194 protein-coding genes and 4 pseudogenes (1 of these 198 running past the window's edge) are annotated in these 230,686 nt (G+C 67.4%); 106 read left to right on the top strand and 92 right to left on the bottom strand.

The annotated features are described in order from the left end of the window. Positions 1–324 precede the first annotated feature (324 nt). A complete protein-coding gene (locus FFI87_RS24800) occupies positions 325–1,317 on the bottom strand; it encodes a LysR substrate-binding domain-containing protein (RefSeq protein ID WP_138848677.1) in 993 nt (330 codons plus the stop codon). Between the two features lie 660 nt (positions 1,318–1,977). Between FFI87_RS24800 and FFI87_RS24795 the strand changes: the two genes are divergently transcribed. The 7 genes from FFI87_RS24795 to FFI87_RS24765 all read left to right on the top strand — a co-directional run bounded on the left by FFI87_RS24795 (position 1,978) and on the right by FFI87_RS24765 (position 13,279). Then, positions 1,978–3,393, top strand: coding sequence for a circularly permuted type 2 ATP-grasp protein (locus tag FFI87_RS24795; protein ID WP_006753602.1), 1,416 nt, complete (start codon positions 1,978–1,980; stop codon positions 3,391–3,393). 64 nt (positions 3,394–3,457) lie between these two features. Beyond that, the gene (locus tag FFI87_RS24790; protein WP_011658544.1) at positions 3,458–4,399 is read left to right on the top strand and encodes an alpha-E domain-containing protein; all 942 of its coding nucleotides are present in this window, start codon (positions 3,458–3,460) and stop codon (positions 4,397–4,399) included. An 8-nt stretch (positions 4,400–4,407) separates the two neighbouring features. After that, a complete protein-coding gene (locus FFI87_RS24785; protein WP_138848678.1) occupies positions 4,408–5,424 on the top strand; it encodes a transglutaminase domain-containing protein in 1,017 nt (338 codons plus the stop codon). A 93-nt stretch (positions 5,425–5,517) separates the two neighbouring features. Beyond that, positions 5,518–8,952, top strand: coding sequence for a DUF2126 domain-containing protein (locus FFI87_RS24780; protein ID WP_138848679.1), 3,435 nt, complete (start codon positions 5,518–5,520; stop codon positions 8,950–8,952). Positions 8,953–9,164: 212 nt separating this feature from the next. Then, the gene (locus FFI87_RS24775) at positions 9,165–11,771 is read left to right on the top strand and encodes a circularly permuted type 2 ATP-grasp protein (protein WP_138850180.1); all 2,607 of its coding nucleotides are present in this window, start codon (positions 9,165–9,167) and stop codon (positions 11,769–11,771) included. Further along, on the top strand, positions 11,765–12,823 hold the full coding sequence (locus FFI87_RS24770; RefSeq protein WP_138848680.1) for a transglutaminase N-terminal domain-containing protein: 1,059 nt from the start codon (positions 11,765–11,767) through the stop codon (positions 12,821–12,823). The genes FFI87_RS24775 and FFI87_RS24770 overlap by 7 nt, the downstream gene beginning before the upstream one ends. A gap of 183 nt (positions 12,824–13,006) precedes the next feature. Further along, on the top strand, positions 13,007–13,279 hold the full coding sequence (locus tag FFI87_RS24765) for a hypothetical protein (RefSeq protein ID WP_060346405.1): 273 nt from the start codon (positions 13,007–13,009) through the stop codon (positions 13,277–13,279). A 77-nt stretch (positions 13,280–13,356) separates the two neighbouring features. Here FFI87_RS24765 and pip read toward each other — a convergent pair whose 3' ends face one another. Next, a complete protein-coding gene (gene pip, locus FFI87_RS24760; RefSeq protein WP_006760245.1) occupies positions 13,357–14,289 on the bottom strand; it encodes a prolyl aminopeptidase in 933 nt (310 codons plus the stop codon). 155 nt (positions 14,290–14,444) lie between these two features. Next, positions 14,445–14,612 (bottom strand): hypothetical protein, encoded by a 168-nt coding sequence (locus FFI87_RS34590; protein ID WP_186381732.1) that lies wholly within the window; start codon positions 14,610–14,612, stop codon positions 14,445–14,447. 3 nt (positions 14,613–14,615) lie between these two features. On the opposite strand from FFI87_RS34590, the gene FFI87_RS24755 reads away from it, so the two are divergent. Further along, positions 14,616–15,767, top strand: a complete 1,152-nt coding sequence (locus FFI87_RS24755) for an acyltransferase family protein (protein WP_138848681.1) — start codon at positions 14,616–14,618, stop codon at positions 15,765–15,767. A 42-nt stretch (positions 15,768–15,809) separates the two neighbouring features. Here FFI87_RS24755 and FFI87_RS24750 read toward each other — a convergent pair. The 4 genes and pseudogenes from FFI87_RS24750 to FFI87_RS24735 form a co-directional block, all read right to left on the bottom strand. Then, positions 15,810–16,597, bottom strand: a pseudogene (locus tag FFI87_RS24750) (multidrug ABC transporter ATPase). 34 nt (positions 16,598–16,631) lie between these two features. After that, positions 16,632–17,015 carry an ATP-dependent protease gene (locus FFI87_RS24745; RefSeq protein WP_138848682.1) on the bottom strand — a complete coding sequence of 128 codons (384 nt, stop codon included), beginning with the start codon at positions 17,013–17,015 and terminating at the stop codon, positions 16,632–16,634. Between the two features lie 622 nt (positions 17,016–17,637). Next, entirely contained in the window at positions 17,638–19,788 is a 2,151-nt protein-coding gene (locus tag FFI87_RS24740; protein WP_138848683.1) for a nuclease-related domain-containing protein, read from the bottom strand. Positions 19,789–20,058: 270 nt separating this feature from the next. Continuing rightward, a pseudogene (locus FFI87_RS24735) lies at positions 20,059–20,685 on the bottom strand (tyrosine-type recombinase/integrase). A gap of 186 nt (positions 20,686–20,871) precedes the next feature. Between FFI87_RS24735 and FFI87_RS34585 the strand changes: the two are divergent. Continuing rightward, a complete protein-coding gene (locus tag FFI87_RS34585; RefSeq protein WP_186381731.1) occupies positions 20,872–21,024 on the top strand; it encodes a hypothetical protein in 153 nt (50 codons plus the stop codon). Positions 21,025–21,124: 100 nt separating this feature from the next. Here the strand turns inward: FFI87_RS34585 and FFI87_RS24730 are convergent, their stop codons facing one another. Then, positions 21,125–21,313, bottom strand: coding sequence for a hypothetical protein (locus tag FFI87_RS24730; protein ID WP_138848684.1), 189 nt, complete (start codon positions 21,311–21,313; stop codon positions 21,125–21,127). 260 nt (positions 21,314–21,573) lie between these two features. Between FFI87_RS24730 and FFI87_RS24725 the strand changes: the two genes are divergently transcribed. Genes FFI87_RS24725 through FFI87_RS24715 form a run of 3 tightly spaced genes read left to right on the top strand, consistent with a single transcriptional unit; the run spans position 21,574 to position 24,199 of the window. Next, positions 21,574–21,924 (top strand): hypothetical protein, encoded by a 351-nt coding sequence (locus FFI87_RS24725; RefSeq protein WP_138848685.1) that lies wholly within the window; start codon positions 21,574–21,576, stop codon positions 21,922–21,924. 54 nt (positions 21,925–21,978) lie between these two features. Beyond that, a complete protein-coding gene (locus FFI87_RS24720) occupies positions 21,979–23,238 on the top strand; it encodes an IS256 family transposase (RefSeq protein ID WP_138848321.1) in 1,260 nt (419 codons plus the stop codon). A gap of 58 nt (positions 23,239–23,296) precedes the next feature. Further along, positions 23,297–24,199, top strand: coding sequence for a hypothetical protein (locus FFI87_RS24715; protein ID WP_138848686.1), 903 nt, complete (start codon positions 23,297–23,299; stop codon positions 24,197–24,199). Positions 24,200–24,342: 143 nt separating this feature from the next. Here the strand turns inward: FFI87_RS24715 and FFI87_RS24710 are convergent, their stop codons facing one another. From FFI87_RS24710 to FFI87_RS24670, 9 genes are all read right to left on the bottom strand, one after another. After that, a complete protein-coding gene (locus tag FFI87_RS24710; protein ID WP_186381730.1) occupies positions 24,343–24,969 on the bottom strand; it encodes a class I SAM-dependent methyltransferase in 627 nt (208 codons plus the stop codon). 388 nt (positions 24,970–25,357) lie between these two features. Continuing rightward, positions 25,358–25,888 (bottom strand): hypothetical protein, encoded by a 531-nt coding sequence (locus FFI87_RS24705; RefSeq protein WP_138848687.1) that lies wholly within the window; start codon positions 25,886–25,888, stop codon positions 25,358–25,360. Between the two features lie 366 nt (positions 25,889–26,254). After that, complete coding sequence (locus FFI87_RS24700) at positions 26,255–27,319, bottom strand: 2-aminoethylphosphonate aminotransferase (protein WP_138848688.1); 1,065 nt, start codon at positions 27,317–27,319, stop codon at positions 26,255–26,257. Further along, the gene (gene aepY, locus FFI87_RS24695) at positions 27,319–28,515 is read right to left on the bottom strand and encodes a phosphonopyruvate decarboxylase (RefSeq protein ID WP_138848689.1); all 1,197 of its coding nucleotides are present in this window, start codon (positions 28,513–28,515) and stop codon (positions 27,319–27,321) included. The genes FFI87_RS24700 and aepY overlap by 1 nt, the downstream gene beginning before the upstream one ends. Then, positions 28,512–30,200, bottom strand: a complete 1,689-nt coding sequence (gene aepX, locus FFI87_RS24690) for a phosphoenolpyruvate mutase (RefSeq protein WP_006760252.1) — start codon at positions 30,198–30,200, stop codon at positions 28,512–28,514. Before aepX ends, aepY begins: the two co-directional genes overlap by 4 nt. Continuing rightward, positions 30,197–30,964 (bottom strand): NTP transferase domain-containing protein, encoded by a 768-nt coding sequence (locus tag FFI87_RS24685; protein ID WP_138848690.1) that lies wholly within the window; start codon positions 30,962–30,964, stop codon positions 30,197–30,199. Before FFI87_RS24685 ends, aepX begins: the two co-directional genes overlap by 4 nt. A gap of 36 nt (positions 30,965–31,000) precedes the next feature. Then, on the bottom strand, positions 31,001–32,002 hold the full coding sequence (locus FFI87_RS24680; protein ID WP_138848691.1) for an HpnL family protein: 1,002 nt from the start codon (positions 32,000–32,002) through the stop codon (positions 31,001–31,003). Next, positions 31,999–32,808, bottom strand: a complete 810-nt coding sequence (locus FFI87_RS24675; RefSeq protein ID WP_012365836.1) for a 2OG-Fe(II) oxygenase — start codon at positions 32,806–32,808, stop codon at positions 31,999–32,001. Before FFI87_RS24675 ends, FFI87_RS24680 begins: the two co-directional genes overlap by 4 nt. Beyond that, complete coding sequence (locus tag FFI87_RS24670) at positions 32,805–33,485, bottom strand: CDP-alcohol phosphatidyltransferase family protein (protein WP_012365837.1); 681 nt, start codon at positions 33,483–33,485, stop codon at positions 32,805–32,807. The genes FFI87_RS24675 and FFI87_RS24670 overlap by 4 nt, the downstream gene beginning before the upstream one ends. 641 nt (positions 33,486–34,126) lie before the next feature. On the opposite strand from FFI87_RS24670, the gene FFI87_RS24665 reads away from it, so the two are divergent. Both FFI87_RS24665 and FFI87_RS24660 read left to right on the top strand, forming a co-directional pair. Beyond that, the gene (locus FFI87_RS24665; protein ID WP_011658563.1) at positions 34,127–35,641 is read left to right on the top strand and encodes an acetyl-CoA hydrolase/transferase family protein; all 1,515 of its coding nucleotides are present in this window, start codon (positions 34,127–34,129) and stop codon (positions 35,639–35,641) included. Between the two features lie 200 nt (positions 35,642–35,841). Next, positions 35,842–36,267 (top strand): helix-turn-helix domain-containing protein, encoded by a 426-nt coding sequence (locus FFI87_RS24660; protein ID WP_138848692.1) that lies wholly within the window; start codon positions 35,842–35,844, stop codon positions 36,265–36,267. 78 nt (positions 36,268–36,345) lie between these two features. Here the strand turns inward: FFI87_RS24660 and FFI87_RS24655 are convergent, their stop codons facing one another. Together FFI87_RS24655 and FFI87_RS24650 are read right to left on the bottom strand one after the other, a co-directional pair. After that, positions 36,346–37,224 carry a helix-hairpin-helix domain-containing protein gene (locus FFI87_RS24655; RefSeq protein ID WP_138848693.1) on the bottom strand — a complete coding sequence of 293 codons (879 nt, stop codon included), beginning with the start codon at positions 37,222–37,224 and terminating at the stop codon, positions 36,346–36,348. Between the two features lie 188 nt (positions 37,225–37,412). Continuing rightward, on the bottom strand, positions 37,413–38,975 hold the full coding sequence (locus tag FFI87_RS24650) for a sigma-70 family RNA polymerase sigma factor (protein WP_138848694.1): 1,563 nt from the start codon (positions 38,973–38,975) through the stop codon (positions 37,413–37,415). 307 nt (positions 38,976–39,282) lie between these two features. Between FFI87_RS24650 and FFI87_RS24645 the strand changes: the two genes are divergently transcribed. Both FFI87_RS24645 and FFI87_RS24640 read left to right on the top strand, forming a co-directional pair. Further along, the gene (locus tag FFI87_RS24645; protein ID WP_138848695.1) at positions 39,283–39,717 is read left to right on the top strand and encodes a hypothetical protein; all 435 of its coding nucleotides are present in this window, start codon (positions 39,283–39,285) and stop codon (positions 39,715–39,717) included. A gap of 33 nt (positions 39,718–39,750) precedes the next feature. Then, a complete protein-coding gene (locus FFI87_RS24640; protein WP_138848696.1) occupies positions 39,751–40,584 on the top strand; it encodes an SH3 domain-containing protein in 834 nt (277 codons plus the stop codon). Positions 40,585–40,700: 116 nt separating this feature from the next. On the opposite strand, the gene ilvD is transcribed toward FFI87_RS24640, so the two are convergent. From ilvD to FFI87_RS24620, 4 genes are all read right to left on the bottom strand, one after another. Beyond that, positions 40,701–42,560, bottom strand: coding sequence for a dihydroxy-acid dehydratase (gene ilvD, locus FFI87_RS24635; RefSeq protein WP_011658569.1), 1,860 nt, complete (start codon positions 42,558–42,560; stop codon positions 40,701–40,703). Positions 42,561–42,898: 338 nt separating this feature from the next. Beyond that, positions 42,899–43,921, bottom strand: a complete 1,023-nt coding sequence (locus FFI87_RS24630; protein WP_138848697.1) for an Ldh family oxidoreductase — start codon at positions 43,919–43,921, stop codon at positions 42,899–42,901. Continuing rightward, positions 43,914–45,506 (bottom strand): aldehyde dehydrogenase (NADP(+)), encoded by a 1,593-nt coding sequence (locus FFI87_RS24625; protein ID WP_138848698.1) that lies wholly within the window; start codon positions 45,504–45,506, stop codon positions 43,914–43,916. Before FFI87_RS24625 ends, FFI87_RS24630 begins: the two co-directional genes overlap by 8 nt. A gap of 70 nt (positions 45,507–45,576) precedes the next feature. Continuing rightward, positions 45,577–47,202, bottom strand: a complete 1,626-nt coding sequence (locus tag FFI87_RS24620) for an APC family permease (protein ID WP_138848699.1) — start codon at positions 47,200–47,202, stop codon at positions 45,577–45,579. 471 nt (positions 47,203–47,673) lie between these two features. On the opposite strand from FFI87_RS24620, the gene FFI87_RS24615 reads away from it, so the two are divergent. The 7 genes from FFI87_RS24615 to FFI87_RS24585 all read left to right on the top strand — a co-directional run bounded on the left by FFI87_RS24615 (position 47,674) and on the right by FFI87_RS24585 (position 52,664). After that, positions 47,674–48,606: a 4-hydroxyproline epimerase gene (locus FFI87_RS24615; RefSeq protein WP_138850182.1), complete on the top strand. Its 933-nt coding sequence runs from the start codon at positions 47,674–47,676 to the stop codon at positions 48,604–48,606. Then, entirely contained in the window at positions 48,603–49,730 is a 1,128-nt protein-coding gene (locus tag FFI87_RS24610) for an NAD(P)/FAD-dependent oxidoreductase (RefSeq protein WP_138848700.1), read from the top strand. The genes FFI87_RS24615 and FFI87_RS24610 overlap by 4 nt, the downstream gene beginning before the upstream one ends. A gap of 79 nt (positions 49,731–49,809) precedes the next feature. Beyond that, entirely contained in the window at positions 49,810–50,043 is a 234-nt protein-coding gene (locus tag FFI87_RS24605; RefSeq protein ID WP_011658575.1) for a 2Fe-2S iron-sulfur cluster-binding protein, read from the top strand. Beyond that, positions 50,040–51,332, top strand: coding sequence for an FAD/NAD(P)-binding oxidoreductase (locus FFI87_RS24600; RefSeq protein ID WP_138848701.1), 1,293 nt, complete (start codon positions 50,040–50,042; stop codon positions 51,330–51,332). Before FFI87_RS24605 ends, FFI87_RS24600 begins: the two co-directional genes overlap by 4 nt. Before the next feature lie 133 nt (positions 51,333–51,465). After that, a complete protein-coding gene (locus FFI87_RS24595) occupies positions 51,466–51,816 on the top strand; it encodes an ArsR/SmtB family transcription factor (RefSeq protein ID WP_138848702.1) in 351 nt (116 codons plus the stop codon). Continuing rightward, a complete protein-coding gene (locus tag FFI87_RS24590) occupies positions 51,806–52,240 on the top strand; it encodes a YeeE/YedE family protein (protein ID WP_138848703.1) in 435 nt (144 codons plus the stop codon). Before FFI87_RS24595 ends, FFI87_RS24590 begins: the two co-directional genes overlap by 11 nt. A gap of 1 nt (position 52,241) precedes the next feature. Beyond that, entirely contained in the window at positions 52,242–52,664 is a 423-nt protein-coding gene (locus tag FFI87_RS24585; protein ID WP_138848704.1) for a DUF6691 family protein, read from the top strand. A gap of 120 nt (positions 52,665–52,784) precedes the next feature. On the opposite strand, the gene FFI87_RS24580 is transcribed toward FFI87_RS24585, so the two are convergent. After that, complete coding sequence (locus FFI87_RS24580; RefSeq protein WP_012365851.1) at positions 52,785–53,135, bottom strand: hypothetical protein; 351 nt, start codon at positions 53,133–53,135, stop codon at positions 52,785–52,787. Between the two features lie 194 nt (positions 53,136–53,329). On the opposite strand from FFI87_RS24580, the gene FFI87_RS24575 reads away from it, so the two are divergent. Continuing rightward, on the top strand, positions 53,330–54,823 hold the full coding sequence (locus tag FFI87_RS24575; protein WP_138848705.1) for a PLP-dependent aminotransferase family protein: 1,494 nt from the start codon (positions 53,330–53,332) through the stop codon (positions 54,821–54,823). A gap of 144 nt (positions 54,824–54,967) precedes the next feature. Here FFI87_RS24575 and FFI87_RS24570 read toward each other — a convergent pair whose 3' ends face one another. Then, positions 54,968–55,243: a hypothetical protein gene (locus FFI87_RS24570; protein ID WP_006761733.1), complete on the bottom strand. Its 276-nt coding sequence runs from the start codon at positions 55,241–55,243 to the stop codon at positions 54,968–54,970. Between the two features lie 96 nt (positions 55,244–55,339). Then, a complete protein-coding gene (locus tag FFI87_RS24565; RefSeq protein ID WP_138848706.1) occupies positions 55,340–56,686 on the bottom strand; it encodes a cytochrome-c peroxidase in 1,347 nt (448 codons plus the stop codon). Between FFI87_RS24565 and FFI87_RS24560 the strand changes: the two genes are divergently transcribed. Next, positions 56,589–56,963 carry a hypothetical protein gene (locus tag FFI87_RS24560; RefSeq protein ID WP_186381767.1) on the top strand — a complete coding sequence of 125 codons (375 nt, stop codon included), beginning with the start codon at positions 56,589–56,591 and terminating at the stop codon, positions 56,961–56,963. The two genes, FFI87_RS24565 and FFI87_RS24560, sit on opposite strands and share 98 nt — an antisense overlap. On the opposite strand, the gene FFI87_RS24555 is transcribed toward FFI87_RS24560, so the two are convergent. Beyond that, positions 56,950–58,413 carry a metallophosphoesterase family protein gene (locus FFI87_RS24555; protein ID WP_138848708.1) on the bottom strand — a complete coding sequence of 488 codons (1,464 nt, stop codon included), beginning with the start codon at positions 58,411–58,413 and terminating at the stop codon, positions 56,950–56,952. The genes FFI87_RS24560 and FFI87_RS24555 overlap by 14 nt on opposite strands. Positions 58,414–58,593: 180 nt before the next feature. Here FFI87_RS24555 and FFI87_RS24550 point away from each other — a divergent pair, with 180 nt between their 5' ends. Next, positions 58,594–59,442 (top strand): class I SAM-dependent methyltransferase, encoded by an 849-nt coding sequence (locus FFI87_RS24550; protein ID WP_138848709.1) that lies wholly within the window; start codon positions 58,594–58,596, stop codon positions 59,440–59,442. 97 nt (positions 59,443–59,539) lie between these two features. On the opposite strand, the gene FFI87_RS24545 is transcribed toward FFI87_RS24550, so the two are convergent. The 5 genes from FFI87_RS24545 to FFI87_RS24525 form a co-directional block, all read right to left on the bottom strand. Continuing rightward, a complete protein-coding gene (locus FFI87_RS24545) occupies positions 59,540–59,851 on the bottom strand; it encodes a hypothetical protein (RefSeq protein WP_012365856.1) in 312 nt (103 codons plus the stop codon). Positions 59,852–59,912: 61 nt separating this feature from the next. Next, a complete protein-coding gene (locus FFI87_RS24540; protein WP_138848710.1) occupies positions 59,913–61,934 on the bottom strand; it encodes a BCCT family transporter in 2,022 nt (673 codons plus the stop codon). Positions 61,935–62,237: 303 nt separating this feature from the next. Beyond that, entirely contained in the window at positions 62,238–63,434 is a 1,197-nt protein-coding gene (locus tag FFI87_RS24535; RefSeq protein WP_138848711.1) for a porin, read from the bottom strand. A 119-nt stretch (positions 63,435–63,553) separates the two neighbouring features. Next, positions 63,554–65,974, bottom strand: a complete 2,421-nt coding sequence (locus FFI87_RS24530; RefSeq protein ID WP_138848712.1) for a glycoside hydrolase family 31 protein — start codon at positions 65,972–65,974, stop codon at positions 63,554–63,556. A gap of 27 nt (positions 65,975–66,001) precedes the next feature. Further along, positions 66,002–67,273 carry an MFS transporter gene (locus tag FFI87_RS24525; protein WP_138848713.1) on the bottom strand — a complete coding sequence of 424 codons (1,272 nt, stop codon included), beginning with the start codon at positions 67,271–67,273 and terminating at the stop codon, positions 66,002–66,004. A gap of 445 nt (positions 67,274–67,718) precedes the next feature. Here FFI87_RS24525 and FFI87_RS24520 point away from each other — a divergent pair, with 445 nt between their 5' ends. The 9 genes from FFI87_RS24520 to FFI87_RS24480 all read left to right on the top strand — a co-directional run bounded on the left by FFI87_RS24520 (position 67,719) and on the right by FFI87_RS24480 (position 78,120). Continuing rightward, the gene (locus FFI87_RS24520; RefSeq protein WP_138848714.1) at positions 67,719–68,669 is read left to right on the top strand and encodes a MurR/RpiR family transcriptional regulator; all 951 of its coding nucleotides are present in this window, start codon (positions 67,719–67,721) and stop codon (positions 68,667–68,669) included. Then, positions 68,666–69,670, top strand: a complete 1,005-nt coding sequence (locus FFI87_RS24515; RefSeq protein WP_138848715.1) for an isoaspartyl peptidase/L-asparaginase family protein — start codon at positions 68,666–68,668, stop codon at positions 69,668–69,670. The genes FFI87_RS24520 and FFI87_RS24515 overlap by 4 nt, the downstream gene beginning before the upstream one ends. A 27-nt stretch (positions 69,671–69,697) precedes the next feature. Further along, complete coding sequence (locus FFI87_RS24510) at positions 69,698–71,599, top strand: dipeptide ABC transporter ATP-binding protein (protein ID WP_138848716.1); 1,902 nt, start codon at positions 69,698–69,700, stop codon at positions 71,597–71,599. Between the two features lie 130 nt (positions 71,600–71,729). After that, positions 71,730–73,292, top strand: a complete 1,563-nt coding sequence (gene gsiB / locus FFI87_RS24505; protein WP_138848717.1) for a glutathione ABC transporter substrate-binding protein GsiB — start codon at positions 71,730–71,732, stop codon at positions 73,290–73,292. Between the two features lie 67 nt (positions 73,293–73,359). Next, positions 73,360–74,280 (top strand): glutathione ABC transporter permease GsiC, encoded by a 921-nt coding sequence (gene gsiC, locus FFI87_RS24500; protein ID WP_012365865.1) that lies wholly within the window; start codon positions 73,360–73,362, stop codon positions 74,278–74,280. 7 nt (positions 74,281–74,287) lie between these two features. After that, positions 74,288–75,181: a glutathione ABC transporter permease GsiD gene (gene gsiD, locus FFI87_RS24495; protein WP_006751202.1), complete on the top strand. Its 894-nt coding sequence runs from the start codon at positions 74,288–74,290 to the stop codon at positions 75,179–75,181. Then, positions 75,181–76,263, top strand: a complete 1,083-nt coding sequence (locus FFI87_RS24490; protein ID WP_138848718.1) for a P1 family peptidase — start codon at positions 75,181–75,183, stop codon at positions 76,261–76,263. Before gsiD ends, FFI87_RS24490 begins: the two co-directional genes overlap by 1 nt. Beyond that, the gene (locus tag FFI87_RS24485) at positions 76,260–77,087 is read left to right on the top strand and encodes a M55 family metallopeptidase (protein ID WP_138848719.1); all 828 of its coding nucleotides are present in this window, start codon (positions 76,260–76,262) and stop codon (positions 77,085–77,087) included. Before FFI87_RS24490 ends, FFI87_RS24485 begins: the two co-directional genes overlap by 4 nt. Before the next feature lie 253 nt (positions 77,088–77,340). Continuing rightward, entirely contained in the window at positions 77,341–78,120 is a 780-nt protein-coding gene (locus FFI87_RS24480; protein ID WP_041490019.1) for an AraC family transcriptional regulator, read from the top strand. Between the two features lie 439 nt (positions 78,121–78,559). Here FFI87_RS24480 and pcaG read toward each other — a convergent pair whose 3' ends face one another. The 3 genes from pcaG to FFI87_RS24465 form a co-directional block, all read right to left on the bottom strand. Next, the gene (pcaG, locus tag FFI87_RS24475; RefSeq protein ID WP_138848720.1) at positions 78,560–79,153 is read right to left on the bottom strand and encodes a protocatechuate 3,4-dioxygenase subunit alpha; all 594 of its coding nucleotides are present in this window, start codon (positions 79,151–79,153) and stop codon (positions 78,560–78,562) included. A 3-nt stretch (positions 79,154–79,156) separates the two neighbouring features. Next, a complete protein-coding gene (gene pcaH, locus FFI87_RS24470) occupies positions 79,157–79,864 on the bottom strand; it encodes a protocatechuate 3,4-dioxygenase subunit beta (RefSeq protein ID WP_011658600.1) in 708 nt (235 codons plus the stop codon). Between the two features lie 294 nt (positions 79,865–80,158). Further along, positions 80,159–80,722, bottom strand: coding sequence for a YiiX/YebB-like N1pC/P60 family cysteine hydrolase (locus FFI87_RS24465; protein WP_138848721.1), 564 nt, complete (start codon positions 80,720–80,722; stop codon positions 80,159–80,161). 117 nt (positions 80,723–80,839) lie between these two features. Between FFI87_RS24465 and FFI87_RS24460 the strand changes: the two genes are divergently transcribed. From FFI87_RS24460 to FFI87_RS24445, 4 genes are all read left to right on the top strand, one after another. Then, a complete protein-coding gene (locus tag FFI87_RS24460; protein WP_012365871.1) occupies positions 80,840–81,577 on the top strand; it encodes a helix-turn-helix domain-containing protein in 738 nt (245 codons plus the stop codon). A gap of 77 nt (positions 81,578–81,654) precedes the next feature. Next, entirely contained in the window at positions 81,655–82,641 is a 987-nt protein-coding gene (gene pcaQ / locus FFI87_RS24455) for a pca operon transcription factor PcaQ (protein ID WP_138848722.1), read from the top strand. Between the two features lie 134 nt (positions 82,642–82,775). Further along, positions 82,776–83,135 carry a type II toxin-antitoxin system RelE/ParE family toxin gene (locus FFI87_RS24450; RefSeq protein WP_012365873.1) on the top strand — a complete coding sequence of 120 codons (360 nt, stop codon included), beginning with the start codon at positions 82,776–82,778 and terminating at the stop codon, positions 83,133–83,135. Positions 83,136–83,204: 69 nt separating this feature from the next. Continuing rightward, positions 83,205–83,501 (top strand): XRE family transcriptional regulator, encoded by a 297-nt coding sequence (locus tag FFI87_RS24445; RefSeq protein ID WP_012365874.1) that lies wholly within the window; start codon positions 83,205–83,207, stop codon positions 83,499–83,501. A 96-nt stretch (positions 83,502–83,597) separates the two neighbouring features. Here FFI87_RS24445 and FFI87_RS24440 read toward each other — a convergent pair whose 3' ends face one another. From FFI87_RS24440 to FFI87_RS24430, 3 genes are all read right to left on the bottom strand, one after another. After that, the gene (locus FFI87_RS24440; RefSeq protein WP_138848723.1) at positions 83,598–84,872 is read right to left on the bottom strand and encodes an APC family permease; all 1,275 of its coding nucleotides are present in this window, start codon (positions 84,870–84,872) and stop codon (positions 83,598–83,600) included. Positions 84,873–85,003: 131 nt separating this feature from the next. Beyond that, positions 85,004–89,521, bottom strand: a complete 4,518-nt coding sequence (locus FFI87_RS24435; RefSeq protein WP_138848724.1) for a DEAD/DEAH box helicase — start codon at positions 89,519–89,521, stop codon at positions 85,004–85,006. Positions 89,522–89,778: 257 nt separating this feature from the next. Then, a complete protein-coding gene (locus FFI87_RS24430; RefSeq protein ID WP_006758580.1) occupies positions 89,779–90,303 on the bottom strand; it encodes a metal-dependent hydrolase in 525 nt (174 codons plus the stop codon). A gap of 397 nt (positions 90,304–90,700) precedes the next feature. Here FFI87_RS24430 and ggt point away from each other — a divergent pair, with 397 nt between their 5' ends. Both ggt and ppk2 read left to right on the top strand, forming a co-directional pair. Continuing rightward, the gene (ggt, locus tag FFI87_RS24425) at positions 90,701–92,422 is read left to right on the top strand and encodes a gamma-glutamyltransferase (protein ID WP_012365877.1); all 1,722 of its coding nucleotides are present in this window, start codon (positions 90,701–90,703) and stop codon (positions 92,420–92,422) included. Between the two features lie 246 nt (positions 92,423–92,668). Further along, positions 92,669–93,619, top strand: coding sequence for a polyphosphate kinase 2 (ppk2, locus tag FFI87_RS24420; protein ID WP_012365878.1), 951 nt, complete (start codon positions 92,669–92,671; stop codon positions 93,617–93,619). Positions 93,620–93,674: 55 nt separating this feature from the next. Here the strand turns inward: ppk2 and FFI87_RS24415 are convergent, their stop codons facing one another. Both FFI87_RS24415 and FFI87_RS24410 read right to left on the bottom strand, forming a co-directional pair. Continuing rightward, positions 93,675–93,962, bottom strand: a complete 288-nt coding sequence (locus FFI87_RS24415; protein WP_012365879.1) for an H-NS family nucleoid-associated regulatory protein — start codon at positions 93,960–93,962, stop codon at positions 93,675–93,677. Positions 93,963–94,155: 193 nt separating this feature from the next. Then, positions 94,156–94,743 (bottom strand): IMPACT family protein, encoded by a 588-nt coding sequence (locus tag FFI87_RS24410; protein WP_012365880.1) that lies wholly within the window; start codon positions 94,741–94,743, stop codon positions 94,156–94,158. A gap of 305 nt (positions 94,744–95,048) precedes the next feature. Here FFI87_RS24410 and FFI87_RS24405 point away from each other — a divergent pair, with 305 nt between their 5' ends. Genes FFI87_RS24405 through FFI87_RS24320 form a run of 18 tightly spaced genes read left to right on the top strand, consistent with a single transcriptional unit; the run spans position 95,049 to position 111,953 of the window. Continuing rightward, the gene (locus tag FFI87_RS24405) at positions 95,049–95,744 is read left to right on the top strand and encodes a beta-ketoacyl synthase chain length factor (protein WP_012365881.1); all 696 of its coding nucleotides are present in this window, start codon (positions 95,049–95,051) and stop codon (positions 95,742–95,744) included. Further along, the gene (locus FFI87_RS24400; protein ID WP_012365882.1) at positions 95,728–96,522 is read left to right on the top strand and encodes a lysophospholipid acyltransferase family protein; all 795 of its coding nucleotides are present in this window, start codon (positions 95,728–95,730) and stop codon (positions 96,520–96,522) included. The genes FFI87_RS24405 and FFI87_RS24400 overlap by 17 nt, the downstream gene beginning before the upstream one ends. Beyond that, a complete protein-coding gene (locus FFI87_RS24395) occupies positions 96,497–96,802 on the top strand; it encodes a phosphopantetheine-binding protein (RefSeq protein WP_011658619.1) in 306 nt (101 codons plus the stop codon). The genes FFI87_RS24400 and FFI87_RS24395 overlap by 26 nt, the downstream gene beginning before the upstream one ends. After that, positions 96,799–97,047, top strand: a complete 249-nt coding sequence (locus FFI87_RS24390; RefSeq protein ID WP_011658620.1) for an acyl carrier protein — start codon at positions 96,799–96,801, stop codon at positions 97,045–97,047. The genes FFI87_RS24395 and FFI87_RS24390 overlap by 4 nt, the downstream gene beginning before the upstream one ends. Continuing rightward, the gene (locus tag FFI87_RS24385) at positions 97,044–97,685 is read left to right on the top strand and encodes a hypothetical protein (protein ID WP_138848725.1); all 642 of its coding nucleotides are present in this window, start codon (positions 97,044–97,046) and stop codon (positions 97,683–97,685) included. Before FFI87_RS24390 ends, FFI87_RS24385 begins: the two co-directional genes overlap by 4 nt. Continuing rightward, complete coding sequence (locus FFI87_RS24380; RefSeq protein ID WP_138848726.1) at positions 97,682–99,373, top strand: AMP-binding protein; 1,692 nt, start codon at positions 97,682–97,684, stop codon at positions 99,371–99,373. Before FFI87_RS24385 ends, FFI87_RS24380 begins: the two co-directional genes overlap by 4 nt. After that, a complete protein-coding gene (locus FFI87_RS24375) occupies positions 99,370–101,076 on the top strand; it encodes a glycosyltransferase family 2 protein (RefSeq protein WP_138848727.1) in 1,707 nt (568 codons plus the stop codon). The genes FFI87_RS24380 and FFI87_RS24375 overlap by 4 nt, the downstream gene beginning before the upstream one ends. Then, entirely contained in the window at positions 101,063–102,673 is a 1,611-nt protein-coding gene (gene hutH, locus FFI87_RS24370; protein ID WP_138848728.1) for a histidine ammonia-lyase, read from the top strand. The genes FFI87_RS24375 and hutH overlap by 14 nt, the downstream gene beginning before the upstream one ends. Continuing rightward, positions 102,670–103,098: an acyl-CoA thioesterase gene (locus FFI87_RS24365; RefSeq protein ID WP_012365888.1), complete on the top strand. Its 429-nt coding sequence runs from the start codon at positions 102,670–102,672 to the stop codon at positions 103,096–103,098. The genes hutH and FFI87_RS24365 overlap by 4 nt, the downstream gene beginning before the upstream one ends. Further along, positions 103,089–103,766, top strand: coding sequence for a LolA family protein (locus FFI87_RS24360; protein WP_012365889.1), 678 nt, complete (start codon positions 103,089–103,091; stop codon positions 103,764–103,766). Before FFI87_RS24365 ends, FFI87_RS24360 begins: the two co-directional genes overlap by 10 nt. Beyond that, a complete protein-coding gene (locus FFI87_RS24355) occupies positions 103,763–106,174 on the top strand; it encodes an MMPL family transporter (protein ID WP_138848729.1) in 2,412 nt (803 codons plus the stop codon). Before FFI87_RS24360 ends, FFI87_RS24355 begins: the two co-directional genes overlap by 4 nt. Further along, positions 106,171–107,358, top strand: coding sequence for a beta-ketoacyl-[acyl-carrier-protein] synthase family protein (locus FFI87_RS24350; protein ID WP_138848730.1), 1,188 nt, complete (start codon positions 106,171–106,173; stop codon positions 107,356–107,358). The genes FFI87_RS24355 and FFI87_RS24350 overlap by 4 nt, the downstream gene beginning before the upstream one ends. Before the next feature lies 1 nt (position 107,359). Beyond that, positions 107,360–107,863 carry a hotdog family protein gene (locus FFI87_RS24345; protein WP_011658629.1) on the top strand — a complete coding sequence of 168 codons (504 nt, stop codon included), beginning with the start codon at positions 107,360–107,362 and terminating at the stop codon, positions 107,861–107,863. After that, positions 107,860–108,585, top strand: coding sequence for a 3-ketoacyl-ACP reductase FabG2 (locus FFI87_RS24340; RefSeq protein WP_138848731.1), 726 nt, complete (start codon positions 107,860–107,862; stop codon positions 108,583–108,585). The genes FFI87_RS24345 and FFI87_RS24340 overlap by 4 nt, the downstream gene beginning before the upstream one ends. Continuing rightward, positions 108,585–109,814 carry a beta-ketoacyl-ACP synthase gene (locus tag FFI87_RS24335; RefSeq protein WP_138848732.1) on the top strand — a complete coding sequence of 410 codons (1,230 nt, stop codon included), beginning with the start codon at positions 108,585–108,587 and terminating at the stop codon, positions 109,812–109,814. Before FFI87_RS24340 ends, FFI87_RS24335 begins: the two co-directional genes overlap by 1 nt. Continuing rightward, positions 109,811–111,049 (top strand): beta-ketoacyl synthase N-terminal-like domain-containing protein, encoded by a 1,239-nt coding sequence (locus tag FFI87_RS24330; RefSeq protein ID WP_138848733.1) that lies wholly within the window; start codon positions 109,811–109,813, stop codon positions 111,047–111,049. The genes FFI87_RS24335 and FFI87_RS24330 overlap by 4 nt, the downstream gene beginning before the upstream one ends. Before the next feature lie 32 nt (positions 111,050–111,081). After that, entirely contained in the window at positions 111,082–111,507 is a 426-nt protein-coding gene (locus FFI87_RS24325) for a hypothetical protein (protein WP_012365895.1), read from the top strand. A gap of 11 nt (positions 111,508–111,518) precedes the next feature. Beyond that, positions 111,519–111,953, top strand: coding sequence for an excinuclease ABC subunit A (locus tag FFI87_RS24320; RefSeq protein WP_138848734.1), 435 nt, complete (start codon positions 111,519–111,521; stop codon positions 111,951–111,953). Between the two features lie 45 nt (positions 111,954–111,998). Here FFI87_RS24320 and FFI87_RS24315 read toward each other — a convergent pair whose 3' ends face one another. Next, complete coding sequence (locus FFI87_RS24315) at positions 111,999–112,718, bottom strand: class I SAM-dependent methyltransferase (RefSeq protein ID WP_012365897.1); 720 nt, start codon at positions 112,716–112,718, stop codon at positions 111,999–112,001. Between the two features lie 110 nt (positions 112,719–112,828). Between FFI87_RS24315 and FFI87_RS24310 the strand changes: the two genes are divergently transcribed. Continuing rightward, the gene (locus FFI87_RS24310) at positions 112,829–114,076 is read left to right on the top strand and encodes an NAD(P)/FAD-dependent oxidoreductase (RefSeq protein WP_138848735.1); all 1,248 of its coding nucleotides are present in this window, start codon (positions 112,829–112,831) and stop codon (positions 114,074–114,076) included. 65 nt (positions 114,077–114,141) lie between these two features. On the opposite strand, the gene FFI87_RS24305 is transcribed toward FFI87_RS24310, so the two are convergent. Then, complete coding sequence (locus FFI87_RS24305; protein ID WP_138848736.1) at positions 114,142–116,343, bottom strand: glycoside hydrolase family 3 C-terminal domain-containing protein; 2,202 nt, start codon at positions 116,341–116,343, stop codon at positions 114,142–114,144. Positions 116,344–116,800: 457 nt separating this feature from the next. Beyond that, a complete protein-coding gene (locus tag FFI87_RS24300) occupies positions 116,801–118,060 on the bottom strand; it encodes a flippase (RefSeq protein ID WP_012365900.1) in 1,260 nt (419 codons plus the stop codon). Positions 118,061–118,637: 577 nt separating this feature from the next. Between FFI87_RS24300 and FFI87_RS24295 the strand changes: the two genes are divergently transcribed. Beyond that, on the top strand, positions 118,638–120,494 hold the full coding sequence (locus tag FFI87_RS24295) for a serine aminopeptidase domain-containing protein (RefSeq protein ID WP_138848737.1): 1,857 nt from the start codon (positions 118,638–118,640) through the stop codon (positions 120,492–120,494). 139 nt (positions 120,495–120,633) lie between these two features. On the opposite strand, the gene FFI87_RS24290 is transcribed toward FFI87_RS24295, so the two are convergent. Further along, entirely contained in the window at positions 120,634–121,116 is a 483-nt protein-coding gene (locus tag FFI87_RS24290) for a hypothetical protein (RefSeq protein WP_138848738.1), read from the bottom strand. A 75-nt stretch (positions 121,117–121,191) separates the two neighbouring features. Here FFI87_RS24290 and FFI87_RS24285 point away from each other — a divergent pair, with 75 nt between their 5' ends. From FFI87_RS24285 to FFI87_RS24270, 4 genes are all read left to right on the top strand, one after another. Continuing rightward, entirely contained in the window at positions 121,192–122,415 is a 1,224-nt protein-coding gene (locus FFI87_RS24285; protein ID WP_012365903.1) for a polysaccharide biosynthesis/export family protein, read from the top strand. A gap of 65 nt (positions 122,416–122,480) precedes the next feature. Continuing rightward, a complete protein-coding gene (locus FFI87_RS24280; protein WP_138848739.1) occupies positions 122,481–124,763 on the top strand; it encodes a polysaccharide biosynthesis tyrosine autokinase in 2,283 nt (760 codons plus the stop codon). Continuing rightward, positions 124,760–126,172 (top strand): oligosaccharide repeat unit polymerase, encoded by a 1,413-nt coding sequence (locus FFI87_RS24275; protein ID WP_138848740.1) that lies wholly within the window; start codon positions 124,760–124,762, stop codon positions 126,170–126,172. Before FFI87_RS24280 ends, FFI87_RS24275 begins: the two co-directional genes overlap by 4 nt. Beyond that, complete coding sequence (locus FFI87_RS24270) at positions 126,099–127,367, top strand: acyltransferase family protein (RefSeq protein ID WP_261378577.1); 1,269 nt, start codon at positions 126,099–126,101, stop codon at positions 127,365–127,367. Before FFI87_RS24275 ends, FFI87_RS24270 begins: the two co-directional genes overlap by 74 nt. A gap of 30 nt (positions 127,368–127,397) precedes the next feature. Here the strand turns inward: FFI87_RS24270 and FFI87_RS24265 are convergent, their stop codons facing one another. From FFI87_RS24265 to FFI87_RS24255, 3 genes are all read right to left on the bottom strand, one after another. Next, the gene (locus tag FFI87_RS24265) at positions 127,398–128,474 is read right to left on the bottom strand and encodes a glycosyltransferase family 4 protein (RefSeq protein ID WP_138848741.1); all 1,077 of its coding nucleotides are present in this window, start codon (positions 128,472–128,474) and stop codon (positions 127,398–127,400) included. 27 nt (positions 128,475–128,501) lie between these two features. Continuing rightward, complete coding sequence (locus FFI87_RS24260) at positions 128,502–129,650, bottom strand: glycosyltransferase (RefSeq protein WP_138848742.1); 1,149 nt, start codon at positions 129,648–129,650, stop codon at positions 128,502–128,504. A 383-nt stretch (positions 129,651–130,033) separates the two neighbouring features. Then, entirely contained in the window at positions 130,034–131,083 is a 1,050-nt protein-coding gene (locus tag FFI87_RS24255; RefSeq protein WP_138848743.1) for a glycosyltransferase family 2 protein, read from the bottom strand. A gap of 327 nt (positions 131,084–131,410) precedes the next feature. Between FFI87_RS24255 and FFI87_RS24250 the strand changes: the two genes are divergently transcribed. Beyond that, the gene (locus FFI87_RS24250; protein ID WP_138848744.1) at positions 131,411–132,685 is read left to right on the top strand and encodes a right-handed parallel beta-helix repeat-containing protein; all 1,275 of its coding nucleotides are present in this window, start codon (positions 131,411–131,413) and stop codon (positions 132,683–132,685) included. Between the two features lie 27 nt (positions 132,686–132,712). Here FFI87_RS24250 and FFI87_RS24245 read toward each other — a convergent pair whose 3' ends face one another. Next, positions 132,713–134,293 (bottom strand): mannose-1-phosphate guanylyltransferase/mannose-6-phosphate isomerase, encoded by a 1,581-nt coding sequence (locus FFI87_RS24245; protein WP_138848745.1) that lies wholly within the window; start codon positions 134,291–134,293, stop codon positions 132,713–132,715. Then, positions 134,290–134,874 carry a drug:proton antiporter gene (locus FFI87_RS24240; protein ID WP_138848746.1) on the bottom strand — a complete coding sequence of 195 codons (585 nt, stop codon included), beginning with the start codon at positions 134,872–134,874 and terminating at the stop codon, positions 134,290–134,292. Before FFI87_RS24240 ends, FFI87_RS24245 begins: the two co-directional genes overlap by 4 nt. 1,296 nt (positions 134,875–136,170) lie before the next feature. Here FFI87_RS24240 and FFI87_RS24235 point away from each other — a divergent pair. Continuing rightward, positions 136,171–137,562, top strand: coding sequence for a sigma-54 dependent transcriptional regulator (locus tag FFI87_RS24235; protein ID WP_011658652.1), 1,392 nt, complete (start codon positions 136,171–136,173; stop codon positions 137,560–137,562). A 46-nt stretch (positions 137,563–137,608) separates the two neighbouring features. Here FFI87_RS24235 and FFI87_RS24230 read toward each other — a convergent pair whose 3' ends face one another. The 6 genes from FFI87_RS24230 to FFI87_RS24205 all read right to left on the bottom strand — a co-directional run bounded on the left by FFI87_RS24230 (position 137,609) and on the right by FFI87_RS24205 (position 144,513). Beyond that, positions 137,609–140,050 carry a glycoside hydrolase family 2 protein gene (locus tag FFI87_RS24230; protein WP_409995121.1) on the bottom strand — a complete coding sequence of 814 codons (2,442 nt, stop codon included), beginning with the start codon at positions 140,048–140,050 and terminating at the stop codon, positions 137,609–137,611. Between the two features lie 38 nt (positions 140,051–140,088). Beyond that, the gene (locus FFI87_RS24225) at positions 140,089–141,144 is read right to left on the bottom strand and encodes a DUF1839 family protein (protein ID WP_138848748.1); all 1,056 of its coding nucleotides are present in this window, start codon (positions 141,142–141,144) and stop codon (positions 140,089–140,091) included. After that, positions 141,141–142,121, bottom strand: a complete 981-nt coding sequence (locus FFI87_RS24220; RefSeq protein WP_138848749.1) for an amino acid--[acyl-carrier-protein] ligase — start codon at positions 142,119–142,121, stop codon at positions 141,141–141,143. Before FFI87_RS24220 ends, FFI87_RS24225 begins: the two co-directional genes overlap by 4 nt. Continuing rightward, positions 142,118–143,314, bottom strand: coding sequence for an acyl-CoA dehydrogenase family protein (locus FFI87_RS24215; RefSeq protein ID WP_138848750.1), 1,197 nt, complete (start codon positions 143,312–143,314; stop codon positions 142,118–142,120). Before FFI87_RS24215 ends, FFI87_RS24220 begins: the two co-directional genes overlap by 4 nt. Further along, positions 143,311–143,562: an acyl carrier protein gene (locus FFI87_RS24210; protein ID WP_006753529.1), complete on the bottom strand. Its 252-nt coding sequence runs from the start codon at positions 143,560–143,562 to the stop codon at positions 143,311–143,313. Before FFI87_RS24210 ends, FFI87_RS24215 begins: the two co-directional genes overlap by 4 nt. A gap of 168 nt (positions 143,563–143,730) precedes the next feature. Next, positions 143,731–144,513 carry a Crp/Fnr family transcriptional regulator gene (locus tag FFI87_RS24205; RefSeq protein ID WP_011658657.1) on the bottom strand — a complete coding sequence of 261 codons (783 nt, stop codon included), beginning with the start codon at positions 144,511–144,513 and terminating at the stop codon, positions 143,731–143,733. Between the two features lie 915 nt (positions 144,514–145,428). On the opposite strand from FFI87_RS24205, the gene FFI87_RS24200 reads away from it, so the two are divergent. After that, the gene (locus FFI87_RS24200; protein ID WP_012365917.1) at positions 145,429–146,211 is read left to right on the top strand and encodes a Crp/Fnr family transcriptional regulator; all 783 of its coding nucleotides are present in this window, start codon (positions 145,429–145,431) and stop codon (positions 146,209–146,211) included. Between the two features lie 32 nt (positions 146,212–146,243). Further along, positions 146,244–147,632, top strand: a complete 1,389-nt coding sequence (locus tag FFI87_RS24195; RefSeq protein ID WP_138848751.1) for an undecaprenyl-phosphate glucose phosphotransferase — start codon at positions 146,244–146,246, stop codon at positions 147,630–147,632. A 94-nt stretch (positions 147,633–147,726) separates the two neighbouring features. Here the strand turns inward: FFI87_RS24195 and FFI87_RS24190 are convergent, their stop codons facing one another. Continuing rightward, entirely contained in the window at positions 147,727–147,912 is a 186-nt protein-coding gene (locus FFI87_RS24190; protein ID WP_012365919.1) for a hypothetical protein, read from the bottom strand. Positions 147,913–148,255: 343 nt separating this feature from the next. Here FFI87_RS24190 and FFI87_RS24185 point away from each other — a divergent pair, with 343 nt between their 5' ends. Together FFI87_RS24185 and polX are read left to right on the top strand one after the other, a co-directional pair. After that, positions 148,256–148,648: a TraR/DksA family transcriptional regulator gene (locus tag FFI87_RS24185; RefSeq protein ID WP_006753534.1), complete on the top strand. Its 393-nt coding sequence runs from the start codon at positions 148,256–148,258 to the stop codon at positions 148,646–148,648. 167 nt (positions 148,649–148,815) lie between these two features. Further along, the gene (gene polX, locus FFI87_RS24180; RefSeq protein WP_138848752.1) at positions 148,816–150,585 is read left to right on the top strand and encodes a DNA polymerase/3'-5' exonuclease PolX; all 1,770 of its coding nucleotides are present in this window, start codon (positions 148,816–148,818) and stop codon (positions 150,583–150,585) included. A gap of 13 nt (positions 150,586–150,598) precedes the next feature. Here polX and ald read toward each other — a convergent pair whose 3' ends face one another. Next, positions 150,599–151,714: an alanine dehydrogenase gene (gene ald / locus FFI87_RS24175; protein ID WP_012365921.1), complete on the bottom strand. Its 1,116-nt coding sequence runs from the start codon at positions 151,712–151,714 to the stop codon at positions 150,599–150,601. 246 nt (positions 151,715–151,960) lie between these two features. On the opposite strand from ald, the gene FFI87_RS35380 reads away from it, so the two are divergent. From FFI87_RS35380 to FFI87_RS24155, 5 genes are all read left to right on the top strand, one after another. Then, entirely contained in the window at positions 151,961–152,191 is a 231-nt protein-coding gene (locus FFI87_RS35380; RefSeq protein WP_186381729.1) for a hypothetical protein, read from the top strand. Between the two features lie 362 nt (positions 152,192–152,553). Beyond that, entirely contained in the window at positions 152,554–153,291 is a 738-nt protein-coding gene (locus FFI87_RS24170) for a gluconate 2-dehydrogenase subunit 3 family protein (RefSeq protein WP_138848753.1), read from the top strand. Then, positions 153,291–155,069: a GMC family oxidoreductase gene (locus tag FFI87_RS24165; RefSeq protein WP_138848754.1), complete on the top strand. Its 1,779-nt coding sequence runs from the start codon at positions 153,291–153,293 to the stop codon at positions 155,067–155,069. The genes FFI87_RS24170 and FFI87_RS24165 overlap by 1 nt, the downstream gene beginning before the upstream one ends. Further along, positions 155,066–156,499, top strand: a complete 1,434-nt coding sequence (locus FFI87_RS24160; protein ID WP_138848755.1) for a cytochrome c — start codon at positions 155,066–155,068, stop codon at positions 156,497–156,499. The genes FFI87_RS24165 and FFI87_RS24160 overlap by 4 nt, the downstream gene beginning before the upstream one ends. Positions 156,500–156,714: 215 nt before the next feature. After that, positions 156,715–158,430 carry a cation:proton antiporter gene (locus FFI87_RS24155; RefSeq protein WP_138848756.1) on the top strand — a complete coding sequence of 572 codons (1,716 nt, stop codon included), beginning with the start codon at positions 156,715–156,717 and terminating at the stop codon, positions 158,428–158,430. Positions 158,431–158,636: 206 nt separating this feature from the next. On the opposite strand, the gene FFI87_RS24150 is transcribed toward FFI87_RS24155, so the two are convergent. Beyond that, positions 158,637–160,529, bottom strand: coding sequence for a peptidoglycan D,D-transpeptidase FtsI family protein (locus tag FFI87_RS24150; protein WP_138848757.1), 1,893 nt, complete (start codon positions 160,527–160,529; stop codon positions 158,637–158,639). A 342-nt stretch (positions 160,530–160,871) separates the two neighbouring features. After that, on the bottom strand, positions 160,872–161,219 hold the full coding sequence (locus FFI87_RS24145) for a DUF3564 family protein (RefSeq protein ID WP_138848758.1): 348 nt from the start codon (positions 161,217–161,219) through the stop codon (positions 160,872–160,874). Between the two features lie 640 nt (positions 161,220–161,859). Here FFI87_RS24145 and FFI87_RS24140 point away from each other — a divergent pair. Continuing rightward, positions 161,860–163,074, top strand: a complete 1,215-nt coding sequence (locus FFI87_RS24140) for an SDR family oxidoreductase (protein ID WP_138848759.1) — start codon at positions 161,860–161,862, stop codon at positions 163,072–163,074. A gap of 69 nt (positions 163,075–163,143) precedes the next feature. Here FFI87_RS24140 and hpaR read toward each other — a convergent pair whose 3' ends face one another. After that, a complete protein-coding gene (gene hpaR, locus FFI87_RS24135) occupies positions 163,144–163,584 on the bottom strand; it encodes a homoprotocatechuate degradation operon regulator HpaR (protein ID WP_006754041.1) in 441 nt (146 codons plus the stop codon). Between the two features lie 152 nt (positions 163,585–163,736). On the opposite strand from hpaR, the gene FFI87_RS24130 reads away from it, so the two are divergent. Genes FFI87_RS24130 through hpaI form a run of 7 tightly spaced genes read left to right on the top strand, consistent with a single transcriptional unit; the run spans position 163,737 to position 169,632 of the window. Then, complete coding sequence (locus FFI87_RS24130; protein WP_138848760.1) at positions 163,737–164,426, top strand: fumarylacetoacetate hydrolase family protein; 690 nt, start codon at positions 163,737–163,739, stop codon at positions 164,424–164,426. Beyond that, entirely contained in the window at positions 164,423–165,187 is a 765-nt protein-coding gene (locus FFI87_RS24125; RefSeq protein ID WP_138848761.1) for a fumarylacetoacetate hydrolase family protein, read from the top strand. Before FFI87_RS24130 ends, FFI87_RS24125 begins: the two co-directional genes overlap by 4 nt. A 22-nt stretch (positions 165,188–165,209) precedes the next feature. Next, the gene (gene hpaE, locus FFI87_RS24120) at positions 165,210–166,673 is read left to right on the top strand and encodes a 5-carboxymethyl-2-hydroxymuconate semialdehyde dehydrogenase (RefSeq protein ID WP_138848762.1); all 1,464 of its coding nucleotides are present in this window, start codon (positions 165,210–165,212) and stop codon (positions 166,671–166,673) included. 49 nt (positions 166,674–166,722) lie between these two features. After that, a complete protein-coding gene (hpaD, locus tag FFI87_RS24115) occupies positions 166,723–167,571 on the top strand; it encodes a 3,4-dihydroxyphenylacetate 2,3-dioxygenase (protein WP_138848763.1) in 849 nt (282 codons plus the stop codon). Positions 167,572–167,600: 29 nt separating this feature from the next. Beyond that, entirely contained in the window at positions 167,601–167,993 is a 393-nt protein-coding gene (locus FFI87_RS24110; RefSeq protein ID WP_138848764.1) for a 5-carboxymethyl-2-hydroxymuconate Delta-isomerase, read from the top strand. A 19-nt stretch (positions 167,994–168,012) separates the two neighbouring features. Continuing rightward, entirely contained in the window at positions 168,013–168,816 is an 804-nt protein-coding gene (gene hpaH / locus FFI87_RS24105; RefSeq protein WP_138848765.1) for a 2-oxo-hept-4-ene-1,7-dioate hydratase, read from the top strand. A gap of 12 nt (positions 168,817–168,828) precedes the next feature. After that, positions 168,829–169,632, top strand: a complete 804-nt coding sequence (hpaI, locus tag FFI87_RS24100; protein WP_138848766.1) for a 4-hydroxy-2-oxoheptanedioate aldolase — start codon at positions 168,829–168,831, stop codon at positions 169,630–169,632. A gap of 162 nt (positions 169,633–169,794) precedes the next feature. On the opposite strand, the gene FFI87_RS24095 is transcribed toward hpaI, so the two are convergent. Further along, on the bottom strand, positions 169,795–170,583 hold the full coding sequence (locus tag FFI87_RS24095) for an AraC family transcriptional regulator (protein WP_012365937.1): 789 nt from the start codon (positions 170,581–170,583) through the stop codon (positions 169,795–169,797). Positions 170,584–170,677: 94 nt separating this feature from the next. Here FFI87_RS24095 and FFI87_RS24090 point away from each other — a divergent pair, with 94 nt between their 5' ends. Further along, complete coding sequence (locus FFI87_RS24090) at positions 170,678–170,929, top strand: hypothetical protein (RefSeq protein WP_138848767.1); 252 nt, start codon at positions 170,678–170,680, stop codon at positions 170,927–170,929. A 46-nt stretch (positions 170,930–170,975) separates the two neighbouring features. After that, positions 170,976–171,941: a zinc-binding alcohol dehydrogenase family protein gene (locus FFI87_RS24085; RefSeq protein ID WP_138848768.1), complete on the top strand. Its 966-nt coding sequence runs from the start codon at positions 170,976–170,978 to the stop codon at positions 171,939–171,941. A gap of 61 nt (positions 171,942–172,002) precedes the next feature. On the opposite strand, the gene FFI87_RS24080 is transcribed toward FFI87_RS24085, so the two are convergent. The 4 genes from FFI87_RS24080 to FFI87_RS24065 all read right to left on the bottom strand — a co-directional run bounded on the left by FFI87_RS24080 (position 172,003) and on the right by FFI87_RS24065 (position 177,308). Then, entirely contained in the window at positions 172,003–173,094 is a 1,092-nt protein-coding gene (locus tag FFI87_RS24080; RefSeq protein ID WP_138848769.1) for a porin, read from the bottom strand. 180 nt (positions 173,095–173,274) lie between these two features. After that, complete coding sequence (locus FFI87_RS24075; RefSeq protein WP_011658682.1) at positions 173,275–174,342, bottom strand: ABC transporter ATP-binding protein; 1,068 nt, start codon at positions 174,340–174,342, stop codon at positions 173,275–173,277. After that, on the bottom strand, positions 174,335–176,107 hold the full coding sequence (locus tag FFI87_RS24070; RefSeq protein ID WP_138848770.1) for an ABC transporter permease: 1,773 nt from the start codon (positions 176,105–176,107) through the stop codon (positions 174,335–174,337). The genes FFI87_RS24075 and FFI87_RS24070 overlap by 8 nt, the downstream gene beginning before the upstream one ends. A gap of 100 nt (positions 176,108–176,207) precedes the next feature. Further along, positions 176,208–177,308 carry an ABC transporter substrate-binding protein gene (locus FFI87_RS24065; RefSeq protein WP_012365943.1) on the bottom strand — a complete coding sequence of 367 codons (1,101 nt, stop codon included), beginning with the start codon at positions 177,306–177,308 and terminating at the stop codon, positions 176,208–176,210. Between the two features lie 125 nt (positions 177,309–177,433). Here FFI87_RS24065 and FFI87_RS24060 point away from each other — a divergent pair, with 125 nt between their 5' ends. Both FFI87_RS24060 and FFI87_RS24055 read left to right on the top strand, forming a co-directional pair. Next, positions 177,434–178,108: a response regulator gene (locus tag FFI87_RS24060; RefSeq protein WP_012365944.1), complete on the top strand. Its 675-nt coding sequence runs from the start codon at positions 177,434–177,436 to the stop codon at positions 178,106–178,108. Then, the gene (locus FFI87_RS24055; RefSeq protein WP_012365945.1) at positions 178,105–179,496 is read left to right on the top strand and encodes a sensor histidine kinase; all 1,392 of its coding nucleotides are present in this window, start codon (positions 178,105–178,107) and stop codon (positions 179,494–179,496) included. Before FFI87_RS24060 ends, FFI87_RS24055 begins: the two co-directional genes overlap by 4 nt. A gap of 57 nt (positions 179,497–179,553) precedes the next feature. Here the strand turns inward: FFI87_RS24055 and FFI87_RS24050 are convergent, their stop codons facing one another. From FFI87_RS24050 to FFI87_RS24035, 4 genes and pseudogenes are all read right to left on the bottom strand, one after another. After that, positions 179,554–180,507, bottom strand: a complete 954-nt coding sequence (locus FFI87_RS24050; RefSeq protein WP_249177094.1) for a quinone oxidoreductase family protein — start codon at positions 180,505–180,507, stop codon at positions 179,554–179,556. A 63-nt stretch (positions 180,508–180,570) separates the two neighbouring features. Further along, positions 180,571–181,137 carry a TetR/AcrR family transcriptional regulator gene (locus FFI87_RS24045; protein WP_138848772.1) on the bottom strand — a complete coding sequence of 189 codons (567 nt, stop codon included), beginning with the start codon at positions 181,135–181,137 and terminating at the stop codon, positions 180,571–180,573. A gap of 115 nt (positions 181,138–181,252) precedes the next feature. Then, on the bottom strand, positions 181,253–182,119 hold the full coding sequence (locus FFI87_RS24040; protein WP_138848773.1) for an MOSC domain-containing protein: 867 nt from the start codon (positions 182,117–182,119) through the stop codon (positions 181,253–181,255). Between the two features lie 94 nt (positions 182,120–182,213). Then, positions 182,214–183,171 (bottom strand): annotated as a pseudogene (locus FFI87_RS24035) (ABC transporter substrate-binding protein). Positions 183,172–183,290: 119 nt separating this feature from the next. Here FFI87_RS24035 and FFI87_RS24030 point away from each other — a divergent pair. After that, positions 183,291–184,343 (top strand): annotated as a pseudogene (locus FFI87_RS24030) (RNA-guided endonuclease InsQ/TnpB family protein). A 54-nt stretch (positions 184,344–184,397) separates the two neighbouring features. Here FFI87_RS24030 and FFI87_RS24025 read toward each other — a convergent pair. The 7 genes from FFI87_RS24025 to FFI87_RS23995 all read right to left on the bottom strand — a co-directional run bounded on the left by FFI87_RS24025 (position 184,398) and on the right by FFI87_RS23995 (position 190,837). Further along, on the bottom strand, positions 184,398–185,579 hold the full coding sequence (locus FFI87_RS24025) for a c-type cytochrome (protein ID WP_138848774.1): 1,182 nt from the start codon (positions 185,577–185,579) through the stop codon (positions 184,398–184,400). Between the two features lie 50 nt (positions 185,580–185,629). Next, complete coding sequence (locus tag FFI87_RS24020) at positions 185,630–186,430, bottom strand: ABC transporter ATP-binding protein (protein ID WP_138848775.1); 801 nt, start codon at positions 186,428–186,430, stop codon at positions 185,630–185,632. Beyond that, positions 186,424–187,515, bottom strand: a complete 1,092-nt coding sequence (locus FFI87_RS24015) for an ABC transporter permease (RefSeq protein ID WP_138848776.1) — start codon at positions 187,513–187,515, stop codon at positions 186,424–186,426. The genes FFI87_RS24020 and FFI87_RS24015 overlap by 7 nt, the downstream gene beginning before the upstream one ends. A 4-nt stretch (positions 187,516–187,519) precedes the next feature. After that, complete coding sequence (locus tag FFI87_RS24010; protein WP_138848777.1) at positions 187,520–188,554, bottom strand: ABC transporter substrate-binding protein; 1,035 nt, start codon at positions 188,552–188,554, stop codon at positions 187,520–187,522. Between the two features lie 35 nt (positions 188,555–188,589). Beyond that, a complete protein-coding gene (locus tag FFI87_RS24005) occupies positions 188,590–189,435 on the bottom strand; it encodes a class II aldolase/adducin family protein (protein ID WP_012365954.1) in 846 nt (281 codons plus the stop codon). A 20-nt stretch (positions 189,436–189,455) separates the two neighbouring features. After that, the gene (locus FFI87_RS24000; protein WP_138848778.1) at positions 189,456–190,541 is read right to left on the bottom strand and encodes an LLM class flavin-dependent oxidoreductase; all 1,086 of its coding nucleotides are present in this window, start codon (positions 190,539–190,541) and stop codon (positions 189,456–189,458) included. Between the two features lie 83 nt (positions 190,542–190,624). Further along, positions 190,625–190,837 carry a hypothetical protein gene (locus tag FFI87_RS23995; RefSeq protein WP_138848779.1) on the bottom strand — a complete coding sequence of 71 codons (213 nt, stop codon included), beginning with the start codon at positions 190,835–190,837 and terminating at the stop codon, positions 190,625–190,627. 53 nt (positions 190,838–190,890) lie between these two features. On the opposite strand from FFI87_RS23995, the gene FFI87_RS23990 reads away from it, so the two are divergent. Beyond that, positions 190,891–192,237, top strand: a complete 1,347-nt coding sequence (locus tag FFI87_RS23990; RefSeq protein WP_138848780.1) for an acyl-CoA dehydrogenase family protein — start codon at positions 190,891–190,893, stop codon at positions 192,235–192,237. Positions 192,238–192,298: 61 nt separating this feature from the next. On the opposite strand, the gene FFI87_RS23985 is transcribed toward FFI87_RS23990, so the two are convergent. Continuing rightward, a complete protein-coding gene (locus FFI87_RS23985; protein ID WP_138848781.1) occupies positions 192,299–193,222 on the bottom strand; it encodes a LysR family transcriptional regulator in 924 nt (307 codons plus the stop codon). Between the two features lie 74 nt (positions 193,223–193,296). Here FFI87_RS23985 and FFI87_RS23980 point away from each other — a divergent pair, with 74 nt between their 5' ends. Further along, the gene (locus FFI87_RS23980; RefSeq protein WP_012365958.1) at positions 193,297–193,863 is read left to right on the top strand and encodes a cysteine dioxygenase; all 567 of its coding nucleotides are present in this window, start codon (positions 193,297–193,299) and stop codon (positions 193,861–193,863) included. A gap of 101 nt (positions 193,864–193,964) precedes the next feature. Continuing rightward, positions 193,965–195,590, top strand: a complete 1,626-nt coding sequence (locus FFI87_RS23975) for a rhodanese-related sulfurtransferase (protein WP_012365959.1) — start codon at positions 193,965–193,967, stop codon at positions 195,588–195,590. Positions 195,591–195,706: 116 nt separating this feature from the next. Here FFI87_RS23975 and FFI87_RS23970 read toward each other — a convergent pair whose 3' ends face one another. Next, on the bottom strand, positions 195,707–196,852 hold the full coding sequence (locus FFI87_RS23970; RefSeq protein WP_138848782.1) for a glycerophosphodiester phosphodiesterase: 1,146 nt from the start codon (positions 196,850–196,852) through the stop codon (positions 195,707–195,709). A 359-nt stretch (positions 196,853–197,211) separates the two neighbouring features. Here FFI87_RS23970 and FFI87_RS23965 point away from each other — a divergent pair, with 359 nt between their 5' ends. Both FFI87_RS23965 and FFI87_RS23960 read left to right on the top strand, forming a co-directional pair. After that, a complete protein-coding gene (locus FFI87_RS23965; RefSeq protein WP_012365961.1) occupies positions 197,212–198,276 on the top strand; it encodes a phytoene/squalene synthase family protein in 1,065 nt (354 codons plus the stop codon). Positions 198,277–198,746: 470 nt separating this feature from the next. Next, a complete protein-coding gene (locus tag FFI87_RS23960; protein WP_012365962.1) occupies positions 198,747–199,964 on the top strand; it encodes a porin in 1,218 nt (405 codons plus the stop codon). 162 nt (positions 199,965–200,126) lie between these two features. On the opposite strand, the gene FFI87_RS23955 is transcribed toward FFI87_RS23960, so the two are convergent. From FFI87_RS23955 to FFI87_RS23925, 7 genes are all read right to left on the bottom strand, one after another. Then, complete coding sequence (locus FFI87_RS23955; protein ID WP_138848783.1) at positions 200,127–201,623, bottom strand: efflux transporter outer membrane subunit; 1,497 nt, start codon at positions 201,621–201,623, stop codon at positions 200,127–200,129. Between the two features lie 10 nt (positions 201,624–201,633). Then, entirely contained in the window at positions 201,634–202,788 is a 1,155-nt protein-coding gene (locus FFI87_RS23950; protein WP_138848784.1) for an ABC transporter permease, read from the bottom strand. Continuing rightward, entirely contained in the window at positions 202,785–203,756 is a 972-nt protein-coding gene (locus FFI87_RS23945; protein WP_012365965.1) for an ABC transporter ATP-binding protein, read from the bottom strand. Before FFI87_RS23945 ends, FFI87_RS23950 begins: the two co-directional genes overlap by 4 nt. After that, the gene (locus tag FFI87_RS23940; RefSeq protein WP_138848785.1) at positions 203,753–204,715 is read right to left on the bottom strand and encodes an HlyD family secretion protein; all 963 of its coding nucleotides are present in this window, start codon (positions 204,713–204,715) and stop codon (positions 203,753–203,755) included. Before FFI87_RS23940 ends, FFI87_RS23945 begins: the two co-directional genes overlap by 4 nt. Beyond that, positions 204,712–205,410 carry a TetR/AcrR family transcriptional regulator gene (locus tag FFI87_RS23935; RefSeq protein WP_138850184.1) on the bottom strand — a complete coding sequence of 233 codons (699 nt, stop codon included), beginning with the start codon at positions 205,408–205,410 and terminating at the stop codon, positions 204,712–204,714. Before FFI87_RS23935 ends, FFI87_RS23940 begins: the two co-directional genes overlap by 4 nt. A 344-nt stretch (positions 205,411–205,754) precedes the next feature. Then, positions 205,755–206,192, bottom strand: a complete 438-nt coding sequence (locus tag FFI87_RS23930; protein WP_138848786.1) for a carboxymuconolactone decarboxylase family protein — start codon at positions 206,190–206,192, stop codon at positions 205,755–205,757. Positions 206,193–206,286: 94 nt separating this feature from the next. Next, positions 206,287–207,771, bottom strand: coding sequence for a PLP-dependent aminotransferase family protein (locus FFI87_RS23925; protein ID WP_138848787.1), 1,485 nt, complete (start codon positions 207,769–207,771; stop codon positions 206,287–206,289). A 223-nt stretch (positions 207,772–207,994) separates the two neighbouring features. Between FFI87_RS23925 and FFI87_RS23920 the strand changes: the two genes are divergently transcribed. Both FFI87_RS23920 and FFI87_RS23915 read left to right on the top strand, forming a co-directional pair. After that, entirely contained in the window at positions 207,995–208,912 is a 918-nt protein-coding gene (locus tag FFI87_RS23920; RefSeq protein ID WP_126225329.1) for a LysR family transcriptional regulator, read from the top strand. 148 nt (positions 208,913–209,060) lie between these two features. Continuing rightward, a complete protein-coding gene (locus FFI87_RS23915; protein WP_138848788.1) occupies positions 209,061–209,810 on the top strand; it encodes an SDR family oxidoreductase in 750 nt (249 codons plus the stop codon). 65 nt (positions 209,811–209,875) lie between these two features. Here the strand turns inward: FFI87_RS23915 and FFI87_RS23910 are convergent, their stop codons facing one another. Together FFI87_RS23910 and FFI87_RS23905 are read right to left on the bottom strand one after the other, a co-directional pair. Continuing rightward, entirely contained in the window at positions 209,876–211,510 is a 1,635-nt protein-coding gene (locus FFI87_RS23910) for a glycoside hydrolase family 32 protein (protein ID WP_409995113.1), read from the bottom strand. A gap of 154 nt (positions 211,511–211,664) precedes the next feature. Further along, entirely contained in the window at positions 211,665–213,245 is a 1,581-nt protein-coding gene (locus FFI87_RS23905; protein ID WP_138848790.1) for a glycoside hydrolase family 68 protein, read from the bottom strand. Between the two features lie 170 nt (positions 213,246–213,415). Here FFI87_RS23905 and FFI87_RS23900 point away from each other — a divergent pair, with 170 nt between their 5' ends. The 9 genes from FFI87_RS23900 (at position 213,416) to FFI87_RS23860 (ending at position 225,607) form a co-directional block, all read left to right on the top strand. After that, on the top strand, positions 213,416–214,450 hold the full coding sequence (locus tag FFI87_RS23900; RefSeq protein WP_138848791.1) for a substrate-binding domain-containing protein: 1,035 nt from the start codon (positions 213,416–213,418) through the stop codon (positions 214,448–214,450). Between the two features lie 396 nt (positions 214,451–214,846). After that, positions 214,847–217,792: a type VI secretion system Vgr family protein gene (locus tag FFI87_RS23895; RefSeq protein WP_138848792.1), complete on the top strand. Its 2,946-nt coding sequence runs from the start codon at positions 214,847–214,849 to the stop codon at positions 217,790–217,792. Between the two features lie 3 nt (positions 217,793–217,795). Next, entirely contained in the window at positions 217,796–219,802 is a 2,007-nt protein-coding gene (locus FFI87_RS23890) for a phospholipase D-like domain-containing protein (protein WP_138848793.1), read from the top strand. Between the two features lie 3 nt (positions 219,803–219,805). Further along, positions 219,806–221,113, top strand: coding sequence for a sel1 repeat family protein (locus tag FFI87_RS23885; protein WP_222430041.1), 1,308 nt, complete (start codon positions 219,806–219,808; stop codon positions 221,111–221,113). A 22-nt stretch (positions 221,114–221,135) separates the two neighbouring features. Next, positions 221,136–221,423, top strand: coding sequence for a PAAR domain-containing protein (locus FFI87_RS23880; RefSeq protein ID WP_012365977.1), 288 nt, complete (start codon positions 221,136–221,138; stop codon positions 221,421–221,423). A gap of 409 nt (positions 221,424–221,832) precedes the next feature. Further along, positions 221,833–222,519, top strand: a complete 687-nt coding sequence (locus tag FFI87_RS23875; protein ID WP_138848794.1) for a type 1 glutamine amidotransferase domain-containing protein — start codon at positions 221,833–221,835, stop codon at positions 222,517–222,519. 148 nt (positions 222,520–222,667) lie between these two features. After that, positions 222,668–223,777 carry an NADH:flavin oxidoreductase/NADH oxidase gene (locus tag FFI87_RS23870; protein ID WP_006754894.1) on the top strand — a complete coding sequence of 370 codons (1,110 nt, stop codon included), beginning with the start codon at positions 222,668–222,670 and terminating at the stop codon, positions 223,775–223,777. Between the two features lie 161 nt (positions 223,778–223,938). Then, complete coding sequence (locus tag FFI87_RS23865; protein ID WP_138848795.1) at positions 223,939–225,009, top strand: AI-2E family transporter; 1,071 nt, start codon at positions 223,939–223,941, stop codon at positions 225,007–225,009. A 223-nt stretch (positions 225,010–225,232) separates the two neighbouring features. Next, positions 225,233–225,607 carry a hypothetical protein gene (locus tag FFI87_RS23860; RefSeq protein WP_105832795.1) on the top strand — a complete coding sequence of 125 codons (375 nt, stop codon included), beginning with the start codon at positions 225,233–225,235 and terminating at the stop codon, positions 225,605–225,607. A 33-nt stretch (positions 225,608–225,640) separates the two neighbouring features. Here FFI87_RS23860 and FFI87_RS23855 read toward each other — a convergent pair whose 3' ends face one another. Further along, positions 225,641–226,435 (bottom strand): SDR family NAD(P)-dependent oxidoreductase, encoded by a 795-nt coding sequence (locus FFI87_RS23855; protein WP_138848796.1) that lies wholly within the window; start codon positions 226,433–226,435, stop codon positions 225,641–225,643. 161 nt (positions 226,436–226,596) lie between these two features. Between FFI87_RS23855 and FFI87_RS23850 the strand changes: the two genes are divergently transcribed. After that, positions 226,597–227,445 carry an AraC family transcriptional regulator gene (locus FFI87_RS23850; protein ID WP_138848797.1) on the top strand — a complete coding sequence of 283 codons (849 nt, stop codon included), beginning with the start codon at positions 226,597–226,599 and terminating at the stop codon, positions 227,443–227,445. 90 nt (positions 227,446–227,535) lie between these two features. Here the strand turns inward: FFI87_RS23850 and FFI87_RS23845 are convergent, their stop codons facing one another. The 4 genes from FFI87_RS23845 to FFI87_RS23830 form a co-directional block, all read right to left on the bottom strand. After that, positions 227,536–228,141 carry a LysE family translocator gene (locus FFI87_RS23845; RefSeq protein WP_138848798.1) on the bottom strand — a complete coding sequence of 202 codons (606 nt, stop codon included), beginning with the start codon at positions 228,139–228,141 and terminating at the stop codon, positions 227,536–227,538. Positions 228,142–228,236: 95 nt separating this feature from the next. Beyond that, positions 228,237–229,685, bottom strand: a complete 1,449-nt coding sequence (locus tag FFI87_RS23840; protein WP_138848799.1) for a heavy metal sensor histidine kinase — start codon at positions 229,683–229,685, stop codon at positions 228,237–228,239. Beyond that, positions 229,682–230,377, bottom strand: coding sequence for a heavy metal response regulator transcription factor (locus FFI87_RS23835; RefSeq protein WP_006755759.1), 696 nt, complete (start codon positions 230,375–230,377; stop codon positions 229,682–229,684). Before FFI87_RS23835 ends, FFI87_RS23840 begins: the two co-directional genes overlap by 4 nt. A gap of 23 nt (positions 230,378–230,400) precedes the next feature. Next, positions 230,401–230,686: the 3' end of an efflux transporter outer membrane subunit gene (locus tag FFI87_RS23830; protein WP_138850186.1), read on the bottom strand. Its footprint extends 1,220 nt past the window's final position; 286 of the gene's 1,506 nt are visible here — the last part of the coding sequence; its start codon lies off the right edge, out of view; its stop codon occupies positions 230,401–230,403.

Genomic DNA, 230,686 nt, shown 5'->3' with positions numbered 1-230,686 from the left:
GAAAATGAAAAAAGAGGGCGCGACGGTTTTGGTGAGAATCGCCGTTCCATGAAAATCGAAACTTTTGTTGTGATCTGTAACAGCGTATTTCCCCTGTTGAAAGCGGAAAGTTATTCGGTATCAGATATTTCTAATAGAAAGAGATACAGCCGGACTCGCAAACGTTTGGCTATTTAATTCGCTTGATCAAGCGTGCGATATTCGCATCGACACCCCGTGCAGGAGCGGAAAATGCGGGCGGCCGCCGTTGGAGTGACGGCGCGACGCGCGGTTATCCGCGCATCGTGCGCCGGCGAATCAGTCGATGAGGGACGGGGAAGAGCGTTATCGGCTGCCGCCGACACTGCGGCGCGCGATGCGCACGGCGGGTGTTGCCGGCTCGGCCGCGATCGAGCCGTCGGCCGCGGTGCGTGGCCGGTTCATGATGTAGGTCCACAGCTGTTCGGCCGCGAGCCCGCGCTTGCGCGCGGACCGGTACAGGCGGATCTCGAGCTCGGTGATCCAGTCCGCCGAGCCCGCCCGCACGAGCGAGCCTTCCGCGAGTTCCTTCGCCACGCAGCTTTCCGGCAGCCAGCCGATCCCGTGCCCGGCCACGACCATCCCCTTGAGCGCCTCGGACATATGCGTCTCGAAGCAGCGGTGCAGCGCATACGATTCGGACGCGTTCAGCAGCAGCATCTCGACGACGTTCCCGAGGAACGCGCCAGACGAATACGCGAGCAGCGGCAGCGGCGCGTCCGGCGTGCCCGGCAGTTCGAATACCGGCCGGCCGTGCGCGTCGGGCGTCGACACAGGCAGGATCCGTTCGACGCCGAGCGTGACGAACGGGAAGTGGTTCGGATCGAGCACGATCGGCAGTTGCGGATGGTGATAGCCGAGCAGCAGGTCGCACTCACCTTCGACCAGTTGCTGCACGCCTTCGGGCACGTTCACCGCATTGACGCGCGCGGTCACATGGCCGACTTCGCCGTTCAACTGCTTGAGCCATTCGGGGAACAGCGTGAACACGAGCGTATGCGCGACCGCGAAGCGCACGACCTGGTCGCTGGCCGCGAACTGGTCGTAGCCGTTCACGAGGTTGCGTGCCGCATACATGCTGCGCAGGATGTCCGCGGCCAGCCCGCGGAACATCTGGCCGGCCGGTGTCAGCGTGATGGGGTTGATGCTGCGGTCGACCAGCTTTGCGTCCATCCACGTTTCGAGCGCGGCGATTCGTCTGCTGAACGCCGACTGCGTGAGGTGCCGATGACGCGCGGCCCGGGAAAAGCTCTTGGTATCCGCAAGGCTCAGGAAATCTTCCAGCCACTTCGCTTCCATTTCGATCTTCGCTTGTTATGGTCGGGCGCCCACAGGGGCGGCGGCGCCGTTTCGCTGCACGAACCTTCTAGCCTACCGCGCCTCGCGCGCCGGCAGCCGATGTTTTTTTTCGATCGGTGTCAGTCGAAATATGCATGAGCATTGTCGGCGGCATTACGGCTGCATAAGTTTGAGGCGCCGGACCCGGCTAACCAGTTAGTTCACCGCGTCGAACGCTGGTGCGGCCGCAGACGGTACTTCCCCAGGGCCGGCCTGCGCAGGTTGCGTGGCCGGCCCGCTTTCCCGAGAGCGGTTGCGCCGCGCCATCCTGGTCGGCGAACAGGGGCGGGGATCCAGGCGCCCAGGGCCAGGGCAAGCGGTGCGGGGCACCATTCGCCACGACGGCCACGATGGGCACGGGCGCCCATTTGGTGCAGTGCAGATTGCGCATTGGTGACACGCGGGGGAACTATGTTCGACTGGCGCGCGCGATCGCGGCGCGTCGATGCGGCGGAGAGAGCCGTCGCTGCACCGTCGTGGTGCGTCATGGCGCACGAGCGTGCGCGCTGCGGCGCCAAAAGGGGGGAATCGAGCGGATAGCGCAAGGCACGTTCCTTGCAAAGAAGTGAGTACGCCGGTCCGGCATGCGCAATGCCGGGGAGAACGATGGAGAACAATTCGATGAAACCGTTCGATGAAATGCTGCAATCCGGCGACATGGTGAGAGCGCCTTACGCGCGCCTCAAGCAGTGGCTCGACACGCAGAACCCAGCAAGCCTCGCCCAGAAGGCCCACGACGCCGAAGGCGTGTTCCGCAGGACGGGCATCACGTTCGCCGTGTACGGCGACGCGCAGGCCGCCGAGCGGCTGATTCCGTTCGACATCGTGCCGCGCATCATCTCGGGCGCGGAATGGAGCCGGCTGTCGCTCGGCATCGAGCAGCGCGTGATGGCGCTCAACGCGTTCCTCGACGACATCTACCACCGCCAGGAAATCGTCCGCGCGGGCATCGTGCCGAAGCACCTGATCGCGCACAACGAGGCGTTCATCCCGGAGATGATCGATTTCCGGCCGCCCGGGAACGTTTACACGCACATCATCGGCGTCGACATCGTGCGCACCGGCGAAAACGCGTTCTACGTGCTGGAGGACAACGCGCGCACGCCATCGGGCGTGTCGTACATGCTGGAAAACCGCGAGACGATGATGCAGCTCTTCCCGGAGCTGTTCCAGCAGGTCAAGGTGCGCCCGGTCGAGACCTATCCGCAGATGCTGCGGCAATCGCTCGCGGCCGTGTGCCCGCCGGGCGGCAACGCCGACAACCCGACCATCGCCGTGCTCACGCCCGGCATCCACAATTCCGCGTACTACGAACATTCGTTCCTCGCCGACCAGATGGGCGTGCACCTCGTCGAGGGCAGCGACCTGCAGGTGGTCGACGGCCGCGTCGCGATGCGCACGACCGAAGGCTTCCGGCAGATCGACGTGCTGTACCGCCGCGTGGACGACGCGTTCCTCGATCCGCTCACGTTCCGCCCCGATTCGGTGCTCGGCGTGGCCGGGATCATGGATGTCTATCGCGCCGGCAACATCACGATCGCGAACGCGCCGGGCACCGGCATCGCCGACGACAAGGCGATCTACTCGTACATGCCGGAGATCGTCGAGTTCTACACCGGCCGCAAGGCGTTGCTGGAGAACGTGCCGACCTGGCGCTGCGGCGAGGCCGACAGCCTGAAATACGTGCTCGACCATCTCGACGAACTGGTCGTGAAGGAAGTGCACGGCTCGGGCGGCTACGGGATGCTGGTCGGGCCGTGCGCGTCGAAGGCCGAACTCGAGGCGTTCGCCGCGAAGCTGCGCGCGCGACCCGCGAACTACATCGCGCAACCCACGCTGGCGTTGTCCACGACGCCGATCCTGACCGAAGCCGGCCTCGCGCCGCGCCACGTCGACCTGCGGCCGTTCGTGCTGGTGTCGGATCGGATCCGCATCACGCCGGGCGGGCTGACGCGCGTCGCGCTGCAGGAAGGATCGCTTGTCGTCAACTCGAGCCAGGGCGGCGGCACCAAGGACACCTGGGTGCTGGCCGACTGAGCCGGGCACGACCGCGCGCGCCGCAGCCGGCGCGCGAACCGAACGAAGACGGAGTGGACACGAGATGCTTCTGGGACGAACTGCGAGCGGGCTCTACTGGATGTACCGCTATATCGAGCGCGCGGAAAACATCGCGCGCATCGTCGATGCCGGGCTGCGGATGGCGCTCACGCGCACGGCCGACGCGCCGGCCGAATGGTCGTCGGTGCTGGTCAGCTCGGGCGCGGACGACGGCTATCGTCAGAAGTACGACGCATATGCCGCCGATACCGTGACCGACTACCTGCTGCGCGATCGCGACAATCCGTCGAGCGTGCTGTCGTGCATCGAGGCCGCGCGCTCGAACGCGCGGATGGTGCGCACGGCGCTCACGCGCGAGGCGTGGGAAAGCGTGAACGGCGCGTGGCTCGCGCTGCGCCGCGCGCTCGCGGAGCCGGTGCCGGAGAGCGGGCTGCCGGCGGTGCTCGACGAAGTGAAGCGCGAAACCGCGCTGATCCTCGGCAGCTTCTACAGCACGATGCTGCGCAACGAGATCTTCGATTTCGCGCAGATCGGTGCGTTCGTCGAGCGTGCCGACAACACCGCGCGGATCATCGACGTGAAGTATCACCTGCTGCTGCCGTCGGTGTCGCACGTCGGCACGATCCTCGACAACTACCAGTGGGAGACGATCCTGCGCTGCGTGGCCGCGCACCGGTCGTATCGCTGGGTGTACGACGTGCAGTACAAGCCGATGAACATCGCCGACTACCTGATCCTGAACGGCCGCATGCCGCGTTCGCTGCGCTACTGCTACGGGCGCGTCGTGTCGAGCCTGAACCTGCTCGCGAAGGATTACGGCGTGACACACCCGTGTCACGACACGGCCGCGAAGATCCTGCAGATGCTGTCCGATACCTCGGTCGAGCGGATCTTCAAGAGCGGCCTGCACGAGTTCCTGACCGACTTCATCGGCCGCAACAACAGCCTCGGGGCCGATATCGCCCAGGCCTACAACTTCGACTGAGACTTGCCATGCGACTCGCCATCCGACACATCTCGCGTTATAAGTTCGACGACCAAGCCACCCATGCGCTGCAACGGCTGCGGCTGCGCCCGCAATCGGGGCCCGGGCAGACGGTGCGCGCGTGGCAGGTCACGATCGACGGCGTCGAGCCGACGCTGTCCTATGCGGACGGCTTCGGCAACCGGATCGATCTCGTGCGCCACGACCCCGGCGCGAGGAACGAGATCGTCGTGGTCGCGGCCGGCGTCGTCGAGACGCAGGACCGCGCGGGCATTCTCGGCAACTCCGAGGGCTATGCGCCGCCGTGGATCTTCGAGCGCGAGACCGCACTCACGAAGGCCGGCGACACCGTGCGCGAGCTCGCGCAGGCGCTGCCGATCGAGCCGCACAGCCTCGATGCGCTGCACTGGCTGATGACGGAAGTGCACGATCGCATCGCGTACGCGCCGACCCTGGCCGACGCGCCGGTCGATGCCGAAACCGCGCTGCAAAACGGCGAGGGCACGAGCCGCGACCATGCGCATGCGTTCATCGCGGCCGCGCGCGTGCTGAAGATTCCCGCGCGCTATATCTCGGGCTACGTGCTCGCCGACAGCGCGATGCAGCGCATCGCCGACGCGAAGCAGAGCGTGAGCGACGAGGACCAGGAGGAAGCGCTTGCGCTGCAGAGCGGCGAGGGCATGGAGCAGGCGCTCGGCGCGTCGCATGCCGCGCAGTCGCAATCCCAGTCGCAATCGCAGTCGCAGGGGCAATCACAGTCGCAGGGGCTGCAGCAGCCGGCGCTCGGCGCGCAGCCGCAAGCGGCCGCGCTGATGCAGCAGCCGGCCGGGCACGCGTGGGCCGAGGCCTATGTCGAGGGGCTCGGCTGGGTCGGCTTCGATCCGTTCATGAACCGCTGCCCGGACGAGCGCTACGTGCGCATCGCGGTCGGCCTCGACCATCGCGACGCGCAGCCGGTGACAGGACTCGGCGCGCGCGCCGTCGGTGTCGAGATCAGCGTCGTGCAGTCGCCGGAACTGGTCTGACGCGCCCCTTCGCCGAATTCGCCGTGCCGTGCCGCCGCAGTGACGGCGACGCGGCGCGCGCGGCCGGCCCAACCCGAACCGAGCGGCTCCCCCATGCCCATCCACGTCGCGCTGCATCACACCACCCGCTACCGTTACGACCGGCCCGTCAACCTCGGGCCGCAGATCGTGCGGCTGCGGCCCGCGCCGCACTGCCGGACGCCGATCGTCGCGTATTCGATGACGGTCGAGCCCGCCGAGCACTTCATCAACTGGCAGCAGGACCCGTTTTCGAACTATCTCGCGCGGCTCGTGTTTCCGGAACGCACGGAACGCTTCGAGATCACCATCGATCTCGTCGCCGAAATGTCGGTGTACAACCCGTTCGACTTCTTTCTCGAAGCGAGCGCGGAGCAATATCCGTTCAGCTATGACGATGCGCTGAAGACCGAACTCGCGCCGTATCTCGCGTGCGATCCGGCCACGAGCGAGGCCCCGCGGTTCCGCGCGTATCTCGACAGCGTCGACCGCACGCCGGCCGGCACCACGAACTTCCTCGTCGCGCTGAACCAGCAGCTGCAGCGCGACATCGGCTATCTCGTGCGCCTGGAGCCGGGCGTGCAGACGCCCGAGCAGACGCTCGAGCTCGCGTCCGGGTCGTGCCGCGACAGCGCATGGCTGCTCGTGCAGCTGTGCCGGCATCTCGGCATCGCCGCGCGCTTCGCGTCCGGCTACCTGATCCAGCTCACGCCCGACGTGAAGGCGCTCGACGGCCCGAGCGGCACGTCGGTCGACTTCACCGACCTGCACGCCTGGTGCGAGGTCTATCTGCCGGGCGCCGGCTGGATCGGCTTCGATCCCACGTCGGGCCTGCTCGCCGGCGAAGGGCATATTCCGCTCGCCTGCACGCCGCAGCCGACCAGCGCCGCACCGGTCGAAGGGCTGATCGACGAATGCGAGGTGTCGTTCGAGCACGAGATGACGGTCACGCGCGTGTACGAATCGCCGCGCGTGACGAAGCCGTACACCGAGTCGCAATGGGAGGCCGTGCGCACGCTCGGCACGCAGGTCGACGGCGCGCTGACGGCCGGCGACGTGCGGCTGACGCAAGGCGGCGAGCCGACCTTCGTGTCGATCGACGATCGCGACGGCGCCGAGTGGAACACCGATGCGCTCGGCCCGACCAAGCGCGGCTACGCGACCGAACTCGTGCAGCGGCTGCGCGCCGAATATGGCGAAGGCGGCTTCCTGCATTTCGGGCAGGGCAAGTGGTATCCGGGCGAGCAGTTGCCGCGCTGGGCGCTGTCGATCTTCTGGCGCGCCGACGGTCAGCCGGTGTGGCAGGATCCGTCGCTGTTCGCCGACGAGCGCGAGCCGTCCGCGCTGACGACCGACGACGCGAAGCGCTTCATCGACGCGCTGGCCGCGCGCCTCGGCCTGACCCACGAATTCGTGCAGCCCGGTTACGAGGACGTGTGGTACTACCTGTGGCGCGAGCGCCGGCTGCCCGTCAACGTCGATCCGTTCGATTCGCGCCTCGACGACGAGCTCGAACGCGCGCGGCTGCGCAAGGTGTTCGACCAGAAGCTCGACAGCGTGGTCGGCTACGTGCTGCCGCTCAAGTGCGCGGATGACGAGTCCGGCAGCGATCGGTCGAGTCTCGACGGTCCGCGCTGGCAGACTGGCCCGTGGTTCTTCCGCGACGAGCGGATGTATCTCGTGCCCGGCGATTCGCCGATGGGCTATCGGCTGCCGCTCGATTCGCTGCCGTGGGTCACCGGCGCCGACTATCCGTACCTGGTCGAACGCGATCCGTTCGCGCCGCGCGCCGCGCTGCCGGACGCGACCGCGTTCCGTGCGCGTCACGTGGGCACGGCCGACGCGCCGCGCTATCTCGCCGGCGCACATCGCGAAGCGCCCACGCAAACGGTCATGCAGTGGCGCGGCGACGGCACCGACGCAGCCGGACGGCACGCGCCCGGCCAACAGGATTCGCAGCGCCGCCCCGAGCGCTTCGAATCCGCCGGATGGATCACGCGCAGCGCGCTGTGCGCCGAAGTGCGCAAAGGCATCCTGTACGTGTTCATGCCGCCGCTCGCCGCGCTCGAGGATTACCTCGACCTGCTCGCGGCGATCGAGCTGACCGCGCACGCGATCGGCGTGAAGCTCGTGCTCGAAGGCTATCCGCCGCCGCGCGATGCGCGGCTCAAGCTGCTGCAGGTCACGCCCGATCCCGGCGTGATCGAGGTGAACATCCATCCGGCCCGGAGCTTCGACGAACTCGTCGAGCAGACCGAATTCCTGTATGACGCCGCGTGGCAGTCCCGCCTGTCCAGCGAGAAGTTCATGGTCGACGGCCGGCACGTCGGCACGGGCGGCGGCAACCACTTCGTGCTCGGCGGCGCGACGCCGGCCGACAGCCCGTTCCTGCGCCGCCCGGACCTGCTCGCGAGCCTGATCGCTTACTGGCACAACCATCCGTCGCTGTCGTACCTGTTCTCCGGGTTGTTCATCGGCCCGACGAGCCAGGCGCCGCGCGTCGACGAGGCGCGCAACGACCAGCTCTACGAGCTCGACATCGCGTTCGCGGAAATCCAGCGCAACAAGCTGCTGTACGGGCAGGACATGCCGCCGTGGCTGGTCGACCGCGTGCTGCGCAACCTGCTGATCGACGTGACCGGCAACACGCACCGCAGCGAGTTCTGCATCGACAAGCTGTATTCGCCCGATTCGTCGACCGGCCGTCTCGGCCTGCTCGAACTGCGCGCGTTCGAGATGCCGCCGCATGCGCGGATGAGCATCGTGCAGCAACTGCTGCTGCGCGCGCTGGTCGCGCGTTTCTGGGCCGCGCCGTACACGACGCCGCTCACGCGCTGGGGCACCGCGCTGCACGATCGCTTCATGCTGCCCGCGTTCCTAAAAATGGATTTCGACGACGTGCTGGCCGAGTTGCGCGACGCCGGCTTCGGCTTCGATCCGGCGTGGTTCGCGCCGCACTTCGAGTTCCGCTTCCCGCTGTTCGGCCAGATCGCGGTGAACGGGATGGAACTGTCGCTGCGCGGCGCGCTGGAGCCGTGGCACGTGATGGGCGAGGAGGGCGCGCCCGGCGGCACGGTGCGCTACGTCGATTCGTCGGTCGAACGGCTCGAAGTGCGCGTGACGGGGCTGAACGACAACCGGCACGTCGTGACCGTCAACGGCCGCCCGCTGCCGCTGCAGCCCACCGGCACCGTCGGCGAATATGTCGCGGGCGTGCGCTACAAGGCGTGGGCGCCGCCGTCGGCGCTGCATCCGACCATCGGCGTGCACGCGCCGCTCACGTTCGACATCGTCGACACGTGGCTGCAGCGCTCGCTCGGCGGCTGCCGGTATCACGTCACGCATCCGGGCGGGCGCAACTATGCGACGTTCCCGGTCAATGCGTACGAGGCCGAAAGCCGCCGGCTCACGCGTTTCGTCGAGATGGGACACACGCCGGGACGGATGACGGCATCGGCCGCCGCGCCGAGCCGCGAATTCCCGTTCACGCTCGACCTGCGGCGGCCCTGAGCGCCGGATGAACGGACGCTCGACGGTGCGCGGTTCGCGACCTCCCGGCGCGCCGGCCGGAGTGCTAGGATGCGGGCAGGCCGCGGCTGCCCGCCGCGTCCGCCGTGCCCGGCCGCCGCTGCGGCGGCGCGCGGGCACGGCCGCACCCTGACGACGGAACGATACCGACCGTGCCGCTCATTCACCCCGACAATCTCGCCGACGCCGACGCGATGCCCACGCTTTTCGATACCGGCGCGCAGCCGGACGCCGCGGAACTGGCCGCCGCGCTCGCGGCGCCGGCCGCGGCCGGCCGCTACGACGAACTGCGCGGCAGTGCCGCCGGCCTCACCGCGCCGCTGCTCGCCCCCGCATGGCGCAGCTTCTTCACGTCGATCGGCAGCGACGGCGTGGCTGACCTCGATCGCCGCGCCGACGCGCTGCAGCGACGCATGCGCGAGAACGGCCTGTTCTACCAGCTCCACGAGCAACGCGCGGGCGACGGCGCGGCCGGCCCCTGGTCGCTCGACCTGCTGCCGCTGATCGTCACGCCCGAGGATTGGGTCGCGATCGAGCGCGGCGTGCTGCAGCGCGTGCGGCTGTTGAACGCGACCATGGCCGACCTGTACGGACCGCAGACGATCCTGGAACGCGGGCTGCTGCCGCCCGCGCTCGTCACCGGCCACCCGGGCTACCTGCGCGCGATGCGCGGCGCGCGCGTGCCGGGCGACACGTGGCTGCACATCGTTGCGTTCGATCTTGCGCGCGGCCCCGACGGGCAATGGCGGATCGTCGCGCAGCACACGCAGGGCCCGTCCGGGCTCGGTTATCTGCTCGAAAACCGGCTGATCGTGTCACGGCTCTTTCCGCGCGGCTTTCGCGGGCTGCGCGTGCAGCGGCTCGCGGCCGCGTACCGGTCGCTGCTGCAGAGCATGCAGGCACTCAGCCCTACCGCCAAGAATTCGCGGATCGTGCTGCTGACGCCGGGGCCGCACAGCGCGACCTACTTCGAACATGCGTATCTCGCGCGCTATCTCGGTCTCACGCTCGTCGAGGGCGGCGACCTCACCGCGCGCGACAACCACGTGTTCCTGAAGACGCTGCGCGGGCTCGAGCCCGTGCACGGGATCCTGCGGCGCGTCGACGACGCGTGGCTCGATCCGCTCGAACTGCGGCCCGATTCGATGCTCGGCGTGCCGGGGCTGCTGCAGGCCGTGCGCGCGGGCAACGTGCTGCTCGCGAATGCGCCGGGTTCGGGCTTCCTCGAGTCGCCTGGCATGCTCGGCTTCATGCCGCGCCTCGCGGAAGCGCTGCTCGGCGAAACGCTGACGCTGCCCGCCGTACATTCGTGGTGGTGCGGCGAGGCCGCCGCGTGCGACGACGCGCTGCCGCAGCTCGCGCGCGGCATCGTCAAACCGTCGTATCCGCCCGACGCGCAGGCCGGCGGCGGGTTCGATCCGGTGATCGGCGCGCGGCTCACGCCGGCGCAGCTGGCCGAGTGGCGCGCGCGGATCCTCGCGCGGCCCGAGCATTACACGGTGCAGGCCGACCTGCCGCTGTCGCAGGCGCCCACCTGGCCGGGGCGCGACGCGCCCGACGGTAACGGCGGCGCGCGCATCGTGCCGAAACCGTTGCTGCTGCGCGTGTTCGCGCTCGCCGACGGCGCGCAGCGCTGGCGGCTCCTGCCGGGCGGCCTGTCGCGGGTCGGCACGCGCGATACGCTGTTCAACGCGCCGATGCCGCGCGGCGGCAGCACCGTCGATACGTGGGTGATGACCGAAGGCATCGTCGATTCGACGACGCTGCTGCAGACCCGTCTCGGCCCCGATGATCTCGTCGAGCACCCGCGCGCGATCGCGAGCCGCGCGGCCGAGAACCTGTTCTGGCTCGGCCGCTACACCGAGCGCGCGACCAGCCTGATGCGTCTCGCGCGCGCCGCGCTGGAGCGGCTGCGCGGCGAGGACGACGTCGACAGTCCCGCGCATCTGGAGCTGATCGACACGCTGTGCCGCGACACCGGGCTGATCGCGTCCGACGCGCCGAACGCCGTCGATGCGCCGCGTGCGTTCCAGCACGCGCTCGCGACGTCGCTCACGCGTGGGGCGGACCGCACGTCCGGCATCGCGTCCTGCCTGTTCGGGATGCGCGGCGCCGCCGCCGCGATCCGCGAGCGGCTGTCGAGCGATCAGTGGCGGCTGATCGACGACGCGACGCAATTGTTCGCCGACAGCGCCGACCATCCGGAAGCCGAAGAACAGATCGGCAACGAGGCGCTGCAACTGCTGGAGCGGCTGGGCCTGCTGCTCGGTGCGATCACCGGCGCGCAGACCGACAACATGACGCGCGACGACGGCTGGCGGCTGCTGTCGATCGGCCGGCAGATCGAGCGGCTGGACTTCCTGTGCAGCGTGCTGAAGTTCGCGTTCGACGACGGCGCCGTGCACCGGCAGGACGGCTTCGAGCTCGTGCTCGAACTGTTCGACAGCACGATCACGTTCCGCTCGCGGTTCCAGCGCGGCTTCGACGTCGCGCCGCTGCTGTCGCTCGTGGTGCTCGACACCGACAACCCGCGCTCGCTCGGCTGGGTCGTGCAGGCGCTGCGCGGCCGGCTGACGAAGGTCGAGCGCAGCGAAGGCTATGCGCTGTCCGAACTCGCCGAGACGATTCCGGACGTGCCCGCGTGGTCGCTGCACGAATTGTGCGAAACCGGCGACGACGGCCGGCACGACAAGCTGCTCGACGCGCTCGACACGACCGTGAAGGCGGTGTGGGAATTGTCGAACCGGATCGGCGAGCGCTATTTCAGTCATGTGCGCGACGCGGGCCGGACGCTATGGTGACGACGAAACACGCGGCGAAGATGTCGCCCGCGCCGGCTTCCGGCAGCGCGAAGGACGCGCCGGCGGCTACACCAGCCACACCCGCGGCGCCGACTGCCGTCACGCCCGGTCGCGTGCTGCGCGTGACGCACGACACCGAATACCGCTACGCGGCGCGCGTCGAATCCGCGCAGCACCAGGCGCGGCTGCAGCCGCTCGCGACGCCGCGCCAGCAGGTGCTGTCGTTCGCGCTCGACATCGAGCCCGCCCCGGAGTCGGTCTGCACCGAGATCGATGCGTTCGGCAACGCGCGCGCGTCGTTCGCGCTGAACCAGCCTCACGATGCGCTGCTCGTGCGCAGCCGCAGCACGGTGCGCGTGAGCGCGCCCGTATGGTCGCTAGGGGCACGCGGCGCACCGCCGCCCGCGATCGCGAGCCCCGACGCCGATCATGCGATGGCGTGGGAAGCCGTGCGCGAGCGCTTGCAGTTTCGCGCGGGACAGCCGTACGACGCGGCGAGCGAGTTCGTGTTTGCGTCGCCGCACGTGGCGTGCGATCCCGAGCTGGCTGCATACGCGGCCGCGAGCTTCACACCGGGGCGGCCGCTCGTGCAGGCCGCGTGGGACTTGATGCGCCGGGTTCACGCCGATTTCGCGTATACGCCGAACAGCACCGACATCACGACGACCGCGCTCGATGCGTTGCGATTGCGCAAGGGCGTGTGCCAGGATTTCGCGCACGTGATGATCGGCGCGCTGCGCTCGCTCGGGCTCGCCGCGCGCTATGTGAGCGGGTATCTGCTGACGCAGCCGCCGCCCGGGCAGCCGCGGCTGATCGGCGCGGATGCGTCGCATGCATGGATCGACGTGTACGACCCGGCATGGCCCGAAGATGGCGGCTGGCTGCAACTCGACCCCACCAACGACCGTGCGCCGGGTGACGACTACGTGATGCTGTCGATCGGCCGCGACTATGCGGACGTGACGCCGTTGCGCGGCGTGATACGCGGCGGCGGCGCGGATCAGGAGCTGAAGGTCGGCGTGACGGTCGAGCCGCTCGACGAAGCGTCGTGATACGCGGTGATCGGCCCGATACACCGCTCGCCGGCCGTTTAAGTCGTCGTTAATACTGCCCGCCTAGCATGATGGTGCCGGCGAACGGATCGGACCGGTCCGGCGCCGGCGGCACGCGCGGGTGCGTCGACGTCACGGCGCCGCGCCGTCGCGCGCAGCCATTCCCTTGCAACGGCGGCAGAGATGATCAAGAACTTCGACTACCCGCTCGGCAACGAGACGATCGCGCTCTGCGCGAGCTTCGGCGCGGGCCCTGCGTTCCGCCGCGTGCTCGTGAGCCGCGCGGATTCGATGGAGACGCTGGTGGTGCTCGACGCGCGCGGGCTGTCCGGCCTGCTGAAGGTGGCGACCGAGGAGCCGGAAGGGTTGCTCGACGATGCGATCCGCAAGGTCGGGGACGAACAGCTCGTCGAGCGCGCGATCAGCGGCCGGACGATCGTCGAAGCCGCGTTGTGAGCGGGGCGGCGCGGCGCGTGCAGGCCGGTCTTGCCGGCCGCAGCGCGCTGCATGGTGTCTCTCAGTGCTGATTGCGCTTACGCGGCGAACCGGTCCGTTGCGGCGAGCAGCGCCTTCAGGATGCCCGGTTCGTTGTACGCGTGCCCGGCGTCCGGCACGATTTCGAACGTCGCGTCGGGCCACGCTTTCGCGAGATCCCACGCGGTGCGTGCGGGCGTCGCGATGTCGTAGCGGCCCTGGACGATCACGCCCGGAATGCCGGCGAGGCGATGCGCATCGCGCAGCAACTGGCCTTCGTCGACGAACCCGCGATTCACGAAGTAGTGGTTTTCGATCCGCGCGAACGCGAGCGCGTAGCGGCCATCCGCGAAGTGCTCGGCCAGCGCCGGATCGGGCAGCAGCGTGATCGTGCGGCCTTCCCAGAGGCTCCATGCACGCGCGGCTTCGAGCTTCGCGGCTTCGTCGTCGCCCGTCAGCCGGCGATGGTACGCGGCCATCAGGTCGCCGCGCTCCGCTTCCGGAATCGGCGCGAGGAATTCCTCCCACAGGTCCGGGAACAGCCACGACGCGCCTTCCTGGTAGTACCACAGCAACTCCGCGCGACGCATCGTGAAGATGCCGCGCACGACGAGCGCGCTCACGCGTTGCGGGTGTGTTTGCGCGTAGGCGAGGGCGAGCGCGCTGCCCCACGAACCGCCGAACACGAGCCATTGCTCCGCGCCCGTCATCTCGCGCAGCCGCTCGATGTCGGCCACCAGGTCCCAGGTCGTGTTGTTGTCGAGGCTGGCATGCGGCGTCGAGCGCCCGCAGCCGCGCTGGTCGAACAGCAGGATGTCGTAACGCTCGGGATCGAACAGACGGCGATGGTCGGGGCTGCAGCCGGCGCCCGGGCCGCCGTGGAGGAACACCGCCGGCTTGCCGGACGGGTTGCCGCAGCGCTCCCAGTAGATGTGGTGGCCGTCGCCGGTGTCGAGGTGGCCGTGGGCGTAGGGTTCGATCGGTGGGTACACAGGCAGGCTCCGGGTGAGGGTCGACAGGACGGCGGACGAGGCGCGGGCCGGGATGCGAGCGGAATACGGCAGCGCCGGTATCGCGGGAGATTGCGGCGCCGCAAGATTCGTTGTGTCTGCATCTGGCCGCCGCTGCCGCCGGACAATGCCGGTCATTATGCCCATTCATTCGGGCCGCTGCGCGGCGGCCCGCGCCCCTGAATTTTTGAAATAATTTCATTCCGATATTTTTCAGACAAAATCGCGGCGGCATGTCGGCGCTGGCTCGGAATCGGGAATTGCGCGTCGGCCTGCCATCCCTCCACCGTGCCAACGGAAGTCATCCGATGAACCATCGCGTCAAGCAGCTGACAGGGTTGCGCGCCGTCGCGGTCACGATGGTTGTCGTCGGCCACGCGGAGCACGTGCTGCCGGGCGGCTACACCGGCTGGCTCGCGCCGTTGCGGCTGATTGCCGACGGCCGGCTTGGCGTGCTGATCTTCTTCGTCCTGAGCGGGTTCCTGATCACCAACGTGCTGCGCGCGGAGTTCGCGCGCACCGGCGGGATCGCGCTCACGTCGTTCTACGTGCGCCGCGCGCTGCGGATCTGGCCGGCCTGCTACGTGTATCTCGCGGTCGTCGGCATCCTCGCCGTCGCCGGCTTACTCGACGTCGACCGCCGCCAGTGGCTGTATGCGGCGCTGCATCTGTGGAACTACTCGGCGTGGTTCGGCCTGGCCGGCGACAACGCGCTGCATCCGGACGGCGCGTGGTATCTCGGCCATTTCTGGTCACTTGCGCTCGAGGAACAGTTCTACTGGTTCTGGCCGCTGCTGTTCGTGTATGGCACCCGCCACCGCGGCACACGCTGGCTGGCTGTGCTGATTCTCGCCGTGCCGCTCGTGCGCACACTGACGTATTTCGTTGCGCCGGCGCTGCGCGGGCAGCTCGCGATGATGCTGCATACGGGCGTCGATCCGATCCTGATCGGCTGCTACGCGGCGCTCAACCGCGAACGGCTCGAAGCGTGGATTGGCTCGTGGCGCGGCGAGACGCGTATCGTGACGGCGATCGTCTTCATCGTGCTGTTCGGGATGCCGCTTGCCGAACATCGGCTCGGCGGCTTCTGGAATGCAACCTACGGCGTGACGATCGAGGCCGCGCTGATCGCGATCGTGATCGTCGTGCTGAATTTCCGCAGCGAGTTCTGGTGCGCGCGATGGCTGCGGGCTCGGCCGGTCGTGTTCGTCGGTACGATTTCGTTCAGCCTGTATCTGTGGCAGCAACCGTTCGCGAACCCGGGGCTGCCGGTCGCGCATGCGTTTCCGCTCGGCATCGTGTGGGCGCTGCTGGCCGCGACGGCAAGCTATTTCCTCGTTGAAAAACCGTTCCTGCGGCTGAAGGATCGCTACACCGCCCGCGAGGCGCGACGCGTGCGCGACGACGCGCTGCGGATGCCGGCGGCGACCGATGCGATCGGGCCGAAGGTGGTGGAGTAGGCGGGCGCCGTCTTACTTGAAGCGCTTCCGCGCGGCGGGCGATTACCAGAAGTTCCGGAACATATTGATGCCGTACGATTTGCCGTCGTATTTGACGACCGTGCGCGCGGTTCGCTTGCCCGTCTCCGAATAGCTGCCGTCCTTGCGTTGCGTCTCCGTGACGTGTGCGGTGATCGACAGGTCGGCGAAGCCATGGCTCGATGTTTTCTCGACGGCGATCGTCATGTTCGCATCTTCGCTGCGGGCGTCGCCGGTGCCTGGACCGCAGGCGTCGCCTTCGACACTGACCCAGCCGTACAGGTTCGTGCCGAACACCGGGCGGATACGATCGCCTTCGCGAACCCACAGCGTCAGCTCTTCGCTTGCACTTGCATCGGGACAGCTCGCCCCGCGCGCGCTGCTCAGGAACACGACACCGAATGCGCGCACATCGGGCGACAGCCGATACGGCGCGGTGTCGATGCGATAGCTGTTCTCGCCGGCCTCCGTCGCGGCATCTTCCTCGATCACCGACCGATCGGCCGCTACGACCTTGCCGCCTTCGACAAGCGCGATGACTGGAGCTTGTTGTTGCCGCCCGGGTTCTCGTTCTTCGGCAGCGAATCGAACGCGACGGCTGCGATTGTCGTCTGCGGCGAGTTCGGCATCACCTTGCACGCCGATGCGATGACGAGCCTGTCCGCGTCGCGCGTGGCGATGCGTGCACTCGCGATGCCGGCCCAGCGGGCGACGGCCGTGATGGCTGCGTCGTCGCAGGGCTGGTTGTCGGCGGCGTGAGCAGCGGGAGCGAGGACGAGTGCCAACAGAGGGATGAAGCGGGGGAGTCTCATGGCGACACCGGAAAAGGTACTTCGCATCTTTCGATCAGAGATCTCCGCGCACTTCACCGGTTCCCAGCGCGCTCCGTTGCCGATTGACTTCCGCCCAAAGCTCATCGCTGTCGTCGTTGCGTAGCACGACCATGCAGTCCAGTTGATCGGCAGTCACGCCGAAGTAGTCCAGGATTTCCCGGCGAACCGCATCGACGAACTGCGCGTATTCCGGGGTTGTCTGGGCCTGAGCGTGCAAGGCGTCGTATGCTGCATCGTCCACGCCGCCGCCGTGCTCGTCGATATAGCGCGAGATCCACTGGTCTCGTTCGTGGTCGTAATCTGCCTCGGCGCGCATCGCTTGCACAGCCGTGTAGAAATCCAGTTTGGCAAACGCGGCGATCGCCGCCGTTGTCGCCTCGTCGAATGTAGTCGTCATTCCATTTCTCATGTCTGTCATGGCATAACCTCGCTCGGGCTGTGCCCTGCTTGGTGCCGCGAATTCGGACGGCGTGATACGCCGCCTTGCACAGATGTTTTGTGCCCTGCAAAGGCACCATGATTGGGATGCTCACGCCTTCGGGTGCGCCATTCATCGGGACCGTCCGGCAACGGGGCACTCATTTTGCCACTGCAAGCACAGCGATCGCGATGGAAACGACGGGCGCGGTAGATCGCGGAAGTTGTCGAGGGAATCATCGCAAGCGTCACTCTGGCACTTAAGCGTCAATGCGGGCGTTGGTCGTGAAGGGCTCATAATGGCCGAGCCGAACGCCGCCGGATATCTCCTCGGTGGGCCGTTACCGGCTCAAAACGACCCGAAGCGGTCATTGCGGTTTCGTTGAACAACGTCCGTTTTTGCAAGCCGCCCCATAAGGCGCGAGCGAGCTACTTACCGTCCGGACCAGATTGTGGTCATCCTCCCGGTCGTGGCTCTCCTCATCAAGAACCACGTTGGTGGGCTGAAATAGTGCGACGAGCCGGGACGAGTCTGTCTATAACGCAAGGACACCTGGGTAACGTAGCAAGGCAACGGCGCATACCCGGCTAGGCGCTCCTGACTAGCTCAAGCAGCACTTCTTGTACTTGCGCCCACTGCCGCAGTAACACGGGTCATTCCGACCGAGTTTCTGACGACTGACTTTACGTGAATATTGCGCCAAAGCATCGCGCACGTTAGATGCCGGCTTCATATCAGTTGTAAGCCGCTCCATTTCATCAGAGATTTCCCACGGGAAATCCAGGGTGACGCCGAACTGGACTTGCCCGTCCGGGCTGACAGAGACACCAAACCACTGCGCCGCACGTTGCCGATACTTGCGTTTGGCGCAGTGTGTCTCCAGCACTGCAATCGCTTCGGGAGATGGCGTTGGATTGCAATGGAAGCTAACCCCACAAGGTGGTGTGCTCGATGCAAGCGTAACGTCGTGTCGCCTACCGTCGAACTGCGCTTTCCGTGTGATGATCTCAAGTGCACGATGAACGTCCCTACACGCATCTTCGTCCATTGAAAGCAAATGGAACCCGAGTTCGAGAATTGCCGGCTTCGCCTTAACTTCGATTTCTTTAATGAGACTCTCGTAGCGAGTTCCACGCATCTTTGTCAGTATTCCCGCCGGTGTATCGTCGCCAAGCAGATTATCCCTGCGGACCAGCATCGCGGTATCCAGATCTTGAGCGATGGAATCCTCGAGCATGACACGATCGTACCTCTCATCCAGCCAGAGATTCTGTTTTAGGTGGTAGCCGAGCACGGTCAGCTCGTGTCCGCTCATTAGCTTGTCCGAGACGGCTACGCGCAACTTCACGTAGCTTAACAGTCGCAACGGCGACGTCAGCATCTCCGTCAACGTGTCGAGAAAAAACACGTCCATCACGAACGGAGATCGGATGACATCGGTAGTCTGGAATTTCAACGACTGGCTTGCCTGAAAGGCAAGCGCCGGATAGTGCTCCGATACAAGACTGAACAGGAAGACCTCTTTGATGCGCAGTGGAAGCCCGACTTCTTTCTCGTTGTCGTCAATCAGACGACATCCACCGGCAAGCATCTCGCTCGCGCACGTCCAGCCCTGATCATATGAATCTTGGATGGCGGCAGCGAAGTCGGCCTTCAACTGGTTATCGTTTCCTTTCCGCGCGGCGATGGTCAGCTTCTTCGCCTTTGCTTGCACGACGATGAGCCGGTCTCCATAGATGACGAGGACATCCGCTTCACCGACGATGTCTTTGCCACGATGCAAGTTCACGTTCATATGGACGTGTTCGCTGCCGAAGACCTTGGCTAGCCGGCGTGCAGCGAACTGCTCAGTAAAAGCTCCGCGATGCTTTGCGGCCGTCGGACGGTAGGGTTTGTCTTCCCACATCCAGAAGAAAGGGGATTCGTATAGCGCCTCGTAAATAGCGTAGTGCGAGAAAAGGAGCACAGTCCCGCGGTCGGTAGGTAGGAGCGGCCGAGCGGCAACCTCATTGAAGTCGCCCACCTCCTTGAATCCCGAGTTGTCTCCCGAAAAGAGGAATGCGTGGAAAAAGGCTTCGACTACGCACTTCGAAATACCGCTATTAGATATCACCTCATCCAGCGAGAACTCGAATGCCGGTAACCAAGTTGCAGGCGGAGCCTTGGCAGTTCGGGCATCCTCGAAGAGTCTCGTCCCCTTTTCCTCCATCAAGGCGCACATCGTCTCCGCGATAATCCGCGCCTGGTTGGAGGTGAACCCTTTAGTCTCGAGCATCCAATCGTCATCGGCCCCGTACTTCTCAGGCACGAAGTCCCTATACTGGAAGGCGTAGGCGGACTCTGTGCCATAGAAGATGGGCTCTCGCATGCCCGGTCCGCGCCACGGATCTGGTGGCTCGGTACCCGCCTTCATCGCCCCGATCATGGCCGCGAACATCGGGTAAGACATCGCATCGTGCAATTCTCGCATAAGGGAATCAGTGCGCTTGACGTACTCCTCGATCACTCCGCATGGCTGCGGAGACAAGTCCAACGGATTCTTGACCATCAAGCCTATCAGCGTCGTCAATTCCGTCCGAATTAGCCGCTCTCTACTGAACAGCCGTTCCATGTCGGACGGCTTCAATTTGCCCTGGAAGTGAATGACGTTGTCGCGATGACAGATATGTGCTACCGCATGAATGTATCCAGACGATGCAGCTAGCTCGACTAGGTCCTCAAAAATTTGGGCTTCATCCCGCGGTTGCTTCATGGGTTCCCCTTTTTAGCTCGCGAGTCTCGTTTACGAAGCTCTTTTCGTGCTGATTTTCCGCTTCGCGTCAAAGGTTTCGACGACAACCGGAGTGACCATCGATTGATTATCTGTGCATTGGAACAGCACATTGGGCGACCGGTTCCGATGCCAACTGTCGCTGTACGGTCGAGCATTCACCGGCAGCGATCAGGCTATAGCAGACTCTCAGATTTTATCTCTCAATGACGGTTCCTGGCCGGCAAGCGACCGCTCGCCGGCCGAGGTACATCAAACCTCGGTTTGCTCCGCCATCTCAAGGGCATCGTCGACCTCGATGCCGAGATAGCGAACCGTGCTTTCTAGCTTCGTATGCCCGAGCAGCAGCTGTACCGCCCGAAGATTTTTCGTTCGCCGGTAGATCAGCGACGCTTTGGTCCGGCGCATAGTGTGGGTACCGTATGCGGTATCGTCGAGTCCAATCGACGCGACCCAGCGATGCACCATTCGGGCGTATTGCCGGGTCGACAGATGCGGTGACGAATGCAACCGGCTCGGAAACAGAAAATCCGCGGCCTTCAGCCCTCGCGCTTCGATCCAAGCTTCGAGGCTATCACGGGTCTGTTCCGTGATCTCGAATTGGACCGGCCGCTGGGTCTTCTGCTGCATGACGGTGGCCCTCGCAGCCACGTGGCTTCCGTGACGGACGTCCTGCACCTGCAATCGCGTGAAATCGCACGCTCGAAGCTTGCTGTCGATTGCGAGATTGAACATCGCGAGCTCACGGACGTTCGACGCCATCTAAAGCCTCGTCCTGATCGCCCAAATTTCTCGGAGCTTTAGCGGCGGTTTCTGCCCGGTGAGTTTGCCCTTGTTCCATGGCACACGACGGCTAACGGCGACACTCTCGGATCTCATGACAATCTCCTTTCAGGCACAGGGAGATTGAGTGTGCGCCTACGGACGGTCGCTACCCGACCCGTTGCCGACGGTCGCGTTGCGACCAACCCAACGGCAGGTAGCAGAGTAGTTCGGTCATCTAGGCTGCTTTCCTCCGACCGTCCTTTCGCTGAGCGTCGGTGAGCGTGGCGCCGCACCGACCGCATGGGCCGCGTCGAGCGCGGCGATAGCGGTATCGACATCGAAACTGGTGTCGAACACGAATACGCGGGCCTGCTCGACGCGGCCAAGATTGATGCCGTGGGCGATGATTCGCGCGCAGCGCGCTCACTGAGCGACAGCCGTTTGTTGATCTGAGGGCGGCGACAGCGCGGGTCACGGCGACTCTGTTTTCTGCCTCGTTCCGGACGTGGGCGCCGGCGCGCATGGAAGCTCCGCGGCTGCTTTGGCTCGGGGGCTAGACACGCGCCGTGCGCGAGCCGGGGCTGACCGCGGTGGGCAGCGCGGAGGCCTTCACCGAACGTTTTCCCAGATTCACGAGCAAGCTGGCGAGGGAAGCGAAGGTCCACGAGGAGAGCGGAGCCGGTGCTGTCTTCTTGGCGTGGTGTTTTGTAGCAAGCAAGAGCGCGGCGGGATCGAGTGCCATGGGCCCCTCCTGACGCGAGGGCACGGCGGAGATCGCCGACGCGCCAGACGAGGACACCGCCTTGCTTTTGCGGCTTGGGAATTACGTCGGTATCGATTCGGTGAGTTACGTACGAGGCGCGCACGAAACAAGTGCTGCTACCATGGACGCTATCTGGCAAGTAAAAAGGGCGGCAAAATCCGCAGTCGCTGCCAGTAAAATGCCGCTGTATTTCAGTGCGCGAACCGATAGAGCTATCGATAGAGGCAACGGGAGGACGGATGAGAAACCACACGATGGGCCGGCCGTTCAACACGGCATCGACATATGACTACTTCCGCCAACGAGAAGCCGAACTCGTACAGGAGATTGAATCGCTGGAAAACGACTATGTCCTCAAAGCGTCAGCAAGTGAGCTCGAGGACTATTTCCTGTCTAAGTACCGTTTGGAACCTCTCACGCTTGATTCGGACGGCCATTACATGGACGAGCCGCGCAGTGTAGATATGGCCGTCTATAGTGATTTCGAGTTTGGTTTTCCCGGCGCGCGGCAAAGGTCCGCCAAGGGAACGCAGCTTTCCATTTCGGTGCCATACACTGGGTCTCGCGACCTCTGGCACCTCCAACCGTGAGCCTATCCGAACCTTTGTGTGTGAGGCATAAACTGATGGCCAAGGAGCCACTTTATGCCACGCAAACGCAAGGAAGAAGTGACGATTGAGCCGGGCAAGGGCTTGAACCTGGACCCGGAACTGATCAAGCAACTGGTGCCCGGGACGTTGGACCGCGCAACGATCAACGAGCAGCTCGCTGCGCTCAAGAAGGCGATCTTCGAGCGCGCGCTGGGTGGCGAGTTGACGCACCACCTTGGCTACGAGAAGGGTGAAGCCAAACCGGGCGGCCGCACGAACCATCGCAACGGCACCAGCCGCAAGCGCATCGCGACCGATGACGACCTGCTCGACGTCGAGATTCCGCGCGACCGCGAAGGCACCTTCGACCCGGTGCTGATCGCCAAGGGCGAACGGCGTTTCACCGGCTTCGACGACAAGATCATCGCGATGTACGCACGCGGCATGAGCGTGCGGGAGATTCAGGGCTTCTTGCTGGAGATGTACGGCATTGAGGTGTCGCCGGACTTCATCAGCACCGTCACCGACGCGGTGATCGACGAAGTGCGTGAGTGGCAACAGCGGCCGCTCGAGCCGATGTACCCGGTGGTGTTCTTCGACGCCTTGCGCGTCAAGATCCGCGACGAAGGCGTGGTCCGCAACAAGGCGATCTACTTGGCGCTGGGCGTGCGCCGCGACGGCACACGTGACGTGCTGGGCCTCTGGATCGAGCAGACCGAGGGGGCCAAGTTCTGGCTGCGGGTGGTGAACGACCTGAAGCTGCGTGGCGTGCAGGACATCCTGATTGCCGTGGTCGACGGCCTGAAGGGCTTTCCGGAAGCAATCAACACGGTGTTCCCGGAAACGACGGTCCAGACCTGCATCGTGCATCTGATCCGGAACTCGCTGGACTTCGCCAGTTGGAAAGACCGGAAATCCGTCGCGGCGGCGCTCAAGGAAGTCTATCGGGCACCGTCGGCCGAAGCGGCCGCCGTGGCGCTGGATGCGTTCGATACGAGCCCGTGGGGTACGAAATACCCACCGATTGCCGCCCTCTGGCGACGAGCCTGGGATCAGGTGATTCCGTTCTATGCCTTCGCGCCCGATATCCGGAAAATTGTATATACGACCAACGCCATCGAGTCGCTGCACATGCAGCTTCGAAAGATCATCAAGGCGCGCGGCCACTTCCCGTCGGACGAGGCCGCGCTCAAACTGATCTGGCTAGCGCTGCGCAACGTCGTAGCCAAGTGGACCGGTTCCCGGCACGATTGGAAGAGCGCGATGACCCAGTTTGCGCTGCTTTACCCGGAACGATTCAACATTGGAGTCTGAAACTCAATCCGCCTCACACACGAAATTCCGGATACCTCCCCAACCGTCGACGTTTACGATGCATCCTTATCCCGAACTGAATGTCGGAGATACCGAAGTAACGTTTTATTCGACCTTCCGAGATGATCAAGCCAACCCGCAGCAGATCAAGCAGCAGATAGACAGCAACATCAGAATGTTGATCGAAGCGGCGGCCCAAATTCGTAACGATGTTATGGGCCATAACCGCAGCGTCGAGAACTCCGTTCGTACAGTTTTGGCGCAGAAAATCGCCAAAGCAAAGACCGCCAACGGCGCAATTTCGGCATTGGGCATACCGATGAAGCCGCGCGATAGGCCTATGACGTATGTCGCGCCCGATGTGCGCCGAAAGCCGCCTGTGAGTCGGCCTGCCGCGGCCACCGCGAAATTTGCTCCAGAACCCACCCTCGAACAAAAGGAATATGAACACATCCTCAGCGTGATCCGGAGCATGTCGCTAGTCATTGAGCGAAACCCTAACGCCTTCGCGTCGCTGGATGAGGAGGCGATTCGAACACACTTTCTCCTGCAATTGAACGGGCACTACGACGGCACAGCGACCGGCGAGACCTTCAACGCGGCTGGTAAGACCGATATTTTGATCCGTGTCGACAACCGCAATATTTTCATTGCCGAGTGCAAATTTTGGCGAGGCGAAAAAGGATTCGACGAGGCAATTGAGCAGCTTCTAGGATACCTTTCATGGCGGGATTCAAAATGTGCTCTGCTCATTTTCAACCGGAACAAAGACTCATTCGCGGTACGGCAGAAGATGCACGAGGTGATGATAGCAAGATCGGAGTATCGTAAAACCGCGAGCCACGTACCGGACGGCGACTGTCGCTATGTCTTTGTCAAGAGTTCCGATCCTGGGCGCGAGATTCACATCAGCACTATGCTATTCGACATTCCGGCGCCGTTGAACACGACATCAATATAAGCCGCTGCGATCATCGCTAGCCGAGGCCGACGATTCCAACGAACGGACGCTGTCAGCGGTCAAGCTGACTTTCCAATGGCCGCGCGGCTGCACGGGCGAACGGCCGTAGTTGGCCGTCTAGCGTCGGATACTTCTAGATGAGGCTAACCGCGTGCGCCGTCGTTGGAGAAGGCCACTCGGGTCCATGTCACACCCATGCGCCGATTTCCGTGCTGGCTGGATTCGGTCCGGACGTTCAGCACCGTTCGCAAACCATACGCATTTGCGAGTTGAATGGTCTCTTCCACCGAAACGTCGAACATCCGTCGTCCTTTCGGAACCGGGCCGTGACGCAAGGACATGACCAGCATGGCGCCGTCGCACAGTAGAGCGCTCACGTTCGGCATTGCCCGACGACGCTCGTCTCCGTCGAGGTGCATCCAGACGGCCGAGAGCATCGCTAAGTCAAATTTCTTTCGTCTCGAACGCAGGATTGCTAGATTGGGTAGGCTATCGTCCAGCCATTCAATCCGAGGAGACGGATGCTGCCTGATTCCGGCAACGCGCAGCGCGTCCACGGGTTCGACCGCTACGACTGTATGCCCCATCGCCGCAAACGCAGCGGCGTCGGTTCCGATACCGGCTCCAACGTCAAGGATGCAGGCCGGATGCGTCGGAACGAGATGCATGACCGGCTTATGGTGTTCCTCAAACGAGATGTCTCGCCATTGTTCGACGAGCGATTGTGCGTTCTCCGCGTAGCCTTCCGTGCCGCTTACATTGATGGACACCACTACCCTCCAAGTATCGGTGATTCGCGAAGCTTGCCAGATTGTCACCAATTCAGCGCCGCGGACCGAGTGTCTGAAATTGGCCGAACGCGGCCGGCGGCCGGCCGCCGCCCTGCAACGCGCGACCGGCGCCGATCGACCCATTACAGGCGGTCGATCGGTCAAGGTTCCAAGGGCAAGTAGCAAATCGCGACGGTCATTCGGTGCCGTCATTTGAGGGCGAGTCATCGACAGAAGCCGCCGTCGGCATAACCATCGGGGAACGGTGGCTATCGTCAGTATTGCTGACGTCGAGCCGGCTGACCTGTTGCCCATCGGCGTTGCCTCGAATCTCAATGGCAACCTGCCGCACTACACGAGCTGCCAGTGACTGGATGTGATGCTGATGTCAGGGCTTGCTGCTCGGCTGGGCTTCGATTTCTTTGATGATCTTGTCAGATAACGTGTTGAGCGCTCGGGCGGCGTCAATGAAAATGTCTTTATGATTAATCCATGCTGCATGATAGCCGTCCCTCTGCAGCTTCGTTGTAGACGAAAGATCTTCCTTTGTCTTAAACAAAAGGATCGAAAGTTCAGTTACGTCTTTCTGGATGGCACCGCTTTCAACAGCGAGCGCGAGTATGGCAGCAACCTCGGGTACTAAGTCGAAGAAATTGCTATCAAAGCTTTCCGCTTCTCTCCGAACGCCAAGGAATGAGAGCTCGCAGGATTCCTCTTCGAGAAAATCCGATGTAGCGGAGCGGAGCCGGTAGAGGGTTGGTAGTAGTGATGCCTGTGCAATTCGAGAACGCGCCATTTTGTCAACAGCCGCCTGCTCCAAAGCGCGTTTACTTATCTTGTGTGGAACCCAAAAAGCAGCTACAGCGACTACTAAAGAAGCGATACTCCCAAACGCTTGAATCGAAGCCGGCCAGTCCAATCTTTCCCCCGATAGTGTTGCGTGCGCAAACTTTGACAAGCGAATGTCAGCGTGGGCGCCGCGGAATCTTACCAGAGTAAGCGTTTGTGGCCGGCACCATTTCCATCCTTGAATCCGCGTGGCATGAAAGCGTTTCCGGCACGCACGGAGACAGGCTCGGTTGTCAAACGGGGCTTGGCAATTGCACGGCCAAGGGCCGTTGTTCTAGCGGAACCGTCGCTCGCGTGTCCACGTCACGGTGATCGCGAACGTCGCCTGTTGGCCGAACGCCGCCAGTCCCCCCCACGTTCCCCGCGCGCTCCCCGACGAACAACAAAAAAGGCCCTTGCGGGCCTTTCATGGACGAACGAACAAGCAGGGCAACGCTTACCGCGTCAACTCCGTAAACCCATCCAGCAACCGCTCGACGTCAGCCGCCTGAATCGCCCCCATCGTCGAGATGCGGAACAGTTCCTTCGACAACCCGCCTTGCCCCGCGTAGATCACGAAGCCGCGCGCCTTCAACCCGTCGTGCAGCGTCTCATACGTAACGCCTTGCGGCAGCCGATACGCACGCAGCACAACCGACGAAGCACCTTCCGGCAGCACAAGCGACATCCCACGCGCCGCCAGCCCAGCCTGCGCCTGATCAGCAAGCGCCTTGTAGTGCGCATGCCGCGCACGCCAGCCACCGGCTTCGTCGAACTCGCGCAGTGCCTCGACGAGCGCATAGTAAGCATGCACGGAGGGCGTAAACGGCGTATTCCGCTGATCCTGCAGCTTCGCAAGCCGACCGAGATCGAGGTAGTACGTGCGGCTCGCGGCCTTGGCAAGCGCGCTCCGGCGCACGATCACGAACGCGGCACCCGGCACGCCGTGCAGGCACTTGTTCGCGGTCGCGGCAACAGCATCGATCACGCCGCCGGCAAAGTCGATCGCCTCAGCCCCGAAGCTGCTCACACCATCGACGAGCATCTTCACACCACGCGCGCGGCATACGTCGGCGATCTTACCGAGATCATTCAACCGGCCAGTCGTCGTTTCGTGATGAATCACCGCAACGTGCGAATACCCACCCGCATCGAGCTTCGCACCGATCTGCGCGGGATCAGGCGCCTGCATCCACTCATGCTTCAGCACATCATGCGCGATCCCGTACTGCGTCGCGATCTGCGTGATGCGCTCGCCGTACACGCCGTTCTCGATCACGAGCAGCTTGCCGTCCTGCGGCACGAGCGCCGCGATCATGCTTTCGACGGCGGCGGTGCCCGAGCCCGTCATCAGCACGGCGGCCCATTCGGCCGGATCGAGCTCGTACGCGGCGACGAGGCGCGCACGCGCTTCATCCTGCAGATCGAAAAACTCGCTTTCGCGATGGCACAGGTCGGGTTGCAGCAGGCTGCGGCGCACGCGTTCGGTGAGCGTGACCGGGCCAGGGTTCAGCAGCAGCATCAATGAGCTCCTTCGGCGTGGGCTTCGGCCTGTGCGGCGCCGATATGCCGCATCAGGCGGGTCTTGACCTCGACCGGCGTGACGGTCGGGCGGGGCAGGCCGTCGGGTACGCCCGTGCGGATCGCAACGCGCACGAACTGCGTACCGGATGGCCGGACCCCGTCGCCCTCCGCAGCGAGCATCGCATCGAGCACGTCGAGCGTGTCGCCTTCGACGGCGGACGCATAGCCGCACGCGGCCGCGACGCCCGCGAACGACACATGCCGCGACACGGTCGCCTGGCCGCCGGTCGATTCGTGCGCGCCGTTGTCGAGCAGCACGTGCGTGAGGTTGGACGGGCCGTAGGTGCCGAGCGTCGCGAACACGCCCATGCGCATCAGCGCGGCGCCGTCGCCGTCGACGGCCACCACGCGCAGGTCGGGGCGCGCGAGCGCGAGACCCAGCGCGAGCGGCGTCACGCAACCCATCGAGCCGACCATGTACAACTGGTTCGGACGGTCGTCGATCGCATAGAGTTCGCGGCCGCAGAAGCCGGTCGACGCGAGCACGACGGTCGAATCGACCGGCGTGTGCGCGATCACGCGTTGCAGCGCGTCGTGGCGGGTCGGCCACGATGCGGGCGATTCGGCACGTGCCGCGGACTGTGCGGCGACATGCGCGCGCGGCGTCGCCGCCGGGTTCGCCTTCAGTTCATACGGCGCGACGCTGCCTTTCTGCATCACGAGCGCGTACGGGCGGCCGGTTGCGTCCATGTGGGCGATCGCGCGGTCGAGCGCCGGGCCGACCTGTTCGGGGTCGGTCGGGAACGTCTCCCACGGGATCTCCATCGTGTCGAGCATAGCCGGCGTGATGGGCCCCATCAGCGCGTGCTGCGGCTCGTCGGACACGCCCGGCTGGCCGCGCCACGTGACGATCAGCAGCTGCGGCAGCCGGAACGTCCAGGTCAGCGACGTGAGCGGGCTCACCGCATTGCCGAGCCCGGAGTTCTGCATCATCGCGATCCCGCGCTTGCCGCCGAGCGTGGCGCCCGCGATCAGCGCGACCGCGTCGCCTTCGTTCGCAGCCGACAGGTAGTGCAGCGTCGGGTCCTGCAGCACGTAATTGATGAACGGCGTCAGGTACGAGCAGGGCACGCCCGCGTACCAGTCGAAACCGCGCTCGCGCGCGGCCTCGACGAACTGTGCCGCTTCGATCATTGCGCGCCCCCGTTGCCGGCGCCCGGCTCGGACAGCGGCGTCTGGCCGTGCGCGAAGTCGCCCGCGCGGCGGAAGTCTTCGAGGTCATTGACGCCGCGCCAGTGGCCGTGCACGTACTGCACTTCGATCTTCTCGCCGGCGGCGATCAGTTCGTTGAGCAGCGACGGGATATCGAGCGTGTCGAAATCAGGACGCGCCTGCAGCGTCGCGAGCATCGCCTTCAGGCGGTCCACGCCTGCGCCGCGCACGTTCAGCAGGCCGATCCAGCGGCCATGCGGCGTGCCTGCGGCGACGTCGCTCGATACGCGTTGCAGGTAGGTTTTCTGACCGAACAGGCCGCGGTCGTCGGCGGCCGAGCAGAGCGCGAAATCGCGCACGCTCTGGTTGGTCGGCTCGGTCAGCGACGAGTCGACGACGACGCTGAACTCGGCCTCGCTCTCCGCGAGGTCGCGCACGATGTAGCTGCGGAACAGCAGGTCGCCGTACGAGATCACGGTGTCGCCGGTCAGGCGTTCGGCCGCGCACGCGAGCGACGCGAGCTCGCCCGTCTGCGCGTGACGCTCGTTGACGACGAGCTTGATGCCCGACGTGTCGATCGCGTCGGCGCGATAGCCGCCGACCACGGTGATGTCGTTCACGCCGTGCGTCTTGAAGCCGTCGACGAGCCAGCGCAGCAGCGGCTTGCCGGCGACCGGCAGCATGACCTTGGGCTTATCCTCGGTGACGGCCTCGAGCCCCTTGCCGCGGCTCGCGGCGAGCACGATCGCGGCGTTCGACGCGCGCGACGACGACGACAGGTAGATGCGCTCGGCTGCCGAGTATTCGTCGGCGTCCTGCAGGCGGAAGATCTCGTTGACGGACGCGACGCGGTCCTCGACGTTGATCAGCGTCTCGTTTTCATGAATCTCGCGCGCGACGGCCTGCATGGCTGACGCCGATGCGCGGATCAGGTGGTTCGCCCAGATCACGGTGCTGATGCCGGCCTGGCGGAACACGTCGGTCGGCGTGCTGTAGTACTTGGTCGGCACGATCACGAGCGGCGCCTTGCCGCTCCATTCGCGTGCGAACTGGAGAATTTCGTCAGGGCGCGACAGCTTGCTGTGGATCAGGATCGCGTCGGCACCGGCTTCCGCGTACGCGTTCGCGCGGCGCAGCGCCTCATCCATCCCCCAGCCCGCGATCAGCGCCTCGACGCGCGCGACGATCGAGAAGTCAGGGTCGCTCTGCGAATCCTTGCCGGCCTTGATCTTGCCGCAGAACTCGTCGATTTCCGCGAGCGGCTGGCGCTCGCCGCCGATGAAGCTGTTGGTCTTCGGGAATTGTTTATCTTCGATGCACACGCCGGCGATGCCGCGCTGCTCGAGCTTCTTCACGAGGCGGCGCACGTTGTTGAAGTTGCCGTAGCCGGTGTCGCCGTCGAGCAGGATCGGCAGATCGCTCGCGTCGGCCATGAACTCGAGCACGTCGACGACCTGCGTCCAGCTCGCTTCGTTGTTGTCGCGCACGCCGAACTGCGCGGAGATCGCGAGGCCCGATGCCCAGATCCCCTTGAAGCCGGCTTCGCGGACGATCCGTGCGGACAGGCCGTTGTGCGCTTCCATCAGGAATTCGAGTTCGTTGCTGACGAGCATGCGGCGCAGGCGTGCGCTGCGCGATTCGGAGAAGTTGGGTTCGCGAGCGTTCATCGTGCGGCTCCTGCCGTGGTGCGTTGAATCAGGGGAAGAATGTCTTGTGTCGCGCGTGCGACGTCGTTCGGGAAGTCGATCTCGATCCACGGCGAACCCGTGACGTCGGCGACGTCGAACGAATGGCCGCCTTCGAGCAGCAGGTCGCGGAGGGCTTCCTCGTGCGGCATGTTCGCGCGGCCGCTGTCGACGTAGCCGGCGACGATCTTCGCGAGGCGGCGCGCGGTGCCTTCGGTGAAGCGGAAGAAGCCGACCGATTCGCCGATCGTGTCGTAGTCGAGGTCGACCGCGAGCTGCTTGCGCAACTCGACGGGCACGCCGCTCTTCAGGCACAGCTTGACGGGCTCGTCGCCGGCTTCGAAGTCGCGATCGATCAGCAGGCGGTCGACCGACTTGTCCGGATCGGCCACCAGCGCGTGCAGGATGTTCTCGTCGTAGAGCACGTCGGCGTCCATCAGCAGCACGTCGCCGCCGCGCGTCATCGCATCGGCGACGGTATGCACGGTCAGCACGCTGCCGAGGTCGTAGCGCTCGTTGATGACGATCTCGGCGGTGCGGCCGAGGCGCTTCAATTCCTGCTCGACCTTCTCGGACTGGAAGCCGAGCCCGAGCACGATTTCATCGACGCCCGCGGCGTCGAGTACGCGCAGATGGCGCTCGAGCAGCGACACGTCGTCGAAGCGCAGCAGGCACTTCGGGAATTGCGCCTCGGGCGGTTGTTGCAGGCGCAAGCCGAGGCCTGCCGCAAGAATGATGGCTCGCATGGGTTCTCCAACCAAAAAGCCGGCGGATCTGAACGATCAGTCGGCGAGAGGCTGCGGCGCATGGCGCCGCTGCCAGTTTCTTTCACTGAAATGCAGATAGAGCAGGCCGGGCAGGCCGAGCGCGAGTTCGCGCGCGCGCTTCGCGAGCGACAGCGCGAGCGCCGCGTCGGGCGGCAGGCCGACCAGCGGGGCGAGCAGCAGGTAACCGCCTTCCTGCGCCCCGAGCGAGCCCGGGATCGCGAACGCCGCACCGCGAATCGCCTGGCCGACGCTCTCGAGCAGCAGCGCGTCGAGCCAGCTGACCGGGTGCCCGAGGAAGTGCAGCGCGAGCCACACTTCCGCGGTGCCGGCGATCCAGCCGGCGAGGCTCAACGCGAAGGTCTTCGCGACCTTCGCACGATCGCCGTACAGCGCGGCGACCGCGTTGTCGATCGCATCCGCGCGGGTCGCCAGCGACGACCAGTCGCGCGGGCCGAGCAGCTTCGACGCGAGACGCATCCCGCGGCCGAACAGCCCGCGCCGCTGCGCCGCGTAGAACGCGACGGCGAGGGCGCCGAGCACGCCGGTGGCGATCAGCGCCGGCGTGCGCAGGTGAGCGACCGAATCGTGCGTCGCATACAGGCTGAACGCGGCGATGCCGATCAGCGCGAACGCCATCTGCGCGAGCGCCTGCATCGTCGTGCCGACGGTGATCGCGGCGGCCGCATCGGCCATCCTCGTGCCGCGCTGCGCGAGGTAGCGCACCATCAGCACCGGGCCACCGATCTGCCCGGCAGGCAGCAGGCTGTTCACGGATTCGCCGACCCAGCGCGCGCGCAGCGCGTTGCCGAGCTCGGCGGCCGGTTGACCGCGGCGAAACATCACGGATACCGCGAACGCATCGATCACGAGCGGCACGACGTGGAACGCCGCGACGAGCGCGAGGCCCCAGCCGGCGGCGAGGAGCGTCGACGCGACCGCGCCGACGCCCTGCCACGCGAGCAGGGCGATGAAGAGTGCCGTTCCGAGGGACAGCAGGATCAGGCCGGCGCGTGTCATGACCCGGTCGACCGTCGCGTGGCCAGCTGCTTGAACACCTGGCGGAAACCGAAATACGCGATCGCGTCCTTCATGTTCGAGATGAAGCGCTTCCACGGCCGCATGCCGGGGTTCGTCACGTATTCGAAAGTCAGCGATACGCGCGTCTCGTTCTGGCCGAGCGGCGTGATCCGATGGCGCAGCTTGTCGCCGTCGAACAGCACGATGCCGCCGTCGGCGATCTGCACGGAGCCCGGTTCGTCGGGCACGTCCGGATTGCGCGTATGCAGTTCGTAGTCGAGCCGGCACGACGATTCGTCGATCACGCCGATCAGCAGCGTATAGCGGCGACCGTCGTAGTACGACGTGTCGTAGTGCCAGCCGATGTGGTCGCCGGGCTTCGTGTAGTAGTACAGCGCGTACGCGTGCGGATCGTTCTCCGGCGACACCATCAGCTTGTCGCCCGTGATCTTCTCGAGGAAGCCGATCAGCGCCTTCGAGCGGTACAGCTCCGCGATGTACGGTGCCTTTTCGTCGATCGTGTGCCGGCTCACGCTGCCACCCTGCTTGTGGCCAGGCAGGTAATTGCGGTTCAGGCCGGGCTGCAGCGCGCGGGCCGCGGCCGCGAGTTTCGCGTGCGCGTCGGGCGGCAGGAATGCGTCCAGATACAGGAACGACCCCTGGCGCGTGTAGTCGCTGCGCAGGCGGTCGAGGTCGAGTTGGCCGACACAGCCGGCCACGGTGCGATCGGGATCGGCCGCCGCCGCGCGCGCAGGCGCGGGGCGTGCCGGGCTCAGCACGGAGTCGTCGCGCGTGCTAGAAGTCATTTGGAAGCCTGGATTTCGGTTGAATTCTGCGGGGTGTTGCCGCGGCGCACGATGCGCCACCAGTCGAGCACGACCCACGCGGCGAACAGCGGGGCGCCGATCGACGCCGCGAGCAGGAACGGCTGGACGCTGTCGGTGAGCGTCACGAGCGGCAGCAGGTAGAGCACGTCTTCCGTCTCGAAGCCGCCGGCGAACGCCTGCTTGGTGCCGGCCTTGCCGGCGACCGACTCGATCCGCATGCGCAGGAAGAAGATCAGCGCGACGGCACCGCCGGCCAGCGCACCGAGCAGCACCGGCGACGCGGCCATCTGGCCGCCCTGGGCGACGATGCCGACGCCCATGCTGACGAACAGCGCGACCGTCACGAGCGCGTCGGCCGCGAGGTCGTAAAAGTGACCGATCTTGCTGGACTTGCCGCTGATGCGCGCGAGTTCGCCGTCGGTATGGTCGACGAAGTTCGACAGCACGATCAGAAATGCGCCTGCGTTGCTCCAGCCGAAGCCGCCTTGCGCAAGGCACCAGGCGCCGGCGAGGCCGATCAGCAGACGAAGGGTAGTGAGGTGATTCGGGGTGACCGGCGTGTCGATCAGCGGCCGGACGAGCGCGCGCGCGAGCCGCGCATCCCAAGTGCGTGGCAGCGGCGGCTCCGGGTGTTTGGCGGTTTTTCTTTGGTCCATCGGCGAAATATATACGGAATTGTAATTTGTTGCTTTTTCTTCGATCAATGTCCTGACATGCGGGAGTGCTCACGCGATTCCGCGCATCGGCCGGTTACGCGCCGGATGTGCGAAACGGCATTCGCGCACCCGGGCCATATGTAATCCAGTGTGGTTCGCATGGCGCGACTGTCAAGGGCCTGCGGGCCTCGCCCAGAGGGGCCGCTGACGCGACGCGTGCGTCGCCGGGTTGATGTGCATCAGGCCCGAAAAAGCGACCCGGGGCGACAATTGGCCGCGTTGATCTTCGATCGGCCGCGGCATGTTGATTCCCTGCGTTCTGGCAGTCAATCCGGAAAGGTCACGGTCGACTGATGTTCGGTCGGTCGTAATCCGCAGGCGGCAAATTGCCGATTCGCTTTCGCGCACCTTTCGGGTGCATTCGGAAGATTGTTCCGCCTGTCACAGAACGGCCGTTCGATACCCGGCGCATTCAGTAAGTATCTTTTGCATTCAGCGGACATTTCGCGGCGATGGCCTCTGCGATACTCCGACCGTGCCTGTGGTGCCGGGCCGCCCCTCGCGGCCCCAAGGGCTTCGCGTCGCTCAGGAGACACCCCCCGCGACGTCAACGACAGACCAAAAGCGTCAGATATACAACCATGTCTTCATCACGCATCCTCGCTCCCGCCCTGCGTTCGCTCGTCCGCACCGCCGACGAAGCCGCCGCGCTGATCCGTCCCGGCATGACCGTCGCGATGAGCGGCTTCACCGGCTCGGGTTATCCGAAGGCCGTGCCGGCCGCGCTCGCCGCCCACATCGAGGCCGCCCACGCGCGCGGCGAGGACTTCCGGATCAACGTGCTGACCGGCGCGTCGACCGCGCCGGAGCTCGACGGCGCGCTCGCCCGCACCAACGGCATCTCGATGCGCCTGCCGTACCAGTCCGACCCGACGCTGCGCGACAAGATCAACAGCGGCGAAGTCGACTACCAGGACGTCCACCTGAGCCACGTCGCGCAATACGCGTGGTTCGGGCTGTACGGCGACCTCGACGTCGCGATCGTCGAAGTCGCGGGCATCCGCGAGGACGGGCTGCTGATTCCGTCCGCATCGATCGGCAACAACAAGACGTGGCTCGAGCAGGCGAAGCACGTGATCCTCGAAGTCAACTCGCGCCAGCCGCTCGGCCTCGACGGGATGCACGACGTCTATTACGGCACCGCGCTGCCGCCGCACCGCAAGCCAATTCCGCTGACCAAAAGCGACGACCGGATCGGCGAGCCGTACCTGCGCTGTCCGGCCGACAAGATCGTCGCGATCGTCGAGACCGACGCGCCGGACCGCAGCAACGCGTTCTCCGCGCCGGACGCCACGTCCAAGCAGATCGCGCTGCAACTGATCGACTTTCTGCGCCACGAAGTGAAGCGCGGCCGTCTGCCGGAAAACCTGCTGCCGCTGCAGTCGGGGGTCGGCAACATCACGAACGCGGTGCTCGCGGAACTGAGCTCCGCCGGCTTCTCGAACCTGACCGCGTACACCGAGGTGATCCAGGACGGCATGCTCGACCTGCTCGACGACGGCACGCTGAGCTTCGCGTCCGCCACGGCGCTGTCGCTGAGCCCGGCCGCCGTGCAGCGCTTCGCCGACGAGATCGCGACGTTCCGCGAAAAAATCCTGCTGCGCCCGCAGGAGATCAGCAACCATCCGGAGCTCGTGCGCCGGCTCGGCTGCATCGCGATGAACGGGATGATCGAAGCCGACATCTACGGCAACGTGAATTCGACACACGTGATGGGCACGAAGATCCAGAACGGCATCGGCGGCTCGGGCGATTTCGCGCGCAACGGCTACCTGTCGTGCTTCATGTCGGCCAGCACCGCGAAGGGCGGCGCGATCTCGCGGATCGTGCCGATGGCGAGCCACGTCGACCATACCGAGCACGACGTCGCGGTGGTCGTCACGGAGCAGGGGCTCGCCGACCTGCGCGGCCTGTCGCCGAAGCAGCGTGCGCGCAAGATCATCGCGACCTGCGCGCATCCGGACTACCGTCCGATGCTCGAGGACTACTTCGAGCGCGCGTCGCGCGAGAGCTTCGGCAAGCACACGCCGCATCTGCTCGCCGAGGCGCTGTCGTGGCACGAACGCTACGTGCGCACCGGGACGATGAAGGCCTGAGGCGGCCGGGCGCGCACCGCGCGCGCCCGTCGCCTCGTCAGTCCGTCGCCGCGTGCGCGACGTCGACGCTCGCCGTTTTCCGAGGGGGGGCGGGAGCGCGACGGGAAAGGAGTCGGTTTCGGCGGGTTCATGGCGGTCCAGTCTTGTGTCGAAGGAGTCGAGCAGCTATCTTGCAACTTCAAGTTCACTTGAGGTCAAGCATGAGCCGTCTGGATATCGCCGATGTCGCGCGTCGCTCGGGATTGCCCGCGTCGACGCTGCGTTACTACGAGGAAAAGGGATTGATCGTGCCGAACGGCCGCCACGGGCTGCGGCGCCAGTACGACGAGTCGGTGCTGGAGCGCCTTGCGCTGATCGCGCTCGGCCGCGAGGCCGGTTTTGCGCTCGACGACATCCTCGCAATGTTCGGCGCGGACGGCCGCCCGGCGATCGATCGCGCGAAGCTCGACGACAAGGCCGACGAGCTCGACCGTACGATCCGCCGTCTCGGTGCGGTGCGCGATGCGCTGCGGTATGCGGCCGTGTGCCCGGCGCCGAGTCATCTCGAGTGTCCGTCGTTCCGCAAGCTGCTGCGCATCGCCGCGCACCGTCATCCGGCGCGTCGCACGAAGACGGAAGGCGCGTAGGCGGTTCGGCTTGCCGGAGCGGGGCGCGGGAGCGTGCGACGGGGCAGGCAAGCCGCTGCGGCTAATGCCCCGCGCGCATCATCCGGCGTAATAGACGCGGCATTCCATCTCGCGTCCGCGCACGATGCGCTTGCCGACGAGCGAACCGAACGTTTCGGTGACGACCGTCCGCTGGTGCTCGCATTGCAACGCATCGTAGAAGTAGAGCGCGACCCAGTCCGCGGTGCGGCCGGCCTCGTGCGGGCGGGCGGGATACGGGCACAGTGCGGTGAAATGCCAGCCGCCTTTCGTCATGTGCATCACGGGCGGCGACACGCTGACGTCCGCGTTCACGCGGCGCGTCACGAGCATCGGCAGGATGCCGGCGGCGGCCTTGTTGCGGTACAGGCGGTCGATGTAAAGCAGCAGTTCGACAGGCGGCTCGGTGCCGAGGTCGGCGTCGCGCGCGTGGCCTTGCCAGCGCCGGCGCCGGCTCAATACGTCGTCGAGCGCCGCACGGATGCCGGCCGCGCGACGCGGGCCGACGCCCGAAATCGCGTCGAGCTGGCCGCTGCGGGCCGCGCGTTCGAGCTCCTCGAGCGTATCGATGTGCAACTGGTCGTGAATCCGCAGCGCGAGCGCATGGCCGATGCCCGGCACGGCTTCGAAAGCGGACACGCGTTCCGCATCGCCACGCAGCCGATCGAGCAGGCGCCAGCGCCCGGTCACCAGCCATTCGGCGATCGCCTGCGCGACGCCCGTGCCAACCTCGGGCAGCGCGCCGAGCGCATCGACACCGCCCGCGTTGAAGCGCGTGCGGATGCCGTCGTCGAGCGACTCGATCGTATCGGCCGACGCGCGATACGCGGCAACCCGGTAAGGATTCGCTCCCTGATCGGCAAGCAGCTGCGCGGCTTCGCGCAGGCAAGCCGCGATCTGCCGGTTTTCCTCGTGCGTCTGGCTGATGGTCGTCTGCATGGTGCGGGACCTGGGGAAGCGCAAACGGAAATGAACGGCGCGCGCAACGCGCGGGCCACCGTTCATTTCAGCACATTGTCACGGGAAGCGACCAACAAAACTTGATGCGTGTCAATAGCAAACGTTGCACAGGCGGGGAACCACGCCGCGCGCGTTCGTGCCGGGATGGGGCACGAACACGCGACCGGTTACGCGTCGAGGAACGACTCCGCGCCCTCGGCCTCCGCGGCCGTGCGCAGCGTGGCGAGCGCGCGCTTCTCGATCTGCCGCACGCGTTCGCGCGACATGCCCGCGTCCTGCGCGATCGCGTCGTAGGTGTCGGGCTCGGCGCCGCCGAGGCCGAACCGCCGGCGCAGCACGTCGGCTTCGGCCGGCGTGACCGAGCGCAACAGCGACGTCACGCATTCGCGCATGCGCGTGTCCGCCAGGCGCTCGAACGGGCTCGCCGACGCCTGGTCCTCGATCAGGTCGACGAGGCCCGTCTCCGCGTCGGGCAGCGGCGTGTCGAGCGACAGCGGCTCGGCAGGCAGCGCGAGCACCGCGCGCAGCTTGCCCTCGGGGAGCCCGGTTTCGGCGGCCAGCTCGGCCGGCGTCGCGCGGCGGCCCGTGCGTTGGCGGAAGCGCAGCGCATGCCGCTGCACGCGCTGGTACTGGTCGCCGACGTGCACGGGCACGCGGATCGTGCGCGAACGGTCGGCCACCGCGCGTGCGACCGCCTGCCGGATCCACCAGGTCGCATAGGTCGAGAACTTGAAGCCGCGCCGGTATTCGAACTTCTCGATCGCGCGCATCAGGCCGAGGCAGCCGTCCTGCACGAGGTCGGGCAGGTCGACGCCGCGGTTCATGTACTTGCGCGCGATCGACAGCACGAGCCGCAGGTTCGCCTCCAGCATCGCGCGGGTACCGTCGCGCACCTTTTGCTGACCGTCGCTCAGCGCGGCGCCGAGCGCACGGCGCGCGACCGTGTCGAAGTGCGCGGCGTCGGGGTCGGCGTTGCTACTCGCGGCGGCGTTGGCCGGCGCGGCGGCGAGCGCACGCACGACGCGAGTCGCATCGTCGACGGCCGGCGCAACCCACGCGAGCGAACCGAGCAGTGCGGCGAGACGGTTGCGCGCATCGCGGTATTCGGCCGAGCGGCAGCCTTGCGCGTGCAATGCGCCGCGCAGGGCCGTGAGGGCGTCCTGCAGCGTGTCGTAGCGCGCGGGGGCCGGCGTGCCGCCTTCACCGTCGCCGATGTCATCGCCTTCGTCTCCGGCCGCACCGCTTACACCCGATACACCATGGCGCGCGAGCAGCGCATCGACCGCCGCCGGATAGCCTGCGAGCGCGTGCAGGATCTGATGGCGGCCCGTTTCGATTTCGCGGGCGAGCACGATCTCGTCCTCGCGCTTGAGCAGCGGCACCGCATGAATGCGTCGCATATAGAGCGCGAGCGGATCGGTCGACGCGCTCGTGCCGCGGGCGAGATCGCCGAGCAGCGCGCGGCCCTCGTCGAGCGCATCGCGATCGACGTCGACCGGTGCCGCGCCCGCGAACGGCGCCGGCGCGGCCGGCTCGTCGAGCACGGCGATGCCGATGTCCGCGAGCGCGGCGCGCACGACGTCCAGCGCGTCGGGGCTGTCGCTTTCCGGCGGCAGCGCGTCGACGAGGTCGGCGTGCGTCAGATAACCCTGTTCGCCGGCGAGCGCCAGCAGCTGGATGATCGGATCGAGGGGCGTGTCCGCCCGAAGCGTGGGGCGTGGCGTAGTCATGTCGATGGCGGCGTGAGCCGCATTCCTGTTGGGCGGGCCGAAGTCCGCTGGTTTCAGGCCGCCGGGGGGCGCGAACACCCGTCCGCGCCGGCCAGCCTGACTGAATATCCAAGTGAGGGCATTTGCGCCAACTTCAACGCCGGCGCGCCAGACGCGCGAGCACGCAGCGTACCCGCGCGGTGCGACCCCTTCAATTGAGGCGGCGAAACAAAAAGTAACCGATCAAACCCGCAGAAATATGCAGGGGACGTAAGCTAGAGTCAGGCGCGCGCCACGCGGCGACGCACGAATTCCTGCGGAGCTTCAAATGAACCCGATCCACGCCGCGAGGCCAGCCGTCATCGTGCTGGCGATCCTCGCGCTGAGTGGCTGCTATTACACGAGCCCTTACGGCTATGCACCGTATTACGCACCCGCGCCCGCCGTGGTGTCGCAGCGCGAGATCCCGGTGACGCCGGCAAATACGGGCCCGGCCGCGGCGTCCACACCCGCTGTGCCGGCCGTGCCGCCGCCAGTGGACGATTATGCCTACGCGTACCCGCCGGCTCCCGTCTATGCGGCGCCAGCCTATGTGCCTTACCCGGCCTACTACCCCGCGTACTATCCCGGCTGGTACGGGCCGCCCGTCACGATCGGCTTCGGCTTCCGCGGGTATTGGGGCGGAGGCTACCGCGGCTGGCACCGTCCGTGGGGCGGCGGCCACTGGGGTGGCGGACATTGGGGCGGCGGCCATCGACACTGACCGACGCGCGGCGGCACCGCGCGGGAGAGCAACATGAGCAATACCATCATTCGAAGTCTGTGCGTCGTCCTGTTCGGCATCGCGGCCGTGCCGGGGATCGCCGACGCGCAAAGCAGCGCTTACACGAACTCGGGCGCCGAACTCTTTGCGGGGCCGGCGCCCGATTATCCGGTCGTCGCGCAACTTCCGCCCGGCACCGCGGTGGACGTGTTCGGCTGCCTGAGCGACTACTCGTGGTGCGACGTCGCGCTGCCCGGCGTGCGCGGCTGGATCGACGCGCAGCAGCTCGACTACCCGTACCAGGGCAATTACGTGCCGCTGCTCGAATACGGCGCGATCATCGGCGTGCCGGTGACCGGGTTCGCGATCGGCACGTACTGGGACCGTTATTACCGCCACCGGCCGTGGTTTCACGATCGCCATCGCTGGGAGCATCGTGCCGAGCCGCGCGTCGGCCCCGGTGGGATGCCGCCCGCCTACGGGCGCCCGCAGCCGGGCTGGCCGGTCGAGCGCGAGCCGCGCGGCGCGCCGCCGGTGCAGCATGATGCACGGCCGTCGGCCACGCGCGGCGGCTGGAACGGCCCGAACCGCGCGCCGGCGCCGCAGGTCGCACCCGCGCCCGCACGCGCGCCTGCACCGATGCCCGCGCCCGCGCCGATGCCCGGCGCGGGCGGTGTCCATCAGCCGGCTCCGCCGCCGCCCGCCCAACCCGCGCAGCCCGCACCGAGCGGTGGCGCGGTCCGGATGGTGCCGCCGACGCATCAGGGCGGTGGTGGTTACGACGCTCGGCCGCAAGGCGGCGGAAACGGGGGCGGAAACCACGGCGGTGGTGGAGGCCGGGGCAGCAGCGACGAGTTCCGTCGTTGATCGACTGAAGGCTCCGATGTCGCAGCCGCCAGCCGGCGCCGGATGAAAAAAAGCCGCTCCGGAGAGCGGCTTCTGGGTCAGGCGGGCGGGCCGTTCGTGCGGCCCGCTGCCCGGCATCAGTCGTCTAGCAGCGACAGGTCGCGCACGGCACCCTTGTCGGCCGACATCACCAGCTTCGCATAGGCCTTCAGCGCCGCCGACACCTTGCGCGGACGCGGTTGTGCCGGCTTCCAGCCCTTCGCGTTCTGCTCTTCGCGGCGACGCGCGAGTTCCTCGTCCGATACCAGCACGTCGATCGTGCGGTTCGGAATGTCGATGCGGATCTTGTCGCCGTCGCGGACGAGGCCGATCGCGCCGCCCGCTGCCGCTTCCGGCGAGCAGTGACCGATCGACAGGCCCGACGTGCCGCCCGAGAAGCGGCCGTCCGTCAGCAGCGCGCATGCCTTGCCGAGGCCCTTCGACTTGATGTAGCTCGTCGGGTACAGCATTTCCTGCATGCCGGGGCCGCCCTTCGGGCCTTCGTAGCGCACGATCACCACGTCGCCGGCCTTGACCTTGTCGTTCAGGATGTTCTCGACCGCTTCGTCCTGCGATTCGGTGACGTGGGCCGAGCCCTCGAACACGAGGATGCTTTCATCGACGCCGGCCGTCTTCACCACGCAGCCGTCGAGCGCGATGTTGCCGGTCAGCACGGCCAGGCCACCTTCCTTCGAGAACGCATGCTCATACGAGCGGATGCAGCCTTCGGCGCGGTCGAGGTCGAGGCTCGGCCAGCGCGTGTCCTGGCTGAACGCGACCTGCGTCGGGATGCCGGCCGGGCCGGCCTGGTAGAACGTGCGCACTGCCGGGTCGTCGGTGCGGACGATATCCCACTGGTCGAGCGCATCCTTCAGCGTCGGCGCGTGCACGGTCGGCACGTCGGTGTGCAGCTTGCCGGCGCGGTCGAGCTCGCCGAGGATCGCCATGATGCCGCCCGCGCGGTGCACGTCCTCGATGTGGTACTTGTTCGTGTTCGGCGCGACCTTGCACAGCTGCGGCACGCTGCGCGACAGGCGATCGATGTCCTTCATCGTGAAGTCGATGCCGGCTTCCTGCGCGATCGCCAGCAGGTGCAGGATCGTGTTGGTCGAACCGCCCATCGCGATGTCGAGCGTCATGGCGTTCTCGAACGCCTTGAAGCCGACCGAGCGCGGCAGCGCGCGCATGTCGTCCTGCTCGTAGTGCTGGCGGGTCAGCTCGACGATGCGGCGGCCGGCGCGCTTGAACAGTTGCTCGCGATCGGCGTGCGTCGCGACGACCGTGCCGTTGCCGGGCAGCGACAGGCCGAGCGCTTCGGTCAGGCAGTTCATCGAGTTCGCGGTGAACATGCCCGAGCACGAACCGCAGGTCGGGCACGCCGAGCGTTCGACTTCGGCGACGTCGGCATCCGAATACGCCGGGTCGGCCGCGATCACCATCGCGTCGACGAGGTCGAGCTTCTTCAGTTCGACGGTCTTGGTGACCGGGTTCGCGAGACGCGTCTTGCCGGCTTCCATCGGGCCGCCCGACACGAAGATCACCGGAATGTTGAGGCGCATCGCGGCCATCAGCATCCCCGGCGTGATCTTGTCGCAGTTCGAGATGCACACCATCGCGTCCGCGCAGTGCGCGTTCACCATGTATTCGACGGAGTCGGCGATGATGTCGCGGCTCGGCAGCGAGTAGAGCATGCCGTCGTGGCCCATCGCGATGCCGTCGTCGACCGCGATCGTGTTGAATTCCTTCGCGACGCCGCCGGCGGCCTCGATCTCGCGCGCGACGAGCTGGCCGAGATCCTTCAGGTGCACGTGCCCGGGCACGAACTGCGTGAACGAGTTGACGACCGCGATGATCGGCTTCGAGAAATCGTCGTCTTTCATGCCGGTGGCGCGCCACAGCGAGCGCGCGCCTGCCATGTTGCGGCCGGCGGTGGAGGTTTTGGAACGGTATGTGGGCATTGTGATGGCTGAAGAAATATCGCGGAAAAGGGTGGAGGCACGGGATTGAAGGCCTCTCGCGCGCCCGTGCGAACAACCTCTTGAGCTGCGCCCTGGGCAAACCCGGCGATTATCCCACAGGCGCCGGGCGGGCGGCGCGGGCGGGAGTTGGCGAGGGGCGCGAGCGGTGCGGCGGGCAGGGCGCGCACCGGGGCGCGGGGCCTTGCCGGTGCAACCGGGCGGCGGAATCGGGCGGCGAACCGGGCGGCGGAACTGGGCGGCTGAACTGGCGACGGTTTCATCGCCTTCTACCGGCGATGAAGCCGCGCCGCGAGCCGCCGCCGCGCAACGCGATCACGTCAGTCGAGCAGTGTCAGGATTTCGTCGTACAGCGCCTTCGGAATCCGCACGCCGTGCGCGATGCTGCGCGCGCGGGCGTCGAAGCGCCGCTGCGACGGCAACCGCGCGCCTTGCCCGGTGATCGACGCGAACATCCGCTCGCCGCGCGCGAGGCCCGCGTCGAGTTCGTCGCCGAGAAACACCGTCGGGTCGAACGCGATCACGAGCTCTCCATGGCAAGGCGTCGCGCCGACGCCTTCGTCGAAGTCCATCGACTCCCGGCTCGTCATGTCGCCGATCAGCGCGCCGCCGAGCAGCTCGACCATGGCCGCCAGCGCCGAGCCCTTGTGGCCGCCGAAGGTGCGCATCGCGCCCTGCAGCGCGGCCTTCGGATCGGTGGTCGGCTGCCCGTCGGCATCGATCGCCCAGTGCGGCGGGATCGCCTTGCCCTGTTTTGCGTGCAGCTCGATGTCGCCGCGCGCGATCGCGCTGGTCGCGAAGTCGAACACGAACGGCACGCCGTCCGGGCGCGGCCACGCGAACGCGATCGGGTTCGTGCCGAACACCGGTTCGCGGCCGCCCTCCGGCGCGACCCAGCTGTGGCTCGGGTTCATCGCGATGCCGGCCAGCCCCTCGGCGGCGATCGCCTCGACCTCGGGCCACAGCGCCGAGAAGTGGTAGCAATTGTTGATCGCCATCGCCGCGATCCCGTGCTGCTTCGCCATCTCGACCAGCACCGGCAGGCCGGTTTCGAAGCTCAGCAGCGAGAAGCCGCGATGCGCGTCGACCGCGACGATCGACGACGACAGCCGGCGCAGCGTCGGCACGGCCTGCGGATCCACCTTGCCCTTCTTCAGCGAACGCACGCAGACGAGCAGCCGGTACACGCCGTGCGAGTGGCACTCGTCGCGCTGGCCCTGCGTGATCACGTTCGCGATCGCCTGCGCGTGCGCGGCGGACATCCCGTTGTGCGTCAGCACCCGCAGCGCGAGTGCGTGCACCTCATCGAGCGCCAGGACGACCTCGGCGAGCGGTTCAGACATCGCGCGCTTCCCGCGGCGCGGGCACGCCGTCGATGCGTTGCGGCACATTCAGCGGGTTGCCGTTGCGGATGGCGTCGGGTAGCAGCGCGTCCGGCACGTCCTGGTACGACACGGGGCGCAGGAAACGCTCGATCGCGCGTGCGCCGACCGACGTGGTGCGCGTGTCGGACGTGGCCGGGAACGGGCCGCCGTGCACCATCGCGTGACCGACCTCGACACCCGTGCCGAAGCCGTTGACGAGAATACGGCCGGCCTTGCGCTCCAGCGTCGGGCGCAGCGCGGCAAACAGCGCGGCGTCGCCGTCGGCGAGATGCGCGGCGATCGTCAACTGGCCTTCGAGCGACTTCAGCACGCGATGCAGCGTGTCGGCATCCGCGCAGCGCACGATCAGCGACGCGGGGCCGAACACTTCGTCACGCAGTTCCGGGTGCGAGATGAACGCGTCCGCCGACGTCGCGAACAGCGCCGCGCGTGCCTGGTAGCGGCCGCCTTCCACCCCTTGCGCCAGCAGCTCGACCGCGTCGTGCGCGCGCAGCGCGGCCACGCCTTGCGCATAGCTCGCGTGGATGTGCGGCGTGAGCATCGTCTGCGCGGTGGTCGCTTGCACGGCGGAGGCCGCCGCGGCTTCGAACGCGCGCAGCGCGGGGCCGTCGACCGCGAGCACGAGGCCCGGGTTCGTGCAGAACTGGCCGGCGCCGAGTGCGAGCGACGCGGCGAACTGCGGCGCGATCGTGTCATGGCGCGCATCGAGCGCGGCCGGGAACAGCAGCACCGGATTGATCGAGCTCATTTCCGCATAGACCGGAATCGGCTCGTGGCGCGCGGCCGCGATGTTCATCAGCGCGACGCCGCCGCGGCGGGAGCCGGTGAAGCCGACGGCCTTGATGCGCGGATCGGCGACGAGCGCCTGGCCGATTTCGCGCGACGCGTCGAACAGCAGTGAGAACACGCCAGCCGGCAGCCCGCATTCGCGCACGGCTTGCTGGATCGCGCGGCCGACGAGCTCGGACGTGCCCGGATGCGCGGAGTGCGCCTTGACGATCACCGGGCAGCCGGCCGCGAGTGCCGAGGCCGTATCGCCGCCCGCGACCGAGAACGCGAGCGGGAAGTTCGACGCGCCGAACACGGCGACCGGCCCGATCGCGATGTTGTGCAGGCGCAGGTCGACCCGCGGTAGCGGCTTGCGGTCCGGCCGGGCCGGGTCGATGCGCGCGTCGACGTAACCGCCGTCGCGTACGAGCGACGCGAACAGCGCGAGCTGGCCGACCGTGCGGCCGCGTTCGCCTTCGATGCGTGCGCGCGGCAGGCCCGTTTCGGTGACGCAGCGCTCGATCAGGTCGTCGCCGAGCGCCATGATGTTGCGGCCGATCGCGTCGAGAAACGCCGCGCGTTGCTCGGGACTCGTTTCGCGGTACGTATCGAACGCGTCGTCGGCCAGCGCGCAGGCCGTCTCCAGGTCGTGCAGGCTCGCGCCGCCGAACGCGGGGTCGAGCGGTTCGCCGGTGGCGGCGGCGATCGCGTGGAGGGTGCCGTTCTGTCCGGCGATGGTCGACTGGCCGATCAGGAGCTGACCTGTGAGTTGCATGATGTTTCCTCGGAAAATGCGGGGCCGGGCGTGATGCGCCCGGCCGGAGTGGAAAGGGGAAGTGGGGGCGTCAGTCTTCGTCGTCTTCGAGCTGCAGCTTGTCGGAACGGATGCCGGTGTTGGCGCCCCAGTAGAAGATGACGAGCGCGACGGCCGCGACGACGACCGTGTCGTACGGATGCGCGAGCTGGCCCGTGCCGCCGAAGCCGCCGAAGTACGACAGCACGATCATCGCCGCGTAGAACGCGATCAGCCACGCGGACGAACGCACCTGCTCGGCGATGCTCAGGTGCGCGGTCGGCACCCAGCGGCGGCACGCGAGATAGATCACGAACATCACGATCTGCAGGCCGAGCAGCCAGGACACCGTGCCCCAGCCCGACCAGTAGACGATCAGCGCGGCGATCACGAACGACGCGGGGCCGGTGATGCCGAACGCCACCGCGCGGAACGGCCGCGGCAGGTCGGGCGCGGTGCGGCGCAGCGCGGCGACCGACACGGGCGCGACCGCATAGCTCAGCACGAGCGCGGCCGACACGATATTGATCAGCGCTTCCCACGACGGGAACGGCATCGTCCAGAAGATCGAGAGGCCGAACGTGAGCCACAGGCCTGCGCGCGGGATGCCCGACGCTTCGTCGACGCGCGTGAACACCTTGAAGAACGTGCCCGTCTTCGCCCAGCCGTAGACGACGCGCGGCGTCGCGTTCATGTAGATGTTGCCGCAGCCGCTCGGCGAGATCATCGCGTCGGCCACGACCATCACCGCGAGCCAGCCCACGCCCAGTGCGAGCGCGATGTCGCGGTACGGCAGCGAGAACGCCTTGCTCGCGTCGTGCCAGCCGGCGGCGAGCATGTCGGTCGGGATGCTGCCGATGAACGCGAGCTGCAGCAGCACGTAGATGAGCGTCGACAGCAGGATCGACAGGATCAGCGCGATCGGAATCGTGCGCTGCGGATTGCGCACTTCGCTCGCGACCGACACGATCGGCGTGAGGCCGAGGTACGCGAAAATGATCCCGCCGGCCGACACGGCCATCTCGATGCCCGGCATGCCGAACGGCGCGAAGCCGTGCAGGGTCAGGTTGGCGGGCTTGAAGAACGTTAACAGCACCGCGATCACCGACAGCGGCACGATGAACTTGAAGATGCTGATGACGTTGTTCGCCTTCGCGAACGTCTTCACGCTCGAATAGTTCAGGTAAAAGAAGAAGCACAGCAGCCCGGCCTGCACGAGCCAGCCGAGCGTCGTCGGGTCGCTCGAGCCGGCCTTGGTGAGGCCGGGGAACCACGCGGCCGCGTACTGGCGCGCGGCGACCACTTCGATCGCGATCAGGCTGGAGAACGCGATCAGCGTGATGAAACCCATCAGGTAGCCGAGCAGCGGGCCGTGCGAGAACACCGGGTAGCGGACCACGCCGCCCGCGCGCGGCAGCGCGGCGCCGAGCTCGCAGTACACGATGCCCAGCAGCAGCACCGAAAAGCCGCCGAGCAGCCACGAGAAGATGCCGGCCGGGCCGGCGATCGCCGAGACGTGACTCGCGGCGAACAGCCAACCCGAGCCGAAGATCGCGCCGAGGCCGATGAACGTCAGGTCGGTCAGCGACAGCTGTTTCTTGAATTTGCCGTGACCGCCGTCGGCGGGCACGGAACGGGAAAGCGGGACGGAAGGGTGTGTGTTGCCTTGGCCTGGCATGGGTTTGTCTCCTGGGAAATATCGGGGCAGGTGGGGTTGCGCCGCGCTCCGACGGAGCAGCGGCGCACACCTGCCGGCCGGCGTGCGACCGGTTCGAACGACCGGGCGGGCCGACGGCCGTTCATGCGTGGCGCGGACTGGCGCCGCGGCGAACGGATCCGTACGGGCCATGCCGGACCGGAAGTGGCGACGCGACGGGGGGAAGCCTCGTATTGCTTGCTATTGCTACGTATCGCTTCATCTCGGCCGGTGACAGGCGCGTCGACGTGCAACCAGTATCGCCGTGCAAACACCCGTCACGCTTGAGTCGTATCGCGGAGCAGAATGACGAAATCGGCACAGAGGCCGGAAGGGCCGCGAAAGGCGTTCCGCACTGTGCCGATTTCGTCGCCGTCCTCATCGAAAAGCCACAAGCGGACGGACGCGCGACGGAGGAAGCTATGCTCCTTTCCCCACTTCGGACGGCTCATGATGAAGCGCATTCAGATCATCGATTCGCACACGGGCGGCGAACCCACGCGGCTCGTCGTGTCCGGCTTCCCCTCGCTCGGCAACGGCACGATGGCCGAGCGCCGCGACGTGCTCGCGCGCGAGCACGATCGCTACCGCACCGCGTGCATTCTCGAGCCGCGCGGCAGCGATGTGATGGTCGGCGCGCTGCTGTGCGAACCCGTGTCGCCGGAGGCTGCGGCCGGCGTGATCTTCTTCAACAACAGCGGCTACCTCGGGATGTGCGGGCACGGCACGATCGGCGTCGTGCGTACGCTGCATCACATGGGCCGCATCGAGCCGGGCGTGCACCGGATCGAAACGCCGGTCGGCACCGTCGAGGCGACGCTGCACGACGACCTGTCGGTCAGCGTGCGCAACGTGCTCGCGTATCGCCATGCGAAGGCCGTCGCCGTCGACGTGCCGGGCTACGGCTCCGTGAAGGGCGACATCGCGTGGGGCGGCAACTGGTTCTTCCTGATCAGCGATCACGGCCAGCGCGTGGCCGGCGACAACGTCGCGGCGCTGACCGCTTATTCGTCCGCCGTGCGCGAAGGGCTCGAGCGCGCGGGCATCACCGGCGCGAACGGCGGCGAGATCGACCATATCGAACTGTTCGCCGACGATCCCGAGCACGACAGCCGCAGCTTCGTGCTGTGTCCGGGCCATGCATACGACCGTTCGCCGTGCGGCACCGGCACGAGCGCGAAGCTCGCCTGCCTCGCGGCCGACGGCAAGCTCGAACCGGGTGTCGTGTGGCGGCAGGCGAGCGTGATCGGCAGCGTGTTCCAGGCGAGCTATGCGCAGGCCGACGGCGGCATCGTGCCGACGATCCGCGGCAGTGCGCATCTCAGCGCGGAAGCGACGCTGCTGATCGAGGAAGACGATCCGTTCGGCTGGGGCATCGTGTCGTGAGCGAGGCCAGGACCGATGTCGTCGTGATCGGCGCCGGCATCGTCGGTGCCGCATGTGCGCACGAACTCGCGCAGCGCGGGCTGCGCGTGCTCGTCGTCGACGACGCGAGCGGTGGCGCGACCGGCGCCGGCATGGGACACCTCGTCGCGATAGACGACAACGCGGCCGAGCTCGCGCTGAGCCATTACTCGATCGAGCTGTGGCGCGCGCTGAGCGGCGACATGCCGGAAGGCTGCGCGTACCGCAACTGCGGCACGCTGTGGCTTGCGGCCGATTCCAACGAGATGGACCTCGCGCGCACCAAGCAGGCGACGCTCGCCGCGCATGGCGTGGCGGGCGAGCTGATCGACGCGGCGACGCTCGCGCGGCTGGAGCCGATGCTGCGCGCCGGGCTCGGCGGCGCGCTGAAGATCCCGGGCGATGCGATTCTCTATGCACCGGTCGCCGCGAGCTGGCTGTTGCAGCGCGCGCCGGGCATCACGTTGCGGCGCGACCGCGCGGTGGCGGTCGACGGCCCGGGCGTCACGCTCGCGAGCGGCGACACGCTGCGCGCGGAACGTGTCGTCGTCGCGAACGGCGTCGCCGCGCGCACGCTGTTGCCCGAATTGCCGCTGCGCCCGAAGAAGGGCCATCTGCTGATCACCGACCGCTACCCGGGCCAGGTGTCGCACCAGCTCGTCGAGCTCGGCTATGCGGCGAGCGCGCACGCGAGCGACGGCACGTCCGTCGCGTTCAACGTGCAACCGCGGCCGACCGGCCAGCTGCTGATCGGCTCGTCGCGCCAGTTCGACACGGAAGATGCGCGCGTCGAGCCGCCGGTGCTCGCGCGCATGCTGCGCCGTGCGGCCGGCTACCTGCCGGATCTGGCCGACCTGAACGGGATTCGCGCATGGACGGGTTTTCGTTCCGCGAGCCCTGACGGCCTGCCGCTGCTCGGCGAACATCCGGCGCGGCCGGGCGTGTGGCTCGCGGTCGGGCACGAAGGGCTCGGCGTGACGACCGCGCCGGGCAGTGCGCGAATCGTCGCCGCGTTGATGACCGGCGAGCGGCCGCCGATCGATATCGAACCGTATTTGCCGGGACGTTTCCTGACGACGTCCCCCGTAGCCGGAGCGCTGACATGAAACGACCCCCACGCTCACTTCGTTCGCGGCCCCCTGCGGGGGCTGTCAGCCCCCTTGGGGCGGCCCGGCGGAGGCTGACATGATCATTCATCTGGACGGCCGCGCGCTGACGGTGGCTGACGGTGCGACCGTCGCGGCTGCCGTCGCGGCCAGCGGCGACGACACGACGCGCGTGTCGTGCACGGGTGCGGCGCGCGCGCCGTTTTGCGGTATGGGCATCTGCCAGGAGTGCAGGATGACGATCGACGGCCGCCGTCGTCTGGCCTGCCAGACGCTGTGCCGCGACGGGATGCGGGTGGAGCGCACGCGATGAAACAGGAACGACTGAGCGTCGACGTCGCGATCGTCGGCGCGGGGCCGGCCGGGTTGTCGGCCGCGCGGGCCGCCGCGCGAAGCGGCGCAACGGTCGCGATCGTCGACGACAACCCGCGCGCGGGCGGACAGATCTGGCGCCAGGCGGCCACCGCGGCGCCGATGGCCGCCGCCGCCGAACGCCTTGCCGCGCTGCGGCAGCCGAACGTCACGCATCTCGCGGCCACGCGCATCGTCGCCGAAACGCAGCCGGGCACGCTGCTGCTCGAGGACGACGAACGCGGCTTTCTGCTCGAATTCCGCACGCTGATCGTGTGCTGCGGCGCGCGTGAGTTGCTGCTGCCGTTCCCGGGCTGGACGCTGCCGGGTGTCACCGGCGCGGGCGGCCTGCAGGCGCTGATCAAGTACGGTCTCGACGTGCGCGGGCAGCGCACGGTGATCGCCGGCAGCGGCCCGCTGCTGCTCGCGAGCGCGGCGACGGCCCGACAGGCAGGCGCGCAGGTGTCGCACGTGCTCGAACAGGCGGCATGGGGCGACGTGGCCGGTTTCGGCGCAGGGCTGTGGCGCTGGCCGTCGAAACTCGCGCAGGCCGCGAAGCTCGTCACGGCCGCCTACCGGCCCAATGCCTACGTCGTCGAAGCGTTCGGCGACAAGCGGCTGGAACGCGTGCGGATCCGGCAGGGCGAGCGCGAGTTCGACGTCGACTGCGATCGGCTCGCGTGCGGCTTCGGCCTCGTGCCGAACACCGTGCTGCCGAGCCATCTCGGTTGCCGGATCGAGAACGGCGCGGTCGTTGTCGACGGGCACCAGCGCACGAGCCGCGACGGGTATTTCGCCGCAGGCGAATGCACGGGTGTCGGCGGCAGCGAACTGGCGATGGTCGAAGGCGAGATCGCGGGCTGCGCGGCCACCGGGCAGGTGGCGCCGCTGGCCGCGCTGGTGGCGCGACGCGCGCACTGGCAGGCGTTCGCGGACGCGGTGCGCGAGCGCTTCGCGATCCGCGAGCCGATCCGCCGGCTCGCGCGGCGCGATACGTTGCTGTGCCGTTGCGAGGACGTGCGCTTCGACGCGGTGGCAGACGCGGTGGCAAACGCGGTCGCGCCGGCGCCGGGCTGGACGGCCGCGAAGCTGCAGACGCGCTGCGGGATGGGCGCATGCCAGGGCCGCGTGTGCGGCGCCGCCGCGCAGGCGCTGTTCGGCTGGACGCCGCCGGTGCCGCGCACGCCGCTCGTGCCCGCACGGGTCGGTACGCTGATGCTGGACGACACGGCGTCCTGCGACGGTGCCTGACGCGCGTTGGCGGGGCGGCCCGGTTCGAGTCGGGCCGTCGGCGCCTTCCGAGGGAAGGTGCCGGGCGACGGTACGAACCAACAATATATAAATTGATATAATATTGATTCATTAATCGTGTGCCACCGCTCCCATGAACACCGATCCTTCCGGCGGGCTGCCCGAGCCCGACCAGATGCGCGCGGCCGCCGAATCGGCGTGCGCGCTGCTCAAGGTGCTGTCCAATCCAGACCGGCTGATGCTGCTGTGCGAACTGTCGCAGGGCGAACGCTGCGTGAGCGATCTCGAGGCGCGGCTGGATATTCGCCAGCCGACGCTGTCGCAGCAGCTCGGCGTGTTGCGGGACAACGCGCTCGTCCGCACCCGCCGCGAAGGCAAGAACATTCACTATTCGCTCGACAGCCCGGCCGCGATCGCGGTGATGGGCGTGTTGTACGAACAGTTCTGCGGCCCGGCCGCGAAAGGGAAGCGCCATGCAGCTTGATGCGCTTCATTTCACGCCTTGGCTGTCGCTTGCCGGCGGCGTGCTGATCGGGCTGGCGGCCGCGTGGCTCGTCGCGTTCAACGGGCGGATCGCCGGGATCAGCGGTATCGTCGGCGGCCTGTTCACCGCAAGCGCCGCGGAGCGCGACTGGCGCGCCGCATTCGTCGCCGGGCTGATCGCCGCGCCGCTGATAATGCGCATCGCCGGTGCCGCCGTGACGCCGCAGGTCGATGCAGGCTGGGGCGAGTTGCTGGCGGCCGGCCTGCTGGTCGGGATCGGCACGCGCTATGCGGGCGGATGCACGAGCGGTCACGGGGTCTGCGGGCTGTCGCGCGGGGCGACGCGGTCGATCGTCGCGACGGCGGTGTTCATGGTCGCCGGCTTTGCGACCGTATTCGTGCGGCGGCACGTGCTCGGAGGCTGACATGCAGGCAGGATTCGCGTTTCTGGCGGGGCTGTTGTTCAGCGTCGGCCTCATCGTGTCGGGGATGGCCAATCCTCGGAAGGTGCTCGGTTTTCTCGACTTGGCCGGACGTTGGGATCCGTCGCTCGCGTTCGTCATGGCCGGCGCGATCGGCGTCGCCGTGGTCGCGTTCGCGTGGGCGAAGCGCCGCACGCGGTCGTGGCTAGGGCTGCCGATCCAGTGGCCGGCCGCCCGGACGATCACCGTGCGGCTCGTCGCCGGGAGTGCCGTGTTCGGCATCGGCTGGGGGCTTGCCGGGTTCTGTCCGGGGCCGGCCCTCGTGTCGATCGGTCTGGGCTCGGTCAAGGGCATCGCGTTCGTCGTCGCGATGCTGGTCGGGATGGCATTGTTCGAATGGATCGAGCGTGCACGGAAGGCGCGGTAGCCGGAGATCTCGGCCCAGTTGAATCGGCGCGGCGACGGCGCCGGACGCGATCACGCGCGCCGCTGGGCGAGGCGATACGGTGGTCGCATGACGATACCGGCGACAGCGCGAGCCACCGTGTCAGGGTTGTTCGCGCGCACGCCGCTCGCCGAATGGCCAGGAGGCCACCCGCTGCAGCCACGCGCGCCACGCGGCGAGCACCCCGGCCCGGGCCGCGGGTTCCGCAACGGTCGCGTCGACCGGCTTTGCGCCGCTGGCCGTCAACGTCGCGTGACCGGCCGCTTCGAGCGTCAGGCATTCGCCTTCGTCGAGCACGCGACGGACGTAGTGCGGCGCATCAGGCAGCCAGTCGAGCCCGCGGTGGCGCAACGTGACCGCGAGCGCGCCGTCGAGCACGATGACCTGGCTGCCCTTGTCGAACCACGCAAAGTGGCTTTGCCCGGCGTTGAGCCGGATGTCTTGTGTTCGCATGGCGAGTCCCTTTCCCGGTTGCGCAGCCCCGCGACGGCGGGGCGACAGTGTGCAATCAGGTTAGGGAAACGCGCGCGGGCCGGACAGATTCAGGGGACGGGAATCTGTTACGGTGCAGGCGGCGATTTTGGCCCGCTGTATCGGTGGGTTTTCCCCGAATCTGTATCTGGCGTGCGCCACGGTGCGCGGACACGATGACCCGAATGACATCCCTCACCGACGCGCCCCGCACACCTTTGCCGATGACCGGCGAGCCACTGTACGAACGACTCGCCGAACATTACCGCCGCATCATCGCGGCCGGCACGCTGTCGCCCGGCGACCGAATGCCGTCGGTGCGCGGATTCATGGCGCAGCACGGCGTGAGCCTGTCGACCGCGATCCAGGCGTTCCGGCGGCTGGAAGATACGGGCTGGTGCGAAGCAAGGCCGCGCTCGGGCTACTTCGTGCGGCGGCGCGCGGCGGCCGCGCTCGATACGCTGCCGGAATGCGATGGGCCGCCGCTGAGCGTCGAGCCGCCATTCGCGGGGCTGCACGAACGCGTGTCGCGCGTGATCGATCGAGCGAACGCATCTCCCGATGCGTTGAATCTTGGCGGCGCGTCCGCGCTGGCGACGCTGTATCCGGCCGACCGCCTGCAGGCACTGGCGATCCGGCTGCTGCGGCGCAAGCCGACGCTGTTGACCGACGCGGGGCCGGTTGGCGGTTCGCCCGAATTCCGCCAGACGATGGCCAAGCGTGCGCTGTCGTACGGCGTGACCGTGTCGCCGGACGACGTGATGTCGACGAGCGGTGGCGTCGATGCGGTGAATCTCGCACTGCGCGCGGTGGCGCGACCCGGCGACACGATCGCGATCGAATCGCCGGCCTTTTTCGGCTTGATCCAGCTGCTCGAAAGCCTCGGCCTGCGTGCGCTCGAGATTCCGGCCAGCCCGACGACCGGGCTGTCGATCGAAGCGCTCGACGTGGCGCTGACCGCGTACCCGGACATTCGGGCCGTGGTCGTCGTGCCGAACCTGCAGAACCCGCTCGGCAGCGTGATGCCCGACGAGCGCAAGGCCGCGCTGGTCGCGCTGTGCTCGCGCCGCGGCGTCGCAGTGATCGAGGACGAGCCGTATCGCGAACTCGTCGAAGCGCCGCACACGGTGAAGCCCGTGAAGGCATGGGACCGCGACGGCACGGTAATCTACTGCCCGTCGTTCAACAAGGTGCTGGCGCCGGGGATGCGGCTCGGCTGGATGAGTGCGGGCCGCTGGCACGCGCGCGTGAAGATGCTCAAGTTCGCGCACAGCCGCCACAACGCCGCGTTACTGCAGGCCGTCGCGGCCGAATTCGTCGGCTCGGGCGCGTTCGATCGCCACCTGCACCGGTTTCGCGAACAGCTTCGCGCGCAGCGCGACGTGACGATCGATGCGATCGCGCGTCATTTTCCGGCCGGCACGCGGATGAACCGGCCGCCGGGCGGCATGCTGCTGTGGATCGCGCTGCCGGACGGCGTGCGTTCCGAAGCATTGTTCGATGCGGCGCTGGCACGTGGGGTAAGGATCGCGCCCGGCTCGATCTTCTCGAATTCCGACCGCTTCGATGCGTATATCCGGCTTGCCTGCACGCGGGTGTTCGACTCGGCTCACGAAGCGGCCATCGAAACGCTCGGCCAACTGATACGCGACGCGGCGGCCGCTGCGTAAGCGGGCCGGCTTTCGGCCGAGCCGGGATGCCGGCTACCGGGCTCGGCTGGCGTGACGGTGGCACGGGACGCCCGATCGGGCACGTCGTGCTCACCGCGGCCGGCCGCCGCGCCATCACGCGCCGACGATACGATTTCGGCGATTTCATCGGCCGACCGTATGCGCGGCGAGGTGCTGACGGATCAGCGACAGGTAGCGATCGCCGACCGAGAAGTCGCGCGCGGCGCGCGGCCGCTCCGCCTGGCGCAGCGTGGCCGGCGCGCTCATGCCGAGGTATCGGCATAACGCGGACGGAAACGGCTTGCGCGTCGCCCCAAGCTGGCGCGCCGCGCGCTCCACACGGGCGTCACCCACCTGCGCACGCAGCCATGCCAGCACTTGGCGATCGGTGTCATTGACGATACGGACCAGATGTTCCATCGCGCACCTCACTGTTCATAAATACAGTACTGTAAATATAACCAGTATATGAGGCGGCCGCAAGCGGCACGCATGCGCCTGGCCGTTCGGCCAGGGTCAGCGCGCCGGCACGGCGAGGCGGGCGGCCGGGGATCCGGTGGTCCGGGCAGCAGGCGCCGCGGGTGAGGCGGCTGGGGCGGGCGGAACGAGATTCGCGTAGCGCGCGTCGGTCAGCGTGCCGAGGAACGCGACGATGTCGTCGATTTCCGCGTCGGTCAACGCGGGCGGCGTGCCCGGACGGCGGTTCATCGGCGTCGAATTGACGTTGATGTTGCCGCGATAGGCGACCGGCACGTCGTCGAACGTTCGGGCGCCGTGATACCAGTGGCGCGGATCGGTCGAGCGCGTGTTGTAGAAAGCGACCGCATCGCGCAGCGTCGTGAACACGCCGTTGTGCATGAACGTCTGCTTGATCGCGACGTTGCGCAGCCCCGGCGTGCGCAGGTAGCCGCACCATTGCGTCGGTTCGGGCCAGCGTAGCCGCGTGGCCGTGTCGCACAGGCCGTTGTCGAAATGGCGCGGATCGCGGTTCGCGGGCAGCGCACGATTGCGCGGCACGGCGATCGCGTCGTAGCCGAAATCGGTGAAGAGCGAGCGCTCCGGCCGGGTCGAGGTCTCCGACAGCGTGTGGCAGCTCATGCAGTTGCCCTTGTCGGGATTGCGGAACAGCGCCAGACCGCGCATCTCGGCCGGCGCGAGCGGCTTGCGGGTGCGCAGGAATGCGTCGAAGCGCGACGTGAACGGCGCCATGTCATCGCTCTGCAGATAGGCCTCGATGGCCGACCCGAGCGCACGCACCAGTTGCTCGGGATCGCGCCGCACCGACGCGCCGAAGCGCGCGGCCAGATCGCCCGCGAGTTCGGTGCCGTCGACCTTGCGCAGCAGCGCGGCCGGCGACCGGTTGTTCATCTCGTTCGGATCGAACAGCGGCCCGCGGATCTGTTCGGCGAGCGTGTCGGCGCGGCCGTCGCTGAAGAGGCCTCCGAACGGCGACGGCGCGGGCGCATCGTCGTCCTGGTAGAAGTGTCGGCGCGGCACGTAGCGCACGTAGAGCAGCGACGGCGCATTGCGCTGGCTGAAACGTCCGTGGCGGCTGCCTTCCGGCACGCCGGGCCCCGCGAGCGAAGCGGCCGACAGCGTCGGCGCGAATGCACGCCCCGGATCGTGGCAGCCCGCGCACGACATGCCGCGCGGCTCGGACAGCCGCGGATCGAAGAAGATCCGGCGGCCGAGCGCGACGAGCGTCGGATCGGGCGCGAAGCGGGCGGTCGCCGCGTCGATCTTGCCGGTCACCTGCGGCGTGCCGTTGCCGATCGTGTCGACCACGCGCGACGGCGGGGCGCCGGGGAGCAGGACCGTTTCGGGCGGCGCGGCGTGGGCCGCGAGCGCCGCGCCGGCGAGCACGGCGGCGGCAAGTAGGCGTACCGTGCGGGCGGTGCCGGCAACCGACGCCGAAGCGGAAGCCGCCCGCCCGGGGCAGGTGGCCGACAACACCAAAGCGAAAGCCGAGCGCTCGGCGCGGGCGTCCGACGAAACCGAAGGACAAACCGAACGCACGGCGCCGACGGCGGACAAAACCCGCCGCTTCCCCGATCCGCCCATCCGTCGCCGGCGGCCGCCCGAATCCGTCGACCCCGTCAAACCATCCTGCAATCGAACTTCGTCGGTCACGGCGCGATGAACCCCGTCTTGTCGCAGGCGAGCGTCGTGCCCGACTGGTCGCACGACGCGAGCAGCTTGCCCGCCGCCGAATACGCACGGAACACCCAGCCCGTCGCCGGCGCCGCACGCCGCTCCATGATCAGGAAACCGAAGCTGTTGTTGTGCGACAGCCGCTCGATCACGGCGCCCGGCGCGGGCGTCAGGCCGGCCGGGAACGGATCGGGCAGCGCGACGTCGAGGTTGTCGCCGCCGTTGCCGGACACGATCGTCGCCGGATGTCCGGACGAGAAGTTGATCGCCTGGAAGTCGTGCACGTGCCCGTGCAGCGCGACGTGGACGCCGGGCGGGTAGTACGCCTGCGCGTTCAGGCTCGACATCACCGACTGCAGCGCGAGGTTGCCCGGCGCGGGCGTGCTGCTTGCGATCGGCGCGAACGCGAGGATCGGATGGTGGTTCGTGAAGATCGTCGTCGTGATGCCGGCCTTCGACGCGAGCGCCGCGACCGTCTGGAACTGCTTCTGGTAGATCCGGAACTGCGCGTCGGTCGTCTTCAGCGGATTGCGGCCGACCTTCGCGGTGTCGAACACGATCACCTGCGAGCCGCCGCCGAGCGACACCGCATAGGGATCCGAGTAGTTCGCGTCGTTGTCGTTGGCCGGATCGTCGCACGAACGGCCCGCCGAATACGGGCGCGGATCGAGGAAGCGGTACCAACCCTGGCCGGCCCGCGCGCATTCCTCGTGGTTGCCGCGCACGACCACCCACGGCGCCTTCGCGAACAGCGGCGCGGCCGGGCGGAACAGGTCGGCCTGCCACGTATCCCAGCCATAGCCCCATGGGCTGTCCTTGCAGCCGGCGATGTCGGGCGGGCACGCGTTCTCGCGATAGTGATAGTCGCCAACATGCAGCACGAGATCCGGCGACAGCTTCGCGACGCTCGCCGCGATCGTGTCGAACGGCCACACAGTCGCGTCGTTGCACGCCTGCCATGCGTTGTCGGCCTTCTTCATCCGGCAGCCGGTGTCGGCGATGATCGCGATGCGCTGCGGCTGCGCTTTCGGCAGCGGCAGCGCGCGGCCCGCGACGCTCGCCGTCTGCGCATCGGCCGGCAGCGTCGTTTCGCAGACCGACACCGGGAAGTTCGACGGTTTCGAGTCGGCCGGGTCGCTGGCCGTCGGCCGCTGCGCGACGGTGGCCGCGCCGGCGCGCAGCGTCATGCGCGACAGCTTGCCGTCGACGGACAATTGCGGACACAGCGGATCGCTCGCGGAAGCCGGGCTGTAGTTCGTGATCACGCGCGCGATCGCCTGGTTCGCATCGCCGATCTCGACCCACGCGGCCTGGACGTTGATCGCGGCGCTGGCCGGGTCGGCGGGCGTATCGATGTGATTCGAGCACGCGGACAGCGCCGCGAGGGCAACAAGCGGAGCGCAACGCACGAACAGTGCGCGAGAGAGGAGTCGTCGCATGGGAGGCACCGTAGGAAAGCCGTCAACGATACGCAGCGTGAATGTAAGAAATGTGAAACGCGCGGTGCGGCAAGCGGCCGGCGCGCGAGCTGGGCCGCGGTCGCGGGCTTGACCTCAAGCCGGCTTGAAGCAGCATAGTGTGCATCACGGTCAACGACGCAGGAAAAAGGAGAATCGACGATGGGAGACAACCGGGCAAACGAAGCGCAGTCTGCACTGTGGAACGGCCCGTCGGGGCTTGCGTGGGTCGACGCGCAGCGCTCGCTCGACCGGATGTTCGAGCCGTTCGAGACACTGCTCGCGGATGCGGCGGTGGCGGCGTCCGCACGTCGCGTGCTCGACGTCGGCTGCGGCACCGGCGCGGTGACGCTCGCGATCGCACGGCGGCTGGGCGCGCATGCGCACTGTACGGGCGTCGACATCTCGGCGCGGATGATCGCCGCCGCACAGGCACGCGCCGAACGCGAGGGCCTCGCCGCCAGCTTCGTGCCTGCGGATGCTCAGACGCATGCGTTCGCGCCGGATCAGTTCGACCTGATCGTGTCGCGCTTCGGCGTGATGTTCTTCGACGATCCGGTGCGCGCGTTCGCGAACCTGCGGCATGCGGCGCGCGCGAATGCGCAACTGCGATTCGTCGCATGGCGCAGCGCCGCCGACAATCCCTTCATGACGACGGCCGAGCGTGTCGCGGCGCCATTGCTGCCGCACCTGCCGGCGCGGCAGCCGGGCGCACCGGGACAATTCGCGTTCGGCGACCGGCAGCGGATCGCGTCGGTGTTGTCGGACAGCGGCTGGGCCGATATCGCGATCGAGCCGATCGACGTCGCGTGCGCGTTGCCGGTGCCCGCGCTGGACGACTACGTCGCGCGACTGGGGCCGGTCGGGCTCGCGCTCCGGCAGGTGGATGACGCGACGCGTCGACGGGTGATCGAGACGGTTCGCGCCGCGTTCGAGCGCTACGTGCACGGCGCGGAGGTGCGCTTCGACGCAGCATGCTGGCTCGTGACGGCGCGCGCGCCGTCCGCGTAACGCGTCGCGATAAAAAGCGGATCAGGAAAGGACCGCCTGCCGGCGCTGAGCATTGCCGTTCACGCACGACGCCACCGGGCCGCGCGACGTGCGCGTGTCAGCGTTTGCGCGCGCGCAGCATCAGCCACGCGCAACCTCCGGCAACCAGTGCGAGGCCGAGCAGGGCGGCCTCGACGCCGAGCGCGAAACCGGGCGGCATTTCGCCGCTGTTCGGCGCGGGCGACAGGTTGCCGCCCATTGCGATGGCGCCGCCGGCCAGCAGCGCCATGCAGACGATCCAGTAGACCTTGCCGCGCGGCGCCGCGGCCCGGATCCGCCACAGCGCGATGCCGGCTCCCCCGAGATAAAGCACGGCGAGCGTGCCGAGCGCGACGATGTCGGCGGAGCGGCTTTGCAGGAACCCGTTCATCGCGTGGCTCCGCCGAACGTGCCGGACCGGCGCGGCGCAGCAAAGGCCGCGGCGTACGCGTTCATTCGGCCTCCGTCGCGTGCCCCGGCGCGCGGCTCAGCAGATGCGTGCGCTTGTCGGCCGCGAGCGACACATAGCGTTCGTACTGGCGCAGCACGTCGGCGATCACTTCGTCGCCGCGCAGGTATTCGACGTCGTAGCCGAGCCGCCCGTCCTCGAAGAACGTGACGATCCCGTACACGTGCGCACGCGCCGCTTCCGGCTCGGCCGCTTCGCGCACCAGGAACGCGGCCGCGGATTTCGCCGTCACGCGCACGCCGTACACGAAATCGCGGTGTTCGGCGGTCGGCACGGTGAGCCGCACGGCGTCGTCGCTGTCGTGCTGCACGTGCGCATCGACGCCGCCCGCACGCAGTTCGTCGGCTACCTTGCGCAACGCGGGCTCGACCGTCTCGGCGACGAACTGGCGCGCCTCGGCCTCGGTCGTCTGCCGCAGGATGTGCGTCAGGCGGTGGCGCCAGTGCTGGCCGGTCCAGAAGCTCGTCGCGGGCGCGACGTCCTGCGAATAGTGCGCGCGGTCGGCCGCGAGCCCGCGCCACAGCCCGTAGCAGAGCGCGAGCATGATGATGGCGACCGGCAGTGCGGCGATCAACGTCATCGCCTGCAGTGCGCCGAGCCCGCCCGCGACGAGCAGCACCGCGGCCGTCACGCCGAGCAGCGCGGCCCAGAACAGCCGTTGCCAGACGGGCGAGTGCGCGTTGCCGCGCGTCGCGATCTGGTCGATCACGAACGCGCCGGAATCGGCGGACGTGACGAAGAACACCGCGATCAGCACGATCGCGGCGATCGACAGCCATTGCGACAACGGCAGGAAATCGAAGAAGCGGAACAGCAGCGCATCGACGTTGGTGGCCGTCTGCGCGAGCGCGCCGGCCGCGCCGTGCGTATCGAGCCAGATCGCGCTGTTGCCGAACACGGTCATCCATACGAGGTTGAACGCGGTCGGCACGAGCAGCACGCCGATCACGAACTGACGGATCGTGCGGCCGCGCGAGATGCGCGCGATGAACATGCCGACGAACGGCGACCACGATACCCACCAGGCCCAGTAGAGAATCGTCCAGCCGCCGAACCAGCCTTCCTCGCGCGGCGACGCATACGCATAGGTGCGAAACGACAGGTCGACGAGATTCGACAGGTACTGGCCGATGTTGTCGCCTAGCGCGCGGAACAGGAATGCCGTCGGGCCCGCGACGACCACGAACGCGAGCAGCAGGAACGCGAGCAGCAGGTTCAGCTCGGACAGCCGGCGCACGCCCTTGTCGAGGCCGCTCGCGGCCGACAGGCCCGCGAGCATCACCACGATCGCGACGAGCCCGATGCGAAATAGATTGCTGCCGGTGTCCCAGCCGACGACCGTATGCAGGCCCGCGCTCATCTGCATCACGCCATAGCCGAGCGTGGTCGCGATGCCGGCGACCGTGCCGACCAGCGCGAACGCGTCGACCGTATGGCCGATCCAGCCGTTGATGCGCTCGCGCAGCACCGGATACAGCCCCGAGCGCAGCGTCAGCGGCAGGTTGTAGCGAAAGCCGAAGTACGCGAGCACGAGCCCCATCAGCCCGTAGATCGCCCACGCATGAAAGCCCCAGTGGAAGAAGGTCATCAGCATCGCCTCGCGCGCGGCGGCGGGCGTGCCGGGGTCGACGGTCGGCGGCTTCAGGAAGTGCTGCATCGGCTCGCCGACGCCGAAATACATGAGGCCGATGCCCATGCCGGCCGCGAACAGCATGGCTGTCCACGATACGAAGGTGAATTCGGGTTTGGCGTCGTCTGGGCCGAGCCGGATGTTGCCGAAATCGCTTGCGGCGATCAGCACGAGAAACACGAGGAACGTGGTGACGGCCAGGACGTAGAACCAGTCGAAGCGCATGACGACCCATTGCTGGCCGGCGGAGAACAGCGCGCCGGCTTCGCTCGGGAGCAGCGCGCATACAACGAGCAGCGCGCCGATGACCGCGAGCGCGGGCAGGACGACCTGTGGCTTGAATGTCGTGCGGGGCGAGGGGCGGGAATCTGGCATGTCGGGCATCCAGTTGTGGGCGCAACGAGGCGCGACGCCGCCCGGCGCGCAGGTTGCGCGTCGGACCCTGATACGGCGTGCGTCGAGTGTACCGCGGTGTCAGGACTGCAAGAAGGGGCATGCAGAAGGGATTAACCTGACGAATTGTAAGGTATCGGGGCGATCGGGAAAACCTGCGCGGTTGGCGCGGCGTGCGGACGGGACGTGCAAAGCGCTGTGGACGCCGGGCGTCCGGCGCCCGGACGAGCGCGTGGCAATGCGCATCGTCCGGGGCGCGGGCAGCGCGCTGAAGGCGCTGCGGGTTCAGAACGTGACGGCGATCCCGGCCATGCCCACGAACTGGCCGTGCGTCGTCGACGGCGTGAGCTGTTGCGAATCGCCGACGATCGGCGCCGCGTCGACGATATGGCCGGCGCCTTGCGCGCCGAGCGTCTGTCCGCTCGAATGCGTATACGCCTGCAGCGCATAGAGCGTCGTGCGTTTCGACAGGCTGTACGACTCCTTCAGCGAATACTGCTGGTAGCGGGCTGCGCCGGATACGCTGTTCGCCTTCGACGCGAGCGTGTACGCGAACGCGCCGGCCACCGAGAAGGTCGGCGTGAAGCGGTACGCGGCGAGCGCGCCATAGGTATTGAACACGGCCGTATCGGTGAACGCGGAGCCGTTGCCCGGCAGGTACTTCACGTTCGAGTAGTTCAGGCCCATCGTCAGGTTGCCGAGCGTGTAGTTGCCGGCCGCCGCGACCTGCTCGACGGCCTTCGCGCTCAGGTAGCCCTGGTTCAGCACGGACACCGCGAAGCTGCCCGATGCCGCGGTCGCCGGATTCAGAAAGCCGGCCGACGAACCCGAGCTGTTGATGCGCAGGTAGCCGGCCGCGATCCCGACCGGCCCGTTCGCATAGCGCAGCGCCGCGCTGAACGTGTTGCCCTTGCCGGTCGCGCCGGCGATGCCGCCAAACGCATACATCGCGCTCGCGGTCAGCCCCGAGAGGGTCGGCGACGTATAGGTAACCGAGTTATTCACGCGGATCGTCGTGTCGAGGCCGTCGATATCGCCCGGATGCGCGCCGGTTGCGCCAGTCAGCCAGCTGCTCGACGCGTACGGTCCGACCAGCAGGAAGTACGGCGTGTACTGGCGGCCGGCCGTCACCGTGCCGTAATGGTCGTTGCGCAGCCCGACGTAGGCCTGGCGGTTGAAGATCGTGCCGGCGGCCGCTTGCGCGCCGGTGTTCAGGTTGAAGCCGGATTGCAGATCGAAGATCGCGTGCGTGCCGCCGCCGAGATCCTCGTCGCCGCGCAGCCCGAACTTCGACGCATACAGGTTGCCGTCGCGCATGTACACGTTCGAGTGGCCTTGCTGGTTGTTCACGTACGCGATCGAATCGTCGACCACACCGTACAGCGTCACGCTGCTCTGCGCATGCGCTGCGCCGGCGCCGAACGCGGCGGCCGATAAAATCAGGATTGCAAAACGACAGTGCGGGTAGTGCGGTGCATTCATCGTCGATCTCCATGTCTCTTCAACGGGGCGGGAGGCTGAGTGGCCTCCTCTTTGGTGGGTGGCGGGCCGCGGGTACGGCCCGTGCGATCAGGGTTTCAAGTTCGAGCAGCCTTGCGCGATCAGTCGACGAGCGCCACGACGATGCGACGCCACGCGCCGTCGCGCGCATCGTGCTCGACGCGCGCCCCGCGCACCGCAAGCGCGCCTTGAAGTGACGCCGGCAGCAGGATCTCGACGCGCTCGGCGGGGCGGCGCATGCGGCCGTCCCAGCGGACCGACACGCCGAGTTCGCCCGATGCCTCGCGTCCGGTATCGATGCGCCACAGCCCGTATTCGCCGTCGCGCCATGCTTCCGTTTCGCCGTCGTCCTCGACGCACTCGCCGTACGCAACACCGTCCTCGATGCGCGGCGCGACGATGAAGCCGCGCGTGTCGGCGCGTGCGCCGAATCGCTGCGCGGCGACGTTCAGCGGCAGCACGCGGCCTTCGCGCAACAGCATCACCGGCATGTCGAGCGGCGCGGGCAGCGTCACGCTCGCGCCGCCGTCGAACGGCTGCGCGCTCGCGCAGCACATCCAGCGCGCACCGGACGGCAGGTAGACCGTGCGCTCCGTGCGGCCCGGGTCGACGACGGGCGCCACCAGCAGCGCGTCGCCGAGCATCATGTCGTCGCATTCGTCGTAGCAGCGCGGGTCACCGGGGAAATCGCCGAAGGTCGGCCGCAGCACGGGCTCGTAGCGCGTGGTCGACAGCCACAGCAGGTGATAGAGATAGGGCAGCAGCCGGTAGCGCTGCTTGATCAGCGACGCGATCTGCGCGGTGATCTCGGGATACATCCACGGTTCGTTGACGGTGCCGTCGTCATTCCACGAATGGATGCTGAAGCGCGGCATGAAGATGCCGAACTGCACCCAGCGCAACAGCAGCTCGGGCGACGGCGCGGGACCGGAGAAGCCGCCGATGTCGTGACCGATGTTCGACACGCCGGACAACGCGAGCCCAAGGCCCATCTTCAGGTTGTAGCGCAGCGTTTCCCACGACGTGTAGTTGTCGCCGGACCAGGTCTGCACATAGCGCTGCATGCCTGCGCCGCCCGAGCGCGACACGAGGAACGGCCGCTGCGCCGGCGCATGCGCGCGCTGCGCGTCGCGCGACGCACGCATCATCAGCATCGTCTGCAGCACCTTTGCCTCGCGCGCGGGAAACGGCTGGCCGAAGCCGTGCGCGATCGCGTCGGGCGACCAGATCTCGTATTCGTTGTTGTCGTTCCACGTCGACTCGATCCCGTAGTCGAGCAGCGCCGACGTGACCTGCTCGCGCCACCAGCGGTAGGCGTCCGGCTGCGTGAAGTCGATATACGCACCGACTTCGTCCCAGAACTGCACCCACGCCGGCTCGCCGGACGCCGAGCGGATCAGCAGCCCGCGCCGCGCGGCGTCGTCGAATGCGGGGTGGTCGCGCAGCAGGCACGGCTTGATGTTCGCGCACAGCCGGATGCCGTGGTCGCGGTAGTGCTTCACGAAACCCTTCGCGTCGGGAAACTTCTCGCGGTTCCAGTTGAACACGTAGCGCTTCGCGCCGATCGACGTATAGCCCGACGACAGGTGGAACGAGTCGCACAGGATGTCGTGCGCGTCGCATTGCTCGACGAACCGGCTCATCTGCCGCTGCGCGTCCGGCGCATCGGTGTAGCTCATCGTCGAGCCCGAATAGCCGAGCCCCCATTTCGGCGTGCGCGCGGGGCGCCCGGTGAGCCACGTGAAGCGCCGCGCGGCCGTGAGCGGCGTGTCGGGCGACGCGATGAAGTAGTAGTCGAGATCGCCGTGCTCGGCTACGAAGTAGCGGTACAGCCCGTGGTAATTGTCGAGCTCGCGGCCCATGTCGAACGTGCAATCCGACAGCGTGTCGTAGAACAGCCCGAAGCCCTGGCATGCGGCGGGCGACCACGTGACGTAGAACGGGATGTGCTTGTACAGCGGATCCGTGTGCTTCGCGCTGTAGCCCATCGCGTCGATGTTGCGCATCTCGAAGCGTGCACCGGTGCGATCGAGCTCGCCCGCGCGTTCGCCGAGACCGAACACTTTGTCGCCGCGCTCGCGTGCGACGTAGTGGTAGGCGCGATCGTCCCACCAGCCGAAGTTGTACGCCTGCGTCGCGCGGTCGGCGAGCACGACGCGCCACGCGCCGTCGGCGCCGCGCATCGACCACGTGCAATGGCCGCCTTGCCGGCGCACGGCGAGACGGACCTGCGCGGTCTCGATGCGCACGTCGAGGTTATCTTCAGCGAACTCGTAGGCCGGCAGCGCGAAGCCGCTCAGGTCGAGACGGTCGCGCCCGTCGAGCGGCACGTCGTCGAGGCCCGGCGCGATCGTCCACGTGCGCGGGTTGCGCGCCGTCGCGTCGGGCAGCACGCGCACGCGCACGATGTCGTCCTCGAGCACGAAGATCTCGAGGGTCGCGCCCGCGTCGGACGCGAGCAGCACGCGGTTTGCCTGCCGGTCGGCGACGCGGAACACGGGCGGATGAAGAAGCGAAGTCATGAAGGCGATTCCTGGTGAGAACGGATGTCAGGCATGCTGCGCGAGCAGGCGTTCCTGCTTCGACTGCCCGCGGATCAGCACCGCGAGCAGCGTGACGCCGATGATGTCGAACAGGCCGAGGCACGCGAACAGCGGCGCGTAGCCGATCTTGTCGGCGAGCGCGCCGACCAGCAGCGAGAAGCCGAGCCCGCCGATCCACGCAGCCATTCCCGCGAAGCCGCTGGCGGTGCCGACTTCCTCGGAGTCGAACACGTCGGCCGACAGCGTGTTGACGAGTGCGGAGATCATCTGGTGCGCGAAACCGCCGACGCAGAACAGTGCAATGGCCATGTACGGCGACGACACGAGCCCGATCGTCGCCGGCCCGAGCATCAGCACCGCGCCGAGCGCGACGCCCGCGACCCGCGACCATACGAGCGGCAGACTGAACCGTTTCGCGAGGTAGGGCGACAGGTAGCCGCCGGCGATGCCGCCGAGGTCAGCGGCGAGGAACGGCATCCACGCGAAGATCGCGATCTCCGTGAGCGCCATGTGGCGTTCGGTCGCGAGATACAGCGGAATCCAGAAGCTGAAGGTCTGCCATGCCGGTTCCGCGAAGAAGCGCGGCAGCGCGATCGCCCAGAAGCGGCGCGCGGTGACGACGTCGCGAATCCGGCGCTTCGACACGGCCGGCATCCTGGCCTGGCCGTCACTGATCAGCGTGCGCTCCTGCGACGAAATGCGCGGATGCTCGGCCGGCGACCGATACTGCGTGTACCAGAGCACGGCCCACGCGAAGCCGAGCGCGCCGGTGACCATGAACGCGGATTGCCAGCCGAACCGCATCGACAGGAACACGACGAGCGGCGGCGCGATCGCGGCGCCGAGCGACGTGCCCGCGTTGAAGTAGCCGACCGCGACGGATTTCTCGCGATCGGGAAACCATTCGGCGACGGCCTTCATTCCCGACGGAATCGCCGCGGCCTCGAACAGCCCGAGCAGCCCGCGCAGGATGCCGAGCGACAGCCAGCCCGACGCGAAGCCGTGCGCGACGCCGACCACCGACCACAGCATCGCGAACAGCGCGAAGCCGAGCCGCAGCCCGATCAGGTCGACGATGAATCCGCACACCGGCTGCATGATCGTGTAGCCGATCTGGAACGCGCCGACGATGTACGAGTACCGCTGCGTCGAGATCGCGAACACGTGCTTCAGTTCCGGTGCGAGCACCGCGAGGGAATTTCGCGCGAGATAGTTGAGGATCGTGCCCAGACATACCAGCACGATGATCCACCAGCGCAACGCCTTGACTGTCTTCACTGCTGTCTCCTGATTCATCCAAGCCCGCCCGCGGGGGCGCCTTGCTCAGTCTTATTCATACGATGTCCGATCTTAACGGCTGCCGATTTGCCTGATTCCGGCACGAAAGGGCCGTGTTCACTTGAACATCCAGCTGGAATCGAAAGCTACGTTATCTGACGACTGATCATTTTCGAACATCCTATGTTCGAATTCGAATCCGGTCAACGTGAAACTGCATTCGAACGAACGTACTCGGGTTTTCCCGATTGGCGTGCGATACGGCGTCCGTGGCCGAGGTGCGCGCGGGGGTGCAGAACGCGCGTGCGAAGGGACCGAGCACCGGTCGTACGACTCACCAACCAGAAAGGCACGACGGGGCCGTGACAACCCTGATGAAAATTTATTTTTTTCCGGACGGCGGATTGTGTAAATTGATTTTCATCTACCTTGCAAAACCCTTCGCATGACGCCTCTCGCTCCGCACGAAGCCAGTCAGGATGAATCCGCGATCGCGGAGCGCATCGCGTCGGCCATGCCGCGGATGACGCCGATCCATCGCCGGATGGGCGAGTTCGTGCTCGCGAATCCCTTTCGCGCGGCGACGATGCGGATCGACGAGCTCGCGCAGGCGGTCAATGCATCGATCGCGACCGCGAACCGCTTCGCGAAGGCGCTCGGCTTCGACGGCTATCCGGCGATGCGCGCGGCGCTCGTGCGCGGCTTCGAGGCGACGCTCGGCCCCGTCGAGCGGCTGCGTTCCGCGCAGGAGCAGGAACAGGAGCAGGGCGTTCGCGGCGCCGCATGGATCGATGCGGTGTTCGACCAGGCCATCGAGAACATCGAGAACACGCGTGCGCGGCTGGATGCGACCGACGTCGAGGCGGCCGTCGAGGCGATCGTCGGCGCGCGGCGCGTGCTGATCCTCGGCGCCGGGTCGAGCGCGTTTCTCACCGGCTTGATGGAACACGGCTTGTCGGTGTGTCACGACAACGTGCAGTCGCTGGCGCTGCTCGGCGGCCCTACGCATGCGGCGCGGCGCTTGTATACGGCCGACTCGCGCGATCTCGTGATCGCGCTCGCGTTTCCGCGCTACGTGAAGGACACGATCGAGCTTGCCCGCCGCGCGGCCGCGCGTGGCGCACGCGTGCTCGGCATTTCCGACGGGCCGGGCTCGCCGCTTGCGCCGGTCGCGTCGCTGAACCTGTACGTGAAAGCCCAGCGGCGTTTCGCGGCCACGTCGGAAGCGGCCGTGCTGACGATGATCGAGGCGCTGATCGATGCGGTCGCGCTGCGCACGCACCGCTCCGCGAAGTCCGCCGCCGAAATGACCGAATTCCTGTTGCCGTGGCTGATGCAGCCGCAAGCGGCGCTGCCGGCCGCCAACCCTTCTTCCTCCGGTCCGAAAAAATCATGACTTCACCCGCGATCATCGCGATTCATGGCGGCGCAGGCACGATCCTGCGCGAGGCGATGGATACCGATACCGAGCGCCGGTACCGCGCCGAGCTCACCGCGATCCTGCAGGCCGCGCAGCAGGTGCTCGCCGACGGCGGCAGCGCGCTCGACGCCGTCACCGTCGCGGTGCGGATGCTCGAGGACTGTCCGCTCTTCAACGCAGGGCGCGGCGCGGTCTATACGGCCGAAGGCAAACACGAACTCGACGCGGCGGTGATGGACGGCGCGACGCTCGCGGCCGGCGCGGTGTGCAGCGCGACCCGCGTGCGCAATCCGGTGCTCGCCGCGCGGCGCGTGATGGAGGCGAGCGAGCACGTGCTGTTCGCCGGCGCGGGCGCCGACGCGTTCGCGGCCGAGCAAGGCCTCGAACTCGCCGAGCCCGGCTACTTCGACACCGAAGCGCGCCATGCGCAGTGGGTCAAGGCACGCGCGGCCGCCGGCACGATGCTCGATCACGACGCCGCGAGCTTCGCGTTCGGCGCAGGACAACCGGAGGGGTCGGCCGCGCCGGCCGAGCCGCTCGATCCCGATCGCAAGCTCGGCACGGTCGGCGCAGTCGCATGCGACCTCAACGGGCATGTCGCGGCGGCGACGTCGACCGGCGGCATCACGAACAAGCAGCCCGGACGCGTCGGCGATTCGCCGATCATCGGCGCCGGCTGCTACGCGGACGACGCGACCTGCGCGGTATCCGCGACGGGCACCGGCGAGATGTTCATCCGGCTCGCGACCGCGCACGACGTGGCCGCGCAGATCGCGTATCGCGGCGCATCGCTCGCCGACGCCGCGCACGACGCCGTGATGAACAAGCTGCCGCGGCTGGCCGGGCGCGGCGGGATCATCGCGGTCGATGCGCATGGCAACGTCGCGATGCCGTTCAATACGGAAGGGATGTACCGAGGCTATGCGCGCGTCGGCGAGACGCCCGTGGTCGGCATCTATCGCGACGATGCGGCCTGATTCCGGATCGCACCAGGAGAGCTACGCATGACTTCGAGCCGAACCCCGTCCGCGCTGGTGCTGCCGGATCAGCGCGTCGTCGCAGTCGACGACCTGTCGGTCATGTTCCGTCGCGGCGCCGCGACGTTCGATGCGGTGCGCAACGTATCGTTTCACGTCGATCGCGGCGAGACGCTCGCGATCGTCGGCGAATCGGGCTCCGGCAAGTCGGTCACGTCGCTCGCGCTGATGCGGCTCGTCGAGCACGGCGGCGGCGAGATCACGAGCGGCCGGATCGCGTTGCGGCGTCGCGGCGGCGCGCTCGTCGACCTCGCCCAGGCGAGCGCGGCGACGATGCGCGGGATCCGCGGCGCGGACATCGCGATGATCTTCCAGGAACCGATGACGTCGCTGAACCCGGTGTTTACGGTCGGCGACCAGATCAGCGAGGCGATCGCGCTGCACCAGTCGAAAAGCGCGACCGACGCGCGGGCAGAGGCGTTGCGGCTGCTCGATCTCGTGCGCATCCCGGAGGCGCGCCGCGTGTTCGCGCGGTATCCGCACCAGTTGTCCGGCGGGATGCGGCAGCGCGTGATGATCGCGATGGCGCTGTCGTGCCGGCCCGCGCTTTTGATCGCCGACGAGCCGACAACCGCGCTCGACGTGACGATCCAGGCGCAGATCCTGCAGCTGATCCGCGGCCTGCAGGACGAAATGAACATGGGCGTGATCTTCATCACGCACGACATGGGCGTGGTCGCCGAAGTGGCCGACCGCGTGCTCGTGATGTATCGCGGCGAGAAGGTCGAGGAGGGCGAGTCCGAGCGCATTTTCGCGACGCCCGCGCATCGCTACACGCGTGCGCTGCTCGCGGCCGTGCCGCGGCTCGGCTCGATGCAGGGCACCGATATCCCCGAGAAATTCCCGCTGCTGAAGGTGGACGCGACGGGCGCGGCCGCGCCGGCGTCCGCCGCGCACGATGCCGCCGACGCGCAGCCGCGGGTCGATGCGGCCGCGCCGCCGATTCTGCGCGTGCGCGATCTCGTCACGCGGTTTCCGGTGAAGAGCGGCGTGTTCGGCCGCGTGTCGCAGTACGTGCATGCGGTCGAGCGCGTGAGCTTCGAGCTGCGCGCGGGCGAGACGCTCGCGCTCGTCGGCGAATCGGGCTGCGGCAAGTCGACCACCGGGCGCTCGCTGCTGCGCCTCGTCGAATCGCAGAGCGGCTCGATCGAATTCGACGGCCGCGACATCAGCGCGATGAAGGGCGCGGACCTGCAGGCGCTGCGCCGGAACATCCAGTTCATCTTCCAGGATCCGTTCGCGTCGCTGAACCCGCGCCTGACGGTCGGCTTCTCGATCATGGAGCCGCTGCTCGTGCACGGTGTCGCGAGCGGCCGCGAAGCGCAGGCGCGCGTCGACTGGCTGCTCGACAAGGTCGGCTTGCCGCCGGAGGCCGCGCGCCGCTATCCGCACGAATTCTCGGGCGGCCAGCGCCAGCGGATCGCCATCGCACGCGCGCTCGCGCTGAACCCGAAGGTCGTGATCGCCGATGAATCGGTGTCCGCGCTCGACGTGTCGGTGCAGGCGCAGATCGTCAACCTGATGCTCGACCTGCAGCGCGAACTCGGCGTCGCGTATCTGTTCATCTCGCACGACATGGCGGTGGTCGAGCGCATCAGCCATCGCGTCGCGGTGATGTATCTCGGCCAGATCGTCGAGATCGGCCCGCGCCGCGCGGTGTTCGAGGCGCCGCAGCATCCGTATACGAGGAAGTTGATGAGCGCGGTGCCGGTGGCCGACCCCGCGCGCCGGCATGCGCCGCGCCAGCTTGCGGCGGACGAGATTCCGAGCCCGATCCGCGCGATCGGCGACGAGCCGACGGTCGCGCCGCTCGTCGCGGTCGGCCCCGATCATTTCGTCGCGACGCATCGCGTCGGCGGCGCGTATTGAATTGAACGGCGAGTCGCATATGGACCGCAGCTGCGCACGCGCCAGGCAACGGCGTCATTTCCCCGAGCGGATGCAGTCACGCCGCGATTTCCACCACGCGTTACCGAATCATCCACAGGAGCCAGACAAAATGAACAAGCCGCATTCGTTCCCGGTGTTCCGTCCACGCGCACTTTTCGTCGCGGGGGCAGGCGCGCTCGCGCTGTCGGTCGCGGCACCCGCGTTCGCGCAACAGAACGTCGTGGTCGCCGTGTACTCGACGTTCACGACGATGGACCCGTACGACGCGAACGACACGGTGTCGCAAGCGGTCGTCAAGTCGTTCTACGAAGGGCTGTTCGGCTTCGACAAGGACATGAAGCTCGTCAACGTGCTCGCGACGGGCTATCAGGCGTCGCCCGATGCGAAGGTCTATACGGTCAAGCTGCGCGACGGCGTGAAGTTCCAGGACGGCACCGACTTCAACGCCGCCGCGGTGAAGGCGAACTTCGACCGCGTGACCGATCCGGCGAACAAGCTGAAGCGTTACGGGCTGTTCCGCGTGATCGAGAAGACCGAGGTGGTCGATCCGATGACGGTGAAGTTCACGCTGCGCGAGCCGTTCTCCGCGTTCATCAACACGCTCGCGCACCCGTCGGCGGTGATGATTTCGCCGGCCGCGCTGAAGAAGTGGGGGCGCGACGTATCGCTGCATCCGGTCGGCACGGGCCCGTTCGAGTTCGTCGAATGGAAGCAGACCGACGACATGAAGGTGAAGAAGTTTGCGGGCTACTGGAAGAAGGGCTATCCGAAGGTCGATTCGATCGACTGGAAGCCGGTGGTCGACAACAACACGCGCGCCGCGCTGCTCAAGACCGGCGAGGCGGATTTCGCGTTCACGATTCCGTTCGAGCAGGCCGCCGACCTGAAGAGCAACCCGAAGGTCGAGCTGATCGAGCGGCCGTCGATCATCCAGCGCTACATCTCGCTGAACACGCAGAAGAAGCCGTTCGACAATCCGAAGGTGCGTGAGGCGCTGAACTACGCGGTCAACAAGGAAGCGCTGGCGAAGGTCGTGTTCGCCGGCTATGCGACGCCGCAGACGGGAGTCGCACCGATCGGCGTCGAATACGCGACCAAGCTCGGGCCGTGGCCGTACGATCCGGCGAAGGCGCGCGCGTTGCTGAAGGAGGCCGGCTATCCGAACGGCTTCGAATCGACGCTCTGGTCCGCGTACAACCATTCGACGGCGCAGAAGCTGATCCAGTTCGTGCAGCAGCAGCTCGCGCAGGTCGGTGTGAAGGTGCAGGTGCAGGCGCTGGAAGCCGGCGAGCGGGTCGCGAAGGTCGAGAGCGCGCAGGATCCGGCCGCGGCGCCGGTGCGGATGTACTACAGCGGCTGGTCGGCCTCGACGGGCGAGGCGAACTGGGCGCTGTCGCCGCTGCTCGCGTCCACGTCGGCGCCGCCGAAGCTCTACAACACGGCGTACTACAAGAACAGTGCGGTCGACGATGCGCTCGCGAAGGCGCTCGAGACGACCGACCGTGCGAAGAAGGCAACCCTGTACGCCGATGCGCAGAAGCAGGTGTGGGCCGACGCGCCGTGGATTTTCCTGGTGCAGGAGAAGATCGTTTATGCGCGTAACAAGCGCCTGCACGGCATGTACGTCATGCCGGACGGTTCGTTCAACTTCGACGAAATCTCGGTGAAATGACGGCGGTTCACCCGCTGCGCGGCGCCGGCGGCACACGCTGCCGGCGCGCTGATTCGATCGGTGCCCCATGCTGAATTTTCTCGTCAAACGCCTGTTCGGCCTGCTGCCCACGCTCGCGATCGTCGCGGTGCTGGTGTTCCTGTTCGTGCACCTGCTGCCGGGCGACCCGGCGCGGCTCGCGGCGGGCCCCGAAGCCGACGACGCGACGGTCGCGCTGGTGCGCGCCGATCTCGGCCTCGACCGGCCGCTGCCCGCGCAGTTCGCGAACTTCTTCGTGAAGATCGCGCACGGCGATTTCGGCACATCGACGCGCAGCAAGCGGCCGGTGTCGACGGAGATCGGCGAGCGCTTCATGCCGACGCTGCTGCTGACGCTCGTCAGCATGGTGTGGGCGACGGCGTTCGGGATGGCGATCGGCATCGCGTCGGCGGTGTGGCGCAACCGCTGGCCCGACCGCATCGGGATGACGATCGCGGTGTCGGGCATCTCGTTTCCGGCGTTCGCGCTCGGCATGCTGCTGATGGAAATCTTCTCGGTGAAGCTCGGCTGGCTGCCCGTCGTGCCGGATGGCACGTGGAAAAGCTACGTGCTGCCGTCGCTGACGCTCGGCGCCGCGGTCGCGGCCGTGATGGCGCGCTTCACGCGCGCGTCGTTCGTCGAGGTGCTCAACGAGGACTTCGTGCGCACCGCGCGCGCGAAGGGCGTGCACGAGCCGATGGTCGTGCTCAAGCACTGCCTGCGCAACGCGATGATCCCGGTCGTCACGATGATGGGGCTGCAGTTCGGCTTCCTGCTCGGCGGCTCGATCGTCGTCGAGGCCGTGTTCAACTGGCCGGGGCTCGGGCGCCTGCTGGTCGACGCGGTGACGATGCGCGACTACCCGGTGATCCAGGCGATCGTGCTGCTGTTCTCGCTGGAATTCATCCTGATCAACCTGACCGTGGACGTGCTGTACGCGGTCATCAACCCGACCATCCGGTTCAAGTGAGGCTCGCATGAACGCGACTGTCCAGCCCGCGGCGCCGGCCGCATCGAACGCGGTCCGCACGCCGTGGCACGAATTCTGGCGCAAGTTCCGCAAGCAGACCGTCGCGCTCGTCGCGGGCGGTTTCGTGCTCGCGCTCGTCGTGCTGGCGTTCGTCGGCCCGCACATCGCGCCGTTCGATCCGGAAAACTATTTCGACTACGACGCGCTGAACGCGGGGCCGTCGGCCGTGCACTGGTTCGGCGTCGATTCGCTCGGCCGCGACATCTTCAGCCGGATCATCACCGGCACGCGCATCTCGCTCGCGGCCGGCTTCTTCTCGGTCGCGCTCGGCGCGCTCATCGGCACGTTCTTCGGGCTGCTCGCCGGCTACTACGAAGGCTGGTGGGACCGCATCACGATGCGCGTGGCCGACGTGCTGTTCGCGTTCCCGGGGATCCTGCTCGCGATCGGCGTGGTCGCGATCCTCGGCAACGGGATGGTCAACGTGATCTGCGCGGTCGCGATCTTCAGCATTCCGGCGTTCGCGCGGCTCGTACGCGGCAACACGCTGATGCTCAAGCACATGACCTACGTGGAAGCCGCGCGCAGCATCGGCGCGTCCGACTGGACGATCATCATGCGGCACATCCTGCCGGGCACCGTGTCGTCCGTCGTCGTTTACTTCACGATGCGGATCGGCACGTCGATCATCACGGCGGCAAGCCTGTCGTTTCTCGGGCTCGGCGCGCAGCCGCCGACGCCAGAGTGGGGCGCGATGCTCAACGAGGCGCGCGCGGACATGGTGAGCGCACCGCACGTCGCGATCTTCCCGAGCCTGGCGATCTTCCTGACCGTGCTCGCGTTCAACCTGCTCGGCGACGGGCTGCGCGACGCACTCGATCCGAAGCTGGAGCGCCGTTGATGCGTGCGGTGCCGATGTGGGCCGCGACGCTGCCGGCCGGGCCGCGCGGCACGATCGCCGACGTGCCGGGCGTAACGGTCGGCCATGCGACGCTCGATGCCGGCGACGTGCAGACGGGCGTCACCGTCGTGAAGCCGCATCCGGGCGACCTGTACCGCAGCAAGGTGCCGGCCGGCGCGGCCGTGATCAACGGCTTCGGCAAGAGCGTCGGGCTCGTGCAGGTCGATGAGCTCGGCACGCTCGATACGCCGATCGCGCTGACCAACACGTTCGGCGTCGGCGCGATCGCGCACGCGCAGATCCGCGCGGCGATCGCGAACAATCCGCAGATCGGCCGCGACTGGCCGACCGTCAATCCGCTCGTGTTCGAGTGCAACGACGGCTATCTGAACGATATCCAGGCGTTCGCGGTGACGGCCGCGCATTACGACGACGCGTGCCGCACGGCGGCGCGCGACTTCGCGCGCGGTGCGGTGGGCGCCGGGCGCGGGATGTCGTGTTTCGACCTGAAGGGCGGGATCGGCTCCGCGTCGCGCGTGGTAGTCGCGGCCGGCCGGCCGTATACGGTCGGCGCGCTCGTGCTCGCGAATTTCGGCAGGCTGCCGATGCTGACGCTCGGCGGCGTGCCGCTCGGGCGCGTCGTCGCACAGCGGCGGGCCGCCGCGGCCGCGCAGGCGGCGGCGCCCGAGCAAGGCTCGATCATCCTGCTGCTCGCGACCGATGCGCCGCTCGACGCACGGCAACTGTCGCGGCTCGCACGCCGCGCGGGTGCGGGCCTGGCCCGCACCGGCTCGGTCTACGGGCACGGCAGCGGCGACATCGCGCTCGCATTTTCCACCGCATACACGATCGCGCACGACGCGTCGAGCGTCGCGCTGCCGGCCCTCGTGGCCGATGCGGCGCTCGATCCTCTGTTCATGGCCGCGGCCGAAAGCGTCGAGCATGCGATAGCCGACGCGCTGCTGCAGGCCGTGACCGTGATCGGGCGCGACGGCCACGTGCGGCAATCGCTGTGCGACGCGGTGCCCGATCTCGAGCGCCTGTTCAACGACGACAACGAAGGACGTCATATTCCGTCATGAAAATCCTGATCTCGACCGACATCGAAGGCGTCGCCGGTGTGTTCGCCGTCGAGCAGACGCGGGCCGGCAATCCGGAGTACGAACGTGCGCGCCGCTGGATGACCGCTGAGGCGAACGCGGCGATCGAAGGCGCGTTCGCGGGCGGCGCGCAGGCCGTGTGGGTCAACGACTCGCATGGCGGCTTTCGCAATCTGCTGCCCGACGGGCTCGATGCGCGTGCGCGCGTCGTGCTCGGCAAGCCGCGCACGCTCGGGATGATGGCGGGCCTCGAACAGCAGCCCGATCTCGTGTTCATGATCGGCTTTCACGCGAAATCGCAGACGCACGGCGTGCTCGCGCATACGATCAACAACTTTGCGTTCACGCAGGTGTGGCTGAACGGCGTCGAACTCGGCGAGGCCGGACTGTATGGCGCGCTGGCGCGTGAATACGGCGCGCACGTCGCGCTGGCGTCGGGCGATGACGTGTTCGCCGAGGAAACCCGGCCGCTGTTTCCGGACGCGCGTTTCGAGACGGTCAAGACGGCCCGCGGCGCATCGAGCGGCGACACGCTCACGCCGGCCGCGTCCTGCGCACGCATCGCGACCGCCGCACGCGAAACGGTCGCGCATGCGCTGTCGTCCGGCTGGCGCGCGACCGCGCATCGGCCTGCGGCGGCCGCTTGCACGCTGCGCGTGCAGACGGCCGCGCTCGCCGATCTGTTCTGCATCCTGCCGACGCTCGAGCGCGTCGATGCGGTGACGTTGCGCTTCGACGGGCCGTCGGTCGAGCACGTGGTGCGCACGTTGAACAGCCTGTCGGCCATGTCGTTCATGCTGCGGTGATGTGCGGCGCGTCATGCAGGCCCGGCGGGTGTCTCGAGCCGGAACGCTGCCATCGCGGCGACCAGCGCAAAGATGGGTTCAGTCCCACACACGATGAAACGTAGTCGGCATCTCCGCTCCGATGAAGTCGCAATCCGGCCGATTGGGCCGTCGGGTCGTGCGGCCGTCCGGTCGCACAGGCGTGGAGCGGATCTCGGACCGATCGAAGGTGACCCGCCTTCGATACCAGATCATTCATGATGGAATTCCGGCCTTGAGAAATACGCTGCCAGATCCCTACGACCACATTCCCCGTAGCGTGGTCGTGACCGCCAACGACTATCCGGCGGGCACGACGTTTCCGGAGCACGCGCACGGGCGCGGGCAGTTCGCGTTCGCGTCGCGCGGCACGATCAGCGTGTCGACGCCGCACGGCCGGTGGCTCGTGCCGCCGCAGCGCGCGTGCTGGGTGCCGCCCGGCGTGCGGCATGAAATGACGATGACCGGGGCTGTCACGATGCTCAACACGTTCGTGTCCGACGACGCGGCCCGGGCTGCGGGGCTGCCGGACCAGTGCGGCGTGTACGGCGTGTCGCCGCTGTTGCGGCAACTGATCGACGATGCGATCGAGCTGCCGGCGATGTACGACGTCGACGGCCGGGCGGGCAAGCTGATGGCGCTGCTGGTCGCGGAAATCGCGACGATGCCGCGGCTGTCGCTGCACGCGCCGCTGCCCGCCGACGCGCGCCTCGCGAGTATCTGTCGGCACCTGTTCGCGTCGCCGTCGATCGCGACCGATCTCGACCAGGTGGCGACCCATGCGGGCGTGAGCCGGCGCACGTTTACGCGGCTGTTCCGCGCGCAGACCGGCGTGAGTTTCGCCGCGTGGCGGCAGCAGGTCTGCATGCTCGCGGCGATTACGCGCCTGAGCGACGGGCAGCCGGTGACGCGAGTCGCGTTGGAGCTCGGCTATGCGAGCGCGAGCGCCTTTACGTCGGCGTTTCGCCGCATCCTCGGCGATACGCCAAGCCGGTATCTGGAGGTTCGCCGCTAGTCGCGGCGGCGCTGCGGTTGCGGACGAAAAAAACGCGCCTGCCAGGAATCGGTCAGGCGCGCTTAAAGGCACTCGGTCAGAAAAAATGCGCGACCAGCCGGCGGGGCGGCGTTCGCGCATTCATTCATGAAAATTGTTGCCTATCCCGATTCAATGCCATCGGTGTATCGCGGATAGCCAAGCATACGCCGCATAACACGCGAACGAAATCGCGTGCTCCCAACGATTCATGTGCTGCCGCAGCATGCGTTTCAATCGCGCGTTCGACGCCGAGGTCGGAGGCCACCAATCATGGACTTTGGCGATGGTCGTCGCGCGTGCTGCGACACAACATCGAATGTTGCCGCCCGAAAACGAAAACCGCCGCATGACGCGATGCCTGTCGGTATCGCGCCACACGGCGGTTCGGTGCGCGCAGCCGGCTGCGCCGGCTCGCGCGTCACACGTCGAAGAACACGGTTTCGTCCGGCCCCTGCATGCGGATGTCGAAGCGGTACACGACGGGGCGGCCCGGCTGCGCATCGCGTTTCGCGACGAGCGTCGCACGGCGTTCGGCCGGCACCAGGTTCAGCACCGGATCGGCCGCGTTCGCCGCGGCTTCGTCGTCGAAATACACGCGGGTGAACGTGTGGGTCAGGATCCCACGCATCATCACGGTCACGTTGATATGCGGCGCTTCGTCGGCGGCGATGCGGCCCGGCTTTACCGTCGGGACCACGAAGCGGTTCTGCGGGTCGGTGCCCGTGCCGACGCGTGCGAAGCCCGTGAAGCCGGACTTCGCGATGTCGTCACGCGACGCGGGATAACGGCCCGCACCATCCACCTGCGTGAATTCGAGCACCGCGTCGCCGACGACGTTGCCGTCGCCGTCGAACACCTGACCGACCAGCAGCACGTGCTCGCCTTCGGCGTCCGGCGTGGCGATCGTCGGCGTGAACAGGCTCTTGAGGTCGTAATCGTATTGCTGCGGGCACAGGCCGTATGCGAAGTACGGGCCGACCGTCTGCGAAGGGGTTTGCTTCAGCGTCGTCATGGTTCAGCGCTCCATCGGGGTAGCGTCGCGGCCGCGCAGCACGATGTCGAATTCGTAGCCGAGCGCATAGCCTTCTTCGGTGATGTCCATCGAGAAGCGCGAGATCAGGCGATCGCGCGCGGCTTCCGGCGTGCCCTGGAAGATCGGGTCGTACGCGAGCAGCGGATCGCCGGGGAAGTACATCTGCGTGACGAGGCGCGAGCCGAAGTAATCGCCGAACAGCGAGAAGTGAATGTGATTCGGGCGCCACGCGTTCGGATGGTTGCCCCACGGATAGGCGCCGGGCTTGATCGTCAGAAAGCGGTAGCGGCCTTCGTTATCGGTCAGGCAGCGGCCCGCGCCGAGGAAGTTCGGATCGAGCGGCGCGTCGTGCTGGTCGACCTTGTGCACATAGCGGCCGGCGGCGTTCGCCTGCCATACCTCGACGAGCGTGTTGCGCACGGGCTTGCCGCCTTCGTCGAGCACGCGGCCGGTGACGACGATGCGCTCGCCGAGCGGCTCGCCATTCTTTACCGAGTTCTTCGTCAGGTCATGGTCGAGCGCGCCGAGATCCTCCGCGCCGTAGACGGGCGCGTACTGGTCGCGCAGCTTTTCCTTCAACGGAATCATCGGGCGCGTCGGGCCGCGCTTCACCGACGAACGGTACTCGGGGTGGACATACGCGGGATGCGACGGCCAGTCGCGCGGCGTGAGGATCGTGGGGGAATCCATCGGGTGTCTCCTGATAGGTATTTCGCGAGGGGATGGCAAGACTGTAACCAATCCGGAAAGTTATGCAAAATGACCTTTTTTAGCGAATCGCATAACCATTCGTTATGTTCGCCGACCCCAATGAAAATCGCCGGACAGGGCGGCCTGTCCGGCGGAAAAAGCGATCGGGCTTCGCGTCGTCGGTGACGACTCCATGCACGGCCCTCCAGCCAGCCCGTCGCTGCTTTTTTTTGTTTCGTTGTTGTTGTTATCAGGTCTCCCCGAGCGTGTTCGTCCTTCGTTCCTCGTCGTTCGTTACGGTCGGGCGGGATCGAAGACGATCCCGTCGAATTCGAGCGACAGCGTGCCGCTGCGCAGCAGCGCGGCCGGCGTCGCGGTGCGCTCGGCGCCGAGCACGTCGCCCACGTAGTTCGCGCAGAACCCGCGGTGCGCGAGCAGGCTGAAGCGGCTGCCGAGCAGCCCGTCGATCCGCTGTTCGGCCAGCGCGTGCACGTGGCGTTGCGCGTCGGCGGTCGGTGCCGCGACGCGGCGAGCCAGCGCGACGCGTCCGCCGTCGGCGCGGGCGATGAAGCGCGACAGCAGCGTGAGCTTCGTCCGCGCAAACGCGGGCTCGGCGACCAACGGTTCGTCGCCCGACGTATCGACGACGATGCCGAAGCGATCGGCCCACGCGCCTGCGTTGCGTGCCGCGTCGCGCAATGCGCCGGCCGGTACGCGGATGAACACGAGATCCCCGACGTGCGCGCCGGCGGCCAGGATGCGCACCGTGGCGAGCGGCAGCGTGCGGTCCGTGTCGCGGGCGTCGCGCGGCGCGGTGGGATGCGGTTCGAAGGCGGTGGTGTCGGTTCGGGTGCTCATCGCGGCTCCGTGCAGTGACAGGACGGAGCGGATTATGCTGACAAGTATCCAAAAGTGCTTGTCTGGATGCTCGGGTAGCCTAATATCCGACCTTGAGCGCCATTTTTCGATACCGACATGACCGAAACCGCCCAACTCATCGAAACGCTGAAGCGTCAGCTAAAGGCGCAGGGAATGACTTATCGCGACGTCGCGCGGGCGCTCGACGTGTCCGAGACGAGCGTGAAGCGGCTGTTCGCGAGCGGCCGCTTCACGCTGGAGCGCGTCGTGGAGATCGCGCAACTGCTCGGCTATACGCTCGCCGAACTCGTGCAGGAGGCGTCGGCATCCGCGCCGCGCTTGCGCGTGCTGACCGAGCAGCAGGAGGCGCTGCTCGTGTCGGACGAGAAGCTGCTGCTCGTCGCCGTTTGCGCGGTCAACTACTGGACCGTGCAGGACATCGTGTCGGCCTATTGTCTGACGCAGGCCGAGTGCGTGAAATACCTGCTGATGCTCGACCGGATGAACGTGATCGCGCTGCTGCCCGGCGACCGGATTCGCGTGCGCGTCGCACGCGATTTCGATTGGCTGCCGGGCGGGCCGATCCGCCGCTATTTCCATGCACACGTGCTCGACGACTTTCTCGGCAGCCGTTTCGACGGCCCGGGCGAGACGATGACGTTCTCGCAAGGGATGCTCACCGACGCGGCCGCCGCGGAACTCGAGCAGGAACTGCGGCGGCTCGGCGCCAAGGCGGCGGCGCTGCACGCGGAGTCGTCGTCCGCGCCGCTCGGGCAGAAGCGCGGCACGGGGCTGCTCATCGCCAAGCGGATCTGGGAGCCGACCGGCTTCCACGCGCTGCGGCGCCATGCGTGACGCCGCGCCGAATGCTTGGGCCTTCCCGGAAAGTTATGCAAAATGGCACAACGTCATCACTTGCATAACCGCCCGTTATGAATAACCGTATCGCCGACGGCCGCGTCAAATTCCGGCACCTGCAGTGTTTTCTCGCGGTCGCGCAGCTCGGCGGCGTGCAGAAGGCGGCCGAAAGCCTGTCGATCACGCAGCCGGCCGTGTCGAAGACGATCGCCGAACTGGAGTCGATCCTCGGCGTGAAGCTGTTCGAGCGCGGGCGGCACGGCGCGCAGCCGACCCGCGAAGCGCAGCTGTTCATCCCGCATGCGAACGCGTGCGTGCTGGCGCTGCGGCAGGGTGTCGGGCTGCTCGCGCGCGAGGGCGGGGCCGCCGCGGCGACGCTCGAGATCGGCATGCTGCCGACCGTTGCGGCATCGCTCGCGCCCGCGCTGATGAAGGCGCTGGCCGCACGCTGGCCGCGCATCGTCGTGCGGATCGCGACGGCCGCCAACGCCGAGTTGCTGGAGCGGCTGAAGGCGGGCGCGATCGAATGCGCGATCGGGCGCCTGTCGGAGCCGGAGCGAATGATCGGGCTGGCGTTCGAGCAGTTGTACAACGAGCCGCTCGTCGCGGTCGTGCGCGCGGGGCATCCGCTGCTGGCCAGCGCCGCACCGGCCGCCGAGCTCGCGCACTATCCGGTCGTGCTGCCGCCGTTCGGCACGCTGATCCGCCAGTCGGCCGAGCAGCTGCTCGGCGCGTGCGGGGCGCCGCCACTGGATTCGTTCATCGAGGTGCTGTCGGTGTCGGTCGCCCGTGCCCTCACACTCGAGAACGACGCGGTCTGGTTCGTGCCGCTCTATGCGGCCGAATACGACCTGTCGGCCGGTGCGCTCGCGCGCCTGGCGCTGCCGTCTGCGGGCACCGACGAGCCGGTCGGGCTCGTGCTGCGCACCGATGCGCAACCGTCGCCCGTCGCCCGGACGCTGATCGACGCCGTGCGCGAAATCGCGCGGGCGCGGTTCGGCGATGCGCGAGCGCATCGCGCGCCGCCCGGCACACGCAAGCCGGCTCGCCGCGCACGTTGAGACGCCGCGCAGGGCCGGGCCACGTGGCGCTCGGCAGCCGTTCCTTCCCCCTCATTCGTTCGCCGTTCGGTCAGTAGCGGGCTTCGTCGTGCTTGGCATATCGTATCGTTTTTGATACGCTTGATGGCACGACGATGGCGAGACAGCAGATTCAGATCACGCTCGGCGTGCGGTTCTTCCGCACGGCGCACGGCAACGAGCCGGTGCGCGAATGGCTCAAGGTGCTCGGGCAGATCGAGCGCAGGATGATCGGCGAAGAGATCAAGACCGTTCAACTGGGCTGGCCGCTCGGCATGCCGCTGGTCCGGAAGATGTCGAAGGATCTGTGGGAAATCCGCGTGATGCTGCCGAGACGAAGCGCGCGCGTGCTGTTCACGGTCGTCGGCGACACGATGGTGCTGCTGCACGCGTTCTTCAAGCAGTCGCAGGGCACGCCGTCCGACGATCTCGACGTGACCGTCGCGCGGCTGAAAGCGCTCACGCACGCCATCTGAATTTCCCGGTTGCGCCGGCACGTGCGAGCGCCGCAGTGCCGGCCGGCAACGCCATGCATTGGAGTATCCATGACGACCACGAACAACCCGCATATCGGCAGCGATTTCGACACCTTCCTCGACGAGGACGGCCATCTCGAAGCGGCCACCGCCACCGCGATCAAGCGCGTGATCGCGTGGCAGATCGGGCAGGAGATGAAGGCGCAGCACATCACGAAAACCGCCATGGCCGCACGGATGAAGACCAGCCGCGCCGCGCTCAACCGGCTGCTCGACGAAACCGACACGAGCCTCACGCTCGCGACGCTCGCGAGCGCGGCCACCGCACTCGGCAAGCGGCTCAGCTTCGAGCTGGTGCCGGCCTGACGGGCATCGCGAAACGGTGCGCGGCCGGTTCGCGGTGGGCCGGCGCATCGTGGCGAACGAGCGCCGGTTCGTCCGCGCGCGGGCATCGGCGCACGATCATGTGCGCGGCCCGGCCATCCGCAGATACAGCAACGCACCGCCCGCGAGCAGCAGCGGGCACAAGATATACCATCCCGTCGTCAGAAACAGCCCGGCGACGGCGACCAGCGAAATCCACGCGCAGCGGTACGCGATGCCGCCACGCGGCAGCAGTTTCAGCGCCGCGGCCGCGCCGAGCCCATACACCATCACGAAGCAACCCGACGTGACGAGCACGAGCGGTTTCGGCCCGACGTCCGAGATCGTCGTTGCCGCGAGCGCCACGGCCGCCAGCACCGCGATCACGCCGAGACTGCGGCGCGGCACGCCACCGACCTGGCTGCCTTGCGCGAGCCACGCGGGCAGCGCGCCGTCGCGCCCGAGCGCCGCGCCGAGTTTGGCCGCACCCGCGAAATAGGCGTTCATCGTGCCGAGCGTGAGCAGCACCGCGGCCGTGGCCGCCAGCACCCGCGCGTGACCGCCGATGCCGCCCGCGATCAGTTCCGCGAGCGGCGCACCCGATGCGCCGGCCGACGGCCCGAGCACCGTCACGCTCGCGGCCGCGACCGACAGATACAGGAATCCGACGACCACGACCGCGATGGCGGCCGAGCGCGGCATGTCATGCGCGGGGCGTCGGAATTCGGCCGCGAGGTGCGTGATCGCTTCCCAGCCCGCGAAGCTCCATACCAGCAGTGCTGCAGCCTGACCGACCGCCAGCCAGCCGTGCGGCGCGAACGGATGCAGGTTCGCGGTGCGCGCATGCGGCGCGGACGCGAGCACCGCGGCCAGCAGCAGCGTGACGAGCAGTGCCGACAACACGAGCTGCATGCGACCGGACACCGTCACGCCGAATGCATTCGCTGCCGACACCGTGGCAATCAAGGCGGCGGCCGTGACGATGACGGTGGCATGCCCGCCGCCCGTGACGGCCGCGACATACGCGCCGCCGAACATCGCGGCGGCCGGCGCGCCGGCCGGCACCGCGAAATAGAAACACCAGCCGACGATCGCCGCGGCCTTCGGCCCGAATGCACGTCGCGCGTAGGTCGATACGCCGCCCGCGTCCGGATAGCGCGCACCGAGTGCGGCGAAGGTGGCCGCGAGCGGCCCCGACAGCACGACGAGCGCGGCCCACGCGAGCAGCGATGCCGGGCCCGCGACCTCGGCGGCGAGCGCGGGCAACGCAATGACGCCGGTGCCGAGCACCGCGCCGATATACAGCGCGGCGCCCTGGAAAATCGTCAGCGAGCCCGCGTGATGAACGGCGGGCGAATCGGCATGCGAAGGCATGAAAGGCAGTCTCCGGAAGGCTTGTTCTGGGCGCGGTCGTTCGCGCGGTGAATCGTGGGATGCTACCCGAACGCGCGCGGCGATGCGGCGCGGCGTTCAGTAGTCCGCGACGTGCCGCGTGTCAGCCGATGTCAGTAGCGGCGGGCCAGACGCAGGCGCGCATCCTCGCGCGCGGCAGGCGGCAGCTCGGGCGCGTAGTGGAACGCGCCCGACACGAGCGACGCGACGGGCACGCCGTCGCGGAACAGCACGCGATTGCCGGCCAGCGCGGGCACCTTGTCGCCGGGCAGCAGCGTGCCGGCAAGGTTCAGCGGATCGGCACCCGTCACGCACACATACTGGCCGTCGCCCGGTTGGCGACGCAGTTCGCGCAGGATCGGGATCGCCTCCGGCAGCGCGAACTGCTCGCCCGCGAGCCCGGCGACGAAGCGTCCGCCGCGAATCTCGCCGCGCGCTTCGAGCCGCTGCAGCACGCGCACGAGCTCGCGCCAGCTCGGCAGCCAGTCGGCTTCGCGTTCGAGCAGCCGCCAGAACACGACACCGTAGCGGCGCAGCAGCGTCCAGACGATGTGTTCGAGCGCGGCGGGATCGGTCGCGGGCGCGCCGCGCTTCGGTGCCGGGGTTGGCGCGTCGTCGTTCGGTGGCGAAACGCGTTGCACGAGCGCCCAGCGGCCCGCATCGTCCATCCCGCCGATCAGTGCGCCGCCGCGCCGCGTGCGCGGCGCATACGTCGCGCTGCGCTTGACCGCCGGCTTCAGCAATGCGCGCAGTCCGGCGAAGCTGTCGGCATTCACGAGGCCGGCCGATACGAGTTCGCCGAGTGCCTGTTCGAGTTCGACGGGCAGCATGTGCAGTTCGTCGAGCAGTGCATCGAAGAACATCGCGCCATGGGCGGCGAGCGCGTCCCGCACCTGCGTCGCGCGCGCGGACAGCGCCGGTTGCGCGTCCGGGTCGCGCAGCGCCTGCCATGCGCCGAGGTGGCGGCGGGGCAGCAGCACGACCGGCGTCGTCTTCACGGGCGTGCCGGCCGCGCGGGCCGGCGCGCCGATGCGGGTCCACACGAGCTTGCCCGAGCGGCATAGATCGTCGAGGCCGCCGGCCGTATAGTCGGTCAGCCGTGCGGGCAGGAGCGCGTCTTCCCATGCGCTCGCCGCGGCTTCGTAGCCTTCGAGCTGCTCGACAACGGCCGCGAGCGCGTCGCGGCCGGTTCCGCGCGTATCGGGCGTCAGGCGTTGCCAGTGGAACAGGAAGCGCATGAAATCGGCGCGCTCGACGGGCTCGATCTCGCGGCGCAGTCGTTTCACCGTATAGCGATGAATGCGCGCGAGCAGGTGGCGTTCACACCATTCGTCGGTCGTCGCGCCCGGCGTGAAGCGGCCGCGCATCACATAGCCTTCGCGCTCCAGTGCCGCGAGCGCCGTCGCGATCGTCGCGGGCGGCAGGCCGAGCGGCTGCGCGATGGCGTCGAGCGTCAGCGGCCCGAATCCGGTGAGCCGCGCGCGGATCACGTCGACGAGCGCGGCGTCGGCGTCCCATGGCTGCGCGCACGCGGCCGGCACCTTCAGCGCGGGTGCGACACGTGCGTCGGGATGCAGCGCGCGGATGCAGACCAGCCGCTCGACCGGCACCCACAGCGCGGCGCCATCCGGTGTGACGAGTTGGGTCGCGCGACGGCGTTCGGCCAATTCCGCGAGCTGCTCGGGCCAGCCGTCGTGCGCCCGCGCTTCGCTGTCGGCGACGCACGCGAGCGTGAGCAGCGCGTCGTGCATTTCGTCGGCATCGCGCACGAGCGGCCACGCTTCGTCGCACACCGCATCGATCGCATCGGCGTCGAGCGCGCCGAGATCGTCGGCCGACTCGGGGTCGCTCCAGCGGCGCGACTGCACGGCCTGCGTGCGGCGCTCTTCGAGCGGCGCGTCGTCGAGGAACGCATAGGGCTTCGCGTTCAGGATCTCGGCCGCGAGCGGCGACGGCGCGGGCAGGTCGCGCGCGATCAGTTCGATCGCGCCGCTTTCGATCCGGCGCAGCAGCGCAAGCCAGCCGTCGGTATCCATCGCGTCGTGCAGGCAATCGTCGAGCGTCTGGTCGACGAGCGGGTGGTGCGGGATCTCGCGTTCGCCGACAATATTTTCCAGGCACGCAACCTGTTCGGGAAACACGGTCGCGAGCAGGTCGTCGCTCTTCATCCGCTGCAGTTGCGGCGCGGTGCGCCGGCCGCCGGTGAAGCGCGGCAGCGCGAGCGAGGTCGTCGCGTTCCAGCGCCAGCGCACGCCGAACATCGGCGCGTCGAGCAGCGCCTGGATCAGCACATGTTCGGCGCTGGCCGAGCGCAGGTAACGCCACACTTCGTCGAGCGCGAAGCTGTGCGCGAGCGACAGCGAAAGAACGATCGCGTCGTCGGTCGCGGCGGCCTGCAGCTCGAAGTCGAACGTGCGGCAAAAGCGCTTGCGCAGCGCGAGCCCCCACGCGCGGTTGATGCGGCTGCCGAACGGCGAATGGATCACCAGCTGCGTGCCGCCCGACTCGTCGAAGAAGCGCTCCATCACGAGCGTGTCCTGCGTGGGCAGCGCGCCGAGCGCCGCGCGCGTGCGGGCGAGGTAGTCGACGATCTGGCGTGCCGCGTCCGGAGCCAGGTGCAGATCGTCGGCGAGCCAGCGCAGCGCCGGCGCGAGGCGGCTTTCGGCCGGGACGATCGCGGTGCCGTCGGCATCGCTGCGCGATTCGGCGACGGCCGGGGTTTCCTCGCCTCGTTTGGCTTTGCCGCGCGTGGCCGTCTTGCCGGCTGCATCGCCGTTCGCACCGCTCGCACCGCGCTTGCGCCCGCCGGCATTCGTGTTTCGATCGCCTTCGGCGAACAGCGCGTCGAGCCGCGCGCGCAGCCGGCCGACCGCGGCCGACAGTTCGTCGCTGCGCCCGGGCGCCTCGCCGAGCCAGAACGGAATGCTCGGCGACTGGCCTTGTGCATCCTCGACGCGCACGCGGCCCGTTTCCACGCGAATGATCCGGTACGACTGGTTGCCGAGCTGGAACACGTCGCCGGCCAGGCTCTCGACCGCGAAATCCTCGTTGACGGTGCCGACCTGGATGCCCTGCGGTTCGAGCAACACCGCGTAGTCGGCCATGTCGGGAATCGTGCCGCCCGAGGTCGTCGCGGTCATCATCGCGTTGCGGCGTCCACGCACCGTGCCGCCGACCACGTCGCGATGCAGATACGCGCCGCGCACGCCGCGGCGGCTCGTGAAGCCTTCGGCGAGCATCTTCATGACCTCGTCGAAGCGTTCGCGCGACAGGCGCGCGTACGGCGCCGCGCGCGTGAAGCTCGCGTACAGCGCATCCTCGTGCCATTCCGCGCAGGCGACTTCGGCGACGATCTGCTGCGCGAGCACGTCGAGCGGCGCCTCGGGAATCCGCAATGCGTCGAGCTCGCCGCGCTGCACGCAGTCGAGCAGCGCCGCGCATTCGACCAGCTCGTCCCGCGACAACGGGAACAGGCGACCTTTCGGCACGCCGCCGACATGGTGCCCGGAGCGGCCGACGCGCTGCAGGAACGGTGCGATCCCGCGCGGCGAACCGACCTGGCATACGAGATCGACGTCGCCGATGTCGATGCCGAGTTCGAGCGATGCGGTCGCGACGAGCAGCTTCAGCTCGCCGCGCTTGAGCCGCTGTTCCGCGTCGAAGCGATGTTCCTTCGCGAGACTGCCGTGGTGCGCGGCGATCGCGTCCTTGCCGAGGCGCTCGGCGAGATGGCGCGCCATGCGCTCCGCGGTGCGCCGCGTGTTCACGAACACGAGCGTCGTGCGATGCGCGGCCGCGAGCGCGGCGATCCGGTCGTACACCTGTTCCCACACGTCGGTCGCCATCACCGGCCCGAGCGGCACGTTCGGCAGTTCAAGCGCGAGGTCGCGTTCACGCGTGTGACCGGTGTCGACGATCGTGCAGTCGCGCGGCGCATCGGCCGGGCCGCCGACCAGGAAGCGCGCGACCGCGTCGATCGGTTTCTGCGTGGCCGATAACCCGATGCGCGGCAACGCGCGGCCCGTCAACGCATCGAGGCGTTCGAGCGACAGCGCGAGATGGCTGCCGCGCTTGGACGATGCGAGCGCGTGGATCTCGTCGACGATCACCGAACGCACGCTCGACAGCATCTGCCGTCCCGACGTCGACGACAACAACACGTACAGCGACTCGGGCGTCGTCACGAGGATGTGCGGCGCGCGTTTGCGCAGCGCCGCGCGTTCGGTCTGCGGAGTGTCGCCGGTGCGCACGGCGGTGCGGATCGCAGGCACCGGCAAGCCGAGCTGCGCGAGCGATTCGGCGATACCGGCGAGCGGCGCGTCGAGGTTCACGTGGATGTCGTTCGACAGCGCCTTCAGCGGCGACACGTAGACAACGAGCGTCGCGTCGGGCAGTGCGCCGTCGTGCGCGAGCGCGTCGCGCACGAGATCGTCGAGCGCGCACAGGAACGCTGTGAGCGTCTTGCCGGAGCCGGTCGGCGCGGCCACGAGCGTCGACCGGCCGGCCTTGATGTGCGGCCACGCGAGCGCCTGCACGCCGGTCGGCGCGGCGAACGTGCGGCGGAACCATGCGGCGACGGCCGGGTGGAACACGTCGAGCGCGTGGGCGGGGCGGGTGGCGGTGACGTCCATCGGAGCGTTGAAATAGGGTGCGAGCGCACGGGCGGCAGCGCGCGAATCGTCAGTGTGCCAGACGTCGCGGATGCGCGCCGGGCAACGCGGGCGGCGAGAATGCGCGCGCCTCGTAGATGCAGATGAGGCGCGGTGCCGGCGTTTCAATAGGCGTGCGTGCGCAACGACACCCGTTCGGTCACGGGTGCCGGATCAGCGAAAGGGGGCGGCGCTTGCGTTCGGCGTGCGGCGGGGTGGGTGCGCGGCCCGGTCCGCGATCACACGCGATGCAGCCAGCCGAGCCAGTGTTCGAGGAACGGTGCGCGCGTCCACAGCGACTGCGCGAGCCACAGCGTGCCGCCCCATGCGGCGGCCACGATGATCAGGTCGCAGTGCCCGCTGTTCCACAGATTCAGCGAGTGACGCCGCCAGATCCACGGCACGCCGAGCGGATTCGGCCAGTCGGCGAGCAGATGCATCACGCCGCCGCACGCGAAGCCGAACAACGGCGCGGCCCACAGCGGATGCGGATGATGCGTGAGCCCGTGCCAGCCGAGCGCGAGCAGCGCGATCCAGCCGATGCCCCAGTGCGTGACGGTGCGGTGCGTGATCCACAGGCGGCGCTTGCGCGTCCACCATGCGACTTCGAGCCAGTCGGGCGCGGTGCCGCCCGCGACGCCGGCCGCGAACGCGGCGAGGAGGCCCGTGTGCCAGGGGCCGGTCGCGCCGGTTTGCGCGACGAGGACGGCGGCGGCGACGCCGGCCGCGAAGCCGGACGCGTGATGCGCATTGTGTGATGCCATAGGGAACGAGACGAACGAACGTGAAGCGGCGTGCGAGCGAAAGCCTGAACGCAGCGCGAAAGCGGGGCGCTATCTTCGCAGATCGGCACGCAGAGCGGGCACTTCAGGCGCCGTTTTTTTGCATGTCCGGGGTGATGGCGGTGCGGTTTGCAACTTTCGGATTTATGCATTGCACGAGGACCGGCGGCGCAGGCAATTTCGACCGATGCGCACGCCCGTTTCTACCGGGTAAGTGACCTCGCTGCCCACAATTTGCATGCGTTGACCGCGCGTCGCGTGTTCGACCCTTTTTGTCCCCCTATACTACGAAGCCGCAGGTGTCCGTCGGCGAGCCAGCGGATACGCGCGGATCGGGCGCCTTTCCCGCCTGAAAGAAGATCCACATGGGGGACATGCAATGACTACGCTGAATCGCTTCAAAACATCCGCCGTCGTGCTCGCGACGGTGGCCGGCGTCGGTTTCCTGCCGAACGCGCCTGCCTATGCGAAGGGTCCGCAGCCGGCGGTCCTGACGAGTTCGGCGGTCGCGGTGGCCGACAAGTACAGCGCGGATGCCGCGGAGCGGATCTTCAAGGAAGGCGGCAACGCGATCGACGCGGCCGTCGCGATCGCGTTCACGCTTGCCGTCACGTATCCGGAGGCCGGCAACATCGGCGGCGGCGGCTTCATGACGATCTACAAGGACGGCAAGCCGTACTTCATCGACTACCGCGAGCGCGCGCCGCTCGCCGCGACGAAGGACATGTACCTCGACAAGGAGGGCAACGTCGTCAAGGGCATGAGCCTGTACGGTCCGCGCGCGGCCGGCGTGCCGGGCACGGTCGCGGGCATGTGGGAAGCGCAGAAGCGCTTCGGCAAGCTGAAATGGAAGCAGGTGCTCGCGCCGGCGATCCACTATGCGCGCGACGGCTTCATGGTCGACGAGCAACTGGCGCAGCGCGGCGTCGACGCGTCGAAGGAGTTCGGCGGCAAGACCAATTTCGACAAGTACTTCTCCGGGTTGAAGGCGGGCACGAACTTCAAGCAGCCCGATCTCGCCGACGTGCTCACGCGGATCGCGAACGGCGGCGCGGAGGGTTTCTACAAGGGCAAGACGGCCGAGCTGATCGCGGCTTCGATGAAGACCGGCGACGCCAACGGGCTGATCACGACCGAGGATCTCGCGCAATACCGCGCGGTGTGGCGCCAGCCGGTGCAGGCGAAGTGGAACGGTTATGACGTGATCACCGCGCCGCCTCCGAGTTCGGGCGGCATCGGCCTCGTGCAGTTGCTGAAGATGAAGGCCGATCTGAAGAAGGACTTCGACGGCGTGGCGCTCAACTCGCCGCAGTACATCCACCTGGTCGCGGAAATCGAGAAGCGCGTGTTCGCCGACCGCGCGCAATACCTCGGCGATCCCGATTTCTACAAGGTGCCGATCGCGCAGCTCACGGCCGACTCGTACATCGCGAAGCGTGCGGCCGAGGTCAATCCGAAGGAGCCGTCGGACACGAAGAGCGTGCAGCCGGGGCTCGGCACGTCGATGCCGGAGAAGGCCGAAACGACGCACTTCTCGGTCGTCGACAAGTGGGGCAACGCGGTATCGAACACGTACACGATCAACGGCTATTTCGGTTCGGGCGTGATCGCCGACGGCACCGGCATCGTGCTGAACGACGAGATGGACGACTTCTCCGCGAAGCCGGGCGTCGCGAACATGTTCGGCGTGGTCGGCAGCGATGCGAACGCGATCGAGCCGAAGAAGCGTCCGCTGTCTTCGATGTCGCCGACGATCATGACGAAGGACGGCAAGGTATCGCTCGTGATCGGCACGCCGGGCGGCTCGCGGATCTTCACGTCGATCTTCCAGGTGATCAACAACATCTACGACTTCAAGATGCCGTTGAAGGACGCGGTCGGCGCGATGCGTTTCCACCACCAGCTGCTGCCGCCGAACACGATCTTCTGGGAGCCGTACCATCCGATCGAAGGCGAGCTCGCGAAGCAGATCGAGGCGCGCGGCTACACGCTGAAGGGGCAGGACTTCAGCGGCGACATCCAGGTGATCAAGATCGACGGCAGGACGCCGGAGGCGATGGCCGATCCGCGCGGGCGCGGCGTCACGCGGATCATTCGCTGACGAGGCAGGCCGCAGGCGCGACCGCCGGGCGGTCGTGCCGACGGCAATCGATGCCGGGCCTGGGTGCCCGGCATTTTTCATGATGCGGCGGCTTCGAGGTCGCCCCTTGCCGGTCGGCCCTGCGGGTCGCCTTGCCGGTCGCCCTTGCCGGTCGCCCTTGCCGGTCGCCCCCTTTTTCATCAATTTGACGCGCGACGCTGGGATAATGGTGGAGTATGGCTGCGTCAATTGAAGCAAGGAGGCCCCATGGGCGACAACGATACCCGCACCGAGACCGACAACGCCACCGATATGGCGTCGGGCGAGTCGCGCCGGCACCATTTCGAGGAAGACCTCGTCGATGCGTACGACGAAGAACTCGAAATGGAACTTGACGACCGCCGTTTCGATAGCGGCGAGGATCTGCTGTTCTCGCCGGAGCGCCGCGAAGCGCGCAAGCAGTATTTCCGCGAGCTGTTCCGGCTGCAGGGCGAGCTCGTGAAGCTGCAGGACTGGGTCGTGAGCACGGGGCATCGCCTCGTCGTGATTTTCGAGGGGCGCGACGCGGCAGGCAAGGGCGGCGCGATCAAGCGCATCACGCAGCGCCTGAACCCGCGCGTGTGCCGCGTGGCGGCGCTGCCCGCGCCGAACAACCGCGAGCGCACGCAATGGTATTTCCAGCGCTATGTCGCGCATCTGCCGGCCGGCGGCGAAATCGTGCTGTTCGATCGCAGCTGGTACAACCGCGCAGGCGTCGAGCGCGTGATGAATTTCTGTACCGATGACGAGTACGAGGAATTTTTCCGCTCGGTACCCGAATTCGAGAAGATGCTGGTGCGCAGCGGGATCCAGATCGTCAAGTACTGGTTTTCGATCACAGATCGCGAGCAGGAAGTGCGCTTCCAGAGCCGGATCCAGGATCCGCTGAAGCAGTGGAAGCTGAGCCCGATGGATCTGGAGAGCCGCCGCCGCTGGGAAGCCTATACGGCCGCGAAGGAAGAAATGCTGCAGCGCACGCATATCCCCGAAGCGCCGTGGTGGGTCGTGCAGGCGGTCGACAAGAAGCGCGCGCGCCTGAACTGCATCAGCCATCTGCTGACCCAGGTGCCGTATCACGAGGTGCCGCGCCCGACGATCGATCTGCCGCAGCGCGAGCATCACGAGGACTACATTCGGCGTCCGGTGCCGGACAGCATGATCGTCCCGGACGTTTATTGAGCGGTTCAGGTCGGCTGGATCGACCGCCGGGTCGCGCCGTGCAACGCGGTGCGCGTTATTCCCGGATCAGGAACGCGGCACGGTCGCGGCCGGCGATCCACGCGGGTTCGCGACCGCGTCCGCTCCACGTGGCGCCCGTCGCCGGATCGCGATATTTCGCGCCGATCGTGAACAGCTTCGCGCGATCGCTGTAGCCCTGCCCGAAGATTTCCCGCGCGGTCAGCGCGTAGTCCTTCACGAGCTGGCGCACCTGCACCAGTGCCGCATCGCGTTCGCGGCGACGTGCCATCTGGATGCGTCGATCGAGTTCCGCGAGTTGGGCTTGCAGTTCTTGCAGTTGCATGCGTCCGATACCCCCTGGCTGAATTCTGATTGTCGGCGACGCGCGAGGTGCGGCGTGCCCCATGCCCGGCCGGCCGTTTGCGCAACGCCGTACCGGGAATGCAGGGAGATTAAATTTGGGTGTGCGGTTTTTCTATGGGACTTATCTGAATTTTAGCGGGGATCGTAATGAAGCCGGGGCGCGGAGGCGCGCGTCACAGGTCAGGGAAGCCCGAACGCCCCTGCGTCAGGTCGAACAGCTCGGCTTTCGCCGTCGCTTCGGCAGTTTCCGGCAGCTTGATCACGAGCTTCACCGTCATCCCGTACGCACTGTCCGCCAGTTCGTAACCCGCCTGCTCGATCCAGCGGCGCACGCGCGCTTCGTCCGGATAGCCGATTTCGATCGCGAACCGCGTGTGGCGAATGCGTTCGATGCGCTCGGCGTCGAGCAGCGCGGAGGCGATCGCGTCCGTATAGGCACGCACCAGGCCGCCTGCGCCGAGCTTCACGCCGCCGTAGTAGCGGACGACCGCGCCGAGCACGCCGTCGAGATCGTGATGACGCAGCACCTCGAGGATCGGTCGGCCGGCCGTGCCCGAGGGCTCGCCGTCGTCCGACATGCCGGACTGGCCGCCCGCGAGCAGCGCCCAGCAGACGTGGGTGGCCGCGGGGTGCGCGTCACGCAGGCGCTGCAGCGCCTGCATCGCGGCGTCGCGGTCGTCGACGGGGATCGCATGTGCGATGAAGCGGCTCTTGCGGATTTCGAGCTCGCGGGTGTATTCGGTTGCGAGCGAATAACTCATTGAACGGGAAAAGGAGATTCGGAATCGCGCCCATTATGAGCCATTTGGGTGCAGGATCGGTACAAAGTACGTGGGACGACGGATTGTCGGGATAACCGACGATGCATGACTTTCCCGGGAAATTAATAAATAGTTAAATATTGGAGAAGTCGCACGCTGTAACGTTGATCTTTTGTAACAGTCCTGTTACAGTTCCGCCGCACCGGGATGCCGGTCACTCGGCATGGAAAGCGGAGCGCAATGGCCCGATACGCGGCGGCGCTATATAAAAACACTCAAGAGAAATCACCTCAACGAGAACAACAATGGCCGATTTGCATTGGACCATGCCAATCGCCAGATGGACGTCGATTTCGACCGCGGGGGTGCCGGGCGTCGAAGCCCTCGATCCGATGGTGCGTCGCCGCCTGAGCCGGCTGTCGCGTCTCGCGCTTCAGGCTGCGTATGACTGTGCCGGAGCGGAAAATCCATTGCGGATGGTATTCGCGTCGCGCCATGGCGAACTGACGCGCACCACCGGCATTCTCGCCGACATCGGCGCCGCGGAACCCGTCTCTCCGACGGCCTTCAGTCTCTCCGTTCTCAATGCGGTCACGGGCATATTCGGGATCGCAAGGCGCGACCGATCGCCCGCGACCGCGATCGCGGCCGGCCATGAAACCCTCGGCTACGGGCTGCTCGAAGCATTTACCCAATATGACACGTCGCCGGCATCGCCGGTGTTGCTCGTCCATGCGCACGAGCCGGCCGACCCTGTATACGGCGATGTCGACGACGACCCGGAGAGCGTCGGGCTTGCCGTGCTGCTTGGCGCCGATGAGCCGGTCGGCTATCTGACCTGCGAAATGGAGATCGACGGCGCGAGCGACACGCACGTTGCCGACGACGCGGCGAGTACGCAAAGCGCGGCAGTGCTGCGCTGCCTGTCGGCGCGCACGCCGGTGTCATGGCGTGGCGAACACGCATTGTGGCGATGGAGCTGGCATGATCGCGCGGCTTGACTACGGCTGGCGCCTGTTCGCGACCGGCATGAGCCTGGCATTCTTTGCGTTTTGCGGATCGGTGTTCTCGGTGCTGGCGATCGTCGTCGGCGCGCTGTGGCCGCATCGGCGCTCGCGCCAGCGTTGCGTGACGCTCGTGATCCACCATTTCTTCCGCGTGCTGGTCGCGCTGCTGCAGCGCGTGGGCGTGATGAAGCTCGAACTGAGCGGCGTCGAGCGTCTTGCCAACGGCGGCCCCGCAATCGTCGTCGCCAATCATCCGACCTGGCTCGACGTCATGGTGCTGCTGTCGCTGACGCCGAAGGCCTGCTGCGTCGTCAAGCGCGGCCACTGGGGCAACCCGTGTTTCTGGGGCATCGTCCGCGCAGCCGAATACGTGAGCAATGCCGATGCCGTCGGTCTCGTCGAAGCCGGGGCGCGGCAACTGGCGGCAGGCTACACGATGATCGTCTTCCCGGAAGGCACCCGCAGCCCCGGTGGCAATCGTCTGCATGCGTTCTCGCGCGGCTTCGCGCACATGGCGGTGCAGTCGCGCAGCCGGATCCAGCCGGTGCTGATCGATTGCGATCCGCCGGTATTCACCAAGACCCTGCAGTGGTATCACGTGCCGTCTCGTGCGTTTCGCATGCGCATCGACGTGCTGGAGCCGATGGATCCGAACCGGCTTGCGTCGGATGTGACGTCGCCGTCGATTGCCGCTCGCAGTATTGCCCGCGAGGTGGAAGTGCACATTACCCAAAGCCTGTTTCAGTATGGATACTTTAAAACTGCAAATTAAGCAGCTTCTGATCGAGATGCTCGATCTCAGCGACATGACGGTGGACGATATCGATGACGATGCGCCGCTGTTCTCGACCGACGGAATCGGCCTCGATTCCGTCGATGCGCTCGAAGTCGGCATCATGCTGCGCAAGAAGTTTCAACTGACGATCGCCGCAAACGACGAGCGTACGAAAGCGCATTTTCGGTCGATCAACACACTGGCGGCATTCATTGCCGAGCAGCAGTCGCATCAGGCGTCGCAAGAAGCCGTGCTGGAAAAGGGGAGTCACTCGTGACCGACGCAGAAATCCTGGAGCGCATCCGCGCCATTTTTCACGAGAATTTCGCGATCGAGCCGGAGCGCGTGACACCTGAAACGCACCTGTTCGAAGAGCTCGACCTGGACAGCATCGACGCGGTCGATCTGGCCATCAAGCTTCAGGAGATGACGGGCAAGCGCATCAAGCCCGAAGAATTCAAGTCGGTGCGCACCGTCGGCGATGTCATCGCCGCGGTTCACGCGTTGCTCGCGCGCGCATGACGATGGCGATGACGGGCACGCGGGCGACGACCGGCACCGGCTTGTCACGCTGGGCAAGCGTGGCGGCCAGGGCGGTACTGTTTTTCGCCTATCCGCTCGTCATCCTGTTCGCGTGGCAGAGCATGTCGCCGCGCTACGTCGGTTGCCTGCTCTTCGCGTTGCTGTGGCTTCAGCGCACGGTCGGCAAGGGCACGCTCGCGAAGGCGCTGCGACGGCTCACGACGCTCGACTGGTGCGTGGCCGGTGCATTGACCGCGTTGTCCGTCGCGATTGCCGTGACGGACAGCGAACGTCTTCTTCATCTCTACCCTGCATGTGTGAGTGCCGGCTTGCTGGTCGCGTTCGGCGCGACGCTGCGGCGAGGTCCGACAATGATCGAAAAATTCGCACGATCGACCTATCCCGAGCCGAGTCCGGAAATCATCCGCTACACGCGGCGCGTCACACAGGTGTGGTGCGTATTCTTCATCGTGAACGGCGGCTTTTCGGTCTACACGGCGTTGTACTGGAGCCGTGCATCATGGGCCCTTTACAACGGCTTCGTCGCGTACCTGCTGATCGGTGCGCTGCTTGCGGGCGAGTGGCTGTGGCGCAGCGTTGTCATCGGCGCCAGACGAAAGCGCACGGGTGTCGCATGATCGCGCTGCACGAGATGCTGTGTGCCGCGGCGGATAGCGAAACGACAGTCTGCCGCGACGGCGCCGAGGCGCTGACGCTGGGCGATTTGCGTGCGCGCGTGGCCGCCATTGCGCGGACGCTCGACGCGAGCGGCGCGCGACGGGTCGCGATCTGCACGGACGATCCGTACGACTTCGCGTGCGCCTTCTTCGCGGTCGCGGCGGTGAAGGGCGAAATCGTGATTCCGGCCAGCAACGCGCCCGGCTATCTCGGCGATCTGGCCCATGCATACGACCTGGTGCTGGATGCGCCGGCGTTGGCCGCGTGCGGGCACGACACGGAGCGCGAATCTGCCATCTCCGTTCGCCCGATCGACGCGACGGCCGCGGTGACGCTCTATACGTCCGGCAGCAGCGGCATCGCGAAGCCGGTGCGGAAGTCGCTCGCGCAGCTCGATGCCGAAGTGCGCACGCTGCAGCGCGAATGGGCCGACCGGATCGGCGCGGCAGTGACGCTGTCGAGCGTGCCGCATCATCACATCTACGGACTGCTGTTCAGGATCCTGTGGCCGTTGGCGGCGGGCCGCGCGTTCGACCGGACAGCGGTACTCGAGCCGTTGCAACTGCAGCAGCGGCTTGTCGAATACGGCGGCGGTGTCGTGGTCTCGACGCCGTCGCAACTGATGCGCTGGCCGGCGTTGTCCGGTTTTCCGATGCAAGCGCCCGCGCCGTGCGCGTTCTTCTCGTCGGGCGGCCCGCTGCCGGCCGATGCGGCAGCGGCCTATGCGAACGCGTTCGGCGCCGCGCCGCTCGAGATCTTCGGCAGCACCGAAACCGGCGGCATCGCATGGCGGCGTCAGGACGTCTCGCACGCATGGCAGCCGTTGAAGGGCGTCGACGTGCGCTGCGACGACGAAGGTGTCCTGTGCGTTCGGTCCGCGCACCTCGGCCACGATCGCTGGCACCGCACCGACGACACCGCGCGATTCGACGCGCGGGGCCGCTTCGCGCTCGCGGGACGGCGCGATCGCGTGATCAAGCTCGACGGCAAGCGCGTGTCGTTGCCGGAGCTCGAGACGCGGATACTCGCGCACGAGTATGTGGAGCAGGCAGCCGCGGTGGTCGTCGACGGTGCGACGCGGTCACACGTGGGCGTCGTCGCGGTGTTGAGCGCGGTGGGGCGGGACGCGCTGGCGGAGCACGGGCGGATTGCCGTTGCCACGACGTTGCGGCATGCGCTCGGTGCGTATTTCGATGCGGCCGCCTTGCCGCGCTATTGGCGATTCCGCCACGCGATGCCGTTCGATGTGCGCGGGAAGCTGCCGGCCGCCGCGCTGGCGGAGGCCTTTACGGCCACGCCGGAGGGCTTCGAGCTGCTCGCGTCGTGGCGCAGCGACGACGCGTTGCATTACGAGCTGCGCGTGCCGCCCACGCTCGCGCATTTCGACGGGCATTTTCCAGGGCTGCCCATCCTGCCCGGGGTCGTGCAGATCGACTGGGCCGCGCGCCTTGCCGGCCGCGAGATGCCGACCGTGCGGGAAATCCGTTCGATCGAACACCTGAAGTTCAAGGCACCCGTGCCGCCCGGCGCCGTGCTGGCGCTGCGTCTCGCGCATGATCCGGTACGCGGCCACACGCGCTTCGCGTTCCGGTGCGGTGGCCGGGAATGCACGTCGGGCGTGCTGGTATACGGCGCGGCGGCGGCATGAGCGACACCTGCATCGTCATCCCGATCTACAACCATCGCGATGCGATCGGCGGCACGCTGGCGCGGCTGGTCGTGCACGGCCTGCCGATTCTGGTGGTCGACGACGGCAGCGACGAGCCGACCCGGCGGGTGCTCGCCGCGCTTGCCGCGCAGTATGCCGGTTCCGTGACGTTGCTGCGGTTGCCCGTCAACGGGGGAAAGGGGGCTGCGGTCATGGCCGGCATGCGTGCCGCGCGCACACGGGGATACCGGCATGCGATCCAGATCGATGCCGACGGCCAGCACGATGCCGACGACGTGCCGAAGTTCGTGGCAGCCGCGCAGGCCGAGCCGGACGCCGTGATTCTCGGGCGGCCGCGTTTCGACGACAGCGTGCCGAAGGCGCGCCTGTACGGCCGCTATCTCACGCACGTGTGGGTATGGATCGAAACGCTGTCGCTGGACATTCCCGATGCGATGTGCGGATTTCGTCTGTATCCGGTCGATGCCGTCTGCGAACTGATCGACACGGTATCGATGCCGACGCGGATGGCTTTCGACAGCGAGATCCTGGTCAGGCTGCACTGGCGAGGCCTGGCGTTCAGGACGATCGCGACGCGCGTCGTCTATCCGGCCGACGGCGTGTCGCATTTCGACGTCTGGCGCGACAACGTGCGCATCAGCGCGAGCCACACGCGGCTCGTCGCCGGGATGCTCGTGCGCGCGCCGATGCTGCTGACGCGCCGGCTCATCGGCCGGCGCGCCGCGCTGCCGACCGAGCGCACGCGCGCATGGTGGCGTATGCCGGAACGCGGCAGCCGGATCGGCATGGCGTTGCTGGCCCTGAGCTGCCGCTGGTTCGGCAAGGATTTCACGTCGCTCTGGCTGCATCCGATCGTCGGCTATTTCGTGCTGACGAACCGCACGGCGCGCACCGCGTCGCATGCGTACATCGCGCGCCTGCGCGACGCGCAAGCGGCGGCCGTGCCGAAGCCGGGATGGCGCAGTGCGTATCGGCACATGCTTGCCTTTGCGCAGGCGGGATTCGACAAGTTCGTCGCATGGTCCGGCCGTCTCGACGAACTCGACGTGCGCTTCGACGATTCATCTGCATTCGATGCGCTCGCCGCGAGCGGGCGCGGCGCGCTTGTGATCGGCGCGCATCTGGGCAACCTCGAGATGACACGCGCGCTTGCGCTGCGCGATGCGCATACGAAGGTGACGGCGATCGTCTATACCGAACACGCGAAGCGCTTTACCGGTGTGCTGGCCGGCGCGAACCAGGCATTCGGCAAGCAACTCGTCGAGGTATCGGACTTCGGGCCGGATACGGCGATGATGATGCAGTCGCGGATCGATGCGGGCGAGCTGCTCGTGATCGTCGGCGACCGCGTGCCGCCGCATGATTCGGGGAAAACGGTCGACGCCCGTTTTCTCGACGCGCAGGCCCCGTTCGCGCAGGGCCCGTACATCCTCGCCCATGCGCTCGGCTGTCCGGTCTACCTGTTCTTCTGTCTGAAGGAACAGCGCGGCTACCGGCTCTATTTCGAGTCGTTCGCAGAGCGAATCGAACTGCCGCGCCGCGAGCGCGCGAGTCACGTCGCGCAATGGGCGCAGCGCTATGCCGCGCGGCTCGAACACTATTGCCGCAAGGCTCCCTATCAATGGTTCAACTTCTTCGATTTCTGGGCGCGGCCCGATGGAGGTCCGCGTGGCCGAGCATGACATGAAGAACGTCCCTGCCTCCGCCGCGGCGGAGGCGAGCCGGCCGGCCGTCGTGATCGGCGACCGCCATCTGACGATCGAGGACGTCGTCGCGATCGCCCGCGATGGTGCGCCGGTCGCGCTGAATGCGGCGCCCGCGTGGCGCGCGCGGATCGAGCGCGGCGCAACCTGGCTGCGCGACTATCTCGCGAACGGCGGCACGCTGTACGGTGTCACGACCGGATATGGCGACGCCTGCGTGGTCGAGGTACCGCCGTCGCTCGTCGAAGCGCTGCCGCTGCAACTGACCCGTTATCACGGATGCGGGATGGGCGACTGGTTCGATGCGACGCAGACGTTGTCCATCATCGTCGCGCGGCTCAATTCGCTCGCGTTCGGTTACTCGGGCGTGCGGTTCACGTTGCTGGAGCGGCTGGCCGATCTGGTGAATCACCGGATCCTGCCGCGCATTCCGTCGGAAGGCTCGGTCGGCGCGAGCGGCGACCTGACGCCGCTGTCCTACGTCGCCGCGGCGCTGGTCGGCGAGCGCACCGTATCGTTCGCCGGCGACGAGCGCGACGCGCGGGACGTATGGCGCGCGATCGATCGCGCGCCGCTCACGCTTGCGCCGAAGGAAGGGCTGGCGCTGATGAACGGCACGGCGGTCATGACGGGGCTGGCCTGCCTCGCGTTCGCGCGTGCCGAGCACCTGACGGCGATCGCTGCCCGCCTGACGGCGTTGACGACGGTCGCGCTCGACGGACGGGCGGGGCACTTCGATGCGCGCTTGTTCGACGCGAAGCCGCACGCCGGCCAAGCCGAGGCGGCCGCATGGATACGCGCCGACCTGGCCGGGCGCGACGAATTGCCGGGGCGGCGCCTGCAGGATCGCTATTCGGTCCGGTGCGCGCCGCACGTGATCGGCGTGGCGCGCGACGCGTTGTCGTGGATGCGTCGCGATATCGAGAACGAACTGAACAGCGCGAACGACAATCCGCTGATCGATCCGGACGAAGGGTGCGTGCTGCACGGCGGCAATTTCTACGGCGGCCATATCGCGTTCGCGATGGATGCGCTGAAGACCGCGGTGGCGAACCTCGCGGACCTGATGGATCGCCAGCTCGCGCTGCTGGTCGACGACAAGTTCAGCAACGGACTGCCGCGCAACCTCACGGGGGCGACCGGGGAACGGGCCGCGATCAACCACGGGTTCAAGGCCGTGCAGATCTCGTCTTCCGCATGGACGGCGGAGGCGCTGAAGCACACGATGCCGGCGAGCGTGTTCTCGCGCTCCACGGAGTCGCACAACCAGGACAAGGTCAGCATGGGAACGATCGCCGCGCGCGATTGCCTGCGCGTGCTGGCGCTGACCGAGCAGGTCGCCGCGGCGCACGTGCTTGCGACAGTGCAGGCCGTCCGTCTGCGGCTGCGCGACGACCCGCGCACGCAGCTTTCGCCCGCGCTGCGCGCGTTCATCGACGATGTGGATCGCCAATCGCCGCTGGTGGTCGAGGACCGGCCGCTCGAAGCGGAGCTGCGCGCGTTGACCGCGCGCCTGGCAGCCTGCGAGCCGATTGGCGGATCGTTCGGCGCATGCCCGCGCGGGGAGGCGGAATGAACGAGAATCGTCCGCCGCTCACGGCGACCGCACGCGTCGAGGTGCTGTTCCACGATGTCGACGCAATGAATGTCTGCTGGCACGGGCATTACCTGAAGTACTTCGAAAGCAGCCGCGCCGCACTGCTGCGGATGATCGACTATGACTATCCGGCGATGCTGGCGTCGGGCTACGTGTGGCCCGTGGTGGAGGCGCATCTGAAATACGTTCGCCCCGCCCATTACAGCCAGCAGCTCGACGTGCGCGCGACGCTCGTCGAATTCGAGAACCGGCTGAAGATCGGTTACGAAATCCTCGACGCGGCCTCCGGCGAGCGTTTGACGAAGGGCTATACGGTGCAACTGGCGATCGATGCGACGACGCGCGAACTGCAGTTCGTGTCGCCGCCGGCCTTGACCGAAAGGGTGCGTGCGCAATGGGCCTGACGCTGCGCTACCGGCGGTTTGCGGCGACGCTGCTCGGCGCATGCATGATGCTCGCCGGCGGCGAGCTGGCGGCCGCGCCGGCGCCGGACGCGGCGGCAGCGATGGCCCGCCCGGCAAACGCCGCGCTCGTTGCCGATGTCGCGACGCGGCTGGCAAGAGTCGGTGCGATTCGCGCGGATTTTCGGCAGACCCAGACGCTGTCGGCGATGAAGCAGCCGCTCGTCAGCACGGGATCGATGTTGTTCGATCGCAGGTCGGGTGTCGTCTGGCGCATCGACACACCCTACAAGGCCACTTATGTGATTACCGACGGCGGCATGCGTGAGGTCGGGGCGGACGGACGCCTCGTCGCGCCGGCCGGCGGTGGTCGTGGCGTCGCGCAGGTGTCGCGCATGATGCGCGACATGCTCGGCGGCGACCTGTCGGCGCTGTATGCGCAATTCGACGTCGAAGCGAGCGGCACGCCGGAACGGTGGCGGATGGTGTTGCGGCCGAACCAGCCGCAGCTCGCACAGGCGATCCGCGTGCTCGAAATGAGCGGCGGTGCCTATCTCGGCAAGCTCGACATGACGTTCGCGAACGGCAACGTGACCGTGCTCGAGTTCGTGCGGCCGACGCCGGTCGACGCGCCCGCGCCCATCGAGCGCGGTTGGCTGGAGGCACGATGATGAATACGGCGCGGGACGCGATCGATGCATCGGGCGAGCGCGGCCGGCGGCGCGTGCTGTGCGCTGCATGGCTGATCGTCGCGCTGGTTGCGATCGCGTTCATCGTGTGGCGCTTCAGCGGCCCCGCGCCGTTGCAGACGAACCTGCTTGCATTGCTGCCGGCCACCGAAGCGAACCCGGTTGCCGAACGAGCGGTCGACGTGCTCGGCGATGTGCTCGGCAATCGCACCGTCTATCTGGTGACCGATCGCGACGCCGACCGTGCGAAGACTGCCGCGAAGCAGTTTGGCGCGCGGCTCGCGGCGAGCGGGGCATTTCGTTCGGTGACGGTCGAAGTGCCGCCGTTCGACCTCACGCAGATCGCGGCGACCTACCTGCCGGCCCGTTTCAGTCTGCTGACGGACGCGGATCGCCGCTCGCTCGAACAAGGCGACGCCGCGCTCGGCGAACGCCTTGTCCGGCGGCTCTACGCGCCGCCCGTCGACGGTCTGCAGACTGCGGTGGCGGACGATCCGTTTGGCTGGCTGCAGCACTGGCTCGGCGAGCTGCCGCTCGCGGCATCGAACCTGTCGCTCGAAGACGGCATGCTGGTGTCGCATCGCGCCGGCGCAACGGGCGTGCTCGTGATGACGTCGCTGGCAGGGTCGGCCTATGAATCCAGTGTCCAGCACGCGGTGCGCGTCGCGACTGCCGATGCGGAACGCGCACTTGCGGGCGAGTTCCGCGGCGTTCGCGTCGACCGGGCCGGCGCCGTCTTCTATGCGGAAGCGGCGCGCGCCAGTGCCGAGCGCGACGTGCACGTGATCGGCGCGGTGTCGCTGGCCGGCATCGCGCTGCTGCTGATGAGCGTATTCCGGTCGCCGCGCCTGCTGGTGCTCGCGTTTGCGTCGACGGCATTCGGCATCGTGTGTGCGCTGGCCGCGACGCTGTTGGTTTTCGGCAAGCTGCACCTGCTGACGCTGGTGTTCGGCGTGAGCCTGATCGGCGAGGCCGTCGACTATTCGATTCAGTATTTCGTCGCATACCTTTCGGCCGGGCGGCAATGGGATGCGCGGCGCGGCGCGGCGGCGGTCAGGCCGGCGCTCGCGGTGGCGCTCGCGACCAGCCTGCTGGGTTACGCGATCCTGATGTGGGTGCCGTTTCCGGCACTCAAGCAGATCGCATGCTTTGCGATCGTCGGGATCCTCAGCGCGTTCGCGGCGGTCACCGGCTTTTTGCCGCTCATGCTGACTCAGCCACCCCGCCGCGCGCCGTCCCGCGTGTTCTCGGGCGCGGCGCGTCTGCTGAACGGTTGGCAGTCGCTGCTCGCAGGGCGGCGCGCGGTGGCCGCCGCCGTGCTGGTCGCGCTGGTTGCGATTCCGGGGTGGGCCGTCCTGAAGAGCGACGACGACATTCATCTGCTGATCCAGCGCGATGCGGGCCTCGCACGACAGGAAAGCACTATCCGCGCGGCGGTCGGGCTGGCAAACACCGCGCAGTTCTTCGTCGTCCAGGGCGCGTCTCAGGAAGAGGTGCTCGAGCGTTCCGAGGCGCTGCTCGGGGCGCTCGATCAGCAGCGGCTCGGCCGCGTCCAGTCGATCGCGACGTTCGTGCCGTCGGCGAAGCAGCAGGCACGCAATCGCGCGGTGCTGGGCACGCACGTGTTCGCCGATGCCGCGGCACTGCGTGCGACGCTGGCGCACGCGGGCTTCCGCGACGAGGTCGCCGACGCGTGGCTTCGCGCGTATTCGGTCGATGCGTCGGCGACGCTGTCCGTCGATACGTGGCTGGCCGCACGCTGGTCGGCGCCGTTCCGGCATCTGTGGCTCGGGCGGGTCGACGGCGCCACCGGCCCCGTCGATGCGGCACTGGCGATTCCGGAACGGGTCGACCCGGCGAATGCGGCGACGTTCGCGGCGCTGGCGCGCACACTGCCGGGCGTGTCGTGGGTCGACAAGGCCGCGAGCGTGTCGAGCCTGTTCGGCACCTATCGGGTCGACAGCGGCCTGTGGCTGGCCGGAGCGCTGGTCGTGGTCGCCGTGCTGCTGATGTGGCGATACGGCATGCGCGGCGGTATCGCGACGACGTTGCCGGTCGTGTTCGCCATCGCGTTGACGCTCGCGGCGTTCGGCTATGCGGGCGTGCCGCTCACGCTTTTCAATTGGCTCGCGCTGATGCTGGTGCTCGGCGTGGGTGCCAACTATGCGGTGTTCCTCCGGGAAGGCTGCATGCGGGACGCGGCCGGTCTCGGCGCGGTATGGACCGGCGTGCTGCTGTCGGCGGCCACGACGTTGCTGTCGTTCGGGATGCTCGGGGCGAGCGCGATGCCCGCGTTGCGCAGCTTCGGCACGACCCTCGCGATGGGCATCGTTTTTTCGGTGCTGTTCGCGCCGCTCGCCACGCCGTCCACGAAGGAGAGGCGCGCATGAACGCCAGACTGACGCCGGTCTACCTGTCCGCGCCCGGCATGATCAACGCGCTCGGCGCAACCACCGACGAAATCGTCGACGCATTGCACGCCGGCGTCGCGCCGGGCATGGCGCCGCGTACCGATGGCGTTGCCGGCGGCTGGATCGGGAGCGTGCGTGCCGCGCTCGACGTCGCGCCGCCCACCTCGCTCGCGCATTTCGATTGCAGGAACAACCGGCTGTTGCTTGCCGCGCTGGCGCAGATCGGACCCTTCGTCGACGCGGCGATCGCGCGTTACGGTCCGCGCCGGATCGGTGTCGTGATCGGCACGAGCACGTCTGGTATCCAGGCGGCGGAGCACGCGCTTGCGCAGCGTGCCGCGACGGGCACGATGCCTGCCGCGTTCGATTATCGACAGATGGAAATCGGCACGGCGGCGCCGTTCGTGCGCGCGGTGCTCGGTGTGGCCGGGCCAGCCTATACGTTGTCGACCGCATGCACGTCGAGTGCCAAGGCATTCGCGGCCGCACGCCGCCTGCTGCGGCTGAAGCTGTGCGACGCGGTCGTCGTCGGCGGCGCGGATTCGCTGTGCGAGCTGACGCTGCAGGGCTTCGCGTCGCTCGAATCGGTCAGCCCGGGGCGGACCAACCCGATGAGCCGAAACCGGAACGGCATCAATATCGGCGAAGGCGCCGCGCTGTTCGTGATGAGCCGCGACGAAGCGGTGGTCCGGCTGGCCGGCGTCGGCGAGTCGAGCGATGCGCACCACATCTCGGCGCCGGATCCGGCGGGCTGCGGCGCGGAGGATGCGCTGCGCGCCGCGCTCGCGGACGCCGGTGTTGCGTCGTCCGCTATCGGCTACGTGAACCTGCATGCGACGGCGACGCGGCTGAACGACGAGATGGAAGCGAACGTGATGGCGCGGGTGTTTCCGCACGGCGTACCGGCGAGCGGGACCAAGCCGCTGACAGGACACATGCTCGGCGCGGCGGGCGCGACCGAGCTTGGATTCGGCTGGCTGACGCTGGCGCGCGGGATCGCGCTGCCGACGCACGTCTGGGACGGCGCGCACGACCCGGCGCTGCCGGGGCTCGACCTGGTCGACCGCGAGCATCGTCTGGCCGGCGCTGCAACAGGACGCTACGTGATGAGCAATTCGTTCGCATTCGGCGGCAGCAATGCCAGCCTGATTCTGGGAGGCTGACATGGATGCCGCACCATTGATCGACGCGCTGCATGGCGGCGCGGATATTCCCGTCGGCGACGTGCGGGACGTGTTGCCGCATCGCGGCACGATGCTGCTGCTCGACGCGATCGAGCGCTGCTCGGAAACCGGCATCGAGGTCAGCGCGCTCGCGCGCCGCGATGCGTGGTATGTCGACGGCAATGGCGCGATGCCGGCGTGGATCGGCATCGAGCTGATGGCGCAGGCGATCGCCGCGCATGTCGGCCTGCTCGCCGCGCATGCGGGTGGCCGCGCGAAACCGGGCGTGTTGCTCGGCGCCAACCGCTATCTCGCGCATCGCACGGCGTTCGGCGCCGACACGACGCTGCGCATCGTCGCGCGGGAACTGCTGCGCGGCGACGAGGGGCATGGCGCGTACGAATGCGCGATTCATGCCGACGGCGAGTGTTGCGCGGAAGCCGTCGTCAAGGTGTACCAACCAAACGATTTTCAATCCTTTATCGAGGGGAGCTTCAATTCATGACTCGGCGAGTTCTCGTGACAGGGGCGAGTCGCGGCATCGGCCGCGCCGTGGCGCTGCGCGCGGCGTCCGACGGTTTCGCCGTGACCGTGCATTGCCGCACCGGCCGCGACGACGCGGAAGCCGTGGCCGCGACGATTCGCGCGCAGGGCGGCACGGCAGGTGTGCTGCAGTTCGACGTGCGCGACCGTGCGGCGTGCCGGCAGGAACTGGAGGCCGATGTCGAAGCGAACGGCGCGTATTACGGAATCGTCTGTTGCGCGGGCGTGACGCGGGACGGCGCGTTTCCCGCGCTGTCCGAAGAGGACTGGGACATCGTGATCGAAACCGGGCTGGACGCGTTCTACAACGTCGTGCATCCGCTGGCCATGCCGATGGTGCGCCTGCGCGGCGGCGGCCGCATCGTGACGATCGCGTCCGTGTCGGGCGTGATGGGCAATCGCGGCCAGGTCAACTACAGCGCGGCGAAGGCCGGGCTGATCGGCGCGACCAAGGCGCTGGCGGTCGAGCTGGCGTCGCGCAGGATCACCGTCAATTGCGTGGCGCCCGGGCTGGTCGACACCGGCATGCTCGACGATGTGCCGCTGGAGCACGCATTGAAGACCGTGCCGATGGGCCGCGTCGGCCAGCCCGACGAAGTCGCCGCGGTGGTCGGTTTCCTGATGTCGGATGCGGCGAGCTACGTCACCCGGCAAGTGATCGGCGTCAACGGCGGGATGGTGTGATGAAGCGCGTGGTCGTGACGGGAATGGGCGGTGTGACCGCGTTTGGTCAACGCTGGCCGGAGATCGAGGCGCGCTTGCGCGACGGGCGCAACGCGGTGCGGCGCATGCCGGAATGGGACTGCTTCGAGGCGCTGCATACGCGGCTTGCGTGCCCGTTGCCGGCGTTCGAGCTGCCGCCTTCGTATCCGCGCAAGAAGACGCGTTCGATGGGGCCGGTGTCGATGTACGCGGTGCGCGCGAGCGAACTGGCGCTGGAGGATGCGGGGTTGTCCGACGATGCATCGATCCGCGACGGCCGGATGGGTGTCGCGTACGGATCGTCGTCGGGATCGGTCGAGCCGATCCGGGCATTCGGCACGATGCTCGAAACGGGCTCGATGCGCGACGTCACGTCGAACAGCTACGTGCAGATGATGCCGCATACCACGGCCGTCAACGTCAGCCTGTTCTGGGATCTGAAAGGGCGGATCGTGCCGACGTCGTCCGCATGCGCGTCCGGCAGCCAGGCGATCGGCTACGCGTACGAAGCGATTGCGATGGGCAAGCAAGCGCTGATGCTGGCGGGCGGCGCGGAAGAATTGTCGGGCCCGGCGGTGGCCGTGTTCGATACCCTGTATGCGACCAGTACGCGCAACGATGCTGCGCACCTGACGCCACGGCCGTTCGACGCCGGTCGCGACGGCCTGGTGGTGGGCGAGGGCGCGGCGACGCTGGTGCTCGAGGAGTACGAGCACGCGGTCGCGCGCGGCGCGACGATCCATGCAGAGATCGTCGGCTTCGGCTGCAACTCCGACGGTGCGCACATTACGCAGCCGACCGCCGAGACGATGGCGGTCGCCATGCGTCTCGCGCTGAGCGATGCGACGCTCGACGCCGGCGCGATCGGCTACGTGAACGCGCACGGGACGTCGACCGATCGCGGCGATGTGGCGGAGAGTCATGCGACGGCGTCCGTGTTCGGCGAACGCATGCCGATCAGTTCGCTGAAAAGCTATGTGGGCCACACGCTCGGCGCGTGCGGCGCGCTCGAGGCATGGTGGACGATCGAAATGATGAAGCGCAACTGGTATGCGCCGACGCTCAATCTCGCCACGGTCGATCCGGCGTGCGCGCCGCTCGACTACATCATCGGCGACGCACGCCGGATCGATGCGGAATTCGTGATGAGCAACAACTTCGCGTTCGGCGGGATCAACACGTCGTTGATTTTCCGCCGGATCGGCGCATGACGGCGGTCGGCGGCGCGGCGACGCGCGTCGTGATCACGGGGCTCGGCATCGTGTCGTGCCTCGGCAATTCGCTCACCGAAGTATCTGACGCGCTGCGCACCGGCCGGTCGGGGGTGAGCCGCGTCGACGCGTGGCGCGAGCGCGGTTTCCGCAGCCAGGTTGCCGGGGTGGCGAGCGTGGCGTCGGCGGCGTGCTTCGCGCGCAAGCACGAGCGCTTCATGGGCGACACCGCGCGTTTCGCCGCGCATGCGGCCGCATCGGCACTCGACGATGCAGGGCTCGACGCCGGGATGCTGCGTTCGCCGCGCGCGGGCGCGATCGTGGGGTCGGGCATCGGCTCGATCGCCGACTACGACGATGCGATGGAGATCGCGCGGCATCGCGGTATCGAGAAGACGCCGCCTTATGTCGTGCCGAAAGCGATGAGCAGCACGGCGTCGGCATGCGTCGCGCAATTGTTCGGCATCGAAGGCGTGTCGTACTCGCCGTCGTCCGCCTGCACGAGCGCGGCGCTGGCGATCGGACAGGCGGCGCACTGGATTCGCTCCGGGCATCAGGACATCGTGCTGGCCGGCGGGAGCGAGGCACTGCACGACAACATGACGCTGATGTTCGACGCGATGGGCGCGTTGTCGAGCGGCTTCAACGATACGCCGGAGCGCGCATCGCGCCCGTATGCGCTCGGCCGCGACGGCTTCGTGATCGCGTCCGGCGCCGGCATTCTCGTGCTCGAATCGCTGGAGCATGCGCGTGCGCGCGGCGCGCGAATTTACGCGGAAATCAGCGGGTTCGGCCAAGCCACGGACAACGCCGGCATGGCGGCGCCTCATGCACCGGCGATCGCACGCGCGATGCGTGGCGCACTCGACGGCAGCGGGCGGCATCCGGACTACGTCAACACACATGCGCCGTCCACGCCGCTCGGCGACACCGAGGAGCTCGACGCGCTGCGCGACGTATTCGGTGGCGACGTGCCGGCCTTCTCGTCGACGAAAGGACTGACCGGACATCCGCTCGGCGCGAGCGGCGCGCATGAAGCGATCTACACGATCCTGATGATGCGCGACGGTTTTGTCGCGGGCACCGCGGTCGGCTTCGAGCCCGATCCGGCGGTCGCCGGCATGCCGCTCGTGCGTACCGCGCGCGAATGCTCGATCGAACGCGCGCTGTCGGTGTCGTTCGGATTCGGCGGCAGCTGCGCAAGTGTGTTGTTGGACGCCTGGAAGGGCGATTGAAGTGAACTTACTGAGCTGAGAGGACGATAACAATGAAGCACAAAGGACATCTGGCCGGCATGTTGGTGGCCGCGTCGTTGCTGACGGGGTGCGGTACCGTGGTGCGTTCGCTGCCGCTGCCGGCGGCGGCAACGGCGCCGGACACGAGCGGCGTCGCGATCTATTTCGGCACGCAGCCGCATCCGGACGTGAAGACCAGCATCGGTCCGCGTTCCGAATCGGTACGTGTGTCGCGCGGGACTCAGGCCGAACAGCCGACGTGCGACCAGGCGCTGGCCGAAGCGTTGAACCGTCTTCGCATCTACGCGAAGAATCATGGCGGGAATGCGGTCGTCAACGTGACGACGCGCTTTCATGAAAAGCGTTCGGAGTCGACGTCCGAATATACGTGCGGCGTGAGCGGCAGCGCCGGCGCGATCGCCGTGTCGGGCGACGTCGTGCAGCTGAACGCGCAATAACGGGAGTACACGTGAAATATCGCATCGCACTGGCGCTGCTCGGCGCGACGTTCGTCGCGTCGGCCGCGCACGCACGGGACACGATCAGAGACTATCCGATCGAGAACGCGTTGAAGAGCGAGGAAGGAAAGCTCGACGACGGCGTCGCGCTCTATTTCGGTGATCAGTCGCATCCTCGCGTGCTCAAGTCGTACGGCACGTTCGCGACCAACAAGAAGACCAACGCGTTCGGCAAGAGCGACGAGGCGGCATGCCAGCATGTGTTCCTGTCGGCAGTCATCGAACTGCAGGCGCGCGCGCGAAAGGAAGGCGGCAATGCCGTCGTCGGCATCAAGAGCAATTACCGCAACGTGTTGCGCTCGAGTACGACCGAGTTCACGTGCGGGGCCGGAGCGGTCGTGGCGGGTGCGGCGCTCACCGGCGAGATCGTGACGCTGAAGCGTTAGCCGGCGCGTGTCGGGACGGGGCCGCCGAACGGCGGCCTGCGTCACTCAGGCGGGCTTGCGCGCGGCGACGTTCACGAGCGTCTCGCGGCGCTTGCCCGGCTTCGGTGCGTACAGGCCGATGCGCTCGAGGAGTCCGAAGTCTTTCGCGCGGCTCCACCACAGGTACGGGAACGACACATTTCGGGCGTCGAACGTGAACCCGCCGTCGCGCAGCATCGCAAGGTAGCCGTCGGCACTTTTCTGAACTTCCATCGGATGACGGAACAGCAGCCGGATCACCCACGACTTGATGTACGCGTCGGTCGATTCGGCGAACAGCAGCAGCCCGCCGGGTTTCAGTACGCGACGAAAGTCGGCCAGCGCATGCTCCTGGTCGACGAGATGATGAAAGGTCTGATGGCAGAACACGATGTCGACGCTCGAATCGGCGAGCGGAATCTGTGTGCAGTCCGCACGATGCAGTTCGACGGGCGTGGCGCAGCGACGCGCGGCTTCCGCCGCGTGCGTGAGCGAGTCGTCGTGACAATCGATGCCGATGATTTTGCCGGGCGCGAACGCTTCGCCGAGCAGGCGGAACGACTTGCCCTGGCCGCATCCCGCATCGAGGATGACGGGGGCCGTTGGCAGGGGTGCGCCGATGAGCTGCTTGAGATCGTCGATGGCCACCCTAAGCACGTGATGCTCCCAGGTATGCGTGCGAAGAAACCAGATGCCGAAGCGGGTTTCGGGAACATAGGCGGGAGCGTGCGCGCGGCAGGACGTCATGGGCCTCTCGTCGGAATGTTGGATTTGTTGACCGCCTATTGTAGTTTGCAACGCCAGATCGTGGCGTGAGAAACGTAAGATATCCAATCCATCGAAATGGAACGGCAAGCATGAGTGAAATGAAATCGAATTCCGTCGACGTCGCGATCATCGGCGCGGGGCCGTCCGGCGCGGTCGCGGCCGCATTGTTGCGCAGGGCGGGCCGTTCCGTGCTGGTGCTCGAGCGCCAGCATTTTCCGCGCTTTTCGATCGGCGAGAGTCTGTTGCCTCAAAGCATGCAGTATCTCGAAGAGGCCGGTATGTTGCAGGCCGTCGTCGAGGCCGGCTTCCAGTTCAAGAACGGCGCCTATTTCGTTTATCGCGACAGGATGTCGTCGTTCGATTTCCGGGAAAAATTCTCCGACGGCTGGGGGACGGCCTATCAGGTCGAACGCGCCGCCTTCGACGATCTGCTGATCCGTTGTGCGGCGGAACAGGGCGCGGACGTGCGATTCGGCCATACCGTGCAAGCTTTCCATCCTGGCGATATGCAACGGCTCGAGGTCGTCGACGAAGCAGGGTGCGAATATTCCGTTCACGCGTCGTTCGTACTCGACGCCAGCGGATTCGCGCGCGTGCTCCCGCGGCTGCTCGATCTCGAGGCGCCGACCGGCATGCCGACGCGCGCGGCAATCTTTTCGCACGTCGAAGACAGTCTGCCGGCCGGGTCGACCGATCGCGACAAGATCTGCATTGCCGTCCATCCGGAGCGTCGCGACGTGTGGTTCTGGATGATCCCGCTGACGAACGGGCGCTCGTCGGTCGGCTGCGTGGCCGACGCCGGTTTTCTCGACGTGCCGAAAGCGCAGCAGGAATCGTTGCTGCGGGAATTGCTGCAGAGCGAGCCGACGTTGTCGCGGCTCGTCGGCAGCAAGCCGTTCGTTATGCCGGTGCGCCGCATCGCGGGCTACGCGTCGAATGTCGAGCACCTGCACGGGCGCGGCTATGCGTTGCTCGGCAACGCGGGCGAATTCCTCGATCCGATCTTCTCGTCCGGTGTGACGATCGCGATGCGCTCCGCGCAACTGGCGGTCGCCGTACTCGAACGTCAGTTGCGCGGCGAGACGGTCGATTGGACGCGCGATTACGACATCGCGCTGCGCAAGGGCATCGACACCTTCCGCGCGTTCGTCGAGCGCTGGTACTCAGGGGCGCTTCAGGACATCGTGTTTCATGAAGACAAGGCATCCGACGTGAAACGCATGGTCTGCTCGATTCTGGCCGGCTATGCGTGGGACGAGTCGAATCCGTTCGTGCGGGAACCGGCGCGCGGCCTCGACGTGCTCGCCGAATTCTGCCGTGCCGGTGGCCTCGGGTGATCCGGTGAAGCGCGGCGGGCGCCGAACGATGTTCCGTCCGGCGCCCGCCATTGCATCACCGTCGCTCAGCTACCCTGCAGCCGGATATCGCGCGACGACGCGCCGACATACACGGTCCCGCCCGGCACGAACTTCCAGCCGTTTCGCGATGTATCCCACACGCTCTGCATCCGCGGTGAAACGGTCACGCGCACATGCCGCGCCTCGCCCGGGTTCAGCCGGATCTTCTCCCAGCCGACCAGCCGCTTCGGCGGTTCGTCCTTGTACGGCACGCCGAGATAGACCTGGGGCGTTTCCGCGCCTGCGACGCGACCGTCATTGCGCACGGTGAACGCGACGCTCAGCGAGCCGTCCCGTTGCCGTGACACCGACAGCCCCGAATACGCGAAGTGCGTGTACGACAGCCCGTAGCCGAATTCATACATCGGCTTGATGTTGCGCGCGTCGTACCAGCGATACCCCATGTTCAACTTCTCCGCGTAGACAGGATCGTTCTCGAACGCGCCGCCTTGCCGCCACGCCGGCGAATCCTCGTCGCGCGCCGGGAACGTGACGGGCAACTTGCCGGACGGATTGACCGCGCCGAACAGCACGTTGGCGATCGCCTTGCCGCCACCTTCGCCCGGGTACCACGCCTCGACGATCGCCGACACGCGATCCTTCCACGGCATCAGCACCGGATTGCCGCTCTGCACGACGACGATCGTGTGCGGGTTGGCGCGCGCGACCGCTTCGACGAGCGCGTCCTGGTTCGACGGGTTCGCGAGGCTCAGGCTCTGCAATTCGCCGAAATCCTCGCCGGCCGCTTGCGCGACCACGACGATCGCGACGTCCGAGCGCCCGGCGAGCGCCGCGGCCTGGTCGATTTCCTGCTGCGTGTACGCGCGGAACGGCGACTGCTGGTCACTGTTGCCTGCGAACGTGACCTGCGCCGCCGGCGCGAGCGCGCGGATCGCCGCGACGATCGGCACGTCGACCTTCAGCCACGGATTGCGCCACCAGCTGCAGCCCGTCGACGAACCGAACGTCAGGCCGCCGCAGCCCGCGAACGAACCGGTGACCGGATCGCGCGTGTTGCCCGAGCCGCCGCCCGACAGCACGGCCGCATCGGCGTGGCCGCCGATCACGGCGATCCGCGACAGCGCGGACGCGACGAGCGGCAACTGGTTGCCGTCGTTCTTCAGCAGAACGATCGACTGCTCGGCGACGCCCTGCGCGAACCGGTTCGCGGCCGCGAAATCGATCGTGCCGCCTGCCTTGGCCGGATCGTCCATCACGCCGACGCGGATCATCACGGCCAGCTTGCGGCGCACCATGTCGTCGAGGCGCGCGGTCGACACCGAGCCATTCGAGATCGCCTGCTTGACGGCGGCCGGCGTCAGGTAGACGCTCGGCCCGACGTCCTCTTCCTCGTCGAGCCCGGCGTTGATCGAGGCGGCCGTGCTGTGCGCGGCGCCCCAGTCGGACTGCACCTGGCCCTGGAAGCCCCATTCGTTCTTCAGCACGTCGTTCAGCAGGTGATTGTTCTCGCACGCGTACGTGCCGTTCAGGCGGTTGTAGCTGCACATCACGCTGCCGGGCTGCCCGCGCTTCGCGGCGATCTCGAACGGCAGCAGGTAGAGCTCGCGCAGCGTGCGTTCGTCGATCTGCGTGTTGCCGCCCATCCGGCCGTGCTCCTGTTCGTTGCCGGCATAGTGCTTGATGGTCGCGATGACTTTCTGCCGCTGCGTGGCGAGCGTGCGCTCCGCGAGCAGGTCGCCGGCGAGCAGCGGATCCTCGCCGAGATACTCGAACAGCCGGCCGCCGCGCGGCTCGCGCGCGAGGTTGGTGCCGCCGGCGAGACCCATGCCGAATCCTTGCGCACGCAACTGGATCGCGACCTGCTTGCCGTAGTCGTACGACAGGCGGCGATCCCAGCTCGCGGCGACGGCGATCGTCGCGGGAAAGGTGGTGCTCGCGAGCGACGTGCTGCCGGAGCCCGTCGCCGAGTCGACCATGTTGAGATCGGGAATGCCGAGCCGCGGCACGCCCTGGATGTAGCCGGCGCCACCGCCCGGCACCTTCGACATTTCGTATTGCGAATGAATGAACTGAAGCTTCTCGTCGAGCGTCATCTTGCGCACGAGGAGGTCGGCGCGTCGCTGCGCGGCGGATGATGCGAATGCGTCGGCGGCGTCGCCCGGTGAGTTGAAATCGGCGTTGCCCGCATAGACGCTGGTGCAGAGGGTCGCCGCCAGGACGGCGGCCGGCCAGAGTGTGTCCCGCATGTTGCTCTCCATGATCGTATTGCCGGTTGTTGTTCGGATGATGTCTGGAGCTGCGTACGTCCGATGGATTCGCATCGAACGCATTCGGCTGGCGATGCAGGATGATTGCGCGTCGGCATGCCAGGCCAGGCGGGGAATCGTTACGGCCGGTTGGGCCCGATCGGAGCACGCGGACGGCGACGCGGACCGCCCGACACTGCCGAATCGGATGTAGCGATTCTCTGCAGGGACCAATCGTACGAATGTAGTTTGACTACAGCATCGGTGTTTCTACCGATACGTATGATCTTTTTTCGATGTGATGGCTCGACGCGGGAAAAAGACGGTCATCGTTCCCGATAGGGTGCGCGCGGCGGAGTAAGAAGTACCTGCGCGATGCGCTTCGTTGTGCGCGCATCGAAGGGAGCGCCATCGGATTCCGGCCGCTGCGAGGAAATCGTGCAGCACGGCCGACGCGCTAGCTGCGTCGCGCGACGGGGCTGCCGGGCAGCGGAATCCCGGCGCGATAGACGACGGTCGCGAGCGCCGCGGCAACCGCGGCCTCGGCCGTCAGCACGGCGGCGGCCGCGCCCAGTTCCGCGAAGTACTTCGCGAGCACGGGCACCAGCACGATGTTCAGAATGCCCGACGACATCAGGATCCGCGTGAACGCCGATTTCATGCCGAGCGGCAGCATCGTCTGCACACCAAACAAGTCGGTCATCCCGGCCATGAATGGAATGAAGGCCATCCAGCGCAGAACCTGGACCGTCGGTTCGTACGAAGGGCCATACAGGATGCGCACCGCGAGCGGCGCGCCGAAGAAGATCGCGAGCGAGATGCCGAGCACCATCACGACCTGCACGACGAACAGCTTGCGCAGGAACGAGAACGCGTCGTTGCGTGCGTGCCGCATCAGGTAGCTGATGCGTGGATAAGTGGCGGCCTTCAGCGGCTGGAGCATGCTGAGCGCCGCGCGGATCAGCTTGTCGCCGGCGGCGAAGTAGCCGGCCGCGACGTTGCCCGACACGAAGCCGAGCAGCACGGTGTTGGTCGACGCATAGAACGCGATCGACGTCGACGCGAGGAACACCTGCCAGCCGCCTTTCAGCGATTCGGCGATGTCGGCGACGCCGACGCGCACGAAGTCGATTTCGCGCTGGAAATACAGATAGGCGGCGAGCACGATCGCGGACAGCGTCGGCACGGCGGCGTTGACGATCATCGCGCGGTCGATATCCGCCGGGCTGTGCACGAGCGCGAACATCGCGGGCAGGCTCAGGATGCGGCCGACGAACAGGATCACGCTCAGCGCGCGCAGCTTCTCCATGCCCTGGAAATACCAACCCGGCGTGAACGCCACGCCGGCCACCATTCCGAAACCGATCAGCAGCAGGTCGCGGTCCTCGCCGAAGCGCTCGACCAGAAAGGTCAGCGCGATCAGCACGACGAAGCAGATCACGGCGATGCCGATCTGCGCGTACAGCGTCGCCCAGAAGATGCGCGAGCGCTCGGCGCGGTCGTCGCGGGCGAGCGCGATGCGCGGCGTCGCGGTCAGGTCGAAGCTGTAGCTCGTGCAGTTGGTGAGGTAGGCGATGACCGCGAGCGAGAACGCGAGCTGCCCGTAACCCTCCGGCCCCAGCGCGTGCGTCAGCAGCGGTGCGATCAGCAGCGGCACCGCGTACATCGAAATCTGCAACGTCAGCAGCAGCAGGAAGTTCTTCTTGATGTTTGACATTCGCTCGGTCGGCGCCGTGAGTGCCGCATGGCGGCGGAGTGCGGGCCGCCGTGCGCGCGCGGCCGGCCGGCGCTGGCCCGGCTGCGTGGGTTCGCGGCCCGTTCCGGCGGGCGCCGGTTTCGTTCGGCGATGCCGGACCCGGCCACATCGTATGGCGGTCATGATACGGGCCGCGCGAGACGCCTGTGTTCGCGAGCCTACCGTTCGCGGATTCCGTGCGCGCGTGCGGCGCGAATCGCGCTACGACGCGCATCGTTGTATCGCCGCAGTGACGAATGCATTTGTAAGCTGGCGCACCGAAGGACGCTCGGGCCCGGTGCTCTAATCGAGCGCACTGTTCTGGTTCAGCGCGCAAAGGGCTTGACGACGCGGGCCGACAACCGTCGTCCCTGGGCGACGGGAACACGACGACGCATGGCGAAGGGCGAGCGGGGCGCGCAGGGGCGCGACGGCAGTCCGTTACCCGAAGGCCGTGCGTTCGCCGACCGGTCGCACGATCGCGGCATGGCCGATCCTGGCGGAGCCGCCGGCGCGGGTATCCGCACCCGATAACAAATACCGATCCGAGGAGTACCGATTGAAGCCGATAACGTTCGGCAGCTGCGTGGGGTGGCTGCACGAAGGACAGACGACACAAGGCGTGATCCTGTGCGAATCGCTGGGGCACGAGGCCTCGTGGACGCACAAGCTCATGCGGGCGATCGCGGAGCGGCTGGCGCGCGACGGCGTCACGGTACTGCGATTCAACTATCCGTGCACCGGCGACTCGGCGGGCGACGATCGCGACGCCGGTCGGCATGCCGCGTGCGTCGACAGCATTCACGACGCGATCGACTTGTTGCGCGATCAGGCCGGCGTCACCGCACTGACGCTCGTCGGGATCCGCGCGGGTGCGCTGTTCGCGATGCTGGCCGCGGCGGGCATGGGGTCGCGCGCGTCGGCGCGCGTCGATGCAGTGGTGGCGCTCGCACCGGTCGTGCGTGGCCGCGCGTATCTGCGCGAGCTGTCGTTCGTGCATCGCCAGTGGCTCGACACCACGTCGCCGGCAATCCGCGCCGCGCATCGCGACGAACCGTGCATGAACGTGCTCGGGCACCGCTTTCCCGCCGATTTCGTCGATGCGCTGAAGGCGCTCGATCTGTGCGACGTCGTGCGCGATGCGCCGACGTTGCCCGGGGCGATGCTGCTGATCCAGCCCGATCAGGGCGACATGCCGGCATTGCGCGACGCGCTGCTCGCGCGCGGCGTGGACGTGACGAGCGATCCGTTCCGCGAATGGCCGACGACGATGCTGGACGGTACGCGTTCGCGCTTGCCGCTTGCTGCGATCGACACGCTCGCGAACTGGATCGCCGAACGCGCACCGCATAAGCCGGCCGGAACCGACACCACGTCGCGGGCGGACCCGGCATGGAATGGCGAGTCGTCCGTCGCGCTCGACATGAACGACATGACCGAGCAGGTCGTCGCGGTCGGTCCGGACCGGCTGGTCGGCGTGCTGTGCCGACCAGCCGATACGCGGCCGGCGAAGCCGGTCGGGCCGGCGGTCGTGATCGCGAACACGTCGACGAATCCGCGCAGCGGCGAAGGGCGCTTCAGCGTGCGGCTTGCCCGCACGCTGGCGCGCGCCGGCGTGACGACGCTGCGAATCGACGTGCAGGGCGTCGGCGATAGCGGGCCCGCCGCGCCCGACGATCAGTCGGATGTCGTGTATTCGACGCAGTCGAGCGACGACATGGCCGCTGCCGCGGACTGGCTTCGCGCGCTCGGTCATCCGGAGGTGGTCGCGGCCGGCATTTGCTCCGGCGCGTATGCGGCGTTGCATGCGGCATTGAAGACGCCGTCGCTCGGCGGCGTGATCGCGGTCAATCTCGCGCGCTTCGTGTGGCCGGCCGGGCTCACGCTCGAAGCGGTGCAGAAGCAGCGGAACAACTCGGTGCGCGGCTACTGGCTGTCGGTGCGCGACTGGCAGAAGTGGAAGCGCCTCGTGCGGGAGCGGCGCGACCTGCGTCCGATCGTGCGGGCCGTGGCCGCGAATGCGATCGCGCGGGTCAGCGTGCCGGCGAAGGCGCTCGCCGCGCGCGTCGGGTGGAAGCCGCGCAGCGGCACGCCGCGCGGCGTGATGCATGAACTCGCGCAGCGCAACGTCCGGACGACGCTGGTGTACGGCGCGCTCGATCCCGGCATCGACGATGTCCGGCGTCACTTCGGCGCGATCGAGCAAGCGTTCCGGCGCTCGCGTCACGTGCGTCTGCATCTCGAGCCGCGGGTCGATCACGCGGTGTACGGCGCGGCAGGCACGGACATCGTGATCGATCTGTGCATGCAGGCGCTGGGCCGCGACTCGGCGTGGCCGGTCGCGCGCGTCGCCGATCCGGCCACGCAGGAGGCGGCCGCGCGACCGTACGCGAACGTGTCGGTCGGCAGATCGTGATGAGTGCCGCGTCCCTTGCGTCGACGCTCAGGGGTGCGATCGCGTTTGGCTTGAAGATCGGCGTTCGGTGGGCTCGCTCACAGACGGGCCGTTCGCCGTGGTGTCCAATCCCGTATCGGCGCGTGCGCGGCGGGATGCGTCATTCCGGATCGCCCGGCTGCGCATAGGGCGACTTCTCGTAAGGCGACGCGTACAGCGTGCCGGTGTGCCAGGGGTCTTCGGTGGGCGCATCGGCCACTGGCGGGCGATGCGGCCGCGTCGGCACGAGCGGCCGGCGCAGTGCACCGCGGCCGCGCGATTCGGGCGTTGCGGCGGTGCTCGCGGCGGGAAGCGCCGCAGGAAGCGCCACGGCAGTTGACGCGACGTCGGATGCCGCCGCGGCCGGCTCCGCGGCCGCGCCCGTTATCGCGGCTTGTGCGGAACGCTGGAGCGGCACCGGCGCAAGCGGCGTCGACGACGCGAAGACCGGCGCGTCGGCTGGTGCGCCGGGCAAAGTCTGCGCGCCGGCAGCACAGGCAAAGCAGGCCGAGACGATGCAGACGACTGACGAAAGCGATGCAGAGCAGTTCATGACGAATCGTACGGAGTACGTGCAGTGAAGAGGGAGGCGCGGCACCGCCATGCGAGCCGCGCCGCCAAGCGTAATGCCGGAATTCGCCGCATTCGGCGGGTTACCGCACAGTTTTGGAAGGACACGATGTCAATCACCACGCAACCGGAATCGACGCTCGGGACGCCGCGGCCACGCACCGCAGGCATCCGGCGCGCGCCGTGGCTGTCGCGCATGGCGATCGTGGCGGCCGCGTGCGCGCTGAGCGCATGTGCGTTATCGCCGGGCATGAGCTACCGGGCGCCTGCCGCGCGCGACGCGAATGCGCGCGTGAGCGCCGACGCATCGGGCGCGGGCGGCCTCGACGGCGTGCAGAACGTGTCGAGCGAGGATCTGATCGAAATCACGCCGGCGTTCGTCGCGCAGCATGCGGGCCCGCGCACCGATGTCGACGCGGAGATCCGCCAGTTGTTCGGCAAGCCGAAGCCGTACGCGATCGGCCCGGGCGACGTGCTCGGCATCGTGGTCTGGGACCACCCCGAATTGAACCTGCCGACGACGCAGACGACGGGCGGCGGCGACGGCGTCGGCGCCAGCTCGGTCGCGACGGGCTATACGGTCGACGCGAACGGCAACGTGCAGTTCGCGTATGCGGGCCTCGTGCATGTCGCGGGATTGACCGAGGCGCAGGCGCGCGCGCTGCTGACGAAGCGGCTCGGCGAATACGTGCGCAAGCCGCAGATCGCGCTGCGCGTGCAGACCTATCGCAGCAAGCGCGTCTATCTGGATGGCGAAGTGCGCACGCCGGGCCTGCAGATCGTGAACGACATGCCGATGACGCTGCCCGAGGCGATCGACCGCGCGGGCGGCTTCACCCCGACGGCCGACCGCTCGCAGGTATCGGTGACGCGCGGCGACCGGACCGTGAACGTGAGCCTGCCCGCGCTGATCGCCGCGGGCGTGAACCCGTCGAACATCCTGCTGCGCGACGGCGACCTCGTGCGCGTGCGCGCGGCGAGCGACGCGAAGGTATTCGTGCTCGGCGAGGTGTCGCGGCCGGCGACGCTGACGCTGACCGACGGCCGGATGAGCCTCGGCGAAGCACTAGGCGACACGGGCGGCGTGAGCCAGTACACGTCGGACGCGCGCCAGGTGTTCGTCGTGCGCCGCGGCCCGGACAACCGCCCGCGGGTGTACCACCTCGACGGCAGTTCGCCCGCGTCGTTCGCACTGGCCGACCAGTTTCCGCTCCAGCGCCGCGATGTCGTGTTCGTCGATGCGTCGTCGCTGGTGCGCTGGAGCCGCGTCGTCAACCTGCTGATTCCGTCGTCCGCGCAGGGTGCGCTGACGGCCAGAGCCATCTCGCCGTGACGCTCGTTGCGGATTTCGTGACCGCGACCGCGACCGCGCGTCGCGCCATACGGGACTAATGCTGTATGACTTCTTCGACCCTGCCTGACCCGCACAGCGGGCCCGCCCTGCGGCCGTCCTATCCGGTGCGCCGCTATTGGGGCATGCTGTACGGCGGCCGGCGCCTGATCCTTTGCACGGCGCTCGCGGGCGCGCTCGTCGGCGCCGTGTATGCGCTGTGCGCGGCGCCCGTCTACCGGACCGACATCCTGTTCCAGGTCGAGCAAAGCCCGACCGACTCGAAACAGACGTCCCCGCCCGGCGATCCGTCGGCGGTGTTCGACCTGAAGACCGACGCGTCGACCGAGATCGAGGTGCTGAAATCACGCGCCGTGCTCGACCGCGCGATCGACAGTACCAACCTGGCCGTCGACGCGCGGCCGCATTACCTGCCGCTGATCGGCTGGCGGTTCGTGAACGCGGCCGACGGGCTGTCCGCGCCGTTGCCGGGCGGCTACGTGTACGGCACCGAGCGCATCGACGTGCCGACCTTCGACGTGCCGAAGCGCCTGCTCGGCAAGCGCTTCGCGCTGACGCTCGGCGACGACGGCGTCTACACGCTGCAGCGTACGGGCTGGTTCGGCCGGAAGGGGCCGGCATGGCAGGGCCGTATCGGACAGCCGCTGCATGTCGACACACCGCAGGGGCCGCTCGACATCTTCGTGCGCGACGTGGCCGGCAAGCCCGGCGCACGCTTCGACCTGACGCGCTACAGCGACGAGGAAGCGACGGTCTGGCTGCAGAAGAACGCGCTGATCTCGGAGCGCGGCAAGCAATCGAACATGATCGGCGTGACGCTCGACGGCATCGATCCCGTGCACGACAGCCGCGTGCTGAACGCGATCGGCGACGCGTACCTGGCGCAGAACACGCAGCGCAAGTCCGAGGCGGCCGACAAGCTGATCCGCTTCATGGATACCCAGCTGCCGCAGCTGAAGGCGCAACTGGAAAAGGCGGAAAACCGCTTCAACGCATTCCGTGCGTCGCATGGCACCGTCAATACGAGTGACGAGGCGCTGGCATTGCGCCAGCAGTCGGTCGACATCGAGACGCGCGTGCAGACGCTGCAGCAGCGGCGCGAGGAGTTGCTGACGCGCTTCATGCCGAAGCATCCGGCCTTGGTGGCCGTCGATGCGCAGCTGGCCGACGCGCAGCGTTCGCTCGACACGACACGCAAGCAGATCCAGCAGTTGCCGACCGTCGAGCAGGGCGTGCTGCAGTTGCAGCGCGATGTGGCCGTCGATACCGCGCTGTACACGAACCTGCTCAACACGCGCCAGCAGATGATCCTCGCGCGGGCCAGCAAGACCGGCACCGTGCGGATCGTCGATACGGCGAAGGTCGCCGAGGAACCGATCGGCCCGCATCGCGGAGTTGCGGTGATCGCGCTGCTGATGCTGGGGCTGCTGGCGGGCGCGGCGATCGTGATCGTCCGGCAGCGTGTCGTCGGCACGATCGGCGACGCCGAGGAAATCGAATGGACGACGGGGCTGCCCGTGTTCGCGACCGTGCCGCACAGCGCGGTCGCGGCGCAACCGGAGTCGCGCCCGAAGTCCGGACGGCGCGGCATGCGCGCGCCGATGCCGCCGATCGACGCGCAGGATGCGCACGACACGGCGCTCGAAGGCCTGCGCAATTTCCGTGCGGCGCTGCAATTGTCGATGCCGGACGCACCGAATCCCGTCGTGCTGATTTCCGGGCCGACGACGGGCGTCGGCAAGTCGTTCGTGGCCGCCAATATCGCGTCGCTCGTCGGAGCGGCGAAACGGCGGGTCCTGCTGATCGATGCGGACCTGCGCAAGGGTTCGCAGCACGAGCGGTTCCGCCATAGCCGCGCGCCAGGCTTGTCGGACATCGTGGCCGGCACGCACGGGCTCGCCGAGACGATCAGGCGCGGCGTCGCGCCGGGCCTCGATTTCATCGCGATGGGCAGCATCGTGCCGGACCCGGGCGAACTGCTGCTGCAGCCCGCGCTCGGCGCACTGATCGAGCAGGTCGCGGCGCGCTACGACATGGTCGTGATCGACGGCCCGCCGTTGCTGCCGGTGGCCGACGCGCTGGTGCTCGGCCGCCTCGCGGGAACCGTGTTCCTCGTCGCGCGCAGCGGCGTGACGACGCTGACCGAACTCGAGGAAAGCGCGCGACGGCTCGAACACGCGCATATCGATGTATGCGGCGTAGTCCTGAACGATTACAAGGGCGCGCCGGGGCGCTACGACTACGGCTACAAGGATACGAACACGCATCAGGCCGCGTCCGGATATACGGCAGGGATCGCGTCGCGGCAACGGGTGGAACGGGCGTCATGAGCCGGCGAGCGGGCGGGGCCGGGTACGGGCCGCGACGGCGTGCTGCGGCGATGCGCACGGCGGCGCGCATGCGCGGTGCCGCGGGTGGTTACGTGGGTGGCTACACGGGCTATTGGTGGGAAGATCCGGCACGCCTCGTGCTGATGTTCATCCTGCCGTTGTACGGCATGCTGTCGCTCAGCCTGCTGGGCGACCCGAAGGCGATCGCGCGCGTGTATTTCGACGGCTACTACGCGTTCGTCGGCGCGCTGTTCCTGATGGTGGTGATGGCGGCCGCATGGCTCGCGACGACCGAAGCGCGCACGCGACGCGGGCCGCCGCCGGCCGAGGTCGAGCTGTCGCCTCGCGTGCTCGATTTCGTATTCGCGCTCGCGCTGTTCGGCTATGTGCTGTTGCTGAGCGGCATCCTCACGCACCCGGCACTGCTGATCGCGTTCGTGCGCGGCGAAGCGAATGCCTACGACATGCTGGAACTGAAGGGGCGCATCACGGGCCTCAGCACCTTCACGCAGGCGACCGCACCGTTCGTCGTGCTGTATTTCTATGTGTTCAGGACACCCGTCAAGGGACTGAATCGCTACAAGATCTACTTCGCCGTGCTTGCCGTGCTGACGCTGATGCGCAGCTTCATCTTCGCCGAACGGCTTGCGCTGATCGAGATGGTGATGCCGCTTGCGCTGATGGTCGTGCGGTTCCGGCTCGGAGGCAGGTATTCGCGGCTGTTGACGCTCGGCCCGTATGCGGCGATCCCGCTGCTGTTCGGCCTGTTCATCGCGAACGAGTACAACCGGTCGTGGGAAGCCTATTACGTCAACATCTACGACAACCTGTTCGATTTCGCGCTCGAACGTCTCGGCCTGTACTACTCGACGTCGTTGAACAACGGCGCCGGAATACTGAGTGTGCTGGGCTGGGACCAGGGCCACCCGATGTTCACGTTCGACTGGCTGCTGCGCTTCCCGGTCATCGGCGCGACGTTGCAGCCGTGGCTGGACTCGGGCGACAGCATCAACCTCTTCCTGAACGGCTACGCCGACCCGGAGTTCAACAACCCGTCGGGCATCTTCGTCCATTTCTACGAGTGGGGCTGGTTCGGCTTGCTCGATGCGCTCGCGCTCGGCTGGGCGGTCGGTCGCAGTTATGCGGGCTGGCGGAGCGGCAACGGGTTCTGGTGCTGCATCCATGCGGTGCTTTACGTGTCGGTCATGGAAGTCATGCGAACGCCGAACCTGTTCAGCGGACGCAATTTCGTGCCGGTCGTGCTGCTGATCGCCATCTTCCAATGGTTCGCCAAGGCGCCCGCGCATGCAGTGCCTGCCAGCGGAGGCGGAGCCGATGGGGACGGAAACCGGCGCGGCGTTGCGCGTGGCGATCGGGCCGCGGACGTTGATCCGGTGTTGTCGCGATAAGGCGATGGTCGACCCATTACTCATCATGGCGACTCACAAGCAGAAATTTGAAATTCTGGACGGATTGCGCGGCATTGCGGCGATCAGCGTGATGCTCATGCATTTCCTTCAGGATCTGCCGATTCCGATACTGCAGAGTGCGTATCTTTCGGTGGACGTGTTCTTCATGCTGAGTGGCTTCATCCTCACGTACTCCTACGGAGAACAATTGCGCCAGGCGTCGTGGCGCGGCGAGTATGTGAAGCGACGGGTAATCCGTCTTTATCCGATGATATGCATCGGGTTGACGATCGGGTTCGTGAGCCTCGTCGTCATGCGCGCCAATGCGTCAGCGGCGTTTTCGTTCGGCAACCTGGCCGCAGCCACTGGACAGAATTATTTTCTCGTTCCGTATCTGGGTCGTTTTTCGGTGTCAGGCTTTATCGGCGCCACGAATCACGGCTTGCAGGCGGTCGACGATCCCGGTGTGTTTCCTCTGAATCCGCCCGCCTGGTCGCTGTTCTTCGAGTTGTTCGCGAGCGTTGTGTTGATTGCGGCCGTCAGGATGAAAGAGCGGAACCTGCTGAGACTGGCCTATGCATGTCTCGGTGCGTTCGTCGCGTATGGATGGCTCGTGGGCCTCGACCACGACAAAGTGACTGTCATCCTGAATCAGGGCTGGGCGGCCGATAATTTCCTCGGCGGATTCTTCAGGGTCGGCTACGGGTTCCTGCTGGGCGTGGCAATCGCGAAGATATACGACGCCGGCCTCCCGGCGAGGCCGCACTGGTTCGTGGCCGGGCTCGTCAGGAGCGACTGGATGCTGTTTGTCGTGTTCCTGCTGGTCGTCCTGTTTCCGACGTCGATCAAGGGAATGTACGCGTTGGCCGTGCTGTTGTTCGTCGCCCCCGCGCTGGTTTATCGCGGCGCCATGCTCACTCCGAGCGGCAACGCGATGGCTCGGATCAGCGCGTTCCTCGGCTGGATTTCGTACCCGCTCTACTGCGTGCATTACCCGATCGGAAGGCTGGTGTTCGCGTATGCGCCGCAGGGCGACGGCCACGTCGTAAGGACGGCAATGCTTGCCGCGGGCCTGTCGATCGTGTCGGCCGCCTTCCTCGCGAAATTCGTCGAGGAGCCGATCAGGTCGTATCTCGGCAAGCGCCTGTTCGGAAATCAAGCGGCCGCGACCGGCAGCCCCGTCAACGTCGCGTAAACGCGCCGATTCGGTCGCCTGCCGCTGGCGCTACAGCGTCTCGAAGATCGCCTTCATCATCTCGGCACTGCGGCTCCAGCGATATTGCGCCGCGTGCGCGATTCCCTTGCGCTTGAGCTCGGCCCTCAGCTCGGGGGAATCGAGCAGGCTACGCAATTTCCGCGCGATGTCATCCTGCGAATACGGATCGCAGTACAGCGCCGCATCGGCACAGACTTCCGGTAGTGCGGCCGAGTTTCCGACCAGCGCCGGGCAGCCGTAACGCATCGCCTCGAGCGGCGGAATGCCGAAGCCTTCGTAGATCGACGGATAGAGAAAGCACGCCGCGTTCTGATACAGCGCCTTCAGTTGCTCGTCGCTGATGTAGCCGACGTACTTGATGTTCGGTTCCGACGCGCCAACCGGGTCGTGCTTGCTGAACACAGTGGTGTTCTGCATCCCGACGATCACGAGATCGACCGACGGATCGCCGATCTGCCGGAATGCTGCGATCAACCGGCCGAAGTTCTTGGTGGGATTCATGCTGCTGACCGCGAGCACGAATCGATCCGGCGTCAGCGCATGTTTGTCGAGCACGCTCGTGTCCGGTTCCAGCGCGTCGAGATGATCCGCACCGAGCGGCACGATCCTGATCTTCTCCGCTGAAACGCCGCAGTGATGGGCGAGACGATCCCGCGAGAACCGGGAATTGGTCAGTACGCACGCCGAGGTTCGCGCCAGGATCCAGAACATGATCCGATACCACATCCGAAACGGCCGCGAGAAATGCGCGGGCGTGTCGAACACCGCCGCATCGTGCATGTAGATGATCTGGTTGCCGAGGAAGATCGATGCCGAATTGCCGAGATTGACGATGCGGCCGCGGCGCGCGAACAGCGGGAGGATCAGCTGTTCCCACACCACGCCTTTGTAAAAGCCGACTTCGACTGTCTTGGCGCCACTCACCGCGACGCCGGGCCGTGGCGGCACCAGCACGGTCACCGGATCCTGCGGATGAAACTTGATCAGTGCGGCGATCAGCTCGCGCGCGACGCGTTGCACGCCGGTCGTCTTCTGCGTCGTGAATCGGCCGTTGTAGACGAGTTGCTTCGGTTTGCTGGCGATCATATCGATAAGGATGTGTCGAAATCGGGATCAGGCTTTGACGTGATCCGGCGCAACCGGCTCGAAGTCGCGCGTGCCGGCTCGCGGCTCGTCGGCGCCGAGTCCGTAGAGGGCATTCCACTGCCGGAAGATCGCGTTGATCGAAAACCGCTGGATCGCCCGTTGCCGGGCCGCGGCGCCCATTTGTTCGCGCAGCTGCCGGTTGTCGCGGAGCACGGCCACATATGCAGACATCTCGTCGGCGTTCGACGCGACGTAACCGGTCACGCCGTGGATCACCACGTCGCGATTGCCGACGACGTCCGTCACCACGGCCGGAATGCCGGCGACCTGCGCTTCGATCAGCGCGACCGGCATGCCTTCCCAGCGGGACGTTTGCACGTAGATGTCGAGTTCGGACGTGAGCGCCAGCGCCCGAGCGCGGGTCACCCAGCCGCTGCAGACGACGGCCGGGCGCTGGCCGGGATCCGCAATCTCGGCCGCGTTGCCGCCGATCCACAGAAACTCGACGTCGACGCCGTGCAGCGTGTCGGCGAGGCGCACGAATGCTTCATGGTTCTTCTGGAACGACGCGCGACCGCTCATCCCGATGACGACCTTGCGATCGTCACGCGTTCGACGCGGCGGGATCTCCGCCACATGGACGCCGTTTTCCACCAGGACCGCCGATTTCGGCCGGACCTTTCTTCTGATCTCGCCGAGCTCGCTGCCCGAGCAGGCGACGACGGTGCCGCCGATTCGCGCCGCGATGCGTTCGAAGCTCAGATATGCGAACTGCTTCATGCGCGACACGTCGCAGCGCAGGAACGAAAGCCCGTGCGGCGAGTAGAGGACCGTCGCATTCGGCGCGGCGATCCGGGCGGCGACCCGTCCCAGCACGCCGGCCTTCGACGAATGCAGATGAATCGCGGTCGGCTTGCAATCGCGCAGGCTGCGGATCAGCGCGCGCAAACTCCGCAGGTCCTGTGTGACGCTGACCTCGCGCACCATGTCGACATGGACGAGCTTCACGTCGGGCCGGAACAGCATTGCAAAATCGACCGGCGTTTCCGCCCGGATCGAGTGCAGCACCGTGACGTCGGCGCCGGTTGCCGCGGCATGGTTGGCGAGATGCGTCAGCATCGACAGCACGCCGCCACCGAACGCTTCGGCAATATGAACGATCTTTTCTGTGGTCATCTTTGGGTCCAGCGATTCGATCTTGCCGGTCATCGCCCGTCGCGATGACGGGCAGCCGGTGAATCGTGCGGTCGCGTCGCCTGGTTCATTGAACTATGCATTCCTAATTGATAAATGCTTGCGAGTCGTGGCCATTGGATCCCGCTGCGCGGCTCGCGTGTGCGATGCGGGTGAAGCGGTCGGTCGAATTGCGCCAAACACGATGCGGCGCGACGAATCGAAACCGCGTTCGGCTATGGCGACCGGGGGCGACGCAACGGCGAAGTCCGGTCAGTGCGCGTGAATCCACTGGCCCGAATCATTGTGCAGCGCATGCGCGAACGACTGGGTGCGATGGCTTACCGAAGAAGCGATTCGGCGGCGGACGTCATGGCGCGACGACGCTATCGTGTGCCGGCACGCTGCCCGGACGACTTGCGCACGCGCGCAAGCGGATTGGAGATATAGCGAATCGCACGGTCGCTGAGCGTCGACGACGGCAGCAGGCACGCGAGCGACAGCCCGGCGACGGCCACCTTCTTCGCGGGACGCCAGAACGGATTGCGCAGCACGGTATGCCAGTAGCGTCCGGATTCGCACAGGAACCAGCGCCAGCGCCGCACGAGCGGCGCGTGATACAGCGTGCTTGCGAAGCGGGCCTTCTCGATCGCGAAGTCGAGCGGCGCGATCGGCAATGCTTCGTGCAGCCGTGTGCCGGCGAGCATGCGCAGCGTCCACCACCGGCGTTCGGCCTTCAGCGCGCCCGTCGCGGCGTCTTCCGAATTGGTGAGTGCAAGAGCCGGCGTGTCGGCGGCCTGGCGTGAATCCGGATGCTGATGCACGCGATAGCCGCCGAGCGTTGCGTCGATCATGTGCACGGCGCCGAGCAGTGCGATGCCGTAGATCGCATAGAAATCCGCGCCGTGCAGGTTGTCGGGCGTGACAGGCACCGGAAAGATGCGCTTGAGCGCGTCGACCCGGTACGCGTTGCCGGACGCGGGCGGCGACGGATACAGCCAGCCCGCGCGCAACAGGCGGCCGCAATCGGTGTCCGCGGCCGACTGCGGCACGCTCGCGCCGGTCATTGCGCCGTCCCGCGCGATCACGTCGAGCCGGAAGTGGACCTTCACGAAGTCGCCGGACGCGAACGTGGCCAGCACGCGGGCCGCGGCGTCCGCATAGAGCAGGTCGTCCGCGTCGAGCAGGATCACGTAGCGCGTCGCGACATGCTCGAGCGCGCGGTTGTACGCGGCGACCTGACCGCGATTTTCCTGGAACACCGCCGTCACGCGCTCGCCATATGAGCGAATGATGTCGCGCGAATCGTCGGTGGAACCGTCGTCGACGACCAGCACGCGTACACCGTGCGCGGTCTGCGCGAGCGCCGAATCGATCGCGTCGCGCAGGTATGCACCGTGGTTGTAGTTGCAGATGGCGATGGTCAGATCGGTCATGAACGGGTTCTGGACGAGCGAAGAGCGGACGGCCGGATGCCCGGTGCCCTGCGGCGACGCCGGAGCGCGGCCGCGTCGTATGGTGGCCATGATACGGATTGCCGATCGGCGCTCGGTTCGCGAGCCTACCGTTCGGCGATGCGCCGCGCAGGCGGCACGCATCGGTCTGTTGACGCACCGACACCCGGCCGGATCGGATGATTCAATCGAACATATCGCGGCGTCCGCTGCGACGAGTGCGTCGTGGGCGGGCACCTCGGCCGGTACGTGGCGATTCGCGTGCGCAGGCCGACGCGCGCGATGTTATTCCAGAGGAAACGATTCGATATGCGTAGATCGCAATGCTCGTTCCGCGCCTGCGCGTTGATCGCCGGCATGTGCATGGCAGACGCACTGTCCTGGCCGGAGGGTGCAGCGGCAGCATCCGGCGCGCTTCATGCGAATGTGCCGGACGCATACGTGCGTCCCGCCGCGGACGCGGCCGATCAGGCCGACATGCTGCAACATGCGCTGGACGCGTTGCAGCCGGGCCAGCGACTGGTATTCGCACCGGGGCGGTACGTGGTCGGCCGTTCGCTGGTCGTGCGGCGGCCGAATGTGGTGGTGTCGGGCTACGGCGCGACGCTGATCGCGACCACCGCGGACGATCAGACGGTCGAGATGCGTGGCGACGGTACGACGCTCGTCGGTTTCCGTCTTGCGGGCACCGGCACGACGCGCCTGACGACACCGGAATCGACGAAGATCGAAGTCACGGGGCGCGGCGTGCAGGTGCTCGACAACGTGATCGACGGCGGCGCCGGCGCCGGCATCTTCGTATTCGGCGGCGCGGAGGTCGCGATCGTCGGCAATGAGGTACTGTCGACGCTGGCCGACGGCATTCACATGACGCACGGCTCGCACGACGTGCTCGTGCGCGGCAATCTCGTGCGCGGCACCGGCGACGACATGATCGCCGTGGTGAGTTACCAGGCGGAAGGCGTGCTGACGCGCAACGTGCTGATTACCGACAATTCGCTGGAAGGCAACCCGTGGGGCCGGGGTATCACGGTGGTGGGCGGCGCGAATGTCACGATCTCGAACAACATCGTGCGCAACGTGCAGGTGAGCGCGGGGATTCTGGTCGCGCAGGAGGACAGCAACCGCACGTACGGTGCGTCGGACGTGCGCATCGAGAACAACGCGATCGCGGACATCCAGACGGCGACGGGCCGCACCGATCCGCGCCCGATCACGCAGCAGGCGGCGATCGAGGTCAGCACGTGGTCGGGTTCGGTGTCGCGTGTGACCGTGATCGGCAACCGCGTGTCGAATGCGCGCTTCGACGGCATTCGCCTGTGGGGGAACGTGTCCGGCGTGCGGCTCACGGACAACCAGCTGTCGGGAATCGGCGGCATGGCGGTGCGGGTCGGCCCCGGCAAGGATTGCGCGAGCGAAGGGCCGTCGCGGCCGTCGGCGAATCCGGTGAAGGGGGCGACGTGTGCGACGGCGCAACGGACGACGGCGACGGATGCCGACGCGCTCGGCGCGGATCCGTCGTCGCTGCCGCGTGTGCGCGAGGCCGTCAGGCACGCGCGCTGGTCGCAGCGAAGCATCGATTGACCGCGCGCAGGCGCAAATCGAACGCGCTTATCGAACGGCGTCGCGTTCCGCCGCTTCCTCCTGCGGCTCGTCGGGTTCGCACGGTGAACGTGGCGCCGGCTGCGCGGAACCGACGACCGGTCGTCCATACCGATCGTCGAATCGCACGATATCGTCTTCGCCGAGATAGTCACCCGACTGCACCTCGATGATCTCGAGCGGGATCCGGCCGGGATTCTCGAGGCGGTGGACCTCGCCGACGGCAATGTAGGTCGATTCGTTTTCGCTGAGCAGGAACGTTTCGTCGCCGCGCGTGACCTTCGCGGTGCCGCGCACGACGATCCAGTGCTCGGCGCGGTGATAGTGCATTTGCAGCGACAGTTGCTTGCCGGGTTCGACGACGATCCGCTTAACCTGGAACCGCTCGCCGAGATCGATCGAATCGTAGTGTCCCCACGGCCGCTGCACCTTGCGGTGCTCGCTCGCCTGCGGGCGCTGCTCGGTCTTCAGGCGCGCGACGATGTTCTTCACGCGCTGCACGTCGTGCTTGTTCGCGACCAGCACCGCATCGGGCGTCTCGATCACGACGACGTCCTTCATCCCGACGCATGCGATCAGCCGGCCTTCCGAGCGCACGAAACTGTCCTGCGTGTCCTCGAACACGATCGGCCCGCGTGCGACGTTGCCCTGATCGTCCTTCGGCATGATTTCCCAGATCGCATCCCAGGTGCCGACGTCCGACCAGCCAGCCGAAAGCGGTACCACGATGCCTTCGATGCCGAGGTCGGGGCTCTCCGCGAGGCGTTCCATGACCGCGTAGTCGATCGAGTCGGCCGGGCAGGCGTCGAAGGCCGCCGCGTCGATCCGGAAGAACGGATCCTCGGCGATGCCCGCACGCCATGCCGCTTCGCAGGCCGCATGGATGTCGGGCGCGAGCGCGCGGATCGCCTTCAGCCAGATCGATGCGCGCGTGACGAAAATACCGCTGTTCCACCAGTAATCGCCGGAATGCAGGTAGCGCTCGGCGAGCGCGGCGTTCGGCTTTTCGACGAAGCGCCCGATCGTATAGCCGCCGTGTCCGCCGAGTCGGCCGGCGCGCGGTTCGCCGACCTGGATGTAGCCGTAGCCGGTTTCCGCGCGGCGCGGCAGCACGCCGAGCGTGACGATCGTGCCTTCCTGCGCGTAGCGCGCCGCGCGCCCGATCGCTTCATGGAACGCCCCGACGTCGCCGATCACGTGATCGGCCGGCATGACCGCGAGCACGGGGTCGTCGGCGAGCGCGCTGGCGTCGAGCGCCGCGAGCGTCAGCGCGGGCGCCGTGTTGCGTGCGGCGGGCTCGAGCAGGATGCGCGCGGGCGCGGCGCGCCCGAGCACTTGCGCGGCGCTCATGATGCGATGCTGTTCGCCGCATACCAGCAGCAGTGTGTCGCCGAGCGACGCGTTCGCGATGCCGTTCAGGCGGCGCGCGGTCGCCGACAGCGGCGATTCGTTCGAGGTCAGCTCGATCAGTTGCTTCGGATACTGCTCGCGCGACAGCGGCCAGAGCCGGGTGCCCGAACCGCCGGCGAGAATGACGGGCAGGATGCGCGGCAGCTCGGGTTCGGGAACCGGGCGAAGGGTGGCGGTCATCGATTGGCTCCGGTATCGGCGGGCAGCCGGTTGTGCGTGCGGCCGTCGACGCGCGCGTCGTCGTTTCGCGAGCGCGGCGCCGGGGCGGCCCGCGACAGCAGCTTGCGCAGCGCGCCGGCGGCGCGGTCGGCCGGCCGGACGAGACCGACGAACGGCGTGCCCTGCTCGAGATAGGGGCCGTAGGCCTTGCGGAATCCGAAGCGTTTGTAGAACGCCTGGCGCTGAGCGGGAACGTGCGTGCGTACCGCCACGTCGGGCCACGCGGCTTGTGCGGCCGTGAGCGCGCGCTGCATCAGCTGCTCGAGGGTGGCGTCGTCGCGACATGCCTCGCTTGTCAGCACCTTGTCGATCACGACGTCCGGATCGACTTCGTCGCCGGGCAGCACGCGCGCGTACGCGACGACTTCGATCATGTCGCCCGTGTGCATGCGCGCGAACACGTGCAGCGCGTGCGCATCCTTGCCGTCGATGTCGAGATGCGTGTGCGCGTCCTCTACCACCAGCACCGCGTTGCGCGAGCGCAGGATTGCATAGAGATCGACGGCGCCCAGATGTTCGAATTCACAACAATGCCATTCCATGATGCGGTCCTCGTGTGAAGCCTTCAGCACGCCGTACGCACGAACGCGTTCATGCGGTACGGCGCGACGATGCCCATGATGCGGATGCGGCGTGCGCCGGTCTGTTCGACAGCCTACTCACCCACCCGTTTCACGCGGGCCTGCACGGGCCGGCGCGCACTGCGCGGCGCATCCGCGTGCCGCGAGCGGAGCAATGTGCGGTAGCACACACTGGCCGAGTGGAGGCTTTTCCATAATTAGCCTGTCGCGACGGCCCGCTGCCGAGCACGCAGCACGGGCCGTCGGCATCGAACGCGATTGAAGAAACCGGGGACCGTACTTGAACATTGCGATTGCTCACGACCGGCGGGGCGCACATCGCCGCGCCGCGCGCATACGATCGACCACCGAATGCGGGCCAACGTCTGCCGCTTCATCGATTCCCTCGCGCGGCGCAGGTCCGTCATTCGGACACCGCCGTTTCGGCGCACCGGCCCGACGCGTGCATACTTGCTACTGCGCGTTGCCGGTCGCGTCGGCTCGGCGGGAGCGACAGGGCGCGCGCCGTGCATGCCGAGCATGCTGCGTTGCGCAATGAAGCGGACGACACGGCAGGTTGCGCCGCGGCGATGCACCGCCGCTTCATTACGACGTTGTAACGACCGCGCGCGGTTCGCCGGCATTCGATGTGACATTCCGGTGTCGCGCGACGCAGGCGATTACCGACGCCTGAAAAATACTGCGCGGTTCTTGCGCGCGATTTCATTCGGAATCATAGGTAATGAGCAGTACCGATCTTGCAGAAAAGTGGTATTTGCCACTGATTGACGAGAATGGTCGTAGATAATCAAATCTGAGTCGCTAAATGCGGCGGGGCTGGCGGGGCGGCGGCGTAACCGGCTGAATCGATGTTTATCGTTTGGTAACAAGCCGTCTCGATACGGGGTGTAAATTCGGGAGTAAATGAAACGAGGCAGCCATTCCGAAAGCGGGCTGGCGGCCGTCCAGTTCAGCATCGAGCGCGACTGTCGTGTACGACGCGACGCAAATGCGGACGGGATTCCCGTTTGCCGACGTGCTCCGCCTGACGGCGCGTCGCATCAAAGCCGGAACGCCGTGGCTACCACGGCCGCGCGTTCCCTTCGAGTTCGATGACAATGAGGCCGGATGAAATCCGGCTCGACCTCCGGGGGCTCTCGCCGTGTGCAGTTTCGATCTTCGCCAAGGCTGCGGAAACGCAGCACGGACCGGCGGCCATGCGCCGCCGCCCGCAGCGCACGCGAACGGTTCGCGGAGTGGAGAAAGTGATGGTTCGCTATGAATATGCCAATAACGCGCGATAAGAGCGCCGGCGCGGGGAGGACTTCCGGGCAGCGTCCTCTGATTTACTGGACGCAGTCGCCTTCCGTCATGCTTCGCAAGGAACTCGCGCGACGCGACTGGAAAGTGACGATCGTCGCGCACGCGAGCGAGTTGCGCGACACCTCCGGCGAAATCACCTGCGGCATCCTCGACCTGAGCGGCGGCCACGCCGACGCGATCGGCAGCATCGCGTCCACCTGCGCGTCGATGCGCGATGTCGTGTGGGTCGCACTCGTCGAGACCGGTCAGACCGCGTCGCCGAACGTGCGCGCGCTGTTGCGCGACTATTGCTTCGACTACATCACGTTGCCCGCGTCGCATCAGCGAATCGCCGACACGGTCGGCCATGCGTACGGAATGGAATGCCTGTTCGCGCGCGATCGCGAACGCCTCGAATCGCAGGAGAACGGCATCGTCGGCACCTGCAGCGCGATGCTGCGGCTGTTCGATACGGTGCGGCGTTTCGCGCGCACCGACGCACCGGTGTTCGTGTTCGGCGAGACGGGAACCGGCAAGGAGCTGACGGCCGTCGCGATCCATCGTCATTCGGAACGGCGCAACGGCCCGTTCGTCGCGGTCAACTGCGGCGCGATCCCGCCGCACCTGCTGCAATCGGAACTGTTCGGCTACGAGCGCGGTGCGTTTACCGGCGCGAACGCACGCAAGGCCGGCTACGTCGAAGCCGCGAACGGCGGCACGCTGCTGCTCGATGAAATCGGCGACCTGCCGCACGAGAGCCAGGCGAGCCTGCTGCGCTTCCTGCAGGAGCGCGCGATTCATCGCCTCGGCGGCAGCGATCCGGTGCCGGTCGACGTGCGGATCGTTTCCGCGACGCACGTCGACCTGCGCGAGGCGATGGAAGAAGGGCGGTTTCGCGCGGATCTGTTCCACCGCCTGTGCGTGATGCGCATCGACCAGCCGCCGCTGCGTGCGCGCGGCAAGGACATCGAACTGCTCGCGCACCACATGCTCGAACGCTTTCGCGGTGACGCGCGCCATCGCGTGCGCGGCTTCTCGACGGATGCGATCACGGCGCTTTACAAGCACGACTGGCCCGGCAATGTCCGCGAACTGATCAACCGTGTGCGGCGCGCGGTCGTGATGACGGAAGGACGCCTGATCACCGCGCAGGATCTCGAGCTCGAATACTGTCTCGACGCGGCTTCGCCGTCCGTCGCCGACATCCGCAAGTCGATCGAGCGCGAAGCGATCGAAACCGCGCTGCTGCGCACGCGCGGCCGCGTCGCCGCTTCCGCGCGCGAGCTCGGCGTGTCGCGCGCGACGCTCTATCGCTGGATGGAAGCGTATGGCATCGAGCGGCCGCGCGGCACGGGGTCGTCGGACTGACGCGCGCGGCGCGGCCGCGCAAACCGTATGGGCGACCCCGGCCGAGTCAGCCGGCCGGCGCGGCGCGCACGGTGCGTGCGGCGTTGATCGCGCGGATATCGACGCTCGGCGGCGTGTCGGCCGCCGCCCGGTCGCGCGTGTCGTCGAGCGGCACGAGCGCGACGTGTGCCGGCGTGCCGGGGGCGAGATCGAACCAGTCGTCGAGCGGCACGAAGCCCGGCGCGTCGATCTGCACGTGACGGGCGACATGGCGCGTGTCGATGTCGACATACCACGTATCGCCAATGCGCGACACGCATGCGTCGATGCCGGGCTCGCGGCGTGCGAACACCGCAGGATGCGTGCGGGACGGGAAGTAGAACGCCTGCGACAGCAGCGTGCCGTCGTCCGCGCGCAACGTCGCGACGACGGTGTCGTGCTCGCACGGCCCGAAGCGATACGCGTAGGTCCAGTCGAAGAAGCGGCCGAGCAATTCGGCCGAGCCGAGCCGCACCGTGTCGTGCGCGGCGATCCGGACGGGCCCGCCGGCCCGCGCGACCGGTGTGCGGCCGTCGCGCAGCGCGACCAGCTCGACGGCCGCCGACAGCGGCGCCGGCCGTTCGTTGATCACGTGCACATCGAGGCCGTTCAACCCTTCGTCGACGAGCAGGACCTGCACCGGCTGAAGCACCTGGCGCAGCGCATACCACGCCGATTTCGGCCGATGCGTCGCATCGATCAAGCCCCATCCGGCACCCGGCATCACGTCCTGGAACTGCCAGACGAGCGCTCCCGCGCAGCGCGAGCCGGTGCGCCGCCATTCGGCGAAGGTGGCGCGCATCAGGTCCGCGATCGCCGCGCGCGACAGCTCGAAGTAGCGCGACGGATCCTCGCGTCGCAGGCGGTCGGGCGCCACGTCGTACAGCGTCTGTAGATAGTGATCGCGAATATCGTCGAAATCCCACGACGCGCCGGGGTCGCGCGGCACGGCCGCCTTCCAGCGCGGTTCGTGAACGCCGGGCCAACCGAGGCTCGCGAGCATCGCGTCGCAAGGCACGTTCGCGAACGCGAGGCATTCGCTCGCGAAGCGCACGTTGGCGCGGCGCGCATCGTCGAGCGGGCGCAGGTACGCGCCGACGCCGTAGTAGTGCGACACGCGCTCGCGCGGCATGAACGGCAGCGCGCCGCCGTCGGGCGAATCGGGGACGTAAAGCACGTCGGGCCGCCGTGCCGCCGCATGGCCGGCGAGCCGTTCGGCGGTCAGTTCGAGAAAGCGCTGCTTCGGCGCGAGCCCCGACATCGCGGCCTGCTGCGCGATCTCGCTGCCGCCGCACAGCACCGCGAGCGATGGTGACGCGCGGTGGCGCGTGAGGAACTGTTCGGCTTCGCGATCGACGGCGTCGGCGAACGCGCGATCGTCGAGCGCGTAGTCGAAGTTCGCGAACATGAAGTCCTGCCACACCAGCAGCCCGAGCCGGTCGCACCACGCATGGAATGCGTCGGCCTCGTAGGTCATCGTGCCGCCGACTCGAATCATGTTGAAGCCGGCGTCGCGCGCGTACCCGAGCAAACGGGCATAGGTCGCGTCGTCCGCGTGCAGCGCGAGCGGGGCGGCGCTGCTCCAGCATGCGCCGCGCGCGAACACGCGCACGCCGTTCACGCGCAGCCCGAACCCGTTGCCGTCGTCGCCGGCGTCCGGTTCGATCGTGCGGAAACCCGTCGCGCCGAGCGGCCGACATTCGGCGCCGATGTGCAGCGCGACGTCGTAGAGCACCGGTTCGCCGTGCGTGTGCGGCCACCAGCGGCGCACGTTCGGCACCGCGACGCTCGCGCGCAGCCGGTCGGCGCCGCAGCGTTCGAGTGTCGCGTGGTGCTCGCCGCACGACAGCCGGGCCGCGAACGCAGCGGGCAGCGGAGCGGCGAACGCGAGCTCCGCATCGAGCCAGCCGGTGTCGCCGTCGAGGCGCGCATGCAGGTCGCACTGGACGAGAACCGGACCGTCGGCCGGGTCGAGCACATCGACGGGCTGCCACGGTCCGGTCGGCACGCAGCGCGGAAACCAGCCGGGCATGTGCCCGAGCAGCGACGTGCGCACGCTGCGCAGCGTCGCCGGTTCGGCCAGCCGCGTGCGCCAGCGTGCACGGCGCGATGCGCGCGCGTCGCGCAGGTGCGGCGCAAGGGCGCGGAAGCAGACGGTGAGCCGGTGCGTGCCGTCGAGCGACACAGGCACGTCGTGCGCGACGAACATGCTGTCCGAGCGCAGGATCGGCGTGTCGTCGAACCATGCGTCGGCGAGCGTCGCGAGGCCGTGAAAGCGCAGCACGCGCGGCCCGTGTCCGCGCAGTTCGACGCGATACCAGTGATCGCGCTCGTCGAGCGAAGCCATATCGTCATGCTGGCCGGCCAGCGCGAGCGCTTGCGCGACCGTGCCGGGGACGGGGGCGGCGATCCAGCCGTCGGCGGGGAGGTCGAGCGGGCCGCGCACGATGCCCGCGGCCGTTGCGAGCATCGACCACGCGGGCGCGGCATGCGCGGCACGCGCGCGCGTCACCGCATCACCGGCACGGGAGCCGCGTCGACGCGAACGGGCAGCGCATGCCGCAGCGGCGGGGCGATCTGCCGCGCGCAGTCGATCAGATCCGTGTAAGCCGCTTCGATCGCGTCGAGCGTCGCGTCGCCGCGTTCTTCCTTGCCGCGCGCGCAGGCTCGCGCGAGCCGGAATTCCAGCACCATCGCCTCCGATGCGATGCGGTCGCAGGCAGTGCGAATCTCCGCGAACGGCCCGACGCAGCCGCTTGCCTGCAGCCAGCGCGTGTAATGGCCGAACAGTTCGAAGTTCGCGCCGAGTTGCCGCACCGAATTGAACGAGTACGCGTGGAAGCGTTCGAGCGGCGAATCGGCGAGCGACTTCGTATCGATCTGCAACTGGCGCCGGAACGCCGTGACCGGATTGACGACCGGCAGGCGCCGCAAGTGCCGCTGCAGCGACGCGAGCGAGACGTCGCACAGCACGCGCTCGTCGAGCGGTGCGAAGCGGCGCTTCGCGCATTCGACGTAAGGCGGCAGCGGCATCGGCGAGCCGCCGCCGACGAGGCCGTTGTAGTCGAAATCCTCGGCCACGTAATAGCCGCTGTTGTGGAAGTAGCCGATCTGGCGGTGCGTGCGATCGATCGCATCGATGCCGATCGTCGTTTTCGTATGCTGCGCGCGGTAGCTGCTGCCGCGCGTGTCGGGCAGGAACCACGCGTCGACCTCGACGATCATCAGGTGGCCGCGCGCGACCTGCGTTTCGATGTGCTGGTCGAGCGGTTCGTAGATCGAGTGCTCCTGCACGACGATCCCGTAGAGCCGCTCCAGCTCGTCGTGCGGAAACTTGAAGAACGTGAACTGGTCGCCCTCGAAATCGAGCGCGATCGTAAACGGCAGCGCCGCGTACGGATTCAGGCCCCACCACCGAAGCACCTCGAGCCACATGTCGACATAGCAGTTGGTCTGTTTCCAGACCATCTCCTGGCTGTGCAGCGGGTGCGGCCGGTAATGGCGTGCGCGATGGCGCACGTCCTCGAACGACGCATCCTCGCCGTCGCGGGACACGAATTTCATCGCGTGCCCCACAGCACGTCGCGCACTTCCTGCGGCCATGCGTCGAGATCGAAGCCGTGATGACGGAACAGCGCGAGCGTCAGCCGCTCGAGGCCGAAGCCGACGCAGCCCGTGTGCGCGACGTCGCCCGTCGCGGTGCGGATGTCCCACAGCAGCCCGAAGTGATCCATGTGGTAGTTGAAGCTCAGGCACGCGGTCTGGCGGTCGTCGTGTTCGATCGGGATCAGCAGCTCGAACTTCAGGTTCTGCTCGCGCTGGCTGTTCGCGACGATCTTGCCGCCGCGTCCGAAGAACGGATCGTTCGCGAGATCGATCGCGTTCGGCAGGCGCAGCGCGTCGATCATTCGCGTGCCGCGCTCCATCCACGTCTCGCGGAACGCGACGATCTGCTCGGGCGTGCCGATCCGCACGTATTCGCGCATCCGGAACAGCTGCATGCGGGTCGGGTCGAGCGACGGCTCGTGGCGGAAGCAGTACGAGAACACGTCGACAATGCGGCCGCCGGCGGGCAGCGCACCCGCGCGCGCGACGACCGGATAGACCGGGTAGCACGCGGCCGGCGTCATCACGACGTAGGTCGGCTTCTGGCTTTCGGTCCAGTCCTCGCCGCGATCGAGGCACTGCAGCACGCGCTGGTGCCGCTGTTCGTCGCCGCAGAACGCGTGCACGCTGCCCGCGAGTTGCGGGAAGCTCTTCATGTATTCGCTGCGCTCGAATTCGGTGCGGCTCATCGCCGGCGGGAAGCGCAGCACTTCGGCCTGCTGGTCGGCACCCAGGCGCGTGACGAACGCGTCGAGCGCCTCGACGACGCGCTCGAACCGCTCGCTGCGGCCGAACAGGCCCTGGATCCCGGTCGACACGAGCAGGCCCGCATCGATCAGCTCGTCGCGCAGCGGATTGACGCCCGCGCGATCGAGCGGCGCGTCGGACGCGCTGGCGGCGGAAGCGGCGGAGGGTACGGCGAGGCGATCGTTCACGAATGTTTCTCCAGCGTCGCGGGACGCAGTGCGAGCAGCAGGCTCGAGGTATTGGCGGCGATGCGGTCGTTGCTGATCATCAGCGGCGCCGCGTGCAGGTCGCGCAGGTGGCGGCCGATGCTGAACGGCGTGCCGTGCTTGTAGCCGGCCATTCCGCAGATCATCATGGCCTGCTGGACGACCTCGAGCGCCGTCGACGACACATAGGTCTTCAGCGTGTTGATCTCGGCGGCCCACGCCATGCCGGCCGACCACGAGCGCGTGGACGCGCTCGAATGGAGGCGCAGCACGTTGTCGATGCGCGCCTGCATCGCCTGCATCAGCGCCAGCGACTCGGCGATGCGCCGCGATGCGGGCGACGGCGCGCCGTCGGTCTGGCGTGCCTGCGCGCGGAAGAACTGGTGCGCGCGGTGGAACGCGTCGCCGGCCACGCCGATCCATACCGCCGCCCACAGGATGTGCGAAACCGGCACCATCGTCTGTTCGGCGATCTGCGCGAACGGCGCGGGCAGGCATTGCACGGTCGCACCTCGGGCGTCGAGCACGAAGCCGTTGCTGCAAGTGCCGCGCATGCCGAGCGTGTCCCATTCGCCGCGGCGCGTGAGCGTATAGCCGTCGCGCAGCAGCGTGACGAGCACCTGCTCGGACGCCGGCGCGTCGGCATCGCGCCGCGCGGTCGCGAGGATGCCGTCCGCGTAGTCGCCGTATGAGATCGTCGGCGCGGATTTATGCAGCCGGAATTCGCCGCCGTGGGTCTCGAGCGCGCACTGGCTCGCGCGCAGGTTGCCGCCGACGCCGTCTTCCGATGTTGCCGACGCGAGCAGCCACTGATGGCGCACGAGCTGCTGCAGGAAAAGCTTGTGCCAGCCCTGGTCGGCCGCATGGTTGACGATGCACGCGACCTGGATCTGGTGCATCGCGAACACCATCGCCGACGATGCGCACGCCTGGCCGAGGATCGAGCAAGCCGACGCGATATCGGCCAGCGACGCGCCCATCCCGCCGAGCTGGGTCGGGACCATCGCGCTCAACAGGCGGCGCGCGCGCATGGCCTCGATCGCCTCGACGGGGCAGCGCGCGTCGCGATCGACGGTATCCGCGTGCTGGGCGGCGATGTGTGCGACCGCATGCGCGGCCTCGTCGAGCCGGCGCGCTTCGTCGTCGGCCGCGAGCTCGGGAAGCAGTGCGCTCATGCGGAATGCTCGGAGCGTTGGAGGGTGGCGATCGTGTCCGCGAGCGCGTCGATGCTGCGGAACAGGTTGCGGTTGAGCATCTCGTCGGGAATCTCGATGTTGAACTGCTTTTCGATCGCGAGCATCAGCTGGATCGTGTCGAGCGAGGAGAGGCCCGCTTCGTAGAGGTCGTCCCCGTCGCCGATCGAATCGATCGCGGCTTCGAGATGGGCGACATGCTTGAGGATGGTTCTGATGTCTTTTTTCACGTGCTGCTCCGGCGTGCGTGGTGTCGTCCGCTCGGGCGGACGCGCGCAGCGCGCTGACATCCCCCCGGCAGCCCGGCATCAGTAGACCATTCGCACGCACGGCGTTCTGTTCGCCACCCTACAATCGGCTGACCCGGCGCGCCCGCGAACGTGGACCGGCCGTGTGCGTCACGCGCGCGCCGCGGCGCTCACGCCAGAGTCGGCCGACAGGATGCGCTTCATCTCGTCGCGCACGATCGCGCGGCAGCCGCACGACAGTTTCTCGAGGCCGGCCAGATCGGCGAGCACGATCGAGCTGCGGTACTGGCGGATCAGGCCGAGCCGCTGGATCTCGCCGGCTGCGTCCGTGACCGTCTCGCGTCGGACGCCGAGCATCTGCGCGAGCATGCTGTGGGTGACCTGGATCTCGATGCTGCGCGACCGGTCGTACGCGAGCAGGAACCATCTGCATAACTGATGTTTGAGGACGTGATGGCGGCTGCAGAACGTGATCTGCGCGACCTGGGCCATCAGCAGCCGCACGCAGACGAACACGAGATGGCGAATCACCGGCGACGCATCGAACGCGGCGGCGAAGATGCGCCGGTCGAGCCGGTAGACGAAGCCGTCGCGGCATGCGACAGCGCGGCACGGCATCCGGCCGCTGCCGCCGATCACGTCGTCGCACACGACGCTCTCGCTGCCGATCTGCGCAACTTCCAGCGTCATGCCGCCGGTCGACACGTACTGCAGTGAAATCGCCGTCGTGACAGGCAGGTAGACGGCAGTGAGCATTTCGCCGGGTTCGCACAGCACCTGGCCCGATTTCAGATGCACGAGCTGAAGGTTGGCAATCAGCGTCGCGCGCTCGTCGCGGTCGACGGCGGCGAGAAACCGGTTCGCGTCGAAGCTGTGGGAAAGCTCGATCATGCCGCTCGCGGGGGCGACGGCGTCATTGGCCTGGTGAGTCACGGCGCATCCTCGTAGGGGCAATCGCGGATCGCGCGGCGGCACCCACTGGGGATTTAGCACGCGCGTGCGAATTTGTGTTCGTCGGAATTCGAATGCCGATAGTGGGAAAAGGCTAGCACGCAATTGAATTCGATAAATTACCCATTACGTCATTTCACAAAGTTTGACGTTTGGAGGTATATGCAACTGTTATATGGATTTGAGGTTCATGTTTCCGTGAGTTAATCGCCTCGAAGTGGATCGATGGATAAGTGGTGAATTCAGTGCCGATCGTGAATCAATCGGACGACGATGCAAATCGTACAGCGGAAATTATTCGGAGTGCCTTGAACATTATTTGACAATCGATATTCGTCCATCATTTTATTCAATTGAATCATTGGCTTGGTGGGGATATGTGCGCCAGCTTACAAAGCTGCGAATTAGTGGATCGATTCAAATTTGAGACAGTTTCAAACGGTCATTTGAGGCCCGTGCCGCCGCTTCGGCGTCGTGCGAGACATCACGGAAACAATTGAAAACGGCTCGTAAGTATTTGAACGATAAGCATCGCGCGCCACTGCTGGCGCCACCGGCCAGGGTGTGATCATTGATCAGTCGAATCGCATGGTGTGTCCGCGACGGCGGGAGGTGTCCGGAAATGAGACGCTTTTGGCGCCTTTCAGGCGGCTATTCGGGCGTTCTGAATCGTGCATCGTTTATATATTAAGGATGAAGCGGGTATTGGCACGTAAATCGCTTATTCGGGCGGGCGTGTCGAAACGAGACTGCCGATTCGATCCGGCGGCGTGAAGCCGAAGGTCGATTCGGTCGAGGGTTGTGGCCGCAACCCCCGTCGTCGTCCGGGCGCGCATCGCGATAACGAGTTCCGCTGACGCGGCTGCATGCGGCGCGGACGATAAAAGGGATACAGACATGCTTCATCTTTACTCGAGCTACTCGGCGAATGCCATTCTCGGTGCTCTCCCCGAGGACAGCATCCGTGCCATTGCACCGCATCTCGAGCTGGTCAGGATCAAGGCCGGCATGCTCGACCGGGTCGGTGAGCCGATGCGCCACCTGCATTTCCCGACCACCGCCATGATGTCCGTGCAGCACCTGATGGAGGACGGGGCGATGGTCGAGGTCGCGATGGTCGGCCGCGAAGGCACGGTCGGCCTGGCGACGCTGCTCGGCGGCACCGCGGTGTCGAACCGCGTCGAAGTCCGCATCGGCGGGATGGCCTATCGCGTGCCGACCTGCATCATGCGCTCGGAATTCGAACGTTCGCCGGACACTTACCGCCTGCTGCTGAACTACTGTCAGGCGATGATGGCGCAGGTGTCGCGCAGCGCGCTGTGCAACCGGCACCACTCGGTCAGCGAGCAATTGAGCCGCTGGCTGCTGCTCGCGCACGACCGGATCGACGGCGACGAACTGGCCGTCACGCAGCAGACGATCGCGAACATGCTCGGCGTGCGTCGCGAAGGCGTGACGGAGGCGGCCGGCAATCTGCAGGAGGCAGGGCTGATCCGGCAGCGGCGCGGCCGCATCACCGTGCTCGATCGCGACGGTCTGGAGCGCCAGGCATGCGAGTGCTACGAGCTGATTCGTGCGGACTATCGCCGGCTGCTCGGCTCGCGCGCCGGTGCGCGATCGCTGCCGGTGCGACAGCGCATGCAAGACATGCACGGCGGATTCCCCGCGCACGGTGCGTGACGATGCACGCGCTGGCGGGTGGAACGAATGCGATGCGGCGTGCCGCGGTCGCAGCGGCCGACGTCGCGCTCGTGCTGGCGGGAACCCTCGCCGCGCAGGCCGCGATGGGGCTCGCGTGGCGTGATCTGGCGGATGCGCAGCGCGGCGCGATTGCATTGCTGTGCGTGCTGACCGTCGCGCTGTTGCCGCGCACCGTGCGCGTGTCGCGCGGTGGGGCGTCGCCGCATGGCGGCGCGGTCGTGCTGACGCGCACGGTGGTGGCCGTCGTGTGTGCGGGTGCGCTGACGGTGGTCGGCACGATGTGGATCATGAACCGTGGCGGGACGGTCACGACGCGCTGGATCGCGCGGACGGTGCTGTCCGGCGACGCGGCGCTGCTGCTCGGCAGGCTGGCGCTAGGCGCGCTGGCGATGCAGCGCGGTGACTCGCGCGCGCGGCAGCGGCGGGTCGCGATCGTCGGCGCGACCGCATACGGACGCGTGGCGATCGAGCGCTTGCAGCTCGAGCCGGCCGGCCCGTTCGCGGCGGCCTGCGTGTTCGACGACGATGCGCCAGCCGCTTCGGCGGACGGGATCGGCGGTGTGCCGGTGATCGACGACTGGGTCGCGCTGCGGCGCATGATCCGCGCCGGCGAGATCGACGAAGTGTGGCTCACGCTGCCGATGTCGCACGAGTCGCGCATCCGGCGCATCGTGCGCGAACTGCGCGACGAGTTCGTCGAGCTGCGATTGTTGCCGGACGTGCGGCAGATGGCGATCGTCGAGCGTTCCGCGACCGATGTGCTCGGCATGCCGGCGATCAACCTCGCGACCACGCCGCGTTCCGCGCCGGAACTGTGGGTGAAGTTCGCGTTCGACCGGCTGTTCGCGGTCGCCGTGCTGATTCCGCTGCTGCCGCTGCTCGCGGCGCTGGCGATCGCGGTGAAGCTGTCGTCGCCGGGGCCCGTCTTGTTCAGGCAGCGCCGCAAGGGCGCCGACGGGCGGGAGTTCCATATCCTCAAGTTCAGGACGATGCGCGCGCATCGCGCGCAGCCGGGCGTCGTGCGGCAGGCCTCGCGCAACGACGCGCGCATCACGCCGGTCGGCGCGTTCCTGCGGCGCACGTCGCTCGACGAGCTGCCGCAGTTCTTCAACGTGCTGTCCGGCCAGATGTCGGTGGTCGGCCCGCGTCCGCATGCGATCGAACACGACGACTTCTACCGGCAACTGATCGACTGCTACATGTATCGCTATCGCGTGCGGCCGGGGATCACGGGATGGGCGCAGGTGAACGGCTATCGCGGCGAGACGCGCAAGGTCGAGGCGATGGCCGCACGCGTGAAGCTCGACCTGTTCTACATGCAGAACTGGAGCTTCTGGTTCGACATGAAGATCATCCTGATGACGGTCGTGCGCGGCTTCGTCGGACGCAATGCGTTCTGATGAAGAGGATTGCGAAATATCACGGATGAGCGATGCCGCCTCGATGAGACGTGCACCGCAACCTCAGCCACGAACCCTAAACCGCCCGCTGCGCTCAACTATCCGCCGGCGATTGTCCACCCGCCGGCAAGGCAGCGGGCAAGACGGCAGGCGAAGCGGTCGGTTGAGCGTCGGGCGCGGCTTGCGCGCTCGACGGCTGGATGGCGTGCTGAATCGTCGGCACGACCATCGTCGGGAACAGGGCCGCAAGGGCCACCCAGATGACGACGCCGAATACCATGACGTTCTCCCGGAAAGCCGCGGATTCGCCGCGCATGTTTTCAATCTACGACGCAACTTTGTACAGGGGATTGATCGATCTCAACGGCCGCTGCGTCTGACAAATGCGCTCGCGCGGGTGCTCAGGTCCGTCCCCGGTTTTCGGGCGCGCGGTGTGGCCGCTGACGCCGGTCAACACATGCGTGTGCATTGGGTTTATGCTGCGTCGAATGCGTCCGGCCCATCGTGCGGCCGGGCGCGGATCCGGACACGGCGGGCGACGCATGCCCGCCCGCCGTGCACCGGCGCGACAACCGCGCGCCGCATGCGTCATTGCGCGGAAACCGGGAAAAGGAGAGACGGCGATGGCGCTCGACCGAGAACAACGGCAGACGCTGCAGCGGCGGCTGACCGACAGCGAGCAGACGTTGCGGGCGGATATCCGGACGACCGAGGACCAGCGCGCGTCGGAGTCCTATGCCGAACTCGCCGGCGCGGCGCCGGACGAGGGCGACGAGGCGAATGCCGATCTGTTCGTCGACATGGATCACGCATTGATCGGCATGAAGCTGGCCGAGTTGCGCGCGATCGGGCGCGCGCAGCAGCGCATGCGCGACGGCAGCTACGGCGAGTGCATCGACTGCGATGCGCCGGTCGGCTACGAGCGTTTGCTCGCGCGGCCGAGCGCCGAACGCTGCACGCATTGCCAGTCGGTGTACGAACGTCGCTACGCGACGACGCCACGCGCATCGCTCTGACGTCGGCGCCGGGGCCGCGCCGGCGGCGCGCCCCGCGCGGCGCGACACCGGCAACCGGCGCAGGATGACCAACGGGCGCCCGCCGCCGTCGACATGCGGCGCCGGGCGGGCAAGCGCCGGCGCACCAGTGCACGGCGCCATCCACGTGGAAGGGAGCCACGCCGATCATGCCGATCCACAATGCCGAGTGCGCGGCCGTATTCGCCGAAATCGCCGACATGCTCGAGATTCAGGGCGCGAATCCGTTCCGGGTACGCGCCTATCGCAACGCGGCCCGTACGATTGCCGAGTACGGCCGCGACATTCCGGCGATGATCGCGAACGGCAGCGATCTCGGCCAGATTCCATCGATCGGCGCCGATCTCGCGGCGAAGCTGCGCGAGATCGCCGCGACCGGCACCTGCGAACTGCAGCAAACGCTGCGCCATGCGTTGCCGGGCGCGATCGTCGAGCTGCTCGACGTGCCGGGGCTCGGCGCGAAACGCGTGAAGGCGCTGCATGACGCATTGCACGTCGACTCGCTCGAACAGTTGCGCGCCGAAGCGAAGAGCGGGCACGTGCGCGCGCTGCCGGGCTTCGGCGCGAAGACCGAAGCGCATCTGCTCGACGCGATCGACGAGCGCCTGCAGCGCGAGCCGCAGCGCTTCCTGCTGCCCGATGCCGCGCAATCGCTGCGGCCGATGCTCGAGCGGCTGCGCCAGGTGGCCGGCGTCGGCGAGGCGGTGCCGGCCGGCAGTTTTCGGCGCTGCCGCGAGACGGTCGGCGATCTCGACATCCTCGTGAGTGCACAAGATGCGGCCGCGGTGGCCGACGCGTTCGTCAGCTGCGGCGACGTCGTGCGCGTGCTCGCGAACGGCAAGACGCGTTCGAGCGTGATGTTCGGCAACGGGCTGCAGGTCGACCTGCGCGTCGTCGACGCCGACGCATTCGGCGCGGCGCTCGTCTATTTCACCGGATCGAAGGCGCACAACATCGCGCTGCGCCGGATTGCGCAGGCCGGCGGCCTGAAGATCAACGAATACGGCGTGTTCCGCGGCGACGAGCGGATCGCGGGCGCGACGGAGGCTTCCGTCTACGAGGCGATCGGCCTTCGCTGGGTGCCGCCCGAACTGCGCGAGGGCCGCGGCGAGATCGACGCGTCGCGCACCGGCACGCTGCCCGCGCTGGTCGAGCGCAAGCATCTTCATGGCGATCTGCACGCGCATACCGACGCGTCGGCCGGGCGCGACAGCCTGCGAGCGATGGCGGATGCCGCCCGCGCGCGCGGGCTCGCGTATCTGGCCATCACCGACCGCATGCCGGATGCCGGCGGCGGCCGTACCGATTGCGACTGGCTCGTGCGACAGATCGACGAGATCGACCGCCTCAACGCGTCGTTCGACGATTTCGTGCTGTTGAAGGGCGTGGAGGCCGGCATTCGCGAGGACGGCAGCCTCGATGTGCCCGACGACGCGCTCGGCCGGCTCGACCTCGTCGTCGGCGCGGTGCGCGACGGCTTCGACCTGCCGGGCGACAGGCAGACCGAGCGGATCCTGCGCGCGATCGATCATCCGTATTTCACGATCCTCGCGCATCCGACGGGCCGGCTGCTCGGCGAACGCGACGCCTGCGAACTCGACGTGCCGCGCGTGCTCGCCGCGGCCGCCGCGCGCCGCTGCTTCGTCGAGCTCGACGGCGACCCGCGGCGGCTCGATCTGCCGGACCTGTGGTGCCGCGAGGCCGCGAAGGTCGGCGTCGCGGTGGCGATCGGCTCGGACGCCCGCCGCGCGGACGATCTCGACAACCTCGACTACGGTATCGGCCACGCGCGGCGCGGCTGGCTCACGCGGCACGACGTGCTCAACACGCGCACGCTCGCGCAACTGCGGCCGCTGCTGGCGCGCACGATGGGTGGCGCGGGCAGCGCGTCGAAGCGCGACCGCCCGAAGGGCGCGTGACGGCGCGCCGGGCTCAGGCCAGCACGTCTTCCGCCGGGACGTACGGCAGGCCGAGCGCGAGCGCGACGGCCTCGTACGTGACGTGGCCGTCGCACACGTTCAGGCCCGCGCGCAGATGCGGGTCGTCGGCCATCGCGCGTTTCCAGCCTTTGTCGGCGAGCGCGAGCGCATGGCCGAGCGTCGCGTTGTTCAGCGCGAACGTCGACGTGCGCGCGACCGCGCCCGGCATGTTCGCGACGCAATAGTGCACGACGCCGTCGACGACGAAAGTCGGCTGCGCATGCGTCGTCGCGTGCGATGTCTCGAAGCAGCCGCCCTGGTCGATCGCGACGTCGACGACGACGGCGCCCGTGCGCATCGTCGCGATCATGTCGCGCGTGACGAGCCGCGGCGCCGACGCGCCCGGCACGAGCACCGCGCCGATCACGACGTCGGCTTCGCGCACGGCTTCGTCGATCGTGTGCGCGTTCGAGCAGACGGTCGAGATCCGGTTCGCGAAGATCAGGTCGAGCTGGCGCAGCCGGCCCACGTTGGTGTCGAGCACGGTGACGCGTGCGCCGAGGCCGACCGCCATCTGCAGCGCACCGGTGCCCACCACGCCCGCGCCGAGCACCACGACGTGCGCGGCCGGCACGCCGGGCACACCGGCCATCAGCACGCCGCGGCCGCCGCGCGGGCTTTCGAGGTGCGTCGCCGCGACCTGGATCGACATGCGTCCCGCGACCTCGCTCATCGGCGCGAGCAGCGGCAGCCCGCCGCCGGGGCCCGTCACGGTTTCGTACGCGATGCAGACCGCGCCGGACTTCACGAGCGCGGCAGCCTGCTCGGGATCGGGCGCGAGATGCAGGTACGTATAAAGGATTTGCCCGCGCCGCAGCATCGCGCACTCGGCGGCCTGCGGTTCCTTGACCTTGATGATCATGTCGGCGCGCGCGAACAGGTCGCGCGCGTCGTCGCACAGCGCCGCACCGGCGGCCGTGTAGTCGTCGTCGAGCAGGCCGATCGCGGTGCCCGCGCCGCGCTGCACGAGCACGCGATGGCCATGCCGCGTGAGTTCGCGTGCGCCGGCCGGCGTGAGGCCGACGCGGTATTCATGGTTCTTGATCTCTTTCGGCACACCGATCAGCATGAGTCGTCTCCATGGGTATTCGTCGTTGTTGTCGTGCCCGAGCGCACTGCGATCGTCCGACCGTGCGTGCCGGCGAACGGCCCGTGTGCGACGGGTGCATGCCCGGTCCGACGGCCGTACTGGAATAAAAGGGTAGTGGTGCCCGGAGGGAAGTCAAGCGGCGGCCCGCCGCGACGGTGCGCGCACTGCAGTGCAGCACGTGGCGTGGTGTCTTGCGCCCGGGCGTCGCCATGTCCGCGACATGCAGTGGGTATCGTCTTGGGTGCCGCGCAGCGGGGCGGCGCGTTCACGATCGTTGCGCACGCATGGATCTTTGCGGCGCGCGCGGGCGGCGATTGCCGCTACATCCACTTCTTCAAGCGGATTCGTGGCGCACGGGCCTTGCGCATTCCAACTTCCGCATTTTTCAATTATTGCGATTTTCGATGCAATGAATTGCATCTAACCCTTTGGAAATGGAACCGGTTCCATCTATAATTCGCGGCACTCGTCGCCGGGCCCGAAATGAGGGTCGTGCACGTTGCGCTTGCCGTCGGCGGGCGCGGCATCCAAGTTGAATCAGGCCCATGGCGATGGCGGGTAAATGACGTGAGAAGCACGGCATTTGTCCGACGATAAGGCCCGCGAAGAGGTCGACGTGCGGGGTGCGCCCGAACCGGCGCGCGCCGCGGCTGCATGACGGCGCCGCCCCGCAATGCGCGACCGGCGCTCGCACCGATAGTGTTCGCAATACAGCAAAAACAGGATCGCCGGCCGCGTGCGGCATGGCTACCGGTTGGGCATGACGCATGCGGAATGCGCGTCCCCGAACCACGCTCCCCAACGATCAACATCCGACCATGTCCACGCCACCCGACAAACCCAATTCGCGCCGCCGTTTCCTGCGCACGTCGGTCGCGCTTGTGCCGATCGCGTCGGTCGCCGGTTGCGACCTGCGCTCGTCGTCGTCCGCGACCACGGCCGGCAATGCGTCCGCCGCGGCGGCCGGCGCCGAACGCGCGCTGTACAAGCCGACCTTCTTCGATGCAAAGGAGTGGGCGTTCGTCCAGGCCGCCGTCGACCGGCTGATCCCGGCCGACGCCGAGGGCCCCGGCGCGCTCGACACCGGCGTGCCCGAATTCATCGACCGCCAGATGGAAACCCCGTACGCGCACGGCGCGACGTGGTACATGCAGGGGCCGTTCCAGCAGGGCGTGCCCGAGCTCGGCTATCAGCTCAAGCTGGTGCCGCGCGACATCTACCGGCTCGGCATCGCGGCGGTCAACCGCTATTGCGAAAAGGCGCACGGCAAGACGTTCGCCGACCTCGACGCACCGACCCGCGACACCGTGCTCGGCGCACTGGAGAAGGGCGGCGCGCAGATCGACGACGTGCCGTCCACCGTGTTCTTCGGCCAGTTGCTGCAGAACACGCGCGAAGGCTACTTCTGCGATCCGGTGCATGGCGGCAATCACGACATGGCCGCGTGGAAGATGATCGGTTTTCCGGGCGCGCGCGCCGACTTCATGGATTTCGTCAACCAGAACGGCAAGCCGTATCCGTACGGCCCGGTTTCGATCAACGGGGAGCGCAGCTGATGGCCGCGGAAAAGAAGCCGCACGTCGATGCGGTGATTGTCGGCTTCGGCTGGACCGGCGCGATTCTCGCGAAGGAACTGACCGAAGCGGGCCTGAACGTCGTCGCGCTCGAGCGCGGCGAGTATCGCGACACCTATCCGGACGGCGCGTATCCGAACACGATCGACGAGCTGACCTACAACGTTCGCAAGAAGCTGTTCCTCGATCTGTCGAAGACGACCGTCTCGATCCGCCACGGCGTGCAGGACACCGCACTGCCGTACCGGCAGCTCGCCGCGTTCCTGCCGGGCGAGGGCGTCGGCGGCGCGGGGCTGCACTGGTCGGGCGTGCACTTCCGGATCACGCCGGAGGAGCTGCGCCTGCGCAGTCACTACGAAGAGCGCTACGGCAAGAAGTTCATCCCGGAAGGCATGACGATCCAGGACACGGGCGTCAGCTACGACGAGCTCGAGCCGTATTTCGACTTCGCGGAGAAGGTGTTCGGCACGTCGGGGCAGGCGTACAAGGTCGGCGGCAAGGTGGTCGGCGACGGCAACGTGTTCGAGGCGAACCGCAGCGACAACTTCCCGCTGCCGGCGCAGCTCAACACCTACTCGGCGCAGCGCTTCTCCGACGCGGCGAAATCGCTCGGGCTGCATCCGTACCGGCTGCCGTCGGCGAACACGTCGGGGCCGTACACGAACCCGTACGGCGTGCAGATGGGGCCGTGCAACTTCTGCGGCTACTGCAGCGGCTACGCGTGCTACATGTACTCGAAGGCGTCGCCGAACCTGAACATCCTGCCCGCGCTCAAGCAGGCGCCGAACTTCGAATTGCGCTCGAAGTGCCACGTGCTGCGCGTGGACCTGGACGACACGAAGAAGCGCGCGACGGGCGTCACCTACGTCGACCCGGCCGGCCGTGAAGTGCATCAGCCGGCCGATCTCGTGATCGTCGCCGCGTTCCAGTATCACAACGTGCACCTGCTGCTGCTGTCGGGCATCGGCAGGCCGTACGACCCGATCTCGGGCGAAGGCGTCGTTGGCCGCAATTTCGCGTACCAGAACCTGTCGACGATCAAGGCGTTCTTCGACAAGGACACCTACACGAACCCGTTCATCGGCGCGGGCGGCAACGGCGTCGCGGTGGACGATTTCAACGCGGACAACTTCGACCACGGCCCGCTCGGCTTCGTCGGCGGCTCGCCGCTGTGGGTGAACCAGGCGGGCGTGAAGCCGATCAGCGGCATCGCGACGCCGCCCGGCACGCCGCAGTGGGGCTCGGCGTGGAAGAAGGCGGTCAAGGACAACTACGCGCACACGATCTCGATGGACGCGCACGGCACGAACATGTCGTACCGCGACGTGTACCTCGACCTCGATCCGACCTACCGCGATTCGTACGGCCAGCCGCTGTTGCGGATGACCTTCGACTGGAAGGACAACGACATCCGGATGGCGCAATACGTGACCGGGCAGATGAAGAAGATCGCGGAGGCGATGGGGCCGAAGGCGATCGGCGTGTCGACGCGCGAATTCGGCAAGCATTTCGATTCGCGCGCGTACCAGACGACTCACCTGGTCGGCGGCGCGATCATGGGCACCGATCCGAAGACGAGCGTGCTGAACCGCTACCTGCAATGCTGGGACGTGCACAACGTGTTCGTGATGGGCGCGTCGGCGCTGCCGCAGGGCATCGGCTACAACCCGACCGGGATCATCGCCGCGCTGGCCTACTGGTCGGCACGCGCGATCCGCGAGCAATACCTGAAAAATCCCGCCCCGCTGGTGACCGCATGAAGAGGACAGTGAACCACCACAACCACCACCACGCCGCGCGCCGCATGTCCCCGCTTCGGCGCGCACTGGCGATCGGCACGGCATGGGCGGTGCTCGGTCTTGCCGGCGGGCCGGCCTTCGCGCAACCGGCGGCGCCGGCGGCGGCTTCAGGCCCGGCAGCCGCACCGGCCGCACAGTCGGCCGACGCGAACCTCGTCAAGCGCGGCGAATACCTGGCCCGCGCGGGCGACTGTATCGCGTGCCACACGGCGAGCGGCGGGAAGCCGTTCGCGGGCGGCCTGAAGTTCGACACGCCGATCGGCGCGATCTATTCGACCAACATCACGCCGGATCCGAAGACGGGCCTCGGCGGCTGGACGCTCGACGACTTCACCCGCGCGGTGCGCGAGGGCGTCCGCAAGAACGGCGACACGATGTACCCGGCGATGCCGTTCCCGTCCTACGCGCGTTTGAGCGACGACGACGTGAAGGCGCTCTACGCGTACTTCATGCACGGCGTGGCGCCGGTCGAGCACGAGAACCGCGCGGTCGACATCGTGTGGCCGCTGTCGATGCGCTGGCCGCTGACGTTCTGGCGCAAGCTGTTCGCGCCGACGCCGAAGCCGTTCGATGCGACGCCGTATACCAATCCGGTGATCGCGCGCGGTGCGTATCTGGTGCAGGGGCTCGGCCACTGCGGCGCGTGCCACACGCCGCGCGCGGTGACGATGCAGGAACGCGCGCTGACCGATGCGGCGGGCCTCGACTTCCTGGCCGGCGGCGCGGCGATCGACGGCTGGGTGCCGACGAGCCTGCGCGGCGAGCCGCGCACCGGGCTGGGCGCGTGGACCGAAACCGAGATCGTGCAGTTCCTGAAGACTGGCCGCACGCTGCGCACGGCCGCGTTCGGCGGGATGACGGACGTGGTCGGCCACAGCATGCAGCACATGACCGACGACGACCTGACCGCGATCGCACGCTACCTGAAGACGCTGCCGCCGCGCGTGCAGGGCGAGCAGGCGCACATGTACGACGCGGCCGCCGCGAAGGCGCTGCAGGGCGGCGACGCGAGCAAGCCGGGCGCGGCCGTCTATCGCGACAACTGCATGGCCTGCCACCGCAGCGACGGCCACGGCTACACGCGCGTGTTCCCGGCGCTCGCCGGCAACCCGGTCGTGCAGGGCGAGGATCCGACGTCGCTGATCCACGTCGTGCTGGAAGGCAGCGCGCTCGCGGGCACGCGCACCGCGCCGTCGACCTTCACGATGCCGCCGTTCGGCTGGCGCCTGTCGGACCAGGAAGTCGCGGACGTATCGAACTTCGTGCGCACGAGCTGGGGCAATACGGGCGCGGCGATCACGGCCGCGCAGGTCGCGAAGGTGCGCAAGAGCGTGCCGTCGACGCGACCGGAGCCGCCGCCGGGCGCGCGGTTCCCGCAGGCATCCCGCTGACGCGGGCGGCGGGGCAGCTGCCTCGCCCGATCGAGCCTCTCGTGGACTCGCGGCGCCGGCCGGCGCGCGGGACACGTTCCCTCCGACCGGGGTAGTACCCCGCAATGGCGCACCGCCGCGTGAAAATTTCGCGGCGGCGCGCCATTTTTCCGCCTCATCCCTTATCCTTTGCCTCTTGAACCTTACTAAATCGTTACAAGAGCCTGGGAGGGGGGATGCCTCATGACGTCAGCCTGATTGCGTTGCTCGCGGCCGGTTTCGGTCTCGCGATGATCTTCGGTTACCTCGCGTCGCTGCTGAAAATGCCGCCGCTCGTCGGTTACCTGCTCGCCGGTATCGTGATCGGCCCCGGCACGCCCGGTTTCGTCGGCGACCTGTCGCTCGCGCAGCAGCTTGCCGAAGTCGGCGTGATGCTGCTGATGTTCGGCGTCGGCCTGCATTTCTCGCTCGGCGATCTGCTCGCGGTGCGCAAGATCGCGCTGCCTGGGGCAGTCGTCCAGATTACCGTCGCGACGCTGCTCGGCGGCGGGCTTGCGCTCACGTGGGGCTGGAGCGTCGGCGCGGCGCTCGTGTTCGGGCTCGCGCTGTCGGTCGCGAGCACGGTCGTGCTGTTGCGCGCGCTGGAAGGGCGCGGGCTCGTCGAAACGGTCAACGGGCGCATCGCGGTCGGCTGGCTCGTCGTCGAGGATCTCGTGATGGTGCTCGTGCTCGTGCTGCTGCCGCCCGTCGCGGGGCTGCTCGGCGGCACGCCGCCCGGCGACGCGCACACGGCCGGCGGCAGCGTGTGGGGCACGCTCGGCGTCACGATGCTGAAGGTCGCCGCGTTCATCGTGCTGATGCTCGTGGTGGGCAAGCGCGTGTTCCCGCGCATCCTGTGGCTCGTCGCGCGCACCGGTTCGCGCGAGCTGTTCACGCTGTGCATGATCGCGGCAGCGGTCGGCATCGCGTTCGGCGCGGCGAAGCTGTTCGACGTGTCGTTCGCGCTCGGCGCGTTTTTCGCCGGGATGATGATGCGCGAGTCGGAGTTCAGCCGGCGCGCGGCCGACGAGACGCTGCCGCTGCGCGACGCGTTCTCGGTGCTGTTCTTCATTTCGGTCGGGATGCTGTTCGACCCGAAGGTGCTGGTCACGGAGCCGCTGCACGTGATCGAGGTCGCGGCGATCGTGCTGATCGGCAAGACGCTCGCGGCGGTCGCGCTCGTGATTGCGTTCCGTTATCCGCTGAACACCGCGCTGACGGTCGGCGCGGGCCTCGCGCAGATCGGCGAGTTCTCGTTCATCCTCGCGGGTCTCGGCCGGGCGCTCGGTTTGCTGTCGGCCGAAGGGCAGAACCTGATTCTCGCGGTCGCGCTTATCTCGATCGCGATGAACACGCTGCTGTTCGCGATGATCGATCCGGCGCTCGCCTGGATTCGCAAGCATTCGGCGTTCGCGCGCAAGCTCGAGGCGCGCGACGATCCGCTCGCCGCGCTGCCGATGTCGACGCCGCAGACGCACCTGACCGGTCAGGTCGTGATCGTCGGCTACGGCAAGGTCGGCACGCGCATCGCGCATGCGCTGGACGAGCGCGGGATCGCCTATGTCGTCGTCGAGCAGAACCGCGAACTCGTCGAGAAGCTGCGCGCGGACGGCGTCGCGGCCGTGTCCGGCGACGCGATCGAGCCGGTCGTGCTCGTGCAGGCGCATATCGCGCGTGCGGGGATGCTGGTCGTCACGCTGCCGGACGTGTTCGATGTGCGGCAGATCGTCGAAATCTCGCGCACGCTGAACCCGACGCTGGAGGTCGTGCTGTGCACGAACAGCGGCGACGAGGCCGACTTGCTGGCGAGCGAGGGCGTCGGCACCGTGTTCATGGGCGAGAGCGAACTCGCGCGCGGGATGACCGAGCACGTGCTCGGCCGGATGGTGAAGCCGCTGGCGGCCGCGCATTGACGGTTGCGCATGCGCGTATTCGACGGCCTTGTCACACGCCCGGCCGCGTTCGCGCGGGCAGCGGGATCGCGCCGGCTGTCGGGACTACTCCGGCTGTCGGGACTGCGCCGGCCGCCGGCACGGCGGCGAAGCACATGAACGGCGTTCGACGCGGCGAATAGCGGACGCATTCGCCGGTAGCCGCGCCCGGTACCACGCGATGGGTTTCAGCCTGCCGCCTTCACCTGTACGGTCGCGCCGGATTGCGCGGCCGTCTTCACCGGCGTCGCCGCCTTCTGCGCGGCCGCCGTCTTCGGTTGCGCCGCGGCCTTCGGCGCCGCGCCCGGCTTCTGCGGGGCCGCGCCCCTGGCCGGCGCATTCGGCGTCGCCTCGATCGGCGCATCGGGCGGCACGCCGAGCAACTGCAGCGCGCCGCTCGTGATCGACGAGAACACCGGGCCGGCCACCGTGCCGCCGTAATAGCCCTTGCCGCGCGGCTCGTCGATCATCACCGCGACGATCAGGCGCGGGTTGCTCATTGGCGCCATCCCCGCGAACAGTGCGCGGTACTTACCCTTCGCATAGGTCGCGCCGACCTGCTTGCGCGCCGTGCCCGTCTTGCCGCCGATCCGGTAGCCGTCCACGCGCGCGCGGCGCCCCGTGCCGCCTTCGCCGACCGCCGACTCGAGCATCGCACGGATCGCCGCCGCGGTTTGCGGCGACGTCACGCGGTGCCCGCGACGGGCATCCATCGTCAGCGGGTCGGTGCCGCTCTTCAGCAGCGACACCGGGTGCAGTGTGCCGTCGCCCGCATAGGCGGTGTAGGTCTGGGCGATCTGCAGCAGCGACATCGACAGCCCGTAGCCGTACGCCATCGTCGCCTGCTCGATCGGCCGCCAGCGCTTGTAGCCGCGCAGGCGGCCCGACGCGACACCCGGGAACGTCAGCTCCGGCGCGCGACCGATCCCGTATTCCTGGTACTTGTTCCAGATCGTTTCGGCGGACAGGTTCAGCGCCAGCTTGGCGAGCGCGACATTGCTCGACTTCTGCAGCGCCTCCGATACGGTCAGCGAGCCGTGGTTCGACGTGTCGTGGATCACGGCCGGGCCGATCTTGTAGGTGCCCGGCGACGTATTGATGATCGTGTTCGGCGTGACCTTGCGCTCGTCGATCGACAGCGCGACGACGAGCGGCTTGATCGTCGAGCCGGGCTCGAACGTGTCGATCACCGCGCGGTTGCGCAGCTGCTGGCCGGTCAGCCGGAAACGATCGTTCGGATCGAAGGTCGGGTAGTTCGAGAGCGCGAGGATTTCGCCGTTCTGCGCGTCGAGCACGACGACGCTGCCGGCCACCGCGTTGTTCTCGAGCACTGCAGCCTTGAGCTGGCTGAACGCGAGCTGCTGGATGCGCCGGTCGATCGTCAGTTCGATCGTCGCGCCGTGCTGCGCGGGGACGAGCGGACGCGTGTCGGACACGATGCGCCCGAGCCGGTCGCGGATCACCTCGCGCTGCCCGGACGTACCCGACAGCCGCGCATTCGCCGCGAGTTCGACGCCTTCCTGGCCCTTGTCCTCGACGTTGGTGAAACCGACCACGTGCGCGGCCGACTCGCCTTCCGGATAGAAGCGCTTCGAATCGGCGATCTGCGTAATGCCGTCGATCGCGAGCTTGTCGAGCCGGCTCGCGGTATCGGCGTCGACCTGCCGCTTCAGCAGCACGAACGTACGGTCGTTGCGCAGGCGGCGTTTTATTTCCGCGAGCGGCATGTCGAGCAGCTTCGCGAGCTGCGGATAGTCGATTTCGGCGACCTGTTTCGGGTTCGCCCAGATTTCATAGGTCGACAGGCTGACCGCGAGCATCGCGCCGTTGCGATCGACGATGCGACCGCGCATCGCGTCGAGCTCGATCGTGCGCTGGTAGCGCTTCTGGCCTTGCCCGACATAGAAATCCTGGTTCGCGACCTGCACCCAGAACGCGCGTCCGATCAGCGCGGCGAATCCGAGGGACACCATGATCACGACCAGTTTCGAGCGCCACATCGGCAGGCGCGACGCGAGCATCGGATGCTTGGTCGCGGCGGCGTACGGATCGGCGGGGTGGGTCTTCTTTTTCACGCTCATGCAAGGGCCGGGTCGGGCCGCCGGACGGCGGCAAGTCAGTCTGAATAATGCGATTGTAATAAATGAGTAAACATTGTGTGGGGAAAGTATGTTTCGGCCCCGTAAAAGAGGCGCGGCGGGAGCCGGGGGAGGACGGGGAGGCGAAGGAAAGCTGGGAGGGCAGCGCGGCGCGCCCGGGGAAAAATCGGCGGCGCTCGTTTCGATTATCCGACCCCGATTAATTTCGAGACGATAAAATAAAAATCGCCTCGAAGCGAGGCGACTTTATTTCTGAATATCGAAATGAATATCGCGGAAACCGGAATAAACCCCAAAACCGCAGAGGAATGCCGTCGGAAATACCTAGCGCGCGACGGAAGTAAATTCGTGGTTTTCCGAATCCACCCTGGAGCGATCGACTGCCTGCAGGCGCCACGCGCCTTCGGGATGCTCCCCGGCGAGCACCGCGGGCCCGTGCTCGCGCTGCGTCGCACTGGAGGAAAGGCCCTTCAACTGGCACACGGCCTTCCCGCCGTCGGCCGGGCAGAGGGCCATGGCACCCTCTACGTCCCGAACCTTGCCCCAGGTCGGAAGATCGATGCCCTGGTGTGCCTCGCGCGACCACAGCCCCTCGTCGGTATCGACCCACAGCACTGCGAACGCGTGGCGGGTTGCCGATTCGCTGCCATTAATGCGAATAGTGAGGCGCATTGGATCGTCTCCTGAAGAAAAAGACACGTTTGACCGTTTGGGTTTGACCAGTCTAGATAGACTGTGGTGAAACGCAAGTGATAATCCTCAATAAATCCCGATTAATTTTATTGGCGTTTCCAGATGGAACGACGTCTGACGATTCGTCGGGATCCGCCTCCGTGTGCACACGGAGGCGGCAGCGCGAACCGCGCGCCGTGACCGGACGGTGGCGTATCGCGGACATGCGATGACTCGGGGGAAGTCCCGGTCGAAGCCGCGCGCTGAAGCGAGGGCCGACAAGCGGCCCTGGCCAACTGGCCGCGCACGGGCCGCCAGTGCCGACCGAGCGGACGTTCGAACGATCCGACGGCCAGCCGGCACGACACACTCCGACATTCGCGTACAAATCCGCACACTTTCACAAAACTTTCGGGACAGACTTGCGGGCGATCGGGCCCCACACTGCGAGTTTCCCGATCCTGCGCCGTGGACGCCCGTCCGTGGTGAGCTGCCGAGACGCGATCGACCCGATCGCGGGCCGCAGCGCGATCGGGACTGCCGGGGCGAGCGTCGGCCCCCGGCCCGGCCGAGCGCCGCGCGTGACCTCGCCATCCGGGGGCAGCCGCGCTGTCCGGCCGATTCTTCGAAGGAGACTATCGTGCTGATCTGGAAAACCGCGTTGTCGCTCAACTGGCGCACGAGCCTCGTGTCGCCGGCCAGCGCACCGGTCGCGGCGGCCAACGTCGAACACCTGGTGCTCACCGGCGCCACCGGCTTCATCGGCAGCACCGTGCTCACGGCGCTCGTCAACGCAGGATTGCTCGAACGGATCGTGTGCGTCGTGCGCGCCGAGAATCGCGGCCATGCGGTCGCGCGTCTGCGCGAGGCGGCGCTGCGCGCGGGGCTCGCGCCGTACTGGGCGTCGCGTCTGGGTGACGCGAACGTGGTCGTCGGCGCGCTCGGCGATGTCTGGCAGGGCGCCGACGCGCCGCGTCTCGCCGGCGCGACGCACGTGATCCACTGCGCGGGCCACGCGTCGCCGGCCGACGGCGCGCACCTGCAGGCGGACATCGCCGACTCGCTGGGCTTCGCCGCTCGCTTCGCGCACACGCCGCGGCTGCAGCGCTTCGTATATGTCGGCACCGCGTATGCGCATGCGGGCCGCGGCGGCATCGTGCATGAGGAGGACGCGACGGGCCTGGCGGCGAGTGGCACGGTGCAGGCCGGCGACGGGCTGCCCGGCGCGGTGCTCGCGGCGGACTACCTGCACGCGAAGGCGCAAACGGAACAACGCCTGCGCGAACTGGGACTGCCGCTCGTCGTCGTGCGTCCGTCGCACGTCGTCGGTCACACGGTGCTCGGCACGCGTCCCGCACCGAATTCGTTCTGGATGTTCCGCGTCGCGCACGCGGCGCGCCGCTTCACCGCGCGGCCGATGACGCGCATCGACATCGTGGCGGTCGACGACGTCGCGCGTGCGACGATGCTGCTGGCCGTCAAGCCGACACTCGCGCACGACGTGTATCACGTGTCGGCCGGCGACGACGCGCCGCAGGTCGCGCAGATCGTGCGCGCAATGGACGAGGCGGCGGGCATGACGGGCGCGCCGCGCTACGCGGCTTGCGCGCCGGCCGAACTGCCGCTCGTGGTGCGTGACGTGCTCGGGCGGTCCGATCCGGCGCTCGAGCGCGTGATCGGCCGGGCGTTGCAGCGTTGCGCGGAATTCGCGACGGTCGACCGCGTATTCGACAACCGCCGCGTGCGCGACGAAATCGATTTCGAACCGCTGCCGTTCATCGATTACGTGGAGGAATGCATGCGCACGTCGCGCGGCGTCGCGGTGACCGAGCTGATGCGCGGCGCGCTGCACTGAGCGCCCGCGCGATCCGGGGCGAGTCGGTTCAGGTTCGCCGCGGCTCGCGGCGGCCCGATGCGGCAGGCGCTACGACGCGTTGCCGAGCTCGATCAGCCGGTCGAGCGCACGGTAGACGTCGTCGAGGCCGTCCTGGCCGAAACGCGCTTCGAGCTGACGGTACTGCTCATCGATGCGCGGACCGATTTCGGTGACCAGTTTCCTGCTTTGCGGCGTCAGGCTCACCAGCAGCCGGCGCTGATCCTCCTGCGCGCGTGTGCGCGTAATCAGGCCGTCGCGTTCCATCCGTTCCAGCACACCCGTCAGACTCGGGCTCAGGATGCAGCAGCGGCGGGCGATCTGTCCCGCTTCGAGCGCATGCGCCGGCTCGCCGTCGAGCACGCGGATGATCCGCCATTGCTGTTCGGTCAGCGCGAATTCCTTGAGAATGGGGCGGAACAGGCCCATCAGCGTTTCGCGGGCCTCGAGCAGCAGCATGGCCAGGTTGCGATGGTCGAGCGTACGGTTCATCGGGGTGGGGAATGGACGGGGACGCATCAATCTTAACAGCCGATGGTGACGAATTTCGTGAATCAGGGTAATCGAGGTTGTCAGCGCGCCATTGTTTACTTAAGATGTTAAGTATTGACGATGCGCCGCGACGCGCGGCAGGGGAATGACGCATGGAGCTGTCTTGCAGGACCGCCGCGGCGCCGCCGCTGCCGGTCGCGATCGGTACCGTCTACGGCGCGCTGCTCAACGAGCGCGCGGCATTCGACGCGCTCGGCGACGCCGTGCACGCGCCGCCTTACGGCGGCCCGCCGCAGGCGCCGATCCTGTACATCAAGCCGGCCAACACGCACGCGGTGGACGGCGCGGCCGTCGTGGTGCCGGCCGGCGTCGATGCGCTGGAGATCGGCGCGTCGGTGGCGGTCGTATTCTCGCGGCGCGCGACGCGCGTGCCGGCCGCGCAGGCGCTCGACTACGTGCACGGTTTCACGCTCGCGAGCGACGTGTCGGTGCCGCATCCCGATTACTACCGTCCCGCCGTGCGCTTCAAGTGCCGCGATGGCTTTTGCCCGCTGGGTCCGGCGATCGTGCCGGCGGCGGCGCTTGCCGACGTCGACGCGATCGCCCTGACCGTGCGGATCGACGGCGCCACCGCGGTGTCCGCGTCGACGGCCACGCTGATTCGCCCGGTGCGCGAACTGATCGCCGACGTGACGGCCTTCATGTCGTTCGACGCGGGCGACGTGCTGCTGCTCGGCGTCGCGGGCGGCGCACCGCGCGCCCGCGCGGGCAGCACGATCGAGATTACAGCCGCCGGCATCGGCACGTTGCGGCATACGCTGATCGCGGAGGACGCACGATGAAGACGGCACGCGTGATCTACAACGGCGCACTGCATGCGGCCGAGCCGGCCGGCGACGGCGCGATCCGGCTCGACACGGGGCGCGTGCTCGCCGAGCACGACGTGACGTGGCTGCCGCCTGTCGCGCCGCGCACGACCTTCGCGCTCGGTCTGAACTACGCGGACCACGCGAAGGAACTCGCGTTCAACGCGCCGAGCGAGCCGCTGATCTTCCTGAAGGGGCCGAACACGTTCATCGGCCACCGGTCGCGCACCGTGCGCCCGACGGATGCGACGCACATGCACTACGAGTGCGAGCTGGCCGTCGTGATCGGCCGTCCGGCGCGCAACGTGAGCCGTGCGCGGGCGATCGACCACGTCGCCGGCTACACGGTCGCGAACGACTACGCGATCCGCGACTATCTCGAGAACTACTACCGCCCGAACCTGCGCGTGAAGAACCGCGACACCTGCACGCCGCTCGGGCCGTGGTTTGTCAGCCGCGACGAAATCGGCGACGCGGGCGACCTGATGCTGCGCACGACGGTCAACGGCCGGGAGACGCAGCGCGGCAGCACGCGCGACATGATCTTCGACGTGCCTGCGCTGATCGAGCACATCAGCGGCTTCATGACGCTCTCGCCGGGCGACCTGATCCTGACCGGCACGCCGGAAGGGCTCGCGGACACGGAGCCGGGCGACGAGGTCGTGACGGAAATCGAAGGGATCGGCCGGCTCGTGAACACGATCGTCGGCGAAGCAGACTACTATCGCGCCGGGTGAGCCCGTCGCCCAAGGAGAGCAGATGACCATCAAGCACTGGATCGACGGCCGCGAAGTCGAGAGCCGCGAGACCTTCACGACATTGAATCCCGCGACCGGCGACGTGATCACCGACGTCGCGTCGGCCGGCGAGGCCGAAGTCGACGCGGCCGTGCGCGCGGCGAAGGCAGCGTTCCCCAAGTGGGCGAGCACGCCCGCGAAGGAGCGCGCGAAGCTGATGCGCAAGCTCGGCGACCTGATCGAGAAGAACGTGCCGATGCTCGCCGCGCTCGAGACGCAGGACACCGGCCTGCCGATCGCGCAGACGAGCAAGCAGCTGATTCCGCGCGCGTCCGAGAACTTCAACTTCTTCGCGGAAGTGTGCGTGCAGATGAACGGCCGTACCTATCCGGTCGACGACCAGATGCTGAACTACACGCTGTACCAGCCGGTCGGCGTGTGCGCGCTGGTGTCGCCATGGAACGTGCCGTTCATGACCGCGACATGGAAGACGGCGCCGTGTCTCGCGCTCGGCAACACGGCCGTGCTGAAGATGTCGGAGCTGTCGCCGTTGACGGCCGACCAGCTCGGCCGGCTCGCGCTCGAAGCCGGCATTCCGCCGGGAGTACTGAACGTCGTGCAGGGCTACGGCGCGACCGCCGGCGATGCGCTGGTGCGCCATCCGGACGTGCGTGCGGTGTCGTTTACGGGCGGCACGGTCACCGGCAAGCGGATCATGGAACGCGCGGGCCTGAAGAAGTATTCGATGGAGCTCGGCGGCAAGTCGCCGGTGCTGATCTTCGACGATGCCGATTTCGACCGCGCGCTCGACGCGTCGCTGTTCACGATCTTCTCGATCAACGGCGAGCGTTGTACCGCCGGCTCGCGGATCTTCGTACAGCGAACGATCTACGATCGTTTCGTGCAGGAATTCGCGCGGCGCGCGAACAACCTGGTGGTCGGCGACCCGTCCGATCCGGCTACGCAGCTCGGCGCGATGATCACGCGCCAGCACTGGGAGAAGGTGACCGGCTACATCCGGATCGGCGAGCAGGAGGGCGCGCGCGTGGTCGCGGGCGGCGCGGACAAGCCGGTGGGTCTCGCGAGCCATCTGCGCAACGGCAACTTCGTGCGGCCGACCGTGTTCGCGGACGTGGACAACCGGATGCGCATCGCGCAGGAAGAGATCTTCGGGCCGGTCGCGTGCCTGATCCCGTTCGACGACGAGGACGAAGGGCTGCGGCTCGCGAACGATACCGCCTACGGGCTCGCGTCGTACATCTGGACCCAGGACGTCGGCAAGGTACATCGTCTCGCGCGCGGCATCGAGGCCGGGATGGTATTCGTGAACAGCCAGAACGTGCGCGACCTGCGCCAGCCGTTCGGCGGCGTGAAGGAGTCGGGCACCGGACGCGAGGGCGGCGAGTACAGCTTCGAGGTGTTCGCGGAAATCAAGAACGTGTGCATCTCGATGGGTTCGCATCACATTCCGCGCTGGGGCGTGTAACGCACGCGGGTCGTTGCGCCGCAAGAACGAACGATACGGAGACTCAACGATGGGCAAACTGTCCCTCGCCGCGAAGGTCACGCACGTGCCGTCGATGTACCTGTCGGAACTGCCCGGCAAACATCACGGCTGCCGCGATGCGGCGATCCGCGGTCATCGGCTGATCGGCGAGCGCTGCCGCGCGCTCGGCGTCGACACGATCGTCGTGTCCGACGTGCACTGGCTCGTCAACGCCGGCTACCACGTGAACTGCAATGCGAGGTTCGCCGGCACCTATACCAGCAACGAGCTGCCGCATTTCATCCGCGACATGCAGTACGCGTATCCGGGCAACCCGGCGCTCGGCCGCCTGATCGCCGAGACGGCCAGCGCGCGCGGGATCGCGACACGCGCGCACGAGATCGACAGCCTCGAACTCGAATACGGCACGCTCGTGCCGATGCGCTACATGAACGCCGACCAGCACTTCAAGGTCGTGTCGATCGCCGGCTGGTGCATGTGGCATCAGCTCGACGAGAGCCGCCGCTTCGGCGAGGCGCTGCTCGAAGCGATCGAGAAGAGCGATTCGAACGTCGCGTTCCTCGCGAGCGGCTCGTTGTCGCATCGCTTCAACGACAACGGCAGCCCCGAGGAATCGATCCACCAGATCAGCCGCGAATTCTTCCGGCAGGTCGACCTGCGGGTGGTCGAGCTGTGGAAGCAGGGCGATTTCAAGACCTTCTGCGCGATGCTGCCCGAGTACAACGCGCATTGCCACGGCGAAGGCGGCATGCACGACACGGCGATGCTGCTCGGCCTGCTCGGCTGGGATCGCTACGACAAGCCCGTCGAGATCGTCACCGACTATTTCGCGAGCTCGGGCACCGGGCAGATCAACGCGATCTTCCCGCTCGCCTGAGCGCCGCATCACCTGACCGGAGCGTTGCCATGCCACACATCGTCGTCGAATACACCGCGAACATCCGCGACGACGCGCGCATCCCCACGCTGCTGCGCACGATCAACGCAACGCTGATCGCGCAGGGCGGCGTGTTCCCGACGGGCGGCATCCGCTCGCGCGCGATCGAGCTGCAGGACTACCGCGTCGCCGACGGCACCGGGGACGACGCGTTCGTCCACGTGACGCTGAAGATCGGCTCGGGCCGCAGCGACGAGACCAAGAAGGCCGCGTGCGACGCGCTGTTCGACGCGATCAAGGTGCATTTCTCGGAGCTGTACGCGAAGCGCTATCTGGCGCTGTCGATGGAGCTGACCGAGTTCAGCGAAAGCGGCTCGTACAAGCACAACAACATTCACGCCCGCTACAAGCGGGCCGACTGAACCCATTCCCGATCCGACCATGCTCGAACCCGCCATCATCGACCAGCTCGCCCGGCGTCTGAACGACGCGGAGCGCGAGTGCACGCAGATCCGCCAGATCTCGCTCGACCATCCCGACATCACGATCGACGACGCGTATGCGATCCAGCGCGCGTGGGTGGCCATGAAGCTCGCGGAAGGCCGCACGCTCAAGGGGCACAAGATCGGCCTCACGTCGAAGGCGATGCAGAACACGTCGCAGATCGACGAGCCCGATTACGGCGCGCTACTCGACGACATGTTCTTCGACGACGGCGGCACGATCCCGACCGCGCGCTTCATCGTGCCGCGCGTCGAGGTCGAACTCGCGTTTGTGCTCGGCAAGCGGCTCACTGGCCCGAACTGCACGATCTTCGACGTGTATGACGCGGTCGACTACGTGGTGCCCGCGCTCGAGATCATCGACGCGCGCAGCCAGTCGATCGATCCCGATACGAAGCGGCCGCGCAAGGTGTTCGACACGATCGCCGACAACGCGGCGAACGCGGGCGTCGTGATCGGCGGGCGGCCCGTGCGGCCGCAGGACGTCGACCTGCGCTGGGTCGCGGCGATCATGTCGCGCAACGGCGTGGTCGAGGAAACGGGCGTCGCGGCCGGCGTGCTGAACCATCCGGCCAATGGCGTCGCGTGGCTCGCCAATCGGCTGTCGCGATTCGACGTCGCGCTGGAACCGGGGCAGATCGTGCTCGGCGGCTCGTTCACGCGGCCGTGCGCGGCGCGCCAGGGCGACACGTTCAGCGTCGACTACGGCCCGCTCGGAACGATCCAGTGCTACTTCGAGTAAGGTGAGCGAGCGATGCAGATTCCGTCCAATGTCTTCAAGGCCGCGCTCGCGCGCGGCGACGCGCAGCTCGGGCTGTGGCTCGGCCTCGCGAATCCGTACAGCGCGGAAGTCGTCGCGGGCGCCGGTTTCGACTGGCTGCTGATCGACGGCGAACATGCGCCGAACACGGTGCCGACGATCCTCGCGCAGTTGCAGGCGATCGCGCCGTATCCGTCGCATCCGGTCGTGCGCGTGCCGTGGAACGATCCGGTGATCGTCAAGCAGGTGCTCGATCTCGGCGCGCAGACGCTGCTCGTGCCGATGGTGCAGAGCGCGGACGAAGCGCGCGCGGCGGTGGCCGCGACGCGTTATCCGCCGCACGGGATTCGCGGGGTCGGCAGTGCGCTCGCGCGCGCGTCGCGGTGGAATCGCGTCGGCGATTACCTGCACCGCGCGAACGACGAGATGGCCGTGCTCGTGCAGGTCGAGACGCGCGCGGGGCTCGATGCGATCGATGCGATTGCACGGGTCGAAGGCGTGGACGGCGTGTTCATCGGGCCGGCCGACCTGGCGGCCGATCTCGGGCATCTCGGCAATCCGGGGCACCCGGACGTGCAGGCCGCGATCGACGGCGCGATCCGCACGATCAAGGCGGCCGGCAACGCGCCGGGCATTCTGAGCGCGGATGAGGCGGCGGCGCGGCGGTATCTGGAAGCGGGGGCGCTGTTCGTCGCGGTCGGTGTGGATACGACGCTGCTGGCGAGAAGTGCGCAGGCGCTGGCGGCGCGGTTCAAGGAGAAGGGCGAGGCCGGGAAGGCGGGCGACGGGACGTATTGACGGAGCAGCGGCGAGCTGACCGCCGCGATGCTAGACGCCGCGCGTTACTTGCAGTGAGCGCGGCGCGCGCCGCCTCGCACGAGAGCGGCAGGTCGTCGCATGACGGATCCCCGCCTGTCAGCCATGTCGCACACGGTGCGCTTCATTCGAGCATAGGGTCTGTTAACCCGCTCGCCGTCCCGCTTCCATGTACTTTCCCGGCGTCGTCCCCATCGCCCGCCGGAACATGTCGATGAACGCGCTCACGTTGTCGTAGCCGAGATCGAGCGCGATCGTCGTGACCGGCACGCCGTCGGCGATTTTCTCCAGCGCCCGCAGCAGCCTTGCCTGCTGACGCCATTGCGCGAACGTCAGCCCCGTCTCGGCGACGAAGCGCCGGCTCATCGTCCGCGCGCCAATGCCGGCCCAGTCGGCCCATTCCTCCAGCCGCCGGTTGTCCGCGAGATCCATGGCAAGCGCATCGGTGATCTTCATCAGCCGCGGGTCCTGCGGGCGGACCAGTCCCAGCGCTTCGGCCTTCGACGACACGATTTCATCGAGGATCACGTCGGCGATCCGCGCTTGCGCGGCATCCAGTTCCGAATCGCCCCAGCTGGCCGCGCGCTGCACGGCTTCGCGCAGCAACGGCGTCGTGCGGATCGCGCGCGGCGTGTCGGGCAATGCCGCGCAGCGCGCTTCGGCAACGAACGCCGACCAGCCGGAAATGGGCCCGAACGAGTGCAGAGAATGCCGGCAATACGGCGGAATCCAGATTGCGTGGATCGCGGGCACGACCCACTCCTGATCGTCGAGGCCGATCGTCACCAGCCCGCTCTGCGCACCGACCAGCTGGCCGCGCGCATGCGTGTGCGGCGGGGTCACGCGCGGGTCGCGCTGCGTCAGCACGGCGGCGACGACGAACGGGCCGTCGTCGGACGTGACGAGGTGGGCAGGCAGCAACGGATCGGACATGGCGGGATTTCGGTATCGAATGGCTTTTATACCGGAGATCGGCCCGTGTTGCACGCCTACACTGCCTCCATCGACCACCACTGGAGACTGCACGATGCGAGCCGAACACCTTCTCCCCGACCATGCCGACCGAATCGAGGCTGGCGGAACGACGATCCGCAAGGGCACCGTCGGCGCGTTTCTGGCGAACGCGCGTGTGCTGACCGATCCGCACGCGGCGCCCGCCGACCGCTCGCGCGCGGAAGCCGACACGATCGACGCGTTGCCCGCGCTGCGCGCGCTCGGCCTGTTCGACGTGCTGGAAGTGCGCGATCCCGCGCTGCGTGCTTGGCTCGCCGCGCAATGATGCCCGCTCGACCCGTCGATCGATCACGCCGTTTCAAGGAGACAACATGAAAGCAGCAGTCGTGAAGGGCGCGGGCGAAATCCCCCTCTATATGGAATTCGAAGCGCCGCACGCGAGGCCGGGCCACCGTCTGGTCGACATGACGGCGTCCGCGTTGAGCCGGCTCGCGCAGGGGCGCGCGTCGGGCACGCATTATTCGTCGGGAAGCGGCTATCCGTTCGTCGTCGGCGTCGACGGCGTGGGCCGGCTCGACGACGGCCAGCGCGTCTATATTTTCGGCGCCCCCGCGCCGTTCGGCACGATGGCCGAGCGCACGATCGTGCCCGACGCCCAGTGCGTACCGCTGCCGGACGGGCTCGACGACATCACGGCCGCGGCGATCGCGATTCCCGGGATGTCGTCGTGGGCGGCGCTGATCGAACGCGCGCGCTTCGCGGCGGGCGAGACGGTGCTCGTCAACGGTGCGACCGGAACGTCGGGCCGGCTCGCGGTGCGGATCGCCAGGCATCTCGGCGCGGCGAAAGTGATTGCGACGGGCCGCAACGCGGTTGCGCTGGAGGCATTGCTGAGTGTCGGCGCGGACGCCGTCGTGTCGCTGCAGCAGGACGATGCGGATCTGGCGCGTGCGCTCGAACCGCATTTCCGCGCCGGAGTGGACGTCGTGCTCGACTATCTGTGGGGCACCAGTGCGCACGCGTTGCTGATCGCGGCGGCGCGGTCGGCGCCCGATGGCCGGCGGTTGCGCTTCGTGCAGATCGGCTCGATCGGCGGTGCGGAAGTGCTGTTGCCGGGGGCCGTGCTGCGGGCGACGGCGATCGAACTGATGGGCAGCGGCCTCGGCAGCGTGTCGCCGGCGGGGTTGCTGGCCGCCGTGCGCGGCGTGTTCGCCGCGGCCGGGCCGGCACGGTTGACGATCGACACGCGGGCGGTGCCGCTGTCGGCGGTCGGCGAACACTGGAACGATACGAACAGTCTCGTGCGCCCGGTGTTCACGATGCGCGACGGTGCGTGATCGGCATCGCCTCGCATCGCAGGGCGGAGGCGGGCGGCGATGCCTGCCTCCGCCCGCGCCGTCAGAACCGCTGCTGAATGCCCGCCGTCACACCCACCTGCGTGGTGCCATACCCATTGAAATCGCGCGACACGCCGACCTTCTGCCCATGCTGCGCGATCGCGAACGCGCCGGCCGCATACAGCACCGTGCGCTTCGACAACGCGTATTGCGCGCGCAGCGACACCAGCGTCGGATCGGCATCGCTGCCGCCCTTGATGTTCTGGTGATAGACGGCCGCGACCAGCGAGAACGTCGGCGTGAACTGGTACGACCCGCCGACCCAATACATGTCGCTCAGCTGGTTCGCGGCGCTCGTGTGATACGTACGCCGATAGTTGCGATAGCCGGCCATCGTCTTCAGGTCGCCGAAGTCGTAGCTCAGGCCCGCGTGGATGCCCTGGATATAGTTGACGGTATCGGCCGGCGTGACGCTGTCGGCCGCGCCGTTCTGCCGGTCGAACGTGACCACCGCCGCGAACGGGCCGGCCTCGTAGCCGAGCGCGAAGTCGTACTTCGAGCTGGTCTTCACGCTGCCCGGCACGTTGCCGAAGCCGTACAGCGCGCCGAACTTGAAGCCGCCGAATTCGCCGTCGTAGCGCACGGCGTTCGACGAACGCGTGAACAGGCCGTCCTTGCGGCCGCCGGTCGCCATCGACGACGTCGCCCACGAGTAGTTCTGCGCGTAGCCCATCGGGTCGAACGGCAGCATGTAGTCGTAGGTGACGGTGAAGTTGCGGCCGAGCGAGACTTCGCCCCACTTGCCTTTCAGGCCGACCGTCGCGCGGCGCGCGAAGATCGAGTCGGGGCCGTCGTCGGACGCGCCGTTCGCGAGATCGATTCCGCTTTCGAGGCGGAACACGGCCTTCAGCCCGCCGCCGAGATCCTCGATGCCGCGCAAGCCCCAGCGCGACGTGTTCTTGTTGCCGGATTTCAGCTTGAACGAATTGCCGCCGTCCGGTGCCGCATGGTTCGCGTATTCGATGCCGGCATCCATGATCCCGTACATCGTGACCGACGACTGCGCGTGCGCGGCGCCTGCCGCGAGGCCGGCGACGGCAGCCGAGCCGGTAACGATAGCAGTGCGAATCGAACGTTCTGCGCGTGACTTCATTGACGGTGTCTCCTTGGTTGTTGTGGGTTGGGTGAAACGGAATGGGGTGAAACGGATTCGCAGGGATACGCAGCACGCGACACGCCACGGCGGACGCCGCCAAGCGTCCGCCGATCCTGGGTCGAAACGGGATGCGCGCTGGAATGCTGGCGCGGCGGCGCGCGGGCCGCCGCGCGCGGGTCAGCCCGCTTTCGCGAACGCCCAGCAGTCGTTGGCCGGGAATTCGATCCAGTGCGTGCCGGCCGCGCGCGGCACGTGGCCGAACGCGCGCAGGCGCATCTCGCCGCAATGGAACAGGTATTCCCAGCGGTCGCCGAGATACATCGACGTGACGAGGTCGGCCTGCAGCCGGTTCGCGCCCGGGCCGTCGGCGACCTGCACGCGTTCGAGGCGGATCACGGCCTGGGCGTCCTGGCCCGGCGTGAACGTGTCGCGGGCGAGCGCCTGCAGCTCCCAGCCGTCGCCGGCGAGCGTCACGCGTTCGCCGTCGACGGCCGCGACGCGCGCGTCGATGCGGTTGTTGCTGCCCATGAATTCGGCCGTGTACAGCGAACGCGGCGCGCCGTACAGCTCGGCCGGCGTGCCTTCCTGCTCGATGCGGCCGTTGCGCAGCAGCAGGATCCGGTCGGACATCGCCATCGCTTCGGTCTGGTCGTGCGTCACGCAGAGCGCCGACAGCCCGAGCGACACGATCAGCTCGCGCAGCCATGCGCGTGCTTCCTCGCGCAGCTTCGCGTCGAGGTTCGACAGCGGCTCGTCGAGCAGGATCACCGGCGGGTTATAGACGAGCGCGCGCGCAATCGCGACGCGCTGCTGCTGGCCGCCCGACAACTGGTGCGGAAAGCGTTCGGCGAGATGGCCGAGGCCGAGCTGGTCGAGCGCGGCCTGCACGCGGCGCTTCTGTTCGGCCGGCGCCACGCGGCGCAGCTTGAGCCCGTAGCCGACGTTGTCGGCGACCGTGCGGTGCGGCCACAGCGCGTACGACTGGAACACGAGGCCGAGCGAACGCTGTTCGACGGGCAGGTCGACGCGCCGCGCGCCGTCGAAGAACACGCGGTCGTCGAGCTGGATGCGCCCGTCGGACGGCTGTTCGAGGCCGGCCACCGCACGCAGCAGCGTGGTCTTGCCGCTGCCCGATGCGCCGAGCAGGCACACGACTTCGCCGGCGTTCAGTTCGAACGACACGCCCTTGAGGATCGGGTTGGCGCCGTAGCTGAGATGCAGGTCGTCGACGATGAGCTTATCCATGAAGTTTCACTCCGAAGCGCAGGGCCACGCCGAGACCGGCGCCGACCATCGCGATGTTGATGACAGACAGCGCGGCGACCTGGTCGACGGCGCCGGTCGCCCACAGCGACACGAGCAGCGCGCCGATCACTTCGGTGCCGGGCGACAGCAGATAGACGGCGGTCGAGTATTCGCGCTCGAAGATCATGAAGATCAGGAGCCACGCGGCGAGCAGGCCGAAGCGCACGAGCGGCAGCGTCACGTCGAGCGACACGCGGCTGCGTGTGGCGCCGACGCTGCGGCCGGCTTCCTCGAGCTCCGGGCCGACTTGCAGCAGCGCGCTCTGGATGAGCCGCATCCCGTACGCGAGCCACACGACCGTGTATGCGATCCAGATGCTCCACATCGAGTTCTTCAGCTCGCGCAGGCCCGGGACGAACAGGAAGATCCACAGGAACGCGAGACCGGCGAGCAGGCCCGGCACCGCGCGCGGCAGCAGCACGAGGTAGTCGAGCAGTTTCGTCGCCCAGTCGTTGCGGCGATGGCCGGCGAACGCGACGAGCGAGTAGAAGCCGATCGCGAGCGCGCCGCCGATCACGCCGATGCCGAGCGTGTTGAGCATGGCGCGCACGAGGTTGTCCTGTTCGAACAGCTCGATGAAGTTCGCCAGCGTCAGCACTTCGGCGAGCGCGACGCCTTCGCCCCAGTTGGTCACGAACGCGCGCAGCACGATGCCCGAGATCGGCACGATCACGGTCAGCATCAGCCACAGCGCGACGATCGCGAGCGCGACCCAGCGCCACACGCCGAGCGGCAGCACCGTCGAGCGGCCGGCCTTGCCCTTCACGGTGACGAAGCGGTTCGCCGTCTTCAGCAGGCGGCGCTGCAGCAGCACGAGCGGGAACGTGATCGCGACGATGCACACCGCGACCGCGGCCATCAGGTGATACGAGGGCACGCCGAGCTTGTTGGTCAGCTTGTACAGGTAGGTCGCGAGCACGAGGTGGCCTTCCGGATCGCCGAGCACCAGCGGCAGCCCGAACACCTCGAAGCCGAGGAAGAACACCAGCACGCCGGCGAACAGCAGCGCGGGCATCGTCATCGGCAGGCTCACGTCGAGCGCGACGCGGAACGGGCGGGCACCCGTCACGCGCGCCGCTTCCTCGACGTCCGAGCCGAGGTTGCGCAGCGCGGCCGACGAGTACAGGTACACGTGCGGCACGTGCGTGAGGCCGACGATCACCGTGATCGCGAAGATCGAATAGATGTTCCAGGGCACGTTCTGTACCCCGAACAGTTCCTTGAACCACACCGAGTAGAAACCGACCGGGCCGGCGGCGACCACGTAGCCGAACGCGAGCACCATCGGCGACACGAACACGGGCGTGAGCAGCAGCGGTTCGAGCCAGCGGCGGCCGGGCAGGTCGGTGCGGACCATCAGGAACGCGAGGATGCCGCCGAGCGGGATCGAGATGAACAGCATGCCGCCGGCGATGATGAACGAGTTCTTCACGGCCAACCAGAAGTCCGGATCGGTGAAGATGAAGCGGAAGCCTTCGACGCCGAGCGTCTTGTTCGCGTCGAAGAACGGCGCGGACAGCAGGCTCTGGAACAGGATGAAGCCGAGCGGCAGCGCGACCGCGATGGTCAGCACCGCGACGACGATCCAGCGCAGCATGCCGGCGAGCGGCTGCAGGCCGCTGGCCCGCAGCGCGGGAATCGCATCGTTCTGGCCGGTGGAGGGCGGAACGGCCGGCGCCGTTCCGCGTGTGCTGGTTGAAAGCATGAGTTCACCCCTGCGGCCATCCGGATGGCCGCCTCTAGGAAGTCGGTAAGGGGAAGGGGCCGCCCGCGCGCGGCGCGGCGAGCGGCCCGAGGTCAGCGGATCAGCGCTTGATCGCCTGCTGCCATTGCTTCAGGAACGCGAGCCGCTTCGACTGGTCGAGGTAGACGAGCAGGCCGGTGCCGATCGGGATCGGCTTCAGCGAATCGCCGAGTTCCTTCGTGAGGCTCGCGGCCGACGTTTCGCCGCTCACGTCCGTGCGGATCGCGTACAGGTCCACCTGGTTCGCGATCACCGTCTGGCCGCGCTTGGACAGCAGGTAGTCGACCCACAGCTTCGCGGCGTTCGGGTTCTTCGCCTTCTTCGAGATCGTGGCGAGGCGGCTCACGACCTGTGTGTAGTCCTTCGGAAACACGTAGCCGATCGACTTGTCCTTCTTCGCCTTCGAGTACGCATACGAGCCGATGATGTTGTAGCCGATCAGGTTCTCGCCCGACGAAATCCGCTCCATCATCGCGCCGGTGCTCGACTGCAGTTTCGGGCCGGTCGCGCCGATCGCCTTCACGAGTTCCCACGTGACCTTCTCGTTCACGTGCGCGTCCTGCGTCAGGTAGTTGAAGCCGACTCCCGACTTCTCGATGTCGTAGGTCGTGACCTTGCCCTTGAACTTGTCGGCTTGCGTGGTGAGCAGCTTGATCAGGTCGGCGCGCGTCTTCGGCACCTCGTTCTCGGGGATCAGGCGCTTGTTGTAGACGATCGCGAGCGGCTCGAAGGTCGTGCCGTACGCCTGCTTCTGGTATTGCGCCCATTGCGGCACGTTCGGGCTTTCAGGCGAATCGTACGACGCCATCAGGCCGTCGTTGACGAGCTTGACCTGCAGGTCCATCGCGGAGCTCCACAGCACGTCGGCGCTGGTGCTGCTGGCCGCGTTCTCGCTGATGTAGCGGTTGTACAGCTCGGTGCTGTTCATGTCGTTGTACTCGACCTTCACCCCGTACAGGCTTTCGAAGTCCTTGATCAGCGGGCGCACGAGGCCCGTGTCGGTCGTCGAGTAGACGATCAGTTTTCCTTCCTTCTTCGCGGCGTCGACGACACCCTGGTAGTTACCCGGATATCCGGCCGGAACCTGCGCGACGGCAGCGCCGGCGGCGGTGCCCAGGACGATCGCCAGCGCGGCGGCGAGCTGTTTCGGTGCAAACGGCATGTCTTCCTCCAGTTGTGCGTGTGTGTTGTTCGAGTGACGCGGATGTTAATTGCGACGCACTTTCAGCCCGCTTTCATTTCGGTTCACAATAGCGTCCTTTGTGTCATGGATTTCCCGAGGTCCCCATGCGTGTGCTGCTCGTCGAAGACAACCCGAACCTGGCCCAGTCGCTGAACGACGCGCTGAGCGCCGCGCGCTTCGCGGTCGATCACATGGCGGACGGGGAGGCGGCGGATCACGTGCTGCGCACGCAGGACTACGCGCTGGTGATCCTCGATCTCGGCCTGCCGAAGCTCGACGGGCTCGAGGTGCTGCGGCGGCTGCGCGCGCGCCGCAACCCGGTGCCCGTGCTGATCCTCACCGCGCACGGCTCGGTCGAGGACCGCGTGAAGGGGCTCGATCTCGGGGCCGACGACTATCTGGCGAAACCGTTCGAGCTGACCGAGCTGGAAGCGCGCGCCCGCGCGCTGATCCGGCGCAGCCTCGGCCACGAGCATTCGCGGGTCGAATGCGGGCCGCTTTCGTATGACAGTATCGACCGCAGCTTCCACCTCGGCGGCGAACCGCTGTCGCTCACGCCGCGCGAGCGCTCGGTGCTGGAAGTGCTGATCCTGCGCAACGGCCGCGCGATCAACAAGGAGACGCTGTCGGAGAAGATCTTCGGGCTCGACGAGTCGGTGAACGCGGATGCGATCGAGATCTACGTGTACCGGCTGCGCAAGAAGCTGGAGAACACCGGCGTGGCGATCGTCACGCTGCGCGGGCTCGGTTACTTGCTCGAAGCGAAGGCCGTGGAATGATCCGCCCGAACCTGCGCACGCAGGTCGCGCTGTGGCTGCTGCTGCCGCTGCTCGGGCTGCTCGCGCTCGACTCGTGGCTCACGTACCAGCGCGCGATGAGCGCCGCTCACGTCGCGTTCGATCGCACGCTGTCGTCGTCGCTCAAGTTGATCCGCGAAGGTGTGCGTCTGAACGAAGGCGAAATCGAGGTCGACCTGCCGTATCTCGCGCTCGAGATGTTCGAGTCGGGCGACGGCGGCAAGATCTACTACCTGATTCGCGCGGACAACGGCCACACGATCACCGGCTATCCGGACCTGCCGCTGCCGCAGGGCGACGGCGCGCTGTTCGTCACGCGCTACTACGACGTCATGTATCGCGGCGACCAGTTGCGCATGGCCGCGCTGCGCGTGCCGGTGCACGACGTGCCGACCGCGCAGACGCGCATCGTCTGGGTGATGGTCGGCGAGACGATCGAGGCGCGCCAGGCGCTCGCGCGCGAGATCCTGGTGGGCTCGCTGCTGCAGGAAGGGTTGCTCGTCGTGCTCGCGCTCGGGATCGTGTGGCTCGGCGTCGGGCGCGGGCTGCGGCCGCTGAACCGGCTGTCGGCGACGGTCGCCGCACGCAGCGACGGCGATCCGACACCACTCGACACCGGCGGCATGCCGAGCGAGCTCGCGCCGCTCGTCGAGTCGATCAACCAGTACATCGGCCGCACGCAGCGGATGCAGGTCGCGCGGCGGCGCTTCTTCGCCGATGCGGCCCATCAGCTGAAGACGCCGCTCGCGGCCGTGCAGGCGGGCGTCGAGCTGGCGCTGCGGCCGGCCGAGCAGCCGCGCGTGAACGTGCATCTGCGACGCGTGAACGGCGCGGTGCGGCAGGCCGCGAAAATCGTCCAGCAACTGCTGTCGCTGTCGCGGCTCGATTCGGACAGCGGCCAGGCGGTCGCGTACCAGCCGGTCGCGCTGCACCGGCTCGCGCGCAGCGTGACGCTCGACTGGTCGCCCGTCGCGCGCTCGCGCGACATCGACCTCGGTTTCGAGCACGAGGCCGATGTCGACGTGCTCGGCCAGCCGGACCTGCTCGGCGAAATGATCGGCAACCTGATCGACAACGCGATCCGCTACTCGGGCGACCGCGCGGTGATCACGGTGCGCGTGTCGCGCGACGGCGAGCATGCGCGGCTCGACGTGATCGACAACGGGCCGGGCATTCCGGCCAGCGAGCGCGACGCGGTGTTCGAACGCTTCCATCGCGGCAGCAAGACGCAGACGGTCGAAGGCACGGGGCTCGGGTTGTCGATCGTGCGGGAGATCGCGCGCGTGCATCAGGGCAGCGTGACGCTGGCCGATGCGCACGGCGGCGGGTTGGTGGTCACGGTGCGGCTGCCGGCGGCGAGCCGTCGCTAGGGACGGTTTCAAGCCGCGTGTGGGACGGCGCGGCCTGCCGACCGGGCGCCCCGGCACTCACGGCTTCAGCAGCAGCTTGCCGATGGACTTGCGGCTTTCCATGTCGGCATGCGCTTGTGCCGCGTCCGCCAGCGGGTATTCGCCGCCGATCCGGATCTTGAGCCGGCCTTCCGCGATCCAGTCGAACAGCTGCGCCGAATGCGCGCGAAGCAGTTCGGGCGTGTCGATATGATCGAAGAAGGTCGCATAGCCGATCTTGACGCTCCTCGGCAGGCTCATGAGGTCGATCGGCCCCGGCCCGCCGAGCACCGGACCGTACCAGCAGAAGGTTCCCGAGCGGCGCAGCACGTCGAGCGATCCCTGAAAGGTCTTCGGCCCGGAGCCGTCGTAGACGACGTGCACGCCTTCGCCCTTGGTCAGGCGCAGTGCCTTCGCGGCGAACCGGCCCCCGGTATCGACGATCACATGATCCGCGCCCGCTTCCGTGGCCGCGGCGACCTTGTCTTCGGACGAAACGCGACCGATTACCCGGCCGCCTCGCAGCTTGATGATCTGCGTCAACAGCAGGCCCAGGCCGCCGGCAGCCGCGTGGACGAAAGCGACGTCGCCCGGCTGCACGGGATAGAAGTCGGTCGCGAAATGGCTGGCGGTGAGACCCTGCATCATCACGGCGGCGGCCGTGCGATCGTCGATCGTGTCCGGAACCGGCACCAGCGACGTGGCGGGGATCGCGATCTGCTCCGCATAGCTGCCGGGCGCGTAGACCCACGCGACGCGCTGGCCGGGTTCGATGCCCTCGACGTCGTCGCCGACCGCCAGGACCCGACCCGCGCCTTCGACGCCAAGAATCTTCGGGTTGGGCCATCCGGTCCACGCCATGCCCTGTCGCACGCCGATGTCCATGAAGTTGACGCCCGCGAACGCGATCTCGACCAGCGCCTCGCCCGTACGCGCCACCGGGGCGGGCCGCTCGACCTGCTCCAGCATGTCGCGGCCGCCGGTGCCGTTCATCACAATGGCTTTCATGATTTACCTCGTTATTGAATGATCGTTCATTAATTTGCCAAAAAAAATCTACCGCAGCGCCCGCAGCGTCATGTCGGCCAACGCGGTCAGGCTCGCGTGGTCGGCGCCGCCGCGACCAGCGACGCGTATGCCGGTGATGTTCGCGATCAGGAACTGGGCGGCCGCTTCGGGGACGAGGCCGGCGGCCACGTCGCCTTCGCGCTGCGCATCGCGGACCCGGGCTGCGATCGCGGCGATCAAGCTGTGGGCCAGCACCGCATGGATCTCCGCGAGCTCGGGGCGGGACGCGCCGAATTCGTAGACCGAAATCGTGCCAAGACAGGGCTGGGCGGCCGTCTCGACCACGCGGCGAAGCAGCGCGTCGATCCCGTCGATCGCGCGTGCGCCGCTGCGCAGCGCGTCGAAGTGCGCAGCGCATTCGCCCATCCCGTAGCGGCGCACGGCCGACAGATAAAGCTGCCATTTGTCGCCGAACGCCGCGTAGAGGCTCTGTCGTCCGATGCCCATCGCGCTGACGAGCATCTGGGCCGAGCTGCCCTCGAACCCATGCTCGCTGAAAACGGCGATCGCGCCGTCAAGCGCTGCGTCCGTGTCGAATTCCCTTGGTCTTGCCATGAGCGGACTATATCAGATCAGGAACGATCGTTCAATAATATTGTTGATGGGGAGCCAAAGGCTTGATCTGCCGGAGCGTGTGCACGCATGTCCGGCAGTCGTCATGGCGGGTCGCTCAGTCGCCGAACCCGATTTCCGCTTCGACCGATTGCCCGACCTCGAGCCACGCGCCCGCGCCTTCGACGACGATCGCGTTGATGCCGAATGTCAGCGCGTTGTCGTAGTTCGGGTTCGCGCGATAGGTCTGCATCGTGTCGGTCGGCTCGTGCGGCCAGTCGGGGTTCGGCGCCCCGGTCACCTGGTCGATCGTCGGCACCGGGCAGCGCGTGCACAGTTTCACGAGCCGCAGCCGCACGGGCGTCTCGCCGTCGGCGTCGAGATGCTCGAGGAAATCTTCTTCATACGCGTCGAGATCCGACACGACGATGTTGGGGCGGAAGCGGTTCATCGGGATCGCGGGCACGCCTTTCGCGACGAGCTTCGCATTCAGGTCGTCGAGCGACGACTGGCCGATCACGAGCAGCGGATAGCCGTCGGCGAACTGCGTGTGCGTATCGATGTCGCCGGTCCATTTGCGGTTGCAGCCGCGGCGTGCATCCGCGCCGAAGCGCGCGAGCTTCAACGGCACGCCGAGGAATTCGGTGAGCCACGCGGCCGTTTCATCGCCCGTGTCGATCGCGTCGACGGTGTCGCGCCAGACGGTCGCGGCCATCTTCGGCGTGGCGGGCGTCGCTTCGCCGTCGAGCGGCGTGCGGATCTCCGGCATGCCCGGCGCGTTCAGCACGAGCGCATCGTTGTCGAGCGCGGTGCGGATCAGCGCGAGGCGCGGGTGCGTGCGCTGCGTGATCATCATCCCGTCGGGGGTGGTGATCAGCCAGTGGCGATCGTAGGCGAGGCCCGTTTCGAGCAGTTGCGCGCGCGGCAGCGCGATGCCGGCGCAGGACTTGATCGGGTAGACGAAGAGTTCGGAGATGGCTGGCATGACGCTGGCTGGCGAAGGCGGGATGATCGAACCGCGATTGTGCCAGATCGTGCGAAAACCGTTCGGGCGGTTGTGTACGCCGCCGCGCTGCCGGTTACGCGAGCGCAAAGCCGAGGTCGAAGGTCGTGCGCACGTCGAGCGGCTGGCGCAGCAGCCCGGCCTTCAGGTAGAAGTCGGCCGTGCGCTGCTGGGCGGCGATCACCGTCGCGTCGATCGGCTGCCAGTGCGTGTTGCGGCGCTCGAACTGCAGCTTCGCGGCCGCCGGCGGGATGCCGATGATGCGCGCGAGCGCCGCGGAATACGCGTCGACGTGCCGGTACGACCAGATCTGCGCGCGCACGACACGTTGCAGGAAGTCGCGCAGCACGTCGCGCTTCGACGCGATCGCAGCCTCGGTCGCGGCGACGTAGCTGAGGCCCGACCACAGGCCCCTGCCGTCGACGAGCACGCGCGCGCGGCCGCTCGTTTCGGCGAGCGCCGTATAGGGTTCCCAGGTCGCCCACGCATCGATCGATCCGGTTGCGAGCGCAAGCATCGTGTCGGCGGGCGGCAGGAAGCGGAACGATACGGCGTCCGGCGGCAAGCCGGCCGCGTCGAGCGCCTTCAGCGTGACGAAATGGCCGATCGAGCCGCGCGTGGTGCCGATGCGCTTGCCTTTCAGGTCGGCGGCGGCTTTCAGCGTGGCGTCGGGCCGCACGAGCACCGCGGTGCCGTACGGGTCGGAGCGGTTCGCGGGCGATCACCTTGATGCGGGCGCCCGACGCAAGCGCGAAGATCACCGGCGCGTCGCCGATCGGCCCGCAGTCGACGGCTCCCGCGTTCAGCGCTTCGGCCAGCGGTGCGGCGGCCGGGAATTCGGTCCACGCGATGTCGTACGCGAGGCCGTTCAGTTCGCCGGCCGCTTCGAGCAGCGCGCGCAGCCCGCCTTTCTGGTCGCCGGCCCGCAGCAGCGGCCGCGCGCCCGATTGCGCATGGAGCGCGGCCGGCGCGACGGTGAGGGTGGTGGCGAGAGCGCTTGCTTGCGCGAGAAAGTGACGTCGGGTCGGGTTCATCAGAATTTGCTCCGAGAAACCCCGCCATTTCCCCCAAGGGGACTTCCTTCGGGGCGGATGGCGGGAAGGAAAGGATTGCTGTTGACAGGCAGCTTCTTCCACGGGTTAGGATCACCGGCATGATCCTTGTCTACCGCTACCGCGTGAAGTCGCTCAACGGACTGCTCAACAAGCAGAGCCGTGCGGTGAACTACGTCTGGAACTTCTGCAATGACACGTAGAAGCACGCGCTCAAGTGGAGCAAGAAGTGGCCGACGGGATTCGATCTGAACGTGCTGACGACGGGGAGCAGCAAGGCGCTCGGCATCCACTCCGGCACGATCAACGCGACGTGCGAGCAATATGCGAAGTCGCGCAGCCAGCACCGACGTCCCTACCTGCGCTATCGCGGCAGGAAATCGCTGGGCTGGGTGCCGCTGAAGGGGCGTGACCTGAAGCGCGAGGGTGACGCGTTCCGTTTCGCCGGCAACACCTTCCGCGTGTTCAACAGCCGACCGCTTCCCGAAGGCAAGATCAAGGACGGGACCAATTTTGCACAGGATGCGCGCGGCAACTGGTTTCTCAACATCGCGATTGAGATGCCGGATGTTCAGGCCCGCCCGGTCCGTTCCGGTGTTGGCATCGATCTCGGCCTGAAAGACTTCGCCACACTTTCGACCGGCGAGAAGCTGCCCAATGATCGGTTCGGTCGATGCGCGGCCGAGAAGCTTGCGAAAGCTCAACGGGCGCGAAAGCACAAGCGGCATATCGCGAAGTTGCACGCCAAGGTCGCGAATGCCCGTGCCGATTTCCAGCATAAGCTCGCGCTCGATCTGGTACGGCGTTTCGATTACATCGCGGTTGGCAATGTATCTGCCGTCAAACTTGCCAGAACCAGGATGGCGAAGAGCGTCTACGACGCGTCCTGGTCGTCCTTCCGAAACAAGCTCCGTTACAAGGCGATCGCGCACGGGGCCACGTTCGAGGAAGTGGACGAAAGCGGTTCTACCCAGTCCTGTTCGTCGTGCGGATCGAAAGACAGCACGACGCGGCCGAAAGGTATCGCGGGACTGCGAATAAGAGAGTGGGCCTGCAGTGGATGTGGTGTCGTGCATGATCGAGATACCAACGCTGCGCTGAACATTCTCCGATGCGGACGTGCATCGCCAGGTGTGGGAATCACCTGCCTTTAGGCGGGTGAGGACGTCAACGTGAAGTTCTGTCGAGCGGGGAAACGGTTCAGGGATTCAGTGCGGGAGCCCTGCTTGCACGTCGCGCACGGGTTCGGCATCGACGCGCAACAGCAGTGCGGTCAACGGATCGACGTTCGCGGCGGCTGCCGGCGCGCGTGCGGGGCCATCCGAGCGGCACAGCAGGTCGGATGCCGACCAGCCGGTGCTGCCCGGCAATGCGCGCGCACGCAGCCAGCCGCGCCGGTCGGCGAGCAGTTGCGTGCCGCCGAACGCGTCGGGCGGCACGCCCGCGATCGTCGCGAACGCCTGCCACGCATCGGGCGTCGATGCGACACAGTTCGCGCGCATGCCGGTGGCCGGTGGTGCGGGCGTGCCGGCGGCGGTGACGAGCAGCGTCTGCCAGCGCGGGTCTTCCTGCGGCGGCATGCCGGCCGGCGCGAGCGCGACGACGCGCACGCGCTGACCTTCGCGCCAGCGCGCGAGCGGTTGCGGCGCGGCGCCGCCGCAGCGAACGTCGAGCGCCGGCAGCGGGACGGGCACGGGCCACGCACCTTCCGCCTGCGCGCCGCTGCCGGCCGACAGCGCTTTCAGGTAATCGAGCACGGCCCACGTGTCGGCCGGGCCGAGCGTCGCGGCAAAGCCCGGCATCGACACCGCGCCGCGTGCGTCGTGCGTACCGTGCCGCACGCGCCAGTACAGTTCGCCGTCGAGCCGGCGCGCGAGCAGCGCGCCCGCGAAGGTCGGCGGCCAGTGCGCGAGCGTCGCCGCGAGCGGCCCTTCGCCGCGGCCGTCCGCGCCGTGGCAGGCCGCGCAATGCTGCGTGTACAGGTGCTGGCCGCGCATCACGTTCGCGACGGATAACGGCGCGGGATTGCGCTGGAAACTGGTGGGCACCGCCGGCGCGAGCCACAGCGATGCCGGCGGCCACGGTGCGAACCATGCAACGGCCAGCGCGGCGAATGCCGATGCCGCACGCCATTTGCGCAACGCGATCGCGACACAGCCCAGCGCCACGGCGAGCGCGGTCGCCGCACCCGCGAACGCGAGCTGGCGCGTGAGCGCCGCGTCGATGCGCAGTGTTTCGAGCGCGATCCGCTGCGCCCAAGGCCACGCTGCCTGTCCGTCGGCATCGCCGGTCAGGCCGGCCGCATGCAGCACGCGCACGAACGCGACCTGCGCGCGATACAGCAGCTGCAGGAACAGCAGCGCCCAGTCGGAAAACGGCGGCGCATTCATCGGCGCGCCCTTTGCCGCGCACCGTCAGTCCTGCGAACGGCACCGCGCATCTACCAGCTCGCATCGAGGCCGAGATGCCGCAGCGCTTCATGACGCAGCTCGGCGAGACGCGGGTCGCCGCGATGGCGCGGATAGGGCAGGTCGACGCGCAGTTCCGCGACGATGCGTGCGGGACGCGGCCCGAACACGATCACGCGCTGCGCGAGAAACAGCGCTTCCTCGACATCGTGCGTGACGAGCAGCGCGGAGAACCCGTCGCGTTGCCACAGCGCGGTCAGCTCTGCCTGCATCGTCAGGCGCGTCAGCGAGTCGAGCTTGCCGAGCGGCTCGTCGAGGATCAGGAGGCGCGGATCGTTGACGAGCGCGCGGGCGAGCGCGACGCGCTGCGCCATTCCTCCCGACAGCTGATGCGGAAACACGTTCGAGAATTCCTGCAGCCCGACGCGCGCGAGCGCATCGTCGACGCGATGCTGCGCGGTGCGCGCCACGCCGCGTGCTTCGAGACCGAGCACGACGTTCGCGCGCACCCGCCGCCACGGGTAGAGCGTCGGATCCTGGAACACGACGATGCGCGACGGATCGGGCCGTTCGATCGGCGCGCCGTCCTGCGCGATCGTGCCTTGCCGCGCGGCGTCCAGGCCCGCGACGAGCCGCAGCAGCGTCGATTTCCCGCAGCCGCTCGGGCCGAGCAGCGCGACGAATTCACCGGCCGCGACCGACAGCGTGACGTCGTCGAGCACCGGCAGCGGGCCGCCGGGGCCGTCGAATGCATGGCTCACGCGGCGGATGTCGATGCGCGCGCCGCGAGGCGCCGAGACAACGGAGGGTTCGAGAACGGCGGCGCTTACCATTTGACGGTTCCTTTCTGCCACGCGAGCACACGGTCGCGCACCGCGAACAGCAGCGCGATCAGCCCGGAAAACAGCAGCGCCATCACGATCAGCGCCGCATACATGTTCACGTACGATGCCCAGCCCTGCGCCCAGCTCAGGTACCAGCCGAGCCCCGACTTGACGCCCATCATCTCGGCGACGACGAGCACCGTGAACGACGCGCTCAGCCCCATGAAGATGCCGACGAACACGTGCGGCAGCGCGGCCGGAATCGCGACGCGCAACACCAGGAAGCGCGCGTTCGCGCCAAGCGTGCGCGCGACGTCGTAGTACTGCCGGTTCACGCTCGCGACGCCGGACCACGTCAGCACCGCGACCGGGAAGCCGGTCGACAGCGCGATCAGGAACGCGGCGGCCGAATAGCTCGTCGGAAAGAAGTAGAACGTGAGCGGCAGCAGCGCGGTGGCCGGCACCGGGCCGAGCACGCGCAGCACCGGATGCACCCAGTAGCCGATGCGGCGCGACCAGCCGATCGACACGCCCACCGCGAACCCGACCGCGACGCCGTAGGCAAACCCGAGCGCGAGCAGCTTCAGCGTATTGCCGGCGCTGCCGGCGAGGCGCGGCCAGTCGTCGACGTAGACCTCGATCAGCGCTTGCGGCGGCGCGAAGAACGGCGTGGGCAGCCAGCCGGTCTTCGCGGTGACGATTTCCCACGCGGCGAGCACGAGCGGCAGCGCGACGAGCCACGGCCCGGCCGGGCGCACGCGGGCGAGCCGTGCGCGCGTGGCCGGCACGCGATGGCCGAGCGTCGCCGCGATCAGCAGCAGCGCGGCGATCGTCCACGCGGCGGTGCCGAACGTGTCGGTGTACGCCCAGTCGGTGAAGCCGACGACGCGGTTCGGCCACAGCTGCGTGATCGCGCCGAGCACGGCCCATGCGACCGCCGCGACGACGCCGGCCGGCCAGATGCGCGCACGGCGGGCTTCGGCCGCGAGCGTCGCGTCGCAGGCCGTGCACGCGACACGGGACGTAGCGGCAGCCGTGGCGGCGGCGGGGGCCGACGCGGTGCGGGCAGGGGACGTGTGTTCGATCGTCGACATCGCGTCACCCCAGCACGTTCGCATAGACCTGCTGCGCGAAGCGCTGCGGGTCGGTGCTCTTCTTCAGCACGTTGATGCGGCGGAAATCGTCCGCATAGAACGCGATTTCCTGCTGCAAATCGACGTTGGTCGGGTGGTGCGTGTAGGTCAGCGTCGCGTACAGCTTGCGCAGGTCGTCGGGATTGATCTTCGGCGAATACTTCGCGAACGCCTTCGCGGCTTCGTTCGGGTTGTCGTGCGTGTACTCGGTGGCCTGCACGATCGAGCGCGCGAGCGCGGCGGCCGCCGGCCGGTCGTTGCGTACGAGATCGCCGCGCGCGCCGATCACGCAGCACACCTTGCGCGCGTATTCGCCGGACAGGTTCGTTGCGAGTTCCGCATACGCGCCGTTGCTGCGTTTCTCGAGCAGGTAGAGATTTGGGTCGCCGTCGGCGATCGCCTGGATCTCGCCCTTGTCGACCGCGACGCCGAGCAGGTCGGCCGGATACTGCCGCCACGTGATGTCGCGCTCGGGATCGATACCGTTCTTCGCGAGCAGGATCGAGAAGAAGTGCTTGCCGGGCGCGGCGAGATCGCTGACGCCGACCGTCTTGCCCTTCAGCGCCTGCAGTGTCGTGACGCCGGCTGTCTTCGCGCCGAGCAGCCGCACGCAGCCGCCGTGCGAGCTGCCGATGATCTTCACGTCGAAGCCCGCTTCGAGCGGCTTCAGCCAGCGGTGGATCATCCCGACCGCCGCGTCGGCCTTGCCGGTCGCGATCGATTCGAGCAGCTGGTCGGTCGACCCGCTGTAGTTGATCAGCTCGACCTTCAGCCCGTTCTTCTCGAAGAAGCCGTGCTCCTGCGCGACGACGATCGGCGTCAGGCAGAACGCGTTCTGGTTCCACGCGAACGTGAGCTTCTTCAGCGGCGGCGCGGACCAGGCCTTGCGGCCCAGCGTGATCGCCGGTGCGGCGAGCGCGGCGGCGCCGGCCGCGCGCAGCAGCCGGCGGCGCTTGTCGTCGTGAGCGCCGGTCGGCGCGGGTGCGGTGGTATCGGTCATGGTGTGGTTTTGGGTTCCGGTCGTGCGGCAGGCGCTCAGTCGAGCAGGTCGGGTTCGTCGGCGACGACGCGCGCGAACAGGCTGTCGAACGCATGCAATGCGCCGTCGGGGCCGCCGATCTGGCCGTGCGTGTGCCGCGCGGTCGCGTGATCGATCGGTTGCGGCGTGCCGGCCGCTTCGGCCAGCAACTGCGTGTGCGCGGCATTGTCGAGCGCGATGTACCACCACGCGGCGGCCTCGACCGTCGGGCCAGCCGTCAGGATTCCGTGGTTCTTCAGGATCACGCCCTTGTGCGTGCCGCGGTCGGGTTTCGCGAGCGCGGCCGCGATCCGCGCGCCTTCGCTCGTGTCGACGACCATGCCCGTGAAGTCGTCGAACAGCGCGTGATCCTCGTAGAACACGCACGCGTCCTGCGTCAGCGGGTCGAGTGGGCGGCCGAGCGTCGACCACGCCTTGCCGTAGGTCGAATGCGTATGCGCGGCCGCGACGAGGTGCGGATGCGCGTCGTGAATCGCCGCATGGATCGCGAACGCGGCCTTGTTCAGTGGCCGGTTGCCGATCGCGGTTTCGCCGCGCGCGTTGACGAGCAGCAGGTCCGACACCTTGATCTGCGAGAAATGCACGCCGAGCGGATTCACCCAGAAGTGGTCGGGCAATTCCGGATCGCGCGCGGTGATGTGGCCAGCGAGGCCCGACGCGAAGCCGAAGCGCGCGAATAGCCGGAACGCGGCCGCGAGCCGCTCCTGCCGGTGGCGGCGCTCGGCGGCGACGTCGACGCGCGGCGCGGGCGGATCGAACCAGAAATGCTGGCGCGGGGTGTCGGCGAGAACGAGGCCCGACGCGGTGCGCGCGGGCGACGAAGAAGAGAGTACGGCGGACATGGCAAGCGGCTCCGTTTGCGTCAGGCGGCGCGGCGCGCCGCGTCGCGGGCCGCGACAGCGCTGCGCACGCGCGGAATCAGTTCGCGGCCGTAGTCGACCGCGTCGTCGAGCGGGTCGAAGCCGCGGATCAGGAACGTCGTCACGCCGAGGTCGTAGTAGTCGAGCAGCGCGTCGGCGACCTGTTCGGGCGTGCCGACCAGCGCGGTCGAATTCGAGCGCGCGCCGGTGAGCTTCGCGATCTCGGTCCACAGCCGCTTGTCGACCCGCGAGCCGCGTTCGGCCGCGGCGAGCAGGCGCCGCGCGCCTTCGCTCTGTTGCGGGCCGCCGGTGCCGAGGCCGGCCGCTTCGCGTAGCCGGCGCGTCTCGTCGAGGATCCGGTGCGCGCGCGCCCACGCGTCGTCTTCGGTCGCCGCGAGGATCGGCCGAAACGATACGGAGAAGCGCACCTGCCGGCCGTGCTTCGCGGCTTCGGCGCGCACGCGGGTCGTCAAGTCGCGCACCTGGTCGAGCGATTCGCCCCACAGCGCATAGACGTCCGCGTGCTTGCCGGCGACTTCGAGCGCCGCCTCCGATGCGCCGCCGAAGTAGATCGGCACGTGCGGCCGCTGGAACGGCTTCACTTCCGAAAAGCCCTGCGTGAAGCGGTAGTGCGCGCCGTCGTGATCGAACGGCTGCGTTTCGGTCCAGATGCGTCGCAGGATGCCGAGATATTCGTCGGTGCGCGCATAGCGCGCGTCGTGATCGAGGAAATCGCCGTCGCGCTGCTGTTCGCTGTCGGAGCCGCCGGAGATGAAGTGCACGGCGAGCCGGCCGCGGCTGAACTGGTCGAGCGTCGCGATCTGCCGCGCGGCGAGCGTCGGCGCGGTGAAGCCCGGACGATGCGCGAGCATGAAATGGATGCGCTCGGTCGCCGCGGCGGCGAACGCGATCGTCAGTGTCGCCGACGAGCCGGTCGAGTGATGCGGGACGAGGATCCGGTCGAAGCCGGCCGTTTCGTGTGCCCGTGCGAAGTCGCGCACGTAGTCGGGGTCGACGACGGGGCCGGCGGGCGGATGGATTTCCGACTGCTTCTGGCTCTGGATCATGCCGATGAATTCGACGCTCATCTGGGTCTCCGATGCAAGGACGGCCCGGCGCGGCCAGCGACGGCCGGCCGCGGCGGGGAATGGAGCGCAGATTACCGCCGGGATCATGCGGAACGGAAATAATCAATCCGGATTTGAATATCAGATTTGCATGGTTTGGGCGCGTGTGCGCTGCGCATACGCTGTGGGCTCGCGATCGAATCGAAAGGGCGCCGGCCGCGTGTCGTGCGGGGCTTCGGTTGCCGCCCGATCGGCGCCGATTGCAGCGCCAGCTTCGCGAGCCGCCGCGCCGCGTGCCGATCGATCTTCGTCGTCACCGCCGTTACGTTATTGGCTACCCGCTATCCAGTCACCGAGGGAATCCGTACCGATGTCCGCCAGCCTTGCCGCTTCCTCGCCGCCATCGCCACTACTGCCACAGTCGCCACAGTCGCCACAGTCGTCGCTGCGCCACCTGCCTGCCGACGATGTACGCGTCGCCGCGCTGCTCGAGCGTCTCGCGCCCGAACTCGCGGCCGACGCCGCCCGCAACGATGTCGACGGCCGCTTCCCGCAGGAGAACTTCGCGCGGCTGCATCGCGCCGGGCTGATCGCGCAGGTCGTGCCGCGCGAGCATGGCGGCGCGGGCGCGACGCTCGAGCAGGCGAGCCGCATCGTGGCCGCGGTCGCGCGCGCCGATCCCGCGACCGCGCTGGTGCTGACGATGACGTATCTGCAGCATCGCGCGCTCGGCCGCTCGGAAAACCGCTGGCCCGCGCGGCTGAGGCGTGCGGTGTTCGACAGTGCGGTCGACGAAGGCGCGCTGATCAATGCGCTGCGGGTCGAGCCGGCGCTCGGGTCGCCGTCGCGCGGCGGCCTGCCTGAAACGGTTGCGCGTCGCGACGGCGACAGCTGGCGGCTGTCCGGCCACAAGCTGTACTGCACCGGCATTCCGGCGCTGCGCTGGCTGGCCGTATGGGCGCGCACCGACGAGCCCGAGCCGCGCGTCGGCGTGTTCCTCGTACCGCGCGAGCGCCACGCCGGGGACGATCCGCGCATCCGCGTGATCGAAAGCTGGAATCACCTGGGCCTGCGCGCATCGGGCAGCCACGAGGTCGTGTTCGACGACGTGCGGCTGCCCGCCGATCATGCGGTGGACGTGCGTGCGCCCGATGCGTGGGCCGTGTCGGCCGCGAGCCATGCGGACGTCGACGCGCAGGCCGATCAGCAGGCCTGGATGGTCGCGCTGCTCGGCAGTCTCTACGATGCGGTGGCGCGTGCGTCGCGCGACTGGCTGCTCGAGTTCGCGACGACGCGCGCGCCGAGCGGACTTGGTGCGCCGCTCGCGACGCTGCCGCGCGTGCAGGAGGCCGTCGGCGAGATCGAAGGGTGGCTGCATACGAACCGCGTGCTGCTCGATGCGCACATCGCACGCACCGATGCCGGCGATGCACCGCCGGTGACGACCAGCGGCCTCGTCAAGCGAACCGTGACGGAACAGGCGATCCGTACCGTCGAGCATGCGTTGAAGCTGTCGGGCAATCACGGGCTGAGCCGCAGCAATCCGCTCGAACGCCACTATCGCGACGTGCTGTGCAGCCGCGTGCATACGCCGCAGGACGACGCGATCGCGGTCGCCGCCGGACGCACGGCGCTCGAGGCGGCGGCGCGAAGCGCGACGCCGGACGCGGGCGGGACGTCACGCAACGCGCCGGCATCCGCTCGACACGATGCGTGAGCGCGGTGGCGTGGCGGTCAGCGCAAACGGGACGACGCCGTGCAGGCGTCGTCGGCCCTGGTCAAGCGGCCTCGTCCTGCGCGGCGGCATCCGCGGGCAGCGCGAACGCCGTGCGTGCATGCGCGGCCAGGGCCGCGAGCGGCGCCGCGAAGCGCGCGGCGTCCTGCCGGTGCAGCAGCCACAGATCGATCTGCGGCTTGAAATCGGCGAGCGGCACGATGTCGAGGGCGTCGCGCAGCGGGCTGCCGTCGAGCAGCGGCAGCGGCATCAACCCGATGCCGAAGCCGTTCGCGACGCTCTGCAACTGCAGGTCGCGGCCGTAAGTATCGAGCGTGACCGGCATCGGCAGCCCCTGCGCGTCGAGCGCCCGGCGCAGGCCCGCGCGAAATCCGCAGCCGTCGGGATTGAGCACCCAGCCGCGCGCCTGGCAGTCGGCAAGCCGGTAGCCGCGGCGCGGCCAGTCGCCCTTGCGGCCGACCGCGACGAGCCGCGTGGCCAGCAGCCGTTCGCCCGCGACCTGCGGCGGCAGCACCATCTCGCGGGCCAGAAACACCAGCGCCGCATCGAGCTCGCGGCGCGCGACGCGTTCGACGAGCGTGCCGCCCCAGGCGGTCGTGACCTGCGTGGTGAGCGCCGGCCATTGCGCGGCCAGCCGCGCGATCAGGCCGGGCAGCATCAGCTCGCCGAGCCCCTGCGTGAGGCCCACGCGGAATTCGCCGGCGGGCGGCCGCTTGCCGGCCGTCAGTTCGCGCAGCGCATCGACTTCGCGCAGGATCGCGCGACACTGCTCGAACACCTGCCGGCCGATGTCGGTCGGGCGCGGCGGCTTCGTGTTGCGATCGAGCAGCGTCACGCCGAGCGCTTCCTCGAGGTTCTGGACGCGCCGCGTGACCGCGGGCTGCGTCATCCCGAGCTCGGTCGCGGCCTGGCTGAGCGTCTGGCAGCGGATGACCGCTGCAAAAGCGTCGATATCGCTAATTTTCATGTTTGTTCTGCATGGTCTTTCAGGTGCATCATGACGATCCATCATGTTCGGCATCATATTCGAGGAGCTGGCCGATGAGTACGCTTTCGTTGCGGCAGACGCCGCTGCAACCCTTCGTCGACGGGCTGGGCGCGCTGCTCGCGTCCGGCGCGAACGAGGCGCGCATTCTCGACGAGGGCGGCGCGTTGCTCGCCGCGCTCGTCGCGCACGACGACTGGCTGCCCGATGCGTTCGCGCAGCCCGATCCCGAGCGCTATCGCCAGTACCTGCTGCATCTCGATCCCGACGAGCGGTTTTCCGTCGTCAGCTTCGTATGGGGCCCCGGCCAGACGACGCCGATCCACAACCACACGGTGTGGGGGCTGATCGGGATGCTGCGCGGCGGCGAGTTTTCGCAGCCGTACCGGTTCGACGCAACCGGCAAGCCGGTGCCGGCGGGCGAGGCGGTGCGGCTGCAGCCGGGCGAGATCGAGGCCGTGTCACCGCGCATCGGCGACGTCCATCGCGTGACCAACGCGTTCGCGGATCAGGTATCGATCAGCATCCACGTGTACGGCGCGAACATCGGCAAGGTCGAACGCGCGGTGTTCCTCGACGACGGCACCGTGAAGCCATTCGTGTCCGGCTATTCGAACGCGTGACCTCGCATGCCGCCCGCACCAACGCCCGCCCGCAGGCGCGGGATTCATCCGTTTTTCGTGTGCTTTCTTCATCGACTTCAACAGAATCCGACCGAGACATCGTGACGCAAACCGCTGATTCCACTTCCCGTTTCCCCGTCGCGTCGTACCAGGACGTACGCGCGCGCCTGCTGGCCCGCGACGAGCTCGCGCTGATCGACGTGCGCGAGGAGGATCCCTACGCGCAGGGCCATCCGCTGTGGGCCGCCAACTTTCCGCTGTCCAAACTCGAACTCGATGCGTGGACGCGCATTCCGCGCCGCGACACGCCGATCGTCGTGTTCGGCGAAGCCGGCGGCGAGGATCTCGCGCCGCGTGCGGCCGCGACGCTCGCGCAGCTCGGCTATACCGACGTGCGGCTGCTCGACGGCGGCCTCGCGGGCTGGCTCGCCGCGGGCGGCGAGTTGTTCATCGACGTGAACGTGCCGAGCAAGTCGTTCGGCGAATGGGTCGAGGCCGAGCGGCATACGCCGTCGCTGTCCGCGCAGGAGGTGCAGGCGCTGATCGACGCGAAGGCCGACGTCGTGATCGTCGACGCGCGCCGCTTCGACGAATACCAGACGATGAACATCCCGACATCGACGAGCGTGCCGGGTGCGGAACTCGTGCTGCGCGTGCGCGCGCTCGCGCCGAACCCGCAGACTCGGGTCGTGGTGAACTGCGCGGGCCGCACGCGCAGCATCATCGGCACGCAGTCGCTGATCAACGCCGGGCTGCCGAACCCGGTCGCCGCGCTGCGCAACGGCACGATCGGCTGGACGCTCGCCGGCCAGACGCTCGAGCGCGGCGCGTCGCGACGCTTTCCTGACGACGTCGATCCCGCGCAGCGCGACGAAGCCCGCCGCGCCGCACGCGCGGTGGCCGAGCGCGCGGGCGTGCCGCGCATCGCGCTCGCGGACGTCGCCGCGCTCGACGAACCGGGCCGCACGCTGTACCGCTTCGACGTGCGCACGCCGGAGGAATACGAGGCCGGCCATCTGCCGGGGTTCCTGAGCACGCCGGGCGGCCAGCTCGTGCAGGAGACAGACCATCACGCGCCGGTGCGCGGCGCGCGGATCGTGCTGGCCGACGACGACGGCGTGCGCGCGGACATGACCGCGTCGTGGCTCGCGCAGATGGGCTGGGACGTGCGCGTGGTCGAGCCGGCCGGCACGGCGGCGTTCGTGGAGCGCGGCCAGCCGCCGCGCGACGTGCCGGCGACGCCGCAGGTCAGCGAAGTATCACCCGCGACGCTCGCGGGCTGGCTGAAAGAGGCGGCTGCGGGCGAGATCGCGATCGTCGACGTGACGACCAGCGCGAACTACGCGAAGCGCCATATTCCCGGCGCGTGGTTCGTCGTGCGCGCGCAGTTGCGCGACGCGCTCGCCGCGATCCCGCCGGCGAAGCGCTACGTATTCACGTGCGGATCGAGCCTGCTCGCGCGGTTCGCCGCGCACGACGCGCGTGCGTTGCTGCCGGCGTCCGCGGCAATCTCGGTGCTGACGGGCGGCACGGCAGCGTGGATCGACGCGGGGCTGCCGCTCGAGCACGGCGACACGCATCTCGCGTCGCCGCGTGTCGACCGTTACCGGCGCCCGTACGAAGGCACCGACAACGCGGCCGCCGCGATGCAGGCGTATCTCGACTGGGAATACGGGCTGGTCGATCAGTTGAAGCGGGACGGTACGCACCACTTCCGCGTGATCTGATCGCGGAGCGGCAACCGGCAACCGGCAACCGCCAACCGGCAACCGGCAACCGGCGCGCGGCCCGGCGTGCGCCGCGTCCGTTGCCGCGCGCTCTGCGCGTTCAGCGTTCAGTGCGTTCAGCGCTTGAACGTATCGACGGCCGTGCGGCCGACGGCCGGATCGTCGGTGAAGAAGCCGTCGATGCCCGCGCGCAGGTAAGCCTGGATCTCGCGCACCGAGCCCGCGCTGTTGCGCGTGGCCGGCGTGCCGCCATCCTTCAGCGACGCGGGCAGGAAGTTGTTCTCCGGGCGGAACGTGTACGGATGCACGACGAGGCCGGCTTCGTGCGCATAGCGCACGTACGGCGTCGGCTGCTGCAGCGTGCCGTCCGCGGCCACCGCGATGATTGACGTCTTGTACGGCCCGACGCCGTTCGCATAGGACGCGATCTCGCGCATCCCGTCGCGCGTCGACAGATCGCCATAGGTGCGCTTGTCGTTCGCTTTCACGAAGTCGTACGGACGCTGGCCGGCTTCGTCCATCAACTGCACGAGCTTCCAGTTCGGCTGGCTCGACTTGATCCGGTTGCGGATCGTCTTCAGGTTCGCGACCTCGAACGACTGGATGTAGACGGTCGCCGTGCGCGCCGTGTACGGATCCTTCAGCAGCGCGTCGACGAGGCGATCCTCGAGCGGCAGGCCGATCGACTGGAAGTAGGTCGGGTGCTTGGTTTCCGGATACAGGTGGATCGTGCGGCCGGTCTGCGCGGACATCTGCTTCGCGAGCGCGACGATCTCGTCGAAGGTCGGGATCTCGAACTGGTCGTTGTACGCGGTGTTCGCCGGGCGGATCTGCGGAATGCGCTCGCGGGCGCGCAGCGTCTTCAACTCCGCGAGCGTGAAGTCCTCGGTGAACCAGCCGGTCAGCTGCGCGCCGTCGATCGTCTTGGTCGCCTTGCGGCTCGCGAACTGCGGCAGCGTCGACACGTTCGTCGTGCCCGAGATTTCGTTTTCGTGGCGCGCGACCAGCACGCCGTCGCGGGTCGCGACGAGGTCGGGCTCGATCACGTCCGCACCGTCGTCGATCGCCTTGCGGTACGACGCGAGCGTGTGCTCGGGCCGCAGCGCGCTCGCGCCGCGATGGCCGACCACCTGCACCTTCGCGGAAATCGGATGCGTGGGATCGGACGCCGAGATATCGTCGCCGCCGCAGGCGGCAAGCAGCAGGGCGGCGGCACAGGCGAACGGGATGCAGCGCAGGGCGGTCGGGCGCGTGAAGAGCATGGCGGTGAACCTTCGGAACGGAAGTCGGTGAAAGGGCGCTCGATCCGGCGGCGCGGATTGAACGGGATCGAACGGGACGCGATCGTCGCACCGGATCATTACATATGTATTACTTTGGCCTTTCTGTTTTGTTGTGACGGAAAATGGGCGGGACAGTGGAACATGCGGGGGCGCGCGTGACGCGATCCGACCCGTGTTGGAGAACCGCCGCGCCGGATGCACTAAACTTGCGGGACTTTTGCATCGCCGCGCCGGGCCGACGCCTGCCAGCGCACGACGATGCGGCGACTCGCGGCCGGCGCGGGCACCCTGGCACCGTGTGCGTGCGGGGCCCCGCGCCGGCCGATTTTTAGCGACCCATGACGACTCATACCGATCCCGCCTATCTGCTCGGCGACCTGCTGAAGAACGTTTCCCGCTCCTTTTACCTGACGCTGCGCGTGCTGCCCGACGGCATGCGCGAGCCGGTCGGCCTGGCCTACCTGCTTGCGCGCGCGGCCGACACGATCGCCGACACGGCGCTCGTCGCGCCCGAGCGTCGCGCGGCGCTGCTGACCGACCTGCGCGACGAGATCGAGCGGCTCGGCGACGGCGCGGCGCTGTCGCGCGCGCTCGAGGACGTCACGCGGATGCAGACGGATTCGCACGAACACATGCTGCTCGCGTCGATGAAGCCGATGCTTGCGTTGCTGCGCGCGCAGCCGGACGCGGACCGCGCATCGATCCGCAAGGTCGTCGCGACGCTGACGTCGGGGATGGAATTTGACCTGCGCACATTCCCCGACGAGCAGTCGGGGCAGGTCGCGTCGCTGCCGAGCCGTGACGAACTCGATCGCTACACGTATCTGGTCGCCGGCTGCGTCGGTGAATTCTGGACCGACATGACCGGCGCGCACACGCGGGCCGCGCGCGGCTGGGACTTCGCGGACATGCGCGAGAAGGGCATCCGTTTCGGCAAGGCGCTGCAGATGACCAACATCCTGCGCGACTGCGCGAAGGACCTGCGGATCGGCCGCTGCTACCTGCCGGACGACGTGCTGGCCGAGCATCGCATCGGCGTCGCCGATCTGATGTCGCCCGATGCGTCGGCCCGCGCGCGCGGCGTGCTGGTCGAGCTGTTGCGCACGACGCTCGCGCAGTATCGCGACGCGTGCTTCTATACGCAGGCGATTCCGCGCCGCTTCGTGCGTCTGCGGCTCGCGTGCCTGTGGCCGATCATGATCGGCCTCGAAACGCTCGCACTGCTGGCCGGCCACGACGCGTGGCTCGATCCGGCGCGGCCGGCGAAGGTGCCGCGCAAGCGGATCTACCGGATCATGGCGTCGTCGCTCGCGCTCGTCGGTTCCAACGCGGCGATCCGTGCGCGCATCAACGCGCTGGTCGACGCGGTGAACGCGCGGATCGCGGCACCCGCGTCGCATTGAATGTCGCCGGCGCGATGCGCCGGCATCCTCCTGCGGCCCGCGTTCGCCGGGCCGCTCCCTCCGATCTCTCCCGCACGGGCTGAAACGTTTTCAAATTTCGCTTCCCGAAACGTGGGTGTCATGAACGTAAGCGATCCTGCGCGGCGATGTGAATCGCGGTGTCGATCGCGGTTGCGCATTGGTCGGAACAAACGTGCCGAAGGCGTCTGACAACATCGCACGGTCGCGATGCACCCGTAAAAATGTAAAGCTAGGGTTTTCACCGGGAAATGCCGGAAATCCCCGCCGCGTAAGCGTTTTCAGGTGTTATGTAACCGTTTGGTGAACCCGTGCGTTGCGTCGATCATACGATGACCGACTGCACGTATTGGGAAACGATTGGTAATCCGTCAGAATCGCTCCGGCATGTACTCGCACATGTGCATAAAACCACACCAGAAAAGAAATCATTCTTTGAGGACGGAGAATCAATGAAAAAGCGCGTCGCTTTCGCCATGACGGCAGTGGGTCTCGCAGCCGCTACCGCAGCCCACGCCCAGAGCAGCGTCACCCTGTACGGTATCGTCGATAACGCTATCGCGTACCAGAACAACTCGTCGGCAACCGGCGCGACCACGGGTGGTCACTCGAAGGTTCAGATGGCCACCGGCATTTGGGCGGGCAGCCGCTTCGGCCTGAAGGGCAGCGAAGACCTCGGCGGCGGCACGAAGGCGATCTTCCAGTTGGAAGCCGGCTTCAACGCGAACAACGGCTCGTCGCAATGGACGAACGGCATCTTCACGCGTCAGGCATGGGTCGGCCTGAGCAACCAGACGTACGGTACGCTGACGGCAGGCCGCCAGTACACCGCGTACTACACGCTGCTGTCGCCGTACAGCCCGACGACCTGGCTGACCGGCTACTACGGCGCGCACCCGGGTGATATCGATTCGCTGGATACCAGCTACCGCGCGAACAACTCGCTCGTCTACATGTCGCCGAAGTTCTATGGCTTCACGGTCGGCGGTTCGTACTCGTTCGGTGGCGTCGCAGGCAGCGTGAACCGCGGCTCGACGTGGAGCGCGGCGATCCAGTACCTGAACGGCCCGGCAGGCATCGCGGTCGGCTTCCAGCGTATCAACAACGCGACGCTCGGCGGCGGTGTGTGGGGCGCGAACTCGACCGCGCAGAACGGTCTGGACACGAGCGGCAACGGTGCAGAGCAGGCCGTGTCGTCGATCAACAACGGCTACCGGACGGCACAGGCGCAACAGCGTCTCGCGGTGACGGCAGGCTATCAGTTCACGCCGGCATGGGACGTTTCGGTTTCGTACTCGAACGTGCAATACATCCCGGGTACGCTGTCGGGCTTCCGGAACACGGCAATCTTCAACACGGCAGGCGCCGTGCTGCACTGGAAGGCAGCGCCGCAGTGGGACTTCGCGGCAGGCTACTCGTACACGCGTGCGACCGAGTCGAACGGCATCTCGAGCTCGGCCAAGTACCATCAGGTCACGCTGTCGCAGTACTACAGCCTGTCGAAGCGCACGGGCCTGTACGCAGTTGAGGCTTATCAGCACGCGAGCGGCAACACGCTCACCCCGACGGGCGGCGTGATCCTCGCGACGACGTCGACGGGCGACGGCGTGGGCGCAGGTTCGAAGCAGAACCAGATCGCGGCCGGCGTCGGCCTGATCCACCGCTTCTAAATGTCGCGCGGCGCGCGAGCGCCGCTTACGGCATGCGGTATGAAGAAACCGGCCTTCGGGCCGGTTTTTTTTCGTCGGTACGCGCCGGGCGGATGGCGGATAGCGCGCGTACGGTGTCGGCCCGGCCGCGTCCTGCGAAGCATCGTCAAGCCATCGTGCCGGTCAACGGTGCGAATCATCCGTCCAGTTTCCGGCCAGCGCCTGGAACAGCGCCGCCGTATCGGCAAGCCGGTCGGCTTGCGCGCGGGTCCGCTCGAGCGCGGTCTGCAATACCTGTCGCTGTGCGTCGAGCAGGTCGATCAGGCTGATTCCGCCCGCCGCGTAGCGATCGCCGGCAATCGCGCGGCTGGCCGCCGCCTGTTGCGCGGCGTCGTCTCTCGCCTGCAATTCGGCCGCATCGTGTTCGACCGCGCGCATCGCGTCGGCCACCTGCTGAAGCGCCAGCAGCACGGTTTCCCGATAGCTCGCGAATGCGGCGTCGTACGCCGCTTCGGCCGCGCGTTTTCTCGCGCGCAGTTCGCCGCCGTGAAAGAGCGGCTGCGCGAGGCCGAGCCCGACATTCCACACATTGAGGCCGCTGACGATATCCGCGATACGCGTGCGCTCCGACCCGATTCCCGCCGAAATCGAAAAACGCGGATACAGGTTCGCCGTGGCCACGCCGACGTTCGCGCTCGCCCGGTGCAGCACGGCCTCCGCCGCGCGGATGTCGGGCCGTTCGCGCGCGAGCGTCGACGGCAGCGCGACCGGCAGCGTGCGGGGCAGCGCGAGTGCATCGAGCGTGAGGTCGGGCAACGCTTCGCGCGACGGCGGCGCGCCCAGCAGGATCGCGAGCCGGTGGCCGGCCTGCGCGTGGCGCGCGGCGAGCGGCGGCAGCGATGCCTGCGTTTGCGCGAGCAGCGCGCGCTGCGCATGCACGTCGGCGCGCGACACGCCCCCCGCCGCGAAGCGCGCTTCGACGATGCGCAACTGCCGCGCCTGCGCGTCGACGAGCTGCCGCGTGAGCGCGACCTGCTGCGCGAGCGACGCGCGCAGGATCGCGGTCGCGACCACGTTGCCCGCGAGCGTCAGGCGCGCGGCGTCGAGCGTATACGCCTGATAGTCGACCTGGGCACGCAGCGCTTCGAGCGCGCGCCGGTTGCCGCCGAACACGTCGAGTGCGTACGACACGCTCACTGACGCGTCATACAGCGTGAACGGCCCGGGATTCGGCACGTTGGCGGGCAGCCCGAACGCGGCGATGTCGACCTTCTCGCGCGTCGCGGACAGGTTCGCGTCGACGCGCGGCAGCATCGTCGCGCCGGCTTCGGCCGCATGGTTCTGCCGCGCTTCGTCGAGCCGCGCGCGGGCCTCGGCGAGCGTCGGGCTGTTGCGCCATGCGGTGTCGACGAGGCGGTCGAGCGGTTCGGAGCCGAACTGCGTCCACCAGCGTTGCAGCGTATGCGCGGACGACGCGAACGTCTGCGCGTCGCCGGCCGGCCCGCCGGCGGCCGCCGTGGTCGCGGGCGCTGCGTCGCGCGTGTACTGCTGCGTGGTCGGCGGCTCCGGCGCGCGGAAATCCGGCCCGACCGCACATCCGGCGAGCAGTGCAATGGCGGCCAGCGCGCTGCCGCGGGCAGCGTGGGCAGCGTGAAACGTGCGACGCGAAGCCGGTTTCATCGAGCGGCCCCTAATCGAGCGTGCGCCGGTAGAAGCGCAGCGCGACGCTCATCACGACGAGGGTGAACAGCGCGACGGGCCACACGGACGGCCACAGGTCGGCCCAGGCGTTGCCTTTCAGGAGGATGCCGCGCACGAGGCGGTTGAAGTAGGTGAGCGGCAGCAGGTTGCCGATGAACTGCGCCCACTTCGGCATCCCGGCGAACGGGAACATGAAGCCCGACAGCAGGATGTTCGGCAGGAAGTAGAACACCGCGAGCTGCATCGCCTGCAACTGGTTCTGCGCGAGCGACGACAGCGTGATGCCGACCGTCAGGTTCGCGGCGATGAAGAGCAGCGCGGCGAGGTAGATCGCGAACACGCCGCCGACGAACGGCACCTCGAACACGTACCGCGCGGCCGCGAGAATGATCGACACCTGGATCAGCCCGATGAACACGTACGGAATGATCTTGCCCGTCATCACCTCGAGCGGCCGCACGGGTGTCGCGAGCAGGTTTTCCATCGTGCCGCGCTCGCGTTCGCGGGTGATCGCGAGGCCGGTCATCATCACCATCGTCATCGTCAGGATCACGCCCATCAGGCCCGGCACGACGTTGTACTGCGTGATGCCCTCGGGGTTGTACAGACGGTGCAGCACGACGTCGAACGCGGCCGGGCGGCCGTTCAGGCGCGCGAGCGGGCCCGTCAGGTCCTTGTCCGCGACGGGCTGCACGAGACCCGTCAGCGCGCCGATCGCGGACGCGGTCGCGACGGGATCGGTCGCGTCCGCCTCGACGAGCAGCGACGGATGCTCGCCGCGCAGCAGCCGCTTGGAGAAATCGGCCGGCACGCTCAACACGAACTGCACGTCGCCGCGCGCGAGCGCCTGCCGGCCGGCCGCTTCGTCGGGCAGCGTCGCGACGATGTCGAAGTACGCGGAGTTGCGCATCGCGGCGATGAAGCTGCGTGCGAAGGGGCTCGACTCGGCGACGATCACCGCGGTCGGCAGGTGCTTCGGATCGGTGTTGATCGCGAAGCCGAACAGCGCGAGCTGGATGATCGGCACGCCGACGATCATCGCGAATGTGACGCGATCGCGGCGCAGCTGCAGGAATTCCTTCAGCACGATGCTCCACCAGCGCGCGATCGAGAACGATTCGCGCAGGCCCGCCCACGCGTTCATGACGACGCTCCGCCGGGCGGCCCGGAGGCGCGGCCCATCATGTAGATGAAGACATCTTCGAGCCCGGTGTCGATCGGCGCGATCTGCAGCGCTGCGCGACCGTCCGTGCGCGCGCCGGCGTCGGCCGCCACCTGCGCGAGCGTCGCGTCGAGCAGCGCGCGATCGCGGCCGCTCACGTGCAGCGCGGAGCCGAACACGACGGTTTGATCGACCCCGGGCATCGTGCGCAGTTGCGCGGACAGTTCGGTCAGGTGCCCGCCCGTGATCGTGCGGGTCGACAGATGCTGCGACGCGACGATCTCCGCCGACGTGCCCTGTGCGAGCAGTTCGCCGGACGCGATATACGCGAGCTTGTGGCAGCGCTCGGCCTCGTCCATGTAGTGCGTGCTGACGAGCACCGAGATGCCTTGCGCGGCCAGCCGGTGCAGTTCTTCCCAGAAGTCGCGGCGCGCGGCCGGGTCGACGCCGGCGGTCGGTTCGTCGAGCAGCAGCAGCTCCGGCTCGTGCAGCATGCACGCGGCGAGCGCGAGGCGCTGCTTCCAGCCGCCGGACAGCGCGCCCGTGAGCTGATCCGCACGGCTCGCGAGACCGAGCCCGTCGAGCGCGCGCGCGACGGTGGCGTGGCGATCGGGCATCCCGTACACGCGCGCGACGAAATCGAGGTTCTCGCGGATCGACAGGTCTTCCCAGTACGAGAAGCGCTGCGTCATGTAGCCGACGCGCCGCTTGATCTGCGCGCTGTCGCGCACGATGTCGTAGCCGAGGCAGGTGCCGCTGCCCGAGTCGGGCGTGAGCAGGCCGCACATCATCCGGATCGACGTGGTCTTGCCACTGCCGTTCGGCCCGAGAAAGCCGAAGATTTCGCCGCGCGCGACGCGCAGCGATACGTCCTTCACGACGTGCTTGTCGCCGAACCGCTTGTTCAGGCGGTGGACGTCGATCGCGTACGGAGCGGCCGGCGCGTTCAACGCACCCTCACGGCGACGGGCTGGCCCGGATGCAGCTTCGGCGCATCGGCGGGCGCCGGGCGCGCCTCGACCATGAACACGAGCTTGCTCCGGCTCTCGTTGCTGTAGATCACCGGCGGCGTGTATTCGGCCGCGCGCGACACGTAGGTGATGCGCGCGGGCACGTCGGCCGCGCAGCCGTCGCAGTGGATCGCGATCGTGCGCCCCGGCGCGAGCGACGCGATGGCCGCCTCCGGCACGAAGAAGCGCACTTTCAGGTTCTGCGGCGGCAGCATCTGCACGACCGGATTGCCGGCCTGCACCCATTCGCCGACGCGGTACAGCGTGTCGTACACGCGTCCGTCGGCCGGCGCGGCGATGCGCTTCTGGTCGAACTTCCATTGCGCTTCGGCCACGGCGGCCTGCGCGGCGTCGACCTGCGCGGCCTGGGCGGCGACCTGCTGCGCGCGGCCCGGCAAACGCGCGACATCGACCTGGTTCTGCAGCTCGCGCATCTGCGCGGCGGTGGTTTGCGCGGACGTGCGCGTATCGTCGAGCTGCTGCTTCGACAGGCCGCCGGCCGCGTACTGGCGTTCGTCGCGCGCGAGTTGCGCGGCGGCCCGCGACGCTTGTGCGGTGGCCTGCGCGAGCTGGGCACGCGTGACCGCGACTTCCGGCGGGCGCTTGCCGGTCTGCAGGTCGGCAAGCTGCGCGCGCGCGGCCGCGAGCTGATGCTGCGCCTGCTGCAGCGCGGCCGTTTCGCTGACGGCTTCGAGCGCGAATACCGGCGTGCCGGCCGCGACGGCCTGGCCGCGTTCGACTGACAGCTGGGTCAGCGTGCCCGCTTGCGACGACGACAGGTACACGAATTCGCCTTCGACATAGCCCTGGTAGGTCGGGCCGGTGTCTGCCGGCCGTCCGCAACCGCCGAGCAGCGCGGCGACGGTCAGCGCGAGCGGCAGCGCGCGGGCCGTGCTCACGACGGCCTCCGGGGTGCGTGCGAGTGTGCACCCGGCGCGGTGACGGGCGGCTGCATGCCCGAGCCGAGCAGCGCGCGGACGTGGCGATGCAGCACGGCGCGATCGATCGGCGGCAGGCCGCGCGCGCTTTGCCACAGCTTAGCGGTCGCGAGCGGCAGCATGACGAGCGCGATGATCGAATGGAACAGGAAGGCGGGTTCGAGCGACGGGTTCAGCATGCCGGCCTGCTGCGCGGCGCGGATGCGTTCGGCGAAACGCCCGACATGCTCGAGCGGAATGCGGCGGACCATCCGCTCGCGCAGCAGGCCGCCTTCGTGGACGATCTCGCGCAGCCAGATCGACGGCAGCCAGGGCATGCGATGCGTGACGTCGAAGAAGCGGTCGACGAGTTCGGCAACGAGCGCGAACGGATCGTTTTCGATCTGCGGCGCGGTCGGCCGCCACACGAACGCGATGACCTGCGCGAGGCGCTCCTCGACGATCGCGTCGAGCAGTTGCTCGCGATTCGTGAAGTAGTAATGGACCATCGCCGACGTGACGCCGGCGGCCGCGGCGATCTGCGCGACCGTCGTCGCGGCGATGCCGTGCTCGGCGAACAGCTGGATCGCCACGTCGAGCATGTGATCGCGCAGGTCGAAGTCCTCCACCGACGGGCGGCGCCCGCGCGGCCTGGCGACGGTAGATTTCGCGTTCATGCAGACGACGCTAATTGATGAGTTAGTTAATTTCAAGGAAGGGTTTTCGCGCGCGTTGATCGAGATCAGGCATGGGCCGAATGGCAGGGCGCATGAGCGGGGATACAGCGCGGCGCAGCGCCGTGCGCGGGTGGCGGCGTGTAGGGAGCGGCTAATGAGGAAGCGGCGGGGAACGCAGTCGTGAAGCAGGCGCGCGCCCGCCACGGCACGCGCCTGAAAGGGCGTCACTGATCCACCCGCGACTTCAGCGATGGGCGGCGGCCGGCAGCGCGGTGTCCCGCGCGAGTGATGCGCACGGAACCGCGCGGCGGAGCACGGAGCCGGAATGCGTGATCGTCGTCCCCTTACTCGGGTATCTTGCGGAACGCGATCGCGAAGCGGTTCCACGTGTTGATCGTCGCAATCAGCATCGACAGGTCGAACAGTTCCGTGTCGCTGAAGTGCGGCTTCACGGCTTCCCAGACGGAATCGGGCACGTGGTTGTCGGCGACCAGCGTCAGCGCTTCGGTCCATTCGAGCGCCGCGCGTTCGCGCTCGGTGAAGAACGGCGTTTCGCGCCAGGCGACCACCGTCGCCAGGCGTCGATCGGTTTCGCCGCCCTTGCGCGCGTCGGTGGTATGCATGTCGACGCAGAACGCGCAGCCGTTGATCTGCGATGCGCGCAGCCGGACGAGTTCGGCGAGCGGTTTCTCGATCGAGCTCTTCGCGATGAATTCCTCGGCGTTGCGCATCACCTTGATCGCGTTCGGGCTGGCGGTATAGAAGTTCAGGCGCGGTTGCATGGCAGGTCCTTTTTCGGTGGGTGCGCCAGGTGGCGCGACAGGACCCACTTTAAGCGGGCCACTGGCCTGCTTGAATGACCAATTCTGTCGAAATTCAGGTAACCAGTGAGGCCCCGTCGAAGTCGCCCGAATTCAGCACCACAGCCAGTTTCGCGAGCGCGGTATCGATGCGCAGCGCGTCGATTCCGCCATAGCCGAACAGCAGCCCCGCGCGCGCGGCCGAGCCGACGTGGAACGCGGAGATCCCGTACAGCCCGATGTCGTGCTCGCGGGCCGCGCGCACCAGCGCGGCTTCGTCGAGCCCGGGTTTCAGGAGCGCGGCGAGGTGGATGCCGGCGGTCGGCACGATCGTGTCGAACCACGGCGCGAGGCCGCCGCGCAGGTGCGCGAGCAGCATCTTGCGGCGCGCGTCGTAGTGCTTCTGCACGCGCCGCAGGTGCCGTGCGAAATCGCCTTCGAGCATGAAGCGGGCGAGCGCCGCCTGCGTCAGCGTGCAGGTATGCCAGTCGACGATCTGCTTCGCCTTCGCGAGCGCGCCGCGCAGCGCGCGCGGCGGAATCGCGTAGCCGATCCGCAGTTCGGGAAAGATCGTCTTCGAGAACGTGCCGACGTATGCAACGAGGCCCGTGCGGTCGAGGCTCTTCAGCGACTCCACCGGCCGGCCTTCGAAGCGGAACTCGCCGTCGTAGTCGTCCTCGATGATCACCGCGCGGCGGCGCTGCGCCCATTCGAGCAGCGCGACACGACGGTCCAGCGTCATCGGCATCCCGAGCGGGAACTGGTGCGACGGCGTCACGTAGACGAGCCGCGCGTCGTCGGGCAGCCGCTCGGTCACGAGGCCGTGTGCGTCGACCGGCACGCCGATCACCGTCGCGCCGAGCGATGCGAACGCCGCGCGTGCCGGCGGATAACCGGGATTCTCGACCGCGACGACGTCGCCCGGCCGCACGACCACGCGCGCGATCAGGTCGAGCGCCTGTTGCGCGCCTTGCGTGACGAGCACGTCGTCCCAGCCGCAGGCCACCGCGCGGCTGAACCCGACGTAACGCGCGATCGCGCCGCGCAATTGCGGGTCGCCGGCCGGGTCGTGGTACTGGCCGGGGCCCCGCGCCTGCTGGCGCAATGCGTGATGCAGGCAGCGGCGCCACGCGTCGAACGGGAACAGCGTCTTGTCGGTCACGCCGCCGCGGAAGTCGAAGGCGGGCGACGCCTGCGGTGCCGGCATCGCGAGTGCGTCGGGCAGGTCGTCCCACAGCGCACGTGCGTCGACCGCGTGGACGCGCGGCGTGTCCTCGACGAGCGACGGTGCCGACGCGGCCGCCGCGTGCGGAACCCGCGCGAGGCCGCCGGCGACGAACGTGCCGTCGCCCGCGCGCGTGTTCAGATAGCCCTCGGCGACGAGGCGCTCGAACGCATCGAGCGTCGTCTTGCGCGACACGCCGAGCTGCTTCGCGAGATCGCGCGTCGACGGCAGCCGGGCGCCGCCCTCGAGCCGCCCGTCGACGATCGCGGTGCGAAGCTGACGGAAGATTTGCCCGGTCAGGTCGTGACGGCCTTCGATGCGGATCGCGATGTCCATTGCAGTGGCTACCTGGAATGCAGGAATTTTGACGCCAATCAGCATACCGGAAGTGCATTATTGGTTTCCGGCCGGCAACGACACGCGAACGGCTTCGTGCGGCCCGGGAAGGGCATGCCCGTCGGCCCTGCACCCGCCGCCTCCGCGGGCACCTCGTCATTCAATTGGACCGCCGCCCGCCGCTGCCTTACGATCCACCACAATCCCCGACCGGAGTGCCCCCATGCTGTCCGAAGACGAACTGGCGCTGCTCGATGCGATCCGCGCCACCGGCAGCCTGTCGCGCGCGGCCGCGCGGCTCGGCAAGGCGCCGTCGACGGTGTCGCACACCGCGCGGCAGCTCGAAACGCGCTTCGACGCGCTGTTGTTCGACCGGCGCGGCTACCGGCTGCAGCTCACGCCGGCCGGCCAGCTGCTGACCGACGAGGCATCGCGCCTCGCGCTGGACGTCGCACGGCTCACGCAGCGCGTGCGGCAGGTCGCGAGCGGCTGGGAGGACCGGCTGACGATCGTCAGCGACGAGGTGCTGGAGTTCGATACGCTGCTGCCGGTCGTTCGCGCGTTCGATGCGCTCGATTCGGGCGTGTCGCTGCGTTTCACGCACGAAGTGCTCGGCGGCACCTGGGAAGCGCTGCGCGATGGCCGCGCGGACCTGGTCGTCGGCGCGACCAACGAGCCGCCGGCGATTCCGGGCTTCAAATGGTTCGAGCTCGGCGCGATGGAATGGGTGTTCGCGGTATCGCCGCGCCATCCGCTGGCGGCGGCGGGGGAGCGGCTCACCCGCGACGCGATCGGCGCGCATCGCGCGGTGGTCGTCGCGGATTCGTCGCGGCGGTCGGTCGGCCGTGTGTACGGGCTGCTCGGCGGCCAGGCGGTGCTCGCGGTGCCGTCGATGCGCGCGAAGATCCTCGCGCAGCGCGACGGGCTCGGCGTCGGCTGGGTGCCGCGCCGGCGCGTCGCGTCGCTGCTCGCGCGCGGCGAACTCGTGGAGAAGGAAACGGCCGATCCGCGCGAACCGAACGTGCTGTATGTCGCCTGGCGCAGCGATCGCGACGGTCGCGCGCTGCAATGGTGGCTCGAGCAACTGCGCGAACCGCGGCTCGCGCAGCGGCTGCTCGACGGGATCGATGTGTCGGGCTGAATGCGCGAGGCGGCCACGCGACGGGAAGCGCCATCCACGAACATGTTCGAAATTTTCGAACATGTCTGCCGCGCCGATCGCACGGCACGGCCGGGCGCCGAGCGCATCCTGTGTTCACGGTCAACTCACCGGTTCACAGGAGAACAACATGCAACGCTTCGAAGGAAAGACGGTTCTGGTCACGGGCGGCAACAGCGGCATCGGCCTGGCGGCCGCACGGGCATTCGCGGCCGAAGGCGCGCGGGTCGTCATCACCGGCCGCGACGAGCAGACGCTCGCCGCCGCCCGCGAGACGCTCGGCCGCGACGCGCTCGCGATCCGCAACGAGGCCGGCAGTGTCGCGTCGGCGCGGGCGCTGGCGGACGCGCTCACGGCGTCCGGCGTGCGGCTCGACGCGGTGTTCATCAATGCGGGCGTCGCGAAACTCGCGCCGTTCGCGGATAGCGACGAGGCGATGTGGGACCTCGTGTTCAACACCAACGTGAAGGGCGCGTATTTCCAGATCCAGTCGCTCGTCCCGCTGCTGAACCGTGGCGCGTCGATCGTGATCAACGGGTCGATCAACGCGCACATCGGGATGCCGGGTTCGTCCGTGTATGCGGCGAGCAAGGCCGCCGTCAATTCGTTCGCGAAGACGCTGTCGACGGAATTGCTGCCGCACGGCGTGCGGGTGAACGTAGTGAGCCCCGGGCCGGTGCAGACGCCGCTGTACGGCAAGCTCGGCCTCGATGCGGCGACGCTCGACGAGACGGCCGACAAGATCAGGGGCCTCGTCCCGATCGGCCGGTTCGGCACGCCGGACGAAATCGCGTCGACGGTGCTGCACCTGAGTGCGCCCGAGTCCGCCTTCATCGTCGGCGCGGAAATCATCGCGTCGGGCGGGATGGGCTTGCTCTGAGCGTGAAACCCGGCAGGGCTGCAGCGCCTCGTCGGGCGGCGCGGCCCCGCCGTCAATGCGTATCGCTAGCGCGATGCGCAGTCGTCACGGGGTGCGTCACCTGCATCGAGCTGCGTCACCGTCAGCCCCGAGAACGTCGCGCCGCCATGCTCGGCGAACACGGCGACGCGGTCCGCCTCGCGGGGCGGAAAGATCAGGTCCGTGAGCGCCACGCGGCCGCCGTTCGCGAACACTTCGACCGAACCGCGATCGACGACGATTTCGAGCTGCAATCGTCCGTGCTCGAGCGGCAGATCGACGATGTGCTCGCGGCTGAAGTTTCCGGCGAAATCCGTCGCGCCGGAGCGGGAGCGGTCGAGCGTCAGCGTGCGCTTCGCGGTGTCGTACACGATCCGGGTGCCGATCGCGCCGTCCGCCGATCCGCGGACGATCAACCCGACGCGGGCCGCGCGCCGCGGCTCGATCGTCACCGTGATGCGCTGAACGACGCCGCGCGTGGCGGCCGACAACGCGCGCGTGGCGGATTCGACGCTCAGATCGCTTTCATGCACGGCGGGCCGCGCGTCGGCCCACGCATCGAACGCGGCGGCCGGTGTCACGAAGAGCGTGGGTTCGCCGCCGATCGTCTTCAGCGCGAACTCGCGCGGCAACGTCATCGCGCCGCGCCAAGGTGCCGTCGGCGCTTTCGCCGCATAGTCCCAGTTGCTCATCCATGCAATCGCGGCGGGGCGTGCGCCCGGCGCGCCCGAGAACGTGCCCGCCGCATAGAAATCGGCGCCATGATCGACCCAGCGGAATTGCGCCGGGTCCGAACCGGCCGGGGCGACGCGGTCGGGGACGAACGCGCGGCCGTCGAAATTGCCGACGAAATACATCGCACCGGAGCCGCCGGCGATCGACCACGGGTTGACGTTGACGATCATGACCCACTTGATGTGGCGCGGATCGTCGTCGACGGGCAGCGGCACGAGGTCGGGCATTTCCCACAGCGCGCCCGCATGCGGCACGTCCGGCAGCGTGAAGTCGCTCAGGAACGACCAGTGGATCAGGTCGTCGGAACGGTAAAGCTTGACGACGTGCGCATCGGCGACGACCGTCGTCATCAGCCAGTAGCGCCCGGGCGCGTACCACGACACCTTCGGGTCGCGGAACTGCTTCGATTCCGGATCGAGCGTGAGCACCGGATTGCGCGCATAGGGCTGCCACGTCGCGCCGTGGTCGAGGCTGTACGCGAGCGACTGCGCCTGCGTGCCGGGCGCGTGACCGGAACCGGCCTTGTAGACGCTCGTATAGAGCGCGACGAGCGGCGTCTCGCCCGGCGCGCCGAGGCCGGACGTATTGTGCGTGTCGGCGACGATCGAGCCTGAGAAGATTTCCTCGGTGGCATTCGCGCGCATCGCGACCGGCTGCTCGCGCCAGTGGACGAGGTCGGTGCTGGTCGCGTGGCCCCACGACATGTTGCCCCAGTCGTGGCCGAGCGGGTTGTACTGGTAGAACAGGTGATAGCGGCCGTTTTCGTAGACGAGGCCGTTCGGATCGTTCATCCAGTTGCGTTGCGGCGTGTAATGGATGGCGGGTCGCCATTGCGGCGTCGCGCTCGCGGGCGGCGCGCTGCAGCTCGCGTGGGTTGCGTGCATGCTGCCCGCACAGGCGAGCAGGCAGGCGAACCGGAAGGAAAAGCGGGAAAACGTCGATTTCATGCGGGGGCCCGTGCTCCGCTGCGCGAAGCGGGAAGGAAGGGCGCATGCCGCGTACGGCGGCGACATGCGCGATCTGCGAAACAAAAAAGGGCGGGCGCACACGCGGCACGCGCGATGCGCACCCGCCGAACTGGCGGCCAGGCGGCCGCGGCCGTTACGGCCGGGTGCCGGAGCCGCCGTCGTTGTGACCGGCGCCCGTCGCGGGCAGGTTCGACGGGATCTCGCCGTATCCGCCGAGGCCGCCGCGTCCGTAGCCGCGGTCGACCGCCGTCGACGTGCCGTTGATGTTGACCTTCACGGTCGGCGCGAGCGTGCCGCCACGACGCGGACCGATCGCATCGATGAACGACTCGACGAACCCGCCCGGCATCACGTAGTGCGAATACGACTGGAATTCGCGCGGGTTCTGGTTCGGGTCCTGCGAGTACGGCGCACCGGCCGGCGCGGAGAAGTCGGTCGGGTTGCCGAGCACGAGCCCGCTGCCGCCGTTCAGCGGCAGGTAGTCGCTGCGGATGCCGTTGCCGACGAAGCCGTAGACGCCGTCAGGCCCGTCGACGCCGGCGGCCATCGTCGTGCGGTGGCTGATCGTGAACAGGTAGTACTTGCCATCCTTCAGGTAGATCTGCGGGCGCTCGGTCTGATCGTCGACGCAGTTGGCGGACAGGATCGGCGGCAGGAACTTCCATTCGGTGAGCTGCGGGTTCGTCGCGACCGCCAGGCCGACATTGGCCTTTTGATACACTGCGCCGGAGTTCATCACCGCGTTCAGGTCTTCCTTGTACGGATCGTTCGGCGCGTAGCCGAGGTCGGCCTCGGTGCAGGTCCGGGCGCCGCGCTGGCCGCCCGTATTGCCTTCGAACACCATGTAGGTCTTGCCCGGATGCGCGGGATCGGTGAACACGAACGGATCGCGGAACGAGAAGTAGGTGTTTTGCTGGCCCGTCTGGTAGTAGTTGCCGTCCGGCTGCAGCAGCGCCTTGTGATCGTCGAAGCCGGTGAACCACACGTGCTTGTCGTCGGCCTGGATGTGGCCGTCCGCGCGCGTGATGATCGCCTGCGGCGGCGTGATGTCGGCGCCGCCAGGTGCCGAGCGGTTGAACGACGTCGCGGTGTAGTAGAGGCTGACGTTGTCGCCGTGCGTGAGGCGCGCCGAGCCCGACCATTCGGCGTTGTTGGTCATCGGCGACGTGCCGAACACCTTGGCGCTCGCGCCGTCCGGGAACAGATGGCCGCCCCAGATCCAGCCGCCGTTCGCCGGCCGCTGCGACGCGGGAATGCCGGCCCGGCGATAGAAGAAGCCGATGCGCGCATGGACGTGACGATCATCGAACGTGTAGCCGGCGTGCGGGTCGGCGGTCAGCGAGAAGATCACTTCCCAGCCCTTGTAGCTGAGCTGGTTCGCGCGCAGGTCGGCCAGCGGCCAGGTGTCCCACACCCACACGTTGGAGTTGATCAGCGGGAAGTCCTGCGGAATGTCCGGCATCGACAGCGCTTGCGGCAGCGAATTCTTGTCGGCGCCGGCCGTATGCGACTGCGCGACGATCTGGCGGATGTCCGCACGGGTCCAGCGCATCGTGAAGTTGCCCTCGGGGTCGTAGGCCTGCTGCGTGTGCGGCGTCGGCGCGGGCGCCCCGGCGGTCTGCGCGTGCGCGGCGGACGCGAAAGCGGCCAGTGCGGCGCCGGTGAACAGCAAACGTTTGGCCGCAGTCGCGCGGCAAAAAGGAAAATAAGTCATGTCGGCTTTTGTTTCCGTTGACGGTGAAAGGGAACGGCTGACGGCGGCATCGATGTCCAAACCGGTTTGGATGCTATTTCAAACCGGTTTGGACGTCAAAAGATAAATATTTGACGGTAATAACTACCAATCGGCAATAATTGCCGCGCAAGCGGGTTTTGCCGAGTGGCATGCACAACGCGAGGAGCGACGTGAAGGTGAATCTGAAGGCGCTATCGGACGCGCTCGGGCTGTCGCGCACGACGGTCAGTCGCGCACTGAACGGCTATGACGACGTGAGCGAGGCGACCCGCGAGCGCGTGATGAAGGCCGCGCGGGAGCTCGGTTACGTCGCGGATCCGACCGCGCGCCGGCTGGCGACCGGGCGCTCCGACGCGATCGGCATCGTCTATCCGTTCGGCGCGGGCGATCTCGGCGATCCGCGCTTCGGCGAAGTCGTCGCGGGCATCACCGAGCGGCTGGCGGAGCGCAATCTCGACTTCATCATCGCGTCCGCGCGGCCGAACGCCGAGCTGGACACCTATCGACGGCTCGTGGACGGCAAACTCGTCGACGGGCTGATCGTCGCGCGCACGCTGGTCGACGATCCGCGCCTCGCGTATCTGAGGTCGAATGCGTTTCCGTACGTCGCGTATGGCCGCACGCAGGCCGTCGAGCCCTACGCGTGGTTCGATTTCGACAACGAAGCGGGCGCACGGGATGCGGTGCGGCGCCTGATCGGCTTCGGCCATCGCCGCATCGCGATGATCAGCGCGCCGCTGTCGCTCAATTTCGCGATGCAGCGTCGCGCCGGCTATCTCGCGGCGCTGCGCGAGGCCGGCATCGAGTCCGATCCGGCGCTGCTCATCGAGTGTGCGTTTACGCGCGACGGCGGGCAGCAGGGCGTGCAGACGTTGCTCGAGCGGGCCGAACCGCCGACGGCGCTGTTCGTCGACAACAATATCGCGGGCGGCGGGGCGTTCCGCGCGCTGGTCGACCGCGGCGTGCGCCTGGGGCGGGACATGTCGTTGATCGTCTATGACGGCGTGCCGCCGGACGTCGCGCATCCGTATCGGGTGACGGCGGTCGTGCAGCCGACCGGCCAGGCGTCCGGACGAGCGCTGGCGGATCTCATGCTGGGGTTGCTCTCGGACGGCCTGCGCGGCCAGCGGCTCGAGATGCCGGTGATCGAGGCTGGGGATACGGACGGGCCGCTGCGCGGTTAGTTTTCCGGGATGAATAGTTTTGTGTCATGCGTCATTGCAGACGCCCAGACGCGGCTCCGTGAATTTCTCGGTAACGACTTGCTGTCGCCAATCGTGCCGAAACGCGAGCCCTGCATCCGGTCGCTGGGCCGCTTGCCCCGCCGAGGGTATTAAAAGCCTCGCAAATCGATGAAAGCAAAACGAAAGAAGCAACGCAATCCTTTGTGGCTTGATGAATTCCATCCGGAGGGCGCGTAAAAAATCGTCAAACAAACGGCCGACGAATCCAGCCGATGTCACGTATCTGCCTTATTCCGGATAAACTCGCGCGAGCGGCAGTATGAGCGACCGCGGACCGTCCTTTTTGCGTTGCATCCTTGTGACGGTCGAACCTGAGAGACAAGGACGAAAAAACAGATGGCACTCAGACCGACAGATTCGGGGAGTTTGAGATACAGCGACATCTTCGACGCAATCAACCGTGGCCTCATGCAGCATGGCCGTTTGCTGACGCTGCGCACCCCGTTGGGCGATAACGTACTCACGCCCGTTCGCGCGAAAGGCTGGTCGAAGATTGGCCGCGACTATCGCTGGACTGTTGATGCGGTATCCACGCGTGACGACATCGAATTGCTCGCGCTGATGCATCAGCAGGTTTCGTTACTGATTCAGCAACCGGCGGCTTCCTTCTCCAACGTTGAATACCGACCGATCCACGGCTTCGTGCATCAGATCAGGCGCTTGGGAGCCGACGGCGCGCTTTCGCTTTACCAGATCGAGTTCGCGTCGGCCCTGTTCTTCCTGGGTGAAGGTCGTGACGATTATTACTGGCTGGACTCGAACGCCGTCCAGAGCATCAGCACCGTCTTCGACAAATACCCCCAGTTGCGCGGGCACTACCGGTTCAATCTCAGCAACCAGGCAAGTACGCGCTCTTACACGCGACAGAGCGAATCGGATTTGAATTTCGTTCAACGCTTGCTGGAAGACGAGGGGTGGTACTTCTATTGGGAGCATGCGCCCGTCAAGGATAACGAACCGCCGCAGACCATGCTGGTTATCGTGGATAGCGTTTCGGCGTTGCCAGAAGCGCACGACGTCACGTATTCCCGCAGCAATGCGGGTGATGAAATCGATGGCTTGACGCAGTGGGTGATGCAGCAGACGGCGCAGCCCACGGAATTCAAGTCCACTTCGTTCGATCAGGATCGGCCGGGTTCCAGCTTCGCGGCAGGTAGTTTGATGGAGGCGACCACATACACGGTCCAGCATTACCGCGACAAGGAAACCCTCAGTGTTCCAGGCGTTCCTGCGACGGTGTATGAACCGACGACGTTGGGCTATCCGGACTCCGACAGCGGTGCCCGCCGTGCGCGGATTCGGACGCAGGCATGGGAGGCGATGGCCCGTCGTTTCATCGGCGTCGGCGGGGTGCGTTGGCTCGATGCTGGTTCGCGCTTTGTGCTGAACGACCATCCGCGTCACGATGCACCTGATTCGAAGGACCGGGAGTTTCTGGCGGTCGAGATGCACTGGTTCATCCTGAACAACGTGCCGTTCGCCCGTCAGTCGGAGGCATTTCCATTCAGCCTGCAACCGGAGTTCGATCGCGTTCAGGAGGAATACGAACAGGCGTCCGTGTCTCGGCCTCATGCGGATGACGGTTCCGTCGGCTTCTTCTTGATGAAGACCGAAGCGCAGCGTGCCGATGTCGTCTACCGTAGTCCGCTCGAACACAAGAAGCCGGTGATGCAAGTCGAGCATCTGTTGGTCGGCGCACCGAACGGCGAGGAAGCGTGGACGAACAAGAACAACGAGATCCGTGGCCGATTCGCATGGGACCGGCAGAGTAAGCCGGACGAGTACAACACGTCGCCGTGGATGCGCGTCATGCAGGGCGACACCGGTGACGGCTACGGTGCGGTTCATGTGCCGCGTAAGGGCGAATGGGTCGCTATCGGTTACTGGCAAGGCGACTGTGATCGCCCCTTCGTGATGGGTAGATTGCCTGGTGGGACCACTCAGCAGCCGTGGCATTCGGATGTACTGAAGTCGGGCCAGCAGTCGCGCGGTTTCGGCAATACCGGTGCGTACAACGCGCTGATCCACGACGATTCCACGCATCAGGGCGGTCAGCGGCTGACGAGTTATACCGGAGGCACCTATCACCTGTTCCATCAGGGATACCTGATTGACCAGACGGGCAATACGCGTGGTGGTTATCGCGGAATCGGTTACAAACTTCATACCGACGCATTCGGTGCCATGCGCGCGAATCAGGGGATGGCGATCAGCACGCAGCACAAGTCCCCGGACGCCGAACAACTGGACGTGCGAGAAGCACGCCAGCAACTGGCCCGTGCGGGGAATTTGGTCGATTCGTTGTCGGAAGCCAGCAAGGGGCATCAGGCGGCGGACCTCAAGACCGGTCACGATGCGTTGAAGCACTTCGCGGACGCACTGGAATTGCCGCAGACACCTGAGGCCAAGGGTGGTCGCACGGCGGGTGGCGGCACAGGCACCGCGAACGCTTTCAAGGAACCCGTGATGCTGCTGGACAGCCCGGCGGGAATTGCGGCGTCAACTCAGCAATCCGTGCATCTCGCGGCAGACCAACTGCTCAATCTTGTCAGCGGTCAGACCACGACCGTTGCGTCGGGACAGTCGTTGATCGTCGCGGCCCTCAACCTGATCAGCCTCTTTGCGCAGAACGGCGGTATGAAGGCCATCGCCGCCAAGGGCGACATCGATATCCAGGCGCATGCCGGTGTGATCGATCTGGCAGCCCAACTGGCGTTGCACATCCGGTCCGTGACGGATGTCATCGAAGTCGCTTCCGGCAAGGAAGTCAGGATCTTATGCGGTGGCGCGATCATCCAGATCAACCACGACGGCAGCATTAACATCCACTCACCGGGCAAGATCGACTTCAAGGCAGCCAGCTATTCATTCGCCGGCCCTGCACGAGTCGACATCACGAACCCGGCGTTCAAGGATTCGCCGGTTCAGAAACTGTCGCTGAACACATTTGCGTCACCTTCTTCAACCGGTGTTGCCCCGGTTGGAATGCCCTATAAGCTATATGCCGATGGCGCGCTGGTTAAGCAAGGTGTGTTCGATAAGTCCGGGCAGCTACCTATTGATCATCACGTGGCGACGCAGAAATACACGCTTGAACTGGCGAACGGTGACCGGCACGACATTCCGGTGCCCGGCGAATACCGCGACCCGACAAACGGGGCGCTCGCGAACCGGGGCATCCAGTTCCATGAGGGACAGCCGGACAGCGACACCGCCGCGGCAGACCGCGCAGCGCACCGGCAGATTTATGGCGATCTGCTCAATCCCTCTTCGGAAGCATAGTTCATGGCAAACAGTTCACCTGCTTCGGATGCCTTCGTCGCAACGACGCCCATTGCGCTGAATCACACGAACAACGGAACAGTCACGTTCCGCTGGTTCGTGGAAAAGACCGAATACAACCCGGCTGCCGCGACCTTTCGTCCGCTTGTGAACGGCGAGGAAGCATTTGGTCACGTGTACGAGCAGATTTCGAAGGCGCGGCACTCCATCGATATCATCTGCTGGGGCTTTCAGCCCTCGATGATGTTCAAGCGTGACGGCCAAGGAGTCGGCATTGGCGAACTGCTGCGTCAGAAGGGGGAAGCTGGCGTCAAGGTGCGGTTGTTGGTCTGGCGCGATCCGGCGTTCGTATCGGAACTCAGCGAAAACAACATGCCCGGCAACGACATCGCGACGGATGTCAAACAACGGTTGCCGGATTCCGCCTATGAGACGTTCTCGATGATGTCGCGTGACTACCAGACCGATCAGCAGCGCAAGATCGATGAGGAATGGTACCGGCGCGCGAACCTGCACAACGTTACGCTCAGCTTACCGGCAGGGCCGCGCGATGTATATATTGCGGCCAAGGGCGCGTTGTACCAAAAGGAAGCATTCAAAAACATTGACTTTGCGACACGCGGTTTCAGTGCGGTCAATCGCGCCGAAATCGCGTGGCATACGTTCTGGCATGGAAAGGACCGGGACCGCGATGTTTTGACGCGCGCGCAGAACAGTGCGTCGATGGGATTGGCCGAACCGACGCATCACCAGAAAATGGTACTTGTCGATTACGAAGACCCGGAGAATGCGCGTGGCTTCGTCATGGGGCACAACATGCTCGACCAGTACTGGGACACGAACGATCACAGCTACGTGCGCAAGACGCCGACGACGGGCCGCAACGGGCTTTCGCCATGGCAGGATATCTCTGCGTGGGTGACAGGACCGGTGCTACGCTACCTGAACGAAAATTTCTGTCAGGCGTGGGACGATGCAACAGGACAAGGCCTTGCCGAGAAACGCAAGGGTCTGCACACGCGACTGAAGGTGCGAATCGATCCAGGTGGCGACACCCGTGTCATGTCGCAGATACTGCGCACGCAGTCGCAGAAGGGCAAGCGCGACATCGAGAAGCTGTATCTTCAGGCCGTCAATAACGCGACGCAGCATGTCTTTATCGAAAATCAGTATTTCCGGTGGGTGCCGCTCGCAGAGAGGATCAAGGCGGTCGCGGTGCAGCAACAGAAGTGGGGGCGAGATTCCGGCAAGCACGGTATGGTGTATCTGTTCGTCATCACGAACTCCACCGACGCGGCGGTGGGTACGGGAACGCTGACAACGTATCGCATGCTTGATGCGTTGGGACAGGCGAAATCGATGCCGGGCGTGGGAGCGATCTTGCAGGAGAGCGACCGCCAATCCGACCTGAGAAAACAATTTGCCGACGTGGTAAGCAAACAGCAGGACGCCGGGCAGGAATATCTGGGCGCGCTTCAGATGCAAGGCATGGCGAACACGCCCGCGACCACGCAGGCGGTTGCGCAGGCGAAGCAAAAGGTCGATCAACTCAAGGCGCAGCGTGCCGGGATCGAGTCGCAAATGAAGGGGCCGGCGCATCCGGTGATGAACCGCGACTATCCGGGGCTCAAGGTGCATGTCTGTACGCTGGTTGCGCCGGATTCGCCGCCCGGAAAATGGGAGCCCGTTTACGTACATGCCAAGCTGATGACGATTGACGACACGTTCACAACCATCGGTTCGGCGAACATCAATACGCGGAGCATGGAAGCGGACAGCGAACTCAACATCTGCCATGAACACGGCGATGTGACGAAGCGATTGCGGCAGCAATTATGGAATTTGCACACGGGTGGGAGGGGAGCGCAGGATGATCCCCAAGCAGCGTTCAAGAATTGGGAGCTTCTCATCAATAACAACGCCGATTTTCAGAAGGCTGGCGACCAGTCCCCCGCTGCATCTCTAGTCGGTTTTATGCGAACCTCGAACAAAATTACCCGTTCCGACTGATTCATGAACCGATACGCCACCATCATTGCGCTTGCCCTCCTGGCCTGCGCTTGTACGAAAAAGGAAGCGCCAGTGACATCGTTGCCCGACATGAGCGCCGTGCGTGCGAACCTCGCTTTTACCTGCACGCATCAGGCCGATCATTTGCCGTCGCTTGATCCACAGGCAGACAGTCTGTTTCGTTACGCACGGTTTTTGGAAAAGCAGGACGGTCCGAAGGATTTCAACGAGGTTGCGCGCTATTACCGGATCGCGGCAGCGCACGGGCACTACAAGGCCAACCAGAATCTTCAGTCGTTGATTTCCGATGGTTTGGCGGACTCGCCCGATGCGCCGAAGGAGACGGTGGCGCTTGCCGTGCGACTGATTCAACAAGGCATCCCCGCGGGCTATTACGACATCGGCCACTATCTCGAAACGGGCTATGGACTGGGGCAAGATGCCGAGATGGCGCTGCGCTATTTTCGGAAGGCTGCCGATCTGGGGAGCCCGGAAGCGCAGACATATGTTGCCGAGTTGTTGGCCCCACATGACAAGGCCCCGGATATTGCGCGCCAGATGCGTCGGTGCGCGGCCGACCAAGGGTATGGCGAGGCAGCCAACGCGTTGGGAATTAATTTGAAGAATAGCGCGTTGTATAGCGAAGCGGTCGATGCTTTTCAGAAGGGTGTAGCGGCAGGCAACACCCAAGCCGCTTTGGCGCTCGAAAACGGGTTCAAGGCTCCGCCTCAGTCCGATCGGCTTTCATATCTGTCGCTTCCAAATGATGTGGAGCGAACACGCCGCTACGCCTTGATCGGTAAGTTCATCGACGGTAACGACGGACGCAATCCCAAGGTTCCGGACATCGACAAGATCGTGCCGCTTCCGCCGGCACAGCTTCCGCCATGGGATGGCACCTTCCAATGGCAGAAGGAACAGGAAGCTGCTGTCCCGCCGCAGAAGCCTTCGGACGAGATGATCAATGAGATGGCGAAAGCCCAAAATCTCGATCCGAAAACCGGTTTGCCGCTCGAAGGGAAAACCGAAAAGACTTCGCAACAGGATCAGACGCAGACCGTTGCTGCACGTCTGCCGTTGGGAACCGTCGCGCACACCGGCCAGCAATGCCCGGAAGATGGGGTATGGTGCGCGAAACTGGATGCCGGTCAGGTCGGCGATGCGACACGCAGGTTTCTAAAGGGTGACGCGTTGCCGTCCGTTATCGTGCACGAACCACGACGGCTGGCCGTTCTCGACAGCGTGATGGGTACGCGGCAGCGCATGGCACCTGTCGCATGGGAACTCGTCGCTTACCTCGGCCAGGCTTGATTTTGAATACGCCACGTAAACCATGACTCGATACCTGATCCTCGACGGTGATCACACGACCGTGGCCGGAACGGTCCGAGCAAAGGGGACACCGTTCGTATTGGACAATAAACATATCGCCCACGAAGACGATGACGTGATTTGTCCGGCTTGCAAGTCGATTGGCAAGATTCAATGCGACGGCCCGCGACTTCCGATGACAGGGCCAGATGGAAGGCGCGTCGCGCTGAGCGACGATCTGTGTATTTGCAAGTGCCCGACGCCGCCGAAGCTCGTTGCGTCGCAGCAGGTCATGTCGGTTGACGTGTGATTCCGTCAGCCGGTCGTTGTCGACAGCGACCGGCTAGTAGTGAGAGGAAACGTCGAAAAGCCATGTCAACGACAGGGCCGAACACGATGTTACTAGACGACCGGTCTAATCCGAGGCTATGATCCGGTCTCAATGAATGCGACGCCATACCTGCCGCACTCAGCCGGACGCGAAAACGCCATATCGCGCGGCGATGCTGGTGATGCAGGAGATGCCGTCGTTTTTTTCGGGGCTCGTCTAGACGACTGGTCTAATAGCCCGCGCAACATTTTCGGTGAGCGGCCGGCACGTTGACGCGCGCCAGCTGACTAACCGGCAGGCGCGCCGTCGCCGCCGGCCCGCGGCGTGCGTCACGCTGGCCGCGGCCGTGACGCGGCGCCGTTCCCCCATTTCGAAGGAGTGTCCGATCATGAAGATTCTGGTTGTCCTGACCTCGCACGACACGCTCGGCGACACCGGCAAGAAAACGGGCTTCTGGCTCGAGGAACTGGCCGCACCGTACTACGGGTTCAAGGATGCGGGCGTCGAGCTGACGCTCGCGTCGCCGAAGGGCGGCCAGCCGCCGCTCGACCCGAAGAGCAGCGATCCGACCGCGCAAACCGACGCGACGCGCCGCTTCGACGCGGATCCGGCGGCCAAGGCCGAACTTGCCGCAACCCGCAAGCTGGCCGACGTGTCGATCAACGATTACGACGCGGTGTTCTATCCGGGCGGGCATGGTCCGCTATGGGATCTCGCCGAGGATCTGCATTCGATCGGCCTGATCGAGCGCGCGCTGGCGGCCGGCAAGCCGGTCGCGGCCGTGTGCCATGCGCCGGGCGTGCTGCGCCACGTGAAGGATCCGAAAACCGCCGAGTCGGTCGTGCGCGGCAAGCGCGTGACGGGCTTCACCAACAGCGAGGAAGCGGCCGTCGAGCTGACGGAAGTGGTGCCGTTCCTCGTCGAGGACATGCTGACGACCAACGGCGCGCAGTTCGAACGCAGCGCCGACTGGGCGCCGCATGTCGTCACCGACGGGCTGCTGATCACCGGGCAGAACCCCGCGTCGTCGGAACCCGCTGCCGAGGCGCTGCTCGCGAAGCTCGGCCGCCAGTAAGCCGGCCGGCGCCGGCATGACCGGCGCCACGCCGCTTCCGTCGTCGGACGCGCCGCGCGCCGCGCCCCGCGACGGACCCATCGCTCCGCTGTGCATACCGCACGGCGGGTCATCCAGTCGTTTCGTAGAACCAAGCAAAGGAGTGTCGATGTCTGCCCTGTTCGAACCGTTCAAACTCAAGGATGTCACGCTGCGCAACCGCATCGCGGTGCCGCCGATGTGCCAGTACGTCGCCGAAGACGGCGTCGTCAACGACTGGCATCACGTGCATCTGGCCAGCATCGCGCGCGGCGGCGCGGGCCTCGTGATCGCCGAGGCGACGGCCGTGTCGCCGGAAGGCCGCATCACGCCGGGCTGCGCCGGGCTGTGGACCGACGCGCAGGCCGAGGCGTTCGCGCCGTCGGTCGCGGCGATCAAGGCGGCCGGTGCGGTGCCGGGCATCCAGATCGCGCATGCGGGCCGCAAGGCGAGCGCGAACCGTCCGTGGGAAGGCGACGACCACATCGCCGAAGGCGATCCGCGCGGCTGGCAGACCATCGCACCGTCGGCCGTGCCGTTCGGCGCGCACCTGCCGAAGGTGCCGCGGGCGATGACGCATGACGACATCGCGCGCGTGCAGGCCGACTTCGTCGCGTCGGCGAAGCGCGCCCGCGACCTCGGCTTCGAATGGCTCGAGCTGCACTTCGCGCACGGCTATCTCGGCCAGAGCTTCTTCTCGGTGCACGCGAACCAGCGCGACGACGAGTACGGCGGTTCCGCCGAAAACCGCGGCCGCTTCATCGTCGACACGCTGAAGGCCGTCCGCCAGGTCTGGCCGGAGCACCTGCCGCTGACCGCGCGTCTCGGCGTGATCGAGTACGACGGCCGCGACGAAGAGACGCTCGCCGAATCGATCGCGCTCACGCAGCGGATGAAGCAGGAAGGGCTCGACATGCTGAGCGTGTCGGTCGGCTTCTCGACGCCAGACGCGCAGATTCCGTGGGGCCCGGCGTTCCTCGCACCGATCGCCGAACGCGTGCGCCGCGAAGCCGGCCTGCCGGTGTCGTCCGCATGGGGGATCGACACGCCGCAACTCGCCAATCGCGTCGTCGCCGAGCAGCAGCTCGACCTCGTGATGGTCGGCCGCGCGCATCTTGCCGATCCGCACTGGCCGTACTACGCGGCCAAGCAGCTCGGCGTCGAGCGTCCGTCGTGGACGCTGCCCGCGCCGTACGCGCACTGGCTCGAACGCTACCGCGTCGCCGACAAGGTGGCCTGAGAACGCGTTGCGGCGTGCGGCACCGCCGCGCTGGCGGCACGCATTTGACGATGCATGACATCGCGGCCGCATGCCGTTGCGGTGCCGATGGATAGAATGGCGGTTCGTACAGGCTTTCGGCCTGCGCGAACCGCCATTTTTTTCATTTCGACAGAGGTGCCATGCGCGTACATGTGTCGCCGTCCCAGGATTCCGCCGCGCGGCCGCGCGCTCAGCAGATCGCCCGCGCCGTGCTGTATGCGGCGCTGCTGCTGCTCGCGCTGTGGGTGATCCGCGACTTCCTTCCCGCCATCGCGTGGGCGTGCGTGATCGCGATCGCGTTGTGGCCGTTGCTGAAACGCTTCGAATCCGAACGCGGGTTTCGCAACCGGCCGACCCTGATCGCGACCGTGATCACCGTGGGCGTGTCGCTGCTGGTGATCCTGCCGGTCGCGCTCGCGCTCGGGCAGGCGATCTCGCAGGAGCACGACCTGCGCATGTGGCTGCAGTCGGTCCAGGACAACGGCATTCCGCTGCCCGATGTGATCGCCCGGCTGCCGTACGGGGCCGCGCAGGTCACCGAGTGGTGGCAGGCCAATCTCGGTCATCCGCTGCATGCGGGCGCCGCGATGCACGGCGCGAGCGGCGAGAAATTCATCGCGTTCGGGCGGCAGTTCGGCACCAAGGTCGCGCATGCGCTGTTCGAGTTCGGCTTCATGCTGGTCACGCTGTTTGTGATCCTGAGGGCCGGCCACAAGTTGTCGGGCGCATTGCTGCACGGCGCGCGGCGCGCGTTCGGCCCCGGCGGCGGCGAGCTTATCGAACGGATGGTCGCGGCCGTATACGGGACGGTGACGGGGCTCGTCGTCGTCGGGCTGGGCGAGGGCGCGATTCTCGGCGTCGCCTATGCGCTGGCGGGCGTGCCGCATGCGGCGCTGCTCGGTCTGGTCACGGCCGTCGCCGCGATGCTGCCGTTCTGCGCGCCGATCGTGTTCTGCGGCGCGGCGCTCTGGCTGTTCGTGCAGGGTGCGACCGTCTGGGCCGTCGTGGTGCTGGTGGTCGGCTTCGTGGTCGTGTTCGTCGCCGAGCATTTCGTGCGGCCGGTGCTGATCGGCAGCTCGACCCGCTTGCCGTTCCTGCTCGTGCTGTTCGGCATCCTCGGCGGCGCCGAGACGTTCGGGCTGATCGGGCTGTTCGTCGGCCCGGCGCTGATGACGGTGCTGACGATGCTGTGGGCCGAATGGGTCGCATGACGATGCCGGTCGTTGCACCGATTCGGACCAGCGGCGTACCGGCATCGACGGGCGTGCGAGGCGGGGCGGTGCCGCAACGGTTCGCAACGATCGGGCGCGGGCCGGACGGCATTGGGCGGGGCGTCGGACACAGGCCTCGACATTTCTTTTCGATCCGGACCCAAAGGTCGAGTAGCATGGGGCTTTCGATCACGCCGGCATGGCGCAGCAGATTTCTCCCAGCATGCGATTGATTCCGATGTACCGTCCCGCAGCGACGTTGTCGCTGGCCGCCAGTTGCCTGATGCTGCACGGCTGCGCGTGGTTCGACTCGTGGCTGCCGTTCTCGTATTCGCGCACGCCGCTGGCGAGGGCTGCGTCGCGGCACGGCGCGACGCGCGCCGACGTCGTCCGCGCGGGCGGCAACCCGCGCAGCGTGTGGATGGTCCGCAACGGCAGCGGCGTCTGCTACAACTACTTCATCGAGCACGGCAACGATCACCGGCCTTACTTCGTCGTGTTCGACAAGGCCGGTGCCGTCACGCAATACGGCTTCGATACCTGCATGGACGCCGACCGCAAGGGCACGCTTCAGTCGGGCAAGACCGTTTCCCGATAGCGCGGCGGAGGCTTGGCGTGCCCGCTGGGGCCATCAAGCAATCGTATCGACCACGCCACCATCGACGCGCAACGCCGCGCCCGTCGTCGCCGAGGCCTGCGGCGAGCATACGTACACGACGAGATTCGCAACTTCCTCCGTCGTCGCCGGCCGCTGAATGATCGAACTCGCGCGCTGGCTGCGCACGAAATCCACCGCGACTTCGTCGATGCTGCGGCCCGTTTCGTCGGCCGTCGCTTTCAGCATCGCACGCACACCTTCCGACATCGTCGGCCCCGGCAGCACCGAATTGACGGTCACGCTGGTACCGGCCGCGACCTTCGCGAGGCCGCGCGCGATCGCCAGCTGGGCGGTCTTCGTGAACCCGTAGTGAATCATGTCGACCGGGATGTTCAGGCCCGATTCCGACGAAATGAACACGATGCGGCCCGCGTTGCGCTCGAGCATGCCTTTCAGATAGTGCCGTGCGAGACGCACGCCGGACATCACGTTCATCTGGAAGTAGTGGGCCCATTCGTCATCGTCGATGTCGAAGAAACCCTTCAGCCCGTAGATGCCAGCGTTGTTGACGAGGATGTCGGCCTGCGGCGTGTGCTGCGTGATGCGCGCGACGCCGGTGGCGTCGGACAGGTCGGCGGCGACGCCGTCGATGTCCGCGTCGGGCACCGCGGTGCGCAGCAGCGCGAGCGCGGCCTCGACCGACCCGTCGCTGCGTCCGTTGACGACGACACGTGCGCCCGCGTGCGCGAGCCCTTCTGCGATCGCCAGCCCGATGCCGGCGGTGGAAGCGGTGACGACCGCGGTCTTGCCTGTCAGATCGATGTGCATGAGCGTACCGGTTGAAAGAGGGAACGGAACCCGCCGCGTCCGCCGCGGCGGTCGGAATTCAAAGCTTAGGCGATCCGGCCGCGATGTGTCGGCTCGCGGTTGCATCGCGCCGCGCAGTCTTGTACGGTGTGCGTTCGCCGTCCGATCCGGGAGCCTGTCGCGTGAGCCGTTCCGCCAACACTGTCGCCGTGCCGTCGCCGTTCTGGCGCGACACCGCGCTGCCGTTCATCGAGGCGCGCACCGTCGACGACGGGCGCACGATCTGCTACGCGAAGCACACGCACGACACGTTTTCGCTCGGCGCGATCGTCGGCGGCACGAGCACCTATCTGAACGGAGCGACGAAGGAACACGTCGGGCGCGGCGTGCTCGTGATCATCGATCCGGAGCAAGTGCACGCGTGCAATCCGTACGGCCCCGACGCATGGGCGTACCGGATGGTCTACGTGGACGTGCCGTGGCTCGCGCGTCTGCAGCATTCGCTCGGGCGCGATCCGAACAGCGATTTTCACGGTTTTTCGCCGAAATGGACGGAACGGCGCGACCTGTTCGCGCAGTTCGGCCGCTTTTACCGCACGCTCGTGGCGCCCGGCGTCGATCCGCTCGGCAAGGAAAGCGCTGCGGTCGAATTCTTCACCGGGTTGCACGGCGCGCTCGATCGCGAGCTGCCCGACGACGCACGGCGTGGCGCCGACAATGCGAAGCTCGCGCGGGCGGCCGACTACATCGCCGCGCATTGCCGTCAGGCCGTCACGCTCGATGCGATCTGCGCGGCCGCCGACCTGTCGCCGTCCTACCTGATCCGCGCGTTCAACGCGCGTTACGGCATGACGCCGCATGCGTTCCTGATCGATCGCCGCGTACAGTACGGCCGCGCGGAGCTGCGCCGCGGCCGGCCGATCGCCGACGTCGCGCTCGATGCGGGCTTCGCGGACCAGGCGCACTTCCAGCGCGCGTTCCGGCGCATCGCGGCCGCCACGCCCGGACAATATCGAAGCGCCGCGAGCTGAGCGCGGGAAGGGCGGTTCTGTGCCGGCGACGGCCTGCAACATCGGTCATTCGCACCCCATCCGCCGAAAAAACACGTTGAAGCGCCCGCGCTAGAAATCGAGCAGATAAAGCGCGCTACCCGCGAGCAGCAGTGCCATCGCGCGGTTGAACAGCCGCATCCGCCGCGCATTCGCGAGCCGATGCCGCAGCGAGGCGCCCGCATACGCCCAGCACGCGATCGACGCAAAGCAGATCACCAGATACAGCGCCGCGAACTGCCAGACCTGCGCGCGGTCACCATCGGCTGCATACGCGCCCATCGCGGCCACGCACGCGAGCCACGCCTTCGGATTGAGCCACTGCATCGCCGCACCGGCCGCGGCCGACGGGCCGGCGATGTTCGGCGCGTCCGGGTCGGCCGGGTCGGCCGATAACCGGCCGTCGTCGAGCGCGAGCCGCAGCGCAAGGTAAAGCAGGAACGCGATCCCCGCCCACTGGGTGGCGGTGGTCAGCATCGGCCAGCGCGCGAGCGCCGCGTGCAGCCCGAGGCCGATCAGCAGGAACAGCGCGACGAAGCCCAGCGTCGCGCCGGCCGCATAGCGCAGGCTTGCGCCGAGACCGTGGCGCGCGCCGGCGCTGAGCGCGACGATATTGACGGGACCGGGTGTGATCGACGACGCCAGCGCGAACGCGGCCATCGAAACCAGCATGCTCATCCGTTGCCTCCATGCGAATGTCAAAGTCGCATCGAGACTAACGAAGCCGCGCGGGTCCGTATTGAAGAAAACTGCCCTCGACGGCGCAGCCGCCGTCAATGCAATGCGCGAGGGGCGGGCGCCGGCCGCAGCGGGTGCGGGTCGCCGGCATCGGGCGCCGGCAGCGGGTCGCCGTCGCACGGTTGCGTCGACACCGAGAAGCCGAACGTATTGATGCCGTCCGAACACGCGACGAACACGCTGCCGCCGTGCATCTCCGCGACCGCCTTGACGATCGACAGCCCCAGCCCGTGGTTCTCCTTGCTGTTCGCGCGCGCTTCCTCGAGCCGGTAGAAACGCTCGAACACGTGCGAGCGCTGCGCGGGATCGATCGGCTCGCCGGGGTTCGCGACCGACACGTCGACGAGCGTGTCGCGGCGCGTGATCGTCACGTTCAGCGTCGCGCCGGGCGCCGAATGCTGGATCGCGTTGATCAGCAGGTTCGTCATCGCGCGGCGGAACAGCGACGGGTCGACCGCCGCGCGCGCATCGCCGTGCAGTTCGGCGCGCAATTGCGCTTCATCGAGCGGAATTTCGAGGAAGTCGAGCATGCGCCGCACTTCGTCGGCAAGCGACACGTGCTTCAGGTCGGTCGCGCGTTCGCCGCGATCGCTGCGCGACAGGAACAGCATGTCGTTGATGATCACGCGCAACCGTTCGAACTCTTCGAGATTCGACTGCAGCGTCTGGCGCATGCGATCGACCGAACGGTCGCGGCTCGTCAGCGCGACCTGGGTCTGGCCGATCAGGATGCTGATCGGCGTGCGCAGCTCGTGCGCGACGTCCGCATTGAATGCCTCGAGCCGCGCATAGGTCTGCTGGATGCGCTCCAGCGCGCCGTTGAACGATGCGGCGAGATCGCGCAGCTCGGTCGGCAGCGCGTCGGTGTGCAGCCGCTGGCGGCGATTGGTCGCACTGATGGCCGCGGCGTCCTGCGACAGCCGTTCGAGCGGTGCGAGCCCGAAGCGCGCGACCGCGCGGCTCAGCAGCAGCGTGAGCACGGTGGCCGTCGCGATCAGCGCGGCGAGCGTCCACGCGAACCGGCGCAGCATCCGCTGCGTGCGCTCGCACGACGTCGCGACGATCAGCTTCAGGTCGGGCCGCTCGCCGCTGCCCGCGATTGCGACGGTCTTCGTCATCACGTCGTAGCTGCTGTCGTTGAGCGCGTACTGCTGGAACGCACCGAACGGCTCGCCGACGGGCGCGCCGTCGACCGGATGGCCGAAGCGGAAATCGGCGTCGGGGCTCTCGATCTGGTAGCGCGTCGAGCCGTCGGGCGGTTCGAGATCGGCGAGCTTTTCCTGCATCACGCGGCCGCGCGCGGCCGTGGTCGCGTGCGACACGATCATCTGCGCGACCTTGGCGCGCGTGTCGATCGTCGCGCGCAGTTCGGCGAACAGCTGGCGCTCCATCATCACGAACAGCCCGCAGCCGACCAGCGTGAACACGAGCAGCGACACGATGCCGAACATCGCCGACAGCCGCAGGGTGATCGAGCGTTTCATGCGTGCCGCTCCGCGTCGCCTTCCTCGCGCGCCTCGAGCACATAGCCCATGCCGCGGATCGTGTGCAGCAGTTTCTCCGCGAACGGACCGTCGAGCTTCGCGCGCAGGCGCTTGATCGCCGTCTCGACGACGTTCGCGTTGCTGTCGAAGTTCACGTCCCATACGAGCTCGGCGATCGTCGTTTTCGACAGCACCTCGCCGCTGCGCCGCGCGAGCACGCCGAGCAACTGGAATTCCTGCGCGGTGAGGTCGAGGCGCGTGCCGTCGCGGGTCGCGCGGCGACCGATCAGGTCGACGCGCAGGTCGCCGATCGAGATCAGCGTCGATTCCTGCACGCGCGCGCGGCGCGTGAGCGCGCGCAGCCGCTCGATCAGCTCGAGGAACGAGAAGGGCTTGGTCAGGTAGTCGTCGGCGCCGCCGCGCAGCCCGCGCACGCGGTCGTCGACGCGGTCGCGCGCGGTCAGCATGATCACGGGCGTCTGCTTCTGCGCGCGCAACGCGCGCAGCACGCCGAAGCCGTCGAGTTTCGGCAGCATCACGTCGAGCACGACCACGTCGTAGTCGAATTCGATGGCCTTCCACGCGCCGTCCTCGCCGTCGAGCGCGGTATCGACGACCCAGCCTTCCTCGGTCAGGCCGCTCTTCAGGTATTCGACGACTTTCGGTTCGTCTTCGACGATCAGCACTTTCATGGATTTGTTCGCCTATCGGAGGGTTAGGGGCCGACGCCCGCGGCGGGCGGCGGGCTGGCTGTCGCGACATCGGTCGGCGTGGCGGCGTCCGTCGCGCCGCCGTCCCAGCCGCCGCCGAGCGCCTTCGCGAGAAACACGACGAGCGCCGCGCGCTGGCCCTGGATCTGCACGGCCTGGCGCTCGCTCGTCAGTAGCTGCTGCTGGGCCGTCAGCACGTCGATGAACGGCGTCAGGCCGCCCGTATAGCGGTCCTGCGCGAGCGACACGAGCCTGCGCGCATCGTCGACGGCCGCCGACGCCTGCTGCGCG

It is taken from the genome of Burkholderia sp. KBS0801, from assembly GCF_005937855.2.
Taxonomy (GTDB): Bacteria; Pseudomonadota; Gammaproteobacteria; order Burkholderiales; family Burkholderiaceae; genus Burkholderia; species Burkholderia ambifaria.
Note: the sequence above shows the minus strand (reverse complement) of the source record. Positions and strands in the feature narration are given on the sequence as shown.

Excerpts from the sequence above, each read along its gene's own strand:
- FFI87_RS24130 (WP_138848760.1), top strand. The coding sequence starts at position 163,737 with ATGGAGCTGTCTTGCAGGACCGCCGCGGCGCCGCCGCTGCCGGTCGCG.
- FFI87_RS24775 (WP_138850180.1), top strand. The coding sequence starts at position 9,165 with ATGCCCACGCTTTTCGATACCGGCGCGCAGCCGGACGCCGCGGAACTG.
- FFI87_RS24510 (WP_138848716.1), top strand. The coding sequence starts at position 69,698 with ATGACTTCGAGCCGAACCCCGTCCGCGCTGGTGCTGCCGGATCAGCGC.
- FFI87_RS23885 (WP_222430041.1), top strand. The coding sequence starts at position 219,806 with ATGAACCGATACGCCACCATCATTGCGCTTGCCCTCCTGGCCTGCGCT.
- FFI87_RS24350 (WP_138848730.1), top strand. The coding sequence starts at position 106,171 with ATGAACGCCAGACTGACGCCGGTCTACCTGTCCGCGCCCGGCATGATC.
- FFI87_RS24255 (WP_138848743.1), bottom strand. The coding sequence starts at position 131,083 with ATGACCGATCTGACCATCGCCATCTGCAACTACAACCACGGTGCATAC.
- FFI87_RS24605 (WP_011658575.1), top strand. The coding sequence starts at position 49,810 with ATGATCATTCATCTGGACGGCCGCGCGCTGACGGTGGCTGACGGTGCG.
- ppk2 (WP_012365878.1), top strand. The coding sequence starts at position 92,669 with ATGGGCGACAACGATACCCGCACCGAGACCGACAACGCCACCGATATG.
- FFI87_RS24395 (WP_011658619.1), top strand. The coding sequence starts at position 96,497 with ATGGATACTTTAAAACTGCAAATTAAGCAGCTTCTGATCGAGATGCTC.
- FFI87_RS24550 (WP_138848709.1), top strand. The coding sequence starts at position 58,594 with ATGGGAGACAACCGGGCAAACGAAGCGCAGTCTGCACTGTGGAACGGC.
- FFI87_RS24275 (WP_138848740.1), top strand. The coding sequence starts at position 124,760 with ATGAGCCGGCGAGCGGGCGGGGCCGGGTACGGGCCGCGACGGCGTGCT.
- FFI87_RS24225 (WP_138848748.1), bottom strand. The coding sequence starts at position 141,144 with ATGAAATTCGTGTCCCGCGACGGCGAGGATGCGTCGTTCGAGGACGTG.
- FFI87_RS24770 (WP_138848680.1), top strand. The coding sequence starts at position 11,765 with ATGGTGACGACGAAACACGCGGCGAAGATGTCGCCCGCGCCGGCTTCC.
- FFI87_RS24590 (WP_138848703.1), top strand. The coding sequence starts at position 51,806 with ATGCAGCTTGATGCGCTTCATTTCACGCCTTGGCTGTCGCTTGCCGGC.
- hpaI (WP_138848766.1), top strand. The coding sequence starts at position 168,829 with ATGCAGATTCCGTCCAATGTCTTCAAGGCCGCGCTCGCGCGCGGCGAC.
- FFI87_RS24155 (WP_138848756.1), top strand. The coding sequence starts at position 156,715 with ATGCCTCATGACGTCAGCCTGATTGCGTTGCTCGCGGCCGGTTTCGGT.
- FFI87_RS24790 (WP_011658544.1), top strand. The coding sequence starts at position 3,458 with ATGCTTCTGGGACGAACTGCGAGCGGGCTCTACTGGATGTACCGCTAT.
- FFI87_RS24185 (WP_006753534.1), top strand. The coding sequence starts at position 148,256 with ATGGCGCTCGACCGAGAACAACGGCAGACGCTGCAGCGGCGGCTGACC.
- FFI87_RS24795 (WP_006753602.1), top strand. The coding sequence starts at position 1,978 with ATGAAACCGTTCGATGAAATGCTGCAATCCGGCGACATGGTGAGAGCG.
- FFI87_RS24755 (WP_138848681.1), top strand. The coding sequence starts at position 14,616 with ATGAACCATCGCGTCAAGCAGCTGACAGGGTTGCGCGCCGTCGCGGTC.
- FFI87_RS24310 (WP_138848735.1), top strand. The coding sequence starts at position 112,829 with ATGAGTGAAATGAAATCGAATTCCGTCGACGTCGCGATCATCGGCGCG.
- ggt (WP_012365877.1), top strand. The coding sequence starts at position 90,701 with ATGACTACGCTGAATCGCTTCAAAACATCCGCCGTCGTGCTCGCGACG.
- aepY (WP_138848689.1), bottom strand. The coding sequence starts at position 28,515 with ATGATCGAAGCGGCACAGTTCGTCGAGGCCGCGCGCGAGCGCGGTTTC.
- FFI87_RS24430 (WP_006758580.1), bottom strand. The coding sequence starts at position 90,303 with ATGGCATCACACAATGCGCATCACGCGTCCGGCTTCGCGGCCGGCGTC.
- FFI87_RS24625 (WP_138848698.1), bottom strand. The coding sequence starts at position 45,506 with ATGCAACTCACAGGTCAGCTCCTGATCGGCCAGTCGACCATCGCCGGA.
- FFI87_RS34585 (WP_186381731.1), top strand. The coding sequence starts at position 20,872 with ATGGGCCGCGTCGAGCGCGGCGATAGCGGTATCGACATCGAAACTGGT.
- FFI87_RS24265 (WP_138848741.1), bottom strand. The coding sequence starts at position 128,474 with ATGATCGCCAGCAAACCGAAGCAACTCGTCTACAACGGCCGATTCACG.
- FFI87_RS24095 (WP_012365937.1), bottom strand. The coding sequence starts at position 170,583 with ATGTCCGATCCGTTGCTGCCTGCCCACCTCGTCACGTCCGACGACGGC.
- FFI87_RS24190 (WP_012365919.1), bottom strand. The coding sequence starts at position 147,912 with ATGGTATTCGGCGTCGTCATCTGGGTGGCCCTTGCGGCCCTGTTCCCG.
- FFI87_RS24345 (WP_011658629.1), top strand. The coding sequence starts at position 107,360 with ATGGATGCCGCACCATTGATCGACGCGCTGCATGGCGGCGCGGATATT.
- FFI87_RS24195 (WP_138848751.1), top strand. The coding sequence starts at position 146,244 with ATGCGGCGTGCCGCGGTCGCAGCGGCCGACGTCGCGCTCGTGCTGGCG.
- FFI87_RS24070 (WP_138848770.1), bottom strand. The coding sequence starts at position 176,107 with ATGCTTTCAACCAGCACACGCGGAACGGCGCCGGCCGTTCCGCCCTCC.
- FFI87_RS24365 (WP_012365888.1), top strand. The coding sequence starts at position 102,670 with ATGAACGAGAATCGTCCGCCGCTCACGGCGACCGCACGCGTCGAGGTG.
- hpaD (WP_138848763.1), top strand. The coding sequence starts at position 166,723 with ATGGGCAAACTGTCCCTCGCCGCGAAGGTCACGCACGTGCCGTCGATG.
- ald (WP_012365921.1), bottom strand. The coding sequence starts at position 151,714 with ATGCTGATCGGTGTGCCGAAAGAGATCAAGAACCATGAATACCGCGTC.
- FFI87_RS24010 (WP_138848777.1), bottom strand. The coding sequence starts at position 188,554 with ATGACCGATACCACCGCACCCGCGCCGACCGGCGCTCACGACGACAAG.
- aepX (WP_006760252.1), bottom strand. The coding sequence starts at position 30,200 with ATGAACGCTCGCGAACCCAACTTCTCCGAATCGCGCAGCGCACGCCTG.
- FFI87_RS24405 (WP_012365881.1), top strand. The coding sequence starts at position 95,049 with ATGGCCGATTTGCATTGGACCATGCCAATCGCCAGATGGACGTCGATT.
- FFI87_RS23875 (WP_138848794.1), top strand. The coding sequence starts at position 221,833 with ATGAAGATTCTGGTTGTCCTGACCTCGCACGACACGCTCGGCGACACC.
- FFI87_RS24415 (WP_012365879.1), bottom strand. The coding sequence starts at position 93,962 with ATGCAACTGCAAGAACTGCAAGCCCAACTCGCGGAACTCGATCGACGC.
- FFI87_RS23910 (WP_409995113.1), bottom strand. The coding sequence starts at position 211,510 with ATGAAATCGACGTTTTCCCGCTTTTCCTTCCGGTTCGCCTGCCTGCTC.
- FFI87_RS24670 (WP_012365837.1), bottom strand. The coding sequence starts at position 33,485 with ATGGACCAAAGAAAAACCGCCAAACACCCGGAGCCGCCGCTGCCACGC.
- FFI87_RS24200 (WP_012365917.1), top strand. The coding sequence starts at position 145,429 with ATGCTTCATCTTTACTCGAGCTACTCGGCGAATGCCATTCTCGGTGCT.
- FFI87_RS24270 (WP_261378577.1), top strand. The coding sequence starts at position 126,099 with ATGGGGACGGAAACCGGCGCGGCGTTGCGCGTGGCGATCGGGCCGCGG.
- FFI87_RS24330 (WP_138848733.1), top strand. The coding sequence starts at position 109,811 with ATGACGGCGGTCGGCGGCGCGGCGACGCGCGTCGTGATCACGGGGCTC.
- FFI87_RS24000 (WP_138848778.1), bottom strand. The coding sequence starts at position 190,541 with ATGAGCGTCGAATTCATCGGCATGATCCAGAGCCAGAAGCAGTCGGAA.
- FFI87_RS24600 (WP_138848701.1), top strand. The coding sequence starts at position 50,040 with ATGAAACAGGAACGACTGAGCGTCGACGTCGCGATCGTCGGCGCGGGG.
- pcaG (WP_138848720.1), bottom strand. The coding sequence starts at position 79,153 with ATGACGACGCTGAAGCAAACCCCTTCGCAGACGGTCGGCCCGTACTTC.
- FFI87_RS24300 (WP_012365900.1), bottom strand. The coding sequence starts at position 118,060 with ATGTCAAACATCAAGAAGAACTTCCTGCTGCTGCTGACGTTGCAGATT.
- FFI87_RS24665 (WP_011658563.1), top strand. The coding sequence starts at position 34,127 with ATGTCTTCATCACGCATCCTCGCTCCCGCCCTGCGTTCGCTCGTCCGC.
- FFI87_RS24235 (WP_011658652.1), top strand. The coding sequence starts at position 136,171 with ATGAATATGCCAATAACGCGCGATAAGAGCGCCGGCGCGGGGAGGACT.
- hpaR (WP_006754041.1), bottom strand. The coding sequence starts at position 163,584 with ATGAACCGTACGCTCGACCATCGCAACCTGGCCATGCTGCTGCTCGAG.
- hpaE (WP_138848762.1), top strand. The coding sequence starts at position 165,210 with ATGACCATCAAGCACTGGATCGACGGCCGCGAAGTCGAGAGCCGCGAG.
- FFI87_RS24085 (WP_138848768.1), top strand. The coding sequence starts at position 170,976 with ATGAAAGCAGCAGTCGTGAAGGGCGCGGGCGAAATCCCCCTCTATATG.
- FFI87_RS24725 (WP_138848685.1), top strand. The coding sequence starts at position 21,574 with ATGAGAAACCACACGATGGGCCGGCCGTTCAACACGGCATCGACATAT.
- FFI87_RS24215 (WP_138848750.1), bottom strand. The coding sequence starts at position 143,314 with ATGAGCGCACTGCTTCCCGAGCTCGCGGCCGACGACGAAGCGCGCCGG.
- FFI87_RS24680 (WP_138848691.1), bottom strand. The coding sequence starts at position 32,002 with ATGACACGCGCCGGCCTGATCCTGCTGTCCCTCGGAACGGCACTCTTC.
- FFI87_RS24655 (WP_138848693.1), bottom strand. The coding sequence starts at position 37,224 with ATGCAGACGACCATCAGCCAGACGCACGAGGAAAACCGGCAGATCGCG.
- FFI87_RS24580 (WP_012365851.1), bottom strand. The coding sequence starts at position 53,135 with ATGCGAACACAAGACATCCGGCTCAACGCCGGGCAAAGCCACTTTGCG.
- FFI87_RS23955 (WP_138848783.1), bottom strand. The coding sequence starts at position 201,623 with ATGAAACCGGCTTCGCGTCGCACGTTTCACGCTGCCCACGCTGCCCGC.
- FFI87_RS24490 (WP_138848718.1), top strand. The coding sequence starts at position 75,181 with ATGCGTGCGGTGCCGATGTGGGCCGCGACGCTGCCGGCCGGGCCGCGC.
- FFI87_RS24090 (WP_138848767.1), top strand. The coding sequence starts at position 170,678 with ATGCGAGCCGAACACCTTCTCCCCGACCATGCCGACCGAATCGAGGCT.
- FFI87_RS23960 (WP_012365962.1), top strand. The coding sequence starts at position 198,747 with ATGAAAAAGCGCGTCGCTTTCGCCATGACGGCAGTGGGTCTCGCAGCC.
- FFI87_RS24410 (WP_012365880.1), bottom strand. The coding sequence starts at position 94,743 with ATGAGTTATTCGCTCGCAACCGAATACACCCGCGAGCTCGAAATCCGC.
- FFI87_RS24700 (WP_138848688.1), bottom strand. The coding sequence starts at position 27,319 with ATGCTGCTGCTGAACCCTGGCCCGGTCACGCTCACCGAACGCGTGCGC.
- FFI87_RS24545 (WP_012365856.1), bottom strand. The coding sequence starts at position 59,851 with ATGAACGGGTTCCTGCAAAGCCGCTCCGCCGACATCGTCGCGCTCGGC.
- FFI87_RS24050 (WP_249177094.1), bottom strand. The coding sequence starts at position 180,507 with ATGAACGGCACCGGCGGCCGCGACATGCTGGAGCAGGTCGAGCGGCCC.
- FFI87_RS24355 (WP_138848729.1), top strand. The coding sequence starts at position 103,763 with ATGATGAATACGGCGCGGGACGCGATCGATGCATCGGGCGAGCGCGGC.
- FFI87_RS24075 (WP_011658682.1), bottom strand. The coding sequence starts at position 174,342 with ATGGATAAGCTCATCGTCGACGACCTGCATCTCAGCTACGGCGCCAAC.
- FFI87_RS23900 (WP_138848791.1), top strand. The coding sequence starts at position 213,416 with ATGCACAACGCGAGGAGCGACGTGAAGGTGAATCTGAAGGCGCTATCG.
- FFI87_RS24025 (WP_138848774.1), bottom strand. The coding sequence starts at position 185,579 with ATGAATGCGCCGCCGTTTTCCGACTGGGCGCTGCTGTTCCTGCAGCTG.
- FFI87_RS24110 (WP_138848764.1), top strand. The coding sequence starts at position 167,601 with ATGCCACACATCGTCGTCGAATACACCGCGAACATCCGCGACGACGCG.
- FFI87_RS23870 (WP_006754894.1), top strand. The coding sequence starts at position 222,668 with ATGTCTGCCCTGTTCGAACCGTTCAAACTCAAGGATGTCACGCTGCGC.
- FFI87_RS24150 (WP_138848757.1), bottom strand. The coding sequence starts at position 160,529 with ATGAGCGTGAAAAAGAAGACCCACCCCGCCGATCCGTACGCCGCCGCG.
- FFI87_RS23865 (WP_138848795.1), top strand. The coding sequence starts at position 223,939 with ATGCGCGTACATGTGTCGCCGTCCCAGGATTCCGCCGCGCGGCCGCGC.
- FFI87_RS24065 (WP_012365943.1), bottom strand. The coding sequence starts at position 177,308 with ATGCCGTTTGCACCGAAACAGCTCGCCGCCGCGCTGGCGATCGTCCTG.
- FFI87_RS24740 (WP_138848683.1), bottom strand. The coding sequence starts at position 19,788 with ATGAAGCAACCGCGGGATGAAGCCCAAATTTTTGAGGACCTAGTCGAG.
- FFI87_RS24715 (WP_138848686.1), top strand. The coding sequence starts at position 23,297 with ATGCATCCTTATCCCGAACTGAATGTCGGAGATACCGAAGTAACGTTT.
- FFI87_RS24530 (WP_138848712.1), bottom strand. The coding sequence starts at position 65,974 with ATGACTTCGCTTCTTCATCCGCCCGTGTTCCGCGTCGCCGACCGGCAG.
- FFI87_RS24305 (WP_138848736.1), bottom strand. The coding sequence starts at position 116,343 with ATGCGGGACACACTCTGGCCGGCCGCCGTCCTGGCGGCGACCCTCTGC.
- FFI87_RS23890 (WP_138848793.1), top strand. The coding sequence starts at position 217,796 with ATGGCAAACAGTTCACCTGCTTCGGATGCCTTCGTCGCAACGACGCCC.
- FFI87_RS24165 (WP_138848754.1), top strand. The coding sequence starts at position 153,291 with ATGGCCGCGGAAAAGAAGCCGCACGTCGATGCGGTGATTGTCGGCTTC.
- FFI87_RS24360 (WP_012365889.1), top strand. The coding sequence starts at position 103,089 with ATGGGCCTGACGCTGCGCTACCGGCGGTTTGCGGCGACGCTGCTCGGC.
- ilvD (WP_011658569.1), bottom strand. The coding sequence starts at position 42,560 with ATGCCCACATACCGTTCCAAAACCTCCACCGCCGGCCGCAACATGGCA.
- pcaH (WP_011658600.1), bottom strand. The coding sequence starts at position 79,864 with ATGGATTCCCCCACGATCCTCACGCCGCGCGACTGGCCGTCGCATCCC.
- FFI87_RS24620 (WP_138848699.1), bottom strand. The coding sequence starts at position 47,202 with ATGCCAGGCCAAGGCAACACACACCCTTCCGTCCCGCTTTCCCGTTCC.
- gsiC (WP_012365865.1), top strand. The coding sequence starts at position 73,360 with ATGCTGAATTTTCTCGTCAAACGCCTGTTCGGCCTGCTGCCCACGCTC.
- FFI87_RS24260 (WP_138848742.1), bottom strand. The coding sequence starts at position 129,650 with ATGACCACAGAAAAGATCGTTCATATTGCCGAAGCGTTCGGTGGCGGC.
- FFI87_RS23860 (WP_105832795.1), top strand. The coding sequence starts at position 225,233 with ATGCGATTGATTCCGATGTACCGTCCCGCAGCGACGTTGTCGCTGGCC.
- FFI87_RS24615 (WP_138850182.1), top strand. The coding sequence starts at position 47,674 with ATGAAGCGCATTCAGATCATCGATTCGCACACGGGCGGCGAACCCACG.
- pcaQ (WP_138848722.1), top strand. The coding sequence starts at position 81,655 with ATGAATAACCGTATCGCCGACGGCCGCGTCAAATTCCGGCACCTGCAG.
- FFI87_RS24630 (WP_138848697.1), bottom strand. The coding sequence starts at position 43,921 with ATGTCTGAACCGCTCGCCGAGGTCGTCCTGGCGCTCGATGAGGTGCAC.
- FFI87_RS24640 (WP_138848696.1), top strand. The coding sequence starts at position 39,751 with ATGAGCAATACCATCATTCGAAGTCTGTGCGTCGTCCTGTTCGGCATC.
- FFI87_RS34590 (WP_186381732.1), bottom strand. The coding sequence starts at position 14,612 with ATGACTTCCGTTGGCACGGTGGAGGGATGGCAGGCCGACGCGCAATTC.
- FFI87_RS23970 (WP_138848782.1), bottom strand. The coding sequence starts at position 196,852 with ATGCTCTTCACGCGCCCGACCGCCCTGCGCTGCATCCCGTTCGCCTGT.
- FFI87_RS24675 (WP_012365836.1), bottom strand. The coding sequence starts at position 32,808 with ATGACTTCTAGCACGCGCGACGACTCCGTGCTGAGCCCGGCACGCCCC.
- FFI87_RS24570 (WP_006761733.1), bottom strand. The coding sequence starts at position 55,243 with ATGGAACATCTGGTCCGTATCGTCAATGACACCGATCGCCAAGTGCTG.
- FFI87_RS24685 (WP_138848690.1), bottom strand. The coding sequence starts at position 30,964 with ATGCGAGCCATCATTCTTGCGGCAGGCCTCGGCTTGCGCCTGCAACAA.
- FFI87_RS24465 (WP_138848721.1), bottom strand. The coding sequence starts at position 80,722 with ATGAGCACCCGAACCGACACCACCGCCTTCGAACCGCATCCCACCGCG.
- FFI87_RS23855 (WP_138848796.1), bottom strand. The coding sequence starts at position 226,435 with ATGCACATCGATCTGACAGGCAAGACCGCGGTCGTCACCGCTTCCACC.
- FFI87_RS24720 (WP_138848321.1), top strand. The coding sequence starts at position 21,979 with ATGCCACGCAAACGCAAGGAAGAAGTGACGATTGAGCCGGGCAAGGGC.
- FFI87_RS24460 (WP_012365871.1), top strand. The coding sequence starts at position 80,840 with ATGACCGAAACCGCCCAACTCATCGAAACGCTGAAGCGTCAGCTAAAG.
- FFI87_RS24250 (WP_138848744.1), top strand. The coding sequence starts at position 131,411 with ATGCGTAGATCGCAATGCTCGTTCCGCGCCTGCGCGTTGATCGCCGGC.
- FFI87_RS24780 (WP_138848679.1), top strand. The coding sequence starts at position 5,518 with ATGCCCATCCACGTCGCGCTGCATCACACCACCCGCTACCGTTACGAC.
- FFI87_RS24385 (WP_138848725.1), top strand. The coding sequence starts at position 97,044 with ATGACGATGGCGATGACGGGCACGCGGGCGACGACCGGCACCGGCTTG.
- FFI87_RS24445 (WP_012365874.1), top strand. The coding sequence starts at position 83,205 with ATGACGACCACGAACAACCCGCATATCGGCAGCGATTTCGACACCTTC.
- FFI87_RS24040 (WP_138848773.1), bottom strand. The coding sequence starts at position 182,119 with ATGCCAGCCATCTCCGAACTCTTCGTCTACCCGATCAAGTCCTGCGCC.
- FFI87_RS24785 (WP_138848678.1), top strand. The coding sequence starts at position 4,408 with ATGCGACTCGCCATCCGACACATCTCGCGTTATAAGTTCGACGACCAA.
- FFI87_RS24595 (WP_138848702.1), top strand. The coding sequence starts at position 51,466 with ATGAACACCGATCCTTCCGGCGGGCTGCCCGAGCCCGACCAGATGCGC.
- FFI87_RS24440 (WP_138848723.1), bottom strand. The coding sequence starts at position 84,872 with ATGCCTTCGCATGCCGATTCGCCCGCCGTTCATCACGCGGGCTCGCTG.
- FFI87_RS24335 (WP_138848732.1), top strand. The coding sequence starts at position 108,585 with ATGAAGCGCGTGGTCGTGACGGGAATGGGCGGTGTGACCGCGTTTGGT.
- FFI87_RS24515 (WP_138848715.1), top strand. The coding sequence starts at position 68,666 with ATGACTTCACCCGCGATCATCGCGATTCATGGCGGCGCAGGCACGATC.
- FFI87_RS23980 (WP_012365958.1), top strand. The coding sequence starts at position 193,297 with ATGAGTACGCTTTCGTTGCGGCAGACGCCGCTGCAACCCTTCGTCGAC.
- FFI87_RS24325 (WP_012365895.1), top strand. The coding sequence starts at position 111,082 with ATGAAGCACAAAGGACATCTGGCCGGCATGTTGGTGGCCGCGTCGTTG.
- FFI87_RS23845 (WP_138848798.1), bottom strand. The coding sequence starts at position 228,141 with ATGAGCATGCTGGTTTCGATGGCCGCGTTCGCGCTGGCGTCGTCGATC.
- FFI87_RS24045 (WP_138848772.1), bottom strand. The coding sequence starts at position 181,137 with ATGGCAAGACCAAGGGAATTCGACACGGACGCAGCGCTTGACGGCGCG.
- gsiD (WP_006751202.1), top strand. The coding sequence starts at position 74,288 with ATGAACGCGACTGTCCAGCCCGCGGCGCCGGCCGCATCGAACGCGGTC.
- FFI87_RS24245 (WP_138848745.1), bottom strand. The coding sequence starts at position 134,293 with ATGACCGCCACCCTTCGCCCGGTTCCCGAACCCGAGCTGCCGCGCATC.
- FFI87_RS24160 (WP_138848755.1), top strand. The coding sequence starts at position 155,066 with ATGAAGAGGACAGTGAACCACCACAACCACCACCACGCCGCGCGCCGC.
- FFI87_RS23840 (WP_138848799.1), bottom strand. The coding sequence starts at position 229,685 with ATGAAACGCTCGATCACCCTGCGGCTGTCGGCGATGTTCGGCATCGTG.
- FFI87_RS24060 (WP_012365944.1), top strand. The coding sequence starts at position 177,434 with ATGCGTGTGCTGCTCGTCGAAGACAACCCGAACCTGGCCCAGTCGCTG.
- FFI87_RS23835 (WP_006755759.1), bottom strand. The coding sequence starts at position 230,377 with ATGAAAGTGCTGATCGTCGAAGACGAACCGAAAGTCGTCGAATACCTG.
- FFI87_RS24080 (WP_138848769.1), bottom strand. The coding sequence starts at position 173,094 with ATGAAGTCACGCGCAGAACGTTCGATTCGCACTGCTATCGTTACCGGC.
- FFI87_RS24765 (WP_060346405.1), top strand. The coding sequence starts at position 13,007 with ATGATCAAGAACTTCGACTACCCGCTCGGCAACGAGACGATCGCGCTC.
- FFI87_RS24280 (WP_138848739.1), top strand. The coding sequence starts at position 122,481 with ATGACTTCTTCGACCCTGCCTGACCCGCACAGCGGGCCCGCCCTGCGG.
- FFI87_RS24380 (WP_138848726.1), top strand. The coding sequence starts at position 97,682 with ATGATCGCGCTGCACGAGATGCTGTGTGCCGCGGCGGATAGCGAAACG.
- FFI87_RS24730 (WP_138848684.1), bottom strand. The coding sequence starts at position 21,313 with ATGGCACTCGATCCCGCCGCGCTCTTGCTTGCTACAAAACACCACGCC.
- FFI87_RS24290 (WP_138848738.1), bottom strand. The coding sequence starts at position 121,116 with ATGGCGGTGCCGCGCCTCCCTCTTCACTGCACGTACTCCGTACGATTC.
- FFI87_RS24485 (WP_138848719.1), top strand. The coding sequence starts at position 76,260 with ATGAAAATCCTGATCTCGACCGACATCGAAGGCGTCGCCGGTGTGTTC.
- FFI87_RS24015 (WP_138848776.1), bottom strand. The coding sequence starts at position 187,515 with ATGTCGACGATCGAACACACGTCCCCTGCCCGCACCGCGTCGGCCCCC.
- FFI87_RS24650 (WP_138848694.1), bottom strand. The coding sequence starts at position 38,975 with ATGACTACGCCACGCCCCACGCTTCGGGCGGACACGCCCCTCGATCCG.
- FFI87_RS24555 (WP_138848708.1), bottom strand. The coding sequence starts at position 58,413 with ATGCGACGACTCCTCTCTCGCGCACTGTTCGTGCGTTGCGCTCCGCTT.
- FFI87_RS24745 (WP_138848682.1), bottom strand. The coding sequence starts at position 17,015 with ATGACGACTACATTCGACGAGGCGACAACGGCGGCGATCGCCGCGTTT.
- FFI87_RS23915 (WP_138848788.1), top strand. The coding sequence starts at position 209,061 with ATGCAACGCTTCGAAGGAAAGACGGTTCTGGTCACGGGCGGCAACAGC.
- FFI87_RS24005 (WP_012365954.1), bottom strand. The coding sequence starts at position 189,435 with ATGTCCGCCGTACTCTCTTCTTCGTCGCCCGCGCGCACCGCGTCGGGC.
- hpaH (WP_138848765.1), top strand. The coding sequence starts at position 168,013 with ATGCTCGAACCCGCCATCATCGACCAGCTCGCCCGGCGTCTGAACGAC.
- FFI87_RS24230 (WP_409995121.1), bottom strand. The coding sequence starts at position 140,050 with ATGCTCGCAACGGCCGCGGGCATCGTGCGCGGCCCGCTCGACCTCCCC.
- FFI87_RS23905 (WP_138848790.1), bottom strand. The coding sequence starts at position 213,245 with ATGACTTATTTTCCTTTTTGCCGCGCGACTGCGGCCAAACGTTTGCTG.
- FFI87_RS24145 (WP_138848758.1), bottom strand. The coding sequence starts at position 161,219 with ATGCGCCTCACTATTCGCATTAATGGCAGCGAATCGGCAACCCGCCAC.
- FFI87_RS24020 (WP_138848775.1), bottom strand. The coding sequence starts at position 186,430 with ATGGTAAGCGCCGCCGTTCTCGAACCCTCCGTTGTCTCGGCGCCTCGC.
- FFI87_RS24240 (WP_138848746.1), bottom strand. The coding sequence starts at position 134,874 with ATGGAATGGCATTGTTGTGAATTCGAACATCTGGGCGCCGTCGATCTC.
- FFI87_RS23950 (WP_138848784.1), bottom strand. The coding sequence starts at position 202,788 with ATGAACGCGTGGGCGGGCCTGCGCGAATCGTTCTCGATCGCGCGCTGG.
- FFI87_RS24125 (WP_138848761.1), top strand. The coding sequence starts at position 164,423 with ATGAAGACGGCACGCGTGATCTACAACGGCGCACTGCATGCGGCCGAG.
- FFI87_RS23925 (WP_138848787.1), bottom strand. The coding sequence starts at position 207,771 with ATGGACATCGCGATCCGCATCGAAGGCCGTCACGACCTGACCGGGCAA.
- FFI87_RS23985 (WP_138848781.1), bottom strand. The coding sequence starts at position 193,222 with ATGAAAATTAGCGATATCGACGCTTTTGCAGCGGTCATCCGCTGCCAG.
- FFI87_RS24375 (WP_138848727.1), top strand. The coding sequence starts at position 99,370 with ATGAGCGACACCTGCATCGTCATCCCGATCTACAACCATCGCGATGCG.
- FFI87_RS24645 (WP_138848695.1), top strand. The coding sequence starts at position 39,283 with ATGAACCCGATCCACGCCGCGAGGCCAGCCGTCATCGTGCTGGCGATC.
- FFI87_RS24575 (WP_138848705.1), top strand. The coding sequence starts at position 53,330 with ATGACCCGAATGACATCCCTCACCGACGCGCCCCGCACACCTTTGCCG.
- FFI87_RS23935 (WP_138850184.1), bottom strand. The coding sequence starts at position 205,410 with ATGAACGCGAAATCTACCGTCGCCAGGCCGCGCGGGCGCCGCCCGTCG.
- FFI87_RS24435 (WP_138848724.1), bottom strand. The coding sequence starts at position 89,521 with ATGGACGTCACCGCCACCCGCCCCGCCCACGCGCTCGACGTGTTCCAC.
- FFI87_RS24315 (WP_012365897.1), bottom strand. The coding sequence starts at position 112,718 with ATGACGTCCTGCCGCGCGCACGCTCCCGCCTATGTTCCCGAAACCCGC.
- FFI87_RS24535 (WP_138848711.1), bottom strand. The coding sequence starts at position 63,434 with ATGAATGCACCGCACTACCCGCACTGTCGTTTTGCAATCCTGATTTTA.
- FFI87_RS23880 (WP_012365977.1), top strand. The coding sequence starts at position 221,136 with ATGACTCGATACCTGATCCTCGACGGTGATCACACGACCGTGGCCGGA.
- FFI87_RS23930 (WP_138848786.1), bottom strand. The coding sequence starts at position 206,192 with ATGCAACCGCGCCTGAACTTCTATACCGCCAGCCCGAACGCGATCAAG.
- FFI87_RS24800 (WP_138848677.1), bottom strand. The coding sequence starts at position 1,317 with ATGGAAGCGAAGTGGCTGGAAGATTTCCTGAGCCTTGCGGATACCAAG.
- gsiB (WP_138848717.1), top strand. The coding sequence starts at position 71,730 with ATGAACAAGCCGCATTCGTTCCCGGTGTTCCGTCCACGCGCACTTTTC.
- polX (WP_138848752.1), top strand. The coding sequence starts at position 148,816 with ATGCCGATCCACAATGCCGAGTGCGCGGCCGTATTCGCCGAAATCGCC.
- FFI87_RS24520 (WP_138848714.1), top strand. The coding sequence starts at position 67,719 with ATGACGCCTCTCGCTCCGCACGAAGCCAGTCAGGATGAATCCGCGATC.
- FFI87_RS23895 (WP_138848792.1), top strand. The coding sequence starts at position 214,847 with ATGGCACTCAGACCGACAGATTCGGGGAGTTTGAGATACAGCGACATC.
- FFI87_RS24660 (WP_138848692.1), top strand. The coding sequence starts at position 35,842 with ATGAGCCGTCTGGATATCGCCGATGTCGCGCGTCGCTCGGGATTGCCC.
- FFI87_RS24055 (WP_012365945.1), top strand. The coding sequence starts at position 178,105 with ATGATCCGCCCGAACCTGCGCACGCAGGTCGCGCTGTGGCTGCTGCTG.
- FFI87_RS23965 (WP_012365961.1), top strand. The coding sequence starts at position 197,212 with ATGACGACTCATACCGATCCCGCCTATCTGCTCGGCGACCTGCTGAAG.
- FFI87_RS24285 (WP_012365903.1), top strand. The coding sequence starts at position 121,192 with ATGTCAATCACCACGCAACCGGAATCGACGCTCGGGACGCCGCGGCCA.
- FFI87_RS23920 (WP_126225329.1), top strand. The coding sequence starts at position 207,995 with ATGCTGTCCGAAGACGAACTGGCGCTGCTCGATGCGATCCGCGCCACC.
- FFI87_RS24450 (WP_012365873.1), top strand. The coding sequence starts at position 82,776 with ATGGCGAGACAGCAGATTCAGATCACGCTCGGCGTGCGGTTCTTCCGC.
- FFI87_RS23990 (WP_138848780.1), top strand. The coding sequence starts at position 190,891 with ATGTCCGCCAGCCTTGCCGCTTCCTCGCCGCCATCGCCACTACTGCCA.
- FFI87_RS24170 (WP_138848753.1), top strand. The coding sequence starts at position 152,554 with ATGTCCACGCCACCCGACAAACCCAATTCGCGCCGCCGTTTCCTGCGC.
- FFI87_RS24400 (WP_012365882.1), top strand. The coding sequence starts at position 95,728 with ATGATCGCGCGGCTTGACTACGGCTGGCGCCTGTTCGCGACCGGCATG.
- FFI87_RS24540 (WP_138848710.1), bottom strand. The coding sequence starts at position 61,934 with ATGCCAGATTCCCGCCCCTCGCCCCGCACGACATTCAAGCCACAGGTC.
- FFI87_RS24585 (WP_138848704.1), top strand. The coding sequence starts at position 52,242 with ATGCAGGCAGGATTCGCGTTTCTGGCGGGGCTGTTGTTCAGCGTCGGC.
- FFI87_RS24340 (WP_138848731.1), top strand. The coding sequence starts at position 107,860 with ATGACTCGGCGAGTTCTCGTGACAGGGGCGAGTCGCGGCATCGGCCGC.